The following is a 168,051-nucleotide window of genomic DNA, read 5'->3' on the forward strand; positions in this document are numbered from 1 at the left end:
TGCACAAGATCAAGGTCAGCTACGCGATTGACGGACGTTCGGTCGTCGACGAAGGGCTGACGCCCGGGCAGCAGGTGATCACCGGGGGCCAATTCAAGGTCCAGCCCGGAAGCCTCGTCTCCACGGCCGTGGCGAGTACGGATCCGGCGCAGAACAAGGTTCGACAGGAATGAACGCGGGCGGGATTTCGGCACCTTTCATCCGTTATCCCATCGGCACCTCGCTGCTGATGGCCGGCATTCTCTTCGTCGGTCTCGTCGCCTATCCCCTGCTGCCTGTCGCGCCCCTGCCGCAGGTGGACTTCCCGACCATCCAGATCACCGCCAATCTGCCGGGCGGCAGCCCCGAGACCATGGCCTCGTCGGTGGCCCAGCCGCTCGAACGGCAATTCGCCCAGATCCCGGGCATCGCCCAGATGACCTCGACGAGTTATCTGGGCACCGCGTCGATCACCATCCAGTTCGACCTCAACCGCAGCATCGACGGCGCCGCCAACGACGTGCAGGGCGCCATCAACGCCGCGAGCGGTCAGCTGCCGAAGAACCTGCCCTCGCCGCCGACCTACCGCAAGGTCAACCCGGCCGACGCCCCGATCCTGCTGTTGTCGGCAACCTCCGAGACAATGCCGCTGACCAGTGTCAGCGACGCGGTCGATGCCCAGCTCGCCCAGCAGATCAGCCAGCTCTCGGGCGTCGCGCAGGTCTTCATCGGCGGCCAGCAGAAGCCCTCGATCCGCATTCAGATCGACCCGGCGAAGCTCGTCGCCAAGGGCCTGTCGATGGAGGACGTGCGCAGCCAGATCGCGATCACCACGGTCGACAGCCCCAAGGGCAACATCGACGGCCCGAAGCGCGCCTACACGATCTACGCCAACGACCAGCTCACCCAGGCCAAGGACTGGAACGACGTCATCATCGCCTATCGCAACGGCGGTCCCTTGCGAATCCGCGACATCGGCCAGGCGGTCAGCGGCCCCGAGGACGCCAAGCAGGCGGCCTGGGCCAACGGCAAGCGCGGCGTGTTCCTGGTGGTGTTCAAGCAACCCGGCGCCAACGTCATCGAGACCGTCGACCGGATCAAGGCGACGTTGCCTCGCCTCGTCGCAGCGATCCCGCCCGCGATCAAGATCGAGGTCATCAGCGACCGCACCACGACAATTCGCGCCGCGGTCGAAGACGTCCAGTTCACGCTGCTGCTGACCATTGCGCTGGTCGTCATGGTCATCTTCATCTTCCTGCGCAGCTTCTGGGCAACGGTCATTCCCACCATCACGGTGCCACTGGCGCTGCTGGGTGCGTGCGCGCTGATGTGGGTGTTCGGCTACTCGCTCGACAATCTGTCGCTGATGGCGCTCACCATCGCGGTCGGATTTGTCGTCGACGACGCCATCGTGATGCTGGAGAACATCACGCGCTACATCGAGGAAGGCGAATCGCCGATGGCGGCGGCCTTCAAGGGCTCGAAGGAAATCGGCTTCACCATCGTCTCGATCAGCATCTCGCTGGTCGCGGTGCTGATTCCGCTGCTGCTGATGGGCGGCATCATCGGGCGCCTGTTCCGCGAATTCGCCGTCGTGCTGGCGATGACGATCTTCGTCTCGATGTTCGTGTCGCTGACCCTGACGCCGATGATGGCCTCGCGCTTCCTGCGCGCCCATGGCGAGGTCACCCACGGCAAGTTCTACCAGTGGAGCGAGCGCGGCTTCGACCGGATGTTGCGCGGTTACGAATGGATGCTCGACCATGCCCTGGCCTGGCGCCGCACCACGCTCACGATCTTCTTCGCGACCCTTGCCCTGTCGGTCTATCTGTTCGTGCTGATCCCGAAAGGGTTCTTCCCGCAACAGGACGTCGGCCTGATCACCGCGACCTCGGAAGCCTCCCAGGACATCTCGTTCGCGGAGATGCAGCGCCGCCAGGTCGAGCTCGGCAAGATCGTGATGGACGATCCCGACATCGCATCCATCGCGATGAATATCGGCGGCAGCGGCCGCGCCGGCAACAACGGCAACATGTTCATCACGCTGAAGCCGCGTAACGAGCGCGAAGCCTCCGCGCAGCAGATCATCGCCCGGCTGCGTCCCAAGCTCGAGAAGGTGTCCGGCGCCCGCCTCTACATGCAGGCGGCCCAGGACGTCCGGCTCGGCGGCCGGCCGACGCGCACCCAGTTCGAGTTCACCCTGCAGGACGCCGATCTCGCCGAGCTCAACGACTGGGCGCCGAAGATCCTCGCCAAGATGCAGACCTTGCCGCAACTGCGCGACGTTGCGACCGACCAGCAGACCCAGGGCACCACGGTTCAGCTCAAGATCAACCGCGATACTGCAGCGCGTTACGGAATCCAGCCGCAGCTGATCGACGACACGCTGTACGACGCCTTCGGACAGCGCCAGGTCACGCAATATTTCACCCAGCTCAACACCTACAAGGTGATCCTCGAGATCCTGCCGGAGATGCAGGGCAGCCTCGAGAGCCTGAACAAGCTCTACCTGAAATCTCCGCTGACCGGCGATCAGGTGCCGCTGTCGACCTTCGCGACCTGGAGCACCGATCCGGTCCGCCCGCTCTCGATCAGCCACCAGGGCCAGTTCCCCGCGATCACGATCAGCTTCAACCTCGCCCAGGGCGTCGCGCTCGGCCAGGCCACCGAGGCTGTGCAGAAGGCGATGGCCGATCTCGGCGCGCCGCCGACGCTCAATTCGAGCTTCCAGGGCACGGCACAGGCGTTCCAGCAATCGCTCGGCACCGTGCCGCTCCTCATCCTCGCAGCGCTGGTCGTGGTCTATCTGATCCTCGGCATCCTCTACGAGAGCTACATCCATCCGATCACGATTCTGTCGACCCTGCCCTCGGCCGGCGTCGGCGCGCTCGCGATCCTGATGGCGGCCGGCTTCGAGTTCAGCCTCATTGCTTTGATCGGAGTCATTCTGCTGATCGGCATCGTGAAGAAGAACGGCATCATGATGGTGGACTTCGCCATCGCCGCGGAACGCGACGAGCACAAGACGCCGGCGGAATCGATCCGGCAGGCGGCGCTGTTGCGCTTCCGTCCGATCATGATGACGACGATGGCTGCCCTGCTCGGCGGCGTGCCGCTGATGCTCGGCCACGGCACCGGCGCCGAGATTCGCCAGCCGCTCGGCTACGCCATGGTGGGCGGTCTGATCGTCAGCCAGGCGCTGACGCTGTTCACCACCCCGGTCGTCTATCTCTATCTCGACGAGCTCAACAACTGGTTCTCGGGCTGGGGCCGTAAGGGTGACGGCGAAGGCGACGAGACGGTCGAGCACGGCACCGTTAAGGAAGCTGCCGAGTAGCAGCTTGCACCGCGCGCCTCGCGACGTTACAGCGAGCCCCTCGGTTCACGTCAACGCGGTCTTGCCATGCCCATGCAATCCAGACTTGTCGCCCTTGTCGCCGCTGTCGTGTTGTCTGCGGGTGGCGCGTATGCCCAGCAAGGCGCCAAGAAGAACGCGACTTCCTCTGCCCCGGCGGCACAGCCCGCGCCGGCTCCGACGCAGCCGCAGGCTGACGGCGCTGCGGCGCAGCAGCCCGGCTGGGTCGTGCGCTGCACCAGCGTCAGCCGCGACGCACCGCTCGAATGCGCGATGGAGCAGAACGCGGTGCTCACCAAGACCGGCCAGACCATCGTCCTGATCAACATCCGCATCGCACCCGACACCCGCACACCCGTGGCGCTGCTGCAATTGCCGCTTGGCCTTAACCTTCCCATCGGCGCCAAGCTCCAGGTCGACGACGGCAAGACGGTCGATCTCCAGATCCAGACCTGCGAGAACCGCGGCTGCTACGCCTCGACGCCGATCGCACCGGACCTGTTGGCCACTTTAAGATCAGGCAAGCAGTTGAAGGTCTCCTTCCAGAACATGGCCAAGGAAACGATCGCGATCCCGATGCCGCTCGGCGATTTCGCGGCGGCCTACGATAAAATCAAATAGCCGTATCGTCGTCACTGCCGCGCCATCTGCGCGTTGCCGACGGCATCGCCGTCGAGCTTCTGGTCGTTGTGCATGTCACGCTGACGTGAGAGAGCCGTCAGATGAATTGGAACGGCGCATCGTAGTGCGACACGGGGCTGCCGCGATCGCGACCGATGTCGAGCCGGACCACGAGATCAGCGTGTGGAATCCGAGTTGGATCTGCAGCGATTCCGCCTTCTCACCGTCGATCAGCAGCGTGTAGTCGGTGATGCCCGTGCGCGAGCCCTTCGCCGGCGGCTCCTTGCGCACGAGACGCTCCACGTGAACGCCGAGCCGCCGCGTGCCCGACGGCACCTTGCGGTCCGAGCGGACGATCTGGTGACTGCCGCCGATGTTGAGGTCATGCACGAGATCGCCGTCCTTGACGTAAAGGCTGTAGCCGGCAAGTGAAACGGCTAGCCACGATGCTGCAGCGTGGGCAAGCACCGATGTGGAGGCTGGTCAGCGCCCTCACTTCACGGGGTCGCTCGCCCTCAGCAGCGTCGTGAAGCCGCCATAGATCATGCGCTTGCCGTCGAACGGCATGCCCTCCAACTTCAGCCGAGGGTCCGCAATCACCTTCTTGTTGACGGCGTCGCGAGTCTCCCGGTCGCGATAGACGATCCATGAGAACACCACGATCTCGTCCTCCTTCGCCATCACCGCGCGCGGAAACGAGGTCAGCTCGCCATAGGGCACGTCGTCGCCAATGCATTCGACATAATCGAGCGCACCGTGCTCCATCCAGATCGCGCAGGCCGTTGTCGCCAGCGCCTTGTAGGCCTCGATGTTGTCCTTCGGCACGGCCAGCACGAAACCATCGACATAGGGCATCACGGATCTCCTTGGGTTGTGTGTCCGGAGGACGATCCAGCGCGCGGCGGCCCGACTCGTCGTGGCACCCACAAGGTGAGGCAAACTGTCGCGAGCAATTCGTGCGCTACTTCACATTCGTCCGTCGCGGCGCCGTGACATCATCCCTGACGTTTGCATCCGCACAGCCGCTATTTCAGATTGTATTTGAGGAGGCCGCTTTCATGAGCACCCGCCTGTCGTTGCTTTGCGTCCATGGCGTCGGTCACGCGGAGATCGATGCCGGGTTTCAGAAGTCCTGGTCCGAAGTCATCACGCGTGCCGTCGGGCAGGTCGACCAGGGAGTCCAGCTCGAGATTGATTTCGTTCGCTACGACGATCTGTTCGAGAAGGCCCCACTCAATTCCCTCACCTACGCCGCGGCTGCGGCCAAGCTGCTGGCGAGCGCGGTCGTTCACGGCATCGGCGACCTCCTGACTGGCGCACGTGGCATCGGCGACATCCCTGCCGTCATCAAATGGACCGCAGGCATGATCGCCCAGTGGTCAACCGACGAACAGCTCCGCAAGGACCTCCGCCGGCTCATTCTCGACAAGATCGACGGCAAGACCTACGACATGGTCCTGGCGCACAGCCTCGGCTCGCTGATCTGCTACGACACCTTCCTGCACGACGGCGACGCGATCAAGGACGCGATCTTCGTCAGCTTCGGCTCGCAAATCGGCAACCCCGCGGTGCGCGACGTCTTTGCCGGCCGCATTCAGCCCCTAACCTGCCGAAAATGGTACCACCTCTATAACCCCGGCGATCACGTGCTGACCTATCCGCTCGACATTCGTGCGGATAATTATCAGCAGGTCATCGTGTCCTTCGACGTTCCCAACGACGCGCTCAATCACGATGCGACATGGTACCTGTCGCACACCAGCACAGTTGCGACAGTCTGGCATGAAGGCGCTCCGGCGCCTGCCTCGCGCGCGATCGTGAGCGCTGCGCGCGAGATGGCGAGCCTTGCTGTCAAACCCGGCCGCCGCGCGCTGCTGATCGGCATCAACGACTACCCGGACCCGGCCAGCAGGCTCGAAGGCTGCGTCAACGATGTGTTCCTGATGAGCTCGGTGCTCCAGGAGAGCGGTTTCGAGCCGGAAGATATCCGCATCGTTCTCAACGATCGCGCGACGACGCAAGGGATCATGGACCGGTTGCATTGGTTGCTCGACGGCGTTCGTGGCGGTGACGAGCGCATGCTGTTCTATTCGGGGCACGGCGCCCAAATTCCCCGCTACAACATCCAGGGCGAGCCTGATCACGTCGACGAATGTCTCGTTCCCTATGATTTCGACTGGTCCCCGGCCCACGCCATTCTGGACCGCCAGTTCGCCGAGCTGTATTCGCAACTGCCCTATGACAGCTATTTCGTGGCGATGTTCGATTGCTGCCACTCGGGCGGGATGACGCGCGATGGCGGTCCTCGTGTCCGGGGTTTGAGCCCGCCGGACGACATCCGCCACCGTGCGCTGAAATGGGATGCCGCCGAGCGAATGTGGGTGCCGCGCGACTTCACGCCGCTGAACAGGAGCTTGAAGGACAGAAAGAATGGAGCCGACTTCCTCGGGCAGAACGGGGCAACACAACGGCTGGGGCGCGCGATGATGCTGCGAACCAAGCCGGACAAGGATTACGACAAGACGCGCAAGGAGCTCGACCATCTCGGGCCGTACATGCCGATCCTGCTCGAGGCCTGTCAGGAGCAGCAGCTCTCCTATGAATACCGGGATGGCGTGACGTCTTATGGCATCTACACCTACTCCATGGCCAGCACTCTGCGCGAGCTGAGGGCCAAGGGCGAAAATCCCTCGTTCAAGACGCTCAACGAGCTGGTCACGGAGAAACTGAGGCGGATGCGATACAGCCAGACGCCGAATCTGGTCGGCGCCAAGGTTCGCTGTGCGGCTCCTGTGCCGTGGGGCAAATCGCAAGGCGCGGCGTCCGCCAGGCCTGCTGCGAAAACACCGTCCAGGCGGCCGCGTAAGACGGGGCGCAAGCAGGCGCCGGCGACAAAGAAGGCGACGAAAAAGAAGAGATAGCAAAGCACACGCGATCAGGCTTTGGAGAAGTAATCATGGCAACAGGCATGTCGCTGCACATCGGATTGAACGCGGTCGATCCGCAGCATTACGAAGGCTGGAGCGGTCCTCTCAACGCCTGCGAAGCAGACGCCAACGACATGGCGGATCTCGCCCACACAAGCGGCTTCGCGCCGACCAGGCTCGTCACCCGCAAGGCGACACGCGCGGCCGTCCTGGGCGGCATCGCGCACGCGGCCAAGTCCCTCAAATCCGGCGACATGTTCTTCCTGACCTATTCGGGCCACGGCGGTCAGTTGCCAGACCTCAACGGCGACGAGCCTGACGGCAAGGACGAGACTTGGTGCCTCTACGACGGCGAGTTGGTCGATGACGAGCTGTATTCCTCATGGGGCGCATTTGCAGCCGGCGTGCGCATTCTGCTGCTCTCGGATAGCTGTCATAGCGGCAGCGTGAGCAAAGCTCTGCACTATCAGGCTAGGGCACGCACCGTCCCCGGCACCATCTATCGTGCGATGCCGGACGAGATGGCGCTGCGCGTCTACCAGGCCAACAGGAAGACCTATGATCCGATCCTGAAGCGGCGCGATCTTTCCGAGGCCTTCTCCAACGTCAAGGCGTCGGTGCTGCTGATCTCCGGCTGCCAGGACAACCAGCTCTCGCAGGACGGCACATTCAACGGCCTGTTCACGGGAACGCTGAAGGCGGTCTGGAACGGCGGGACATTCAAGGGATCTTACCGGCGCTTCCACACCGCCATCGGCGCCAAGATGCCCCCGGATCAGTCACCCAAACTGTCGCTGGTGGGCGCCAGCAATCCGGCCTTCATGGCCGCCCGCCCCTTCACCCTGGCCAAGACGAAGAAGGCCGTAGCGAAGAAAAAGAAATCAGCAGCGAAAAAAGGAAAGAATCCGGCGCGCAGAAATTCGAGGTAACGCCGACACGGCGCAGCGGGCGAAACAGAAAGGCGCCGGAATTGGCTGGGGAACTAGGATTCGAACCTAGACAAACAGAGTCAGAGTCTGTTGTGCTACCGTTACACCATTCCCCAACGGAATAGCCGAACAAATTCAATGGCTTATTGAATAGCCCGGCTGGGGCCGGAAGCGCATTCAGCGCAAATCACGGCTCAGGCGTGGCAGCGTTCTACCCGCTCGGCCGTGGGCTGGCAAGCGCTGCAGTGGATGGGCTGCGTGCCTCCCCCGGAGATCCCGCGGACAGCTACTCCAGCTTGATGTTCGCGGCTTCGATCACCTTCTTCCAGCGCGCCGTTTCCGAGGCGATGTAGGCCGCGAACGGTTCGGAATCCACCGCAGCCGCGGTTGCGCCGAGCTCGGCCATCTTCTGCACCGTCTCCGGCTGCTGCATGAAGGCGCGGATCTCGGCCGAGAGCTTTTCGACGATCGGCTTCGGCGTCGCGGCGGGAACGAAGAAGCCATGCCAGGCGACGGCCTCGAAGCCGGGCAGGAATTCGGCGACCGCGGGCGTTTCCGGATCGAAGGCGGCGCGCTTGGGCGTTGCGGTCGCAAGCATCGCGAGCTGGCCGGTCTTCACCTGCGGCAGCAGCAGCGGCACGTTGTCGAAGGCCAGATCGATCTGCCCACTGAGCAGATCCGTCAGCATCTGGCTCGAGCCCTTGTAGGGCACATGCACCATCCTAGTGCCGGTCATCTGCTGAAACAACTCGCCGGCAAGATGCTGCGACGTGCCGACGCCGGCCGAGCCGAACGAGACCTTGTCCGGGTTCGCCTTGAGATAGGCGATCAACTCCGGCACGGTGCGCGCCTTGATCTTGTCGGGGTTGACGACGAGAACGTTGGGCACCACGCTGATCTGGGCAATCGGCGCCATATCCTTGTCAGGTTGGTAACTGAGCTTCGGTCCGTAGAGAGTGGGGTTGATGGCGAGCGCGGACGTGCTGGCAAGCCCGAGCGTGATGCCGTCAGGCGCCGACTTCGCCAGCCGCGTCACGCCGAGGATCGAACCGGCGCCGCCGACATTCTCGACCACGAACGGCTTGCCGAACTTCAGTTGCAGATGGTTCGAGACCATACGTGCGAAAATGTCCGCGGTGCCGCCGGCGGCGAAGGGAACGATCACCGTCACCTGCTTGGACGGATAGCCGTCCTGGGCCTTCGCCGGCGACGTCGCCAGCAGCACGACCGAGGCAAGAACAAGCCATATCGATCTCATCGAAGTTTCCTCTGCATTTCCTGTTGTTGATTGGCCGCCGCGCGCGTGCGCGGAGATGGCTAGAACGCGACCTCGTACATGCTCAGGATCGCATCCCGGCCGAGGTCGCGCGGATTGTTGTCGAGCAGGCGCCGAATTGCGTGCGCCTCGCCAGCCATCACGCCGAGATCGTCCCGGGGCACGCCGAGTGCGGACAGCCGCATCTCGATTCCGAGATTCCTGCAGAACCCATAAGTCGCCTCGAATGCAACCTTCGCATCGCCGTGCGCCGGCATTCCGAGCGCCGCCAGCACCGCCACCGTCTTCGCCTCGGCTGCCGGCATGTTGAACGCCAGCGTATGCGGGAAGATCACTGCGCAGGCGAGCCCGTGCGCCACATGATGGCGTGTGCCGAGCGGATAGGCCACCGCATGGCCGGCGGTCGTGTTCACCGGTCCGAGGCAATAGCCGCCGTACAGCGAGGCCAGCGCCAGACCGGCGCGCGCCTCGCGATCGCCGCCGTCGGCGACCGCGCGCTTGAGATATTGGCCGACCAGCCGGGCGCCTTCGAGCGCGTAGAGGTCGATCGCCGGATGCGCCTTGCGGCTGGTATAGGCCTCGACGCAATGCGCCAGAGCATCGACCCCGGTGGCGGCAGTGACCTCCTTCGGCACTGTCATCGTCAGGTCCGGATCGACGATGGCGATATCCGCCAGCATGAAGCGGCTCTGCACCGCCTGCTTGTTCTTGCTGACGGGATCGGTGACGAGCGCGCGCGTGCCGGCCTCGCTGCCGGTGCCTGACGTCGTCGGAATCTGCATCAGCGCACGCTGCGGCCGGCCACCTTCTCGGGACCGACGATATCGGCAAAGGCCACTTCGGAGGTACACAGCACCGCGACCAGCTTGGCGAGATCCATCGCACTGCCGCCGCCGAAGCCGATGACGAGATCGGGTTTGACGTCGCGCGCCATCGCCACGGCCTTGTCGAGATTGGGCAGGTCCGGCTCGGGCTTGACCTCGCCGAACACCTTCACTGCACCCGGCAGCGCCAGCGTGTCGACACGGCGCGCATTGAACGGGTCGGAAATCACGAGCGGTCGTTTGGCGCCGATGCGCTCGGCGCAGCGCGCCGCGGCGGCGATCGTGCCGCAGCCGAACTCGAGGACGGTCGGACGAAGGATTTCGATGGGCGTGAAAGCGTTGGTCATCCTCGCGCTCGATCTCATGATTTGGATGCGGAGGCGCCAGCGGCCAGCCGTTCGGCATAGTCGATGGCCTCGATCAGGCTGTGCTCGTTGGCGATGCCCTTGCCGGCGATATCGAAGGCAGTGCCGTGATCGACAGAGGTGCGGATGATCGGCAGGCCCAGCGTGATGTTGACGCCGGAGAGCTCCTGCCAGCGTCCGGTCGCAGGATCGACCTGGAAGCCGAGCAGCTTGACGGGGATGTGCCCCTGGTCGTGATACATCGCCACCACGGCATCGTACTGGCCGGCCCGCAGCTTGACGAAGACAGTGTCGCCGGGCACGGGACCGACGACATCGAGGCCGTCGGCGACCGCTTTCGCAATCGTCGGCGCGGACACGTCGATGTCCTGCCGACCGAACAGGCCGCCCTCGCCGGCGTGCGGATTGAGCGCGGCGATGGCGATCTTCGGCTTGGCGATGCCGAGCCTGAGCAGCGCATCGTTGGTGAGGTCGATGACCATGCGCAGGCGCTCCGGCGTCAGACGCTTCGGCACGTCCTCGAGCGCCACGTGGGTCGAGACATGGCTGACGCGCATGTTGCCATGGGCGAGCAGCATCACCGAGCCGCGCACACCGGTGAGATGCGCCAGCATCTCGGTATGACCGGGGAAATGATAGCCAGCCTTGTTGAGCGCTTCCTTGTTGAGCGGTGCCGTTACGATGGCCGCGGTCCGTCCCGCCTGCGTCAGACGGACGCCCTGCTCGATCGCCTTGTAGGCAAAACGGCCGCCATCGGCCGAGAGCACGCCGGGCTTGATCGGGTCGCCTTCGACGTCAGCCTGCAGGAAGCACAAGTTTGGCCACTCGCGATCGTCGGGCGTAACCTCCGGGATCGCAATGCCCGCATCGAGCGTGGCTTTCGCCCCATCGAGTGCCGCGCCGCTGCCGATGATCAACAGACGCAGATCGCCCGTCGCGATCCGGTCCTTCAGGCCGACGCAGGCCTTGACGATGATCTCCGGTCCGATTCCGGCCGGATCGCCCATGGTAATAGCAAGATGGCGAGAGGTCATGTCGGACTCTCCAAGTTGAGCAAATGATTGGTCCGGAGCAGATCGCGCCACAGCTCGCTGGGGCCGAACGCGCCGGATTTCGAGATCACGTCGACGCCGGCCCAGCGGCCGTCCTGCAAGATCGAGCGCGGCAATCCCGGCACGATACGTCCTGTCACCTGCAGCGCATGCGCGCCGAGGGCAACGCATGCGGCCTTCAAAGTCTCTCCGCCGGCAACGATCAGCGTGCCCGGCCGCTCAAGTGTCGCAATCACCGCCGTCATCTCGCGCGCGATCCGTCGCGCCGCATCGGCACGGGTCAGACCGTCGGCGAGGGAGAACCTGACCAGCGCAACGCCGTCGGCGGCCAGTTTGCGCTGGACGCGCGGCGCGCCCTCGGCTTCCGCAAGCGTGATGGTTGCCTCACCGCATGCTGCAAGTTGAGAGGCGGTGGCGACCTGGTCGGAGCCGAACAGCCCCAGCACCGGCAGCTTCAACTGGTCCGGCGCATCGGCGCGATGACTGCGGGCGAGCGCACCGGCCAGTCCGCCGCTTCCGCACCAGAGCACGGGCCCCGGCATGCGCCGTCCCATCTCGACCACCCGATCGAGCTCGATATCGCTCTCGGCGTCGAAGACCTGAACGCCGCCCCGCGAGAGCGTATCGGCCCCGCCCTGCCGTGCCTCGATGCCCTCCACCTGCAACTGGGTCAGGAGATTCTCTCCGACACGATGCCAGTCGCCGTGCACCGTACGCGCAAATTGCTGTCCGCCCACGGTGCGGCGCCCCTGATAGTCGAAGGCAGGTGCGACAACGCACGACGCCCAATGGCCGCTGCGCAGGCAGGCCCCGAGCTCAGCGGCCCATGAGCCACGCAGCAGGCTGTCGACCTTCTTGTAGGCGATCGTCCCACCCTGAAGCCGCGGCGCCAGCCGTCCGACGATCTCGGTGCTCTCCGCCTTCGACCGCTCGCGGCTGCCGCTGTCGATCGCGAGGCTTCCGGATACCTGCGACGCAGACACTTCCGGCCAGATGACGTTGAACGGTCCGCACAGCCCGACAAACTCCGCGGCGGTGTCGAGCGCACCGGTGAGATCATCGGCAAGCAGGCGAACGCTCGTCATCCTCGCGCGCCTCCGACATTGAAGATCTTGCCCGGGTTCATCAGGCCCTTGGGATCGAGCAATTGCTTGATATCCCGCATCAGCTCGATATCGAGGGGATTGGCGACGCGGGCGAGCCGGCTGCGATTGGTGGTCCCGATGCCATGTTCGGCACTGATCGCCCCGCCCTGCGCCGCGGTCTCGTCGTCAACGATCTCGTTGATTTGCGCGACAAGCGCGGCCGTGGCGTCCGGATCCCGGCAATGCGCGCGGTCGATCAGGGCGATCACATGGATGTTGCCGTCGCCGATATGGCCGTGCATCACGACGCGCGCATGCGGCACGGCGGCGTTGATCCGGGCCTCGACATTGGTGACGAAGGCGGCCTGACGCTCCAGCGGCACCACGCTGTCGTGCGACACGACATAGCCGCTGCGCTTGTTGCCTTCGGACACGCTGTGCCTGACGGCCCAGATTGCCTTCGCCTGCGCCAGGTTGGACGCCAGGATGGCGTCCTCGGCGAGCCCCGCCTCCATCGCATCCACCAGCACCGTGCCGAGCGGCTCATCGAGGTCGACGCCCGCGAGCGTGTCGGTCAGCTCGACGATCAGATACCACGGCGTCGTCAGCTCGAACGGGATCGTGACATGCGGCACGGTCTCCGCGATCGCCTCGATCTGTGATCGCGACATGATCTCGAGGCTGCCGAGCCGGTCGCCGACCGCACCGCGCAGGCGTTGCATGATCTCCAGCGCCTGCTCGACGCCCTGCAATTTGAGCAGCGCCAGTGCCGAGCTGCGCGGCGGCGAGAACAATTTCAACACGGCGGCGGTGACAATGCCGAGCGTCCCCTCGGCGCCGATGAAGAGCTGCTTGAGCGCGTAACCTGTGTTGTCCTTGCGAAGCGCACGCAGACCGTTGAAAATTCTCCCGTCGGGCAGCACGACCTCCAGCCCAAGCACGAGATCCCGCGTCGGTCCGTAGCGCAGCACGGCCGTGCCGCCGGCATTGGTCGAGATGTTGCCGCCGATCTGGCAGGAGCCCTCAGCACCCAGGCTCAGGGGGAAATAGCGATCGACGTCCCGGGCCGCATTCTGCACCTCGGCGAGAATGCATCCGGCCTCGACAGTGATGGTGTTGGCAAGCGGGCTGACGTCGCGCACGGCCCGCATGCGGTCGAGCCGGATCACGACATTGGCCGCACGATCATCCGGGGTCGCGGCGCCGCACATCCCGGTGTTGCCACCTTGCGGTACGATCGCGAGCTGCCTTGCCGCACAGTATTCGACGACGGAGGCGACCTCAGCGGTCGAGCCGGGCTTCACCACGGCGGCGGCGCGACCGTGATAACGCCCGCGCCAGTCCACGACGTAGGGTTCCTGGTCGGGCCCGGACGCGATGACGAGCTTGTCGCCGACGATGGCGGCAAGCCCGGTCAACGCATCACGGAAAGGGTCGGACATCGGATGGCCTCGTCGCGCGCCGCGCTAGGCAGCGATTGCCGTCGCGTTCGCGAGCAGCTCTTTGACCTGCTCCGGCGGCAAGGATTCCAGCGGCGGCCGCAGGCGCTGCCATCCGGCGTGGCCGGTGCGCTCGGCCACCAGCGCCTTCAGGGAAGCCATCTGCGGGAAACGCGACACCAATTCGCGCGCTTTCACGATGCGCGCCTGCGCAGCCTTGAGTGCCGCGTCGTCGTCGCTGTCGCGGAAATGCTTGTAGACATAGGCGAGATCGCGCGCGACGAGATTGGAAGTCGCGGTGATGCAACCGGCACCACCCTTGCGCAGCAGCGGCAACAGCAGCGGATCGGCCCCGACCAGGACCGAAAAGCCCGGGAAGCGCTCGACCATCGCGGTCATATTGGCGAAGTCGCCGGAGGAATCCTTGATGCCGGTGAAGGTGGACGGATAAGCCGCGCGCAGCCGCTTGATCAGGGTATGCGAGATCGGCTGCGCCGACATCTGCGGGATGTGATAGAGCACGACCTTGAGCCTGGCATCGCCGATGCGCTGCACGACTTCGCTGTAGGAGGCGAAGATGCCGTCGTCGGTGACGCCCTTGTAGTAGAACGGCGGCAACATCACGACGGTATCGACGCCGACCGAGAGCGCGTGGCGCGTCAGCGCAATGGTCTCACTGAGCGCGGCAACGCCCGTGCCGGGCAGCAGCCGCTGCGGTGTGATACCGGCGGCGACAACGGCCTCGAGCAGTGCGATGCGCTCGGCCGCCGAAAAAGAGTTCGCCTCGCCTGTCGTGCCCAGTAACGCGATGCCGTCGCAGCCTTCGTCCAGAAGATGGCGGCAATGCGCGACGAAGCGCGCATGATCGGGAGCGAGCTCGGCGTCGAGCGGCGTCAGCGCGGCGGAGAACACCCCATGAGGGTGCAGCGATGATGTCGACAAACTTCCTCCGATCGTCAATCAATGTTGTTCGGAATGCGAACATTTGTTATTAGCTTGGCCTGTCGTAAAATCAGCTTGCCGCCACGTCAAGGGCGACATGTCATGGCGAGACATTACAGCATGGCCAAGATCGAAAAGAAGGCCACGAAGCGCGCACCGGCAACGATCCCGAAGAATCCCAAGAATTATGTCGCTTCCGTCGGCAAGGCCTTCGCTGTGCTCAAAGGCTTCACCAGCGAGGCCTTCGAGTTGACCCTGAGTGAGATTGCCGCACGCGCCGATCTCGATCGCGGGACGGCGTTCCGGCTGATCCAGACCTTGGTCGAGCTCGGCTATGTCCAAGCGGTTCCGCAAAGCCGCCGGTTCCGCCTCGGGGTTGCCTGTCTCGACCTTGGCTACACCGTGCTGTCGCACGGATCGTTGCGGCCGATCGTCGAACCGCTACTGCGCGATCTCGTGCCTGATGTCGGCGATGCGGCCTCGCTCGGGATCCTCGACGGCGGCGACGTGATCTATCTCGCGCGCATCGGCGCGGGCCTCGACCGCCACAAGATGGATCGCCGGCCGGGCACGCGCATTCCCGCCTACAGCGCCGCGCTCGGTCATGCCATGCTGGCGCATCTGGCGCGGGACGAGCAGATCGAGCGACTGGAAGCGCGCCCTCGCGTCAAATTGTCGGAGCGAACGTTGACCGATCTCGATGCCCTGCTCGCCCGGCTCGATCAGGTGAAGAAGAAGGGCCATGCCGTCTCCGACGGCGAGAACGCCTATGGCCTGCGCACGCTGGCAACGCCGATCTTCGATGCCCGGGGTCTCGTGATCGGGGGATTGAGCGTCACTGTCGATGCGATGCGCATGGACATGCAGACCTTCCGCGACCAGGCGCTGCCAAGTCTGATGCAGGCGACGCGCGAGGTGCAGGACCTCGCGATCAAGTCGGGATTGACGAACTGAGGGCGGCGTTCAAATCACGATGTGATCGAAGTCGGCGGCGACCCGCGTGTTTGGAAAAATCCCTATCGCCTCGGCCAGAATTTCTTCGTCCCGATAACGCCCCGACATGTGATTCAGCACGAGTTGCCCGACGTTGTTCGCTGCGGCAAATGAAGCCGCCTCGCGGGCGGTGAGGTGGCCATAGTCCCGTGCGGTCGCAGCGTCGCGATCGAGGAAGGTCGCCTCGACCACCAGCAGATCGGCGTCGACGACATGTTTGGATAGCCCGTCGGTAGTTTCGGTGTCGCCGATTACCACGAGCTTCCTGCCGCCGCTCGGCGGCCCCAGAACGTCTTCCGGATTGATCGTACGGCCGGCGATCACGACCGGTCGTCCCGCCGCCAGTTCTCCGCGCATCGGCCCATCGGGAACACCGAGCTCAGCGAGTCGCTCCCGCTCCAGATGGCGACGTGCGGGGCTCCGGAAGGAAAAACCAAAGCTGTCGGTGTCCCGGTGGCGGACCGGAAAGCAGTCGATGGTGAAGTCACCGGCGTCGATAACTTGTCCTTCAATCAGCGGCGCGAACTCCACAGGGATCGGCGCCCTGCCTGTGCCCCACAGGCCGGCAAGCATGCGGATGACGATGTCGAGTGTCCCCTGCCCTCCATGGACGGTCATCACGTCCGATTGCTGGCGCAACCCCAGCGTCGAGAAGAGACCGGGGATGCCGAGCACGTGATCGAGATGGGCATGCGTCAGCAGAATGCGGTCAAGCCGGCGAAACCCCGCACCGCCGCGCAGCAACTGGCGCTGCGTACCCTCGCCGCAATCGATGAGGACCCGCTTGCCCGCAGCCTCCACGAGGAGAGCCGGATGGTTGCGCTCCGTCGACGGAACGCTTGCCGAGGTCCCAAGGAATGTCAGGGCGAACATGCTCGTCAGTATCCAGACTTCACCGCCCCCAATGCCACGCGAGCAGCAGCGCGTACAGAGCCCATCGATCCGCATCAAGCGCCGGTCCCCGCAGGACGCTCGAAAAAAACGCGAAAACAACCCCATGCACAGTACAAATCATTGAAGAATTTCGCACCGCGTGGCGGGTATCCTGCCCGCAAAGACGGTTTGACTCGTCGGGCAAAACAGGCGCAGAATTGCATGATCCCAGATTTTGAATCCGCAAGTCGCGCCGACGCCGTGAGCGGTTCGGATGGCATGGCCGACCGCACCTTTTCCCGCCGCATGTTCGATACATGAATCGACTCGCGGCTTGCAGCCGAACGACCTCGACACGGCGAGGCGAGACAATGGAGATCGTGATGCAACGGGGACTGCCGCAGATGCCCACTGACTGGGACTACGGTTCGATCAGCACACTGCTGAGCGCCCTGCACGCGCGCAAGGTTTCTGCGTCGGAGTTGATCGAGCATACGATCGCGCGCATCGAGGCGCTGGACGGGCGGATCAATGCCGTCGTCGTTCGCGATTTCGATCGCGCAAGAGACGCCGCACGCGCCGCCGACGCCGCGCTTGGCCGCGGCGAGCAGCAGCCATTGCTCGGCATCCCCGTGACGTTGAAAGAACCGTTCAACGTCGCCGGCCTGCCGACGACATGGGGCTTTCCGCATTTCAGGGATTTCCAGCCGGCGGAGGACGCCCTTGTCGTCTCGCGCTTGAAGGCAGCGGGCGCTGTCATCATCGGCAAGACCAACATCCCGATCGGTCTGCGGGATTTTCAGAGCTACAATGAGATCTACGGGACGACGAGCAATCCATGGGATCTCGGCCGGTCGCCCGGCGGCTCCTCAGGCGGATCGGGTGCGGCGCTGGCTGCGGGATTCGGACCGCTCTCGATCGGCTCGGACATCGGCGGCTCGATCCGGGTGCCCGCGCATTTCTGCGGTGTGTTCGGACACAAGCCGAGCCTCGGCCTGGTCCCGCTGCGCGGATACAGCCTGCCGCCGGCGCCGCCCGTGCCTGGCCAGGGCGATCTGGCCGTCGTCGGGCCGATGACGCGCACCGCCTCGGACCTCGCGCTCGCCCTCGACGTGATCGCCGGCCCCGACGAGACGCGCGACGGGATCGGCTATCGTCTTGCGTTGCCGGCCCCCCGACACGACCAGCTCAGGGATTTCAGGATTCTCGTGATCGATACGCATCCGTTGATGCCGACAGGCGATGCCGTGCGTTCCGCCATCGGGCGGTTGGCGGAACGGCTCGAACGATCAGGCGCGCGGGTTGCGCGCTCGAGCGCATCGCTGCCCGATCTCGCCGAGTCCGCGCGGCTTTACATGAAGCTGCTCAACGCCGCGCGCAGCCCGCGCCTGACACCGGCCGCCCTCGCGGAGGCGCAAGGAGTTGCCGCGGCACTTTCGCCCGACGACCGCAGCCTGCAGGCCGAGCGCGCGCGCGGCTGGGCGATGGTCCATCGCGAATGGCTGGCGACCGATGCGGCGCGCTTGCGGCTGCAACAACGGTGGCAGGAGCTGTTCCGCGACTTCGACGCAGTGATCTACCCCGCCGCGGCCGTGCCGGCGTTTCCACAGGACCAGTCCGAGCCGTTCGACGCGCGGCAACTGGATATCGATGGACAGCTCTATCCCTATGCCGATGCGTGCTTCATCTGGGCAGACCCCGCTTCGACCTGCGGACTGCCTGCGACCGCCGTTCCGATCGAGCGCACGCCATCGGGCCTGCCGATCGGCGTCCAGATCATCGGGCCTTATCTCGAGGACCGCACCACGATTGCGCTTGCCGGACTGATGGAACGCGAGTTCGGCGGCTTCGTCCCGCCGCCGTCGCTGTCTGCCAAGTAATGACGAGCTGATCGAGGGCGATTAAGTTCTGTTGGCCGACTGCGCTTCGACCGCCTGCACGGCGACACTCGCGACCTGCTGCAACGCTTCGCGGTCCGAGCCCGAAGATGCCATCACGCCCATACCGACGGATACCGCTGAGACATAGCGTGCGAGTGCCGCGGGATCGGCGCTCTCCTTGAGATCGCCTTCGGCCTTTGCGCGAATGAAGCGATCGCGGAGCTGATCTTCGTTCTCGGCGCGGCGGGCGGCGAGTTCAAAAGGGACGCTCTCTGATCCGGTGCCGCACGCAATGCCGCCCTGCACGAGCAGGCAGCCCGGCGGGTTGGCCGGATCAGTTTGCTTGTCGGCGATGCCGATCAGCATCCGCTCGGCGACGTCGCGGGCGGTGGGTGCCGCCACCACCTCGTCCATCCAGACGTTGCGCAGTTTGGTATAGCGGTCGAGTGCGGCCTTCAGCAGCCCTTCCTTGTTGCCGAAACAGGCATAGAGGCTGGGCGGATTTATCCCCATGGCCTCGGTCAACTGAGCGATCGTGGCACCCTCGTAGCCATGGCGCCAAAACACTTCCATCGCCTGGTCCAACGCCGTTTCGGCGTCGAATTCGCGGGGGCGTCCCATGCCCATCTGCCTGTTCTCCTCGAAATCGGCGTCGTCCCTGAGCCTAACGCCCGATCCTATCTCTTTGTTCTCGCTTTATTTTCTCTTCCACTTGCCAACTCTTGCGGTAAGCGGCTACAATTTTCTTAGCGGACGGTACATAAGTATCTTGCGCTGCGGTATCCAGCTCCACATCTGTAGTGAACACTACATATCTGGAGCGCGCAAATGCCCCCCTCCCAAAATACCTCTCGCCCTGGCCGTGTCCGCCGCCTTCTCGGCGGCGTCGCCATCATGGGCGCTCTCGTCGTAGCCGGCTCGCTCGCGACCGGCCATTACTTTCGTGCCGCGCAGGCGACCGCGACCGCTGCGGCCGAGCAAGCCGTCCCCGTCACTGTCGCGCTGATCGAACCAAAGCAGACGGTGCTGTGGGACGATTTCTCCGGCCGGCTCGAGGCCATCCAACGCGTCGAGCTTCGCCCGCGCGTGGCCGGTGCGATCCTGTCGACCAACTTCACCGAAGGCGCGCTGGTGAAGGCAGGCGACGTCCTGTTCAAGATCGACCCAGCGCCCTACGCGGCCGAGGTCGACAAGGCCGCGGCCCAGCTCGAAGCTGCGAAAGCGCGCGTCGTGTTCACGCAGAATGAGCTCGAGCGCGGCGCGCAACTGGTAGGCAACGCGGTGGTCACGCGGCGCGACTACGATCAGCGCGACAACGCCAACCGCGAGGCCATCGCCAACGTGAAGGCGGCCGAGGCGACGCTCCAGACCGCAAAACTCAATCTGGATTACACCGAGGTCCGTGCGCCCGTGGACGGCCGCGTCGGCAAGATCGAAATCACCGTCGGCAATCTCGTCGCCGCCGACACCGCCTCTCCGGTGCTGACGTCGCTGGTCTCGGTCAATCCGATCTATGCGTCATTCGATGCGGATGAAGAGCTGGTGGTGCGGGCGTTGAACTCGATTTCCGAGGACTCCGGCAAGCGCAGCAATCTCGCCCAGATCCCGGTCGCGATGGCGACCTCCGGTGGTCTCTCGGCGAAGGGGCACATCCAGCTCATCGACAACCAGGTCAACGGCCAGAGCGGCACCATCCGTGTCCGCGCGGTGTTCGACAACGAGGACGGGCGTTTCATCCCCGGTCAGTTCGCCCGCGTGCGCATGGGCCAACCCAAGCAGCAATCGCTGGTCATGATCGACGAGCGCGCGATCGGCACCGATCAGGACAAGAAGTTCGTAATGGCGGTCGGCGACGATAGCCGCGCGGTCTACCGGTCGATCACGCTCGGCGGCTCGGTGGACGGGTTGCGTATCGTGACGGCCGGGCTGAAGACCGGCGAGCGCATCATCGTCAACGGCCTCCAGCGCGTGCACCCGGGTGCCCTGCTCAAGACGGAGATCGCGGCAATGGGCGCGCGCGGGCCGCAGCAGGCATCCAACCACAGCAATCAGGACGTCGTGCAGCGTTAGCGTCGCCGCCATGCCGGAGCGCGCGGGCAGCGCGAACCGGAATGTCGAAATCGTTGAACTACCTAGACATACTTCTGGATTCCAGGTTCGCGGCTTTGTCCGCGCCCCGGAATGACGGGAGAGTCGTCTCTCGCGCAGGGGCAAGGCCATGAATCTCTCGAAATTCTTCATCGATCGTCCTATTTTCGCCGGCGTGCTGTCAGTCCTGATCTTTCTCGCGGGCCTGATCTCGCTGTTCGCAATGCCGATCTCGGAATATCCCGACGTCGTGCCGCCCTCGGTGGTGGTGCGCGCAACCTATCCCGGCGCCAATCCGAAGGTGATCGCGGAAACGGTGGCGACGCCGATCGAGGAGCAGATCAACGGCGTCGAGAACATGCTCTACATGTCGAGCCAGGCGACCACCGACGGCGCGATGACGCTGACGGTGACGTTCCGGCTCGGCACCGATCCTGACAAGGCGACGCAGCTGGTGCAGAACCGCGTGCAGCAGGCCGAGCCGCGCCTGCCCGCCGTGGTGCGGCAGCTCGGCATCATCACCAAGAAGTCCTCGCCCGACCTCACCATGGTCGTGCATCTGCTGTCGCCGAACAATCGCTACGACATGACGTATTTGCGCAACTACGCCGTGCTCAACGTCAAGGACCGGCTGGCGCGGATCGACGGCGTCGGCGACGTTCAACTCTATGGCGCCGGCGACTATTCGATGCGGGTGTGGGTCGATCCGCAGAAGGCAGCCGAGCACGGCCTCACCGCAAGCGACATCGTCAAGTCGATCCAGGCGCAGAACGTCGAGGCCGCCGCCGGCGTGGTCGGCTCCTCGCCGAACGTCAAGGGCATCGACCTGCAACTGTCCGTCAACGCCGAGGGACGGCTAGCGAACGAAGAGCAGTTCGGCGACATCGTAGTCAAGACCGGCACGCGTGGCGAGGTGGTGCGGCTGCGCGACGTCGCACGCATCGAGCTCGGCGCCTCGCAATACGGCCTGCGTTCGCTGCTCGACAACAAGCAGGCGGTTGCGATCCCGATCTTCCAGGCGCCCGGCTCCAACGCGCTCGAGATTTCCGACCACGTTCGCGCCACCATGGCCGAGATCAAGAAGAACATGCCGGAAGGCGTGTCCTACCAGATCGTCTACGACCCGACCCAATTCGTCCGCTCGTCGATCGAGGCCGTGATCCACACGCTGCTGGAGGCGATCGCGCTGGTGGTGCTGGTGGTGATCCTGTTCCTCCAGACCTGGCGCGCCTCGATCATTCCGCTGCTGGCGGTGCCCGTGTCGATCGTCGGCACCTTCGCGGTGATGCACGTCTTCGGCTTCTCCATCAACGCGCTCAGCCTGTTCGGCCTGGTGCTTGCGATCGGCATCGTGGTCGACGACGCCATCGTCGTGGTCGAGAACGTCGAGCGCAACATCGAGGGCGGGCTGTCGCCGCGCGATGCGACCTACCAGGCGATGCGCGAGGTGTCGGGGCCGATCATCGCGATCGCCATGGTTCTGATCGCCGTGTTCGTGCCGCTCGCCTTCATCTCCGGCCTCACCGGGCAATTCTACAAGCAGTTCGCGCTGACGATCGCAATTTCGACCGTGATCTCGGCCGTCAACTCGCTGACGCTGTCGCCGGCGTTGTCGGCCCTGCTGCTCAAGGGACACAACGAGCCGAAAGACCGGCTGACCATCATCATGGAAAAGGGCCTCGGCTGGTTCTTCCGCGGCTTCAACAAGGTGTTCACACGCTCGTCGGAGAATTACAGCGGCACCGTCACCAAGGTGATCTCGGGCAAGGCGGCCGTCATGGGCCTCTATGTGCTCCTGGTCGGCCTCACCGCCTTCCTGTTCCAGCAGGTCCCGAGCGGCTTCGTGCCGGGTCAGGACAAGCAGTATCTGGTCGGGTTCTCACGACTGCCTGATGGCGCAACGCTGGACCGCACCGAAGACGTCATCCGCAAGATGAGCGACATCGCGCTGACCCAGCCCGGTGTCGAGAGCTCGGTTGCATTCCCGGGCCTGTCGATCTCGGGCTTCACCAACTCCTCCAACGCCGGCATCGTGTTCTCGACGCTGAAGCCGTTCGACGAGCGCAAGGGCCCCGCGCTGAGCGGCAATGCAATCGCGGCTGACCTCAACAAGAAATACGCGGGGATTCAGGAGGCCTTCATCGCCATGTTCCCGCCGCCGCCGGTCAACGGTCTCGGCACCATCGGCGGCTTCAAGCTGCAGATCGAGGATCGCGCCGGCCTCGGCTATGAGGCGCTGAACCAGGCGACGAATGCGTTCATGGCGGCGATGCAGAAGGCACCGGAGATCGCGGGCGTGTTCTCGAGCTTCCAGGTCAACGTGCCCCAGCTCTTTGCCGACATCGACCGCACCAAGGCGCTCCAGCTCGGCGTCCCCGTGACGGAGGTGTTCAACACGCTCCAGATCTATCTCGGTTCCTACTACGTCAACGACTTCAACAAGTTTGGTCGCACCTATTCCGTTTACGTGCAGGCCGACGCGCCGTTCCGCGCGCGTGCCGACGACATCAGGCAGTTGAAGGTGCGCTCGTCCTCCGGCGACATGGTGCCGCTGTCGGCGTTGCTCACGATCCGCCAGAGCGCGGGCCCCGAGCGCGCGATCCGCTACAACGGCTTCCTGTCCTCCGACATCAACGCGGCGGCTGCGCCCGGCTTTTCCTCCGGCCAGGCACAGGAGGTCGCGACGCGGATTGCGGCGGAGACATTGCCGCCCGGCTTCGCCTTCGAATGGACCGACCTGACCTATCAGGAGTTCATCGCCGGCAATTCCGGCCTCTGGGTGTTCCCGCTGGCGATCCTGCTGGTGTTCCTGGTGCTGGCCGCACTCTATGAAAGCCTGACCTTGCCGCTCTCGATCCTCATGATCGTGCCGATGGGCCTGTTGGCTGCGATGTTCGGCGTCTGGATCTCCAAGGGCGACAACAACGTCTTCACCCAGATTGGCTTGATCGTGCTGGTGGGACTCTCGGCCAAGAACGCGATCCTGATCGTCGAATTCGCGCGCGAGCTCGAGTTCGCAGGCCGCACGCCGATCCGGGCCGCGATCGAGGCGAGTCGGCTGCGGTTGCGCCCGATCCTGATGACGTCGATGGCGTTCATCATGGGCGTGCTGCCGCTGGTGCTGTCTACCGGCGCAGGCTCGGAGATGCGGCGCGCCATGGGCGTCGCCGTGTTCTCCGGCATGATCGGCGTCACCGTATTCGGCCTGTTCCTGACGCCGGTGTTCTATGTGCTGCTGCGGACCGTCACCGGCATGAAGCCGCTGACGCATCACGGCAGCGACACAAGCGCGGCGCCGGTGCAAACTGTCGGGCACTAGATCAGGGAAATCCCCGACAGCAACAACAGAACGAGCACGGTCTTGCGAAAGACCGTCTCGTTGACCCTGTGGAAGGCAATCACGCCGAGCGCGGAGCCTGCGAACAGCGCCGGCAGGCTGACCGCGAGATCGACGAACACTTTTGACGACAGATCCTGATGTCCGACCAGCAGCGCGATCGCGAACAGCTGCATCGCGGCGATGAACGGCTGCACCAGGCCGCGCTGCTCGCTCTTGGGCATGCCGCGCATGTCGCACCAGATCGTCGGGATCGCGCCGGGCATCGCCGTCAGCCCGCCGACCAGCCCTCCCCCGAACCCGATCAAGGCAACCCAATGCCGCCCGACCGCCTCGCCGGCCGTCACCAACGTCGGCCGCAGCAACATGTAGGCGGCATAGAGTGCAACGATGATGCCGAAGCCGCGCCGGAGCAGATGCGTATCGGTGCTCTGGAGCAGCGATACCGCGATGGGAACTCCGATCAAGCCACCGACGATCAGCAGCAGGCTGCCTTCCCAGCGGATATTGCGTCGAAGCGCCCACAGATTGGTGGCCTGCACGCCGATGCTGCACGCCATCATCAACGGCACGGCTTCGAGCGGCTGAAACACCCGGAGCAGGATGGCGCCCGCCACCGCCGAGAAGGCAAATCCCGAGAGCCCGGAGACGAAGGCACCGGCGAACACGGCAACGCTGAGCAGCATCAGAGTCGTGACATCAGGCACAATCCGCCCTCCGGTCAATCGTAGGGAATTTGCGAGACAGGGACCACGACGCTCTCCATGCAAGCGGCCGGCTCGAGTGGAGCCGACGGATGCATCGCGTAAGCGTGAGATCGCTCCACCATCGCGAGGCCGACCAGTTGGAGCGTGACGAGCGCCGCGGTCAACGCGATCGCGACGACGTTGACGTTACGCACGTTCGAATTTGGGGTGTCCGGCGGCGCGCTCGCACCCATCAGATCCGTGGGCATTTTCTAAAATATCCTCTTCGTTACTGACCGGAATGATTTCATTCAAACGCAATGTTTCGTGCGGCTGCTCCAGCAGATGGCGATAGCGGTGCAACACGCGCTGCGCGTCGATTTCTCGCTGCGCGCGGAGTACCGCGCCTATGCGGGCGACGATATCGCGGAACCTGCCTGTCAGAACTGGTGACGCCGTTCGCATGACAATCTCCTCTCAACCTGCTCGAGAGGTTGACGGGATCCACTTCCGTCTGCAGTGAATTGCTTCACACAAATGCCCGATACGTCGAACAACAGACCGTGTGATGTTCAGTAGAATAGAGCGCGGAAAATCGCGTCATTCGATCGAACGACGCGCGATAACTTTCTAATGATGTTTCTGATTGAACCTATTGCGAGCTGCAGCGACTCGCCTGCGTTTTTGAACGCGTCTCAGTGCACGAGCGGATTGGAGAATCCAGCTGCCAGCTTGACGAGATCGGCTTGACGAGAAACGCCGGTCTTGGCGAACACCCGATGCAAATGCGTCTTCACCGTCGTCTCCGCGATGCCGAGCGCAACCGCGGTCTCCGGCACGCCGCCGACATCGACGATCGACTGCAAGACCCTCAGTTCCGCAGGCGTGAGTTCGAAGGTGCGATCAATGAGACCGGCACACGACCGGCCGTCGAGTTCCGCTTTCCAGATGAACAAGGCTCCGACGGCCGAACTGCGCTCGGCCGTACCCTCGCGCAGCAATGATGGCAGCGCGATGATTTGCGCGACGTAGTAGGAGCCGTCACGCGATATCAGCGGAATTTTCCGACCCGAAGATGCCGCCAAAGCGACTTCGCTTGGGTCGCGGAAAATATCGCGCAACGCCGAATTTACAGTGGAGGAGCTTGCCACCAACCGGCCCGAGACAGACCGCAGGACATCATCGACGGCCAGGATTGTCTCCGCGGCCGGATTGCTGTGGACGATATGACAGGCCGAATCGAGCAGGATGACACCCGCATTCAACTGATCCACGACGTCGGCGAGCGCGATCGCGCGCTGCTGCTTCCGTTCGATCGCCCGGTTGATCAGCAACGCCCGGCTCGCATGCGGAACCAGGAACTGCATCCGCGCCCGTTGCTCGGCGTCGAGCATCCCCCTGCCCGGAATCACCGTCATCAGCATCGGACAGGGCGACTTCGACTGCTCCAGCACCACATTGGCGACGTCGACGCAGCCCTGGGGGCGCAGCCATTCCTGGTAGAAGCGGCCGCGGCGATATTCGTCGAAATCCACGAGATCGGGAATGTTGCGCACCTCGCCATAGCGCGGAAGCCGAGCAAGTGGGTCGTACCGGGAGTAGGTCTCCGCATAGAGCTGAATGTAGTGCGGATCGACCCCGCAGTAATAATGCGTCGCGCCCGATTTGCTGACCGGGTCCTTCGAAATCAGACCACAGGCCTGGCTGCCGATGAAGGCATTGAGTTTGACAACGACCTCGCTCCACAACTCTGGGTGGAGACCCGCGTCATAGATAGTCTCGATCAACTCGGACGGCTTTGGAGGTCGGGGCATTGGAAGAGCCAATACTGACACATGGAGATGGCGACATGTTCTTCATGCCTGGCGGCTTCCGTGAGTCTTTCGCGGGAGCGAAAGGTTCAATCGTGATGGCAAAATCAACGGTCTAGTTGACGAGCGGATTGGAGAATCCTGCAGCAAGCTTGACAAGATCAGCCTGACGCGAGACGCCCGTCTTGGCGAACACGCGATGCAGATGCGTCTTCGCCGTCGTTTCCGCGATACCGAGCGCGAGCGCCGTCTCCGGGACGCCGCCTACCTCGACGATCGACAGGAACACGCGCAGCTCGGCCGGTGTAAGGTCGAATGTCCGCGCGATCAATTCGCCGTAAGACTGTCCGCCGGGCGATACCTTGCGCAGGAGCAGCGCACCGACGGCATCGACCACCCGCTCGCTGCGGTCCCGCAGGACGGACGACAGCGGCAGGATGTGCGCGACGTAGCGCTCGCCGGAAGGCGAAAGCAGCGAAAACGCATGCCCCTGTGTGGCAAGCAGGGTAATTTCATTGCGGGTCGCGAACGCTTCCCGCAGCGTCTGATTGGCCTCCGCACTGCTGGTCACCAATTGCCCGGCAACGGACCGAACCAGATCGTCGGCCGCAAGCAAATCGTGCCCCGCGGAATTCGCGTACACCACCCGGCAGAAACCATCGAGCAGGAAGATGCCGCAGGCAAGATTGTCCAGGACCTCCGCCAGCGCCGTCGCCAGCGTCAGTTGCGAGGTCATGGCGCGGTTGATCAGCAACGCGCGACTGGCGTGCGGGACGACCAGCGAGAGGCGGTGCTTCATCACCGGATCCACCATCCGGCGGCCCGACAGCACCGTCATCATCACCGGGCAGTTCGCATTCGAATTCTCGAGCACGACGTTGGCCGCATCGCTGCAACCCTGCGGCCGCATCCATTCCTGGTAAAAGCGTCCTCGCCGATATTCATCGAAATTGACGAGATCCGGGATGCTGACGATCTGGCCATGCGGCGGCAGGACCGTAAGCGGATCGAACTTCGAATGCGTCTCGGAATAGAGCCGGATGTAGTGCGGGTCCGCCCCGCAGTAATAGTGCGTGACGCCGAATTTGCTGATCGAGTCCTTGGAAAACAGCCCGCAGGCCTGGCCGCCGACGAAGTCGCGGATGCCGGTGACGACGTTATTCCACAGCGAGGGATCGAGCCCGGCATCGTAGATGGCCTCGACCAGGTCGGGCAGTTTCCGTGGTCCGTGCATGGCTATAAATGGCCTGGGTGATCAATATCACCAAGCATACCACAACCACAGCATGCGGCATCCTCCGATCGGAGGACGCCGGCCCGGCGGATGGAGCCCGGGCCGGAACGAACGGATATCCGTTTCGGGCGCTACTGATGCAGAGTCGCGATACCGCACCGGGACGCTCACGTCTCGTCCCAGCCGACCTTCTCCACATTCTCCGACCAGACCGCGGCGCGATAGATCTCGCGCCCGTCGGTGTCTCTGACCCGGATGCAGGCATCGCGACCGCGCAAATCGTCGCGCCAGACGAACAGGTGGCTTGCCATCTCGTTGGCCACCACGAATGTCGCTTCGGGGCACTCGAACACCATGCCACCCGGATCGATCTTCACGATATTGCCGAGCATAAGATCAAAGAAAAAACGGCGCATGCAACACAACACTCCAACTGCGGGCGGCGCACGCCCGTGCCGTCTCCAATCGGCATTTGACCTGACATTCAATCGCGCGCGGTCACGACATCTCGCGGCTCCTGACGTCACTGGGCGTGGCGCCATAAGTCCGCCGGAAGCAGCGGTTGAAATAGGAGAGATCGCCGAAACCGACATCGTAGGCGATCGAGCTGACCGTCCGCTCGGCGTATCCGGGTTCGCGCAACATGCGATGCGCACGCTTGACGCGTTGTTCGATCAGGAAGGACGAGAACGTCTTGCCGTCGGCCTCGAACAAGCGCTGGAGATAACGCGGCGTCACGCCGAGCTCCTGAGCGACCGTGGCAACGGAGAGATCCTGCCGCCAGCAATTGTTGGCGATGGAGACTTTGGCCTTCTGCAGCCGTGCCGCCTTGACGCCGCGCCGCCCGGCCAGCTCCCGCGGCTCGTTGGTGGCACCGAGGACGATTGCCAGAAGATCGTGCAGATGCCCGACGCCGAGCTTGCGCAAATTGGGCATCGCGAATGCCTTCTCCCGCACCAGCGTCACCGCGTAATCGACCAGCAACCGAAGTCCCGTCGAGCTCTCCGGCATCACCCGCATCACGGCGTCATCGACATCCACGATCATCGGCGCCAGCACGCGTCTCGGCACACGGAGCGAGAAACAGCTACCCAGGGACAATCGCTCGAACGTCGTGACGTCCTCCGCGCTGGTCAGGACGGCCTCTCCCGCACGAAGGCTCAGATCGTGTCCCCGCTCGGATATCCCAAGCACGCCAGATCGATTCACGATCAGGGCCAGACTGTCGTCGCCGTCGGCAACCAGGTGCTTGGTGCGAATGACCCGCGCTCCGCACAATCCTCCCATCAGCAATTGGGCTTCCGGCAAGACGTGGGACGTGAAGCTCGCCGCGAACGGCTTTCCTTCCCTCACCTCGACCTCCGCCTTCAACACCCCGCGGCAGTAGAAATCGCGAAGCAGCGGGATACGCTCGTTTTCGGGAATTTCGTTCGTTGAAACATTGATAACGGAAAAATCAAATTGGCTCACTGCAATCCTCCAACCGACGAGCAGGTCCGGCCGTGCGCTGTCGTTTCCTCACACTCGCGTTTGACGCCGTCGTGGCATCTCTTCGCGGCGCTTGCTGCTCTTCACTTTTCTGGGTCGCGATATACGAAAGTATCAAATGACTCGCGTCCTGCATTCGGAGGACACAGGAGCTCGGCTCATCACAATGGATTGAGATTGCCGCACATACCGGCGAGCCATGTGAAATGGATCACACGGCGTCGCCACTGCCGTTCGTTCGACGCGCGAATGGAACGGCAAAACCGGTGGCGATCTTGACCAGGTCGGCCTGCCTGCCGGCGCCGGTCTTCTCGAACAGGCGGCCGAGATGCGTCTTCACCGTCGTTTCGGCGATGCCGAGCTTTGCAGCGATGTCGGGAACGCCGCCAATCTCGATAATGGCCATCAATACGCGCAGTTCGGACGGTGTCAGCCTGAAGGCCGCAGCGATCGCATCGGCTGCGAGCCATGTCGCCGCCGAGGCCTTCTGCACGAACAGCACCGTGGCTGCGGCATCTCGCGATGGGATGCGATCGCGCTTCAGGGGAAAAGCGTGGAGCAGATAGTGCTGCCCATCAACCGACGTCGCAAGCTCGATCTGGCGGCGGGCAGCGGAACGAGTTTCGCTGCCTGAATCGATTTCGCACAGGCCGCGGAATATTTTGTCGGTCTGGGTGTTGCGAGCCACGATCCGGTCGCCGACCATTGCGAGCAGGCTGGCATCGGCGAACAGCCCGCGGCATGCTGCGTTGGCATGCACGACCCGGCCATCTGCGTCGAGCAGGCAGATCGCCGTGCTCAGCCCATCCAAGACATCGGCAAGGTCGTCCACGGTATGAGCGCGCGCCCTGATCTGCCGGCCCATGGCTCTGGAGCGTTGGAGGTGCGGAGCAAGCAGCCGCATGCGCTCACGCATCGGCTCGTCAACAAGTCCGCGCGACCGGTGGCGCAACACCTGCAGGATCGTGGTGCGCGTGTCCGACTTCTCGAGGGCAACGGTTGCAAGGTCTATCGCTCCTTGCGGTTCCACCCACTCGCGATAGAAGCTCGTTGCCAGGAAATCCGCCTGAGACATGATGTCGGCGACGCCGATCGTCTGTTCCGCCGCGAGCGTGAGATGACGATCGAGCAGAGGGTCGAGCTCCACGTATCGGTCGCGATATAGCTGGCGGAAGCGGGATTCGCTGCCGAAATGCTCATGGATCTCGATCGAGAGCCTGGCTCTGTCCCTGGACAGGATGGTCACGGCACATCCGCCGACGAAATGCGAAACCTGTTCCAGCACCGCGCTGCGCAGCGCGGGATCGACCGCCGCGTCGTAGATCTCGCCGACGAGGGACGAGAATCGATTTGCGTGGAGGATTGTCATCGGCCGGACGACGCAATCCGCGTATGGCTCGCACGCGCGAGAGAGATCGCGATCCGGACACTGGCGGAGGAGACGGGCCAGTCAATCGCCCCATTCCAAGCCGAGAAAACGTTGCAACGAAATGCTGGAATATCGAACATCGTCCTTGCGTAACGTCAACCGCAGGATGCGGCTTGGACGTTTTCGCCAAAGACTAGGATTAAAGCGAACAGCGCGCGGACTGTGTGCGATGAGTCACGCGTGCGATGCGTCAGGCGCCGTTCGTGCTGCAGAACCCTGTCGCCACCGATCCCGCCGGCCTCGCATCCGGCTCCGGCAATCTACTTGCGATTCTCCTCGCAAAATTTCAGCGCCGCCAGCGCTTCACCGGCACGCGGCACCTGCATCTCGATGCTGTCGTCGTCATCGTCCTCGAAATCGAGCGAGAGACGCTTGGCCTTGGACAGCCGGTCCATCATGGACTGATCGTATTCGAAGATGCCGCGAACGGTGGTCTTGTCCATGACCTCCCACTTGGCCTTCTTCATGATATCGGCGTCATCGGTCCCGACATCGGCCCGGAGAATCTCGCCGACCTTGTCCCACTCCCAGCCGTCATAGATCATGACGATGACGATAGCTTTCTCGGAATAGGTGATGACGATGACATAGTCCCGGTTCTCGTCTTCCTTGTCCTTGTAGCCGCGGCTCGCATTGCAATGTGCGTCTTGCGTACGCTTTTCGATGGTCCAGTCGCCGACTTTGGCTTGTTGCGCCTGCACCGGCCTCGCGGTCAAAGCGACGGCGCTCAAGGCGCCGGCCAGCAACCCGGCGGCGAGAAGAGATCGTTTCATGTCAGCCTCCAGCGTGTTCCCCGGACCGAGATGACCACCTCTGCCGGTGACCCGCAAGGGCTTCGGGGGGTGCGTAGGGCGCCGGCCCTGCCCTACTCCTGCCGCGGCACGATCGCGATCGGGGTGAAGGTGTAAACCTCCTCGCCGTTCTGGTTGAACATCGTCCATTTCACCAATGCGATGCCCTGGGGCTTCGACTTCGACGGCGTCAGGCTCATGACCTCCCCGACCAGATGCAGACGGTCATCGGGCCGTACCGGGATGGTCCAGCGCAGCCCATCGACGCCAGCGCCGATCAGCGGATGCGGGCCGAAGGGGCGGGTCTGGATCGCGAGGCTCATGGCAATCGCGGCGGTGTGCCATCCCGAGGCAGCGAGACCCCCGAACAGGGTCTGCTTGGCGGCTTCGTGGTCGAGATGCATCGGCTGCGGATCGAACTCGGCCGCGAACCGCTTGATGTCGGCCGCGGTGACGTGAACTTCGGGGGATTTGAACTGCATTCCAATGGTGAGATCGTCGAACCACTCGACTTGCGCCATGATTTCGCCTCGCCATGTGATGCGCCGCCTCGCGGCTAATGGGATTGAGCAAGAGCGGGATGTAGCGGCTCCGCAGCGCACAAACCAGCCCGGGGTTCCCCAAGAAACCCGTTTCCAGATGCGACGAAACACGCCTGAAACAGATGGTCGGTTATCTGGTTGTCAAAATCATACAGGGACGGCCACCATGCAATTCTTCCTCGACCTGATCTGGGATCATTCCTGCTGTCAGCACCTCGTCGCCCTGCCGCCGCAGGAGGATGAGCTATGATCGAGCTGATCTCGGCCTTGCTCGCGCTTTGCAGCGTCGGCGTTTTTGCAGCGCACGCGGTGGATGCCTATCGCACCACACATTACTGATAGCCTTGCACTGATAGCCTTGCTCTAGGCTGATAGCCTTGCCCTAGAACGGCCGCCGGTAGAAGTGCTCCGAATGTGTTGCCGGCGGAAACCTGTTGGCGAGCGCGAGAGCTCCCCTCTCGTCGGTTTCGAGCGCGATCTTCTGTGCGAGCATGACGTCGCCGGGGACGAGAAAGCCTGACGGGACGAAGCACCACCCCATCGTCGCATTTCCGGCCGCATCGATCTCATGGACATTGGCGGCGGTGCCATAGTGGATGCGATAGGTCTTGCCGGTATCGCAGCCGACGACATCGAAATGCCGGTACTGCTCAAATTGGACGCGCTGCGCCGGCGACAGCCATTCGGCCAGGAGCCGGCGGCCGCGGGCATCCGGCGTGTTCTCGCCGAAGAAGCGCCGATAGAGTTCGCGTAGCGCATGCAGACGCGCACGCGCCGGCGCGCGGAGCCAGACCGCCGCGATCATGAGCAGCTCAGATCAACCGCCGACCAGGCGGGGATAGAACAGCGTTTCCTGCGCGGTCGGGTCGAACGATCGGATCCGGGTGACCTCGCCAGGTCCGGTTCGCAGCGCGGCGGTGAAGCCCGCTCCGGTCAGCTCCCGAAAGCGCCGTTCGGCCCGCGCTAGCGCTTCGGCATTGCCAGGATCAAACTCGTGGCGCGTGTCGCCAGTCTGGTCCATCACGATCTGGGTTGCCATGTTGAGTCTCCTCATGCCCAGCCCTGTTCGATCAAAGCAAACCTCGTGCCGTCGGTTCCTGATGGCAACAACTTTCTCTTGTCGGCGCATCACGCCTTGCTGAGCAGGAGCGTGTTCAAGCGAAGTGGATGCCGGTTCGCACAAAGAAAACGCGCCAAGAACAAGAAGCTAGAACCCCCTTCGAAACGGGGCTCTGGTCAGCGCGATGCGGCCGTTCCTCCGCCCTCGTCGATCTGCCGTCCCATCAGGGCGATCGCCTTCTGATAAACGCCGGCGGCATTCCAGGCTTCGATGGCGACGAAATTCGGTTCACCCGGCTGGTAACCGGCTCCTGCACGCCAGCCATGGGCCTTGAGGAAATTCGCCGTCGAGTTCAGCGCATTGGCGGCAACCTCGAGATTGCCGGTGCCATAGGCCAGGATGTTCTTGGGCATGAACTGGGTCTGGCCGACTTCGCCGTGCATCGAGCCGCGGGTTGCCCCCGACAGCGTGCCGCGATCGATCAGCTTCAGCGCCGCATAGAGCTGCTCGGTGAAGAATTCGGGACGGCGGCAGTCATAGGCGAGCGTCGCGATCGAGGAGAGCATGTTCTGGTTGCCGCGCTGGCTGCCGAATCCGGTTTCCATGCCCCAGATCGCAATCAACGGGCCCGGCGGAACGCCATAGCGCTGCTGGATCGAGGCGAACAAGGCAGCCTGCGACTGCTTGAGCTGGCGGCCCTTGGCCACAATGGTTGTGGCGCCGCGCTTGGCGAGGAACTGGTCGAGCGTTAGCGAGAAGCTGCGCTGGCCACGATCGGCCGCGATGGTGGCACTGGCGTAATTGGTCTGCACCAGGGCCGCGAGCGCGGTCTGGCCAACGCCCTTGCCCTGCGCCTCCGCGCTGAACTCGCGCTTCCAGGCCTCGAAGCCGGCCGACGAGCTGCCGCATTGCGCGGCGTGGGCGGCGGGCGCCACGCAGCTGAGCAGCGTCATCGCCCCAAAAACCGCCGCAGCTACAGTTCTGCCCCTGATCATGTCCGATGTCCTCTCTCTGGCGCGATCCGATGCCCGAGCTTACCCGGACGAAGGCGCCGACTCCATGGCATGATCATACGACAGTTCCAGTCCAACCAAATTGCCCTCCTTGCGCCACTTGTCGAGCAGCCGCAGGAATGCCACCGGCCCGCGCCAATACTGGCTGTTTCTCGCCGCGATCGGATCGAACACGCCTTCATTGTTGTAGTAGCCGGGCGTGCATTCGGCGAGATAGGTCTGGCGGCCGAGCGCGGCTTTGACCACCTCCTCGACCCAGGCGTTTTCGGCCGCCAGCGTCGGCTCGAGGGTTCGCGCCTTGCGCTTGCGCGCTTCGGCGATCACGTAGGCGATGTGCTGCGACTGCTCGTCGATGATGTGCGGGAAGTTGGCGCTCTGGCCGGCCTGCACCATGACGATCAGGAAGCAGTTCGGGAAGCCGCGGCTGTAGAAGCCATGCATCGTCTTGACGCCGTCGCGCCAGCGCTCGGACAGGCTGACGCCGTCACGGCCGTAGACCTCAAAGCCCACGCGACGGGCGTAATCGGTACCGACTTCGAAACCGCTGGCATAGATCAGGCAGTCAAGTTCGTAGGCGTGGCCGTCGACCACGACGGCATTCTCGGTGATGCGATCGACGCCCTGTCCCCTGGTGTCAACGAGATGCACGTTGGGGCGATTAAAGGTGTCGAGATATTCGTCGTGGAAACACGGCCGTTTGCAGAAGGCCTTGTACCAGGGCTTTAACGCCGAAGCCGTCGCCTCGTCCTTGACGATCGCATCGACGCGCGCTCGGATCTCCTCCATCTTGCGATAATCGGCCTGCTCGATGACCTTGAGCGCCTCCTCGATCGAGGTCACCGGCTGGGACTGGCGGCGCGGTGCCAGCAGTATCTCGCCGAGCAGGCCGGTCCAGCCGTCCTGCACCAGATCCTGTTCGAATGGTTCGCCCGAGATCACGGCGGTGAAATTGTCCATGCGTTCGCGCTGCCAGCCGGGCCTGAGCCGCTGCGCCCAGCTCTGATCCGTCGGGCGGTCGTCCCGCACGCCGATCGCCGACGGCGTACGTTGGAAAACGTAGAGCTCCTTGGCCGAGCGGCCGAGATGCGGCACGCATTGCACGGCGGTGGCACCGGTGCCGATGATCCCGACGCGTTTGTCGCCAAGACCACTAAGATCACCTTCGGCCGTGCCCCCGGTGTAGGCGTAATCCCAGCGGCTGGTGTGGAAGCTGTGTCCCTTGAAGCTTTCGATACCGGGAATGCCGGGCAGCTTCGGACGGCTCAGCGGGCCTCCAGCAAGGATGACGAAGCGCGCGCGGATGCAATCACCGCGATCGGTCTCGACCAGCCAAATTGCCTCCTGCTCTTGCCATTCCATGCGCGTGATGACGGTCTGAAACAGCGCGCGCTCATAGAGATCGAAGTGACGGCCGATGCGGCGCGAATGCTCGTAGATCTCGGGTGCTCGTGCATATTTGCGCACGGGCATGTAGCCGGTCTCTTCCAGCAACGGCAGGTAGATGTAGCTCTCGGTATCGCAGGCCGCGCCAGGGTAGCGATTCCAGTACCAGGTGCCACCGAAATCGGCGGCCTTTTCCACGACGCGGAAATCATCGATGCCGGCTTCGCGCAGTCGTGCGCCGCACAGAAGGCCGCCGAAGCCGCCGCCGACGATGAGCACCTCGGTCCGTTCGCTGACAGCCTCACGCGCGAATCCGGAATTGGCCCAGGGATCGTCGAGATAGCGCCCGAACTCGCCGGTCACCTCGACATATTGCGCCTTGCCCTCGGTGCGCAGGCGCCGATCGCGCTCGTCGCGATAGCGCGCACGGAGTGCGTCAATGTCGAGTGTAGATTCGCCGGCTGCGCCGGTCTTGTGTCTTTGCGCTGACATCCGTTTCCTCCCCGGCGGATACTGCTTCGCCGGCAGCTCGCATCACTTAGCCCTGAAAAAGTGACGCATGCAATCACGTCCCTCGCTTTTTGGCGTGAACGTCGCCTGGCGTTCCGCTAACCTCAAACGCACATCACAAGCGTACGTCATGCAACGACATGGCGGTCCGGAGGAGACGATGCAGGGATTGATGATGGACATGCCGCTCCTGATCAGCGGCCTGATCCAGTATGCCGCCGATTATCACGGCGAGGCCGAGGTCGTCGCCCGCGAGATCGAAGGCGACATCCATCGCTACACCTATGCCGACGCCCATCCGCGCATCAAGCGCATGGCGTTGGCGCTCAAGAGGCTCGGCATGATGCCCGGTGACCGCGTCGGCACGCTGGCCTGGAATACACACCGGCATTTCGAGATGTTCTACGCCGCGCCGGGCATGGGCTATGTGCTGCACACCATCAACCCGCGGCTGTTCCCCGAGCAGCTCGTCTACATCGTCAATCACGCCGACGACCGGCTGCTGTTCATCGACCGTGCCACGCTGCCGATCGTGGAGGCGATCGCGCCGCAGCTCACATCGATCGAAGCCTATGTCGTGATGTGCTCGCGCGAGCGGATGCCCGAGACCAAGCTTGCCAACGTGCATTGCTACGAGGAGCTTCTGGACAACGAGAACGACGCCGGCTTTGCCTGGCCGGAGTTCGACGAAAAATCGGCGTCCACCATCTGCTACACCTCCGGCACCACCGGCAATCCCAAAGGCGTGATCTATTCGCACCGCGCCGCGATCCTGCAGACCATGGTCTCCTGCAATTTCGACTTCCTGCCCGGGCACCTGGAAGGCGTGCGCGAGGTGATGATGCCGATGGCGCCGCTGTTCCACGGCAACGGCTGGAACATGCCGTTCACCGCGCCCTATACCGGCTCGAAGCTGGTGCTGCCCGGCCGCAATTACGAGCCCGACAAGCTCTACGAGCTGCTCGAAGGCGAGAAGGTGACGCTGTCCGCGGGCGTGCCGAGCTTCTGGCTGATCCTGCTCGACTGGCTCGGACGCACCGGCAACAGGTTTTCGACGCTTCGTGCAACATTGTCGTCAGGCTCGGCGCCGCCGGGCGCGATGGTCGAGAAGCTCAAGCGCGAGTATGACATCGACTACGTCCAGGCCTGGGGCATGACCGAGGCGCTCGGCTGCTCGATGCCTGGCCTGCGGCCGGGCTCCGAGCATCTCGACGACAAGGAGAAGTTCGACCGCCGCCAGGTGTCCGGCCGCGCCTGTTTCGGCACCGCCTTGCGCATCGTCGACGACGGCGGCAACGAGCTGCCGCGCGACGGCAAGAGTGTCGGCCATCTGCGCGCGCGAGGACCGTGGGTTGCGTCCGGCTACATGAAACTCGACGAAGGCCTCGACCGCGACGGCTGGCTGATCACCGGCGACATGGCCGTGATCGATCCCCAGGGCCACGTCACGCTGACCGACCGCTCCAAGGACGTGATCAAGTCCGGCGGCGAATGGATCTCCTCGATCCAGCTCGAGGACGTCGCCTTGTCTCACCCCGATGTGCTGCAAGCCGCCGTGGTCGCGATCAATCATGAGAAATGGCAGGAACGACCTCTGCTCCTCGTCGTCCGCAAGAAGGGCGCGACCGTCGACGGCAAGACGCTGCTCGAGCACATGCGCCCGAAGATCGCGAGCTGGTGGATGCCCGACGCCGTCGAGTTCATGGACGAGTTCCCGATGACCGGCACCGGCAAGGTGCTCAAATCAGCGTTGCGCGAGAAATTCAAAGGGTATCGCGTCGCCTGAGCCGATTGCGCCCGGCCTGTCCATCGATCAAGGAGACAAAGATGCTCTACCCGATGTCGCCCAAAGTCGTCGAGCTCAAGCGCAGGCTCGAAAGTTTCATGGACCGGCACATCTATCCGAACGAGGAACGCTTTTATCGCGAGGCGGAGGAGCTGGGTCCCTGGAAAGTCTATCCGGTCGTCGAGGAGCTGAAGCCGCTGGCGCGCGCCGAAGGCCTCTGGAATCTGTTCCTGCCGGACTCCGGCCACGGTGCAGGCCTGACCAATCTTGAGTATGCCCCGCTCTGCGAGGTCATGGGCCGCTCGCATCTCGCACCCGAAGTCTTCAACTGTTCGGCGCCCGACACCGGCAACATGGAGGTGCTGGAGCGCTATGGCACGGAGAAGGACAAGGAGCGCTGGCTGAAGCCGCTGCTCGCGGGCGAAATCCGCTCCTGCTTCGCCATGACCGAGCCTGCCGTCGCCTCATCCGATGCGACCAACATCGAAAGCTCGATCGTTCGCGAGGGCGACCATTACATCATCAACGGCCGCAAATGGTACACCACCAACGCGACCGACCCGCGCTGCAAGATCTGCATCTTCATGGGCAAGACCGATCCTGACAATGCGGACCGCCACAAGCAGCAATCCATGATCCTGGTGCCGATGGACACAGCGGGCGTCGAGGTCAAGCGCCCCCTGCCCGTGTTCGGCTTCTACGGTGTGCCCGACCGTGCCTCCGAGGTCGTCTTCACCGATGTGCGCGTGCCCAAGGAGAACATGCTGCTCGGCGAGGGTCGCGGCTTCGAGATCGCGCAGGGACGCCTCGGCCCGGGGCGTATCCACCACTGCATGCGGCTGATCGGGCTCTCCGAACGCACGCTGGAGAAGATGTGCCGGAGGGTGCGCAGCCGCGTCGCCTTCGGCAAGCCGGTCTCCGAGCAGACGGTGACGCAGGAACGCATCGCAGAAGCCCGCATCATGATCGAGCAGGCCCGGCTGCTGACGCTCAACGCCGCCTACGCGATGGACATCGTCGGCAACAAGGTGGCGAAAGCCGAGATCGCGATGATCAAGGTCGCCGTGCCCAACATGGCCTGCCAGATCATCGACTGGGCGATCCAGGCCCACGGCGGCGGCGGCACGTCCAACGATTTCGGATTGACCCAGGCCTACGCGACCGCGCGTTTGCTACGTCTCGCCGACGGCCCGGACGAGGTCCACAGGAACCAGATCGCGCGGTTCGAGCTGAAGAAATATTCGAACGCTTGAATCGGGCGATGGCAATCGCATCTACTTCAACACCTCGACCGTCGCCGAGCGTCCCGCGACCAGCGACATATTCTCAGGCACCGGATCCAGCGCGATGCGCACCGGCACGCGCTGAGCGAGGCGTACCCAGCTGAAGGTCGGGTTGACGTTGGCGAGCAGGCTCGCGCCCTCGGCTCGGTCGCGGTCCTCGATGCCGGCAGCGATGCTCTCGACATGGCCTAAAAGCGTGACCTTCTCGCCCATCAGGCGGACTTGGACTTTGTCACCGATTCGGATCCGCGCGAGTTTCGTCTCTTCGAAATAGCCTTCGACATGCAGCGTGTCGATGTCGACGAGTGCCATCACGCCCTTCCCGGCCGTCACGTAAGCGCCGGGACGCAGATCCATGTTGGTGATCACGCCGTTCACAGAGGCATGCACCTCGCTGCGATCGAGATTGAGCTGGGCGACCGCGCGGTCGGCAACGGCCTGGTCAAAGGCAGCCCTGGCCTGGAGCTGGGTGGCCAGAACCTGCTCCTGCTTCTGCTGTGACACCGCATCCGTCGTCAGCGCGCTGTAGCGCTTCAAATCGGCATTGGCCTGATCGAGCGTGGCCTGATGACCGGCCACCGACGCATCGGCTTGCCGCAGCGCCAGCGCAAAACGCTCGCGATCGATCTTGAACAGGACGTCACCGCGATGGACCTTCTGATTGTCCTTCACCAGCACTTCGGTCACGAAGCCCGACACATCGGGCGCGACCTGCACCACGTCGGCACGCACGCGGCCGTCGCGCGTCCAGGGCTGCTCCATGTAATAGACCCAGAGTTCGCGGCCGACAGCGAGCGCCGCGACGACGACGATCGCAGTCAGCAGGAGGCGACCGAGCCAGGCGAAATTCCCCTTCATGCGAGATACTCCGAGAGATAGACGACGACGCCGAGAAGGCAGACGAAGATCGCGAAATCGAACAGCGCGCGGTGCCAGACCAGCCGATAGAGATCGAAGCGCTGCATGAAGCGGCGCAGCAGAGCACTCAGGGCAAAGGCGATGATGATCCACAACAGCAGCGCCGGCACGAGCACACCGTAGATATCGATCACGTATCTCATGCCGCAACACTCTCGCCTGCACGCGGCCGATAGGCCGGCGCATCCGGAAACAGGCCGCGCCTGATGCCGACGAGGCCCACCAGGGCGTCCTCGCGCGCCGTTTCGTTGGGATCCTTCACCGCCCGGGCCAGTGCCCGATCGACGCTCGTCAGAAGCTCGGCGGGCATTCCATCGCCCGCATATTTGCGGCAGGCGATAGCGAGCTGATCGAGCATGTCGTCGATGACGGCAATGGTGGACGCCGCAAGTCCATAGCGGGCACGGCGCAGATCGATCACGTTAATTCCGATACGGAGCTGGACCAGGCTGTCGGTATCGCGCCGGTCGCTCTCCGAGAGAAAGGCGATGCGCTGTACGAGCAATCCGAGCCGGTGCAGCATGAGGCCTGCGAATTCAGCGCGATCGCCCTTGCCGCGCCGCTCGGCGGCAACAGCCAGCGTCTCCCAGTTCGACAGCACCAGGCGATTTGCGATCCACTCCGCCCCCACCCCACGCGCGATCCGTGTCACAAGCTCGGCGATCGCAACGCCGACGAAGAAGGCAACCGCGGAGTTGGCGTAGGCCGCGAAGTCCGCGCTGTAGGTCGATTGCAGCGCCAGCAGCGTTGCCGTGTTCGCCGCGAGCGCCATGCCGGTACCCGCCGTCGCCGGCCGCGCGATCAGGAAGCCGTAGAGCAAGAAGGTCGGCGCCAGCGCGGCGACCAGAACCTCGAGATGGGAGATCGCGGGCACCAGCGCGAACAGGTAGATCGCGACGACGACAATGGCGACCAGCGACCACAGGCCGAAGCTGCGGATGAAGCGTGCAGGCTCGTCCTGCGCGGCAAAGAACGAGCACGCGACGGCCGCCATCATCGGCGCCGAGGCGCCGTCAGGCCAGCCGGTGCCGATCCAGAAAGCGCAACAGATCAGGATCGCCGACGCCGCGCCGGCGGCCGACCACAGGGCAAGGCCGCGATCCCTGTGGCGCACCGGCGCGGCACCGGCTTCGGAATGGAAGTCCAGATCGAGGGACGAGACGTTCCGGTTCTCCGCAATCGCTTCCGTCAGGGCGCGGCAATCGCGCGAGAGGTCGACCAGCTCGCGTAGCCGCCACAACAGGCTGGTGACGATGATCCGCTCCCAGGAGGCGCTGTCGTCGAGGATCGCCTGCTGCCCTGCGATCATGGCACGAATCCGCTCGGCGGGCTGCCGAGCGTTGACGTCGCTCGTGATCCATCCCGCGAGATCTTCCAAGAGCCGCTTCAGCTCGGGCTGCCGCCGCAATGCCTCCTCCCCCAGCGCGGCCAGCCGGTCCTCGAGCGAAGCGATCACGGGCAAAAGCATCAGCATGCGGAGCCGGATTTCGCCTAACCCGACGACGGCATTGCGGTCGGTCAGCCGGTCATAGGCAAGATGGGCCGAAAGCGTGTCGATCTCGACGATGTCGGTCGCAAGCTTGATGCGCTTGCCGCGGCGCGTTTCGTTGGTCCCGTGACGCAGCAGGACAACTTGACTCAGGCGCTGCGCGTCCGCCAGCCAGTTGTCGATGCGATTGGCAACAGCCGGCGCGACGCTACGCGGGAATACGATGGTCGAAACCAGGCTGGCGCAGATGATGCCGAGCGAGATTTCCTCGAGCCTTGCCACCGCGGTGTCGAAGATGGCGCCCGGCTCGGACACCGAAGGAAAGCCGATCAGCGCCACCGTATACCCGGCCAGCATGAAGACATAGCTGCGCGGTGTGCCGTCGAGCAGCGAAAGGTAAAGACAGAGCCCGACCCAGAGCGCGATTGCCAGGCACAGCAGCTCGGGTGCATCGATCAGGTTCGGAACGAGCGCCACCGTCATGACCGCGCCGACCAACGTGCCCATCACGCGGAAGAAAGCCTTCGAGCTGGTTGCGCCCGCCAGCGGCTGCGAAGTGATGTAGACGGTCGCCATCGCCCAATAGGGCCGCGGCAGATCCATTGCCAGCGCGATGACGAGCGCCAGGATTGACGCGGCGAACGTCTTCAAAGCGAAAATGAGGTCCGCGTGGCGGACCAGGAAGGGCTCATCTGCGCGCATGGCTATTTCGCTTCGGCGTCGGTCTTCATGGCTTGCATGCGGCTTACCCGCGGTCCTATGCGCTGGAGAGTCGCGAAGGTGACCGCAAGTTCCTCGGAGCGGGCAAGAGCAAGCTGGCCCGCACCCGCCAGGGCCCGAGGGCGGCGCGGGTTCCCGACGGCCTGCTGACATCTCGGCGGGCCGCTTGCGCGCGCTCCCTCTGGCGGCGACAGCCCTCGCCTCAGTTCGCTACGTAGACATCCGGATCGAAGCTGGAGCTCGGCTTCTTGAAGGCGTTGCGCAAGGCGCTCGACATCGGGACGTTGTAGTTGAGGCCGTTTGGTGGCGTCGGCGATTCCAGCCACTTCCTGTAGAGGACCTCGATCTCCTGGCTCGCGTACAGCTCTGCAGTCGCGCGGTCGGCGAGCGCCTTGAACGGAGCGTCCTCTCGCCGCAGCATGATCCCGTAAGGCTCGGGCTTCGAGAACGTCTCCTCACTGATCATGAAGAGCTGTGGTTCCTTCGAGCGCGCGATCGCCACCGCGAGCTGCACGTCGTCGAGCGCGTAGGCCTGGGCGCGGTCGGTTTCCAGCAACAGGAAGGCTTCGGCCTGGTCCTTGGCCGGCATCACATTGATGCCGAGATTGCGCTCGGTGTTGACCTTGGCGAGCTGCGTCAGGTTGACCGAGCCGGCCACTGCCGTCACCGCTTTGCCCTTGAGATCGTCGATGGTGTTGATCTTTGCGGCTTTCTTGGCCGCAAATCGCGTGGCGCTGAGGAAGTGCGTGTTGGTGAAGGCGACCTGCTTCTGGCGATCGGCATTGTTGGTGGTCGCCGAGCAATGCAGGTCGAGCGTCCCGTTGACCATCAGCGGAATCCGGTTCGACGACGTCACGGCGAGGGTCTCGACGGCGATGTCGGGCATGCCGAGCTGCTTTTTCACGGCATCCACGATCCTGAGGCAGATATCCATGGCAAAGCCGACCGGCTTCTGATTGCCGTCGAGGTAGCTGAAGGGGACCGAGGCCTCCTGATAGCCCAGCGTGATCTTCTTCGTTTCTTTCACTTTCTGGAGCGTGCCCGACAGGTCTTCGGCGGAGCTGGCAGTCGCAAGGCATGTGAGGGCCAGGAGAACAGTGGGTAAACGCATCGGGAACTCCTCGAGGAGGCTCGCGCCTCCATGCCGGGCGCAGCGATCGCACCGTTGATAGCGCAGGCGCGCAGCAGCCGCCACACGAGCTTGCATCGATCAGCTATCGCGGCTTGCGATATGGTGACCGGCCTTTTGTCCGCCTGGAGTCGAGGCGCCTTAAGCGCCAGGATGGCTGTTACGCGTCGATGCCGCGCTGGACCAGGATCCGCTCGGCGCTGTCGTTCCAGACGTCCATCTTGGTGATCTGGCCATTCCGCACCACGAAGCGGTCGACGTAGCGGTTGCCCTCGAACGCGGTCCCATCCATCCATTCGCCGTAGAGCGTGCCGACGCTATAGACCACGGTCTCACCGTCGCCGGGGCAGACGTCGAACCGATCCATCTTCTTCTTGACCCAGCGGTAGCGCTTGGCGTTGAACGCGGTCGGGCCCCGCGGATGATCGAACTCGCGCCCGCCGGTAAAGGTGATCACCGTGCCCGGCGCCATATAGGCCGCCGCGGCGTCCGGATCGGGGATCATCGACGCCGTGAGATAGGCTTCAACGATCTCGGCGTCGGACGACGGACCGGCTTCGGCTTTTGCGGCAGCGGACATGGCTCAATCTCCCGGGCTTGCGGAATACTAACGCCACTCTCGGGGAATACGTGCATATATTTTGAACATTTCCGTCGCTACACTGCCGACAATCTGGAGCCGCCAAACGCGGCCGAATGCACTAAATTCCTTCCGCAAGAGCCATGACCGCGCAACCCGCCTTTGACCTCATCTTTCGCAACGCCTTGCTGCGCGGTGCCGCCGCCCCAATGGACATCGGCGTCACGCGCGGCCGGATCACCGCCATCGAACCGACGCTCGCCTGCGAGGCCGTCGAGGTCGATGTCGGCGGGCGTCTCGCCCTGCCCGGCTTCGTCGACAGCCACATCCATCTCGACAAGGCCTGCCTGCTCGGCCGCTGCGGGCATGATCACGGCAGCGTCTCCGAAGCGATCCGCGCCGTCTCCGGGATGAAGAAGGATTTCTCGGTCGAGGACGTCTACGCGCGCGGCGCCCGGGTGCTCGAACGTGCCATCGTCCACGGCACCACGCGCATGCGAACCCACGTCGAGATCGATCCGCGCATCGGCTTGCGCGGCTTCGAGGCGGTGAAGGCGCTGAAGCGTGACTATGCCTGGGCGATCGACCTGTCGCTCTGTGTCTTTCCGCAGGAAGGCCTTACCAACGATCCCGGCAGCGAGGAGCTTCTGGTCCAGGCGCTGCGCGACGGGGGCGAGGTGATCGGCGGCTGTCCTTACACGGACACCGATCCGAACGCCCATCTCGCACGCATCTTCGATCTCGCCGAGGCGTTCGATGTAGACGTCGATCTCCATCTCGATTTCGATCTCGATCCCTCCTGGTGGCACCTCGACGAGGTCTGCCGGCAGACCGAGCGACGCAACTACGGGGGGCGCGTGGCAATCGGCCATGCGACGAAACTCTCCGCCCTGCCACCGGAGCGGCTGAAGGCCGCCACCGCGCAACTGGCGAAGGCCGGCGTTGCCGTCACCGTGCTGCCAGCAACCGATCTCTATTTGATGGGGCGCGAAGCGACCCACAACGCGCCACGCGGGCTGACGCTCGCCCACAAGCTCGCCGCCGACGGCGTGGTGTGCTCGATCGCGACCAACAACGTGCTCAATCCCTTCACGCCTTTCGGCGATGCCTCACTGCTGCGAATGGCGAATTTCTACGCCAACGTCGCGCATGCCTCGGTCAACGACTTCGATACCTGCCTTGATCTCGTGACCGAGCTGCCGGCGCGGCTGATGAACCTTCTGGATTACGGCATCGAGGTTGGGAATCCAGCCGATCTCGTCGTGCTCGACACACAAGACAGCCGCTTCGCCATCGCCGAGCTGCCGGATATCGTGATGGGCTTCAAGAGCGGCCGGCAGACTTTTGCGCGTCAACGGCCCACTCTGTTCAGCCCCGGCCGCTGATCCGCTCTCAATGCATATCTGCATTGAAGGGCGGCCTATTTCCGAGCAGCTTCCGTTCGATGGTACCGCTGATGGTTCCGCAATTCCGAATCCGGTAGATTCCCGGATAGTAGATTCTTGCTGATTCCCGATAGCTACGCGCATTGCAAGTCCCGCGGTGCCGGTCATAGTAGGACCGGCACTGATGTCTGCATTCAACGGGGAAGCATCGACATGTTCAGCGCATTCAGCGGCATCGGCACTCACTCCATTCGAGCGAGAACGCCCAGCGAGGCCGCCCTGAAGCGGCTCGACGGCATCGGGCACGTCCTGTCGGACCTCGATCTGGCGGGCGTCCGGACACAGGATGACCTGACGCGCATGCTCCTGACGCTCGATACCGCCGACAAGTGTATTCGATCGATCCGCGCAGAATTCCGGACCGAAGTCGCGAACGATCGGCTGGCCCACAAGGCCGAAGATCTGATGGCGTTGATCGAACGCACCCGCGACGAGCTCACCGGCTGTCGCACGCCAAAGTCCTGAGCAGGAGCCACCCTATTTCTCGCGATTGATCTTCGCCAGGATTAGATCCGCCTCGGTGCGCCAATCAGCGCTGCGGGCGAACTCCTTGGTGCCTTTCGTTCCGAACAGGCCCTCATCGGCAAGGTCCGCCACCCAGGCCTGCCGCTCGGCGGTGCCCTGCGCGGACCACGGCGTCAGCCCCGCTTCACGCACGGTCTCGGCGACCTCCCGGACTTCCTCGGCGCGGCGGCGGCCGTGCTCGATCACGCGCTGGAAGCAATAAGCGCCCTGCTTCTCCCAATCGATGGTGGGAAAGGTTTCCGCCAGCGAAGCCAGTACCGCATCCTCGACGCCATAGGCGCGCGCGGTGGTGAAGCTTTCGATGACCATGGCCTCCAGGCCCTTGATCATGATGCTGCGACACATCTTCACCGCCGAGGAAACACCGAGCTCGTCGCTCGCAACCTTTGCCGCAAAACCGATCGCGTTCAAGAGCGGCTCAAGCTCCCTGGCACCGGGACCACCGAGCAGCAGCGGCACCTTGATGCGATAAGGCGGTACCGATGTCATCACCGCGCCCTCGACATAGCGTCCGGCGGCGCCATCGATCAGCGCGGCGGCGCACTGCTTGGCGCCGGGAGACGCCGAATTGAAATCCAGGAACCAGGTGCCCTGATTGATCGCGGCCGCGCAGGCCTTTGCCACCGGCACGGCCTGGCTCGCCGTGACCGCGGAGATGATGAAATCGGATTTGGCGGTCAGCTCGGCGTGAGACGCCGCCAGCGCCACACCGAATTTCGCCGCATGCTCCACCAGCGGTGCGCCCTGCTCGCCACCGAGCTTGATGTCAAAGGCTGAGACCTTGATGTCCTGCTGGCGCAAATCCTCGGCCAGGATCCTGCCGACCTCGCCGTAACCGACCAGTCCGATCTGCCATCGCTTGGGATCGCCCGCCATCAGTTCAGTCCTCGCGTTGTCTCGTCGAACAGCTCCTCGACCGCATAACGGCGCGGGATCAGCGCCTGCTGGAAGGCGTAGTCGACGATCAGCTCCAGCGGCTTCCTGTTGGCGTCGATCCCGAACGGCACAAGATCGGGCGTTGCCGCCGATCCCGCCTGCGCCTTGCTTTGCTTGAGGAGATCATAAATGCCCGATACCACGTCAGGACGCGATTTCGCCAACTGTTCGGTCACGACCACGAGATGGTTGACCGGCACGACGCCGCGACGGGCGTACCATTTGGCGGCTTCCGCGGCCGGATCGGGGAACAGCGTCTTCAGCTTGGGATCGGTCGAGGTCTCGCCGAGGACGGCGTCGAGCTCGCCGTCGATCAGCATCTGCAAGATCTTCTTGCCGTTCGGCGCGCGCTCAGTGGTGTCGACATATTCGGCGACGTGCGGATCCTCGAACGTGACCCAGCGGATGTTGTCGAGATTGACGCCGTAGTCGTTGGCGAGGATGCCTCTGATCCAGGCCCCGGTGGTGGTCGTGAAGGAGCGGATGCCGACGCGCTTGCCTTCGAGATCCGACGGTCCGAGCATTCCATGCGCAGGATTATAGAGCGCGTAGGAATGCTGGAAGCGGCCAAGCATGGTGGCAGGCAGTAGCACGAGCGGCTTGCCATGCGCCTTCGCCATCAGATAGGTGACGATCGCCATCTCGCAGACATCGAAGGCCTGCTCGCGCACCATCGGCTTGAACGCGGTGTTGGTCGGCGTGTACGCGATGAAATCGAGATCGAAGGGGTCGGAGCGGAGCTCACCGCTCCTCACCGCCTGGACATGGGGGTGACTGCCGAGCACGGCCTTCAGCTTGAGACGATCCATCGGCCCGCTCCACTTCTCTTCAGACATCCTCGGGATTGTCGACATAGACGAGCCCGGCCTTCGCCAAGGCCTCACGCATGCCGTACATGTCGAGGCCCAGTTCGCCCGAAGCCAGCCGCGTGCGTTTGCCGGCTTCGTCCGCGTTGCGCTTCTTCGCCTTCTCGGCGACTTCGGCCGCATGGCGCCTCGGCACCACTACGACGCCGTCGTCATCGGCCACGATGATGTCGCCGGGATCAACATTGACGCCGGCGCAGACCACGGGGACATTGACCGCGCCGAGCGTCGCCTTCACCGTCCCCTTGGCCGAGACCGCGCGCGACCACACCGGAAACTCCATCTCGTGCAGCGCCCTGACGTCGCGGCAGCCGGCATCGATGATCAGCCCCTGCACGCCGCGCGCCTGCAGCGAGGTCGCGAGCAGCTCACCGAACATGCCGTCGGTGTTGTCGGCGGTACAGCCGACGACGAGGATGTCGCCATTCCTGCACTGCTCGACCGCGACATGGATCATCCAGTTGTCGCCCGGCTGCGCCAGCACGGTGACGGCGGGACCGGCGATCGCCGCGCCCGGCCAGACCGGCCGCAGATACGGCTTCATCAGGCCGATGCGGCCATAGGCCTCGTGCACGGTCGAGACGCCGTACTCCGCCATCCCGGCGGGATCGGCACGCTTGATGTTGCGAACGACGACCGGCTTCATGCCAGCTCCTCCGCAACCGTCGGGAACAGGCGCTGATAAGCCTCGCCATACGTCATCGGCACGCCGGTGTTGCGGCTGCCCTGAATGCCGCGATTGAGCGCGACGCGCTCGTAATAGCCCCACAGGTGCTTCTGCGCGGCGAGGATCTGGAATGCCTCGTACTTCTCCTTCCAGACCTCGTCGATCTTGAGCAGCAGGTCCGGCTTGTAATTGCATTGCTCGGGCTGGTGTGGCTCGAACAGGAACACCGGAGGCGCCGAATATTTGTACTGCGCACCCGGCTTGTGGCCCATGGCCTGCGCGACCACGCGCGTTTCCTGCGCGAAATGCGCCGCGTTCGGATGGTCGAAATTATAGGGGTCTTCCAGCGCGTGCGTCAGCACGAAGCTCGGGTTGAGCTCGCGGTAGATGTCGACCATACGGTCGAAATGCGCTTCCGTCAGCTTCAGCGGATAGTCGCCGCAATCGAAGAACTCGATCTCGGCGCCGAGCAGTTTTGCAGCGCGCTCCGCCTCATCTTTGCGGCCGGCCTTGACCGATTCCAGCGTCGCGCCCTTTTCCTTCCAGGCGAACTGGCTCTCGCCGCGCTCGCCGTAGGACAAGCAGACGATCTTCATGCGATAGCCCTTTTTCGCATGCAGCGCGATGGCGCCGCCAGCCCGCCAGACGAAATCGCCCGGATGGGCCGTGATCACGAGACCTGTTTTCATGGGACAAACTCCCCTCTTCTGTTCGCAAGCGTCATAAGTTCGTCAAGCCGCGGCGGCGGGCTCCTCGCCGTCGAGCACGCGCTTCAGGCGGTCGCCATCGGGCGCGCCTTCCCATTTGGCAATCGCGATGGTCGCGACCGCGTTCCCGATCAGATTGGTCGGCGTCAGTCCCTGGGACATCAGGCGGTGGATGCCGAGCACGAGCGCCACGCTCGTCACCGGAATGCTGCCGGTGGCGGACAGCGTTGCCGCCAACACGACGAAGGCGGCCCCCGCGATGCCCGCCGCGCCCTTGGAGGTCACGAGCAGGATCAAGAGCAGCTCGATCTGCTCGGCGAGACCGAACGGCGTGTTGGTCGCCTGCGCCAGGAACACTGAGGCGGCGGCAAGGTAGAGGCAGGTGCCGTCGAGATTGAAGGAATAGCCGGTCGGGATCACGAGCCCGACCACACTCTTCTCGCAGCCGGCCTTCTCAAGCTTGGTCAGCATCCGCGGCAGCACCGTCTCGGACGATGTCGTGGCAATGCAGATTAGGAGCTCTTCCCAGATGTAGCGGATCAGCTTGAGCAGCGAGAAGCCGCACAGCCGCGCGACCGGGCCGAGCGCCACGATGATAAAGATCACGCAGGTGAGATAGAAGCCGCCCAGCAGCTTGCCGAGCGAGGCCAGCGAGCCGACGCCGAACTTGCCGACCGTGAAGGCGATGGCACCAAACGCGCCGATCGGCGCGGCCCACATCACGAATCCGACGACGGCGAATACCATCTTGGCGGCGATGTCGATGAGACTGACCAGCGGCGCGGCGCGCTCGCCGAGCTGCACCAGCGCAAATCCGCACAGTACGGCGATGAAGAGCACCTGGAGGATGTTGCCCTCGGCAAAGGCGCCGACAAACGTCACGGGCACGATGTTCATCACGAACGGCACGAAGCCGATCACGCCGGTCTGCTTGACATAAGGCTCGATCGCGCTGGCGTTGATGCCGGCGGGATCGATGTTCATGCCGACGCCCGGCTTGAGCAGATTGACCGCGACGAGGCCGATGATCAGCGCGATCGTAGTCATGATCTCGAAATAGACGATCGCCTTGACGGCGACGCGCCCCACCCGCGCCATGTCGGCCATATGCGCGATGCCATGGACGACCGTGCAGAAGATGATCGGCGCGATCAGCATCCGGATCGCCTTGATGAAGGCGTCGCCAAGCGGCTGCATCCTGGCGCCAACCTCGGGATTGACGATCCCAAGCGCGATGCCTGCCGCCATGGCGACGAGCACCTGGATCCAGAGCTCCTTCCACCAGGCGCGACCGCGCGGCTTGTCGATCGCAAGCGCCGTCATTGCTCGAACTCGAACAAGCGCGCCGGGTTATCGACGAGGATCTTCTGCTGATACTCCGGCTCCGGCGCGAACAGCGGGATCAGGTCGACGAGATCGCCGTCGTTCGGCATCGCCTTGACGTTGGGATGTGGCCAATCGGTGCCCCAGATGACGCGGTCGGGCGCGGTTTCGACGATCTTTCGCGCGAACGGAACGGCGTCGGTGAACGGAGGACCGCTAGAGGACACCCGCTCTGAGCCGCAGATCTTGACCCAGCACTTCTCGTCGCGCTGCATCAGCTCGATCAGGATCTTAAACGGCAATTGATCGAGCCCCTCGGACGCCTTCACCCGCCCCATATGGTCGATCGTGTAGCTCAGCGGCAGCCTTGTCAGCGTGTCGGCATATTCGGGCAGGTCGATCGCGTCGAAATGCAGGTCGATGTGCCAGCCGAGCGGTGCGACCATCGCGACGATGCGGTCGAACACCCGCTTGTCGGGAACGCCGCCGAGATGGCGAACGAAATTGAAGCGGCAGGCGCGGAAGCCTCCCTTGTGCAGCACGCGGAGCCCACGCTCCGTGATGGTGCCGTCGATATTGGCAACCGCGCGATAGGCGCCGTTGCTCTGCGCGATGGCATCGAGCGCCACCGTATTATCGGTGCCGTGCACACTGGCATTGACGATGACGGCACGCTCGACCCCGAGCTTGGCATGCAGCGTGCGGAAATCGGCGAGCGGCGCATCCGGCGGCGTGTAGGAACGGTCCGGCGCGTAAGGGTATTTCGCGCCGGGCCCGAAGATGTGGCAATGCGCATCGCATGCCAGCTTCGGCAGCTTGAACTTCGGCGTGCGCGTGTTCGGGTTGGGCGGCGGAATGGTCGGCGTGTACATCATTGCCATCGGATAAACCGCCGAACCAGATCGTGTCTTCAAGTCTTGCTGCTGACGACCGGCCGTCGCCGTGCTGGCGCCTGATCCAGCGCCGGCGCCTGGAACGCGGCCACGGTGGCTTGCACCAATTGCTCGATGGCACTTGCGGCATCGCTACCGTCGGCCTCGCCGCGCGACAGGCGCGAGACGCGATCCGGCGTCACCAGCGAATAATAGAGTGCGCCAAGCAGGAAGTGGCTGCGCCAGACGATATCTGTGCGCGGAACGTGCGGCAGGCTTTCGTGAACAGCATCGATGAAGGCGTGGCTGGTGTCGTCAAAAGTCTGTGCGATGATCTTTCGCGCGACTTCATTGCCCTCCGCGGACATCACCGCGCGCAGCCGCGTGAACCGCGCCCCACCCCCGGCAAGATCACTGCCCGAGGTGAAGGCCGGCACGACATAGGCCCGCACCACCGCTTCGAGCCGGTCCTGGAGATCGCGCACGCGCTTGGCGGCCGCGAGCAGCTCGGAACGGCGCAAATTCATTGGCCCGCAATGGCGCCGGTAGATCTCCAGCAGCAGGCCGTCCTTGGTCTTGAAATGATAGGTGACGCTGCCGGGATTGGCGCCGGCGGCCTGTGCAATATCGCGCACCGACACGGCGTTGAAGCCGTTGGTGGCGAACAGCTCCTCGGCCGCGGCGAGAATTGCCTCGCGCATGTTCGGCTTGCGGGCCGTTTCCTTGCTGGCGGGGTTGCGCGTCATGTGATTTGTACTATCGTACAAAAGATCAGGTCTCGTCAACAAGAACCATGGGCGGCGTCCGGACGGCTCGAAAGACCGACGGTCCACACGCAATGCTCGCAAGGAGTGCTGGAAAATGCTGGGTTTGAACAAGAAGATCGGCGGCTTGATGCTGGGTGCCGGTCTGCTGCTGGGAGGCGGCGCCGCGCAGGCCGCCGACAGCTATCCGAGCAAACCTGTTCACATCCTGGTGCCCTACGCTGCCGGCGGCGCGGTCGACGTGCTCGCGCGCACGCTCGGACAGGCATTGGCGAAAACCTGGGGCCAGCAGCCGGTGATCGACAACCGTCCCGGCGCCGGCGGCATCGTCGCCTCGCAGGCACTGACGCAAGCCGCCCCCGACGGCTACACGCTGATCCTGGTCGCGAGCGGTCATCCCCTCAACCAGTTCATCTATCCGAGCGTGCCTTACGACACCTTCAAGGACTTTACCGCGATCACCGAAGTCGCCTCCTCGCCGCTGGCGATCGTCGTCGCCAAGGACAGCCCCTACAAGACGCTCGGCGATCTCCTCGCTGCGGCGAAGAAGGCCCCTGACAAGCTCTCTTACGGTATGTCCGGCAACGGCACCTCGGCGCATCTCGCCGGTGAGCTGTTGAAATACATGTCCGGCACCAAGATCGTCGCGATCCCCTACAAGGGCGGCGCCCCCGCGCTGACCGCTGTGATCGCCGGCGACATCCCGCTCAGCATCAATCCACTTGCGGAAGCCATTAGCCAGATCGAAGGCGGTCCGGTGCGCGCGCTCGCGGTGACCTCGGCCGAACGCTCCAAGGCGCTACCCAATGTTCCGACCGTCGCCGAGTCGGGCGTGCCGGGTTACGACGTCTCCGTCTGGTGGGGCGTTCTTGGCCCGGCAAAAATGCCGCCGGAGATCGTGGCGAAGCTCGAAACCGATCTGAAGGCGGCGCTGCAGGACCCGAACGTGCTGTCGACGCTCGGCAAGATCGGCGCAGCCGCGGTCGGTTCGTCGTCGAGGGAATTCGACGCCTACATGCATTCCGAGGCGACCAAATGGGAGCCGGTGCTGAAGGCCGCCGACATCCGAGCGCAATGAGGTGCTTCGCATGAGGACCGGCGCGCTGGACACGATCCAGCGCCAGACCGGCTTGCGGCGCCACGAAGGCGACGTAGGTCAATTGCGTGCGCTCGCCCGCATCTTCTCCGGCGGCGCGGCACGCCGCACGAAATCGGCGTCATCGTCGCCTCCTCCCGACGGGATCAGGATCGCGCGCTCGCGCGGCAGCGCTTCCGGCATCTCGTCGCGGATGAAGGCGATGAGCTTCTCTCTCATCTCGCAGCGCAGGTCCCAGGACTGCGGCGCGTTCCTGGCGCTGACGAGGGCGCGAAGCTCGATGGTGCGAGCATCCGCGTCGATTACCTGGAGATTGACCACCTCGCCGTCCCAGAGCTTGGACTCCTTCACTGCTTCTTCCAGCCAACGCCGGATCCGCGGCACGTCGGCACGATAATCGACATGGAACGCAATCACGCCGATCAGGGACGCGGTGTCGCGGGTCCAGTTCTGGAATGGCTTTTCGATGAAATAGGACAGCGGCACCACCATGCGGCGCCAGTCCCACAGCCGGATCACCACATAGGTCGCGGCGATGTCCTCCACCCAGCCCCACTCGTTCTCGATGATGACGGCATCCTCGATGCGGATCGGCTGGGTGATCGCGATCTGCATGCCCGCGATCAGATTGCTCAGCAGCGGCCGGGCGGCAAGACCAACGATGATACCCGCGGCCCCGGCGGAGGCGAAAAGGCTGACGCCGTATTGCCTGACCGAGTCGAACGTCATCAGCGCGGTCGACACTGTGATGATGACGATGATGATATCGGTGACGCGCTTGAAGACGCGGACCTGGGTGACGTGCTTGCGCGCGACGAAATTCTCGGTGACGTCGCGAAAGTTCAGGAGATACCGTGCCGCGCTCATATCCACGATCCGGATCGAGATCCAGCCGATCAGCGCGATGAAGGCGACGACGAACAGGCGCGTCAGCGGCGTGCGGAAAGCGTCGTCCAGCGGCGCGAGCGGCAGCACCAATGCTACGGCGGCAAGGCTGAGGGCCAGCTGAGCAGGGCCAGCCGTGCGCGCGATGAACACGCTCATGAGCGGGAGGCGGGTTCCGAAGGCGCGGTTGAACAGCCAAACCGAGAGATGATACATCGACAGGGCAATCAGGATCGCGCCAGCGACCAGGCAGAGGCCGACGAACCACGACGGTATCCACCCGAACATCCTGTCGATGTCGGCCAAGAGGGTCTGCCGATTCATTAAAGTCCCCGCATTTGCTTCGCGCTTGCCGTTCAACGCATTGCAGCGTGGTTCGCTCCCCTGATCGGTGCAATGCAGCATCCCCTCTGGTGCAATCATCGCCGAACTGCGCTATTTCTGGTCGATCATGACTCGACGGACCGGCAGCGCCGACCTTCCCCTTCACACCGGCCGGGTTCCACCCTGGCTGGCGACCCGCATGTCTTCGCTCGGCGCGATCGTCACGCAGGCGATCGTGCATCACTACGGACGCGATGCATTCCTGCAGCGGCTCTCGCACCCGTTCTGGTTCCAGTCGTTCGGCGCCGTGATGGGGATGGACTGGCACTCCTCCGGCATCACGACCTCCGTGATAGGCGCGTTGAAGCGGGGGTTAGGCCCGCTCCAGGATGAGCTCGGAATCTACGTCTGCGGCGGTCGCGGCCAGCATTCGCGCAAGACCCCGGACGAGTTGATGCAGCTCGGCGACCGCGTCGGCTTCGACGGCGCAAAGCTCACGCGTGCGAGTCGCCTCGTTGCGAAGGTTGACAGCGCCGCGGTCCAGGACGGCTTTGACCTTTACCTCCACGGCTTCTTTGTCACCGCCGACGCCAAATGGACCGTGGTGCAGCAGGGCATGAACGGCGACAAGCGGCAGGCCCGCCGCTATCACTGGCATTCCGAGGCGCTGAAGAGTTTTGTCGATACGCCGCACAGCGCGATCGACGGGCCGCTGCAAGGCGAGATCGTCAATCTCACTGACCATCGCGCCGAGATCTCGCGCACCGCGCAGCTCGAGCTTCTGCGCGATCTCGGGCCGGATCGCATCGTCTGCGAATTCGAGCGGCTCACCGGGACTACGCCCGAGCCCGCGCAGGCGATGCTGCCGCACCTGATCATGCCGGCACATCACGACGTGCGGCCCAAGGACGTGTTTGCGCGCCGCCTGCACGGCACACTCGCGGCGGCGGCCGAGCGCGGCCCGGTCGACTTTCCGGAGCTGCTGCTGACGCCCGGCGTTGGCGCTCGCACGGTGCGTTCGCTGGCGATGGTCGCCGAAATCGTGCACGGCGCGCCCTACCGCTTCAACGATCCCGCCCGCTTCTCGCTTGCCCACGGCGGCAAGGACCGGCATCCCTACCCTGTTCCAATCAAGGTCTATGACGAAACCATTCGCGTGCTGAAGGGGGCGATTCAGAACGCAAAGCTCGGGCGCGAGGAAGAGATGCAGGCCATCAAGCGCCTCGACGACCAGGCGCGGCGGCTGGAGCGCACTGCGCGTGGGCCGTCTGTCGAGGCCTATATCGCCGGAGAGCGTGCGGCCTCGCCCGATCTCGACGGCCGCTCAGTGTTTGGCTGGGAACGCGACCTGGCATCGACAAAAAAGCGGACCGGCTGAACACCGGTCCGCGAGTTGGTCGGGAGGAACGCCTCTCTCAGGTCTCGTCGGTGCCCGGCTCCTCGTCGAGCCGGTTGGCCGAGTGGTCCTGATACTGGTCGGTCTGGATCGCCTTGCCGTCCATGCCGCGAATGTCCGAGTGCTGCGCCTTGTCGCGGTTTGACAGCACCATGTTGTCGCCGATCTTGTCCTTGGGCACGTCCGTCATGGCGCCGGTGCCGTCGCCCTTGCCGTGCATGCCCGATCTGAAATGCGTCTTGCTGCCATGACCACCTGGCATCTTTTTCTCCTCTTGCTTTGATCGCCCGTGAAGCTCAGTGCTTCTGCTGTGCCGGCGTCGGTTTCGGGGGCTTGTGACCGCTTTGGCCGGGATCGTTGTGCTTGTTGTGGTCGCTTTCCTGGTTGAGGCCGCCCCGGCTCACCGGAAATTCACTCTGCCGCGCCTCAGGTCGCGCGCGGTGGACGGCCGTGTCCTCCGGATTGTGGCCGATCGCTTGGTCAAGCTCTCGCGCGTCTGGAACATCCGGCTTGCGCTCGAGGATGCGAACCTGTTGCTCGTGGGTCTTCTTGCCTTGCATGCTCGTCCTCCGGAGCTATCGGTCTCGTCGGCGCGCGCCGCTGCGCGCGACGTCCTTGTCGATGCCGCCAGCGGCGTTTACGTCGTTCTCGACATCGCCTTCGATCGTGTTCTCGCCCAGGGCGTCCTCGAGGTCGTCAGGCGAGATACCAGCCATCGTTGCGCCCTTCGATCCGCCAATCATGGGATTTTCGTGCAGATCCTTTTCGGTCGGTGCGTAGAGTTTGGGTTGCTTATTGGTCATGCCTCACCTGCCTCCGCCTTTTCCGGCCTCGTCATGCCTGTGGTGTGAATCGTGCTCGCCACCCCCGCCAGAGACGCGGCTGTGGTTGCGCTGCGGGTCGTCCGCCGGTGGCTTCTTCACTTCGAGCGGTGCCTTCGCATTCTCATGCGATGCGCCAGGTCCGCCCTGACGGATGCTGTTCGGTGTCTTGGTGGATGTCGACATGTCACCTCCTCAGCGATCTTGCTGATGGCCTTGGTTGGTGGTGTTCTGCTTGATGTTGCCCTGCTGCCCTTGCTGGTCCGGATTTTGCGCACGCTGCTGGCCGTGCGGGGCAGTCGAGGACACTTGCTTGCTGTCGCCGGTTCCCTTCGGATTTTGGTTCTCGGCGGGAACAGGTGGCATCTTGCCGGTCATGATGCTGTCTCCTGTTGTTGGTCTGCGACATCGACCGAGGAACTCATCGCGGCCTCCGATGTCCGAAAAACAACGAGAGAAACGACATGCCGTTCCTACCGACGAGTGCAGAGAAAATTATCCGCAAGGTGTAAGTCTCAGCAGGCCGCTGGCAGGGAACGAACCATCATCGATCCAGCTGCTCCGTGGCCGTCGGGCACGACGGGGAGATTCGCGATCGCACGCATGCCCGGTCGCTTGCGCCAGTGGATCTGAGACACGTCCACAGCAAAGCCAAGTTTCGGCCATCGCACAAACAGCGCTTCCAAGGCACACGCTGCCTCGATCCGGGCAAGTTGATGGCCGAGGCAGAAATGGATTCCCGTTCCGAAGGACATGTGACGGTTCGGCTTGCGCGCGAGATCGAGGCTGTCGGGACGCTCATGCATAGCCGGGTCCATGTTCGCGGCGGCGAGCATCACCATGACGCGATCGCCCTTCTTGAGACGCACGCCCGCGAGCTCGATATCCCGCCTCACATAGCGCGGCTTGGAGAACTGTACCGGCGACACGAAGCGCAGGAATTCCTCCACCGCAAGCCCGATGCGGCTCCAGTCCTGTGCCAGCCAGTCGCGGACGCCGGGATTTCTGAGGAGCTCGTAGACGGAACCGCTGATGAGATGCGTGGTGGTCTCGGAGCCCGCCGCGAGCAGCAGGAACACCATCGACACCATTTCGTCCGGCGTGATCTGGCCGCCCTCGCGCTCGACCTGGACCAGCTCCGCGATCAAGCCGTCGCCGCCCCGCACGCGCGCAATCTGCAACTGCCGTTCGAGGTAGGCTCGCATCTTTCGGAACGCGAACAGCAGGCGGAAGAAGCTGGCGACATTCGTGAGCGAGGACATTGTATTGGCCCACGCGATAAAGCGAGGGCGATCGGCCAACGGCAACCCAAGCAACTCGGAGATCACCGCGAGCGGCAGGATGCGGGCATAGCGCTGGACGAGATCGGCCGGGCTTCCTGCCGAGAATAGCTCGTCGGCGAGACCGTCAGCGATGGCGCGGATACGCGGCTCCATCGCGACGATCGCGCGGCGGCGGAAGGCCTCGTCCACGATGCTGCGCAGCCTTGTGTGGTCCGGCTCGTCCGTCGTCAGCATGTTGTTAGCGATGGTTCTGACGTAGTTCGGCATCCACCAGCGCAGACCTGCGACGTCGCCATCCTCCTTGCGCAGCGTGAAATTGCTGCCGTCCTTCAGGACTTGCGCCGTGGCCTCGTGGGTCGTGGTGATCCAGACATCGCCGACGAGAGGAAATCGCGTCGCGACCACAGGACCGGACATGCGCAACGTTGCGATCGCCTTGGGCGGATCGCGAAAGAAGGCCTCGCTGGTGAAATCGAGGCGTGGTGCCATGTGTTCACCGCAGCGGTTGACGAGGTCTTACCGAGATGGTGCACGCCGCCACCCGCGCAAGGGGTGCGGAACCTCCGCCTCGTCATCGGTTCAGGTGTGAGAGTCGAGTCTACCCCCTCCCGGGCGAACGCGGGCCGATCTTGCGCTGCTGCTGATTGGTGTAGGCGTCCCAATTGCTCCAGCTGCCGTTGCTGAGGCTTCGCAGGTCGGTGGTGAGCGGACGGCGCGTGCGCTTGTCGTGATCGGCGATTACGCGCTCGGATTGCACGATCTTGCGCTTGAGTTCCCCGACCGCCTTCTGGGTCTGGCCGTTCCGCTTCGAAGACGCGATCTCGCCCATCGTGAAGCGCGCGGTCTCGAGCGCCTTCAACTCGGCGCGGTTCTTCTTCAACTGAACCCGGTGCCAGGCGATGTTGCTGTCGCTGTCCGCAACCATGTGGGAACTCCGCTGATTCGTTCCCACAGTGTATCGCGTGCCGAATCGGCGCCGCAACGGGCGCGCGGCGGCGAAAATACGGTCTTATTGCGCGGGAGTTCCGGGCCTAGCGCTCGGCGAAGGCCTTTTCGACCACGAATTGGGCCGGCTCGCCGTGATTACCCTCGACAAGCCCCCGCTCGCCGAGGAGCACGCGGGTGTCCGCCACCAGAGCCGGGCTGCCGCAGATCATGACGCGATCGTGGGCGGCTTCCAGGACCGGCAGACCGATGTCGGAAAACAACTTGCCCGAGGTGATGAGGTCGGTGATGCGGCCGCGATTGCGGAAGGGATCGCGCGTCACGGTCGGATAGTAGATCAGCTGGTTGCGGATGTACTCGCCGATCAGCTCGTCCTTGGGCAGCGTCTCGGTGATCATCTCGCCATAGGCGAGCTCCTTGACGTGCCGGCAACCGTGCAGCAGCACGACCTTCTCGAACCGCTCATAGGTCTCGGGGTCCTTGATCACGCTCAGGAACGGCGCAAGGCCCGTACCTGTGCCGATGAGGTAGAGGTTGCGGCCGTCCTCCAGATTGTCGATCACCAGCGTGCCGGTGGCTTTGCGGCTGACGATGATCTCGTCGCCTTCCTTCAGATGCTGGAGCCGTGAGGTGAGTGGGCCGTCCGGCACCTTGATCGAGAAGAACTCCAGCGTGTCCTCGTAATTGGCGCTGGCGACGCTGTAGGCCCGCAACAGCGGCTTCTCGCCGACCTTGAGCCCGATCATGGTGAATTCGCCGTTGCGGAAGCGGAAGGTCGGGCTGCGGGTGGTCTTGAAGGAGAACAGCGTGTCGGTCCAGTGGTGGACGCTCAAAACGGCTTCCTGATTGAAATTGCTCATCTCACCCTTCCGTGGCGCGTCGTGGCGGTTTTCAAGGCAGCAGCTATGCGTCGTTTGTACACGATCATTTGTATACTAATGAATAATCCGGCTTGATCCCGCGGTCAAGGCTGCCCAAGATCGGAAGCGTTGCAGTTAAGGATAAGGACCCATTCCATGGCGCATGACGCACCCCAGGCCACCGGACCCTCGAAGCTCGTGATCCGCAATATCGGCCTGATCCTGTCCGGCGCGCTGGAGAAGCCGATCCTGGACGGCGACACCATCGTCGCCGAGAACGGCAAGATCACCGCGATCGGCCGCTTCAAGGACCTCGACACCGAAGGCGCGACCACCATCGTCGAGGCCAACGGCACCACGGTGGCGCCCGGCCTGATCGACAGCCATGTCCACCCTGTTGCGGGCGACTGGACGCCTCGCCAGAACCAGATCGGCTGGATCGACAGCAATTTGCATGGCGGCGTCACCACGATGATTTCCGCCGGCGAGGTGCACATGCCCGGCCGCCCGCGCGACGTCGTCGGGTTGAAGGCGATGGCCATCTTCGCACAGCGCGCATTCTGGAATCTGCGGCCTGGCGGCGTGAAGGTTCACGCCGGCGCGCCTGTGATCGAATGCGAGATGGTCGAGGAGGACTTCAAGGAGCTGGCCGCAGCCGGCGTCAAGCTGCTCGGCGAAGTGGGCCTGGGCGGCGTCAAGGACGGCCCGACCGCGCGAAAAATGGTCGGCTGGGCCCGCAAATACGGCATCCAGAGCACGATCCACACCGGCGGGCCCTCGATCCCCGGCTCCGGATTGATCGACAAGGACGTGGTGCTGGAGGCCGACACCGACGTGGTTGGCCACATCAATGGCGGTCACACCGCGCTTCCCGACGACCAGATCCGCTGCATCTGCGAGGGCTGCAAGCGCGGCCTCGAGCTGGTGCACAACGGCAATGAGCGCTCGGCGCTGTTCACGTTGCGCATCGCGCGCGAGATGGGCGATCTGCATCGCGTCATCCTCGGCACCGACGCGCCGGCCGGCTCCGGCGTGCAGCCGCTCGGCATTCTCCGCATGGTGTCGATGCTGTCCTCGCTTGGCGACCTGCCGGCAGAGGTCGCGTTTTGCCTGGCCACCGGCAACACGGCGCGGATGCGCGAATTGGATTGCGGCCTGATCGAAGTCGGCCGTTCCGCCGACTTCGTCATCATGGACAAGGCGCAGCACTCGGCCGGCAAGAACATTTTGGACAGCGTCCAGCTCGGCGACCTCCCGGGCATCGGCATGACCATCATCGATGGCATCGTGCGCACCCAGCGCAGCCGCAACACCCCGCCGGCCGGCAGGGTGCCGGAGCTGATGGCGAAGTGACGCAGCCGGAGCGGCTCGCCGCTCCGCGCGGGCCCTCGGGAAAAGCTGATCACCCAATCAGTGGCGCTTAGCGATCTCACAACGCACATAGGTCTGGCGCTTGCCTTGCCCGACCGGGGCGTTGTCCATCACCAGCTTGCCATCCGCGGCAATGGAAACCCGGGGACTGGAGCGATACTTCTCGCCCTCGCCTTCGCAGGCGAGCTTCATTTTCCAGGCGAGCTTCCCATCGGCGGTGATCTCACTGGCGCGGCACCGGGTCTCGTACCAATAGAGGCGGTTGCCGCCTTCGATGCTCAGGCGGCTGGCACTGTCCTGGTCGCGGCAATCCTTTTTGGTTGACGCCCAGAACCCCTCATAGGCTTCCGCCGCACCGGCGGGAGCACACTGGCCCGCCAGCACCGCGCTCATACTCAGAACCGTCGCAAACCGCGTCGCCGCTCTCATATCGACTAACCTCGACAAGACCTTCACGAGATTAGTCGCGCCTCACCGCAGCTTGTTCAACAGCGCCGTCAGCATCTCGCGCTCCTTTGCTTCGAGCGGCGCCAGCGTCTCCCGGGTGATCGCGAGCGCATTCGGCGCGACCTTTTCCGCCAGCTGCTGCCCCGCGCGGGTCAGGCTGACCAGAAGCCGCCGTCCGTCCTCGGGATCCTGGCTGGTCTCGGTGAGGCCGCGCGCCGTCAAACGATCGATCACGCCCTTGATGGTCGCCACATCCATCGCCGTCAGGCGCCCGAGCTGGTTCTGCGAGCATGGCCCGGCCTCGGCGAGCTTCGACAGCGCCGCCCATTGCGTCGGCGTAATGTTGGTGCCGATCTCGCGAGAGAAGATCGCGCTGTGGCGCTGCCAGACCTGGCGAAGGATGAACCCAACCTGCTCGTCGAGCACGTAAGGCGGCTTTGCCGGTTTGACGCTTTTCTTCGCCGCGACGCTTCTCGCCATCCGCTCGATACCCTTTCCCTTTGCCTTCACAACGACAGATGTGCGTCGCGGATATCCGGACGCGCGTCGAGCTCGGCCATGGTGCCGCCGAAACAGATGCGGCCGCGCTCGATGATATAGGCGCGATCGGAGATCAGCCGCGCAAAGTGCAGATTCTGCTCGGAGACGACGATGCTGACGCCCTCCTTCTTCATGGTCAGGATGGCATCGACCATCTGCTCCACGATCTTCGGCGATAGGCCCTCCGAAGGCTCGTCCAGCATCACCAGCGACGGATTGCCCATTAGCGTGCGCGCGATGGTGAGCATCTGCTGCTCGCCGCCGCTCATGCGGCCGCCCGGGCGATTTTTCATCTCGCCGAGATTAGGAAACAGCGAAAACAGCTTGTCGCGGGTCCAGTGCGGTGCGTTCGGGCGCTTCGGCTGACGGCCGACCTCGAGATTCTCTTCCACCGTCAGGTCGGTGAAAATACGCCGCTCCTCCGGCACGTAACCAAGCCCATCCCGCACGATCTCATGTGTCGGACGCGCCGAGACATCCTTGCCTTCGAACATGATCCGCCCCGAGCGCTGCGCGACGAGCCCGACGATCGAGCGGAACGTCGTCGACTTGCCGGCACCATTGCGGCCGAGCAACGCCACGACCTCCCCCTCGCCGACCTCGAAGCCGATGTCGAACAGGATATGGGCCGGGCCGTAATGACTATTGAGATCTTGCACCGTGAGCTTCATACCGATGCTCCCTCGCGATGCCCGGCCTCGTAAAGGAGGCCCTCGCCGAGGTAGACCGCCTGCACCTGCGCATTGCCGCGCACCTCCGCCGGCGAGCCCTCGGCGATCAACGTGCCGCGGTTGAGCACGATGATGCGATCGGCGTGCTCAAACACCACGTCCATGTCGTGCTCGGTGAAGAGAACGCCAATCGATTTTTCCCGGGCGATCTGCGCGGTCAGCCGCATCAAATCGACGCGCTCGCGCGGCGCCATGCCGGCGGTCGGCTCGTCCATCAGCAGCAGCTTTGGCTGGTTGGCGAGCGCGACGGCGAGCTCGAGCCGTTTGAGATCGCCATAGGCAAGCTCCCCACAGGGGCGATCCGCGTAACCGCCCATACCGACCAGCTCGAGCAGTCGCCCGGCTTCGCCGCGGTCAAAGTTCGGCGCCGAGCCCCAAAGATTGTACAATTGCTTGCCGTGCGAAATCAGCGCGACCTGCACATTCTCGCGCACGGTCATGGTCGCGAAGGTCGCGGTGATCTGGAAGGTGCGGCCCACGCCCATCCGCCAGATCTCGCGCGGCTTCCTGCCGGTTGTGTCTTCGCCGAGCAGGCGGACGTGGCCGCTATCAGGCTTGTTCTGGCCGTTGAGCATGTCGAAACAAGTGCTCTTGCCCGCGCCGTTCGGTCCGATCAGCGCCAGGATTTCGCCTGATCGCAACGAGAAGGAGACGCCGCGCACGGCGTGGACGCCGCCGTAGGATTTGGTCAGGCTTTCGACCGCGAGAAGTGGGGGGGCAACGCTCATTCGGCGGACTCGATCGGCTTGGCAAGCAAGGGGGAGCCCGGCGGCGATGCCTTCCTGCGGCGCTGCGCCAGCATCTCCAGCATGCCGACCATGCCCTTGGGGAAGACGACGACGATCAGAACGATGAAGCCGCCGAGCACGAGCTTTGACAGGTCGGTCTGGCTGACCAGCCAGATGTTCAAGGCCTTGTAGATGATGGCGCCGATCACCGCGCCCGACACCGTCTCGACGCCGCCGAGCAGCACCATCACAAGCGCATCGACCGATAGCGAGATGCCGAGATTGTCCGGGAAGACGCTGCCCTTGAGGTAGGCGAACAGCGCGCCGCCGATGCCCGCGGTCGTGCCCGCGATCACGAAGGCGGTCCACTGGATGCGCTTGGCGTTGATGCCGACCGCTTCGCTGCGCAGCAGCGAGTCGCGCGTCGCCCTCAGCGCATAACCGAACGGCGAGAACACCATGGCCCGCAACGCGATCGTCACGAGCGCCGCAACGCCGAGCGACAACCAATAGAAATGCGATGGGCTCGCCGCCCAGCTCGCGGGCCAGACGCCCAGGATGCCGTTGTCGCCGCCGGTGACGCTCACCCACTGGAACGCGATCGACCAGACGATCTGCGCGAAGGCGAGCGTCAGCATTGCAAAATAGACGCCGGAGAGCTGCACCGCGAAGAAGCCGAACACGGCAGCGCCCATGCAGCCGAGCAGCGGCCCGAGCAACAGGCAGACGATCATCGGCAGTCCCGCCATCTTGGCGAGGAAAGCGACGCCGTAAGCGCCGAGGCCGAAATAGGCGGCGTGACCAAAGGAGGCGAGCCCGCCGACCGACATCAGGAAGTGCAGGCTGACGGCGAAGATTACGGAGATCGCGATCTCCGACCCGACGGTCAGTGCATAGTTGCCGGCGAACAGCGGCAGCGTCGCTGCGATGACGAGCGCTGCAAGCGCGGCCAGCCGCTCGTTCGACGTCAGCGGTCGCCAGGGATTGACCGTGAGACCCGGCGTCTTGCGCGCGGGGGCCTCGGGCCTGCCGAACAGGCCCCAGGGCCGCACGATCAGCACTGCCGCCATCACCAAGAAGACCAGGATGATGGAGATTTTTGGAAAGATCAGGATGCCGAAGGCGTTGAGCTCGGAGACGAGCACCGCCGCGACGAAAGCGCCGATGATGCTGCCGAGGCCTCCGATCACGACGACGACGAAGACCTCGACGATGATACGCAAATCCATCGCATGATGCACGGCATCGCGCGGAATCTGGAGCGCACCGCCGAGAGCGGCGAGGAAAACACCGACCGCAAACACGCTCGTGAACAGCCATTTCTGGTTGACGCCGAGCGCTGCGACCATGTCGCGGTCCTGGGTCGCTGCGCGCACCAGCACGCCCCAGCGCGTGCGCTGGAACAAGAGCCAGAGGATGCCGAGCACGACCGGGCTGAGCACGATCAGGAACAAATCATAGCTCGGGATGTTTTGGCCGAAGAAGTCGATCGCCCCCTTGAAGCCGGGTGCACGGCGCCCGACGAGATCGTCCGGGCCCCAGATCAGGACGACGAGGTCCTCGACCATCAAGGTCAGGCCGAAGGTCGCAAGCAGCTGGAACAGCTCGGGCGCGTGATAGATGCGCCGGAGCAGCACCATCTCGACAATGACGCCGATCACTGCCACGGCAAGCGCTGCGATGACGATCCCGCCCCAGAAGCCGAACGTCCCCGATAGGCGCTCGGTGAGCGTGAAGGCGATATAGGCACCGATCATGTAGAAGGCGCCGTGCGCGAAATTCACGATCCGCGTCACGCCAAAGATGATCGACAGGCCCGACGCCACCAGGAACAGCGACGCTGCACTGGCGAGGCCGGTCAGAAACTGTACGACGTAAAAGGCCATCAGCGGTCCGGGTTGGTGTTGCATCACCTCTCCCCGCTTGCGGGGAGAGAGAGCTTCGTAGGGTGGGTTAGCGCAGCGTAACCCACCTGTTCTGGTTCTGCGGGTACAGACCGTGGTGGGTTACGCCTTCGGCTAACCCACCTACGGCAGCGGAGATCAATCCTTCGGACGCAGCTTCTCGACTTCGGCATCACTTGGCAGATAGTCCGCGCCCTTCTTGTAAGACGAGTCCACCATCACGCCCTTGCCGTCCTTCAGCGCGGTCTTGCCGACATAGGCACCGAGCGTCGACTGGTGATCGATCTTGCGGAAGGTGATCTCGCCGAGCGGCGACGGCATCGACAGTCCCTCCGCCGCGCTGATCAGCTTCTCCGGATCGGTCGAATTGGCCTTCGCCAGGATCGCCGCCGCCGACTTGATGGTCTGATAGCCGACGATCGAGCCGAGGCGCGGATAGTCGTTGTACTTGGCCTGATAGGCCTTCAGGAACGCGTCGTGCTCGGGCGTCTTGATCGAGTACCAGGGATAGCCCGTGACGATCCAGCCCTCGGGCGTCTCCTCCTTGAGCGGGTCGAGATATTCGGGCTCGCCGGTGAGGAACGAGACGACCTCGCGTACCTTGAACAGACCGCGGGTGTTGCCTTCACGCACGAGCTTCACGAGATCCGCGCCGAAAGTGACGTTGAGGATCGCTTCGGGATTGGCCGCGGCAACCGCCTGCACCACCGGACCCGCGTCGATCTTGCCCTGCGGCGGCCACTGCTCATCGACCCACTGGATGTCCGGCCGCTTCTCCGACATCAGCTTCTTGAACACTGCCACTGCGGACTGGCCGTATTCATAGTTCGGCGCGATCGTCGCCCAGCGCTTTGCCGGCAGCTTGCTGGCTGCCTCCACCAGCATCGCCGCCTGCATGTAATTGGAGGGGCGCAGTCGGAACGTGTACTTGTTGCCCTTGGACCAGGTGATGGCGTCCGTCAGCGGCTCGGCTGCCAGGAAGAACACCTTCTTCTGGTTGGCGAAGTCGCTGACCGCAAGACCGATGTTCGACAGGAACGTACCCGTCAGCATCGCCACGCCCTCGCTCGACACCAGCTCGTTGGCCGCGGTTTGCGCATCCGCCGGCTTGCCGCCGTCGTCCTTGGAGACGACGATGAGCTTCTTGCCGTTGATGCCGCCGGCTGCGTTGATCTCTTCGACCGCGAGCTGCCAGCCCTTGCGATAGGGCTCGGTGAACGCCGGAAGCAACGAATAACTGTTGATCTCGCCGATCTTGATGTCCTGCGCCAGAGCCGAATGAGCCATGCCGCTCGCCAACAGCGCAAATGCCGCGCCGGCGAAATAGTTCTTTGCTCGCATCCCAACCTCCACTTTTCTGAAAAGATTAACGCAGTCCGTCTTCGCCCTTGATCTCCGCAGCCGTCAGCCCGCCGACGCGCGGCAAAGGACGGCCGCTGTCGGTGACGGCGACCGCGACCATGATCTCGTTGGCGCGCGGCGCGTCGTTGATCTGCACTTCCATGCCGTCGAAATGACTGCGCACGAAGGCTGCATCCTTGTGGCCCAGCGGAATATCCAGCGTCGTGCCAGGTCCACTGCGCTTCTTCGACGACGGGATCAACGCTGCGCCCTTGCTCAGCACTTTACGCACCGGCGCGCCCATTTTCGGGTGAAGGATGGCAGCTGCATGCTCCAGCTCGCCGTTCTCGCCGACGGCCGCGGCCTTGCCATAGCTCTGAGCCTTGGATCCTTCGATGCCGAGCGCCGCCACCGCGCGCTTCGAGAGCAGCTCGCCGAGCTCCTCGCCAATCGCGATCAGGGGCGAGAGATCCTCGACATACTTTCCGGCAAACGGATTCTCGATCACGGCGATTGCCGCCGCACGCCGCGTCGGCGGCGAGACCTGGCGGCCCATCTCCATATGCGTCTCTTCGACGACGGTGACGATCTTGCGGATGATCGCGCTCATGATTGTTTCCTCAAGCCGCTTCCCTGTTCAGGCATGAACCGCGTTCTCTTGTACAAGCGGACGCGATCGTTGCCGTTCAATATCCTTGGTCCCGATGACAAGCATATCACCACAAAGCTGCAACACGGCACCCTCGATCAATCCGCGATTGAATAATTGCCGTGCACATTCCGCGCCAGATTCGAGTGCGGTCGTGATCTCATCCTGTGACAAACCACTGACGCCACGGGTCACGAGCCGCGCACCGAGATCGTTGTCGGGCTGAAGTTCGTTCGCTGGCTTTCGGATGATGGCGGGATGCCCCGGCAGATCAACGGCATTCGCAATGATCGTCGCGGCGGCATCGGCTTGCGAGGCCGTTCCGGCCAACACGGTCACCGCATCGGCAATCCCGAGCGAAAAGCTGCGGCCGTGCCTTCCGCTGGTAGCGATGCCGCGCACAGGGTCATCCGAATCGATTCTCATCGTACGCATCATGCCGTCGCGGTCAGGGCGATCCATCAGGCCGACGGAGAAGTGCTCGTCCTCGCCGAGGTGAAGCGCAATGTCGCCGCCATTGTTGACATAGGCCCGATCGAGCGCCGCAGCGTCCAGCATTGCGCCCAACACCTCCTCCGCCACGCTGCCGGCCACAGCGGCCATCGGCGTGATGAAGCCATCACCGGCATAGGGCGCCACCGCGGCGTGCATGCGACGCGCCACAACGCCTCTCAACGAGGTCCGCTCCTCGACAGCGGTCCGCAGTTCTGGCAGTTCCGCGCAGAGCTCGTCGAGAAGTCCGGTGAACCGTTCGGCCGCAGCCTCATAGGCCGCGCGCACCGCGTCGGCAGCCCCCCTCGCCTCGACGACCAAATCAATCGGTCCATCCTGCAAATGCAGCCGCCGGCCATCAGACAGCAACGCGATTTGCGGGAGCCTTGTCATGCCCGAGGTCCCGGGATCGGGTTTTGCCAGGGCAATTGGCGGACATCGTCGCCGCCCTGCACCTCGGACAGCGGTTTCACATAATCCATGTGCCCGCCGAGCGCCGCATAGTCCGACAGCTTCATCGTGAATTCGATCGGCGCGACCAGCGCGGGCGTCGGCACGTAACCGAATGCGCCCGCCGGCATCTGCGTCACGTCGACCATGTAGGTAATGCCGCCGCCCGGCCAGACATAGACCGGTGCGCCGCCGCTGGTGACGCGCGTCAGGGCGTCCTTGACCGAGCGCGTCAGCCGCACCGGATTGTCGGTCACGCCCGCCCGCAAGGAACCACCGGCACCGGCCATGAACAGCACCGTACACAGCGCCGGCTCGCAATTCTCCTGAATGCGCTCGACCGAAAACTTGAGGTCATCCGGCATCTCGGTCTCGACCGGCTTCAAGGCCTCGTCGAGCACGTAATAGGACGAGTGCTCGCCGGTCGTGGAGACCATCAGCATGGAAAGACCGGCCCTGGCTTCCTTGGCGTCGAACGGTCCCAGGATTGCGAGAGGATCGGAGATATTGGTGCCGCCCCAACCCGTGCCGGGATCAGCGACCTGGAAATAGCGGCCGGGCGTCGAGCGGCGCCCTTTCATCTTGATGCCGGTGTCGGCGATGTCGAGCAGCTTGCCCGCCTGATGCTCCGAGAGCACGCCGGTGATATGGTCGTCGACCACGACGACTTCATCGACCTTGCCGTGCCATTGCTTGGCGAACATGCCGATCGTCGCCGAGCCGCAGCCGACGCGCATGCGCTCTTCTTTCATGCCGTTGACGATCGGCGGCTGGCCGGCCTGCACCACCACGCTCGCGCCGCCGTCGATGGTGAGTTCGACCGCCTTGCAGTTTGCGAGGTCCATCAGCGTGTCGCAGGTGACGCGGCCTTCCTTCTTGGAGCCGCCGGTCAGATGATGCACGCCGCCGAGCGACAGCATCTGCGAACCGTATTCGCTGGTGGTGACGTGACCGACCGCCTCGCCTTGTGCGCGGACGGTCGCGGTCTCCGGCCCGAGATAGCGGTCGGTGTCGATCTTCACCTTGATGCCGCAATAGGAGAAGATGCCCTCGGTGACGACAGTCACCATGTCGACGCCGTCGACCTCCGCCGAGACGATGAACGGCGCCGGCTTGTAGTCGGGATAGGTCGTCCCCGCGCCGATCGCCGTTACAAAGGTGGAAGGCTCGTGGACGATCTTGCCGTCCCAATCTTCGGTGCGGCTGAACGGAACGAGCTTGCCGCCATGCGACACGGTGCGCTCCAGGATCACATGCGGATCGACGCGGACGAGTTTGCCCTCGTGATTGGCATAGCGGTCGCAGGCGCCCGCCGCGCCCGGCTTGATGTAGCACATCACCGGACACGCATCGCAGCGGATCTTGTCGATGGCGGCGCTCGTAGGTTCAGTCACCATGTCAAAGCCAGCCGACAGTGCAGTTATCATTTGTACACGAACGATGTTGCGCGCCCTCCCGATGGCTGTCAAGCGGCGGTGCGGCGCAAAACATACGCCTGCCGCATAAAACCTCATTTGCCTATCCGCTCTGTCCACAAAGAAGGCATTCGCGCTGCACTGCGGCATGCACGGCTTGCACGTTTGTGTACAAACGGTATCGTCGCAACGTAGATTTTGAGCGGACTTGGAATTTTCGCGAAGCTTTGGCCGCGGCGCTCAACGAGTCGACTTGGGAACGAGATGACGCAGACACCGATCCGCATCACCGTGAACGGCAGGATCCACGAGATCACTGCGGCGCGCGATACGCCGCTGCTCTACGTGCTGCGCAACGATCTCGCGCTCAACGGTCCGAAATACGGTTGCGGCCTCGGTGAATGCGGCACCTGCACTGTCCTGATCGATGGCGCGGCGGCGCGCTCCTGCGTCATTCCGATCAGCGGCTGCGGCGGCCGCGACATCGTGACGCTCGAGGGGCTCGGCACCCGCGACAAACCGGATGTGGTGCAGCAGGCTTTCATCGACGAGCAGGCCGCGCAATGCGGCTACTGCCTCAACGGCATGATCATGACCACCAAGGCGCTGCTTGCGATCAACCCGCGGCCCACCGAACAGGAGGCGCTGGCGGCGCTGCGCTACAATCTCTGTCGCTGCGGCACGCATATCGAAATCCTTCGTGCCGTAATGCGTGCGTCTGGCCAGCTCGCCGAGGCCGGTGATTGATGGCGTCCCCGCATCCGAACGGAGCGGAGCTGCAATCCGGCTCGCTCGTCGTCGTCCGCACTGTGGACGAGTGCACATCCGAGACCTTCGTCCGCATCACCGCGAGCGGCTCGGTCACAGCCTACAACGGACATGTCGATCTCGGCACCGGCATCCGCACGGCGCTGGGCCAGATCGTGGCCGAGGAGTTGGATGTGTCCTTTGCCCGCGTCGTCGTCGTGCTCGGCGACACTGCAATGGTGCCGAACCAGGGCGCGACGATCGCGAGCGAGACCATCCAGATCACCGCCGTTCCCCTGCGCAAAGCCGCCGCGCAGGCGCGTCACTTCCTGATCGCACGTGCGGCCGAGCGCCTGGAGCTGCCGGTAGCCGATCTCAGGATCGAAGACGGCCTCGTGCGCGGCCACGACAATCGCAGCGTCAGCTATGGCGAGTTGATCGGCGGAGAGACCATTCGTCTCGAGCTTGCCGACGGCGTCGCCGTCAAGCCGGTCGGCGATTACGCCATTGTCGGCCAATCGATGCCCCGCGTCGACCTGCCGGCCAAGGCCACGGGTGAGCTGACCTTCGTGCACGACATCCGTATGCCCGGCATGCTGCACGGCCGCGTGGTGCGACCGCCCTATGCCGGCGTCGACGCCGGCCCGTTTGTCGGCACCAGCCTGATTTCGGTCAATGAATCCTCGGTGCGCGGCATTCCCGGCATCATAGCCGTCGTGCGCATCGGCGATTTCGTCGGAATCGTCGCGGAGCGCGAGGAGAACGCGATCCGCGCGGCGGAGCAGCTTGCGGTGAGTTGGCGACCGACGCCTGAACTGACCGATCTCGCCGACGTCGAGACCGCGCTTCGTGCCAACCCGTCCACACCGCGCACGCTGATCGACAAGGGCGACGTCGATGCTGCCATTGCCGGTGCGGCCAAGCCGATGCAGCGCACTTACGTCTGGCCATATCAGATGCATGCCTCGATCGGCCCGTCCTGCGCGGTCGCCGACTTCCAGGACGGCAACATCCGCGTCTGGTCGGGCACGCAAAATCCGCACCTGCTGCGGGCAGACCTGTCGCTGCTGATCGAGCGTCCCGAGAGCGAGATCGAGGTCATCAGGTTGGAGGCCGCGGGCTGCTATGGCCGCAACTGCGCCGACGACGTCACCGCGGACGCGCTGTTGCTTTCGCGCGCTGTCGGCCGGCCCGTGCGCGTGCAGCTGACGCGCGAGCAGGAGCACGCCTGGGAGCCCAAGGGCGCCGCGCAGCTCATCGACGTCAATGGCGGCCTGAACGCGGAGGGCGGCGTCGCTGCTTACGATCTTGCCACGCGCTATCCGTCGAATGCCGCGCCGACGTTGGCGCTGTTGCTGACGGGGCGGATATCGCCGAAGGCGGACGTCCTCCAGATGGGCGACCGGACCGCGATCCCGCCTTACGATTACGACCACATGCGCGTCGTCGCACACGACATGGCGCCGATCGTGCGCGCGTCCTGGTTTCGCGGCGTCTCGGCCCTGCCGAACACCTTTGCGCATGAATCCTATATCGACGAGGCCGCGACAGAAGCCGGCGTCGACCCGATCGAATATCGCCTGCGTTACCTTAGGGATCAGCGCGCCGTCGATCTCGTCCATGCGGTCGCCGAGCGCGCGGGGTGGACGCCGCGACCGGTGCGCGAAGAGAAAGACGGCGAGATCGTGCATGGGCGCGGCTTTGCCTATGCGCTGTACGTCCACAGCAAATTTCCCGGTTATGGCGCGGCGTGGTCGGCCTGGGTCACCGACGTTGCCGTGAACAAGTCGACCGGCGACGTCAGCGTGACGCGCGTGGTCGCCGGGCAGGACTCCGGATTGATGATCAACCCGGACGGTGTGCGCCACCAGATCCATGGCAACGTCATCCAGTCCACCAGCCGCGCGCTGATGGAGGAGGTCTCGTTCGAGCGCGGCGCAGTCGCGGCGCGTGAATGGGGCGCCTATCCGATCATCCCGTTCCCTGACGTGCCCAAGATCGACGTGTTGTTGCTGCCGCGGCCGGACCAGCCGCCGCTCGGCGTCGGCGAATCCGCCTCGGTCCCGAGCGCGGCTGCGATTGCGAACGCGATCTTCGATGCTACCGGCGTGCGCTTTCGCGAGCCGCCGTTCACGCCCGAGCGCATCCTGAAGGGGCTGCACGGCGGCGCGCCGGCCACGCCGCAGGCGCTGCCCGCTCCCGCTACGCCACAACCATCCCGCATCTGGGAGAATCCCTTCGCCAAACGCGCCGGCATCTTCGCGACGATCGCGGCCGTCTGCACCGCGGCAATCGGCATCGGTGCGGCGCTTTTGCCTGGCCGCGCCATCGCGCCGATCGCCCGACCCGATGCATCTGTCTATTCCGCGGCGACGATCGCGCGCGGGCAACAACTGGCCGCACTCGGCAATTGCGCGGAGTGCCACACCATGATCGGCGGGGCGCTCAACGCCGGTGGCCGCGCCCTGGAGACGCCGTTCGGTACGATCTACGCGACCAACATCACGCCAGACGTCGAAACCGGCATCGGCGCCTGGTCCTATCCCGCGTTCGAGCGCGCGATGCGCGACGGGCTGCATCGCGACGGACGGCAGCTCTATCCCGCCTTCCCCTACACGCACTTTGCGAAGACTGGCGATGCCGACATGCAGGCGCTTTATGCTTACCTGATGGCGCAGCCGCCGGTGCGCGCACCGGCAGCGGCGAATGCGCTCGCCTTCCCGTTCAATCTCCGTCCGCTACTTGCCGGATGGAATGCGCTGTTCCATCAGACGCGCGAGTTCAAGCCCGATCCCGCCAAATCCGAAGTCTGGAATCGCGGCGCTTATCTGGTCGAAGGTCTCGGCCATTGCAGCGGCTGCCATTCGCCGCGCAACGCGCTCGGCGCCGAGCAGCGTAGCGCCTATCTCGCCGGCGGCTTTGCCGAGGGCTGGGAGGCGCCGCCGCTGACCTCGCTCTCGCACGCGCCGATCCCATGGAGCGAGGACGAGCTGTTCGCCTATTTGCGCACCGGCCACTCGCGATATCACGGCGTCGCCGCCGGACCGATGGCGCCGATTGTCAGGGATCTCAAAGCCCTGCCCGACCAGGACATCCGCGCCATGGCGGTCTATCTCAACTCATTCAACGACACCGCAACCGAAGCACCGGACGCGCTTGCGGCACGTCTCGAAAGCGCGACGCAAGTTACAATTGCGTCCTCCACCGGCGCACGGCTCTATCGGGGCGCCTGCGCCGTCTGCCACGAGGTCGGCGGCCTGCCGCTGTTCGGCAGCCGGCCTTCGCTGGCACTCAACAGCAATCTGCACAGCGTCACATCGGACAATCTCGTGCAGATCATCCTGCACGGCATCGCCGAGCCGGTGTCGAGCGATCTCGGCTACATGCCGGCCTTCAAGAACAGCATGAGCGATGCGCAGGTCGAGGAACTGGTCACCTTCCTGCGCAAGCAGTTCGCCCCGGACAGGCCGGCATGGACGGGCGTGAAGGAGACGATTGCGCGTGTGAGAGCCGCCACGAATTGAGCGCTACTTCTTGTGCTCCACCGGCGGCGTGCCGTGCGTATGGAACGATTCGATCGTCTTCAGGCCCCACGCCTGCCCCTTCTTGCGCTCCTCTTCCGTCCACACGATCGGCTTCCAGTCGGGCGCGAGGATGAGGCGCGCGCCGGCATTGGCGACTTCGACACGGTTTCCGCCGGGCTCGTAGACGTAGAGGAAGAAGGTCTGCTGGATCGCGTGCTTGTGCGGGCCGGTCTCGATGTGGATGCCGTTCTCCAGGAAGATGTCGGCAGCGCGCAGAATCTCTTCGCGGCTGTCGAGCGCGTAGGTAACGTGGTGGAAGCGGCCGGGCGTGCCGGAATGGTCGAGCGAATAGGCGAAATCGTAGCTCTTGTTCGACATGGTCAGCCACATCGCCGCTTCGCGGCCGTCGTTGAGCACGATCTGCTCGGTGAGGCGGCAGCCGAGATAGTTCTCGAAGAACTCGCGGTTCGCCTTGATGTCGACGGCGAGGCAATTGAGGTGGTCGAGGCGGCGGACATTGACGCCGCGCGCGGGAAAGCGTTGCGCCTGGTTCTTCAGCGCCGGCTTCAACTCCGGCGGCGCCTGATACCATTCGGTCTCGTAATAGAGTTCGACGATGTGTCCATCGGGATCGCGGCAGCGGAAGGTCGGCCCCTGCCCCATGTCGCCGTCGATCCAGCCGATGTCAAAGCCGGACCCCTTCAGCGCCGCGACGCGGCGCTCCAGCGCCTGCTGGCTGCGCGCGCGCAATGCCATGTGCTCCATGCCCGATGTCTTCGACGCCGTCAGTTTGAGCGAATAGCGCTCGTAATCGTCCCAGCCGCGCAAATAGACCGACTCGCCCTTTTGTCCGCTGACGGTCATGCCCATAATGTCGACGAAGAATTTCAGGCTCTCGTCCGGCTTCGGTGTCAACAGCTCCATGTGACCGAGATGAGCGAGATCGAGGATCGGTTCGGGTTGCATGGTGTCCTCCAAGACGTGGCTTGCGATCCGCTGGACCGGATCCCGCGATCTGGCGCAGGCGGCAATCCGCTCACGCGCCGGTGGGCGGCACAAGGCCGCCGGTTCATTTGTACCAATGTACAAATGATTAGGTCCCGTCAACAAATCAAGCAAGACCGCCGAGGGTGGATGACGAACCGTCTAGGATGACCAACCCGTCCCGGAACCGCGGACCGACTGCCCGAATGGTAAAGTCTCTCTTAAGCGCTCTCAGGCCCGTCGGCCGGGAAAAAGCAGCATTTTCCGGGCGCTTCTGCCAGGGAATATGCATTGGGAACAAACTTCGCACCCGAATTGTCGCGGATTTAACGAAGCGCCGGCGCCTGCCGTTTAACCGTTTGTCCAGCGACGGCCGTGCATAGTCCGGGCAACCCGTTGCTCTTGCCAGGTTCATTCATTGTGACATCCTTTGGACGCGTGATTTCGGTTCGCGGATCGCTCGCCCGGGTCGGGCTACTGCCTGAAAGCCGGATGCCGGTCTCGGAAGTGCGGGCAACCGTCGGCCGCTTCGTCAGTATCCGCTGCGCCAGCTCGGTCATCGTCGCCATGATCACTGAGGTGTCCTGCGAGAACCTCTCGAGCAACGACGATTTGATCGCCATCGCCTCGGTCGACCTTCTCGGCGAAATTCTCAACGCCACCGGCAAGGCCAAATTCCAGCGCGGCGTCACCAACTATCCGACCATCGGCGATTCCGTCGACCTGATCACGAGCCAGGAGCTGCGCACGATCTACGCGCCCACCGGCTCCGACCAGATCAATGTCGGCTTCCTTCAGCAGGACAGCTCCGTCGTCGCCTATGTCGACATCGAGGAAATGCTCTCCAAACACTTTGCGGTGCTGGGATCGACCGGCGTCGGCAAATCGACCGGTGTGTCGCTGCTGCTCAACGAGATCCTCAAGGCACGCCCGAACCTGCGCATCTTCCTGCTCGATGTGCACAACGAATATGGCCGCTGCTTCGGCGACCGAGCGCTGGTGCTCAACCCGCGCAATTTGAAACTGCCATTCTGGCTGTTCAATTTCGAGGAAATCGTCGACGTGCTGTTCGGCGGCCGCGCCGGCGTGCCGGAGGAGCTCGACGTCCTCGCCGAGGTCATTCCCCTCGCCAAGGGCGTCTACACCCAGTACCAGAACGCCGACCGCATTGGCCTCAAGCGCATCGATCCCAAGCAGATCGGCTACACCGTCGATACGCCGGTGCCCTATCGTCTGGTCGATCTGATGTCGCTGATCGACGAGCGCATGGGCAAGCTCGAGAACCGCTCCTCGCGCATCATCTATCACAAGCTGATCTCCCGCATCGAGGCGGTCCGCAACGACCCGCGCTACGCCTTCATGTTCGACAACGCCAATGTCGGCGGTGACACCATGGCCGAGGTGATCAGCCATCTGTTCCGCCTGCCGGCCAACGGCAAGCCGATGACGGTGATGCAGCTCGCCGGCTTCCCGGCCGAAGTCATCGATTCCGTCGTCTCGGTACTCTGCCGCATGGCCTTCGACTTCGGCCTGTGGAGCGACGGCGTTTCGCCGATGCTGTTCGTTTGCGAAGAGGCTCACCGCTACGCCTCCGCCGATCGTAATGTCGGCTTCGGGCCGACCCGCAAGGCGGTGTCGCGCATCGCCAAGGAAGGCCGCAAATACGGCGTCTATCTTGGCCTCATCACCCAGCGTCCGGCCGAGCTCGACGCGACCATCATCTCCCAGTGCAACACGCTGTTCACAATGCGTCTTGCCAACGAGCGCGACCAGGCGCTGCTGCGCGCCGCGGTGTCGGATGCGGCCGCGAATCTGCTCTCGTTCGTGCCCTCGCTCGGCACCCGCGAAGTGCTGGCATTCGGCGAAGGTGTCGCGCTGCCGACGCGGCTGCGCTTCAAGGAGGTGCCGCCGCATCAATTGCCGCGCGGCGAAGCCACTATCAGCAGCGTGCCGTCCGTCACCTCCGGTCACGACATGCATTTCGTCGGCGCCGTGCTCGAGCGCTGGCGCGGCGCCACCTCGCAGCGCGACGTGCCGAACGATCCGGTATTCTCGGCACCGCCCGCGAAGACGCTCTCCAACGTCGAAGCCCCGATGCTGCAACCGTCGATGGGGCTGGATCCGGACCGCTTCTCGCTGCTGAAGAAGCCGCTGCGATAAAGCAACGCTCGTTTTCCAGCTCCGGAATTGCGAGCCTGGCGTCACGTTGAGCATGGCGCCGGCATCGACTATGGTTGCCGGCCCCCAAGCCGGAATCCATGCCCATGACAAAGCCTGCGCAACGCTTCGCCGCTCCCGCCCTCGATGCGCTCCCTGACGACATCCGCACACGTCTCCTCGCCGTGCAGGAGAAGAGCGGCTTCGTGCCGAACGTGTTCTTGACGCTGGCCTACCGCCCGGACGAGTTCCGCGCCTTCTTCGCCTATCACGACGCGCTGATGGAGAAGGACGGCGGCCTCACCAAGGCCGAGCGCGAGATGATCGTGGTCGCGACCTCAGCAGCCAATCAGTGCCAGTATTGCGTGATCGCGCACGGCGCGATCCTGCGTATCCGCGCCAAGAACCCGCTGATCGCCGACCAGATCGCCACGAACTACCGCAAGGCCGACATCACGCCGCGGCAAAAGGCGATGCTCGACTTCGCGATGAAGGTCTCGGCCGATGCGCAGCGGATTTCCGAGGACGATTTCACCGCGCTCGCGCCGCATGGCTTCAGCGACGACGACATCTGGGACATCGCCGCAATCTCCGCCTTCTTCGCACTGTCGAACCGGCTGGCGAATTTCACCGGTATGCGGCCGAATGACGAATTCTATCTGATGGGACGGCTGCCAAAGAAATGACCGACTGCCGCGAACGCGGAAGGAACGCATAGCCGACAAACGCAGTGGATGAGTTCCCGTTTGACGGGAACTCTGCGTTTTCGCAATCGCACACGTTTTATTAAGAATCTCACCCTCAACTAGCACAAACGCTTTGGCACAACTTGCGCAGTTTCCGTCACCGGAGATGCTGATGAGTCGTGCCTGTCGAGGGGCTTCTCATGAACGTGCGGGCATTTGTTATCGCGACCTGTATCGGCACGGCATTCTTCGCGGCCGGATACGTATGGAACTATCAGCCCGAGATCATCAACGCAAACGAGATATGGAGCATGTTCGAATCGGAGCATGGCAAGGCGCGGGCTGCCGTGTTGCGCGTCCTCGTTGCGCCGAATTCAGCTCACTTCAACGGCCTGCGAACGATCGATACGGACCAGGCAAAATACGTATGCGGCTCCGTAAAGGCGATGGACAAGGAGAGGCAGTATGTCGAGGCCGCATTCGTTTACAGCGTCGCGATCGATTTTGCCCGTATCGACGACGACGGCCGGATGACGTCGCAGCGCTCTCCTTACAAGCCCTGCCCAGGCGCGGCCGACGACAAAATTGCCGACCAGAACACGCTGATATCGCCAGGCGCGCTGTCGATGATCAAGACCGTCGAAAAAATCATCCCCAAGTCCAGCGGCGGAACGATGGAACAACAGCTTGGCCAGCTCGCCGGACAGACAGCGGCGGTCGCGCCAGGTTCGGCGGTCCCGCGGAGATCGGCCGGCTCATCGGGTTCGGCAGCCTCAGCAGGGGCAGGATGGGCGCCAGCCGCGCAGCATTCAGGTTCGGGCGTGGAGGCACGACAAGCAGATGAACTGACGTGGCGTGTCGACCAGCCGCCGGCCGCATGGCCGAATTTTCCCTCGGACCACCCGCTGGCGAAATCGGCGCAGAGGCGGACGAGCGCCGAGGCCCTGGCTTTTGCAAGAGACGTCGAGGCTCGCTGGGTAGACGCCAAATCGTCCGGAGTTCCGGCCAAGCGTCCTTCGCCCGAGGAGATCAAGGAAGCATGCCGCGCGCTACTTGCGATCGATCCCACGGACAAGAATTATACGCGGGCCTGGGCCGCCTTTGTGCGGCTGCGCAAAATCGATCGCGACGCTGTTGGTTGAACTGGCGGGGATCTGTCCTAACGCTTCGCCATCAACTCGAGCGCCGGGGCAAAGCGCTCGGAAAACGTCAACGTCTTGGCATGGTGTACTGCGGCAAACGATGCCGATATCCCGGCTGAAGCGACCACGAGCAGGGCAACGGCGAAAACCAGACGGCGCATTTCGGCCTCCTGTGTGAGCTCGACAATCCTACAGATGGCACGGCTTTGTTTCAGCACCGCTTCGCGAGGACGGAAGATGGTTTCGCTCAAGAGGCTGTGATCAGATCCGGTTTGCGGGGCCGCATGCCGCACTGACGTGAGCGTTGCGCCTAATCATCGTCAGCCGGACCGCACCAGCCAGGCAGATAGATCGCATCCTTGCTCTTGGCTGAGGACATCGCCTTTTCGAGCGCCTTGTCAAAATTGGCGTCCACAGCCTTGCGCGACAGCTTTCGGCGCAGATAATCGGCCCACAGGAATTCGGAGAACGGCGTGGTGTCCTTGGCGAAGCCGCCCATGCGGCGCAGCTCGCCGGCAAGGCTCCGGAAGGGATCGTCCTTGAGAGCGACGACGGATTTGGGCAAATCGCGGAACGGGCGCCGTTCGCCCTTGGCGTCGTAAGGGTAAACCCAGCGCTTGTTGTCCATCACGCCCCAGAACGCTTCGCGCTCCACCATCCTGAGGTCGCCGACGATGGTGACCAGCACCTCCTTGACGCCCTCGTCGTGCAGAGCGCGACCGAGATGATGATGGTCAATCACGTAATAGCGCTCGTCGGGGCCATGCACGACGGGAATCATATGCTTGCCGAGCAGATCGGCCTGCTTTTTCTTGTCGTGCTCGCGCCAGCGCTTGCGCTTCTCCTTGACCTCGCGCATCCCGACCGTCATTTGCGTCGGCCGCAGCGACAGGATCGACACCGGATGCACTCTCGGTTCGCGCGTATTGGTCATGGTTGGAGAGCCCTTCACATGGTTGCAGCTGCGTGATCAGGTTCCCTGGACTATGCCATGGGCATTGCGCCGGCAATGCATTCGGCTGGGCGGAGATTATTGCATTGCACCCTCTGCAGGCCCGGAACGACCACGGTTCCACGGTCCTTCGTTCGCAACCCTGCCAGATAGTGCGAACGCGCAATGCACGTGCGCGTTGAGAAGATTTTCTGCAACGTGTTCACCACGTATGCTATCTAAAAATCGCTGCTTCGGAGTGATCCCTGCACCATGACAACCCAGCGGCCCATAAGCTCGGATGACGAGCACCGGGTGCTCCAGTTCAGGCCGCGCACCACGCCTTCCCCGACGGGCTACCGCGGCAACGCTAGCGTGCAGCAGTTGCGCGTCGCGCCCGAGCCGCTCGACCTGTCGCGCTACGAGCAGCCCCGCACTGAACCGGACGATTTCCGCCATCGCATGCTCGCGAATATCGCGGCGCTGGCCTTCACCATCGCACTGACCGCGATCGGGATCTGGCTCGCGGTGAGCATCGCCGACCTGCGCCGGACCCAGGATTGCGTGCTGATGGGCCGCCGCGACTGCGTCAAGATCACGACGCCGCACATCTAAGGCAAGACGTCTGGCGAGGCCCGCCGACGGTCCTTCGGCCGAAGCGGCTCAGCCGGGGCGTCCCCAGCCCTGTCCCCACACCCGCCGGCTCCATTGAACTCAGGGCGGCGCTCCGATATACGGGCTTTCGACCCGGCCAGAGGGGGGTTGAGGGCGTCATCGGGGCGCGACGCCCACCCACCGTTCCACTCTGGAAAATCTGACAAACATCTGCAATATATCAAAGGCTTAGTGATGTCCTCCACATTCGATCAGGTCGCTACGATCATCGCTGAAACCTGCGACATCCCGCGCGACACGATCACGCCGGATAGCCATGCCATCGATGACCTCGGCATCGACAGCCTCGATTTCCTGGACATCGCGTTCGCGATCGACAAGCAGTTCGGTATCAAGCTGCCGCTGGAAAAGTGGACCCAAGAGGTCAACGACGGCAAAGCCACCACCGAGCAGTATTTCGTGCTGAAAAACCTGTGCGCCCGCATCGACGAACTGGTTGCGGCCAAGGGCGCGAGCGCCTAAGCGCGCGGTCATGCAACTCGAATACTTCCACATGATAGATCGCGTCGTCGACCTCAACCTCGACGCGAAGACGATTGTCGTCGAGGCTCAGGTCCCGATGGAGAGCACCATCTTCGAGGGGCACTTCCCGGGCTATCCCCTGATGCCCGGCGTGCTCCTGATCGAATCGATGGCGCAGGCCTCTGGCTGGCTTCAGCTTGGCGTGCTCAAATTCGAGCGCATGCCGATCCTGGCTGCCGTCAAGGAGGCCAAGGTCCGCGGCTCGGTTTTCCCCGGCGATCTCATGAGCATCGAGGCGAGCCTGGCCCATCAGGGCTCGGGCTACGCCGTGACCGAAGCCAAGATCAAGGTCGGCGGCAAGCTGCGCGCGAATTCGACGCTGACCTTCACGCAGATTCCCTTTCCCCATGCGGAAATGCGCGCCCACATGGACGCGGTCGCCAAACGCGTCGGCTTTCCGCAACAGGCCGTATCGCCATGACCGAGACTGCTTCGAAGCCCGCCCAGACGGAAGTCTGGATCACCGGCATTGGCCTGGCCACCTCGCTCGGCGAGGGCCTGGACGCCAACTGGGCCGCGCTTCAGGAGAAGCGCATCAATGTCGACGAGAAGGGCTTTGCGCCCTACATCGTGCACCCCCTGACGCCGGTTACCTTCGACAGCCAAATCCCGAAGAAGGGCGACCAGCGCCAGATGGAAGCCTGGCAGCGCATCGGCACCTATGCGGCCGGGCTTGCGCTCGACTCCGCCGGGATCAAGGGCAACAAGGATATCCTGTCGAAGATCGACATGGTCGTCGCCGCCGGCGGCGGCGAGCGCGATCTCAACGTCGACACCGGCGTGCTCACGGCCGAGGCCAAGGGTGCCAACGCGCCCGGCTTCCTCAACGAGCGGCTGATGAGCGATCTCAGGCCGACGCTGTTCCTGGCCCAGCTCTCCAACCTGCTCGCCGGCAACATCGCCATCGTGCATGGCATTGGCGGCACCTCGCGCACCTTCATGGGTGAAGAGGTTGCCGGCGCCGATGCCGCCCGCATTGCATTGTCGCGCATCGCCTCGGGCGAGAGCGACATCGCGCTGATCGGCGGCTCGCACAATGGCGAGCGCAAGGACCTGATGGTCCTCTACGAATTCGGCGACTTCAATCTCAAGGACAAGTTCGCACCCGTGTGGGCGCGCGAGGACAACGCCGGCTTCGCGCTCGGCTCGGCTGGCGCGTTTCTGGTGCTGGAGTCCAAGGCGCATGCGGAAGCGCGCGGTGCCAAGCCGTTCGCGAAGCTGTCGAGCGTCGTTGCCGACCTCGCCCGGCGCAAGACCCCCGGCGACATGGCCGCGACGCTGGAGAAGCTTTGGGCAAAGTTGCCGAAGCGCGACGGCAAGGGCGCGATCATATCCGGTGCGACCGGCGCTGAGCCGGCGACATCAGAAGAGCGCGGCTTCCTGAAGGGCCACGCCGAGTTCCCGGTGCGCTCGACCGGCACGATGTTCGGCCATACGATGGAGACGCAATTCCCGCTCGGCATCGCGCTCGCCGCGCTGTCGATCTCTCGCGGCGCGCTGTTTCCGCCGAACGATTCCACGGGCACCGAGATTGAAATGCAGGGAGCGCCCACCCAGATTGTGGTGGTGGGGGCCGGACACTGGCGCGGCGAAGGCATGGCGCTGGTCGAGGCAGTAAGCTAGAGCGCGTTGCGCTTTGGCAGGTTATTGTTTGGGCATGATCTTCTCGGAAAATCGCGTCACGCTTTTTCGAATCATGCTCCAGCTCAAGCGGGGATCGACATGACTGCACCACGCGACAAACTCGGGCGCCCCGTCGTCGTCGTCACCGGCATGGGCATCATGACCTCGCTCGGCAACGGCAAGACCGACAATTGGGCGAAGCTCGTCGCCGGCGAATCCGGCATCCGCACCATCACGCGCTTTCCAGTCGACGGCCTGAAAACCACGATGGCCGGCACGGTGGATTTCGTCAGCGTCGATCCGTTCTCCTCCACCGGCCTGTCCGAGCGGATGGCCGAACTGGTGACGCAGGAAGCGCTGGACCAGGCCGGCATCGGCGCCAAGGCGGATTTCCCGGGTCCTCTCTTCCTTGCGGTCGCACCTGTCGAAGTCGAATGGCCGCAGCGCCGCGAGCTCGGGCGCGCCGTCGGTAAGCTCGACTTCAATTACGACGATCTACTGCGCATCTCCGGTGGCGGCAAGTACAGCGCCTATCACCACCGCTTCATGTTCGGTTCGGTCGCGGCCTACCTCGCCGAGACCTTCGGCACCAAGGGCTCGCCGATCTCGTTGTCGACGGCCTGCGCCTCGGGCGCGACCTCGATCCAGCTCGGTGTCGAGGCGATCCGCCGCGGCGAAACCGATGCCGCGCTGTGCGTGGCGACCGACGGCACCGTAAATCCGGAGGCGCTGGTGCGCTTCTCGCTGCTCTCGGCGCTGTCGACCCAGAACGATCCGCCGCAGGCAGCCTCCCGTCCCTTCTCCAAGAACCGCGACGGTTTTGTCATGGCCGAAGGCGCAGGTGCGCTGGTGCTCGAAAGCTACGAAGCCGCCACTGCGCGCGGCGCAAAAATCCTCGGCGTGATCGCCGGCTGCGGCGAGCTCACCGATTCCTTCCATCGCACCCGCTCCTCGCCCGACGGCAAGCCGATCATCGGCTGCATGAACAAGACGCTGGCCGATGCCGGCATGACGCCGGACCAGATCGACCACATCAACGCGCACGGCACCGCCACGCCCGAGAACGACAAGATGGAGTACAATACGACATCGGCCGTGTTCGGCGATCTCGTCTCGAAGATTCCGGTCACCTCCAACAAGTCGATGGTCGGCCACACGATCTCGGCCGCCGGCGCGGTCGAGGCAATCTTCTCGCTGCTCACGCTCGAACATCAGCGCATCCCGCCGACGATCAACTACGACAATCCGGATCCCACGATCCTGTTCGACGTCGTCGGCAACAAGGCACGCGATGCCCGCGTCACCGCTGTCATGTCGAATTCGTTCGGCTTCGGCGGCCAGAACGCCTCGCTGATCCTGACCCGCGAACCGGCCTGACCGGACGCATGGCGCTGCTTCCTGCGAGGACGAAGGCCCGCGCGCGGGAGACTGCCAAGTCGATCGGTGGAGGCCTGATCGGCGCTGCCACCGTCGGCATGTTGCGCACCACGCGTTATTTCGATCCGGCCAAGACCTCGGACTTTTTCGCACGCGTCACCAGGCTGATCGGGCCCCGCCTTCGTGAGCACCGCATCGGCCGTGCCAACCTCGCCGCCGCCTTTCCGGACAAGTCGCCCGAGGAGATCGAATCCATCCTGATGGGCGTCTGGGACAATCTCGGTCGCGTCGGCGCCGAATTCGCCCATATGGACCACGTCTGGGATTACGACCGCGAGCATCCGGAAAACAGTCGGATCGACCTGCCCAGCCGCAGCATCGAGCTGTTCGACCGGATCCGCGACGACGGCAAGCCGGCGCTGATCTTCGCCGCGCATCTCGCCAATTGGGAATTGCCGGCGCTCGCCGCGGTCGCGCATGGGCTGGATGCGGCGATCCTCTACCGCCGCCCCAATATCGCCTCCGCCGACCGCATCATCCAGGAGATGCGCCAGGTCAACATGGGCACGCTGATCCCCGCGGGCCGCGACGCGCCGCTGCGGCTCGCGCAGGCGCTCAAGGACGGCAAGCACGTCGCGATGCTGATCGACCAGTATCTGACCGGCGGCGTCGAGGTCACCTTCTTCGGCCGCAAGACCCGCGCCAATCCGATGCTGGCACGCCTGTTGCGCCAGGTCGAATGCCCGATCCACGGCGTCCGCGTCATCCGCCTGCCCGGCGGCCGCTTCACCGCCGAGATCACCGAAGAGGTCCAGCCGGTGCGCGACGCCGACGGCAAGATCGACATCCAGGGCACCACCCAAGCGATCACGAGCGTGGTGGAAGGCTGGGTCCGCGAGCATCCCGAGCAGTGGCTGTGGCTGCACCGCAGGTGGCGGTAATCTTGTTCCGTCATTGCGAGCTACTTGTCCGCCGTAGCTCGAAGAGCGAAGGCGGAAGCGAAGCAATCCAGAATCCTTCCCGCGGAAAGACTCTGATTGGTTCGTCACTCGCAATGACGGGCGCGATTACCTTCCCGTCTTCACCTTGGTCCACAGCCGATTGATGACCCGCTGGGTCGCCGGCTCACGCGCCGTGATGACGAACAGCTTTGCGAGCATCGCCTCGTCCGGATAGATGTTCTTGTCGTTCAGAATTTTCGGGTCGACCAGCTTCTGGCTGGCGAGGTTGCCGTTGGCGTAGGACAGGAAGTCCGTATTCTTGGCGGCCACGTCCGGACGGTAGAGATAGTTGATCAGCTCGTAGGCTTCCTTGACGTTCCTGGCATCCGCAGGGATTGCGAGATTGTCGAAGAACATCTGCGCGCCCTCCTTCGGGATGGCGTAGCCGATCTCGATGCTACTCTTGCCTTCGGCAGCGCGGGCGCGGGCCTGCATGATGTCGCCGGACCAGCCGACCACGAAACAGATCTCGCCGGTGGCGAGCGCGCTTAGATATTCGGACGAATGAAACTTGCGCACGGCAGGCCGCACCTTGGCCACGACATCGGCGGCCTTGTCGAGGTCGGCCTGCTTGGTCGAGTTCGGATCGAGCCCGAGATAGTTCAACGCCGCCGGGAAGATGTCGTCGGCGGAATCCAGCATGTGGACGCCGCAGTCTTTGAATTTCGCGAGATTCTCCGGCTTGAACACGATGTCCCAGCTGTCGATCTTCGCATCCGCTCCGAGAATCTGCTTCAGCTTGGCGACGTTGTAGCCGATGCCCGTCGTGCCCCACATGTAATTGACGGCGTAGACATTGCCGGGGTCGTAGATCGCGAGACGTTCGGTCACCACCGGCCAGGCATTGGCCAGGTTCGGCAGCTTCGACTTGTCGAGCTTCTGGAAGATGTTGGCCTTGATCTGGCGCTGAAGGAAATAGGCCGTCGGCACCACGACGTCATAGCCGGACTTGCCGGCCATCAGGCGCGTCTCCAGCGTCTCGTTGGCGTCAAACGTGTCGTAGACCACCTTGATACCGGTCTCCCTGGTGAAGGCCTCGAGGACGTCGGGCGCCACGTAGTTCGACCAGTTGTAGAAGTTGACGACCCGCTCCTCGGCCCCGGCGGGAGCGGAGAGCAACGTCAGCGCGGCGGCGATCGCGAGGCCAAAACCAAAGCGGCTGACGATCGTCATCTGCTACCTCTTGCGCCCGCGCACCGCGTCCGACAGCCGCTCCAGCGCGGTGTCGAGCGTCTCGTCCTTCTTGGCAAAGCAGAAGCGCACCACCGAGGTCACAGGGTCCTGCTCGTAGAAGGCCGACACCGGGATTGCCGCGACCTTGTAGTCCTTCACGATCCGCCAGCAGAACTCGGTGTCGCTCTCGTTCAGCCCGAGCGGGGACAGGTCGACGGTGAGGAAGTAGGTTCCCTGCGACTTCAGCACCGGGAAGCCGAGGCTCTCCAGTCCCTTGGCAAGGCGGTCCCTGCTCCGCGCCAGGTCCTTGCGCATCGACAGGAAATACTCGTCCGGCTTGCCGAGCCCGTAAGCGACGGCGGCCTGGAGGTTCGGCGCGGTGGTGAAGGTCAGGAACTGGTGCACCTTGGCGGCAACGCGCAGCAGCGGCGGCGCCGCGCAGACGAAGCCGATCTTCCAGCCCGTCAACGAGAAGATCTTGCCGGCCGAGCCGACCTTGATGGTGCGGTCGCGCATGCCCGGGATGGTGATCAGCGGGATATGCTTGTGCTCGTCGAAGGTGACGTGCTCCCAGACCTCGTCGCAGATCGCGATGACGTCGAACTCCTGGCAGTAGCGCGCCAAAAGCTCGAGGTCCTCGCGCGGAAACACCATCGCGGACGGATTCAGGGGATTGTTGAAGAGCACCGCCTTGGTCTTTGAATTGAAGACGCTTTTCAGCATGTCCTCATTCAGCCGCCAATGCGGCGGCTCGAGCCGGACCAGGCGCGGAATGCCGCCGGCCTGGCGGATGATCGGCAGGTAGGAATCGTACACCGGCTGGAAGCACACCACCTCGTCACCGGGCTGGACGACGGCGAGGATGGCCGAGGTCAGGGCCTCGGTGCCGCCGGAGGTCACCATCACCTCGCTCATCGGATCGAGCTCGAGGCCATGCCAGTGGCCGTAATGGGTCGCGATCGCCTGGCGCAGCTCCGGCAGGCCCATCATCGACGGATACTGATTGTAGCCGTTCAGCGAGGCCTCGGCCGCGGCGCGGCGGATGTCTTCGGGGCCGGGATCGTCGGGAAAGCCCTGGCCGAGATTGATGGCGGCATTGTCGCGCGCGGCCTGCGACATCGCCTCGAAGATGGTGACGGGAAGGTCCGCGAAGACCTTGTTGAGGGACGAGCTCTTGGACATCGGCGGGGTCAGCCGCCGACCTTGCTGGGAAGACCCGCCGCCTTCCAGCCCAGCATGCCGCCAGCCAGATGCTTGTCGTAGGGCAGGCCCGCGGCCTGCGCCGCCAGCGAGGCCGTCACCGACCGCTTGCCCGAGCGGCAGGCGAACACGACCTCCTTGCCGGCGGGATCGGGGATCGCCTTAGGATCGAAGGTCGAGAGCGGCACGACCACGCCGTAGGGATAAGCCTCGGCCTCGACCTCGTTCGGCTCGCGCACGTCGACGAGGAGATAGCGCCCTTCCGCGACACCCTTGGAGACCTCGTCCGGGGTCAGATCCTGTACTTGATTTGCCACATCATCCTCCAACGTCGCGGGCCGCTGCCGGGGCGATCCCGGCGGCCGGCAACCTCGCCTCTCGGCCGGTGAAAATCAAGCGCTACAAAGGCTTGAGCTGCCTTGCGCAAGTTAAGGCTAAATCGCAGCGACTTGAAGCGCGACCTTCCAACGGAGGATCAGATCGTCACTTTAGATGGTGACCTGGGTGCCGACCTCGACGACGCGGCCGGAGGGGATCTGGAAATAGTCGGTGGCGTCGTTGGCGGAACGGCTGAGCGAGATGAACAGCCGGTCCTGCCAGCGCGGCATGCCGGAATGGGCGGCCGGTTTGAGCGCCCTCCGCGACAGGAAGAACGAGGTCGACATGATGTCGAACTGCCAGCCGAGCTTGCGGGCGATCGCCAGCGCCTTCGGCACGTTGGGCGATTCCATGAAGCCGAACTTCAGCGTCACCTTGGAGAAGGTCGGCGAGATTTGTTCCAGCTTCACCCGCTCGGCCGGATCGATGCGCGGGGTCTGTGCGGTCTCGATCGTGAGAATGACGTTCTTCTCGTGCAGCACCTTGTAGTGCTTCAGACTATGCATCAGCGCGGTCGGCGCGCTGACGGGATCGCTGGTCAGGAACACCGCGGTGCCGGGCACGCGCTGCGGCGGCCGCTTCTCCAGCATCGCCACGAGGTCGGCGAGCGGGAATTCGAGCTTGCGCGACTTCTCGAACAGCAGCCGGCTGCCGCGCCGCCACGTGTACATCAGCATCATCATGACTGCGCCGAGCGCCAGGGGCACCCAGCCGCCCTCAAACACCTTCAGCAGATTGGCGGCGAGAAAAGTCAGATCGAGGAACAGGAACGGCGCGATCAGGGCGGCGGCCGTGAACGGCGACCATTTCCAGACCTTCCAGATCACCACAAAACCCATCATCGCCGTGACCACCATGGTTCCGGTGACGGAGATGCCGTAGGCCGAGGCTAGCGCGGTGGAAGAGCGGAACAGCAGCACCAGCAGGACCACCGCCACCAGCAGGAGCTGGTTGATGCGCGGGATGAAGATCTGGCCCGAATGGGCTTCAGAGGTATGGCGAATTTCAAAACGCGGCAACAGACCGAGCTGGATCGCCTGACGCGTCAGCGAATACGCACCGGTGATGACCGCCTGGCTCGCGATGACTGTTGCGGCGGTCGCCAGCACGACCATGCAGCCGCGGAAAAAACCTTGCGGGAAGAGCTGAAAGAACGGGCTGACGATCGCGCCGGGATCGCCGAGCACGAGGGCGCCCTGCCCCAGATAGTTCAATGCCAGCGACGGCACCACAATGAACAGCCAGGCGGTCTGGATCGGCCGCTTGCCGAAATGGCCGAGGTCGGCATAGAGCGCCTCGGCACCGGTGACCGCCAGAAACACCGCGCCGAGCGTCACGAACCCGATGATGCCATGGTGGATCATGAAGGACACGGCGTAGAGCGGGTTCAGCGCCAACAGTACCTGTGGCTGCTGGATGATCGGGTGGATCGCCGCGATCGCGATCACGGCGAACCAGACGCACATGATCGGGCCGAAGAAGGCGGCGACGCGAGCGGTGCCACGGGACTGCACGGCAAACAGACCGACCAGGATGATCACGGTCAGCGGTACGATGTAGGGCTCGAAGTGCAGGGTGACGTCCTTCATGCCTTCGATCGCCGACAGCACCGAGAGCGCCGGCGTGATCACGGCGTCGCCGTAGAACAGGGCGCCGGAAATGATGCCGAGCAGGACGATGGTTGTTCCGCGGGTGCCGACTGCGCGCTGGGCCAGGGCCATCAGCGCCAGCGTGCCGCCCTCGCCGTTGTTGTCGGCGCGAAGCAGGATCACGACGTATTTGAGCGTCACCACGATGATGAGCGCCCACAGGATCAGGGAGAGCACGCCGAGCAGGGCCGCCGGCGTCGGCAGCCCCTCCGCGCCAGAAGCCGCCATGACCGCCTCGCGGAACGCGTAGAGCGGGCTGGTGCCGATGTCGCCGTAGACGACGCCGATGCTGCCGAGTGTCAGCGCACCGAAACCGGCGGTGGTGTGGGCATCGCCATGCCCATTGGCCGCCGCCGTTTCCGGGGCGGAAATCGCTACGTCACTTGTCATGGGAGAGCCTGATGGCCTCTGAAAATGCTTCACTGCACAACGGCAGAAGGGCGCGCGGCTTATAGGCCTGCGCTACCGGCATAGCCTAGCCCGATTTTGGGGCCTAGACATGCAGTTTTGCATGCCTTCGCCATCGCGGCTTAGATGGTGACCTGGGTTCCGACTTCAACCACCCGCCCGGTGGGAATCTGGAAATAGTCGGTGGCGTCGTTGGCGGACCGGCTCAGCGCGATGAACAAATGATCCTGCCAAAGCGGCATGCCGGACTGCGCCGACGCCTTCAGCGAGCGCCGCGACACGAAGAACGAGGTCGACATGATGTCGAACTGCCAGCCCTGCTTGCGCGCGATCGCGAGCGCCTTGGGCACGTTTGGCTGCTCCATGTAACCGAAGCGCAGGCGGACCTTGAAGAACTTGTCGCTGATCTTCTCCATCCGGAAACGCTCCGACAGATCGACCCGCGGCGTATGCGCGGTCTCGATGGTCAGGACCACGTTGTGCTCGTGCAGCACCTTGTTGTGCTTGAGATTGTGCAGCAGCGCGGTCGGCACGAAGGACGGATCGCTGGTCAGGAACACCGCGGTGCCCTTGACGATGTGCGGCGGCCGCTTCTCCAGGCTCCGGATCAGATCGTCCAGCGGCACCTCGATGCGGCGCGTTTTCTGGATCAGGATCCCGGACCCTCGTCGCCAGGTCCAGATTGTCCCGGCCATGATCACGCCGAACAGCAGCGGCACCCAGGCGCCTTCGAGCAGCTTCAGAAGATTCGCGCTGAAGAAGCTGATGTCGACCACGACGAAGGGCAGGATCACCGCTGCTGCCGTCGCCGCGCGCCAGTTCCACAATTTCCAGATCACGATGAAGCCCATGATGCCGTCAGCAACCATGGTGGTGGAGACCGCAATACCGTAGGCCGAAGCCAGATTGGTGGGGGTGTGGAACAACAGCACCAGCAGCATCACACCGATCAGCAGCAGCCGGTTTACACGCGGCAGATAGATCTGGCCGGCATGAGTTTCCGAGGTGAAGCGCACCTCGAAGCGCGGCAGGAGGCCGAGCTGCACTGCCTGATAGACCAGCGAATAGGCCCCTGTGATCACCGCCTGGCTCGCGATCACGGTCGCCGCGGTCGCAAGTCCGACCAGCGGCAGCACGAAATGTTCGGGCACCATACGATAGAAGGAGTGTTCGATCGCGCTGGGATCCGACAGCACCAGTGCGCCCTGCCCGAAATAGTTGATCAGGAGCGCAGGGAGCACGAAGAACATCCAGGCTGACTGGATCGGCTTGCGGCCGAAATGGCCGAGGTCTGCGTAGAGCGCCTCGCCGCCGGTCACCGCGAGGAACACCGCGCCCAGTGTCACCAAGCCGATCGTGCCGTGCGACAGCAGGAATTCCAGCGCGTAATAGGGATTGATTGCTGCCAGCACCGACGGATCGTCGGCGATGTGAACGGCGCCCAACACGGCAAGGACGGTGAACCAGACGACCATCACCGGCCCGAAAGCCGAGGCGACCAGCGCCGTCCCCTTGCTCTGGACCGCGAACAGCAGCGCCAGGATGAGAACGGTCAGGGGAACGACGTAGTGCTCGAAGGCAGGTGTTGCGAGCTTCAGACCCTCGACCGCCGACAGCACCGAGATCGCCGGCGTGATCATGGAATCGCCGATGAACATGGAGGCGCCTACCACGCCAAGCGCCGTCAGGAACCAGCTCCGCCGCCCGAGCGCGCGCTGACCGAGCGCCATGAGGGAAAGCGTGCCGCCCTCCCCGTTGTTGTCGGCGCGCAGCAGCAGCAGAACGTATTTGGCGGTGACGACGATCAGCAGCGCCCAGAGGATCAACGAGAGCACGCCGAGCACCATGACCCGCGAGACCGGCTGACCGTGGGCCGCGCCCCTGACCGCCTCGTGGAATGCGTAGAGCGGCGACGTGCCGATGTCGCCGAAGACGACGCCGATGCTCCCGAGCGTCAGGCCCCAGAAACCCGAGCTGACCGGTCCGTCCGGAGCTTCGGTCGATGTGATGCTCGCCGTCATATGAAACTGGAACGCTTTTGCCCGAGAATTGATCCGGCGCCTTTTGACGGTTCCGGCGCCCCTGTCAATCGGCACATCACCATAGCAGGCGCCGGGGCAGATGCTGTGACGGCGCAGCAACGGTCGTCGCCCACGCGACGACATGCCTCAGGTAAGACGGTGGCACAAGAGCCCTGAGCCTTTCCGTCCCCGATCGAAGGGGAATTGGCTCTACATCCTTGTTTTGTCGCGCTTTCTTCGCGCGAAACAGGGCTCGCTTCGCTCGAATGCGCCCTACGGCTTCAGATTCGGTGGCAGCGGCGGATCTTCGCGCATCAGGGTGATGGTCACCCGCCGGTTGGCCGCGAGCGAGGGATCGTCCGGAAACAGCGGCTGGGTATCCGCCTTGCCGGCGACGGCGAAGACATGGGCGGCCGGCAGGCCCTCGCGTTCGAGGATCTGACGCACGGCATTGGCGCGGTCGGCCGACAGGTCGAAGGCGCCGTAGTCGCTGCGGGTCGGCACGAATCCAGCCGCGGTGTGGCCGGCGATGGAGACGCGCAGCGGCGTCGCCTTGAGCGGGACAGCGAGCTTCTCGATCAGGCGACGGGTGCGGTCATAGGGCACCTTGGAGCCGTCGGCGAACATCGAGCGGCCGTCCTGGTCCACGATCTCGAGGTTGAGGCCCTGCTTGGTCTCCTCGAACATGATGTGCTTGGACATCTCGGTCAGTTCCGGCATGTCCTGCAATGCCTGGCGCAGCGAGGCCGCCGCCAGCGCAAAATTGCGGTCGACCTTGATCTTGGCGCCCGACGTGCGGTCCCGATCCTCCTGGTCCGGCGTCGGCGTGTTGGAGGAGTCCTCGGGCTGAATGTGATCGACGTTCTTCAGCCGAGGGCGGGTCGGCAGGCCGTCGGACTCGACGATACCGGAATAGCGCGCTTCGGTCTGGACACCGAAGGCGTCGCGCATGGAGCCTGCGACGACCTTGAGCTTGTTGGCATCCTGCGTCGAGAACGCGACGAGCATCACGAAGAAGCTCATCATCAGGCCCATCAGGTCGGCGAAGGTCACGAACCAGCCGTGACCGCCTCCGTGTGAATCGCCGCGCTTCTTCTTGGCCATGTCTCAAATCCCGACGCGCGGCCTCAGGCCGGCACCGGCTCGCCTTCGGCGTGGCGGTGCTTCTCGGGCAGGTAGGCCAGCAGCATTTCGCGGACCAGCGTCGGGCTCTTGGAGTCGCGGATCATCAGGATGCCGTCGATGATCAACGTGCGGTTGGTCTCTTCGTCCAGGAGCTTGCCATGCAGCTTGTCGGCGATCGGGGTACAGAACAGGTTGGCGACCAGCGCGCCGTAGAGAGTCGCGAGCAACGCGGTCGCCATGAACGGGCCGAGCTTTGAAGGGTCGGTCATGTTGGCGAACATCTGCACCATGCCGATCAGCGTGCCGACCATGCCGAAGGCCGGGGCGCAGTCGCCGATGGCGCGGTAGATCTTGCTGCCTTCGTCCAGATGCATCAAAAAATTATCGCGGTCGCGCTCGAGATTGTCGCGAATGAAATCAAGGTCGTAGCCGTCGGCGACGTAGCGGATGCCCTTGGCGAGGAACGGCTCGTCGGTCTCGACTTTTTCCAGCCCCACCGGGCCCTGCTTGCGGGCGATCTCGGCGATACGGGCGAGCTCGTCGACCAGATCGTGCGCCGACAGACGGCTCATCGTGAAGGCAAACTTGGCGCCGAGCGGCAGGCCGTGGATCAGCGTCGAGAGCGGAAAGCGGATCATGGTCGCGGCCGTCGAGCCGCCGAAGATGATGATCATCGCATGCTCGGAAACGAACATGTGGAGATCGCCGCCCAGCAGCATCATCGTCGCGATGACGACAATACCCGCCACGAGCCCGATGCTCGTCATGATATCCATGGGAGACTCCAACGCGAACGCAACAACGGCCGTCCTGGCCGATGGCGCGGCCCAACCCCGAACCGCATCGGAAACCCTAGTGAGCCGCGATTAAAGACGCGTAAAGGTTAAGTTGAGCCGGCGCGCCTGGCGGCCGCAGCGCGCTGAAAGGCACCGACTTTTGCCGAGTGCCGACAGGGATTTCAACATTTCGCTAACCATAGGGCGTTGCGCGTACCCCATCACCCAAGGCCGTGCGCGCGCGATCCCTTCGGCTGCGGCCCTGCGCCACATCGGGGGCGACCGATCAGTTGGTATTCTGGAGCGGGCCGGCTCCTCAGGGCGGAAGGCATCGCAATGGTGACGCTGTTCAGTCTTCTCACCGCGCTTCCCGCAGTGCTGGCGCTCCACATGCTCGAACCCGGGCTCGTCCTGCCGGCGTTCAGCGTGCTGCTCTTTGTGGAGGCGGCCCTGGCCGTGATCGCAGCACGCCTGATCCACATGCCGGACAATGCGGAAGATATCACCCTGTGGGATTTTGCCGGCGGCTTCACCTTGATCGGATGCGCTGCCGCGGTGCTCGGCGAGCCGGATCAGGCCGCCTTGTTCCTCACGGAACAGGGCAGCCTGCGAGCGGCGTCGCAACCGTAGATCATTGCGGTCCCGCCGTTAGTGGATCTCCGCTGAGCGCTTCAGCGCGGCCTTGAGCTTTTCCAGCGAGAAGTCGGGGCTGCGGGCGATCTCGAGGATCGGCGTCTCGCGACGGCCGCAGAGCTCGGCAGCCTCGGGCAGCTTTGCGGCGATATCGTGCGGGATCACGATGGCGCCGTGCTGGTCGGCATGGATCAAATCATCCGACTTGACGGTCATGCCGGCGACGCGCACTTCGCCGCCAAAGCTCTCGGCATGCACCCAGGCATGCGACGGGCCGATCGAGCCGGCCAGTGCCTGGAAGCCCGGTGCCCATTGCGGAATGTCGCGGATCGAACCGTCGGTAATGACGCCGAGGCAGCCGAGCGCCTTGTGCACGTTGCTCTGCACCTCGCCCCAGAACGCGCCGTAGCCGACGTCGGGACCGTCGATGTCCTGGATCACCGAGATGCGCGGACCGTGGCCAGTCCCGACATATTCGTAATAGTCGATGCGGCGCTTGGACTGCTCTTCCGGCGGTAGCGAATTTTTCAGCACCGAGCGGATCGCGACCGTGCGGGCATAGCCGACGATCGGGGGCAGATCGGGAAATGGGCAGACCAGTGGCTTGGTGGTGTAGCCGATTAGCCGGCGCTCGGGCGCCACGATCTCCATGGCATTGCAGATCGTCGGCGTGTCATAGCGGCCCAGCGCTTCGAGGACGGAAGCGGGCAGCGGCCCGGTCGCAGTATTCGTCACGGCGTTCTCTCCCAGATTGGCGGCCGCTGTTGGCGCGGTGCCGCCGGCACCGGGCGATATAGCCGAGATCGGGCCTCAACCCAACTCAGGGCGCCTCATGGCAGATATCCAAGTCTCGCTGTTCAGCGCCTTGCTGCTTGGCCGTTCAGTGCAGCCGGTCGGGCCGGTCGTCTTCGCGCGGCGGCTCCGACAGGTTTGCCAGCGTCGGCGCCGACGGCGGCGAAGAGACCTCACCTCCAGCCGGCGCGGTGGCTTCCATCGCGCGCGCCTGGTCGCGATAGGATTTGTAGCCGAGCGGCAAAGCGAGGAGATACAGCACCGTTCCGATGGACAGCACGTGCCAGGGATAGGCGATCAGGATCGCGATGAACACGACCACCGCGACGAACGCCGGCAGCACCAGTTCGGGCGGCACGCGCATGCGCTTGGTCTTGCCGGAGAACACCGGCAGGCGCGACACCATCAGGAAGGCGATCAGCAGCGTATACGCAGCCGTCACCGCCGCAGGCAGCCGGCCGAGATCGAGGAAAGCGACATAGATCGGCAGCAGCACCGTGATCGCGCCGGCCGGCGCCGGCACGCCGGTGAAGAAATTCGCGGCAAAGGCCGGCTTGTTGGGATCGTCCATGGTGGCATTGAAGCGCGCCAGGCGGAGGCCACCGGAGATCGCGAACACCATGGCGGCGATCCAGCCGGCATTGCCGAGCTCGTGCAGCTGCCAGAAATACAGCATCAGGCCGGGCGCCACGCCGAAATTGACGAAGTCGGCGAGGCTGTCGAGCTCGGCGCCGAACTTGGACTGCCCCTTGATCATGCGCGCGATGCGGCCGTCGATGCCGTCGAGTGCCGCCGCGAACACGATGGCGTAGACCGCGAGCGACATCCGCCCCTCGATCGAGAGCCGGATCGAGGTCAGGCCGGCGCAGATCGCCAGCAGCGTGATGACGTTGGGCACCAGCATGCGCACCGGGATCGGGCGGAACCGCCGGCGGCGCACATCAGGATCTTTGAAGTCATAGGGCGTCATGGCTCGTCCTCACCTTGGGGCGAGATATAGCAAGCCGCGTTCCCCTCCGCCATTGCGGCGGAAGGCCCCTCAGGACCGACTTATTGGTTAATTGGCACGGTAGGCGCGACTCGGGTCGTCTCCGGCGAGATCGGCCAGAATCGTCTCGCCGGCGATCGCGGTCTGGCCTTCCGAGACCAGCGCCTTCGTACCCAGCGGCAGATAGACGTCGAGCCGCGAGCCGAAGCGGATCAGGCCGAAGCGCTCGCCGGCGCCGATCGCCTGCCCCTCTTTGACGAAGCAGACGATGCGCTTGGCGACCAGACCCGCGATCTGGATCACGCCGATCCGCGCCGTCGGCGTCGTGATCACCAGCGAGTTGCGCTCATTGTCCTCGCTCGCCTTGTCCAGCTCGGCATTGATAAACAGGCCGGGGCGGTAGGCGATACGGTCCACCCGGCCCGCGATCGGGCTGCGGTTCACATGGCAGTTGAACACGCTCATGAACACCGAGACGCGCGGCAGCGGCCGATCGCCGAGCCCGAGCTCGGCCGGTGGCAGCGCCATGGTGATCATGGAGACGCGGCCGTCGGCGGGCGACACCACGAGCCCCTCGCGCACTGGGGTCACGCGCACTGGGTCGCGGAAGAACAGCGCGCACCACACGGTCAGGATGGTGCCGATCCACCCCAAAGGCGACCACAGCCAGAACAGGAGGAGGCTTGCCAGCGCAAAGCCGCCGATGAAGGGATATCCCTCCTTGTGGATCGGCGGGATCTGACGCTGGATCGAATCGAGAATGGACATCGCTATCTGCCGCTCAGGGTTGATGGCGCAGGTCGTCCCGCGCGGTGGTGTTGTTTAGGCCAGAGTTGGGACCGGAGACAAGGTCACTCCGCCGCCGCAGGCGTCGTCAGGACATCGGCAACCGGCGGTGGCTCCCGGTTGGGCGCCTCGTCAGGGTCGGCCATCCTGGCCAGTTTCTCGCGCGCCGCCTCGGCCTCGCGCTGCCTGTTCCACATGCTGGCGTAAAGTCCCCCCTCCGCGAGCAGTTTTGCGTGGGTGCCACGCTCGGCGATGCGGCCCTGGTCCAGCACGATGATCTCGTCGGCGCCGACGATGGTCGAGAGTCGATGGGCGATCACCAGCGAAGTGCGGTTCTTCGCCACGCGCTCGAGCGCACCCTGGATTTCGTGTTCGGTGTGGGTGTCCAGTGCGGAGGTCGCCTCGTCCAGCACCAGGATCGGCGGCGCCTTCAACACGGTGCGCGCGATCGCGACGCGCTGTTTTTCGCCGCCGGACAGCTTCAGGCCGCGCTCGCCGACCTGGGTCTCGTAGCCTTTCGGCGCCATGCGGATGAAATGATCGATCTGCGCCAGCTGCGCTGCCTGCTCGACCTCGGTATCGCTGGCGTCCCAGCGACCGTAGCGGATGTTGTAGCGGATGGTGTCGTTGAACAGCACGGTGTCCTGCGGCACCATGCCGATGGACGCGCGCAAGCTCGCCTGCGTGACCTCGCGAATATCCTGGCCATCGATCAGGATGCGGCCGCCGGAGATGTCGTAGAGGCGGAACAGCAGCCGCGAGATGGTCGATTTGCCGGCGCCGGACGGGCCGACGATCGCCACCGTCTTGCCGGCTGGCACCTCGAAGCTGATGCCCTTCAGGATCGGGCGCGCAGGCTCATAGGCGAAGCGCACGTCCTCGAAACGCACATTGCCCGCGGAGACCACCAGCGGCTTTGCGTCCGGCGCGTCCTTGATCTCGGCCTCGCGCCCCAGCACGTTGAACATCTTCTCGATGTCGATGATCGCCTGCTTGATCTCGCGATAGACCATGCCCATGAAGTTCAAGGGCTGGTAGAGCTGGATCATCATGGCGTTGACCAGCACGAAATCGCCGACCGTGTTGGTGCCGTTGCGGACGCCGATCGCGCACATCAGCATGGTCGCGGTCAGCCCCAGCGTGAAGATCACGGCCTGCCCGGTGTTGAGGACTGCAAGCGAAGTATAAGCCTGCACGCTCGACTCCTCGTAACGCGCGACCGATCGGTCGTAGCGCTGCGCCTCACGGGTCTCGGCGCTGAAATATTTGACGGTCTCGTAGTTGAGCAGGGAGTCGATCGCCTTGGTGTTCGCCTCGGTATCGGCATCATTCATCTTACGGCGGATACCAATCCGCCACTCGGTGGCGATGTAGGTGTAGTACATGTAGACGGCGACAGTGACGAGGGTCGCGAGCACGTAGCGCCAATCGAACTGCCACAGCAGCACGGCCATCAGCAGCGAGACCTCGACGATGGTCGGGATCAACTGCAGGATCACCATGCGCACGATGACCTCGATGCCCTCGCGGCCGCGCTCGAGCACGCGCGTCAGGCCGCCGGTCTTGCGCTCCAGGTGGAAGCGCAGCGACAGCTCATGCATGTGGATGAAGGTGATGGTGGCAAGCTTGCGCACCGCGTGCATGGCGACGCGCGCGAAAATGCCGTCGCGCCATTGCGTCAGCACCGCCATCACGATGCGCATCACGCCGTAGCTGGCGGTCAGCAGCAGCGGCGAGGCAATCACCCAGAGGTGCCAATTGTCGGCCTGAACCGGCGCCGTGTTGGCGCCGGTCAGCGCGTCGGTCGCCCATTTGAAGCTGAAAGGAACCGTCAGCGTGATCAGCTTGGCCGCGAGCAGCAGCACCATGGACCAGACCACGCGCATCTTCAGGTCGAAACGGTCGCCCGGCCAGATATAGGGCCACAGATGCGCCAGCGTGCCCATCAGCGTGGCCCGCTCCAGCGGCCCTCCGGCGGGATCAGGAACGTTGGGGCCGGCGGGCGATTGAGCTTGGTCCATCAAGAAGCCTGAAAAGCCCGTCGGATGCGGGCTGCGTTGCCATTAAGGATTTTCGTTTGTCATATAGAGCCTTACCGATGCCCATGCACCCCGCCAGATGGCGAATCTTCGATTGTTCGCCGTCGTTTACCGGTAGATTTCCGGAAGTCCCGAATCACCGATTGGGCTTGACGCCTCTCCGCTGCAATGCATCATGGCACCGATGAGCACGATCAAAACCGTCTGTGTCTATTGCGGCTCCGGCCCAGGAACCAATCCCCGTTTCACCGAAGGCGCCAAGGCGTTCGGCAAGGCGCTCGCCGAGAACAACATCCGCCTCGTTTACGGCGGCGGCTCGCTCGGCCTGATGGGCTCGGTCGCGACCTCCGTGCTCGATCACGGCGGCACCGTCACCGGCATCATCCCCGACTTCCTGCGGATGCGCGAAAACGCGCTGACGCGCGTGCAGGAGATGATCGTCACCCCCGACATGCACGAGCGCAAGCGCTTGATGTTCGAACGCTCCGACGCCTTCGTGGCGCTGCCGGGCGGCGTGGGCACGCTGGAAGAGCTGGTCGAGCAATTGACCTGGAAGCAGCTCGGACGTCATGCCAAGCCGGTGCTGCTGGCCAACATCGATAATTTCTGGGAGCCGCTCTTCTCGTTGCTGTCGCACATGCGTCAGACCGAGTTCATCCGCGCCGGGCTTTCGGTCGACATCCTCAAGGCCGATCGGATCGAAGAGATTTTGCCGAAGCTGAAATCGGCTGCAGCGCAGATCGAAGATGCGGAAAAGCAGCTCGCCCCGGAAATGGTGCGCAAGCTTTAGTCCGCAGGAAACGTCACCGCCTCGATCCGGTTACCATCGGGATCGACGACAAAGGCTGCGTAATAGCGCACGCGATCGTGCGGGCGGATACCCGGCGCGCCGTCGGACGCGCCGCCGGCGGACAGCGCTGCGGCGTGAAATGCATCGACCTCGGCGGAGGTCTTGGCCCGCAGGCAGATATGCACGCCGCTCTCCAGCGTGACGTGCGGCATGCCCTCGCGCAGATTGATCCAGAATTCGGGATAGGCCTTGCCGAAGCCAATCGTCCGCGGTCGCGTGATGACGCGCGCGAGTCCGAGGGCCCCAAGCGCCGCTTCGTAAAATGTCGCCGAGCGCTGCAGGTCGCTGACGCCGACGGAGATGTGGTCGATCATGGGTCGCGCTCCCCTCTCTCCTCGTCATTGCGTTCTTGGCGCCATGTCCCCTATGCCGGCGCGCCCGACTTCACCAGCTTGTAGATCACCGAATCCATCAGCGCCTGGAACGAGGCGTCGATGATGTTGGGGGACACCCCGACCGTGGTCCAGCTGTCGCCGTTCTCGTCCTCGCTCTCGATCAGGACGCGCGTGACCGCGCCGGTGCCGCCGTTGAGGATACGGACGCGATAGTCGATCAGCGTCAGGCCTTCGATATATTTCTGGTACTTGCCGAGATCCTTGCGTAGCGCGACGTCGAGTGCGTTGACGGGACCGTTGCCTTCGGCCGCCGAGATCAGATGCTCGCCGGCGACGTCGACCTTGACCACCGCCAGCGCCACGGTGACGCGCTCGCCGTGCGAATTGTAGCGCTGCTCGACATTGACGTCGAACTGCTCGACCTCGAAATAATGCGGCACCTTGCCGAGCGTGCGCCGCGCCAGCAGCTCGAACGAGGCGTTGGCGGATTCATAGGCGTAGCCTTGCGCCTCGCGCTCCTTCAACTCCTCGACCAGCCGCGACAGCTTCGGATCGCTCTTCTCATAGGCGATACCGGCGCGGTCGAGCTCGGCGATGACATTGGAGCGGCCGGCCTGATCGGACACCAGCACCTTGCGGTGATTGCCGACCAGCTCCGGCAAGACATGCTCGTAGGTCTGCGGATCCTTCAGCACGGCGGAGGCATGGATACCGGTCTTGGTGACGAAGGCGCTCTCGCCGACATAGGCCGCATGCCGGTTGGGCACGCGATTGAGCATGTCGTCGAGCGTGCGCGACACCTTGACCAGGGTTGCGAGCTTTTCCGCCGTGACGCCGATCTCGAAGGCGTCGGCAAACTCGGCCTTCAGCTTCAAGGTCGGGATCAGCGAGCAGAGATTGGCGTTGCCGCAGCGCTCGCCGAGGCCGTTCAGCGTGCCCTGGATCTGGCGCGCGCCGGCGCGCACCGCCGCGAGCGAATTCGCCACCGCCTGTTCGGTGTCGTTATGGGCGTGGATGCCGAGATGATCGCCGGGGATGTGCTTCGCCACCTCGGCAACGATCGGCTCGACCTCGTTGGGCATGGTGCCGCCGTTGGTGTCGCACAGCACCACCCAGCGCGCGCCGGCTTCATAGGCAGCTTTCGCGCAGGCGAGCGCGAAACCGGCGTCTTCCTTGTAACCGTCGAAGAAATGCTCGCAGTCGAGCATCACCTCGCGGCCGGCGGCCTTGGCCGCTGCGACGCTGTCGCGGATCGAGGCGAGGTTCTCCTCCTTCGTCGTCTCCAGCGCAACGCGCACCTGATAGGCCGACGACTTCGCCACGAAGCAGATCGCGTCGGCCTTGGCTTCCAGCAGCCCGGCCACGCCGGGATCGTTGGAGACCGAGCGTCCCGCCCGACGTGTCATGCCGAACGCAGTGAAGCGCGCATGCGAAAACTTCGGCTTGGTGCCGAAAAACTCGGTGTCGGTCGGATTGGCGCCGGGATAGCCGCCCTCGACATAGTCGATGCCGAGTTCATCGAGCATCTGGGCGATGATTTGCTTGTCGGTCAGCGTGAAATCGACGCCGTTGGTCTGCGCGCCGTCGCGCAGCGTGGTGTCGAACAGATAAAGGCGCTCCTTGCTCATTGCAGGGCTCCCGACGCAGGTCCGCTGCCGAGCGTCTTCTGCATGGTGGTGTTGGCCAGCCACTCGTCATTGACGGTGATGCTGTTGCGCTGCATGGCGACATAGCCGCGCTTGGCAAAAAAGCCCTGCGCGTTGTCGCTGGCGTCGACCGTCAGCTTGTCGGCACCGCGGCCGCCCGCAAGCTTTTCCAAGGCATCGACGAGCATCGTCGCCAGGCCCTGCCCGGCCACGGCTGGATGCACATAGAGCATGCGGACATGATCCTTGCCGCGCAGCGAGGCAAAGCCCACCGGTGATCCCTCCAGCGTCGCGATCAGCGTCAGGTCGGAGGCGAGCCGCTTGCCGAATTCTTCGTCCTCGGCCGCCGCCATCCAGGCCTGCTGCTGCGCTTCGCTATAGTCGTCGCCGGTCAGCTCTTCGATGCTGGCCGTGAAGATCGCGGCGAGAACCGGCACGTCCTCCGGCAGGAAGGGCCGCAAACCAGGCTTTGGGAGTGCTTGTGCCATCGTCTTCACCACATCCCATAGAGTTTCAGCGCCAGCGCCACGGCAGCGCCGAGCAGCAGGATTTTCAGCGCTATGTAATAGAACCAGTGTCGCGGAAAAGGCGTGTCGGGCCGCTTCATCGCGCGACCTCCCACGTCGTGCCTTCCTTGGAGTCCTTGATCGCAACGCCCATCGCGGCAAGCAGATCGCGGATACGATCGGACTCCGCAAAGTCCTTACGCCCACGCGCCGCCGTCCGCTCCGAGAGCAGGCGCTCGACTTCCTTGGCATCGACGCCGCTCGCCTGCTGCTTGCGCCCTTCCCACTGCGCGGCACTCTCGGAGAGAAAGCCGAGCAGCCGCAACGAACCCGCGAGGGCACCAACGTCGCTGCCGCGCAGGCCATGCAGCGCCGCGATCGCCAGCGGTGTATTGAGGTCGTCGAGCAGCGGCTCGACCACTGAGGGGGCCGGCTTGCCGGGCGCGACGTCAGCCGCAACCCGATACCAGTCGTCGAGCGTCCTGGCGCTCTCCTCCAGCGACTTCATCGTCCAGTCGATCGGCGAGCGGTAATGCGTCTTGAGCATATTCAGGCGCAGCACTTCGCCCGGCCAGTCCGCGAGCAGCTCGTGAATCGTGACAAAGTTGCCGAGCGACTTCGACATCTTCTCGCTCTCGACCTGCAGGAAGCCGTTGTGCATCCAGTAGTTCGCCATGCGCTCCCGGTGGAAGGCGCAGCAGGTCTGCGCGAGCTCGTTCTCGTGATGCGGAAACACGAGATCGATGCCGCCGCCATGGATGTCGAAGTGCTCGCCGAGATGCTTCCAGGCCATCGCCGAGCACTCGACGTGCCAGCCCGGGCGCCCCTGCGCGGCGACGCCGGCCGGTGACGGCCATGACGGCTCGCCGGGCTTGGACGGCTTCCACAGCACGAAGTCGGTGTTGCCCTTCTTGTACGGCGCGACATCGACGCGGGCGCCGGCGACCATCTCGTCCAGCGAGCGGTTGGACAGGGCGCCATAGCGCGGCAGCCCGGCATCGGCCGCGTTCATCGCCTGCGGCGAGAACAGCACATGATCCTCGGCAACATAGGCAAAACCGCCGGCGACCAGCCGTTCGATGATCTCGCGCATCTCGCCGATATGCTCGGTCGCACGCGGCTCGACGCTCGGCCGCAGCGCACCGAGTGCGTCGACGTCGGCGTGAAACTGCTTGCCGGTCTGCTCGGTGACTTTCCGGATCGCCTCGTTCAGCGGCAGGCCGGGGAAATCACGCGCGGCGCGGTCGTTGATCTTGTCGTCGACGTCGGTGATGTTGCGGACATATTTGACGTGGGCCGCGCCATAGAGATGGCGCAGCAGCCGAAACAGCACGTCGAACACGATCACCGGCCGGGCGTTGCCGATATGGGCGAAGTCATAGACGGTCGGTCCGCAGACATACATGCGGACGTCTTCGGCATCGAGCGGCACGAAGGTGCGCTTTTCCCGGCTCAGCGTATCGTAAAGGCGCAATTCCATAAGGATACCCGTCGGCTGTTGGCCGGGCGTCCAGTGCTCTCAATGGTTTTGAGAAAAGACGGCTCCAGCCAGCGAATCGCTAGCTCGTAATCTCGCGGCAAATGGCGCAAATGACGAGGAGACCGTTCATGACGGAACATATGGGCTATGAGGCGGCCCCGCGTCAAGAGAGCCGCGAAAATGCCGCTTTATCTCCGCAATGCGCAGCCGCCGCGCATAGATGGTTCATATCCTTAACCATTTGAGCCCATTCTGGAACTGGCAGTTTCTATTTTTTTGCCCCCGGTGTTTTCATGCGATCATTGCTCGCGCTCATTTCCTGCGCCTCCATCCTCGTCGTTTCCAGCGCTCTCGCCGAGACCCGCGTCTTCATCATCCCCAACCAGGCGGATGGCTACGGCGTCGATCAGTGCCTGGCCAAAAGCGACAAATGCGGCGCGCAGGTCGCCCGCACCTACTGCCAGTCACGCGATTTTGCCCAGGCTTCGGCCTATCGCCGGGTCGATCCCGACGAAATTACCGGCTCTGTCCCCAAATCCGGCGCAAACTGCTCCCATGGCCATTGCGATGAATATGTCGCAATCACCTGCCAGCGCTGAATTCGCTCGGAACTGGCGTACCTTAGGTCCAATCCCTGGCCTCTGAAACGACGTGACGATGCCGCAGGAAGCGGCTATGGGAGGGCGCGCTTCGGCCCTCCACATCACGCGTGGCCGTGACCTCGCTAGAATGGCGGATATGCCTGAATTTTTGTCTCTCTCCCGTGCTCGCTCGATTCTTGCCTGCGCCGTGCTCTTGAGCACGGTCGCGCTCGCCAATAACGCGTCCGCACAGGCCGGCCCGCCGGGACCGCCGCCTCAGCCCGGCCAGAACGGGCTCGGACCCAACCCGATGTGCGCGCGCCTGGAAGGCCAGCTCGCCGGGCTCGATCGTGGCGGCGGCGGTGATCCCGCACGCGAAGACCAGATCCGCCGCTATCAGGAGTCCCAGACCAAGCAGCAGGCCGAGCTCGACCGCGTCACCATGCAGGCCAAGCGCATGGGCTGCGATTCCTCCGGCTTCTTCTCGTTGTTCAGCGGCCAGTCGGCGCAATGCGGTCCGGTCAACACCCAGATCCAGCAGATGCGCGCCAATCTGGACCAGATCACCGGCAATCTCGAACGCCTGCGCGGCGGCGCCGGCGGCTTCAGTCCCGAGCGTGACAACCAGCGCCGCTCGGTGCTGGCAGCGCTGGCGCAGAACAATTGCGGCCCGCAATATGCCAACGCCGCGCAGTCGCAAGGCGGCGGCAACTTCCTGAGCAATCTGTTCGGCGGCAACAACCCCAACAATCCGCAAGGCGTGCCGCCGTCCGATCTCGGCCCGCAATCAGGCACCTATCGCACCGTGTGCGTGCGCACCTGCGACGGTGCTTATTTCCCGGTCTCGTTTGCGACCGTGCCGGCGCGCTTCCCCGACGACGAGAAGACCTGCAAGGCGCTGTGCCCGGCCGCCGAAGCCGTGCTCTACACCCATCGCAATCCCGGCGAGGACATGAACTCCGCGGTCTCCACCAACGGCCAGCCCTACACGGCGCTGCCGACCGCGTTCAAATTCCGCAGCGAGTTCAACCCGTCCTGCTCCTGCAAGGCCGCGGGCCAGACCTGGGCGGACGCGCTCAAATCGGCAGACGACAAGGCATCGGCCGAGCAGCAGGGTGACATCATCGTCACCGAGGAGAGCGCCAAGAAAATGCAGCAGCGGCAGCTCAACAAGGGCACGCCGGCCGCCAATGGCAAAAAGGGTGCGACGCCGACCACGGCGACTGCACCTGTCGCGACTCCGCCTGCCGATACCGGCGCCGCGACGACCTCGTCCGAGAACAAGCCCATCCGATCGGTCGGGCCGAGCTTCCTGCCGCAACAGCAGAAGTAGGCGGCACAACTGTCATGCCCCGCGAAGGCGGGGCATCCAGTACTCCGTGACATCACTTGGGTTTCGACAACGTCCGCCGCGGCGTACTGGATCATCCGCCTTCGCGGATGATGACAGCGTCGTACGTGACGAACCGTCCATCCCACGACCTTCGGCCAGCCTCACCCCTCGAATGCGTCGATCGAGGCTTTGCTCCCACGCGACACCAGCGTCTCGTCCGGGGCGGCGAGCTGCTCGCCTTTATCGCGAAAGCGGTTGGTGATGGGATAGCGGCGGTCGCGGCCGAAATTCCTGGCCGTCACCTTGACGCCGGGCGCGGCCTGGCGGCGCTTGTATTCGGCGACGTTAAGGAGATGGTCGATGCGGGTCACCGTCTCGCGGTCGAAGCCGGCGGCGATGATCGTGTCGAGCGGCTCCTCGCGCTCGATCAGACGCTCCAGGATGGCATCGAGCACGTCGTAGGCCGGCAACGAATCCTGGTCGGTCTGGTTCTCACGCAGCTCCGCGGTCGGCGGACGCGTGATGATGTCGGGCGGGATCACCTCGCCTTCCGGCCCCAGCGCCCCCTCGGGCTTCCACGAATTGCGCAAGCTTGCCAGCCGAAACACCTGCGTCTTGTAGATGTCCTTGATCGGGTTGAAGCCGCCGTTCATGTCGCCGTAAAGCGTGGCGTAGCCGACCGACATCTCCGACTTGTTGCCTGTCGTCACCACCATCAGGCCGGTCTTGTTGGAGATCGCCATCAGCAGCGTGCCGCGAGTCCGGGCCTGGAGATTTTCCTCGGTGACATCGGGCGGCAGATTCTTGAAGACGCCGGACAGGATCGTCTCGAACCCGTTCACCGCTTCCGCGATCGGCAGCACCTCGTAGCGGATGCCCAGATGGCCGGCGAGCTCGCCGGCGTCGGCAATCGAGCTTGCCGCAGTGAAGCGATAAGGCAGCATCACGCCATGCACCTGATCCGCACCCAGCGCATCGACCGCGATCGCGGCGCACAGCGCGGAGTCGATGCCGCCGGAAATGCCGAGCAGCACACCAGGAAAGCCATTCTTGGCGACGTAGTCGCGTAGACCCAGCACGCAGGCCGCGTAGTCGGCGTGGTCGCCCTCGGGCTGCGCGGCGATCGGACCGGTGCAGCGCCAATCGTCGCCGCTTCGTGTGAACCGCAGTGTGGTGACGCTCTCCGCGAACGCCGGCAATTGCGCTGCGAGCGAAAGGTCGCCGTTGAGCGCGAAGGAAGCTCCGTCGAACACAAGTTCGTCCTGCCCGCAAACCTGGTTGAGATAGACCAGCGGCAGGCCACTCTCGGTGACGCGCGCGACCGCGACCGACAAACGCACGTCGGCCTTGTTGCGGGCATAAGGAGATCCGTTCGGCACAAGGATGATCTCGGCGCCGGTCTCGGCCAGCGTCTCGACCACGTTCTCGTAATCCTCGGACTCCTCCAGCCAGATGTCCTCGCAGATCGGCACACCGATGCGCACGCCGCGCACGGTGACGGGGCCGGCCGCGTGGCCACGCGAAAACAGCCGCTTCTCGTCGAACACGCCGTAGTTCGGCAGATTGCATTTGAAGCGCAGGCCAGCGATACGACCGCCATCGAGCAGCGCGCAGGCATTGTAGAGCCTGCCCTCCTCGACCCAGGGCGTGCCGATCAGCATGGCCGGCCCGCCATCGGCGGTCTCGCGCGCCAGCACTTCGATCGCAGCGCGGCAGGCCGCCTGAAAGGAAGCCTTCTGCACCAGATCTTCCGGCGGGTAACCGGCTATGAACAATTCCGGAAACAGCACGAGATCGGCGCCGTCGGCGGCCGCCTGCACGCGCGCCGAGCGCGCTTTCGCGGCATTGCCCTCGATGTCGCCCATGGTCGGATTGAGCTGGGCGAGCGTGACCGCGAATGCGTTGAGACGTTCGGTCATGGCGCTCCGATCAGAGCATGATCCGGAAAAGTGCGAAGCGGTCTTCCGAAAAGATCATGCCCAAAACAACAACCTAAAGCGCGATTAGCGCTCTAGAGGAATCCCAATCGCTCGATGATGGCGATGATCCAGAACGCGCCGGCCATCAGCAGCGCAACACCGACCGCGGCCGACCCCATGTCCTTGACCCGTCCGATCTGCTTGTCGTGATCCATGGTCAGCCGGTCGGCAAGCTTCTCGATCGCCGTATTGAGCAGTTCGACCACCAGCACGAACGCGACCGCGCAGATCAGCTCGACCGCGCGCATCGCGGTCGCGCCGACCAACCACGCAAGCGGCAGCGACAAGAGGAGCGCAACGATCTCCTCGCGGACGGCCTGCTCCGAGCGGAACGCAAAGGCCAGACCGTTACGGGAATTGATCGTGGCCTTCCAGATCCGCAGCAAGGTTCTAGAGCCCCGCTGCGGCGGGCATCGGCCTGACCTTGCCGGCGCGTTCCTGCTTGAGCAGTTCTGCGACCAGGAAAGCCATGTCGATGGATTGCTCGGCGTTGAGCCGGGGATCACAGACCGTGTGATAGCGGTCGTTGAGATCCTCGTCGGTGATTGCGCGGGCGCCGCCGAGGCACTCGGTGACGTCCTGACCGGTCATCTCCAGATGCACGCCGCCGGCATGGGTGCCTTCCGCGGCGTGAATCGCGAAGAACGACTTCACCTCCGACAGGATGCGGTCGAAGGGCCGCGTCTTGTAACCTGACGTCGAGGTGATGGTGTTGCCGTGCATGGGGTCGCACGACCAGACCACCACTTTGCCCTCGCGCTTCACGGCGCGGATCATGTTCGGCAGGTGCTCGCCGATCTTGTCGGAGCCGAAGCGGCCGATCAGCGTCAACCGGCCCGGTTCGTTGTCGGGATTGAGCACCTCGATCAGCTTCAGCAGTTCGTCGGGCTTGAGCGACGGTCCGCATTTGAGCCCGATTGGATTCTTGATGCCGCGGAAATATTCGATATGGCCGTGGTCGAGCTGGCGGGTGCGGTCACCGATCCAGATCATGTGACCCGAGGTCGCGTACCAGTCGCCGGTGGTGGAATCGACGCGGGTCATGGCCTGCTCGTAGCCGAGCAGCAGGGCCTCGTGGCTGGTGTAGAAATCGGTGGCGCGCAGCTCTGGGTGGGCCTCGAGATCGAGGCCGCAGGCACGCATGAAATTGAGCGCATCGGAGATGCGGTCGGCCAATTCCTTGTAGCGACGGGACTGCGGACTATCCTTGAGGAAGCCGAGCATCCACTGATGGACGCTGCCGAGATTGGCGTAACCGCCGGTCGCGAACGCACGCAGCAGGTTCAGCGTCGCGGCCGACTGGCGATAGGCCATCAGCTGGCGCTGCGGATCAGGGACGCGCGCTTGCTTGGTGAAGGCGATGTCGTTGACGATGTCGCCGCGATAGCTCGGCAGCTCGACACCGTCGATCTTCTCCATCGGCGAGGACCGAGGTTTTGCGAACTGGCCGGCGACGCGCCCGACCTTCACCACCGGGACGGCGCCGGCATAGGTCAGCACCACCGCCATCTGGAGCAGCACGCGAAAGAAGTCGCGGATGTTGTTGGCGCCGTGCTCGGCAAAGCTCTCGGCGCAGTCGCCGCCCTGCAGCAGGAAGGCCTCACCGGCCGCGACCCGCGCCAGCGCCTTTTTCAGATTGCGCGCCTCGCCCGCGAACACCAGCGGCGGAAAGGTCGCAAGCTGCGCCTCGACGTCGGCCAGGGCCTTGGCGTCGGGATAATCGGGCACCTGTAGCACCGGCTTGCTGCGCCAGGACTCGGGCGTCCACCGCTCGGACATCGCAATCTCTCCGTGAAGCAAAAAGCACAACCTGATCTGTGGGTTGCGAGGGTCGCCTTATACACAGGCTGGCCACCGGCCGCCAGTTGTAAATCCATCTGGCATTGCAAAGCCTTGCGGGGAAAGCCAAATTCGCATTTGCTGGGAAACGGCTTGGAAACTGGCAAGATACCTTCGGCCCATGGACGTGGCACTGGACGACGTTTTCATCGACGAGATCAGCTTCCCGGCGACCGACGGGTTGCGCTGAGCGGTACGCTATTCTTGCCGCGCGGCACCAAACGTCATGCCGTGTTGGTCAATTCGGCGACGGCCGTCCCGCGAAAAATCTATCGCGGCTTTGCCTCCTATCTCGCCCATCGCGGCTGCGCGGTCCTGACCTACGACTATCGCGGCATCGGGGACTCCCGGCTGCCGGCGATGGTTGGCTACAACCAGCCGAAATCGCTGGTCGGCTTCAAGGCCTCGATGTCGGACTGGGCCGCGCTCGACGTTACCGCCGCAGTGCACTGGATGCGCGAGCGGTACAACACTCTCCCTCTCGCCTATATCGGCCACTCCTTTGGCGGCCAGGCCCTCGGTCTAATCGCGAACAACACGGAGATTTCGCGCGCCGCGTTCGTGGCCTCGCAGGCCGCGACCTGGCGGCTGATGACGTCACCGGAAAGATACCGCGTCTTTGCCTTCATGAATTTTGTCGGTGTGCCGCTCGTGCACGCGCTCGGTTACGCGCCGGGCTGGGCCGGCATCGGTGAGGATTTGCCCAAGGGCGTCTTCCTGCAATGGGCCGAGTGGGTCTCGAGCCCCCGCTATCTCTTCGATTCAAAGTTGCCTGAGCTGGAGAATTTCGCCAGGTTCAAGGGCGAGTTGCGCACCCTCTGCTTCTCCGACGATCCCTGGGCGACGCGGCCCGCGGTCGAGCTGCTTGCGAGCGGATTCACCACGATCAAGCCGGAGGTGCTCGACGTGAAGCCGTCCGACGTCGGCGCCAAGGCGATCGGCCATTTCGGCTTCTTCCGCCCCGACCACCGCGACACATTGTGGCGCGGCGTCGCGGAATGGATCCAGGGAGAGTAGACGGCGCTTACCGGAGGATCGTGGTCAGCGACGAGTAGCGCTTGTTCGGCTTGGCCTCGCCCGGCGCGAATTGCGCAAACGCCTCGCTGACGCGGACGGCCGGCGGCGTATCACCGGCGAAACGAAACTCCTTCGGCCGCGGCGCGTAGAAGCTGGCGCTGTAATAGACGTCGTCGAAGCGCGCCTCGCCGACCCCGAACACTGCGTCGCACGCGAACAGGAGCGCATAGACTCCCGCGACCGCGACGACGACCTCCCTGAGAACTGACATGCTGATGCCCCACCCTGTTGCAGGCAGGATGCACGCCGGTTCCAAAGCCGGAGTTTAAGGCCGCACAGTTCTTGTCCGCAGGGTTTGCCGCCGCTGAGCGGAATGCAGACAATTCTATCGATCTCGAAAAAAGAGCCCGCCTGCACGTGGGGGGCAGGCGGGCTCCAGGCTTGGCCGCTCGGGAGGTATCAGACGGCCAGATTCATCCAGACAGCCTTGGGCTCGGTGAAATTGTCGAGCGCGGCGGTGCCATGCTCGCGGCCGAGGCCGGAGTCGCGCTCGCCGCCCCAGGGCAGCCGCACGTCGGTATAGCCATAGGTGTTCATCCAGACCGTGCCCGCGCGCGCCCGCTTGGCGAAGCGCTGCAGCTTGCCGATGTCGCGGCTCCACACGCCGGCGGCGAGGCTGTAGGCCGTGCCGTTGGCAATCCGCAAAGCGTCGGCCTCGTCCTTGAACTTGATGACGCTGACGACGGGCCCGAAGATCTCCTCCTGCGAGATCCGCATCTCGTGCGCGACATTCGCGAACACCGCGGGGCTGATGAAGTAGCCGCGGTCGCCGACCTTCTCGCCACCGGTGACGAGGGTCGCGCCCTCCTTCCGGCCGATCTCGACATAGTCGAGGATCGACTTCATCTGCTTCTCTGAGATCACGGGACCGAGCGTCGTCTTGCGGTCGAGCGGGTCGCCGATCCTGAGCGACTTCGCGCGCGCCGCCAGTCGCTCGACGACCTCGTCATAGGCCTTCTCCTGCACGAGCACGCGGGAGCCGGCCGAGCAGACCTGGCCGGCGTTGAAGAAGATGCCGGAAGCCGCAGCTTTCGATGCGGCTTCGAGATCGGCATCGTCGAAAATGACGTTGGCCGACTTGCCTCCCAGCTCGAGCGAGATGCGCTTGAAGTTGCTTGCGGCGGCCTTCATGATTCCCCGCCCCACACCGGGAGAGCCGGTGAAGGTGACCTTGTCCACGTCAGGGTGATTGACCAGCGCGTCGCCGACGACCCGGCCGGGGCCAGTGACGACGTTGAAGACGCCCGCCGGCAGGCCGGCTTCGAGCGCGAGCTCGGCGATGCGCAGTGCCGACAACGAGGTCAGCTCGGCCGGCTTCATCACGATGGTGCAGCCGCAGGCCAGCGCCGGCGCGAGCTTCCACATCCCGATCATCAGCGGGAAATTCCAGGGCACGATCGCCGCGACCACGCCGACCGGCTCGCGCACGGTGTAAGTCAGGGCATCATCGCGCACGGGCACGACGTCGCCGCTGATCTTGTCGGCCCAACCGGCGTAGTAGATCAGCGTGTCGACGGCGGCCGGAAAATCCTGCCGCGATGTCGCGGAGATCGGCTTGCCGGCGTCGATCGACTCGAGTTCGATGATCTCCTCGGCGTGAGCCTTGAGCAGGTCTGCCCAGCGCAGCAGGATCTGGCCGCGCTCGGACGCCCGCATCGTGCGCCAGGAGCCTTCGAAAGCCCGGCGCGCGGCGGCGACCGCATGCTCCACATCGGCCTCGTTGCCTTCGGCGACGATGGCGATGACCTGACCGGTGGCCGGATTGAGCGACTTGAAGGTGCGACCGGAGCTGGCGGGGACGCGGCGGCCGTCGATCAGCAGATGCTGTGGGCGGGACATGAACTCGCTCGCAGGCGAATGCACAAAGTCATATGCAACAGACATCATATTTTCTCCAGTTCTGGTATACCAGATTAGGCGCCTAGGGGCGGGAGTAAATATGATATGGATTGCAAATGGACCATCATCATATGAAGTGCAGTTCATAAGGAAGACCGATGCTTCAGATCGAGATCGAGGCCGTCTGGCGGTTTCGCCGCGAGGGGAATCCGCGCACCGCCATCATCATGCTCGGCGTCCTCAACGAGATCAGGAGAACCGGGAAGATCACCAGCGCGGCCAAGGACGCGCATCTCTCCTATCGCCATGTCTGGAATCTGATCGAGCAATGGTCGGAGTTCTTCGGCACGCCGCTGGTCGAGACCCAGCGCGGCAAAGGCTCAAAGCTCACACCGTTCGGCGAGCGGCTGGTGTGGGCGGGCGAGCGCATGCAGGCCCGGCTCGGACCTCAGCTTGAAAATTTGGCGCAGGAGTTGGCAAGCGAGATCAAGCCATTCCTCGAGCAGCGCCCGTCGGTGATCCGCGTGCATGCCAGCCACGGCTTTGCGGTCGCAAAACTGCGCGAATTCCTCGACCGCGAGCCCGGCATCGGCGTCGATCTGCGCTATGTCAGCAACCAGCATTCGCTGGTCTCGCTGGCGCAGGGCGCCTGCGATCTCTCCGGCCTGCATCTGCCGCACGGCGCGCTGCGCGCCCAGGGCATCAAGGCTGCGCGCGAATGGCTCGATCCCCGCGAGGATCGCATCATCAGCTTCGTCACACGCGAAATGGGATTGATGGTCGCGCGCGGCAATCCGCTGCGCATCGCTTCGCTTGATGATCTCACCGGACCCAAAGTCCGCTTCGTCAACCGCGATCACGATTCCGGCACGCGGCTTCTGTTCGACCAACTGCTTGCAGCAAACGGCATCGACGAGAGCCGCATCAACGGCGCGCAGCAGATCGAATTCACCCACGCCGCGGTCGCAGCCTATGTCGCGAGCGGCATGGCTGACGCGAGTTTCGGCGTCGAAGCCGCGGCCCGGCATTTCGGCCTCGATTTCATCCGGCTCCTGACCGAGGATTATTTCTTCGTCTGCAAGCGCGCGTTCCTGGACACCGAGCCGATGCAGCGCATCCTGGAGATCATCCGCAGCGCCGATTTTCGCGCGGCCGTCGCGACACTACCCGGCTATGTGCCGTCGGACACGGGCACCGTCACCGGCGTGAAGGCGTTTCTGGAGATGCACGCCGTGCGATGATGCCGAAGGATGCCGTCGCCTTGTCCGCGCCGGTCAGATCGCCGGCTCGTCCTTCAGCGCCGACAGGACCCGCTCGCCCTGCGCGGTCAGCCGGTACGTCACCAGCGGACGGCTCGACGGCGGCTTTCGCGCGAGCTCGACGATGTAGCCGCGCACCATCAGGGCTTCGAAGCTGCCGTAATAGCCGAACATGCTGATCTGGTTCTGCCTGAGCAGCTTGAACTCGCGCAAGAGACGGATCTCGTTGCCCGACAGCAGTGAGCGGCGCACGCGTTGAACGAACCGCGCGCGCTGCTCGAACCAGGCCTGGTCCGGCAGTTCGTGCAAGGCCGGTGCCGGGGCCCGTTCGCAGAGACGCGCGTCCTGCGCAATCTCAACCATCACCTGCGGCAGGCTCGGCATACTGCTGGTGACAACCGCGTCCTTCGCAACGTCGAGCAACGCGAGCGGCCAGCGCCGCTTGTTGTCCACCATAACAGGCGGTGGCACGACGCTGTCGCGCACCAGTTGCTCGAAGCGTCCGGCGGTCACGCCGACATAGGCGGCCGCGCGACGGCGATCGACCAGGCGCGTGTCCGGCGCGACCTCGCAAACAATGTTCTCGTCCACCCCGAATCCCCTGGCGCCTCGTTGCGCATGGCATGACGGTCTGGCGGAACCGGCAATCCGGCGGCGAACCTAGGTGGGAGGAGCGCGCTCGAAAAGCACAGAATTTCGCACATGTTGATGCCGTTTCAGCAACAGCTATAATCCAGCCGGGGGTCCCATGCGCTTTCATTCACCGGCCATCCAGTACTTCCACGCCGTTCGCCGCACCGGTTCGATCCGGGCCGCGGCGCGCCTGCTGAACGTTGCCTCGTCCGCCGTAAGCCGCCAGATTCTCAAGCTTGAACAAGAGGTTGGGTCACCGTTGTTCGAGCGCAATGCGCGCGGCCTGACGCTGACGACGGTCGGCGAGATGTTGGCCCGGCACGTCATGAACGTGCTCCAGGACCTCGACCGCTTCCGCTCGGACGTCGCGTCCCTGTCCGGAACGTGGCACGGCACTGTCAGCATTGCCTGCATCGAGTCGCTCACGGAGTCGGTGCTGCCGGACCTGATAGCCGCCCATCGCGGCCGCGCCCGGCGCGTCAGCTTCACCACCGAGGTGAAGGGATCGTCGGATGTGCTGGAGGCCCTGAGCCGCGGCGAGGCCGACATCGGTATCGCCATGGCGCTTCGCCATCCGCCGGATCTGCGCCAGGTCGCCTTGAAGCGATTTCGCCTCGGCGCGGTCGTGGCGTGCAATCATCCCCTGGCGCGCGGCAAGACGGTCACGCTGACCCAATGTCTCGCCTTTCCAGTCATCCACGCGCTGCCGGAGCTATCGATCTACCATCTGCTCCAGCCGCTGATCGCGCAGCTGTCCGAGACGCCGGAGCCTGCCATCCAGGCCAACTCGATCGACCTGATGCGCGAGCTCGCCGCGCGCGGCGTCGGCGTCGCCTTCCAGACCCAGCTCGGCATCGACCGACTGTCGCGCGACAGCCGGCTCGTCTTCCTGCCGCTCGACAACGCCGGCAGTCCGGTGTGGTCAGATCTCGGCATCTACGTTCGCGCCGAGCGCACTCTGCCCGCCCACACGGAATCCTTCCTCCAGGAGCTGGTGCGCGAATTGGGCGAGCGCGAGCGGCGGGAAAACGCGGCCTATCCGCAGGTTGCGTGATGAAGCGTCGCAGTAGTCTTCCGGGATAGGGCCGATGGTCGACCATCTGATACCGTTTGTATTTTGCGGCTCATCCCTCACGCCAGGATTCCGAGATGCCGCTATGTCGGCTGAAGCCTTCGCGAATCCTCGGCATCGAGCGCTTCTCGGATTTCGCCGAGTTTCGCGCCAACGAGGTGCTCGGCCTCGGCATCAGCACGCCGCTCCGCCCGCGCGAATTCTCGCTGTCTCGCGCCATCCTGCCGCTCCAGGATGGGCTGTTCGTGCTCCAGCGCTCCTTTGCACGGCGGTTTGAGGCCGAGATCGGCACGGACAATGGTGTCGGCCTCGTTGTCCCCCTCGCGTTTCACTCCACCTCCAACGGCCGCGAGGTCGACAATTCCACGATTGCCATGATGCGCGGCAAAGCGCCCGTAGATGCGATCGAGCATCATCCCAACACTTACCTGATGCTGCGCTTCAACTCGGACATGCGTCATCGCGGCTGGACGGATTTCGACACGGGCCTCGCATATGTTCGCGCGCAGGACCATCCGATGGCGCGCCTGCGTACCGCTATCCTGGAGATGTTCTCGCTCGCCTCGGCGTGCAACGATCCCCGGCAATTCGAGGCGCTCAACCGACCCATCCAGGAGACGCTGCTCGCCTGCCTCGACGATGCGCTCGCGCCGGCAGGCGGGCTAACCGCGCGACGCGGATCGTTCGCCAAGCACCGCAAGCTGATCGCGCGCCTCGACGAAATGGTCATGTGGTCCGGCAGCAAGGCACTCTACAGTGACGACCTCGCCTCTGCGCTCGGCGTATCGTTGCGTACGCTCCAGACGGCCGCGCACGCAGTGCACGGCGTGAGCCTGCACCACTATCTGCGCCTCAAGCGGCTGTGGTCCGCCCGCATCCAGCTCATGGTCGGAGGTGGCGGCATGAGCGTCAAGGCCGCAGCGCTCGGCAACGGCTTCTGGCATCTTGGTGAGTTCTCGCGCGGCTACAGATTGGCGTTCGGCGAGACGCCCTCCGAGACGCTGGCGCGGAGCCGACGTCCCTGAGCGCAGCCTTCGGTCTTTGAGCGGCCGTGTGTCACGCTCAGCCGTGGCCGGCTCCCTTGCGCTGGCCGCTATCGCCGAGGCGGTCGACCCAGGCGATGCCGATCGCGGAGATGATGAAGGTCAAGTGGATCAGCACCTGCCACATCACGCCGCTCTCGGTGAAATTACTCCGCGTCGTGCCGAGATTACCTGCCTCGATGAAGGTCCTGAGCAGAGAGATCGAGGAGATGCCGATGATCGCCATCGCAAGCTTGATCTTGAGCACGCTGGCGTTGACGTGGCTGAGCCATTCGGGCTCGTCCGGATGACCGCTGAGGTTCAGGCGCGAGACGAAGGTCTCGTAACCGCCGACGATCACCATCACCAGCAGGTTCGAGATCATCACGACGTCGATCAGCCCGAGCACGACCAGCATGATCTGCTGCTCGGTGGCGTCGAACGAGTGGACGACCAGGTGCCAGAGCTCCTTCAGAAACAGCAGCACATAGACGGCCTGCGCGACGATCAGGCCGACATAAAGCGGGACCTGCAGCCAGCGCGAGCCAAAGATGAGTTGGGCAAACGCGCCGATTTGCGGCGCCGGCACGGAAACCGCCGAAGGTGCTTTGGGTTCGGATGTCATTGATCACTCCGGATGATGGACAGGCACGTTGCCTCAGAGACTCGCGATCACAGGCGCGAGCTCGAGCGACCCGCGATAGATCATCTCGAAGGCGACGTAAACGATGATGGCGAGGCCGACATAGCCGATCCAGCGCTGCTTCTGGAGCACGCGGCCGAGCAAATCGGCGGCGACGCCCATCAGCGCGACCGACAACAGCAGGCCGAAGGCGAGGATGTAGGGATGCTCGCGCGCAGCGCCCGCGACCGCGAGCACGTTGTCGAGCGACATCGAGACGTCGGCGGCGACGATCTGCACGGCCGCCTGCCTGAAGGTCTTTCGGGAGGCAGGCGCGGCGCGGCTGCCGCCATGGCTGAACGCGAGCTCGTTCGCGTGCGCGGACTGCTCGCGCAGCTCGCGCCACATCTTCCAGCACACCCAGAGCAGCAGCACGCCGCCGGCGAGCAACAGCCCGATCACTTGCAGAAGCTGGGTCGCGACGCCGGCAAAGACGATGCGCAAGACGGTGGCGGCTATGATGCCGACGACGATGGCGCGCCGGCGCTGCTCGGCCGGCAGGCCGGCTGCGGCAAGACCGATGACGACGGCATTGTCGCCGGCGAGCACGAGGTCGATCAGGACGACCTGAAGCAGCGCGGTCAGCGCTTCGGTGGTGATGAATTCAGTCATGATTGGTCATTTTTCGGTGCGGCAGGATCGAGCCATTGCGGCTTCTTCCGCTCGACCCAATCCAAAACCTTGCCGCGCGAGGATCGCAGTGCGGGAACGTCTTCTGCGAGCAAAGCAAGGCCGAGCGGGAGCATCCAGATTCCGAGCACCGGCAGGAAGGAGAGGACGCCGCCGACAATGAGCAGCGCGCCCGAGGGGATTCTCACCCAGCGGCTGGACGGCTTGAGCAGATAGGTGACGGTGTCACCCATACGTGGCGGGAGGCGACGGACGAGCTTGTCGAGGCGCGGGTCGCCGCCGGCCATCTGGCCGGTAGCACCCGCAGTCCCTGTCTTATCTTCGTCCGAAACTACGCTCATGCTTACTCCTCGGCGGCGATGCGTTGTTCGGCCCGCACTGCACCCGGCGCCACCTGCTTTGCGCGCGGCAGCACCAGCGTCAGCAGGCGCAACAGCTTGATCGCCTGCACTTCGTGGGGATGCACGTCCTCGTCGGCGGCCGCGACGCGCTCCGACAGTTCCATCAAATGAGCCGACAGCGGCAGGTCCGAAACCGGACGCAAGTTCTCGATCACCACATTGGCGAAATCCGGCTCCTCGAGTCGTTCGGCAAGCTCGTCGAACATGGCGTAGAGCCGGTCCTCCGATATGTGCGGCGCCAGCTTGCGATCCCGGATGAAACGGACGACCTCGTCGCGTTCGACCGGCGAAACTTGGCGGTCGGCAACCGCAACCAGCGCGCCGACGATCACCAGCGCCACCGCAGCCTGCTCGTTCAGGCTGGACGGCTCGGTGATCTCGATTTCGATCGGATTGGAATGCTTGGCGTCGGACATCGTTGCTCCCTTATCTTGCGAAATGACCGCACGGAGCTGCGATGGGGACGATTGGGTCGGAGAGACTCTCAAGAAGGCCCGACGATCGGCCGATCCATCGCATTCGCGCGGGACAGGTCATCCGACATCACGAGGTTTGCCGACAGCGTCGGCGTCCTCGCCAGAGGGGCCCGGATTCTTGTTCCTTCCACACATAAAGATGGGACTGTCGGAATCAAGGCGACGCGACTGCGACCAGCCGCCGCATCGGGTTCCGTGTGTTACCCCATCCGCTCGACAAGATGCGCCCGCGAGGCCGACGGCTCGAACCTGTCGCCGAAATACTGCGTCTCGTGCGCCACCAGGCCGTCGCGGAATTCCATGATGCTCACCACGTAAGACGGCACCCCGTCATAGGTCAGCACGAATTCGCTCACCCAGAGATCGTTACCGCCGACGATTCGCCGAACCGTGAAGCGCTTCTTGTTCGGTTGCACGAACCGGCTCTGCTGGATGTTGCTGCGACCGCGGATGCGCTCGCCGGATTGCGGATAGTCGAGCACCGCGTCCTCGCGATAGATGTGGTGCTCGGCCTCGAAATCGTTCGCGTCCGAAGCGTCCCAATGGCGCTGAAGCGCGGCCAGCTTGCCCTGATCATCCATCGTGGCCTCCCGTTGTCCCGACTGCGTTTTCGTTACGCCATCTCAGATTGGCCTCAAGGCCGCCGGTGGCAAGGCTTGCTCGCAACCTCTAACAACGACTAACGAGCCAAAAACGCCCTCTTGCTGCAAGGATGACGGCAGAACCGCGCAGCCAGATCGGGAACACGCAATGGCACGTCTGCTTTCAATCAATGTCGGCCTGCCGCGCGACGTCGCCTGGCAGGGTCGGACCGTCCACACCGGCATCTGGAAGGCGCAGGTCACAGGCCCGCGCAGGGTGCGCCGGCTCAACATCGATGGCGACGGCCAGGGCGATACGGCCGGTCATGGCGGCGAACATCGTGCCGTATTCGTCTATCAGGACGAATCCTATCGGTACTGGCAGGAGCATCTCGGTCGATCGAACCTCGTTCATGGCCAGTTCGGCGAGAACTTTACGGTCGAGGGCCTCGCCGACACCAACGTGTGCATCGGAGACCGCTACAGGATCGGCTCTGCCGTGTTCGAAGTGACGCAGCCGCGCGTCACCTGCTACCGGCTCGGCATTCGGATGGACGAGCCGGACATGGCCGCGCTGCTGGTCAGGCACGGGCGGCCGGGATTCTATTTCCGTGTGCTCGAGGAAGGCGACGTCGAAGCCGGTGACGAGATCAAACAGATCGCTGTGGGACCCGAGCGCATGAGCGTGTCCGAGGTCAATGCGCTGCTTTACCTGCCGCCTCATCCGCGCGAACGCCTGGAGCGCGCGCTGCGGATTCCCGCGCTGAGCCGCGGGTGGCAGCGTTCATTCGCGGCGCTGCTCGAGCAGCAGAAGGACAACAAGATCGCGGGAAACGCCGGACTTGGGCCGGCGGCGAGCCCTCCTCCGGCCTGGCGCGGATTCCGCTCATTTCGCGTGGCGCGCAAGATCGCCGAAAGCGGCAACGTGACGTCGCTGATCCTCGAACCCGCCGACGGACATCCCGTGGCGGCCGCCCTGCCCGGTCAATTCGTCGTCATCAGGCTCGAACCTTCCGCTGCGCAGGCGATGACGCGCAGCTATTCGCTGTCGAGCGGCGCCGATGCCGCGTCCTATCGCATCAGCGTCAAGCGCGAAGCGCACGGCGCCGCCAGCCGCTACATCGCCGACGAGCTGGTGGACGGCGCTGCCGTGCAGCTCGGTGCGCCACGCGGCAGTTTCACGCTCCGGCAAGATGCGCGCCCCGTCGTCCTGCTGAGCGCCGGCATCGGCGTCACCCCGGTACTCGCAATGCTCCACGCCCTCGCCGCCGAAGGCACGACGCGGGACGTGTGGTGGCTGCACGGCACCCGCAACGGCCGCGAACATGCATTCGCCGCCGAGGCGCGCGAGTTGCTAGGTGGGCTCTCTCGTCACCATAGCCACGTCTGCTACAGCGCGCCTGACCCGGACGATCGTCTCAATGTGGCGTTCGATACAGCCGGACATCTCGACGGACGCCTGCTCCAGACCCTGAGCGTGCCGCGTGACGGCGATTTCTATCTGTGCGGACCGGCAGCTTTCATGAGCGATCTGAAAGCTGGCCTCGCAACGCTGGGCATCGCACCGGATCGCATCCACACCGAATTGTTCGGCGCCGGACCATCCTTGACGCCCGGCATAGCGTCCTCCCCGCAGAAACGGGCGCACTCGCCGGTTGGCGCTCCTGGCCCCGGCCCGATGGTTTCGTTCGCCCGCAGCGGCCTCAACGTGTGCTGGGGACCGGCCTACGCCAGCCTGCTGGAATTGGCCGAAGCTTGCGACGTCCCCGTGCGCTGGTCGTGCCGGACCGGCGTCTGCCATAATTGCGAGAGCGGATTGATCGCGGGGACGGTCGACTATGCGCCGGATCCGCTCGATCCGCCGGCGGACGGCAATGTCCTGATCTGCTGCTCACGGCCCCGAAACGACGCCGTGATTGATCTGTAAAACTGGGAGAGCGTAATGCGACCTGACATGATACCGGGAGTAACCTTCCCCGATTACGAGCTCAGCGACCACACCGGCAAACATCGAAAGCTCTCCGAGCTGCAGGCGGGCGATCCGATGGTGCTCGTGCTCGGCCGCGGTGGATTTTGTCCCAAGGATCGCCGCCAGGCCGAAGGCTTGCTGCAACTCCATCGCGAAATGGAGGTGGGCTATTGCCGGATGGTCACGATCACGACCGACAATATCACCCAGACCAGTGAATATCGCAGCGGCGTCGGAGCGCACTGGCCCTTCCTCTCGGATTCGCGGCGCCTCGTTCAGAAAGATCTCGACATCGCCGAATACACCGACCCCGTCCATAATCCGATGATTCCGCACGTGGTCGTGCTCGAGCCCGGCCTTGTCATTCACAAGATCTATAACGGCTACTGGTTCTTCGGCCGTCCAACCGTCGAAGAACTCCGCCAGGACCTCAGGGCAGTCGGCATGAAGTGCCGGCCGGATTGGGACATCGCGGCGCCCGGCCTCAGGGCACTGTGGGACCAGGGCCGCAAGGAGCATTTTCATCCCTACGGCAAGGCTTACGTCGAAACTCTCGGCGAACGGGACTAGAACCACATTCCGACATCGTCCGCTCGGGCGAATGCCGGCTTGGAATGTGGATGATCCAGATGAAGACCAATCCTGCTCTCCGTGCCGACCGCATGGGCGCGCGCCAGATCTACGAGGCCTTGAGAGATCAGATCCTGGCGCGGGTGTACGGGATCGACGGGTTGCTGCCGTCCTCGCGCGCGCTGGCCGGCGAAATGGGCGTGGCACGCTCGACCGTCACGATCGCCTACGAACAGCTCGCCGCCGAGGGCTTCATCGAGACACGCCATGGCGCGCGGCCGCGGGTGGCCCGCGCCGTAGTCGAGCGGGGACACGCGCGCATCGTGTCGCGAGCGGCGGCGCGGAAGGTGCGGCTGTCGGCCTTCGGGGACCGATTGCTTCAAGACCCGCCGCGCTGGACCGAGCCGCCGCGCGGGCTTGTCGCGAACTTCCGCTATGGCGAGCTCGCGCCGTCGGATTTCCCGGTAGTGGCCTGGAAGAAGGCCGTGACTGCCGCGATGGCGCGCAAGCCCGAGCGGCTGGCCTATGACGATCCCTGCGGCGCGCTGCGGCTGCGGACCGCACTCCAAGGCTATCTCTGGCGGTCGCGCAGCGTCCGCTGCGAGGTCGATCAGATCGTCGTCGTCAATGGCTCGCAGCAGGGCCTCGACATCTGCGCGCGCCTGCTGCTCGACGCCGGCGACCGCTTCGTGATGGAGGATCCCGGCTACCAGATGGCGCGGCACACCTTTGCGGCGACGGGCGCGGAGACGATCCCGATCCCGGTCGACGCGGATGGACTGGAGACCACGCGGCTCGACGGCGTCGAAGCCCGCCTCGCCTATGTCACGCCGTCGCACCAATATCCGCTCGGCGGCGTCATGCCGATCGGACGCCGGCACCAATTGCTCGCCTGGGCCAGGGCAAACGACGCCTACGTGATCGAGGACGATTACGACAGCGAGTATCGCTACGACACGAAGCCGATCCCGCCCCTGCACGCGCTGGCAGGCGGCGGCAATGTGATCTATCTCGGCACCGTCTCCAAGACGCTCTCGCCGACCTTGCGGATCGGCTATCTTGTTGTGCCCGCCGCCCTGCGATCCCTGTTCGCCGCGGCCAAGCAGATCATGGACCGGCACACGCCGCTGATCGAACAGGATGCCCTCGCGTCGATGCTTGAAAGCGGCGCCTATGACGGCCACATCAGGCGCGTGCGCCGGCGCAACGCCGAACGCCAGCGCACGCTGCTCGACGCGCTTCGCCGCCGGTTCGGGGATCGCGTCCGGATCGAGGGCACTGCCGCCGGCCTGCACATCGTGGCGTGGTTCGATAATCTGCCGCAGAAGCGAGAGGACGCGTTGATCAAGGCGGCCCATGCCAAGGGCGTCGGCATCTATCCCGTCTCGGCACTGTTCGTCGGACCTCGCCGACCGCGGAAGACAATCGGCCTCGTCATGGGCTATTCGGCACTGGAGGTGTCACAGATCGAGCGCGGCTGCAGGCTTCTTGCACAGGCCGTCGCCGAACTGGACTGATCAAATAGACGATAACTGGCCGTTTCTTACAGGCCAGATTCCGGCTATCTCCAGACCAACATCGGAGATAGACCATGTACATCCCTCCCGCCTTCAAGGACGACATCGAGAGCATCCGGGCGACCATTCACGGCGCGCGCCTCGCCAGTCTGGTCACGGCCACCAGCGAAGGCCCGGTCGCCACGCCGCTGCCGCTCTTTCTCGACGAGGGCGAAGGCGAGCATGGCGTGCTGTACGGACATGTGGCGAAAGCCAATCCGCAATGGAAACTGCCGCCGATCGGAGATGCGCTGGCGATCTTTGGCGGTCCCGACGCCTATGTGACGCCGTCCTGGTACGCGACCAAGCAGGAAACCGAAAAGGTCGTGCCGACCTGGAACTACGTCGCCGTGCATGCCTACGGCCCAGTCGAATTCTTCCAGGACCCCGAGCGCCTGCTCGAGATCGTGACGCGGCTCACGAACAGGCATGAAGGATCGCGTGCCAGGCCTTGGGCCGTTACGGATGCCCCTGCCGATTTTATCGCCGCGCAGTTGCGCGGAATCGTCGGCGTGCGCATTCCCGTCGTGCGGTTCGAAGGCAAGCGCAAGATGAGCCAGAACCGTCCCGAGGCCGACCGCGTCGGCGTCGCACAAGGTCTCGCAGCGAGCGAGAATGCAGATGATCGCGAAGTTGCGCCATTGATTCCGGTTCCGGTGTAGTGGCCACCTGGTTCCCGACACTCGCTGTCGGGAACCATCGTCCTGTCAGGTTCGTTGATACATTTCAGCAAGCATCTCCTGACAGGATTCCCATGTGTCGCTGGATCGCATACCGGGGCGAGACCACGTCTTTCGAACCCTACGTCACCGAGCCCGAGCATTCGCTGATCGCGCAAAGCATCCGCTCGCTCCAGTCGACCGCCGGCTCGAATGGCGACGGCTTTGGTCTCGGCTGGTACGGCGAGCATCCGGAGCCTGGTCTTTATCGTGAAACACGCCCGGCCTGGTCGGACGAGAATCTCCGCTACCTCTGCCGCCATTTGCGCTCGCATCTGTTCTTCGCCCATGTGCGCGCCGCCACCGGCACGGCAGTGACGCGGCAGAACTGCCATCCCTTTGCCTGCGGCCAGTGGATGTTCATGCACAACGGCTTCGTCGGCAGCTGGAATCGCCTGCGGCGCAAGGTCGAGGCGCTGATCCCCGATGCCTACTACCCCTCGCGGACAGGCACGACCGATTCGGAAGCCGTGTTTCTCGCCATGATGGGCGCGGGACTCGATGCCGATCCACTCGGCGCTACGCATCGCGTGCTGCGGTCCCTCGTCGGCCTCGTCAACGAAGGCGAGCTTCGTGAGCGGCTCCGCTTCACCAGCGCCATCGCCAACGGCCGGGATCTCTATGCCTTCCGGGTCGCCGTCAACGATGCCGCCAACACGCTGTATTTCCGCGAGGCCGGCGGCCAAGTCATCGTGGTGTCCGAGCCGTTCGACAAGGAAACGGACTGGACAGAAGTGCCCCCGAATCACGCGCTGGTCGCACGTGCGTCCGAAAGCGCGAAAATTGTTCCGTTCGACCTTGCAATTTCCGGTGGGGCCGACGCGGAACCCGCCCCTGTCAGAAGGATTATCGCCCGCAGGTAAATACCTTGGCCGGGTGGCACAATGACATTTGCATCAGACGTTTTGAAACTTCTGCGGCTCGATTCCTCGGAAGACAAGCAGCACCTCGTCATTCGCTCCGCCGGCGGGCGCGGCAAAGCCGCGGAATATTCGTTCGGCATCGAGGAGGAATACTTCCTCGCCGATCGGCGCAGCCTTGAGGTCGCGATCCAGACCCCGAATGAGCTTTTCGAATCTGCGAACTGGTCCACCGGCGGCCAGGCGATGCGGGAGATGTTGCAGTCGCAGCTCGAGGTCGCCACCAACGTTCATGTCGACGTCGCCGACGCGCGCGAAGAGCTTCGCTTCCTGCGTCGCGAAGTCGCAAACGTCGCGGCACAATACGGCTTCGTGATCATGGCCTGCGGCACACATCCGACCGCGGTCTGGCGGTTGTCGCAGCCGAGCCCGAAGCCGCGCTACGAGGAGATGATCGAGGATCTGCGCAGCATCGGCCACCGCAACCTGATGTGCGGCATGCATGTCCACGTCCAGCTGCCCGATCCGGAGAAGCGCATGGCGGTGATGCGAGCGATGCTGCCGCATCTGCCGTTGTTTATCGCCCTGTCGGCCTCCTCCCCGTTCTGGAATTCACACAAGACCGGGCTGAAGGGCTATCGGCTCGCCGCCTATTCCGAGCTGCCGCGCACCGGCCTGCCAGAATTGTTCGAGAGCAGGCAGGATTACGACGAATATGTCGGCGCGTTGCAGCGCTCCGGCGTGATCCCCGATGAAAGCCACATCTGGTGGGCCATGCGCCCCTCCATGAAGCACCCGACCCTCGAGCTGCGTGCGCCCGATACCTGCACCTTCGTCGACGACGCCGTTGCCATTGCCTCGCTCTATCGTTGCCTGACCCGCTATCTCTACCTGCGGCCTCATCTGTCGAAAGAGGTCACCGCGGTGGAACGCGCGATCGCGGTGGAGAACAAATGGCGCGCCCAGCGCTACGGCACCGATTGCATCTTTGCCTCCAAGGACGGGCCGGTCGAGATCTCCGAGCTGCTCTCCCGCGTGATCGAGGACATCGCCGAAGACGCCGCCGCGCTGAACTGCGCCGCCGAGGTCGAACACTGTCGTACCATCGTCGAACGTGGCAGCTCGGCTGAATTCCAGCTTCGTGCCTTCCGCGACAATGCGGAGGACATCGCCGCGGTGTCGCGCTGGATCGCAGACGCGACGATCTCGGGGACGAGCACCCCGGCCGCAGGCGTCGCTGCGCCCTCATAGCGCCCGCGCAAGCTTCGGGAGCAACGATGTCGCTCCTGAATCCGGAAAGTCGCGGAGAGAACCATGAATCGCGTCAAATGTTGCGCCGGCTGTGGCCATGGCCTCATTCCGATGCTCTCGACCAAAGGTCGCGCGGAGCTCAGCTGCCTGTGGTGCGAGCTCATCGAGGCGCGTGCAGTGGACATGGCGAAATGGGCTGACAGCCCGTACGGCAAGCCCGAGCGGACCCTCCGTCGATCTTTCGAATGAACGGCTTCAGACATCCGGCCGCCGACTTCCTCTGATCGGCGCGGCTGCACGTCCGCGCCAGGATGCCGACAAATTAGACAAGACACGTTTCGTCGTCAGGTTTGCAGACCGGGCGAACATGGCCATGCAGGCTGGCGAAACGTGTCAGCTAACCTCAGGTGCAACCTCGATTTTTCCTCGCGTGGCGGCTCGTCGCGAAGCCTCCGTGCCGCGCGGCTCCTCGACTGGCCCAGAATTCGCAAGGCAGCATCAGGCCTGATCCCTGCTCTCCCGATTGCAGCAGCAAGATGCGTGCGCCGAGAGACCGGGTGAGCGGTCTAGAATCGGAGAATGCCATGAACGTGCATGCCGCCGGCGATCTCAAAATCACCGGCCTCACCCGTCCGAACGGCGCCCCCCTTCGCCTCAACGCTCAGGAGTTTGTGGCGATCGACCGCGACCGGAATGCGACGTTCGAGGCAACGTACCGGCCGCAAGCCCTCTACAATCGCGCCAACGAGGGCTTTCACGCCAACAACGAAACCTTCCTGCTGCACGAAGTCGCGACCAATCTGCCGATCTATCTGCCCGACACCGGTCCCACCGATTTCCACCTTCATCTGCCACCGGGCGGCTTCCAGCTCGTGCTGGTCACCTCGGGCGCGTTCACCTTCGACTATGATGGGCGCTTCTACAATGTCGGCCCCGGCGCGGTGATGCTGCAAAGCGCGATCGTGCACCGCCAGCTGTTCTACACTTGGTCGGGACTGTCGACCGAAGAGAATTTGAAGACGCCGCAGACGGTGGTGCCGGATCCGATCTCCATGGGCTATTCGGGCAAATTCCTCGAAGCGTTCATCACTGACCCGACGACGTTTCCAAACCCAACCATCGTCGGTCCCGACCAGATCAACGAGGCCGAGACGCCGCGTGTGGCCTGGAGCCATTCCCTGCACGATCGCCCGGTGGATGCAGGCTTCTGGCTTCAAGACCCCTTGGCGCTCGACGCGCTGTTCAAGCCGCTCACCGACAGCCCGATCAAATCGGCCATGCCGGTTTACGTGCGCGATATCGGGATCGAAGTCCCGAGCGGCCATCTCGTCACCGGCCACATCATCGCAACCGATCCGCGCGGCCAATCGCTCTTGCCCAAGAGCACGTCGGCGGCAGCTGACACCACATGCCTCGACAAGGGCGAGGTCGTGATCTACCGCGTGATCCGCGGCACGGCCGAATTCAAGAACAAGACTGGTGAGACCTTTGAGCTCACGGCCGGCGACGTGGTGACAGCGGGCAAGAACGCCACAAGTCTCGTCGGCGTGGGTGAGAACACGCAGGTCCTTCGGCTCGGCCTCCTCAAAGGCATGAACGACCTGCGCAGCTGGACGCCGACGCAACGCGACGAGATCGACGGCCTCGCCGGTCAGATCATCACACAGAAGGACATCCGTCCCCTGCGCACCGAGGGCAAGCCAGTCGGTTACCTCTACGGCTGAGCGGAGCTACTCCGCCGCCTGGCGGACGTGGCGTGCGGTCGGTGTGCGCATGGTGACGAGCTCTTCGGCCGCGCTCGGATGCAGCGCGATCGTCGCATCGAAATCGGCCTTGGTCGCCTTCATCTTCACCGCAATCGCGACCGCCTGCGTGATCTCGGCCGCGGCATCGCCGACGATGTGACAGCCGAGCACGCGGTCGGTTGAACCGTCGACGACGAGCTTCATCAGCACGCGGGTATCGCGGCCCGACATCGTCGCCTTGATGGGGCGGAACGTGGTCTTGTAAATATCGACATGGCTGAATTGCGCGCGCGCCTCGGTCTCGGTGAGGCCGACGGTGCCGACCTCCGGCTGCGAGAACACGGCGGTCGGGATGTTGGCGTGATCCACCTGCACCTCGCGCTTGCCGAACACGGTGTCGGCGAACGTGTGGCCCTCGCGGATCGCGACCGGCGTCAGGTTGAAGCGATGGGTGACGTCGCCGATCGCATAGATGCTGTCGACCGAGCTCTTCGAGAAATGGTCGACCGCGATGCCGCCGTTCCGCGGGTTGATGGCGACGCCGGCCTTCTCCAGGCCGAGATTGGCGACGGCGGGATGGCGGCCGATCGCGAACATCACCTGGTCGGAGGCGAGGCTCGATCCGTTCGACAGATGCGTGGTGAATTCCTCGCCGTGGCGATCGACCCTCGCCACCGTGCAGCCGGTGAGGATGGTGATGCCCTGCTTCTCCATCTCGGCGCGGACGTGGGCGCGAACATCCTCGTCAAAACCGCGAAGAATGTTGTCGCCGCGATAGATCACCGTGACGTCGGAGCCGAAGCCGGCGAAGATGCCGGCGAACTCCAGCGCGATGTAGCCGCCGCCCTGGATCACGATCCGCTTCGGCAGCCTGGTTAGGTGAAACGCCTCGTTGGAGGAGATCACGTGCTCGATGCCGGGAATCGGAGCGCCATGATTGGGCGCGCCGCCGGTAGCGATCAAAATGTATTTTGCGGTGATCTTCTTGTCGTTCTCGAGCAGGCGGACGGTGTGCTTGTCCTCGATCACCGCGCGGCTCTTGACGATTTGCGCGCCTGACTTCTCGACATTGGCGGTATAAGCCGCCTCCAGACGCGCGATCTCCTTGTCCTTGTTGGCGATCAGCGTCGGCCAGTCGAAGGTCGCAGGCGGAACGGTCCAGCCAAAACCGGCGGCGTCCTCGATCTCATGGCGGAAATGCGAGCCGATGACGAACAGCTTCTTCGGCACGCAGCCGCGGATCACGCAGGTCCCGCCCATGCGGTACTCTTCCGCGATCATCACGCGGGCGCCGTAACCGGCCGCGATGCGGGCGGCACGCACGCCGCCCGAACCGCCACCGATGACAAAGAGGTCGACGTCGAATTCAGCCATTGTCCACTCCGACCTCTTCAGAACATGATCCGGATTCTGATCAGATAGGGACTGTCAGATTTCCTTGCCACGCTTGCGCATCTCGGCGCGGAAGTTGCCCATCACGGTCTCGGAGAAGTTCTGGGCCCAGGAGTTCATGAAGGCCATGCTCAGCCCGATGGCGCGCGGCTCGGCCTCGATCAGCTTCTTGCCCAGCGGCGACTTGTAGAAAGTGACGAGATCCTTCAGCTCCTGCTCGGTAAACTCGCTGGCATAGACCTGCGCCATGCCATCGCCGATTTCGCTTTCGCGGCCCTTGAGCTGCTGGGCTACGATCTGGGCGACCTCGGTGAGGTCCTTCTGGTAGTTGAGGTTCTGCTGGATCAGCGCGATCTTGGTCTTATCGACCAGGCCAGGCACGGCGTTGGCGTACATCGCACTGGCGTTCTTGATCGTCAGGATCTCCTTGGCCGCCGCCACGGCGGCCGGCGACGATTTCGGCGCCGCTGCCTGCTGGGCCCCGGCCGGGGCGACCGAGAGGGCCAGTCCCACAGCGAGGGTCACGACCGGCAACAATTTCAAAACGCTCTTCATTCCTAGTCTCCTTTCGGCTTTCGCCGTTCAATCACGCGAATTCCCTCGCCACCGGCCAAAACAGCCGAGCTGGCCAAGCCAATGAACAAACCATGCTCGACGACGCCGGGGATCGCGCTCAACGCCGTGGCGAGGCGGGCGGGATCCTCAATCTTTTCGAGCTGGGCATCGACGATCCAGTGGCCGCCATCGGTGACGAAAACGTGGCCGTCCTTGCCCTTGCGGACCGCCATCTGCCCGGAAACGCCGCATTCCGCAAACGCCTTCTCGATCGCGCGTCGCGTTGCGCCGAGCCCGAACGGGATGACTTCGATCGGTAGCGGAAAGCGGCCGAGTGTCGGCACCCATTTGGTGTCGTCGGCAATCACGATCATGCGATCCGAGGCGGCCGCCACGATCTTCTCGCGCAACAGCGCGCCGCCGCCGCCCTTGATCAGATTGAGTTCTGTGTCGATCTCGTCGGCGCCGTCGACGGTGATGTCGAGATGGTCGATCTCGTCCAGCGTGGTCAGCGGCACGCCGCAGCGAATTGCATCGAGGCGCGTCGCCTCGGAGGTCGGCACGCCGATCACTTTCAGTCCGGCGCGGACCCGCTCGCCGAGCAGCTCGACGAAATGTTTTGCGGTCGAGCCGGTGCCGAGCCCGAGCTGCATGCCGTCTCGGACGTCCTCGAGGGCGCGCGCCGCAGCCTGCCGCTTCAACTGGTCCATGTTCACGTTTGCGCCGTCCCTGAATTACGAGTGTGCTGCCCGATAGGCTTGCGGCGGCTTGTGTAGCCTCGTTTTCCCTCGGAGAACAGGGTCTGGGGGAACAGGCCTCCGGGCCCACCTTATAAGGTGATCTTATGGCTTCGGCCCTTGCGCGGGCGGGGCCGGGCCGGTAGCGCTGGACCATGACCTCCTCCCACACCATCGTCTTCGATCTCGACGGCACCCTTGTGGATACGGCGCCCGACCTGATCACTGCGCTCAATTACGTGCTCGACCGCGAAGGGCTGCCGCCCGTGCCGATGGCCTCGGCCCGCAACATGATCGGCGCCGGCGCCCGCAAGCTGATCGAGCGGGGGCTGGAGGCCGAGGGCCGCAGCGTCACGGTTGCCGACATGGACCGGATGACGGCCGATTTCATCGCCTATTACGCCGACAATATCGCCGTCGAATCCCGGCCCTTCGAGGGGCTGGAGGCCGCGCTCGACCATTTTGCGGCCCAGGGCCATCGCCTCGCGGTCTGCACCAACAAGCTGGAATGGTTGTCGAAGCGCCTGCTGGACCAGCTCGACCTGAGCCGGCGCTTCGCGGCGATCTGCGGCGCTGACACTTTTGGCGTCCAGAAGCCCGATCCGACCATTTTCCGGGAAACGGTGGCGCGGGCCGGCGGCGAGGTCAAAGCCAGCATCATGGTCGGCGATGCCGGACCCGACGTCGGCGTGGCCCGGCGCGCCGGAGTTCCCGTGATCGGGGTCAGCTTCGGCTATACGGACGTGCCGATCGCCGAGCTGAAGCCGGACCGGCTGATCCATCACATGCGCGACCTTCCGGCCGCCGCCAGCAGCCTGATGACTGCGCAGGAAGCTGTCAAGTAGCTGAGATAACTTGATTATTCCGCAGAATCCCGCGTTAACCATCTACTAACTAAGCGCGGCCGGCCGGTTGCTTGCTTAGAACGACGCTCCTAACTTCGCCCGGGGATGTGGCGGTTCGTCGCACTAGGTGGATGTCATGCGTCGTGTCATCTCGTTTGCGTTAGCTGGAGTAAGCGTCATCGGGGCAACAAGTCTTGCCGGCTGCTCCTCAATGTCTTCGACTTCCTGGGACATGTTCAAATCGGCCCCGCCGACCGTTCAGGTCCGGCTCGAATCCAATCCCCCGGGCGCTGACGCCACGACCTCACTGGGTGCAGGCTGCAAGACCCCCTGCTCCGTGTCGGTTCCCGCCCCCGAGGTCCCCTTCACGGTCGCTTTCGCGCTGCCGAAATACCAGCCGGTGAGCGTGCCAGTGAACGTCATCAGGAATTCCGGCGACTTCACCACCCCCGCCTCGGTCACCACCGACCCCAACCCGATTTTCGCGGAGCTCCAGCCGGCCGTTCCGCCGAAACCGGTCCGCAAGCCGCACCGGCCGAAGAGGCCGAAACCGGTGGCGCCCGCCGCTGCCCCGGCTGCTGCCGCACCGGCCGCGGGCTCGCCGTTCCCCGATCCGAACACCGGCAATCGCTGACCTCCGTCATCCCCCCAATTGTCTCTGACGCGTTCGATACTTAGATTGCTTCCAGGACGCCGCTGAAGCAAAACTGCTGGCGTTGCCGCAAGTGACAAGGCATTTGGTATGAACGGACTTTACCCGAGCCCCCGCGCCGCGCTGTCGAGCGCGATGACCGATCCGTTCGGACGGACCATCTCGTATTTGCGCGTCTCCGTCACCGACCGCTGCGACCTGCGCTGCTTCTACTGCATGTCGGAAGACATGACGTTCCTGCCCAAGGCGGACCTGCTGACGCTGGAGGAACTCGACCGGCTCTGCTCGGCCTTCATCGCCAAGGGCGTGAAGAAGCTGCGGCTCACCGGCGGCGAACCGCTGGTCCGCCGCAACGTGATGACGCTGGTGCGCTCGCTGTCGCGGCATCTCAAGAGCGGCGCGCTGAGCGAGCTGACGCTGACCACCAACGGCACCCAGCTTGCGAAATACGCCAGCGAGCTCGCCGATTGCGGCGTCCGCCGCATCAACGTCTCGCTCGACACGCTCGACCCGCAGAAGTTTCGCGAGATCACCCGGTGGGGCGAGATCGACAAGGTGCTGGAGGGCATCGAGGCGGCGCGCGCTGCGGGCCTCGCGGTCAAGATCAACGCCGTTGCGCTGAAGAACCTCAACGAGGACGAACTTCCCGACCTGATGCGCTGGGCCCACGGCAAGAGCATGGGGCTGACGCTGATCGAGGTCATGCCGATGGGCGAGATCGGATCGGGACGGATCGATCAGTATCTGCCGCTGTCGCTGGTGCGCGCGCGCCTCGCCCAGCAGTTCACGCTGACGGATCTGGCCGAGAGCACCGGCGGGCCGGCGCGCTATGTCAGCATCGCCGAGACCGGCGGCAAGCTCGGCTTCATCACCCCGATGACTCATAATTTCTGCGAATCCTGCAATCGCGTGCGCGTCACCTGCACGGGAACGTTGCACACCTGCCTCGGCCACGAGGATGCCTCCGATTTGCGCAAACCTCTGCGTGCATCGGACGACGATTCGCTGCTTGCGGATGCGATCGACCGCGCCATTGGGCTCAAGCCCAAGGGCCATGACTTCATCATCGACCGCCGCCACGACCGTCCCAGCGTCAGCAGGCACATGAGCGTCACCGGCGGCTAGCATCGGTCTGCCGGCCGCGGCTTATTCCCCTTAACTATCAACAAACTTCCGATTGACTGGCGGCAAACTCGCTGGTTTGGTGCGGCTGCCTCATGCCTGCGCGGCGAGACAAGCCAACGCGCCACTCGGCGCAGTCAAGACGGCCGGGGCAAATCGGGGAGGACCAATCTTGCAAGCGCTCCTGAAGCTGAGCAATGGAATTGACGCGTTCACACGTTGGACCGGCAAGCGTCTGGCTTGGCTGATCCTGCTCGCCGTGATCATCTCGGCGCTGAACGCGATCATTCGAAAGACGTTGGACACGTCCTCCAACTCGTGGCTCGAGCTGCAATGGGTGCTTTTCAGCATCGTGTTCCTGCTGTGCGCGTCCTGGACGCTGCTCGACAACGAGCACATCCGGATCGACATCTTCAACAGCATGATGCCGAAGCGGGCTCGCAACATCATCGACATCATCGGGCACATCTTCTTCCTGATCCCGCTGACCGTTGTCATGATCGTCACCGGGGTACCGTTCTTCCTGCGCTCGCTCCAGATCAACGAGCAATCCGGCAACGCCGGCGGCCTGCCGCAATGGCCGGCCAAGTCGCTGATCATGGTCGGCTTCGCCCTCCTGCTCGTTCAAGGCATCTCCGAGCTGATCAAGCGGATCGCCATCATGCGCGGCATGATCCCGGACCCACACGAGTCGCAGGTGTCCGCACTGGAGGCCGAGGTCGAGCACCTCGTCGAAGCGATCGAAAAGAAGTAGCCGTTGGCGACGGTTTAGGGGGAAGTCATGACCGCGTTTATTATCGCCAATCTGGCGCCCATCATGTTCGCGACGCTCGTCGTCGTGCTGCTGCTCGGCTATCCGGCGGCATTTTCGCTCGGCGCCGTCGGCTTGTTCTTCGCCATCATCGGCGTTGAGCTCGGACAATTCCACCCGGACTTTCTCCAGGCCCTGCCGGAGCGCGTCTACGGCGTGATGAACAACGACACGCTGCTCGCCATTCCCTTCTTCACCTTCATGGGACTGGTGCTCGAGCGCTCCGGCATGGCGGAGGATCTGCTCGACACCATCGGTCAGTTGTTCGGCACCATCCGCGGCGGCCTCGCCTACGCGGTGGTGTTCGTCGGTGCCCTGCTCGCGGCGACGACCGGCGTCGTGGCGGCTTCGGTGATCTCGATGGGCCTGATCTCACTGCCGATCATGCTGCGGTACGGCTATGACCGCCGCGTGGCGACCGGCATCATCGCGGCCTCCGGCACGCTGGCGCAGATCATCCCACCCTCGCTCGTTCTGATCGTGATGGCCGACCAGCTCGGCAAGTCGGTCGGCGACATGTACGAGGGCGCGTTTATTCCGGGCTTGGTGCTCGCGGCCCTCTACGCGGGGTACGCGTTCCTCGTGACCTTGATTTTCCCGAACGCCGCTCCGGGCCTGCCGAAGGAAGCCATCGGCTTCCGCGAGGAAAGCGGTGACCGCGGCCTGAGGTCGCTGGGCGTGCTGTTCCTGGCGAGCTGCGTGTTTGGCTGGTTCATGATGCGGAATTCGGAGACCCACGGCGCCGACTTCGTCGTGCTCAGCATGTTCTTCGGCATCCTCTTCGCCTTCTTCGTCGCGATCGCGAACTGGGCCATCGACAAGCTCACGGGCTTCCGTTTCCTCTCGAAGATGGCGCAACAGACCACCTTCGTCATGGTGCCGCCGCTGTTCCTGATCTTCCTGGTGCTGGGCACGATCTTCATCGGTGTCGCGACGCCCACCGAAGGCGGTGCGATGGGCGCAGCCGGCGCCCTCATTCTCGGTGCCATGAAACGTCGGCTGACCTGGGACCTCGTTCGTCAGGCGGTCGAATCGACGGCAAAGCTCTCCGCCTTCGTCGTCTTCATCCTGGTCGGGGCACGCGTATTCTCGCTCACCTTCTACGGCGTCAGTGGCCACGTCTGGGTCGAGCACCTGCTGACCTCCCTACCCGGCGGCCAGGTTGGCTTCCTGATCTTCGTCAACGCGTTCGTGTTCGTGCTGGCGTTCTTCCTCGACTTCTTCGAGCTCGCCTTCATCGTGATCCCGCTGCTCGGGCCCGCGGCGGAGCATCTCGGCATCGACCTGATCTGGTTCGGCGTCATTCTCGGCGTCAACATGCAGACGTCGTTCATGCACCCGCCGTTCGGATTTGCGCTGTTCTATTTGCGCTCGGTCGCGCCAAAGGAACGTTATACCGATCGCGTCACCGGCAAACGCATGGAGCCGGTCACGACAGGACAGATCTATTGGGGCGCGGTTCCGTTCGTCGTCATCCAGCTCATCATGGTGCTGCTGGTGATCACGTTCCCGTCGATGGTGATGCACTACAAGGGCGTGCAGTCCACAGTCGATCCCAACAGCATCAAGATCGATATTCCCCAGATCGATCTGCCGCCGCTCGACTTCGGCCAGCCGAAGCAATAGCGCCCGGCCCGTCCGCAAAAAAGAACCCGGAGCTTTCGCTCCGGGTTCTTTCGTTTGGGCCGATCGCGCCCGGCGATCAGCTCTGCGAATTGCGCGCCATGAAGTTGTCATAGCCGACTTCGGCGACCTGGAACCACTGATATCCGTTGTTCGAGAACGCGGTCAGCGATTCATAGACCTTCTTGAAGTCCGGATTGGTGGCCGAGACTTCGGTGTGCAGCTCCTTGGATGCCTTGAAGCAGGCCTGCATGACCTCGGGCGAGAACGGATGCAGCTTGGCGCCGGCCGCGAGCAGGCGCCGCAGCGCCGGCGGATTGGCCTGGTCATACTTCGCCATCATCCAGTTGTTGGCGTAGTGCCCTGCCTGCTCGAGGATGCTCTGATAGTGCTTCGGCAGCGCATTCCACTTGTCCTGGTTGACGAAGGCGAGAAGCATGGGCCCGCCTTCCCACCAGCCCGGGAAGTAATAATGCGGCGCGACTTTCACGAAGCCGAGCTTCTCGTCGTCATACGGTCCGACCCATTCGGCAGCGTCGATGGTGCCCTTCTCCAGCGCCGGATAAATGTCGCCTCCGGCGATCTGCTGCGGCACCGCGCCGAGTTTGGCCATCACTTTTCCGGCGAAGCCGCCGATGCGGAATTTCAACCCGCTGAAGTCCTGGGGCGTCTTGACCTCCTTGCGGAACCAGCCACCCATCTGACAGCCGGTGTTGCCGGCAAGCAGCGAGACGACGTTGTACTTCTTGTAGAACTCGTTGAGGATCTCCCTGCCGCCGCCCAGTGTGTACCAGGCCTGGTTGATGCGCATGTTCGGTCCGAACGGCACCGACGATCCGAAGGTGAAGGTCGGGTCCTTGCCAAAATAATAGTAGGACGCGGTGTGGCCGATTTCGCAGGTGCCGTTCTGCACGGCATCGAGCACCTGGAGGCCCGGCACGATCTCGCCGCCGGCAAATGTCTGAATCTGGAATTTGTTGTCGGTCGCTTCCGCGACCATCTTGGCCATCATCTCGGCACCGCCATAGAGCGTATCGAGTGATTTCGGCCAGCTCGTCGGCATGCGCCATTTGATCTCGGGCGTCGTCTGCGCGATCGCTGGAGCGGCGAGCGTCGCGACACCCGCCGCACCAAGCCCGGTGACCTTGATGAAATCTCGTCTTTTCATGATTTCCTACCCTGATGGATTGTGACGGTGGGCCTTCTTGTTGAGGCTTGGAGGCCAGCATGGAACATGTGTCGTCCGATTTCCATCCCTCACGATGTGAGGGACGAAAATGCCCAGCTCCGCGCCCTCCGGTCCTACGACTTTAGGCTTAGACGGCCAGCGGCCCTACCCCCACATGATGTCCGCCTGGGCGGTGCCTGACGGGTGCGCCGGGCGCGTGACAAGCGTCGGAAACACGGGCATACCGCGTCATCCCCCCAACCTAAGGCCGTCGCGCATGTCTCGATCGCACCCTGCTCCATCGCTCGTTGGTCCGTTGATCGCGTCGCTCTGGCTGGCCTGTGCTGCAATGCCGGCCCATGCCGAGCCCAGCGCGAATGTCATGGCCGACGTCCATGCGCTGGCGCAAAAGGAGCAGCAGCCGCTGCTCGACACGCTGCGCGATCTCGTCAGCATCGAATCCGGCAGCAAGGATGTCGAAGGCCTGAACCAGATCGCCGAGCGCGTTGCCGGCCAGCTCAAGCAGCTCGGCGGCACGGTGCAAATCCTGCAACCCACAGACGTCTATCGCCTCGACGACACACCCGAGAAGATCGGCCCGGCCGTACACGCCGTATTCAAGGGCACAGGCAGCAAGAAGATCATGCTGATCGCCCACATGGACACCGTGTACCTGAAAGGCATGCTGAAGGATCAACCGTTCCGCATCGACGGCGACAAGGCCTACGGCCTCGGCATTGCCGACGACAAGCAGGGCGTCGCGCTCATTCTCCACACCGTTGCGTTGCTGCAGAAGCTGAGCTTCCGGGATTACGGCACGCTCACGGTGCTCACCAACGGCGACGAGGAGATCTCCTCACCGGGCTGGCGCAGCACCATCACCAGATTCGCCTCGGATCAGGACGTGGTGTTCTCGTTTGAAGGCGGCGGCACCGACGGCACGCTGCGGCTGGCCACCAGCGGTATCGGCTCGGCCTATCTCACGGTGCAGGGCAAGTCCTCGCATGCGGGCTCACGGCCCGAGGGCGGCGTCAACGCGCTGTACGAACTCTCGCACCAGCTGCTGCAGATGAAGGACCTGTCCAAGCCAGAGCAGGGCCTGAAACTGAACTGGACGGTCTCCAAGGCCGGCACCAACCGCAACGTCATCCCGGCGGAGGCCACGGCCCAGGCCGACGCACGTGCACTCAAGGTCGCCGATTTCGACGAGCTCGAGAAGACACTTCAGGAGAAGATCAAAAATCACCTGCTGCCCGATTCCAAGGTCGCGCTGAAATTCGAGGTGCGCCGCCCGCCGCTTGAGGCCAACGACGCCTCACGTCGCGTCGCAGCCCACGGCAAGACGATCTATGGGGAGCTCGGACTGCCCCTCAAGATCGACGAGAAAGCGATCGGCGGCGGCACCGACGCGGCGTTTGCCGCGCTGAAGACCAACGCAGCCGTCGTGGAAGGCATGGGCCTGTCGGGCTTCGGCGCGCATTCCAACGATGCCGAATATGTGCAGCTCAACAGCATCGTGCCGCGTCTCTATCTGACCACGCGCATGATCATGGATTTGTCCACCGGCAAGCTGAAATAGCCGTCGCTTTCGCCTTCTCCCCTCATGTCCGCCGAAGCCTTGGCGAAGGCGCGGATGCGGGAGAAGGTGGCGTCAGTGCCGCACCGCGTTCAGTTCAACGTCGCCCGGCTTCTCTGCCAGCCTGAACCGCAGCGTGAACTGCGCGCCGCCCCCCGGAAGATTCTCCACCGCAACCGTCGCCGCGTGATCATCCGCCACCGCGCGCACGATCGACAGCCCGAGGCCGGCGCCGTCGCTGCGCTGGCGGTCGGCGCGCCAGAAGCGAAGGAAGATCAATTCGCGCTCGCCTTCCGCAATTCCCGGTCCGCAATCGCGCACGCGCACCGCGCCGTCCTCGCTCACATCGACATCGACCGACGTGTCCTTTGCCGTGAACTTGATGGCGTTTTCGGCGAGGTTGAAGATCGCGCGCTGGAGCATCACGGAATTGCCGTGTATCAGCACCGGCCCCTCGGTGCCCCTCAGCGCGATGTCCTTGTGCTGCGCGATCGCGAGCGGCGCGATCGAACCGACCACCTCGGCGCAGACCGCGCGCAAATCCGCGGTCTCGCCGGGATCGAGCACCAGCGTGTCGAGCTCGGCGATCTCCAGCAGCTGCGCGACGATGCGGCTCATGCCCTCGATGTCGGCATGCAGCGCCTGCCGTGCAGCGCCGTCGCCGAGCGTCTCGATTCGCGTACGCAGGATCGCGAGCGGCGTGCGCAATTGGTGCGCGGCGTCGGCGGTGAACTGCCGCTGCACCCGAAAGCCGTCCTCGAGGCGGTCGAGCGCCTGGTTGACGGCGGTGACGAGCGGCATGATCTCGCGCGGGATCTGCTCCGTCGGCAGGCGGATGTCGGTGCGCGCCGGACCGATATTGCTTGCCTCCTCGGAGGCCTTCCACAGCGGCGCGACAGCGCGGCGAAAGATGATGATGTCGATGGCGAGCAGGACCAGCAGGATCGGAATGGTGATCCACCCGACCCGCCGGAAGAAGTTCGACACGATGTCGTCGATGATGACGTCGCGGTGCGCGAGGTCCTCCGCGACGCGAATGCGTATCACCTTGCCGTCGATGGTGCGGGTGACGCCAGCGCCGGAAATCGTCTCGGAGAGCGGCGGTGGCGCGACCGTGGCAGTGCCGGTCTTGCGACGCGACGAGAACAGCAGATGTCCCTCGGCATCGCGAATGTCGTACTGGTAGCGGCCATAGGCTTCCGAATATAGGCCCTTGAGACTGTCCGGCAGGTTGAACGTCAGCAGCCCGTCGGGCTGGACGACGATGCGCTCGGCCAACACCTCGGCCTGGGCGCGCATGGCGTCGCGGTGCAGCTGGTCGATCTCGGAGTTGAGCAGCCAGAACAGCACCAGCGGCAGGAAGATCGCGACCACCGCGACCGCCACGATGTGCAGGAACACGATGCGCCAGATCAGCGATTTGAATGTCGGCGACCTCGCATGGATCCCGGCGCGGAATCCGGCCTGAGATCCGATCCGGGCCACGCTATTTCTCCTCGGCCATGAGATAGCCGACGCCACGGATGGTGTGGATCACGACCTTGGCGCCGTGCTCGGCGAGCTGCTTGCGCAGCCGCGAGACGTAGACCTCGACCGCGTTGGAGGCGACCTCGCCGTCGAGGCCGAAGATGTGGTCCTCGACGTTCTTCTTCGGCACCACCCGCCCCTGCCGGCGCAGCAGGATCTCGAGCACCGAGGTCTCGCGCGCGGAGATGATGCGCGGCTGGTCGTCGACGAAGATCTGGCGGCTTTCGGTGTCATAGACAAGGTTGGCGAGGCGCAGCGAGCGGCCGAGCAACTGGCCCGGACGGCGCAGGATCGCCTCCAGCCGCGCCACCAGCTCCTCCATCGCGAAAGGTTTTGCGAGATAATCGTCGGCGCCGCTGCGCAGGCCGCTGACGCGGTCCTGCAAGCCGCCGCGCGCGGTCAGCACCAGCACCGGCAACGGCTCCATCTGCCGGCGCAGCTCGCGCAGCACCGACAGGCCATCGCCGTCGGGCAGTCCGAGGTCCAGGATCATCGCGGCATAGCTGACGCTGCTGACCGCCTCGCGCGCTTCGGCGACGCTGCCGACGATGTCGCTCTCATAGCCGGCCGCCGACAGCCCGCCGGCAACGAGCCGCGACAGCTCGGCATTGTCTTCGACGATCAGAAGGCGCATCGCATTTTCCCGCGGGATGTTCCGGTGCAAGCACGGCTCGCGCCGCATCTACGACCTCTTCCACCATCCGCACGATTTCGGCCAGAACACAAGCGAGCCCGGTTTCGCTTTTAACTTTGTCAGGTTGGTGTAAGCTAGTCGGGCCGGTGCCCATATGGCCGCGCATGTCGGCTGCTGGGCTGCAGGCAAGAAATCCGCGGCTCGATCAAACGTTACCGCTTCTGACCCATTCTGACATCAAGCGGCCCGCGGCTATTCGCCGGAACGCGAACCCTTTCATGCTTGCGATCCGCAGGTCGCCCTAGGCTTTTTGGATAACGATGAGGCTGTTCTCAAAGAGGAGGAAGCTGCAATGCGTGAACCAAACCTTGAAAAGCTGAACGCGCTGGTAGGAAAGCTGGTCGGCGACCTCGGCATCGCGCTTGGCGGCGCCAGCATACTGCTCGGCGATCGCCTCGGACTCTACAAGGCGATGGCGGATGGTGCCATGATCACTCCGTCCGAGCTTGCGAAGAAGACCGGACTGCATGAGCGTTACGTGCGCGAATGGCTGTCCGGACAGGCCGCTTCCGGATACATCGACTACCATCCGGAAAAAAATGCGTTCTCCCTCTCGGCGGAGCAAGCCATGGCGTTCGCCGAAGAGGGGTCGCCAGCCTTCTTTGCAGGCGCATTCGATGTCGTGCAATCCACCTATCTCGACGAACCCAAAGTCGCCGAAGCGTTTCGAACCGGGAAAGGCGTTGGTTGGCACGAGCATTCGAAGTGTCTTTTCTCCGGCACCGAACGCTTCTTCAGGCCGGGCTATAACGCCAATCTGGCTTCGAACTGGATTCCGACGCTCGAAGGCGTCGAAGCGAAACTGAAAGCCGGCGCCAGGGTAGCCGACGTCGGATGCGGCCACGGCGCCTCTACGATTGTGATGGCGCAGGCCTACCCCAATTCAGAGTTCTTCGGGTTCGATTACCATAAGCCTTCGATTGAACGCGCCAAGGTCCTGGCACAAGAAGCGGGAGTTGGAGACCGCATCACGTTCGCGCAGGCCAGTGCCAAGGATTTTCCAGCCAAAGACTATGATCTGGTGGCGTTCTTCGATTGCCTGCATGACATGGGCGATCCCGTGGGTGCAGGCAAGCATGTCAAGGAAACGCTAGCCAAGGATGGGGCTTGGATGATCGTCGAGCCGTTTGCTCATGACAATCTCAAGGACAATCTCAACCCGGTCGGATGCGTCTACTATCACGCCTCGACATTCATTTGTACGCCGGCATCACTGTCTCAGGAAGTGGGCTTGGGGCTCGGCGCACAGGCCGGTGAAAGCAGATTGCGTCAAGTGGCGACTGAAGCGGGCTTCAGGCGCTTCCGCCGCGCCACCGAGACGCCGTTCAACATGATCTTCGAAGTGCGTCCTTGACCGATCCGGCCGTTGCCTCGGTCCTGCAAGCCGCCGCGCGCTAATGGACAGATGCCCCGGCGTCGCGGCGCGCGCTAGCAACTTCTAAGTCGGCATCGCATTGGTCCGTGGCCTGACGAACTGAGGAGCTTGCCGGTGATAACGATTCCAGAACTGACGTCCCAAGCGCTCGGTGCGTTCCTGATCTCGGAGACAAGAGGCCGCTTCGGCTCGTCGCATGCCACCTTACCGGAATTGCTCCCCTACGCGGCAAAGCTTGCCCTGGAATGTATCGGCAACAGCGATGCATTATACCACAATGTCGAGCACACGTTGTTGGTCACGCTGGTCGGGCACGACATTCTGATCGGCCGCTCCCTCCTGAGGCCGACGACGGCGAGCGACTATGCTCACTTCATCCTGGCCTGTCTGATTCACGACATCGGCTACGTTCGGGGAATAATCCATGGAGACCAAGAGGGAGCCTATGTCGTTGATGGTACCGGCCGAACGGTGGAGTTGCCGATCGGCTCCTCCGATGCAGCGCTTGCACCCTATCACGTGGACCGCTCGAAATTGTTCGCCGCGGAGCGTCTCGACGCCGTCGACCAGATCGACGCCGCTCGCGTTGCCAGGGCCATCGAGTATACCCGTTTTCCCTATACGGACGAACCAACGAGCGAACTCAAGGATGACTTGGACGAGGAGGAAGGTTTGCTGCTCCGCGCCGCTGATCTGATTGGTCAGCTCGGCGATCCGAACTACATGAAAAAGTCAAATGCGCTCTTCTATGAATTTGAGGAGATCGGGCTCAACAAATCGCTCGGATACGCCACGCCCGCGGATGTGGTGTACAAATACCCTCAATTCTACTGGACCAAGGTTGCACCCCAAATCCAGGCTGCCATCCGCTGCTTGAATGTAACCTCGAGCGGACGGCAATGGATCAGCAGCCTGTATGGCAATGTCCTACGCGCTGAGCGAGAAGTCAGACTGTCTGGTCCACAGCTATAGATCGGCGTTCTAAACCGTGGTTTTCGGCAAAGAGGCCGGCGCGGCCTGAGGGGGCGCCGTTATAGGCTACTCGCGCCCCGTATTGCACGCGCGAGTCTGCACCAACGCCAGAGGCCGTTCGCCGGAACCTCGCGCCGGCTCGGACGTCTGCTTTTCATCGAGGAACCAAACACCCCGCATCCCCGTTTGCCTCGGCTGCAACATTTCTCACTTGCATGAGGCGTCGTGCAGACCACCGAAGGTAATGCACATGCGGGTTGCACGACGAACACGTTCCCCCTCGCTTCTGTCCGACTGCCTGGCCGCCCTCACGCGACATCCGGGCGCCACCGCATTTGCTGCCGCAGGTACTCTCATCGCGGCTACCGCAATCATAAACCGGCGGCTCGCGAACAAAGCGCAACGCGATAATCCTCCGCAGGGGCGGTTCATCGACATCGAGGGGGTCCGCCTGCACTATTTGGAACGCGGCAGGGGCAAGCCGCTGGTCTTGTTTCACGGCAATGGCAGCATGGTCCAGGATTTCGACGCGAGTGGATTGATCGATCTCGCGGCCGAGAACTACAGGGTCATGGTGTTCGATCGTCCCGGTTTTGGGCATAGCTCGCGGCCGAGGCACGTCGTCTGGACCCCGGATGCCCAAGCGGACCTGTTCAAGAAGGCGCTCGATCAGTTGGGGGTCTCTCAAGCGATTGTCCTTGGCCATTCGTGGGGAGCGTCGGTTGCGGTTGCGCTGGCGACAAGACATCCCTCGTTCGTGCAGGCTCTCGTGCTGGCCTCGGGCTATTATTTCCCGACTCCCCGCGCGGACAGCGCCGCGTCGGTGCTGTCCGCGCTACCAGTGGTCGGGGACGTCATCAGCTCCACGATTTCGCCGCTAGCCGGTCGGATGATGTGGCCCGCGATGTTGCGCAAGCTGTTTGGCCCCCGGCCGGTCCCGAACAAGTTCGCGGGCTTTCCGAAAGAAATGGCGCTCCGCCCATCACAGATGCGGGCCACAGCGGCTGAAGCGACGATGTTGATCCCCGCCGCATTCTCAGGTTCGAAGACTTATGCAGAGCTCAAGATGCCGACGATCATTATCGCAGGCCAGGACGATCGTCTGATCGATATCAAGCAGTCGGTCAGGCTGCACGGCGAGGTCAAGCAGAGCAAATTGCGCCGCATCGACGGAGCGGGACACATGATTCATTATTCCGCAACCGCTGACGTGATGGCAGCCATCGACGAAGCTGCTGCCGAGGCCGTGTTGATCCATGGAAAAGAGGGTCCGGGCGTACAACAGCCCCGAGAGACTACCGGCGCCTGACGCGCAGATTGTTGGCGAGAAAGCGGTGACACGGAATTTCCGAATAAAATGCCGAGCGCCCCAAAGGACGTGATGACCCGGCATAGCGCCAACGGTTCGTGGCGATGCCCATCGGTTCGTAGATGTGTTCAATCGGCACCAGCTCAAATTGCTGAATGAAGGTTCGCGAAGCAATGCGTAGTCGCAGACGAACAGCGCCACTTATGGCCGTCGGCGAGCCTCATGGCTCGTTTGAGGATCGCTTCTGAGCCAACTCGGGCACGGGACCACACTTCAACCCACCCTCCCGGTCGAACCGAGACCTTTTCTACGGGGTATGGTATCTGTCGATCGCCCGTCGGCAGAGATGCCGATCTGGTCGGATCAGCAGGAAAGCAAAGCGCGATGTTTCCTAGCCAGGTGACGATGCCGTTGTGGCACGAAAAGCACCTTCGGGCTGCCACTCGCGCGGCCGGTGTCGCTCTATGGTCCTGGAACGTTGATACCGACGCCATCACCATGGATGAACCCGCGTACGACCTCTGGGAGGTGTCCAAGGACGAGCAGAACATTACGTTCGAAATACTCTCCAAGAGTATCCACCCGGCCGATCTTGAGAGGGTCAGATCAGCATTTGCGGCTACTCGCGCAGTCGTGGGCTCTTACGAAATCGATTTTCGTATTCTAACCGGAAGCGATATTCGTTGGATTTCCGCTCGGGGCCAAGGCGACGACGCCGACATAGCGGATCGAACTATGTTCGGTATTTTCCTGGATGTCACCCAACGCAAGCAAGCTGAGGAAGCCAACGAGCTACTGGCGGGCGAGATGAGCCACCGGCTGAAAAACCTTCTCACCGTCGCAACGGCGCTGACTCAAATCAGCTCACGCTCGGCAGCATCAAAAGAAGATATGGCCCAGGAGCTGACCAGCCGCCTGATCGCTCTTGGACGTGCTCAGGACCTCGTTCGCCCGGTACCAGGACAAAACAGAGGGGGGACGCTGCTTGGAGACCTCATCTCCGTTCTGCTTGCGCCGTACGACGAGGAGGGAGCCAGTGTTCGTATTCGCGTCTCGGTCCCCAAGATGAACGTGGGAGAGGCTTCCAGCACAGCACTCGCCTTGGTGATGCACGAACTGGCAACCAACTCTGCGAAATACGGTGCGCTGTCGCTTTCGAGTGGCACCTTGGACGTATCGTGCAACGCCCACGAGGACGAGGTGTTGGTCAAGTGGACGGAGCGGGGTGGTCCCCCTGTTGTCGCTCCAACAAAGCTCGAAGGCTTCGGAAGCCAGTTGGTGCACCGAAGTATGGCCGCCCAGCTTGGCGGGGCTATAAGTTTTGACTGGTCGGAAGAGGGTGTGGTGATCATCCTGCGCATGAGCAAAGACCGCCTTGCGAATTGATGCTCAGCTGATTTCCCGCGCCCACTCCTGTAACCCGTCTGCGATTGATGCGATTGTAAAAATGGTCGCCGGCCGGAAGCGGCGTCTTCAGCAAGTCGCCGCCGAAGAGCTCGTGAATCAATAGCGAAGTGACGTTGCATTGTCCTGCCGCCGGATGCTCGCCGTCCATTGCCTGGCGGTTGCCAACGACCGGCCCTTGCGCAGCGCGCTTTGAACCTCATCGGGATCGAAGCTCATCGTCACCCAGGCTGACCACCGAGGCGCCAATTTCGGATTATACGATAATGCCTTTCTGCCACTGTTTTGCCCGACGAGTCAAACGGTCTCGCTGAAGCAGTCGCTTCGTACGCCTGACCCACCCCGCTTTTGGCTCCCAAAATGCCAAGTTGCCATCGCCCTCGCGATGCCCGGGCCTGCCTGCCATTAACTCCATCGCATCAAGCTGTTGGCTGCACTCGCAGCGCCTTGTCCTCTCGCCCCTCGTCTACTGTGCATGGGGTTGTTTTTCAGATTTTTTGTTGGACGCCCCGCCCGTACCGCGGCGACACCGCCGCTCGGCGGCGTTGCCCCAAAGAAAAAGCCCGGCCTCGCGAACGAGACCGGGCGTGTCGTCTTGCGACTTGCTCGAAGATCAGCCGCGGGTGCGCGAGCGGATCATGAAGCTGTCGTAGGTGTATTCGGCGACCTGCCACCACAGATATTCGTCGGAGCGGTAGGCCTGCATGGCGTCGATCGACTTCTTGAAGTCGGGATTCTTGGCCGAGATCTCGCCCCACAATTCGTTGGTCGCCTTGAGACAGGCTTCCAGAACCTCATTGGTGAACGGGCGAAGCTGCGTTCCGCCGGCGACCAGACGCTTCAGGGCGCCGGGGTTCACCATGTCGTAACGCGCGGCCATCCAGGTGTTGGTGTTGACGGTCGCGTTGGTGAGGATCGCCTGGTAGTTCTTCGGCAGTTCGTTCCACTTGTCGATGTTGGCGAAGGCGTGAACGGTCGGACCGCCTTCCCAGAAGCCCGGGTAGTAGTAGTACTTGGCGACCTTGGCGAAGCCGAGCTTCTCGTCATCGTAGGGGCCGACCCATTCGGCCGCGTCGATGGTGCCCTTCTCCAGCGACGGATAGATGTCGCCGCCGGCGAGTTGCTGCGGCACCACGCCGACCTTCTGGAGCACCTGGCCGGCAATGCCGCCGATGCGCATCTTGAGGCCCGAGAGGTCGGCAACGGTCTTGATCTCCTTGCGGAACCAGCCGCCCATCTGGGTGCCGGTGTTGCCGCAGGGGAAGCCCATCACGTTCGACTTCTTGAAGAACTCGTTGGCGAGCTCGTTGCCGCCGCCCTGGTAGAGCCAGGAATTCTGCTGGCGCGCGTTCAGGCCGAACGGCACCGACGCGAAGATCGCGAAGGTCGGGTCCTTGCCGACGTAGTAATACGACACCGTGTGGCACATCTCGACGGTGCCTTTCTGGGTCGCATCCAGCGCCTGCAGGCCGGGGACGATTTCACCCGCCTGGAAGACCTGGATCTGAAACTTGTTGTCGGTCATCTCGGCGACGTACTTCGCCATCTGCTCGGCACCGCCATAGATGGTGTCGAGCGACTTCGGGAAGCTCGACGTCAGGCGCCACTTGATCTCGGGCGAGGACTGCGCGATCGCCGGCGAGGCCACCGCTGCGGTCGCCGCCGCACCGGCTGCCGACACTTTCAGGAAATCACGACGCTTCATCTTCAGTCTCTCCTTGTTGGGGCGTTTCCCCTAACTTCCTCTTTGCTGCCGCTCATTCCGGCGACGCGTTCTTTGGCCGCGTCGAACCGAAGGGGCTTGACTGCCGTGGGCCTTTAACACGGAAGCCCCGCTTTCGAAACGCGACATTGGCATGACAGGGCTCTACGAAAGTCGCATGTCCCCGGGGTATTGGTTTGAAGGGATTGCTTGGATCCGCTCAGGCCGCGGCGATGACGCCCTTGAGCTGGTCCCGCACCTGTCCCGCGATGGCGCGGTAGATCGCCGCATGGGGACCGTCCGGCTCGCTGTCCACCACGGGCGTGCCGGCGTCCGAGGTGGCGCGAATCGCCATGTGCAGGGGGATCTCGCCCAGGAACGGTACCCCGAGCTTCTCGGCCTCGTGGCGCGCGCCGCCATGGCCGAAAATGTCGGATTTCGTGCCGCATTGCGGGCACTGGAAATAGCTCATGTTCTCGACGATGCCGAGCACGGGCACGTTGACCTTCTTGAACATCGCAAGCCCCCGCCTTGCGTCGATCAGGGACAGGTCCTGCGGGGTCGAGACGATCACGGCGCCCTTCAAGGGGACGTTCTGCGCCAGCGTGAGCTGGGCATCGCCGGTCCCCGGCGGCATGTCAACGACGAGGACGTCGAGCTGGCCCCATGCGACGTCGCGCAGCATCTGCGTCACCGCCGACATCACCATCGGCCCGCGCCAGATCATCGCGGTCTCTTCCTCAACCAGGAAGCCGATCGACATGATCGCCAGGCCAAAGCGCTTGAGCGGAATCATCTTGCGCTCGCCATCCAGCTCCGGCTTCTCATGCAGGCCCGTCAGGCGCGGCACCGAGGGGCCGTAAATATCGGCATCGAGCAGCCCGACCTTGAGGCCGAGATCGCGCAGGCCGAGCGCAAGATTGAGCGCGGTGGTGGACTTGCCGACGCCGCCCTTGCCCGAGGCGACCGCGATCACGGCCGCGACGCCCGGAATCTCGGACTGCCGCGCCATCGGCGATTGGGCGCCGCCCTGCGGCGGCGGCTTGTGGGCGTGGACCGGCTGCACGCCCGGCGTGCCGCGACTGGGCGTTGGCGGCGGCGGTGGTGCCGCGCCCGCCTTCCGCTCCGCCGTGAGCGCCACCATGACGGTGGTGACGCCGGGAATGGCGCGCACAGCGGCCTCGGCCTCGGCCCGGACGGATTCCCAGGCGCGCGCCTCGGCGGCATCGACATTGATCGAGAAGAACACCTTGCCATCGGCCGCGCTGATCGCGCTCAGCACATTGGCATTGGTGAGCGCGACCCCGCGGGGCGACTTGATCCTGGCGAGGCTGTCGAGAACCTGTTGCTGCGTCACGCTCAAAGCGCATCTCCTAGAATTCAAGATGCCCCATTAGAGCGGAAACGCCCAAAAGGCTACTGCCTGCCGATGTCGTCAGCCATCTCGGCGGGCGCCGCGCCCTGCTCCAGGGCAGCCTCGTAATTCAGCTCGATCATGACCCCGTTGGGGTCATGGACGAAGATCTGCCAGAGTTCGCCGCCGGGCACTTGGCGGGAGTCGAATTTCATCCCCTTCGAGGCCAGCCGCTGCTTCATGCCGTCAAACCCGCGGCTGGCGAAGGCGAGGTGGTGGACAACGCCGGAATCCGGCTTTTGTGGCTCGGCAGTCGGAGAAATATCGACGAGGTGCACCACCGGCTTACCCTCGCTGTACATCCAGGCGCCGGGAAAGGCGAAATTCGGCCGGGCGCCCTTTTCCAGGCCCAGCACGTCCTCGTAGAAGCGGACGGTCTCGGCCAGATTCCGGGTCCGGATATTGAAATGATCGAGCACGCCCACGCTTACGCCGCCCATGCCTTCGCTCCCTTTTTTTGAAGTCCTTAGGTCCGCCACCCTAGCACAAGCGGGGGCCAAACGAACCCGTTGCCCTCCGGCCTCAAGGGTTTATGGTGCGGCCGATCTGCCGCAATGGCGGAACCGGACGGCCCTCGCCCGGCAAGAACCGTAAAACCTAAACTACGGACAAGGTACCACAGATGGCTAAAGTCGCTTTCCTCGGTCTCGGCGTGATGGGCTTCCCCATGGCCGGACACCTCGTGAAAAAAGGGGGCCATGAGGTCACCGTCTACAACCGCACCGCGGCCAAGGCGAAGGAGTGGGCGGACAAGTTCGGCGGCAAGACCGCCGCGACCCCGAAGGCTGCAGCCGAGGGCCAGGATTTCGTGATGTGCTGCGTCGGCAACGACAACGATCTGCGCGCGGTCACGATCGGTGCCGATGGCGCGTTTGCCGGCATGAAGAAGGGTGCGACCTTCGTCGACCACACCACGGCTTCCGCCGAGGTCGCGCGTGAGCTCGATGCGGCCGCGACCAAGGCCGGCTTCAAGTTCATCGACGCCCCCGTGTCCGGCGGCCAGGCTGGCGCCGAGAACGGCGTGCTGACGGTGATGTGCGGCGGCGCGCAGGACGCCTATGCGGGTGCCGAGCCGATCATCACAGGCGCCTATGCGCGGATGTGCAAATTGCTGGGGCCGGCCGGCTCCGGCCAGCTGACCAAAATGGTCAACCAGATCTGCATCGCCGGCCTCGTCCAGGGCCTCTCCGAGGGTGTTCACTTCGCCAAGAAGAGTGGCCTCGATGTCGCCGCCGTGATCGAAACCATCTCAAAGGGCGCCGCGCAGTCCTGGCAGATGGAAAACCGCTACAAGACCATGAACGAGGACAAATACGATTTCGGCTTCGCGGTCGAATGGATGCGCAAGGATCTCTCGATCTCGCTGGCCGAAGCCCGCCGCAATGGCGCCAATTTGCCGGTGACCGCGCTGGTCGACCAGTTCTACGCGGAGGTCGAGAAGATGGGCGGCAAGCGCTGGGATACGTCGAGCCTGCTCGCGCGCCTTAATCGCTGACCTCTGACGAAGTGATTCTGCCTTGCTGATCGCACTCGCCGCAATCTTCGTCCTCGCCTATGCGGCGATCGCGCTTGAGCATCCGATCGGGGTGAACAAGAGCGCGTCTGCGCTACTCGGCGCCGGCGTGCTCTGGACAATCTATGCGCTCGCGACCGGTGACCACACGGTGGTCGGCCGTCAGCTAGATGAGTCCGTCGCCTCCACCGCGCAGATCGTGTTCTTCCTGATTGGCGCGATGACGATCGTCGAGGTCATCGACGCCCATGATGGTTTCGAAGTCATCACCTCCCGCATCAGCACGACCAGCCAGGTCCGTCTGATATGGCTGATCGGTTTCGTGACCTTCTTCCTCAGCGCGATTCTCGACAATCTGACCACCACCATCGTCATGATCTCGCTGATCCAGCGGCTGATCGCCAAGCGCGACGACCGGCTGCTGTTCGCCTCTCTCATCGTCATCGCCGCAAATGCCGGTGGTGCATGGACCGTGATCGGCGACGTCACCACGACCATGCTGTGGATCGGCGGACAGATTTCGCCCCTGAAAATCATGGGCGCGGTGTTCCTGCCCTCCCTGCTGAACCTGCTGGTGCCGCTCGCATTCATCAGCTTTTCGCTCAAGGGCAAGACCATCGCACCGCCGCCGAAAGAGGACGGATTGCAGAGCGTCGATCCGTTCGAGCGGAACGTGATGTTCTATCTCGGACTCGGCGTACTGATCGCGGTGCCCGCCTTCAAGACGGTCACGCACCTGCCGCCCTTCATGGGTGTCCTGCTCGGGCTTGGCGTCGTGTGGCTGGTGGGCGAGATCGTTCATCGCGACAAGGATGAGCATGTCCGTGGTCCGCTCACGCTGGCGAATGCGCTGACGCGGATCGACATGGGCTCGATCGTGTTCTTCCTCGGAATCTTGCTCGCGGTCGCCTGCCTCGAACATGCCGGCTTGCTCTCCATGCTGGCCAAATGGCTGGACACCGCGATCGGCCGACAGGACATCATCGTGATCGTGCTCGGGCTGCTTAGCGCCGTCATCGACAACGTGCCGCTGGTCGCCGCGACGATGGGCATGTACGACCTGGCGCATTATCCACCCGACAGCTTCCTCTGGGAGTTCATCGCCTATTGCGCCGGCACCGGCGGTTCGATCCTGATCATCGGCTCGGCCGCGGGCGTCGCCGCCATGGGGCTCGAGCGCATCGAGTTCCTCTGGTACGCCCGTCGCATCGCCCTCCCGGCGCTCGCCGGCTATCTGGCGGGAGCCGTGGTGTACATCGCGCAGCACGCGGCGCTGCATTGAGCGGCTCACGTCGGATCCAAAATTAACGCCGGGTTAACGTAATTCTTTAGCTCCTTAAGTCACCTCTTAAGGATTTCTTGCCAGAGATAGACAATGCAGAAGGCCCGTCCCGCGCGGGCAGGAATTGTTGTTGTGCGATGAGTAAACCCGCTGAAAAGCCCGAGGTTGTGCAGCTTCCGGCCGAGCCGGTGAGCGTGCCGTCGGCGAGCCATCGCCGGGCTGCGGCACAGCGGGTGCGCGAGGCGCGCGACAAGTTAACGTCGACCAGTGGAACCCGGCCGGCTTTCGACGCCGAGATGCTGCGCCATTACGCCCAGACCCGGCTGTCGGCCTCCTATGTCGTGATGCTGCTTGTGGTCGCGACGGGCGTGCTGTTTGGGCTGTGGATGCAGCCGATCCCGGCCGCGGCCTGGACCGCCGGCATGCTGTGCATCCATGCCGCGATGATCCGCAGCTGCCACCGCTTCCTGGCCGAGCCCGCCTCGCCCGCAGCAACGCGCGCATGGCAGACGCGTTTCGTCGTGCTCGACCTGCTCTATGGCCTTTGCTGGATGGCGATCCTGATCCATCCCGTGCTCGACATGATCACGGAATCGCTGATGATGTTCCTGATGCTGCTGGTGATCGCAGTATCGAGCATGCTGGCCGCCAATCTGCCGATCGCCGCCCTCGCCGCCACCGCGCCGGTCGCGGTCGCGATGGCGCTGAGCTTCGTGATGACGGGCTCGCTGGACAATTACATCCTGGCCGCGCTCGCCCTCGCCGCCGAAGGCTATTTCGTGCTGCTGGCCCACCGCCTGCACTCTTCGACCTTCGCCACGCTCGAGGCGCGCGCCGAGAAGGACGCGCTGATCGGCGAGCTCGAACAGGCCAAGGCGATCTCGGACGAAGCGCGCCACCGCGCCGAATCCGCCAATGTCGCCAAGTCGCGCTTTCTGGCGCAGATGAGCCACGAACTGCGGACGCCGCTCAATGCGATCCTCGGCTTTTCCGAGGTGATGAAGAGCGAGATTTTCGGCGCGCATGCCGTGCCGGTCTACAAGGAGTACTCGGCGGACATCCACAATTCCGGCGTCCACCTGCTCAACCTCATCAACGAGATCCTCGATCTGTCGCGGATCGAGGCCGGCCGCTACGAGCTCAATGAGGAAGCGGTCTCGCTGGTCGGCATCGTCGCCGACTGCCATCATCTGATGAAGCTGCGCGCCTCGAGCCGTGGTATCACCATCCACGAGGTGTTCGAGCAGGCAATGCCGCGGCTCTGGGCCGACGAGCGCGCGATCCGCCAGGTCGTGCTCAATCTGCTCTCCAACTCGATCAAGTTCACTCCGCAGGGCGGCGAGATCTGGCTCAAGGCCGGCTGGACGGCCTCAGGCGGACAATATCTCTCGGTGAAGGATACCGGCTCCGGAATCCCCGAGGACGAGATCCCGGTCGTGCTGGCCTCGTTCGGCCAAGGCTCCAACTCGATCAAGTCGGCCGAACAGGGCGCCGGTCTCGGCCTGCCGATCGCCAAGAATCTGGTCGACCTGCATGGCGGTACGTTCACGCTGAAATCGAAGCTGCGCATCGGCACCGAAGTGATCGTCACCTTCCCGCCCGAGCGCGTGATGAGCGCGCTGGCGCCGATGTCGGATGATTCTCCGCCGCTCCAGCCCGAGAGTTCCGCGGTAGCGGACGAGAAGCGCCGGCCCCGTCGCAAGCCGATCATGAGCGCAGGTACAGGCTCGTAACGAGATGCTTGCAGACATGCCAGACCATCCGTCACTATGTCCGAATGAGCAAAGAAACGCCCTGCGTGGCCGTCTGCATGATCGATCCCAAGACCAGGCTGTGCTTCGGCTGCGGACGCACATTGCCGGAGATCGCGCGCTGGCACGCCATGGAGAGCGCGGAACGGCTCGCGGTCATGGCGCTGTTGCCGGCGCGCATGAATCAGGCTGGACTTGCGCCCATCGCGGGATCGCCGGAACGCACCTGACCGGCCTGAGCGCATCGGGAGGTGCGCAATGATCCGATTCCTGCTCGTTCTCACCATGCTCGCCTGCACGGCAGGTGCCGTCGTCGCCTATGGCGATTCCGACCAGATCGCGCGCGCGAGCAGCAAGGTCTCGCATATCTTTCGCGCGCAGACCGCAGCGCCCGCCCCCGCCGTGCAGATCCCGCGCGGCCAGGGCGGCGAATTCGCGCTGCGCGCGAAGATCAACGGCGTGGCCGCACCGATGGTCATCGACACCGGCGCGACTTCGGTAGTGCTGACCTGGGAAACCGCGAAGGCGATCGGGCTGCCGCTCGAGATGCTCGAATACGACGTCGATCTCGAAACCGCGGGCGGTCACACCAAGGCGGCCCGCCTCACCATCGACCGCCTCTCCGTCGGTCACCTCGTTGAGAAATCGGTGCCGGCCCTCGTCGTGCAGCGCGGTCAGATGAAGACCAACCTGCTCGGCATGAGCTTCCTGGACCGCCTGGAGAGCTGGGGCGTGCGCGCCGACAAGCTGATGCTCACCGGTTATCCGGAGCTCCAGACCAGTCAACGCCGCTCGCGCCTGGCAGTCGACTAGACTTTTGCAATCCGGCTCGCCATGTGCCTCGGCTAGGCTGCCGCCTCCGTCGGCGCGCGGGCACCGACACGCGCGATCGCATCGCGCAGCACCTCGAGGCCGGCGCCCGGCTTCACCCCCTGCTCGGCAAGATGGCGGCGGAAGGCGCGCGCGCCGGGCACGGCATGGAATGCGCCGACGAAATGCCTCGTCATGGAGTGCAGCCGCGTGCCGCGCGCGAGCTGTCGTTCGATGTAGGGCATCATCGCTTCGAGCGCATCCTGCATCGAGGCATGCGGCGCCGCCTCGCCGAAAATGTCGGTATCGACCGAGAGCAGCCGCCACGGCTCCTGATAGGCGGCTCGTCCAAGCATCGCGCCGTCAACGTGATCGAGATGTGCTCTTGCCTCGTCGATGCCGGGGATGCCGCCGTTGATGATGACAGGCATATCGGCCATTGCTCGCTTGAGGCGATAGACGCGATCATAGTCGAGCGGCGGGATGTCGCGATTTTCCTTCGGTGACAAACCACTGAGCCATGCTTTCCGGGCATGCACGATCAGCGCATCGCAGCCGGAGGCGACGACCGCGCGCGCAAGGTTGTCGAGCGCGACCTCCGGATCCTGGTCGTCGATGCCGATGCGGCACTTCACGGTGACGGGCACGGTAGCCGCACCCTTCATCGCCTCGACGCACCTCGCCACGAGATCAGGCTCCGCCATGAGGCAAGCGCCGAAACGGCCGTCCTTCACGCGGTCGGAGGGGCAGCCGACGTTGAGGTTGATCTCGTCATAACCGAACTCCTCGCCGATCCGCGCCGCCAGCGCCAGCTCGCGCGGATCCGACCCGCCGAGCTGAAGCGCGACCGGGTGCTCGATCAGGTCGAACCCAAGCAACCGCTCCCGGTCACCATGAATGATGGCACCAGTGGTCAGCATCTCCGTATAGAGCAGCGCCCGCCGCGTCAGGTGACGGTGGAACACCCGGCAATGCCGGTCGGTCCAGTCCATCATGGGTGCAACAGAAAAGCGATAGCCTTGATATTTCAACAGTTTATCTTACTCTTCAATGGGATGAACCGCGAACGTGTGCACTCCAAACTAGACGAAATTGCACACGTTTGTACCCGTTTTGACCTCTCAGTGCACACATAGTGCACACGAAAGTCGGAGTGCACACGCGTGGCGACCTTCACACAAATGGCATCAGGGAACTGGCGCGTCCAGGTCCGCCGGAAGACCCGCTATGTGGCCGAGACATTTCGACGGCGCAAGGACGGCGAAGAATGGGCGCTCGAGATGGAGCGCAATATCGATCGCAACGGATCGTCCAAGCCACGCGTGGCGCGGAACGTTCGCACGTTTGGCGATCTGATCGACCTGCACGATGAAGACATGCATGAAGTTGGAAGGCCCCCTCGCCGGTCAAAAAAAGTTGCTGTAATGGCGTCGCTCAAGACTGCGCTCGGTAGCGTGAAGCTTCCCGCGCTCAATCGAGAGCGGCTGATCGAATTCGGAAGGAAGCGCGCCAAGGAAGGCGCCGGTCCCGCAACGTTGGCCATCGATTTATCTTTCATCCGGACAATCATAACTCATGCTGCCGCGGTGCACGGTATCGAGGTTTCAGCCGAGGAAGCCCGCCTCGCACGCGTCGCGTTAAGTCACCTCAACTTGGTGGGAAAAAGCAATGAGCGTGACCGACGACCCACACAGGACGAACTCGACGAACTAATCGAATACTTCGAGACGAACCGACGGCAATTCATACCGATGGGACGAATCGTTAGATACGCCGTGGCAACGACCTTGCGCCAGGAAGAAATCTGCAAACCCGAGTGGCCGCTGGTTGATATGAAGAAACGATTGGTGGTCATTCGAGACAGAAAGGATCCGAGGAATAAGGACGGAAATGACCAGAAAGTACCTTTGCTCAATCTAACGGGCTATGACGCGTGGGAGGTCGTGCTCCAGCAGCGCAATCAGTCCGACGGCGCGAAGTGCATCCCGCCCCTTTTGGTTAGCCTCATCAAGCGCTGATTTGCGAGGAGTCCAGTCAAGCTTCCTGCATCCCTTCGCTGCAGGAGAGACAGCCCGATACGTGCAAACGCTGCTCCATCTGGCCGGAGCGCGAGGAAGCCATCTTCGTTGCCGAAGAATCTGGAGCGCTGGCGAATATCATGCTTTACTGAAGCATCACCGGCCGAGGCTTTGTCCGTAGGCGTCGGTGGCTGAGAGATCGTGCGCTCCCGCCTGCATGTGCAAGGGAGCGATCATGCCGCACCGCAAGCTAATAGCGCGCCTACAGGCAGTCGGCGGTCTGTTCGAACAAGATAAGCTTAGACTCGCGCGCATACCATACAGGCTGAAGTCCTTGGCTGACGGCGAATACGCGGTGCGCGAGGGAGACAAGCCCAGCAGCTGCATCGTTGTGATCGACGGCTTTCTAGCCCGGCAAAGGGTGGTGAATGATCGAAATCAGATCTCGTCATTCTACCTAGCGGGGGACATGCCCGACTTGCCTACCCTGCTTTTGCCGATCGCGGATTGTGATCTTTGCAGCGTCGGCAACTCGACCATAGCCACTGTGCCCCATTCATCTCTCAGAGAGATGATGACCGAATCTCTCGGACTTGCACACGCTTTTTGGCGCGAAACGCTGATACACGCTGCCATCTATCGCGAATGGGTTGAGAATCTCGGAGCGCGCCAAGCCTTAGGTCGACTCGCGCATCTTGTTTGCGAGCTCACCACTCGGATGGAATTCGTCGGGCTGGCGGACAACGGCAGTTTCACGATACCGCTCACGCAACAAGATGTTGCCGATGCATGTGGACTTTCGATAGTTCACGTGAACAGGACGATCCAGGAACTCAGGGCTTTGGGTCTCATCGAATGGGAAAACCACACCGTTACTCTGCTCCGCGCACAGGAACTGCACGCTGTAGCCGAGTTCAGCCCTGAATATCTGCATGAATTGAACCCAAGCGCAGGATCGAAGCTCAGCAAATCTGGCTCAGGGTTTTAGGAACGCGCGGGCATTTACTAACTTAGCGCAAATGCCGCGTTTTCATTTCGACTATCATGAAGCGGAACGGGTTACTCTCGACGAGTTCGGCCAGGAAATGCAGAGCATTGTTGCAGCTCACAGGATGGCCATGGTCGCGCTAGGCGAGGCCGTGCGCGATTTTACCCTTGCTGCTCGTCCAGGCACCATCGCGATTGTCGTTAGGTAGGACGGCGGCGTTCTCCTGACAGTCTCTGCTACTGTTGAGCAGACTGAAGGGGAGACTTGGGCGAAAGAGGCCGCCGACTGCCGCCGCTTTTAAGGCTTACTCCGTCGCGCCTTGTGCATCCGGATTTGCTCCGCGCAACGCGCGAGGCATCGTTAGTCTGGGCGATGTTCCGCAGCGTTTCCCTCACAGGCGGGTGTTCTGCGTTGTCGGCCTTAGTCCGAACTCGTTTGCGTCGGGAACAAAGCCGCCAAGCTTTCCCTCAGCGGCTTGTGTCGTTGTGTTGCGTTGCGTTTGTTGCCGCGCCGAGCGGTGCTCGAACGTAGCCCAAGCCTGCCACCCACAGGACGCACAACCTTCACGAATGAGGCAGTGGATGCGTCATCGCATGAGGCAGTCGATGCGCTACGTACAGCCGTTTTGTTCAAGTTGGAACGAACAAATCCGCGCCTAGAAATACGACGTGCCGATCAGCGGATCCGTGACTTCTACCAGCCAGCAATTCGCTCCCTTTGAAGTGAGCGGACGGCATCGTATGTGCACTTTGGAACATAACTCGCTCTCATGAGTTCCTGATCCGGAACACACCTGACCGGCGACAGGGAGCGAGGGATGCAAGGGGCCGCGATTCTAATCTTGGTCGTGGAGGACGATCAGCTTGTCCGTGACCTGGTGGCAGATGCATTGTCCGACGGCGGCTTTACGACCGAGGTCAGCGTCTGTGGAGAGTATGCCGTCAAACTTCTTCTAAGCGACGCCACCAAGTATCGAGCCCTCATCACCGACATCAATTTGGTTGGTACTGTTGACGGTTGGCAAGTCGGCCACCGCGCCAGAGAGTTAAATCCTGACATCCCTGTTATTTACATGACGGGTGCGGCGGCCGATCAGTGGTCCGCTCACGGCGTGCCCAACAGCATCCTATTGAGCAAGCCATTTGCGCCAGCGCAGATCGTAGCAGCCGTCGCTCAGCTTCTGAACAACGGCGCGCCTCCAGCGTAGTGTCACACTGATGCCTACAAAGAAAAGAAGACCAAGAAGTCAACCGCTTCGTCGAAGCCGGTCGAGAAGCTGCCATGCAGCAGACGATCCTGAATGAATGGCCGAACTGCGGGCCTTGTGAAGAAGCTGCTGCGCAAGCTCAACTGATCGGTGCTCCCTTGAAGAGAGTGATCGGCGCCCCTAGGGAGTGCCAGGGGACAACGGCCGTCGATCGGCCTTAATATGCGATGACGGAGACCGCACCGACACAAGTCGTCTTTGCATGCGCGAGATGCGGCCAAGCGTACAGCGCTGTTCAATTCCGCTCTTCGTTGACGAGAGCAAGCTCTTTCAAGTGCCTATCCTGCGACGCTGTAGTTATCGCCTGGATGGGTGACTACGACTATGGGAATTGGAAGCCACTTTCCCGCACCACCCCAAAGATCGGTCTGCCCCGAGCCGCAGTGACGCGCCGCAAAAAACGGCAGCAATGTTGCCTGTTTATTTCCAGCGACGCCGCACCGCAATTGGCTGTATCGTTCCATTTTTCCAACAGCGGATTTGATTGCCATGCACCATATCCAGAGTAGGCATGTTGCCGCGATCCTCAAACTGACCGACCAGCAGCTTGAAGCAGTTCGCACCGCCCCAGATATCCAAAAGGAATATTCCGAAATCCTCGTCTTGAGAGAGAAGATAAAACTGGCGACCGATCTGAAGAAAGCTCGCCGGCAGCTCCTTGCTCCCTGCCTGCCACGCGCCTGAGGTAAATGATCCTGAACTCCACGATCACGTGTCCCAACTGCAGTCACGCTGCTGCCGAGGTCATGCGGACTGACGCTTGCCAGTTCTTCTATGACTGCAAAGGCTGCGGCGAGCGCCTGAAGCCGCTCCGTGGCGACTGCTGCGTGTTCTGCTCCTTCGGCACCGTTCCCTGTCCGCCGGTTCAAGAGAACGGCAAGGGCTGCTGTAGCTAGCTGCCCTGAAGGGAGCGAGCCGACATCCCTGAGGGAGTGAACACTCGCCGGAAGGCTTGCCGTGTGGATCCAGCCGGTTTTTAGATCGGAGAAGGAAGCCGCTTCTGTCGGGCGCGCGTCGCGCCAACGGGCTCTTTGAAGCAACCGCTGATGGCGCTGCACGACCGCGGAATGCAACTTAGGTCAGGAGCGCGCTCCTAATCGCTCGCGAGGCCGACCCGATATCTTCACGTGCCCGCAAAATTTTGATCCATCCATTTTAGAACGCTGCAAAATTTAATCGCGCTTCCGGTGCCGCCCGCATTGCGGCGGGTGCCGCGACGAAATCCGGCGAGAATGGGAACACTATTCGGAGCCGCGAGGTTCTTCCCGTTAGAGGCTAATGGAATGCGGAGTTTCTTCCATGGCTACCCAGATCGTTATGGACCACAGAGGCGACAGCAGACATTTCTTTGAACGAACTGATCCGAAGGGGCTCGCCGAGGCTGAACGGCGATTTAAGCAGCTCACTGATCAGGGATTTACCGCCGCCACGCGGACGGCGGGCAGTGAACTAAAGGTCACACGGTCGTTTGATCCCACCGCGGATGAGACGCTATTTTATCCGCGGCTCGTCGGCGGCTAAGCTATCGAGATGCGACAATGTTTCTGTTCAGACGCAGGGACGTCAACAGTGCGCGCTTCCGTGCCCTCCGTGAGCTTTATCGGAGCTTCACCGAGCAAAACGGCCCGGAAGCGCGTTCGCGGCGTCTGCTGCGGGATTGGCTATCTCCAGAGCAGCGCGCGCAATTCGATGCCAACAACTATTTCGAAGTCACCGGTTCTCACACCGGCAGACGATATCGAGTTCAATATGGTACCCTGAGCAATGTTGTAGAGCTTGACGTAACTGGGAAGCCCGCGATCGGCTGGTGTTTCGTTCCCGATCGTGCTCTGGCGGCTGGCGATGTGATGCTGGCTCAGAAAATCGCCCTCGAAACCGACGAAGCCGCGGTGCTCGCGCTTGCCCACCGGTTTTCTCCGAGACTGCCATCCCTGCCCCAAGTAGTGCGGCGTGCTTACTAGTTCGCTCACGGACCAGGCTGCCGTTGTGACGGTGACGTCTAGCGGTTCCATTCACGATCAGCGAGGTAGCGCCGAACGCGATCCTATTGGAGACCGCGCCGATAGAAGCTGTGTCGCAGGAGACGACCGCATTCCGTCCTACTGTTCAGGATTTCCGATATTTGCCGCGGGTGGAACGGATCATCGAGCCTGCGAGCACGCTCTGTCCGTGCGGTTGCGGTGCCATGACGAAGATCGGCGAGGACGTCAGCAAACGCCTCGACGTGATCCCGGCGCAATGGCGGGTGTTGGTCACGCGCCGCCCGAAATACATCTGTCGCCATTGCTCGGGCCCTGTCGTGCAGGCGCACGCACCGGAGCACGTGGTGCCCAGCGGGCTGCCGACCGAAGCGGCGATTGCGCACGTGATCGTCTCCAAGTTTGGCGACCATACGCCGTTTTACCGCCACGCCGAGATCTATGCGCGTCAGGGCATCCGACTTGATCGGGCGACACTGGGCAACTGGTCCGGCCACGCCTGCTTCCATCTTCAGCCTATCGCGGACCACATGCGCCAGCGCCTAGCCATGGCGGATCGTCTGTTCATGGACGAAACCACGGCGCCGGTGCTCGATCCCGGGCGAGGCCACACGAAGAAAGGGTACCTCTGGGCGATCGTCTCCGACGACCGCGGCCACAGCGGCCCAAGTCCGCCGATCGTGCTGTTCCGATATGCCCCCGGTCGCAGCGGTGCCTTTGCGGAGCAGTTCCTGGATGGCTTTTGCGGACACTTCCTGCAATGCGACGCCTATGACGGTTATGACCGGCTGACCGAAGTCGCTCGACCGCAAGGGCCGTGGACGCTCGTGCATTGCTGGAGCCATTTGCGCCGGCGCTTCGTCAAATTGGCCCGTAACAGCAAATCGCCGATCGCCGAGGCCGCCGTTCGGCACATCGCACAGCTTTACGCCATCGAAGCCATGGTGCGCGGCTCATCGCCGGACATCCGGCTGGCCGCGCGCAGGGAGCACTCGCTGCCCATAATCGCCGCGTTAAAGACTTGGTTCGAGAAACAGCTGTCGATGATCTCCAGCGGTTCGACGCTCGCCGAGGACATCCGCTACGCGCTCAATCACTGGCAGGGGCTGACCCGCTTCCTCGAAGACGGGCGCCTCGAGCTCGACACGAACCCGGTCGAGAACGCCATCCGGCCAGTCTGCCTGACCAGAAAAAATGCTGTCTTCGCCGGACATGAGGTCGGGGCTGAAAATTGGGCCTTGCTTGCGTCGCTCGTCGCCACCTGCAAGCTCAACGACATCAACCCGGCCGCCTACATCGCCGAAACACTCGAGGCCATCATCGACGGCCATCCCCATAGCAGAATCGAAGACCTCATGCCGTGGCGATTCCGCAAAGCGTCAAGCCAGCTCCAATAAGGGTCCCGGATAAGCGCTTACGATGTTCCGTGGCTAACTGACGACTTTGAGCGATGGTTTCGTTGGCTCGCTCGAGCAGGCGACGTGTCTCGGCGCTGAATTCTTCGGCCATTCTGCGCTCCTAACATACAAGGCGGGAGCGCGGAATTCTCTCAGCCACCGACGCCTACAGTCAGCCCCTCGGCCGGCGATACGTATCAACGTGCGGAGCCGCCTATCGTTGCTGGGCTCGTCCACTCCCCCTCAGGAGGAGTCAAGGCGCGGTAAGCCAGCCCTTGGAGAGGTTTTAGGAGGAAGCCCACCATGCCTCGGGGAATGGCGTCAGCAAAGTCCGATTGACTTGGTTGTCGTTGCCGGGGGGCCCGATAGCTCCTCATCCAGCTTGGTGGCACGCGGCGACGGAAGCGGACAGACAGGGCGCCGGGTTCACGACTTCGAAGGCTGCGCGAAACGGGATGTGTCAAGCGTAATGGAGGCACACCGCGGGCCCTCCGCTGCTTCTTCGACTAGACCTCGAAGGTATTCCAATTCTGAGACCTGAGAGGTGATTTCGCCAAGTCCTTGGGCATAAAGGATTGCGCGAGAGCTTCGCATAAATGTTCTCCCCACCACAACAAAATCACTATCAGGACAGCATCAGAGCAAATGAGAAGACTTAAATCAGCGACCGGGCTCGGCTTCATTGAAGCATGTGAATCCCGTCTGCGAACCCGAGTAGTTCCGGAAATTCAGAACCCCACTGTCTCCACTCAGGTAGGGGGCTGCCGTCTGCTCAAAATGAATTTATTGACTGCTTGAATCGTGCGAGCAAGCTGTCGCCGCCGGCGCGACCTACGCGGCGGGGTGACTAGCACAACGAAGAGCAGGTTCAGCAGCAGCCAGCAGCCGACCGCGATGAAAATGTACTTCATAACTCCTCAGAGGTACCCTCGGCGCGCCTGCGCCCGACTCGCGATCGCATCCGACGTGAGGGATGTCGACTGGAGTAGCCTACGGCAGGTCGCCGATGGGCCGATACCCGCCATCAGCTCTTGGCAATCAATGGCGTTCAACGCGGATCTCTCCTGATACCTTCTAGCTCACCCCACGGAAGTCCCTCGCCATTGCACGATGAGTTCACCGCTACGCTAATGACGGGCGTAATGTGCTTAATCAATCCAAGCTCGCGAAGAAATTTGGACCAAAAGTAATCGAGTACTGTCCAGAATACGGGCTGTTGGACGTACACCGTGCCGCGAAAGACAACGAACGAGCGATCTGTACCTGCAGCAAGATGCCGAATGAGATCCCGGTTCGAGCCATCGGGAATAAGTGTCGCGATCTGCAGATGGCACGAGGCTCTGCTCGCCCGGATAATCGGCGTGTAATTCACGACCTCGTCGGTCACGACGACGTTGAAGTGGTTGCGTTCAAAGAATTTGATAAGGTCGTCCTTTAAATAGTTTTGAGTTTCGGGCTGGCTTGCGATCTTCCATCCAATCGTCAACAAAAGCACGGCAGCAATAGACCACCTAAATGCGCTGGAATAGTTCACGCCGCACCCCAAGAACACTGAAGCCGACTATCAGGCCGAGTATGATTGTGTTGCCGACCGCGTCTCCCCACGGTCCATGGACGGCGGCGTAATGCCATTGGCTCAAACCCATCAAACTTATCCGCGCGACGTTCACAGCTATTACTGAAACGCAGGCCAAAAGGCACCACGACACGTCGTAAACGGATTTCTTGGAGCCCGCTAATTGGCTCAAGGTAACCCAACACAGTACTGCAAGAGACACGTTCGCAAGCGAAGAACAAGCTGGCCAGATTACAAGAACTCCGGATCCGTCAGCAAATTCCACAATGTCTCCGGTCCGATGCGTCCCCAGTATCCAACCAACGAGTGACGCGTCGATCTGCAATATTAGGTTTGCAAAAAACTGAAATAGCAATCGGCTCCAAAGCATGGGCACGGTGGTAGCCAGTAATATGAAAGCGCCCCGTCGAGATGAGGCGACATCGGCGGAGATAATGATGTAGAGACTAAGAGCGGCTATTGCGAGCCAGCTTAGGGCTCCGATCGGAAGAATGACCAGAAAGAGAAAACCTGCCCCCAGGGCCAGCTCTGACGGACGCACCCCAAACGTTCGGTCTCGAAGAACAAGAGATACCCCGGCGGCACACGAGATCCACACAATTATGCTAATCCCGAAGGTATTGAAAAGCGCCTCCGCCCATCCAAGCCGGTTAACTGATTGGATGATGCGTGATGCGAGGCCACTTACACAACCGAGAGCGAATAGTCCCGCAAAGAATTCTCCACGTGACAACTGCCTTATTCGCAATGTACCACGTGCAATCCACTCGTTTGAATATGCGACCACAAGCCAGCGCCTCGCCTTGTTTTCAGCCGCCGAGTATATGCCAAACCACCATCGAGTCTTGCTTGAGAACCAAAATCCCTTGAACTCTGGCGCAGATGAAAGCGGACACAACGATTTCGTCCGGCTACTATCCGCGGAGATTGCGATTAACTAACTGCAACGCCTCGCGTGCGCGGCGTGCTCATTACAACAGGCTAGCAATCGCTCTCTTCGGGATTGGCGTGCAGCCCGTTGCGACCGCTTGAAGTACCTACCGAAATATCAGGTAAGACAGACTGCCCCGGGAAGGCGAGCTACCAATGTCAGCCAACCTTACGACGGCGTTTAACCAACCAGTAGACACCGTAGCCAATGGCGAGAATCGGAAGGCCGGCGCCAGCAATCGGACCGGGGGCTCCCCTCACTTGGCCGGGCGCGTTTTCGCAATTTCCATTGCCGTTGCAGGCTAGGGCGGGCGGCGCAGAAATTATTAGAGTGAAGGCCAGAGCTAATGCAGACAAAACTCCCGAGGCGATCTTCATTGTTCTGCTCCACATTTTAAACGGGTTGGATCTTGTTTTGCGGATTTATTGAGCTTTAATTTACATTTAATGATAGTTAATGCCTACCAAAACGTCAATAGCTGGAAAACCCCCGAGTGGCAGTCATGCTGACCTTTAAGCGGCTCCTGCAGGATATCGCCTTTAACAAGATGTCGATTGGAATCGCGCATGCGCATCGTTTCCCCCTGCTGCATGAGAAGCATGCGCTCCGCGAACTGCTCGTCTATCTCGACGTCGATTGCGTTTTCGACGTGGGCGCAAACGAGGGGCAATATGCCGAGTTGCTGAGATCTATCGGTTACGACGGCCAGATTGTTTCGTTTGAACCTGTCCCGCGACTCGCAAAGGCGCTGCGCGCAAAAGCTGTCTACGACGCGAGTTGGTATGTTGAGAGCGTTGCATTGGATTCAACGCGACGACATGTCGAATTTAATGTGGCATCGTCCCATTCACTATCGTCTCTGCATACGCCGCTGTCGGGTGGCGTGTTTGAGCGGGATATAGCCGCGTCAGAAAGAATCGGCATCGACACAGACACGCTCGATGATTACTTTCGCAAATATCAGAAAACGCTTGGGTTCAAGCGTGCCTTCCTGAAAATGGATACTCAAGGGCATGACCTCTCCGTTGCCGCGGGAGCCGGCGAGATGCTCTCAGAATTCTATGGCCTCCAATCCGAAGTGGCAATCGCTCCGTTGTACCAAGACCAGCCGAGCCTGAGAGAAGCCGTAACATTTTACGAAGAACGAGGCTTTGCCATAAATGCAGTCCTTCCCACGCACTACGCCTTTCCCACCCTGATCGAGGTCGATTTCCTATTCATAAACAGGCGTCGCATCCACACTGATCCAACAACGAGCTATCGACGGCAGCGCCGTAAATCCGCTGAGGTATGGCCAGGCGCGAACGAAACTAACAAGGCCGTATAGAAGCCCAGTCGTTTTGGCGGTGTTCAGCGGTGGTCCTTCCGCACGATAGATCTAAACCATTCAACTGCAGGCCGCACCAGCTGCCATTCTCGCGACCCAAGAACCTTCTTGCAGGCGAGAAACCACCAACGACGCGATCTTTGAACGCTCGGATCAATACTCACTGCAAGTTTAGACAGGCGTGCTGAGCTCTCCATCGCGCCTTCATTGAAGGCAGCGCTTGCGCAGCCGATCGCTTCAAGTGCCAACATGTGGTTCATCCGGATACGAAGATCAGCAGCGTTGGTGAACCTCGCGGCGCTACTATCCAGGAAATGTTCTATCGCTGCCTTGCGTTGGAGCAGGTCTTGCTCCCGCGAAGGCTCACTTGACATATTGGCCGAGTGCGCTCGATACACGGCTTGGTCAGCGGCAATGACCCCGACATCGCCGTGTGCGGCCAGCCGTAACCACATTTCCATGTCAGAGGCGTAGGGTAAATCAGCCAAATACCCGCCGCGTTTCTGCAGGCATGTGCGAACCACGACGGTTGGTGACAGCACAATGTTTTTTGCGCCGCTAAGTGCAATGAAATCAAGTCCGGACAAAACACGGGTTCTCGATCCCACGCCTGTTCGACGCCGCGAACGCTCCCCGCGTTGATCAAGAACAACCGCGCCGCCGAAGGTGAAAGCGACGGACGGATGATCGTCCATCAGCTCGACTGATCTCGAAAGGGCACCGGGCAACAGGTAATCGTCCGCAGACAGCAGAAGCATGTAGTCGGCTCTCGCCCAGGCGATGCCTTCATTGGCGGTAGCAATCAGCCCTTGATTCGAGGTGTGCCGGCAATAGCTGACGCGGGATCGGAGCAGACTAACTCTTCCGCAACTTCCGCTGTATTGTCCGGCGACGCATCATCGATAATAAGCACGCGCAGTTCGGGGCCGGATTGCGTCAAAACGCTCCCGACGCACTCTCGCAGGAAGCGCCCATACCGGAAGCAGGGAACAACCACGTCTACCGAACTCATTTTCGCAAACAGACCGTCACAAAGAGGGCTGAGCCCGCCCGTCTGAGAAAATCAAATCCAATTAAAAGGGTTCCTGGCCGGCTGCTGCAACAGGCAGCCGGTCAACTCCCTTCAAGGCAGCTGCTACAGCAAGCCTTTCCATTCTCCTGAACTGGCGGACACGGAACGGTACCAAAGGAACAGAACGCGCAGCGGTTGCCGAGGAGCGGCTTAACGCGCTGGCCGCCCCAAGATTCCCGCGGAAGACGCCTTACGCGACTACATCGCAAGCTGGTTAGTTGATGAACCGGTGTATTTGCTCCACGCGCAACGAACAAAAGCCGGCGCACGTCAGCCCAGAGGACTTGGCCACTTGCCTTCTAGGTCAGCAAGAGGCCATGCGGCGCGAATATTAAATCCTGAGGCCTGAGTGCTTCCTATACGAGCACGTCGTTGCCTGCGCTGAACGTGATCGTGCTTTCGTGTGCTGTCGTGTCAAATGCCGAGATCGTAAGTTCGCTGAAGTTCTCAATACCAAGCGCAGCGACATCGATGTAGTCGGTTCCTAAATTCGAAATACCCTGGCCAAGATCCGCGACTTTGTCGTGGCCGTTATTGACGTTGAACACAAAGGTGTCGTTGCCTCCTTTCGCGAGCCCAAGCATCACCTGAGCGTCGCCCCACATGTCATCTTTTCCGGTGCCGCTGATCAACTGGTCGTTCCCTCCACGCGCGTTGTCAGCATGGTCTGCCCATCCCCGACAAGCATGGTATCGTATGTTCCGGCAGGAACCGGGCTTGGAACATTGCCTCCGGTCAGACTGTCGTCGCCGCCCTGAGCGTCGCCGGAGATGGTCAGCGCATCGCCGTAAGCTCTGCTCAAGCCGGATGCGATGCCGCCCCCTTGCAATGCGCTGCCGCCGATCTAGGAATTCTCGGCAGGCCGTTACCGCCGTTAGCCTACAGGTTCAGTGCGTGGTGGGGAAACGAGAGTTCGCGCAAAGCTGGGCACACGCAAGCCATGGCGTGGCTGCAGTCAGGCTTCGCGGCTAGGCTTTCCCTGAAACAGCGAGCAGTGGAATTTCATCGAACTTGAAGGCTTTCATGGCCACCCACCTTATGAGCAGCACCTTTAGGCCCTGGGTCTTTCCCACACGCCGCAAGTGCGAACGCGGCGCTCATTGCGGCTACTTGCCAACCTCCAACGATCAAGATGATTAAACTTCTCGGCTGACAGCCGCGCAAGAGGCGTTAGAGGTCCGATCGCATCTTGGAGCAATGCCCCTCCACCGTGATTGCCGCTCCATGAGGTGGCTCATTGGCATCCTGGCGGCGTTCCTGATCTGCCTCTTCATCTACGCCGGGTCAGCCTTCGTTTCGGTCTTGGGCCTGGTTTCGGCCGTGCGAAGCGCAGACGCCGCTCAGGTGATGGCCCGGACTAATCTTCCGCGCCTCCGTCATTCGGTAGTCGATCAGGTTGTGTCCGCTTATCTCGACCGAATTGGCCGAAAGCGG

Annotated in this window: 164 protein-coding genes, 1 tRNA gene and 3 pseudogenes (1 of these 168 cut by a window edge); 68 read left to right on the top strand and 100 right to left on the bottom strand. The window is 63.4% G+C overall.

Annotated elements, in window-relative coordinates; translation table 11 throughout:
- The 3 genes from IVA75_RS23840 to IVA75_RS23850 form a co-directional block, all read left to right on the top strand.
- Window positions 1–173: the 3' portion of an efflux RND transporter periplasmic adaptor subunit gene (locus IVA75_RS23840; RefSeq protein WP_027569524.1), read on the top strand. The gene continues 1,000 nt to the left of window position 1, outside the view; the window shows 173 of its 1,173 coding nt (coding positions 1,001–1,173); its start codon lies off the left edge, out of view; it ends in the stop codon at window positions 171–173.
- The gene (locus IVA75_RS23845) at window positions 170–3,316 is read left to right on the top strand and encodes a multidrug efflux RND transporter permease subunit (RefSeq protein WP_027569523.1); all 3,147 of its coding nucleotides are present in this window, start codon (window positions 170–172) and stop codon (window positions 3,314–3,316) included. The genes IVA75_RS23840 and IVA75_RS23845 overlap by 4 nt, the downstream gene beginning before the upstream one ends.
- A 66-nt stretch (window positions 3,317–3,382) precedes the next feature.
- Entirely contained in the window at window positions 3,383–3,955 is a 573-nt protein-coding gene (locus IVA75_RS23850) for an invasion associated locus B family protein (protein WP_247286581.1), read from the top strand.
- Window positions 3,956–4,030: 75 nt separating this feature from the next.
- On the opposite strand, the gene IVA75_RS23855 is transcribed toward IVA75_RS23850, so the two are convergent.
- Both IVA75_RS23855 and IVA75_RS23860 read right to left on the bottom strand, forming a co-directional pair.
- Window positions 4,031–4,345: a hypothetical protein gene (locus IVA75_RS23855; RefSeq protein ID WP_247286582.1), complete on the bottom strand. Its 315-nt coding sequence runs from the start codon at window positions 4,343–4,345 to the stop codon at window positions 4,031–4,033.
- 102 nt (window positions 4,346–4,447) lie between these two features.
- A complete protein-coding gene (locus IVA75_RS23860; protein WP_247286583.1) occupies window positions 4,448–4,810 on the bottom strand; it encodes a DUF1428 family protein in 363 nt (120 codons plus the stop codon).
- Window positions 4,811–5,013: 203 nt separating this feature from the next.
- Here IVA75_RS23860 and IVA75_RS23865 point away from each other — a divergent pair, with 203 nt between their 5' ends.
- Window positions 5,014–6,876 (top strand): caspase family protein, encoded by a 1,863-nt coding sequence (locus IVA75_RS23865; protein ID WP_247286584.1) that lies wholly within the window; start codon window positions 5,014–5,016, stop codon window positions 6,874–6,876.
- Between the two features lie 35 nt (window positions 6,877–6,911).
- Entirely contained in the window at window positions 6,912–7,811 is a 900-nt protein-coding gene (locus tag IVA75_RS23870) for a caspase family protein (protein ID WP_051462920.1), read from the top strand.
- Window positions 7,812–7,853: 42 nt separating this feature from the next.
- Here the strand turns inward: IVA75_RS23870 and IVA75_RS23875 are convergent.
- From IVA75_RS23875 to IVA75_RS23905, 7 genes and pseudogenes are all read right to left on the bottom strand, one after another.
- Window positions 7,854–7,927 (bottom strand) — tRNA-Gln (locus IVA75_RS23875).
- A 170-nt stretch (window positions 7,928–8,097) separates the two neighbouring features.
- Entirely contained in the window at window positions 8,098–9,069 is a 972-nt protein-coding gene (locus IVA75_RS23880; protein WP_247286585.1) for a tripartite tricarboxylate transporter substrate binding protein, read from the bottom strand.
- A 59-nt stretch (window positions 9,070–9,128) separates the two neighbouring features.
- Window positions 9,129–10,258: pseudogene (locus IVA75_RS23885) on the bottom strand (iron-containing alcohol dehydrogenase).
- Window positions 10,259–10,272: 14 nt separating this feature from the next.
- Window positions 10,273–11,310 (bottom strand): 4-hydroxythreonine-4-phosphate dehydrogenase PdxA, encoded by a 1,038-nt coding sequence (gene pdxA, locus IVA75_RS23890; RefSeq protein ID WP_247286586.1) that lies wholly within the window; start codon window positions 11,308–11,310, stop codon window positions 10,273–10,275.
- Window positions 11,307–12,413, bottom strand: a complete 1,107-nt coding sequence (locus IVA75_RS23895; RefSeq protein WP_247286587.1) for a four-carbon acid sugar kinase family protein — start codon at window positions 12,411–12,413, stop codon at window positions 11,307–11,309. Before IVA75_RS23895 ends, pdxA begins: the two co-directional genes overlap by 4 nt.
- The gene (locus tag IVA75_RS23900) at window positions 12,410–13,855 is read right to left on the bottom strand and encodes an FAD-binding oxidoreductase (RefSeq protein WP_247286588.1); all 1,446 of its coding nucleotides are present in this window, start codon (window positions 13,853–13,855) and stop codon (window positions 12,410–12,412) included. The genes IVA75_RS23895 and IVA75_RS23900 overlap by 4 nt, the downstream gene beginning before the upstream one ends.
- 24 nt (window positions 13,856–13,879) lie before the next feature.
- On the bottom strand, window positions 13,880–14,794 hold the full coding sequence (locus tag IVA75_RS23905) for a dihydrodipicolinate synthase family protein (RefSeq protein ID WP_247286589.1): 915 nt from the start codon (window positions 14,792–14,794) through the stop codon (window positions 13,880–13,882).
- A 120-nt stretch (window positions 14,795–14,914) separates the two neighbouring features.
- On the opposite strand from IVA75_RS23905, the gene IVA75_RS23910 reads away from it, so the two are divergent.
- Window positions 14,915–15,748, top strand: coding sequence for an IclR family transcriptional regulator C-terminal domain-containing protein (locus tag IVA75_RS23910; RefSeq protein WP_247286590.1), 834 nt, complete (start codon window positions 14,915–14,917; stop codon window positions 15,746–15,748).
- A 9-nt stretch (window positions 15,749–15,757) separates the two neighbouring features.
- On the opposite strand, the gene rnz is transcribed toward IVA75_RS23910, so the two are convergent.
- Window positions 15,758–16,660 carry a ribonuclease Z gene (rnz, locus tag IVA75_RS23915; protein ID WP_247286592.1) on the bottom strand — a complete coding sequence of 301 codons (903 nt, stop codon included), beginning with the start codon at window positions 16,658–16,660 and terminating at the stop codon, window positions 15,758–15,760.
- A gap of 383 nt (window positions 16,661–17,043) precedes the next feature.
- On the opposite strand from rnz, the gene IVA75_RS23920 reads away from it, so the two are divergent.
- Complete coding sequence (locus IVA75_RS23920; protein ID WP_247286594.1) at window positions 17,044–18,540, top strand: amidase; 1,497 nt, start codon at window positions 17,044–17,046, stop codon at window positions 18,538–18,540.
- A gap of 21 nt (window positions 18,541–18,561) precedes the next feature.
- Here the strand turns inward: IVA75_RS23920 and IVA75_RS23925 are convergent, their stop codons facing one another.
- Window positions 18,562–19,167, bottom strand: coding sequence for a TetR/AcrR family transcriptional regulator (locus tag IVA75_RS23925; protein WP_247286596.1), 606 nt, complete (start codon window positions 19,165–19,167; stop codon window positions 18,562–18,564).
- A 201-nt stretch (window positions 19,168–19,368) separates the two neighbouring features.
- Here IVA75_RS23925 and IVA75_RS23930 point away from each other — a divergent pair, with 201 nt between their 5' ends.
- Complete coding sequence (locus IVA75_RS23930) at window positions 19,369–20,610, top strand: efflux RND transporter periplasmic adaptor subunit (protein ID WP_247286597.1); 1,242 nt, start codon at window positions 19,369–19,371, stop codon at window positions 20,608–20,610.
- 148 nt (window positions 20,611–20,758) lie between these two features.
- Window positions 20,759–23,947, top strand: coding sequence for a multidrug efflux RND transporter permease subunit (locus IVA75_RS23935; RefSeq protein ID WP_247286598.1), 3,189 nt, complete (start codon window positions 20,759–20,761; stop codon window positions 23,945–23,947).
- Here the strand turns inward: IVA75_RS23935 and IVA75_RS23940 are convergent.
- The 14 genes from IVA75_RS23940 to IVA75_RS24005 form a co-directional block, all read right to left on the bottom strand.
- On the bottom strand, window positions 23,944–24,672 hold the full coding sequence (locus IVA75_RS23940; protein WP_007592375.1) for a sulfite exporter TauE/SafE family protein: 729 nt from the start codon (window positions 24,670–24,672) through the stop codon (window positions 23,944–23,946). The genes IVA75_RS23935 and IVA75_RS23940 overlap by 4 nt on opposite strands.
- Before the next feature lie 14 nt (window positions 24,673–24,686).
- The gene (locus IVA75_RS23945) at window positions 24,687–24,866 is read right to left on the bottom strand and encodes a hypothetical protein (protein WP_247286599.1); all 180 of its coding nucleotides are present in this window, start codon (window positions 24,864–24,866) and stop codon (window positions 24,687–24,689) included.
- Window positions 24,859–25,116, bottom strand: a complete 258-nt coding sequence (locus IVA75_RS23950) for a hypothetical protein (RefSeq protein ID WP_247286600.1) — start codon at window positions 25,114–25,116, stop codon at window positions 24,859–24,861. The genes IVA75_RS23945 and IVA75_RS23950 overlap by 8 nt, the downstream gene beginning before the upstream one ends.
- 230 nt (window positions 25,117–25,346) lie before the next feature.
- Window positions 25,347–26,465, bottom strand: coding sequence for a helix-turn-helix transcriptional regulator (locus IVA75_RS23955; protein WP_247286601.1), 1,119 nt, complete (start codon window positions 26,463–26,465; stop codon window positions 25,347–25,349).
- A 112-nt stretch (window positions 26,466–26,577) separates the two neighbouring features.
- The gene (locus IVA75_RS23960) at window positions 26,578–27,696 is read right to left on the bottom strand and encodes a helix-turn-helix transcriptional regulator (protein ID WP_247286602.1); all 1,119 of its coding nucleotides are present in this window, start codon (window positions 27,694–27,696) and stop codon (window positions 26,578–26,580) included.
- 167 nt (window positions 27,697–27,863) lie between these two features.
- The gene (locus tag IVA75_RS23965; RefSeq protein ID WP_247286603.1) at window positions 27,864–28,112 is read right to left on the bottom strand and encodes a hypothetical protein; all 249 of its coding nucleotides are present in this window, start codon (window positions 28,110–28,112) and stop codon (window positions 27,864–27,866) included.
- Window positions 28,113–28,194: 82 nt separating this feature from the next.
- Window positions 28,195–29,166 (bottom strand): AraC family transcriptional regulator, encoded by a 972-nt coding sequence (locus IVA75_RS23970; protein WP_247286604.1) that lies wholly within the window; start codon window positions 29,164–29,166, stop codon window positions 28,195–28,197.
- 229 nt (window positions 29,167–29,395) lie between these two features.
- On the bottom strand, window positions 29,396–30,553 hold the full coding sequence (locus IVA75_RS23975) for a LuxR C-terminal-related transcriptional regulator (protein ID WP_247286605.1): 1,158 nt from the start codon (window positions 30,551–30,553) through the stop codon (window positions 29,396–29,398).
- 320 nt (window positions 30,554–30,873) lie between these two features.
- Window positions 30,874–31,386 (bottom strand): hypothetical protein, encoded by a 513-nt coding sequence (locus IVA75_RS23980; RefSeq protein ID WP_247286607.1) that lies wholly within the window; start codon window positions 31,384–31,386, stop codon window positions 30,874–30,876.
- A gap of 92 nt (window positions 31,387–31,478) precedes the next feature.
- Window positions 31,479–31,925 carry a MaoC family dehydratase gene (locus IVA75_RS23985; protein WP_247286609.1) on the bottom strand — a complete coding sequence of 149 codons (447 nt, stop codon included), beginning with the start codon at window positions 31,923–31,925 and terminating at the stop codon, window positions 31,479–31,481.
- Window positions 31,926–32,328: 403 nt separating this feature from the next.
- Window positions 32,329–32,751 carry a hypothetical protein gene (locus IVA75_RS23990; RefSeq protein ID WP_247286611.1) on the bottom strand — a complete coding sequence of 141 codons (423 nt, stop codon included), beginning with the start codon at window positions 32,749–32,751 and terminating at the stop codon, window positions 32,329–32,331.
- 12 nt (window positions 32,752–32,763) lie between these two features.
- On the bottom strand, window positions 32,764–32,985 hold the full coding sequence (locus IVA75_RS23995) for a hypothetical protein (protein ID WP_007592399.1): 222 nt from the start codon (window positions 32,983–32,985) through the stop codon (window positions 32,764–32,766).
- A gap of 197 nt (window positions 32,986–33,182) precedes the next feature.
- Complete coding sequence (locus tag IVA75_RS24000) at window positions 33,183–34,001, bottom strand: lytic murein transglycosylase (protein WP_247286612.1); 819 nt, start codon at window positions 33,999–34,001, stop codon at window positions 33,183–33,185.
- A 39-nt stretch (window positions 34,002–34,040) separates the two neighbouring features.
- Window positions 34,041–35,894: an NAD(P)/FAD-dependent oxidoreductase gene (locus tag IVA75_RS24005; RefSeq protein WP_247286615.1), complete on the bottom strand. Its 1,854-nt coding sequence runs from the start codon at window positions 35,892–35,894 to the stop codon at window positions 34,041–34,043.
- Between the two features lie 178 nt (window positions 35,895–36,072).
- Between IVA75_RS24005 and IVA75_RS24010 the strand changes: the two genes are divergently transcribed.
- Both IVA75_RS24010 and IVA75_RS24015 read left to right on the top strand, forming a co-directional pair.
- Entirely contained in the window at window positions 36,073–37,698 is a 1,626-nt protein-coding gene (locus IVA75_RS24010) for a long-chain fatty acid--CoA ligase (RefSeq protein ID WP_247286617.1), read from the top strand.
- A gap of 41 nt (window positions 37,699–37,739) precedes the next feature.
- Entirely contained in the window at window positions 37,740–38,951 is a 1,212-nt protein-coding gene (locus tag IVA75_RS24015; protein WP_247286619.1) for an acyl-CoA dehydrogenase family protein, read from the top strand.
- A 21-nt stretch (window positions 38,952–38,972) separates the two neighbouring features.
- Here the strand turns inward: IVA75_RS24015 and IVA75_RS24020 are convergent, their stop codons facing one another.
- The 5 genes from IVA75_RS24020 to IVA75_RS24040 all read right to left on the bottom strand — a co-directional run bounded on the left by IVA75_RS24020 (window position 38,973) and on the right by IVA75_RS24040 (window position 43,817).
- Window positions 38,973–39,839, bottom strand: a complete 867-nt coding sequence (locus IVA75_RS24020) for an HlyD family secretion protein (RefSeq protein ID WP_027569487.1) — start codon at window positions 39,837–39,839, stop codon at window positions 38,973–38,975.
- On the bottom strand, window positions 39,836–40,042 hold the full coding sequence (locus IVA75_RS24025) for a DUF1656 domain-containing protein (RefSeq protein ID WP_027569486.1): 207 nt from the start codon (window positions 40,040–40,042) through the stop codon (window positions 39,836–39,838). The genes IVA75_RS24020 and IVA75_RS24025 overlap by 4 nt, the downstream gene beginning before the upstream one ends.
- A complete protein-coding gene (locus tag IVA75_RS24030; protein ID WP_247286621.1) occupies window positions 40,039–42,090 on the bottom strand; it encodes an FUSC family protein in 2,052 nt (683 codons plus the stop codon). The genes IVA75_RS24025 and IVA75_RS24030 overlap by 4 nt, the downstream gene beginning before the upstream one ends.
- A gap of 220 nt (window positions 42,091–42,310) precedes the next feature.
- Window positions 42,311–43,219: an amino acid ABC transporter substrate-binding protein gene (locus IVA75_RS24035; RefSeq protein WP_247286623.1), complete on the bottom strand. Its 909-nt coding sequence runs from the start codon at window positions 43,217–43,219 to the stop codon at window positions 42,311–42,313.
- 178 nt (window positions 43,220–43,397) lie between these two features.
- Window positions 43,398–43,817 (bottom strand): nuclear transport factor 2 family protein, encoded by a 420-nt coding sequence (locus IVA75_RS24040; protein ID WP_247286624.1) that lies wholly within the window; start codon window positions 43,815–43,817, stop codon window positions 43,398–43,400.
- A 143-nt stretch (window positions 43,818–43,960) separates the two neighbouring features.
- On the opposite strand from IVA75_RS24040, the gene IVA75_RS24045 reads away from it, so the two are divergent.
- Entirely contained in the window at window positions 43,961–45,202 is a 1,242-nt protein-coding gene (locus IVA75_RS24045; RefSeq protein WP_247286625.1) for an amidohydrolase family protein, read from the top strand.
- A 213-nt stretch (window positions 45,203–45,415) separates the two neighbouring features.
- Window positions 45,416–45,727, top strand: coding sequence for a hypothetical protein (locus IVA75_RS24050; protein WP_247286626.1), 312 nt, complete (start codon window positions 45,416–45,418; stop codon window positions 45,725–45,727).
- A gap of 12 nt (window positions 45,728–45,739) precedes the next feature.
- Here the strand turns inward: IVA75_RS24050 and IVA75_RS24055 are convergent, their stop codons facing one another.
- Genes IVA75_RS24055 through IVA75_RS24085 form a run of 7 tightly spaced genes read right to left on the bottom strand, consistent with a single transcriptional unit; the run spans window position 45,740 to window position 51,904 of the window.
- On the bottom strand, window positions 45,740–46,663 hold the full coding sequence (locus IVA75_RS24055) for an NAD(P)-dependent oxidoreductase (RefSeq protein ID WP_247286627.1): 924 nt from the start codon (window positions 46,661–46,663) through the stop codon (window positions 45,740–45,742).
- Window positions 46,663–47,532: a hypothetical protein gene (locus tag IVA75_RS24060; RefSeq protein WP_247286628.1), complete on the bottom strand. Its 870-nt coding sequence runs from the start codon at window positions 47,530–47,532 to the stop codon at window positions 46,663–46,665. The genes IVA75_RS24055 and IVA75_RS24060 overlap by 1 nt, the downstream gene beginning before the upstream one ends.
- 19 nt (window positions 47,533–47,551) lie before the next feature.
- On the bottom strand, window positions 47,552–48,235 hold the full coding sequence (locus IVA75_RS24065) for a 4-carboxy-4-hydroxy-2-oxoadipate aldolase/oxaloacetate decarboxylase (RefSeq protein ID WP_247286629.1): 684 nt from the start codon (window positions 48,233–48,235) through the stop codon (window positions 47,552–47,554).
- On the bottom strand, window positions 48,232–48,945 hold the full coding sequence (locus tag IVA75_RS24070) for a PIG-L deacetylase family protein (protein ID WP_247286630.1): 714 nt from the start codon (window positions 48,943–48,945) through the stop codon (window positions 48,232–48,234). Before IVA75_RS24070 ends, IVA75_RS24065 begins: the two co-directional genes overlap by 4 nt.
- Window positions 48,946–48,987: 42 nt before the next feature.
- Window positions 48,988–50,286 carry a C4-dicarboxylate transporter DctA gene (gene dctA, locus IVA75_RS24075; protein ID WP_247286631.1) on the bottom strand — a complete coding sequence of 433 codons (1,299 nt, stop codon included), beginning with the start codon at window positions 50,284–50,286 and terminating at the stop codon, window positions 48,988–48,990.
- Window positions 50,283–51,167, bottom strand: coding sequence for an amidohydrolase family protein (locus IVA75_RS24080; RefSeq protein WP_247286763.1), 885 nt, complete (start codon window positions 51,165–51,167; stop codon window positions 50,283–50,285). The genes dctA and IVA75_RS24080 overlap by 4 nt, the downstream gene beginning before the upstream one ends.
- A gap of 29 nt (window positions 51,168–51,196) precedes the next feature.
- The gene (locus IVA75_RS24085; RefSeq protein WP_247286633.1) at window positions 51,197–51,904 is read right to left on the bottom strand and encodes a TetR family transcriptional regulator; all 708 of its coding nucleotides are present in this window, start codon (window positions 51,902–51,904) and stop codon (window positions 51,197–51,199) included.
- A gap of 115 nt (window positions 51,905–52,019) precedes the next feature.
- On the opposite strand from IVA75_RS24085, the gene IVA75_RS24090 reads away from it, so the two are divergent.
- Window positions 52,020–53,000 carry a tripartite tricarboxylate transporter substrate binding protein gene (locus tag IVA75_RS24090; RefSeq protein ID WP_247286634.1) on the top strand — a complete coding sequence of 327 codons (981 nt, stop codon included), beginning with the start codon at window positions 52,020–52,022 and terminating at the stop codon, window positions 52,998–53,000.
- A gap of 78 nt (window positions 53,001–53,078) precedes the next feature.
- On the opposite strand, the gene IVA75_RS24095 is transcribed toward IVA75_RS24090, so the two are convergent.
- Window positions 53,079–54,227, bottom strand: a complete 1,149-nt coding sequence (locus IVA75_RS24095; protein WP_247286635.1) for a mechanosensitive ion channel domain-containing protein — start codon at window positions 54,225–54,227, stop codon at window positions 53,079–53,081.
- A 127-nt stretch (window positions 54,228–54,354) separates the two neighbouring features.
- Here IVA75_RS24095 and IVA75_RS24100 point away from each other — a divergent pair, with 127 nt between their 5' ends.
- On the top strand, window positions 54,355–55,605 hold the full coding sequence (locus IVA75_RS24100) for a DUF763 domain-containing protein (protein ID WP_247286636.1): 1,251 nt from the start codon (window positions 54,355–54,357) through the stop codon (window positions 55,603–55,605).
- Window positions 55,606–55,642: 37 nt separating this feature from the next.
- Here the strand turns inward: IVA75_RS24100 and IVA75_RS24105 are convergent, their stop codons facing one another.
- The 8 genes from IVA75_RS24105 to IVA75_RS24140 form a co-directional block, all read right to left on the bottom strand.
- Window positions 55,643–55,885, bottom strand: coding sequence for a hypothetical protein (locus IVA75_RS24105; RefSeq protein ID WP_027569471.1), 243 nt, complete (start codon window positions 55,883–55,885; stop codon window positions 55,643–55,645).
- Window positions 55,886–55,919: 34 nt separating this feature from the next.
- Window positions 55,920–56,183 carry a hypothetical protein gene (locus tag IVA75_RS24110; RefSeq protein ID WP_247286637.1) on the bottom strand — a complete coding sequence of 88 codons (264 nt, stop codon included), beginning with the start codon at window positions 56,181–56,183 and terminating at the stop codon, window positions 55,920–55,922.
- Between the two features lie 15 nt (window positions 56,184–56,198).
- On the bottom strand, window positions 56,199–56,426 hold the full coding sequence (locus IVA75_RS24115) for a hypothetical protein (protein WP_027517322.1): 228 nt from the start codon (window positions 56,424–56,426) through the stop codon (window positions 56,199–56,201).
- 3 nt (window positions 56,427–56,429) lie between these two features.
- The gene (locus IVA75_RS24120) at window positions 56,430–56,630 is read right to left on the bottom strand and encodes a hypothetical protein (protein WP_007592432.1); all 201 of its coding nucleotides are present in this window, start codon (window positions 56,628–56,630) and stop codon (window positions 56,430–56,432) included.
- 9 nt (window positions 56,631–56,639) lie between these two features.
- The gene (locus IVA75_RS24125) at window positions 56,640–56,822 is read right to left on the bottom strand and encodes a hypothetical protein (protein WP_027569469.1); all 183 of its coding nucleotides are present in this window, start codon (window positions 56,820–56,822) and stop codon (window positions 56,640–56,642) included.
- 137 nt (window positions 56,823–56,959) lie between these two features.
- The gene (locus tag IVA75_RS24130) at window positions 56,960–58,216 is read right to left on the bottom strand and encodes a cytochrome P450 (protein WP_247286638.1); all 1,257 of its coding nucleotides are present in this window, start codon (window positions 58,214–58,216) and stop codon (window positions 56,960–56,962) included.
- 109 nt (window positions 58,217–58,325) lie between these two features.
- The gene (locus IVA75_RS24135) at window positions 58,326–58,652 is read right to left on the bottom strand and encodes a hypothetical protein (RefSeq protein WP_027517320.1); all 327 of its coding nucleotides are present in this window, start codon (window positions 58,650–58,652) and stop codon (window positions 58,326–58,328) included.
- Window positions 58,653–58,758: 106 nt separating this feature from the next.
- Window positions 58,759–59,532 carry a ferredoxin--NADP reductase gene (locus IVA75_RS24140; RefSeq protein ID WP_247286639.1) on the bottom strand — a complete coding sequence of 258 codons (774 nt, stop codon included), beginning with the start codon at window positions 59,530–59,532 and terminating at the stop codon, window positions 58,759–58,761.
- A gap of 156 nt (window positions 59,533–59,688) precedes the next feature.
- On the opposite strand from IVA75_RS24140, the gene IVA75_RS24145 reads away from it, so the two are divergent.
- Window positions 59,689–60,885: an amidohydrolase family protein gene (locus tag IVA75_RS24145; protein ID WP_247286640.1), complete on the top strand. Its 1,197-nt coding sequence runs from the start codon at window positions 59,689–59,691 to the stop codon at window positions 60,883–60,885.
- Between the two features lie 57 nt (window positions 60,886–60,942).
- Here IVA75_RS24145 and IVA75_RS24150 read toward each other — a convergent pair whose 3' ends face one another.
- From IVA75_RS24150 to IVA75_RS24190, 9 genes are all read right to left on the bottom strand, one after another.
- Complete coding sequence (locus IVA75_RS24150; RefSeq protein WP_346658435.1) at window positions 60,943–61,332, bottom strand: hypothetical protein; 390 nt, start codon at window positions 61,330–61,332, stop codon at window positions 60,943–60,945.
- A gap of 42 nt (window positions 61,333–61,374) precedes the next feature.
- Window positions 61,375–61,830 carry a MarR family winged helix-turn-helix transcriptional regulator gene (locus tag IVA75_RS24155; RefSeq protein WP_247286642.1) on the bottom strand — a complete coding sequence of 152 codons (456 nt, stop codon included), beginning with the start codon at window positions 61,828–61,830 and terminating at the stop codon, window positions 61,375–61,377.
- 26 nt (window positions 61,831–61,856) lie between these two features.
- Window positions 61,857–62,561, bottom strand: coding sequence for an ABC transporter ATP-binding protein (locus IVA75_RS24160; protein WP_247286644.1), 705 nt, complete (start codon window positions 62,559–62,561; stop codon window positions 61,857–61,859).
- Complete coding sequence (locus IVA75_RS24165) at window positions 62,558–63,349, bottom strand: ABC transporter ATP-binding protein (protein ID WP_247286647.1); 792 nt, start codon at window positions 63,347–63,349, stop codon at window positions 62,558–62,560. Before IVA75_RS24165 ends, IVA75_RS24160 begins: the two co-directional genes overlap by 4 nt.
- Window positions 63,346–65,235: an ABC transporter permease gene (locus tag IVA75_RS24170; protein ID WP_247286764.1), complete on the bottom strand. Its 1,890-nt coding sequence runs from the start codon at window positions 65,233–65,235 to the stop codon at window positions 63,346–63,348. Before IVA75_RS24170 ends, IVA75_RS24165 begins: the two co-directional genes overlap by 4 nt.
- A 156-nt stretch (window positions 65,236–65,391) precedes the next feature.
- On the bottom strand, window positions 65,392–66,594 hold the full coding sequence (locus IVA75_RS24175) for an ABC transporter substrate-binding protein (protein ID WP_247286649.1): 1,203 nt from the start codon (window positions 66,592–66,594) through the stop codon (window positions 65,392–65,394).
- A gap of 25 nt (window positions 66,595–66,619) precedes the next feature.
- The gene (locus IVA75_RS24180) at window positions 66,620–67,204 is read right to left on the bottom strand and encodes an amino acid synthesis family protein (protein WP_247286650.1); all 585 of its coding nucleotides are present in this window, start codon (window positions 67,202–67,204) and stop codon (window positions 66,620–66,622) included.
- 27 nt (window positions 67,205–67,231) lie between these two features.
- Window positions 67,232–68,128: a UPF0280 family protein gene (locus IVA75_RS24185; protein ID WP_247286651.1), complete on the bottom strand. Its 897-nt coding sequence runs from the start codon at window positions 68,126–68,128 to the stop codon at window positions 67,232–67,234.
- Window positions 68,125–69,582, bottom strand: coding sequence for a hypothetical protein (locus tag IVA75_RS24190; RefSeq protein ID WP_027569458.1), 1,458 nt, complete (start codon window positions 69,580–69,582; stop codon window positions 68,125–68,127). The genes IVA75_RS24185 and IVA75_RS24190 overlap by 4 nt, the downstream gene beginning before the upstream one ends.
- A 282-nt stretch (window positions 69,583–69,864) precedes the next feature.
- Here IVA75_RS24190 and IVA75_RS24195 point away from each other — a divergent pair, with 282 nt between their 5' ends.
- Window positions 69,865–70,347 carry a (2Fe-2S)-binding protein gene (locus tag IVA75_RS24195; RefSeq protein WP_027569457.1) on the top strand — a complete coding sequence of 161 codons (483 nt, stop codon included), beginning with the start codon at window positions 69,865–69,867 and terminating at the stop codon, window positions 70,345–70,347.
- Entirely contained in the window at window positions 70,347–73,871 is a 3,525-nt protein-coding gene (locus IVA75_RS24200) for a molybdopterin cofactor-binding domain-containing protein (RefSeq protein ID WP_247286652.1), read from the top strand. Before IVA75_RS24195 ends, IVA75_RS24200 begins: the two co-directional genes overlap by 1 nt.
- 3 nt (window positions 73,872–73,874) lie before the next feature.
- Here the strand turns inward: IVA75_RS24200 and IVA75_RS24205 are convergent, their stop codons facing one another.
- Window positions 73,875–74,837 carry a catechol 2,3-dioxygenase gene (locus IVA75_RS24205; RefSeq protein ID WP_247286653.1) on the bottom strand — a complete coding sequence of 321 codons (963 nt, stop codon included), beginning with the start codon at window positions 74,835–74,837 and terminating at the stop codon, window positions 73,875–73,877.
- Window positions 74,838–75,275: 438 nt separating this feature from the next.
- On the opposite strand from IVA75_RS24205, the gene IVA75_RS24210 reads away from it, so the two are divergent.
- The 3 genes from IVA75_RS24210 (at window position 75,276) to IVA75_RS24220 (ending at window position 78,840) form a co-directional block, all read left to right on the top strand.
- A complete protein-coding gene (locus tag IVA75_RS24210) occupies window positions 75,276–77,015 on the top strand; it encodes an ATP-binding protein (RefSeq protein WP_247286654.1) in 1,740 nt (579 codons plus the stop codon).
- A 104-nt stretch (window positions 77,016–77,119) separates the two neighbouring features.
- Window positions 77,120–77,698, top strand: coding sequence for a peroxidase-related enzyme (locus IVA75_RS24215; protein ID WP_027569453.1), 579 nt, complete (start codon window positions 77,120–77,122; stop codon window positions 77,696–77,698).
- Window positions 77,699–77,898: 200 nt separating this feature from the next.
- Window positions 77,899–78,840, top strand: coding sequence for a hypothetical protein (locus tag IVA75_RS24220; protein ID WP_247286655.1), 942 nt, complete (start codon window positions 77,899–77,901; stop codon window positions 78,838–78,840).
- 17 nt (window positions 78,841–78,857) lie between these two features.
- Here the strand turns inward: IVA75_RS24220 and IVA75_RS24225 are convergent, their stop codons facing one another.
- The gene (locus IVA75_RS24225; protein ID WP_247286656.1) at window positions 78,858–79,091 is read right to left on the bottom strand and encodes a hypothetical protein; all 234 of its coding nucleotides are present in this window, start codon (window positions 79,089–79,091) and stop codon (window positions 78,858–78,860) included.
- 59 nt (window positions 79,092–79,150) lie between these two features.
- Window positions 79,151–79,774, bottom strand: coding sequence for a ParB-like protein (locus IVA75_RS24230; protein ID WP_027569451.1), 624 nt, complete (start codon window positions 79,772–79,774; stop codon window positions 79,151–79,153).
- 270 nt (window positions 79,775–80,044) lie between these two features.
- Here IVA75_RS24230 and IVA75_RS24235 point away from each other — a divergent pair, with 270 nt between their 5' ends.
- The 6 genes from IVA75_RS24235 (at window position 80,045) to IVA75_RS24260 (ending at window position 84,909) form a co-directional block, all read left to right on the top strand.
- The gene (locus tag IVA75_RS24235; protein ID WP_247286657.1) at window positions 80,045–80,386 is read left to right on the top strand and encodes a hypothetical protein; all 342 of its coding nucleotides are present in this window, start codon (window positions 80,045–80,047) and stop codon (window positions 80,384–80,386) included.
- Window positions 80,387–80,620: 234 nt separating this feature from the next.
- Complete coding sequence (locus tag IVA75_RS24240) at window positions 80,621–80,908, top strand: acyl carrier protein (protein WP_007592476.1); 288 nt, start codon at window positions 80,621–80,623, stop codon at window positions 80,906–80,908.
- Window positions 80,909–80,918: 10 nt separating this feature from the next.
- Entirely contained in the window at window positions 80,919–81,389 is a 471-nt protein-coding gene (locus IVA75_RS24245; RefSeq protein ID WP_247286659.1) for a 3-hydroxyacyl-ACP dehydratase FabZ family protein, read from the top strand.
- Window positions 81,386–82,591 (top strand): beta-ketoacyl-ACP synthase, encoded by a 1,206-nt coding sequence (locus IVA75_RS24250; protein ID WP_247286660.1) that lies wholly within the window; start codon window positions 81,386–81,388, stop codon window positions 82,589–82,591. The genes IVA75_RS24245 and IVA75_RS24250 overlap by 4 nt, the downstream gene beginning before the upstream one ends.
- A gap of 99 nt (window positions 82,592–82,690) precedes the next feature.
- Window positions 82,691–83,968, top strand: a complete 1,278-nt coding sequence (locus IVA75_RS24255) for a beta-ketoacyl-ACP synthase (protein WP_027569448.1) — start codon at window positions 82,691–82,693, stop codon at window positions 83,966–83,968.
- An 8-nt stretch (window positions 83,969–83,976) separates the two neighbouring features.
- Entirely contained in the window at window positions 83,977–84,909 is a 933-nt protein-coding gene (locus tag IVA75_RS24260; protein WP_247286663.1) for a lipid A biosynthesis lauroyl acyltransferase, read from the top strand.
- 126 nt (window positions 84,910–85,035) lie between these two features.
- Here IVA75_RS24260 and IVA75_RS24265 read toward each other — a convergent pair whose 3' ends face one another.
- The 7 genes from IVA75_RS24265 to IVA75_RS24295 all read right to left on the bottom strand — a co-directional run bounded on the left by IVA75_RS24265 (window position 85,036) and on the right by IVA75_RS24295 (window position 93,699).
- Window positions 85,036–86,142, bottom strand: a complete 1,107-nt coding sequence (locus IVA75_RS24265; protein WP_247286665.1) for a polyamine ABC transporter substrate-binding protein — start codon at window positions 86,140–86,142, stop codon at window positions 85,036–85,038.
- 3 nt (window positions 86,143–86,145) lie between these two features.
- On the bottom strand, window positions 86,146–87,324 hold the full coding sequence (locus IVA75_RS24270; RefSeq protein WP_247286667.1) for an aminotransferase: 1,179 nt from the start codon (window positions 87,322–87,324) through the stop codon (window positions 86,146–86,148).
- Between the two features lie 8 nt (window positions 87,325–87,332).
- Window positions 87,333–87,659 (bottom strand): rhodanese-like domain-containing protein, encoded by a 327-nt coding sequence (locus tag IVA75_RS24275; RefSeq protein ID WP_015686918.1) that lies wholly within the window; start codon window positions 87,657–87,659, stop codon window positions 87,333–87,335.
- Between the two features lie 171 nt (window positions 87,660–87,830).
- Window positions 87,831–89,759 (bottom strand): potassium transporter Kup, encoded by a 1,929-nt coding sequence (locus tag IVA75_RS24280; RefSeq protein WP_247286670.1) that lies wholly within the window; start codon window positions 89,757–89,759, stop codon window positions 87,831–87,833.
- 140 nt (window positions 89,760–89,899) lie between these two features.
- Complete coding sequence (locus IVA75_RS24285; RefSeq protein ID WP_027569443.1) at window positions 89,900–91,798, bottom strand: potassium transporter Kup; 1,899 nt, start codon at window positions 91,796–91,798, stop codon at window positions 89,900–89,902.
- A gap of 273 nt (window positions 91,799–92,071) precedes the next feature.
- Window positions 92,072–92,902, bottom strand: coding sequence for a flagellar motor protein MotB (locus IVA75_RS24290; protein ID WP_007592497.1), 831 nt, complete (start codon window positions 92,900–92,902; stop codon window positions 92,072–92,074).
- A 23-nt stretch (window positions 92,903–92,925) separates the two neighbouring features.
- Entirely contained in the window at window positions 92,926–93,699 is a 774-nt protein-coding gene (locus tag IVA75_RS24295) for a MotA/TolQ/ExbB proton channel family protein (RefSeq protein ID WP_018459340.1), read from the bottom strand.
- A 336-nt stretch (window positions 93,700–94,035) separates the two neighbouring features.
- Here IVA75_RS24295 and IVA75_RS24300 point away from each other — a divergent pair, with 336 nt between their 5' ends.
- Window positions 94,036–94,329 (top strand): hypothetical protein, encoded by a 294-nt coding sequence (locus IVA75_RS24300; RefSeq protein WP_027569442.1) that lies wholly within the window; start codon window positions 94,036–94,038, stop codon window positions 94,327–94,329.
- Window positions 94,330–94,347: 18 nt separating this feature from the next.
- Here IVA75_RS24300 and IVA75_RS24305 read toward each other — a convergent pair whose 3' ends face one another.
- The 4 genes from IVA75_RS24305 to IVA75_RS24320 all read right to left on the bottom strand — a co-directional run bounded on the left by IVA75_RS24305 (window position 94,348) and on the right by IVA75_RS24320 (window position 98,919).
- Window positions 94,348–95,067: an RraA family protein gene (locus IVA75_RS24305; protein WP_027569441.1), complete on the bottom strand. Its 720-nt coding sequence runs from the start codon at window positions 95,065–95,067 to the stop codon at window positions 94,348–94,350.
- A gap of 145 nt (window positions 95,068–95,212) precedes the next feature.
- A complete protein-coding gene (locus IVA75_RS24310) occupies window positions 95,213–96,094 on the bottom strand; it encodes a phosphatidylcholine/phosphatidylserine synthase (protein ID WP_018459344.1) in 882 nt (293 codons plus the stop codon).
- An 87-nt stretch (window positions 96,095–96,181) separates the two neighbouring features.
- A complete protein-coding gene (locus IVA75_RS24315) occupies window positions 96,182–96,886 on the bottom strand; it encodes a phosphatidylserine decarboxylase (RefSeq protein ID WP_256374445.1) in 705 nt (234 codons plus the stop codon).
- 77 nt (window positions 96,887–96,963) lie between these two features.
- Complete coding sequence (locus tag IVA75_RS24320) at window positions 96,964–98,919, bottom strand: ABC transporter ATP-binding protein/permease (protein ID WP_027569439.1); 1,956 nt, start codon at window positions 98,917–98,919, stop codon at window positions 96,964–96,966.
- Between the two features lie 202 nt (window positions 98,920–99,121).
- Between IVA75_RS24320 and IVA75_RS24325 the strand changes: the two genes are divergently transcribed.
- Window positions 99,122–99,727 (top strand): TIGR00730 family Rossman fold protein, encoded by a 606-nt coding sequence (locus IVA75_RS24325; protein ID WP_247286672.1) that lies wholly within the window; start codon window positions 99,122–99,124, stop codon window positions 99,725–99,727.
- Here IVA75_RS24325 and IVA75_RS24330 read toward each other — a convergent pair.
- The 4 genes from IVA75_RS24330 to cysS form a co-directional block, all read right to left on the bottom strand.
- Window positions 99,724–100,101, bottom strand: a complete 378-nt coding sequence (locus tag IVA75_RS24330; RefSeq protein ID WP_247286674.1) for a VOC family protein — start codon at window positions 100,099–100,101, stop codon at window positions 99,724–99,726. The two genes, IVA75_RS24325 and IVA75_RS24330, sit on opposite strands and share 4 nt — an antisense overlap.
- A 50-nt stretch (window positions 100,102–100,151) precedes the next feature.
- The gene (gene cimA / locus IVA75_RS24335) at window positions 100,152–101,750 is read right to left on the bottom strand and encodes a citramalate synthase (protein ID WP_247286676.1); all 1,599 of its coding nucleotides are present in this window, start codon (window positions 101,748–101,750) and stop codon (window positions 100,152–100,154) included.
- Entirely contained in the window at window positions 101,747–102,256 is a 510-nt protein-coding gene (locus IVA75_RS24340; RefSeq protein ID WP_247286678.1) for a GNAT family N-acetyltransferase, read from the bottom strand. The genes cimA and IVA75_RS24340 overlap by 4 nt, the downstream gene beginning before the upstream one ends.
- A gap of 115 nt (window positions 102,257–102,371) precedes the next feature.
- Window positions 102,372–103,754 carry a cysteine--tRNA ligase gene (gene cysS / locus IVA75_RS24345; RefSeq protein ID WP_247286680.1) on the bottom strand — a complete coding sequence of 461 codons (1,383 nt, stop codon included), beginning with the start codon at window positions 103,752–103,754 and terminating at the stop codon, window positions 102,372–102,374.
- 293 nt (window positions 103,755–104,047) lie between these two features.
- On the opposite strand from cysS, the gene IVA75_RS24350 reads away from it, so the two are divergent.
- Entirely contained in the window at window positions 104,048–104,353 is a 306-nt protein-coding gene (locus IVA75_RS24350; RefSeq protein ID WP_007592521.1) for a hypothetical protein, read from the top strand.
- 130 nt (window positions 104,354–104,483) lie between these two features.
- Window positions 104,484–105,668 carry a DUF2865 domain-containing protein gene (locus IVA75_RS24355; protein ID WP_247286682.1) on the top strand — a complete coding sequence of 395 codons (1,185 nt, stop codon included), beginning with the start codon at window positions 104,484–104,486 and terminating at the stop codon, window positions 105,666–105,668.
- Between the two features lie 161 nt (window positions 105,669–105,829).
- On the opposite strand, the gene IVA75_RS24360 is transcribed toward IVA75_RS24355, so the two are convergent.
- The 3 genes from IVA75_RS24360 to IVA75_RS24370 form a co-directional block, all read right to left on the bottom strand.
- Window positions 105,830–107,587: an NAD+ synthase gene (locus IVA75_RS24360; protein WP_247286684.1), complete on the bottom strand. Its 1,758-nt coding sequence runs from the start codon at window positions 107,585–107,587 to the stop codon at window positions 105,830–105,832.
- 92 nt (window positions 107,588–107,679) lie between these two features.
- Complete coding sequence (locus IVA75_RS24365) at window positions 107,680–108,033, bottom strand: diacylglycerol kinase (protein WP_085395859.1); 354 nt, start codon at window positions 108,031–108,033, stop codon at window positions 107,680–107,682.
- Window positions 108,034–108,037: 4 nt separating this feature from the next.
- Window positions 108,038–109,426 carry a 3-deoxy-7-phosphoheptulonate synthase class II gene (locus IVA75_RS24370; protein ID WP_247286686.1) on the bottom strand — a complete coding sequence of 463 codons (1,389 nt, stop codon included), beginning with the start codon at window positions 109,424–109,426 and terminating at the stop codon, window positions 108,038–108,040.
- A gap of 181 nt (window positions 109,427–109,607) precedes the next feature.
- On the opposite strand from IVA75_RS24370, the pseudogene IVA75_RS24375 reads away from it, so the two are divergent.
- A pseudogene (locus IVA75_RS24375) lies at window positions 109,608–110,503 on the top strand (alpha/beta fold hydrolase).
- Between the two features lie 7 nt (window positions 110,504–110,510).
- Here IVA75_RS24375 and IVA75_RS24380 read toward each other — a convergent pair.
- Together IVA75_RS24380 and IVA75_RS24385 are read right to left on the bottom strand one after the other, a co-directional pair.
- Window positions 110,511–110,774 carry a hypothetical protein gene (locus tag IVA75_RS24380; RefSeq protein WP_247286688.1) on the bottom strand — a complete coding sequence of 88 codons (264 nt, stop codon included), beginning with the start codon at window positions 110,772–110,774 and terminating at the stop codon, window positions 110,511–110,513.
- Window positions 110,775–110,962: 188 nt separating this feature from the next.
- Window positions 110,963–112,447, bottom strand: a complete 1,485-nt coding sequence (locus tag IVA75_RS24385) for an aldehyde dehydrogenase family protein (RefSeq protein WP_247286689.1) — start codon at window positions 112,445–112,447, stop codon at window positions 110,963–110,965.
- A gap of 113 nt (window positions 112,448–112,560) precedes the next feature.
- Here IVA75_RS24385 and IVA75_RS24390 point away from each other — a divergent pair, with 113 nt between their 5' ends.
- Window positions 112,561–113,643: a substrate-binding domain-containing protein gene (locus IVA75_RS24390; RefSeq protein WP_027569428.1), complete on the top strand. Its 1,083-nt coding sequence runs from the start codon at window positions 112,561–112,563 to the stop codon at window positions 113,641–113,643.
- A gap of 33 nt (window positions 113,644–113,676) precedes the next feature.
- On the opposite strand, the gene IVA75_RS24395 is transcribed toward IVA75_RS24390, so the two are convergent.
- Window positions 113,677–114,252, bottom strand: coding sequence for a hypothetical protein (locus tag IVA75_RS24395; RefSeq protein ID WP_247286690.1), 576 nt, complete (start codon window positions 114,250–114,252; stop codon window positions 113,677–113,679).
- Between the two features lie 157 nt (window positions 114,253–114,409).
- Here IVA75_RS24395 and IVA75_RS24400 point away from each other — a divergent pair, with 157 nt between their 5' ends.
- On the top strand, window positions 114,410–115,348 hold the full coding sequence (locus IVA75_RS24400; RefSeq protein WP_247286691.1) for a LysR family transcriptional regulator: 939 nt from the start codon (window positions 114,410–114,412) through the stop codon (window positions 115,346–115,348).
- Window positions 115,349–115,443: 95 nt separating this feature from the next.
- Entirely contained in the window at window positions 115,444–116,391 is a 948-nt protein-coding gene (locus IVA75_RS24405) for a helix-turn-helix domain-containing protein (protein ID WP_247286692.1), read from the top strand.
- Between the two features lie 37 nt (window positions 116,392–116,428).
- Here IVA75_RS24405 and IVA75_RS24410 read toward each other — a convergent pair whose 3' ends face one another.
- The 5 genes from IVA75_RS24410 to IVA75_RS24430 form a co-directional block, all read right to left on the bottom strand.
- Window positions 116,429–117,013, bottom strand: coding sequence for a TIGR00645 family protein (locus IVA75_RS24410; protein WP_247286693.1), 585 nt, complete (start codon window positions 117,011–117,013; stop codon window positions 116,429–116,431).
- 33 nt (window positions 117,014–117,046) lie between these two features.
- Window positions 117,047–117,682 (bottom strand): TerC family protein, encoded by a 636-nt coding sequence (locus IVA75_RS24415; RefSeq protein WP_247286694.1) that lies wholly within the window; start codon window positions 117,680–117,682, stop codon window positions 117,047–117,049.
- Window positions 117,679–118,041 carry a hypothetical protein gene (locus IVA75_RS24420; RefSeq protein WP_027569423.1) on the bottom strand — a complete coding sequence of 121 codons (363 nt, stop codon included), beginning with the start codon at window positions 118,039–118,041 and terminating at the stop codon, window positions 117,679–117,681. Before IVA75_RS24420 ends, IVA75_RS24415 begins: the two co-directional genes overlap by 4 nt.
- Window positions 118,042–118,043: 2 nt before the next feature.
- Complete coding sequence (locus IVA75_RS24425) at window positions 118,044–118,517, bottom strand: tellurite resistance TerB family protein (protein ID WP_027569422.1); 474 nt, start codon at window positions 118,515–118,517, stop codon at window positions 118,044–118,046.
- 260 nt (window positions 118,518–118,777) lie between these two features.
- Window positions 118,778–119,158: a nuclear transport factor 2 family protein gene (locus IVA75_RS24430; protein ID WP_247286695.1), complete on the bottom strand. Its 381-nt coding sequence runs from the start codon at window positions 119,156–119,158 to the stop codon at window positions 118,778–118,780.
- A gap of 169 nt (window positions 119,159–119,327) precedes the next feature.
- Between IVA75_RS24430 and IVA75_RS24435 the strand changes: the two genes are divergently transcribed.
- The 8 genes from IVA75_RS24435 to IVA75_RS24470 all read left to right on the top strand — a co-directional run bounded on the left by IVA75_RS24435 (window position 119,328) and on the right by IVA75_RS24470 (window position 127,807).
- Complete coding sequence (locus IVA75_RS24435; RefSeq protein ID WP_247286698.1) at window positions 119,328–121,085, top strand: MOSC and FAD-binding oxidoreductase domain-containing protein; 1,758 nt, start codon at window positions 119,328–119,330, stop codon at window positions 121,083–121,085.
- 15 nt (window positions 121,086–121,100) lie between these two features.
- Window positions 121,101–121,697 (top strand): redoxin domain-containing protein, encoded by a 597-nt coding sequence (locus IVA75_RS24440; RefSeq protein WP_247286700.1) that lies wholly within the window; start codon window positions 121,101–121,103, stop codon window positions 121,695–121,697.
- 50 nt (window positions 121,698–121,747) lie between these two features.
- Window positions 121,748–123,214, top strand: a complete 1,467-nt coding sequence (locus IVA75_RS24445) for a PLP-dependent aminotransferase family protein (protein WP_247286702.1) — start codon at window positions 121,748–121,750, stop codon at window positions 123,212–123,214.
- Between the two features lie 74 nt (window positions 123,215–123,288).
- Complete coding sequence (locus IVA75_RS24450; RefSeq protein WP_247286704.1) at window positions 123,289–123,915, top strand: FMN-binding negative transcriptional regulator; 627 nt, start codon at window positions 123,289–123,291, stop codon at window positions 123,913–123,915.
- Between the two features lie 92 nt (window positions 123,916–124,007).
- A complete protein-coding gene (locus IVA75_RS24455; protein WP_247286706.1) occupies window positions 124,008–124,835 on the top strand; it encodes a class II glutamine amidotransferase in 828 nt (275 codons plus the stop codon).
- Window positions 124,836–124,856: 21 nt separating this feature from the next.
- Window positions 124,857–126,083 (top strand): carboxylate-amine ligase, encoded by a 1,227-nt coding sequence (locus tag IVA75_RS24460; RefSeq protein WP_247286708.1) that lies wholly within the window; start codon window positions 124,857–124,859, stop codon window positions 126,081–126,083.
- A 63-nt stretch (window positions 126,084–126,146) separates the two neighbouring features.
- Window positions 126,147–126,332, top strand: coding sequence for a hypothetical protein (locus tag IVA75_RS24465; RefSeq protein WP_247286711.1), 186 nt, complete (start codon window positions 126,147–126,149; stop codon window positions 126,330–126,332).
- Window positions 126,333–126,667: 335 nt separating this feature from the next.
- Window positions 126,668–127,807 carry a glucuronate isomerase gene (locus IVA75_RS24470; protein ID WP_247286712.1) on the top strand — a complete coding sequence of 380 codons (1,140 nt, stop codon included), beginning with the start codon at window positions 126,668–126,670 and terminating at the stop codon, window positions 127,805–127,807.
- Window positions 127,808–127,813: 6 nt separating this feature from the next.
- Here IVA75_RS24470 and gor read toward each other — a convergent pair whose 3' ends face one another.
- From gor to rpiA, 3 genes are read right to left on the bottom strand one after another with little or no spacing between them, the layout of a single operon-like run.
- Window positions 127,814–129,202, bottom strand: coding sequence for a glutathione-disulfide reductase (gor, locus tag IVA75_RS24475; RefSeq protein ID WP_247286713.1), 1,389 nt, complete (start codon window positions 129,200–129,202; stop codon window positions 127,814–127,816).
- 54 nt (window positions 129,203–129,256) lie between these two features.
- Entirely contained in the window at window positions 129,257–129,775 is a 519-nt protein-coding gene (locus IVA75_RS24480; protein WP_027569412.1) for a DUF2059 domain-containing protein, read from the bottom strand.
- A 2-nt stretch (window positions 129,776–129,777) separates the two neighbouring features.
- Window positions 129,778–130,491 carry a ribose-5-phosphate isomerase RpiA gene (rpiA, locus tag IVA75_RS24485; RefSeq protein ID WP_247286714.1) on the bottom strand — a complete coding sequence of 238 codons (714 nt, stop codon included), beginning with the start codon at window positions 130,489–130,491 and terminating at the stop codon, window positions 129,778–129,780.
- A 176-nt stretch (window positions 130,492–130,667) separates the two neighbouring features.
- Here rpiA and IVA75_RS24490 point away from each other — a divergent pair, with 176 nt between their 5' ends.
- The 5 genes from IVA75_RS24490 (at window position 130,668) to IVA75_RS24510 (ending at window position 135,568) form a co-directional block, all read left to right on the top strand.
- The gene (locus IVA75_RS24490) at window positions 130,668–131,357 is read left to right on the top strand and encodes an HAD-IA family hydrolase (protein ID WP_247286715.1); all 690 of its coding nucleotides are present in this window, start codon (window positions 130,668–130,670) and stop codon (window positions 131,355–131,357) included.
- Window positions 131,358–131,493: 136 nt separating this feature from the next.
- The gene (locus tag IVA75_RS24495) at window positions 131,494–131,991 is read left to right on the top strand and encodes a hypothetical protein (RefSeq protein ID WP_247286716.1); all 498 of its coding nucleotides are present in this window, start codon (window positions 131,494–131,496) and stop codon (window positions 131,989–131,991) included.
- A 108-nt stretch (window positions 131,992–132,099) separates the two neighbouring features.
- On the top strand, window positions 132,100–133,134 hold the full coding sequence (moaA, locus tag IVA75_RS24500) for a GTP 3',8-cyclase MoaA (protein ID WP_027569409.1): 1,035 nt from the start codon (window positions 132,100–132,102) through the stop codon (window positions 133,132–133,134).
- 169 nt (window positions 133,135–133,303) lie between these two features.
- Window positions 133,304–133,885 (top strand): TRAP transporter small permease subunit, encoded by a 582-nt coding sequence (locus IVA75_RS24505; RefSeq protein WP_027569408.1) that lies wholly within the window; start codon window positions 133,304–133,306, stop codon window positions 133,883–133,885.
- A 27-nt stretch (window positions 133,886–133,912) separates the two neighbouring features.
- Window positions 133,913–135,568 carry a TRAP transporter large permease subunit gene (locus tag IVA75_RS24510; RefSeq protein ID WP_027569407.1) on the top strand — a complete coding sequence of 552 codons (1,656 nt, stop codon included), beginning with the start codon at window positions 133,913–133,915 and terminating at the stop codon, window positions 135,566–135,568.
- A gap of 76 nt (window positions 135,569–135,644) precedes the next feature.
- On the opposite strand, the gene IVA75_RS24515 is transcribed toward IVA75_RS24510, so the two are convergent.
- Complete coding sequence (locus tag IVA75_RS24515; protein ID WP_027569406.1) at window positions 135,645–136,733, bottom strand: TRAP transporter substrate-binding protein; 1,089 nt, start codon at window positions 136,731–136,733, stop codon at window positions 135,645–135,647.
- A 277-nt stretch (window positions 136,734–137,010) separates the two neighbouring features.
- Here IVA75_RS24515 and IVA75_RS24520 point away from each other — a divergent pair, with 277 nt between their 5' ends.
- Entirely contained in the window at window positions 137,011–138,312 is a 1,302-nt protein-coding gene (locus IVA75_RS24520; RefSeq protein WP_247286717.1) for a M20/M25/M40 family metallo-hydrolase, read from the top strand.
- Window positions 138,313–138,384: 72 nt separating this feature from the next.
- On the opposite strand, the gene IVA75_RS24525 is transcribed toward IVA75_RS24520, so the two are convergent.
- Window positions 138,385–139,794, bottom strand: coding sequence for an ATP-binding protein (locus IVA75_RS24525; protein WP_247286718.1), 1,410 nt, complete (start codon window positions 139,792–139,794; stop codon window positions 138,385–138,387).
- A 1-nt stretch (window position 139,795) separates the two neighbouring features.
- Entirely contained in the window at window positions 139,796–140,470 is a 675-nt protein-coding gene (locus IVA75_RS24530; protein WP_027569404.1) for a response regulator transcription factor, read from the bottom strand.
- 352 nt (window positions 140,471–140,822) lie between these two features.
- Here IVA75_RS24530 and IVA75_RS24535 point away from each other — a divergent pair, with 352 nt between their 5' ends.
- From IVA75_RS24535 to IVA75_RS24550, 4 genes are all read left to right on the top strand, one after another.
- Window positions 140,823–141,884 carry a class I SAM-dependent methyltransferase gene (locus tag IVA75_RS24535; protein WP_247286719.1) on the top strand — a complete coding sequence of 354 codons (1,062 nt, stop codon included), beginning with the start codon at window positions 140,823–140,825 and terminating at the stop codon, window positions 141,882–141,884.
- A gap of 135 nt (window positions 141,885–142,019) precedes the next feature.
- Entirely contained in the window at window positions 142,020–142,877 is an 858-nt protein-coding gene (locus tag IVA75_RS24540; protein ID WP_027569402.1) for a hypothetical protein, read from the top strand.
- Window positions 142,878–143,127: 250 nt separating this feature from the next.
- Window positions 143,128–144,186, top strand: coding sequence for an alpha/beta hydrolase (locus IVA75_RS24545; RefSeq protein ID WP_247286720.1), 1,059 nt, complete (start codon window positions 143,128–143,130; stop codon window positions 144,184–144,186).
- Between the two features lie 384 nt (window positions 144,187–144,570).
- Window positions 144,571–145,572, top strand: coding sequence for a sensor histidine kinase (locus tag IVA75_RS24550; protein ID WP_027569400.1), 1,002 nt, complete (start codon window positions 144,571–144,573; stop codon window positions 145,570–145,572).
- Between the two features lie 46 nt (window positions 145,573–145,618).
- Here IVA75_RS24550 and IVA75_RS24555 read toward each other — a convergent pair.
- The 4 genes and pseudogenes from IVA75_RS24555 to IVA75_RS24570 form a co-directional block, all read right to left on the bottom strand.
- Window positions 145,619–145,809 (bottom strand): annotated as a pseudogene (locus IVA75_RS24555) (hypothetical protein); the annotation flags it as partial.
- Window positions 145,810–146,203: 394 nt separating this feature from the next.
- Window positions 146,204–147,295 carry a TRAP transporter substrate-binding protein gene (locus IVA75_RS24560; RefSeq protein WP_007592593.1) on the bottom strand — a complete coding sequence of 364 codons (1,092 nt, stop codon included), beginning with the start codon at window positions 147,293–147,295 and terminating at the stop codon, window positions 146,204–146,206.
- Between the two features lie 217 nt (window positions 147,296–147,512).
- Window positions 147,513–148,655: an Mrp/NBP35 family ATP-binding protein gene (locus IVA75_RS24565; protein ID WP_247286722.1), complete on the bottom strand. Its 1,143-nt coding sequence runs from the start codon at window positions 148,653–148,655 to the stop codon at window positions 147,513–147,515.
- A 53-nt stretch (window positions 148,656–148,708) separates the two neighbouring features.
- Window positions 148,709–149,146 carry a VOC family protein gene (locus tag IVA75_RS24570; protein WP_247286724.1) on the bottom strand — a complete coding sequence of 146 codons (438 nt, stop codon included), beginning with the start codon at window positions 149,144–149,146 and terminating at the stop codon, window positions 148,709–148,711.
- Window positions 149,147–149,328: 182 nt separating this feature from the next.
- On the opposite strand from IVA75_RS24570, the gene IVA75_RS24575 reads away from it, so the two are divergent.
- The 5 genes from IVA75_RS24575 to IVA75_RS24595 all read left to right on the top strand — a co-directional run bounded on the left by IVA75_RS24575 (window position 149,329) and on the right by IVA75_RS24595 (window position 154,065).
- Window positions 149,329–150,201 carry an NAD(P)-dependent oxidoreductase gene (locus IVA75_RS24575; RefSeq protein ID WP_027569399.1) on the top strand — a complete coding sequence of 291 codons (873 nt, stop codon included), beginning with the start codon at window positions 149,329–149,331 and terminating at the stop codon, window positions 150,199–150,201.
- 22 nt (window positions 150,202–150,223) lie between these two features.
- Entirely contained in the window at window positions 150,224–151,501 is a 1,278-nt protein-coding gene (nhaD, locus tag IVA75_RS24580) for a sodium:proton antiporter NhaD (RefSeq protein WP_247286725.1), read from the top strand.
- A gap of 137 nt (window positions 151,502–151,638) precedes the next feature.
- The gene (locus tag IVA75_RS24585) at window positions 151,639–153,234 is read left to right on the top strand and encodes a HAMP domain-containing sensor histidine kinase (protein WP_027569397.1); all 1,596 of its coding nucleotides are present in this window, start codon (window positions 151,639–151,641) and stop codon (window positions 153,232–153,234) included.
- A gap of 44 nt (window positions 153,235–153,278) precedes the next feature.
- On the top strand, window positions 153,279–153,482 hold the full coding sequence (locus tag IVA75_RS24590) for a DUF1289 domain-containing protein (protein ID WP_027569396.1): 204 nt from the start codon (window positions 153,279–153,281) through the stop codon (window positions 153,480–153,482).
- A 28-nt stretch (window positions 153,483–153,510) separates the two neighbouring features.
- Complete coding sequence (locus tag IVA75_RS24595) at window positions 153,511–154,065, top strand: TIGR02281 family clan AA aspartic protease (protein ID WP_027569395.1); 555 nt, start codon at window positions 153,511–153,513, stop codon at window positions 154,063–154,065.
- A gap of 32 nt (window positions 154,066–154,097) precedes the next feature.
- Here IVA75_RS24595 and dusA read toward each other — a convergent pair whose 3' ends face one another.
- On the bottom strand, window positions 154,098–155,093 hold the full coding sequence (gene dusA / locus IVA75_RS24600; RefSeq protein ID WP_256465160.1) for a tRNA dihydrouridine(20/20a) synthase DusA: 996 nt from the start codon (window positions 155,091–155,093) through the stop codon (window positions 154,098–154,100).
- A 132-nt stretch (window positions 155,094–155,225) separates the two neighbouring features.
- Between dusA and IVA75_RS24605 the strand changes: the two genes are divergently transcribed.
- The 3 genes from IVA75_RS24605 to IVA75_RS24615 all read left to right on the top strand — a co-directional run bounded on the left by IVA75_RS24605 (window position 155,226) and on the right by IVA75_RS24615 (window position 158,275).
- Complete coding sequence (locus IVA75_RS24605; RefSeq protein WP_247286727.1) at window positions 155,226–156,080, top strand: site-specific integrase; 855 nt, start codon at window positions 155,226–155,228, stop codon at window positions 156,078–156,080.
- Window positions 156,081–156,315: 235 nt separating this feature from the next.
- On the top strand, window positions 156,316–157,068 hold the full coding sequence (locus tag IVA75_RS24610) for a Crp/Fnr family transcriptional regulator (protein WP_247286729.1): 753 nt from the start codon (window positions 156,316–156,318) through the stop codon (window positions 157,066–157,068).
- An 817-nt stretch (window positions 157,069–157,885) separates the two neighbouring features.
- Window positions 157,886–158,275 carry a response regulator gene (locus IVA75_RS24615; protein ID WP_247286731.1) on the top strand — a complete coding sequence of 130 codons (390 nt, stop codon included), beginning with the start codon at window positions 157,886–157,888 and terminating at the stop codon, window positions 158,273–158,275.
- A gap of 338 nt (window positions 158,276–158,613) precedes the next feature.
- Here the strand turns inward: IVA75_RS24615 and IVA75_RS24620 are convergent, their stop codons facing one another.
- Window positions 158,614–158,826 (bottom strand): hypothetical protein, encoded by a 213-nt coding sequence (locus IVA75_RS24620; protein ID WP_247286733.1) that lies wholly within the window; start codon window positions 158,824–158,826, stop codon window positions 158,614–158,616.
- Between IVA75_RS24620 and IVA75_RS24625 the strand changes: the two genes are divergently transcribed.
- The 5 genes from IVA75_RS24625 to IVA75_RS24645 all read left to right on the top strand — a co-directional run bounded on the left by IVA75_RS24625 (window position 158,825) and on the right by IVA75_RS24645 (window position 161,711).
- Window positions 158,825–159,019: a hypothetical protein gene (locus IVA75_RS24625; protein WP_247286734.1), complete on the top strand. Its 195-nt coding sequence runs from the start codon at window positions 158,825–158,827 to the stop codon at window positions 159,017–159,019. The two genes, IVA75_RS24620 and IVA75_RS24625, sit on opposite strands and share 2 nt — an antisense overlap.
- Window positions 159,020–159,024: 5 nt before the next feature.
- Window positions 159,025–159,231 carry a GDCCVxC domain-containing (seleno)protein gene (locus IVA75_RS24630; protein ID WP_247286735.1) on the top strand — a complete coding sequence of 69 codons (207 nt, stop codon included), beginning with the start codon at window positions 159,025–159,027 and terminating at the stop codon, window positions 159,229–159,231.
- Window positions 159,232–159,634: 403 nt separating this feature from the next.
- Window positions 159,635–159,856: a hypothetical protein gene (locus IVA75_RS24635; protein ID WP_247286736.1), complete on the top strand. Its 222-nt coding sequence runs from the start codon at window positions 159,635–159,637 to the stop codon at window positions 159,854–159,856.
- Window positions 159,857–159,873: 17 nt separating this feature from the next.
- Complete coding sequence (locus IVA75_RS24640) at window positions 159,874–160,296, top strand: hypothetical protein (RefSeq protein ID WP_247286737.1); 423 nt, start codon at window positions 159,874–159,876, stop codon at window positions 160,294–160,296.
- Between the two features lie 110 nt (window positions 160,297–160,406).
- Window positions 160,407–161,711, top strand: coding sequence for an IS66 family transposase (locus IVA75_RS24645; RefSeq protein ID WP_346658436.1), 1,305 nt, complete (start codon window positions 160,407–160,409; stop codon window positions 161,709–161,711).
- Between the two features lie 1,048 nt (window positions 161,712–162,759).
- Here the strand turns inward: IVA75_RS24645 and IVA75_RS24650 are convergent.
- The gene (locus IVA75_RS24650; protein ID WP_247286738.1) at window positions 162,760–163,245 is read right to left on the bottom strand and encodes a hypothetical protein; all 486 of its coding nucleotides are present in this window, start codon (window positions 163,243–163,245) and stop codon (window positions 162,760–162,762) included.
- A 1,475-nt stretch (window positions 163,246–164,720) separates the two neighbouring features.
- Between IVA75_RS24650 and IVA75_RS24655 the strand changes: the two genes are divergently transcribed.
- Window positions 164,721–165,545 carry an FkbM family methyltransferase gene (locus tag IVA75_RS24655; RefSeq protein WP_247286769.1) on the top strand — a complete coding sequence of 275 codons (825 nt, stop codon included), beginning with the start codon at window positions 164,721–164,723 and terminating at the stop codon, window positions 165,543–165,545.
- Between the two features lie 23 nt (window positions 165,546–165,568).
- On the opposite strand, the gene IVA75_RS24660 is transcribed toward IVA75_RS24655, so the two are convergent.
- From IVA75_RS24660 to IVA75_RS24665, 3 genes are all read right to left on the bottom strand, one after another.
- Window positions 165,569–166,399 carry a glycosyltransferase gene (locus IVA75_RS24660; RefSeq protein WP_346658437.1) on the bottom strand — a complete coding sequence of 277 codons (831 nt, stop codon included), beginning with the start codon at window positions 166,397–166,399 and terminating at the stop codon, window positions 165,569–165,571.
- On the bottom strand, window positions 166,348–166,557 hold the full coding sequence (locus IVA75_RS40075) for a glycosyltransferase (protein ID WP_253075319.1): 210 nt from the start codon (window positions 166,555–166,557) through the stop codon (window positions 166,348–166,350). Before IVA75_RS40075 ends, IVA75_RS24660 begins: the two co-directional genes overlap by 52 nt.
- Window positions 166,558–166,973: 416 nt before the next feature.
- Entirely contained in the window at window positions 166,974–167,249 is a 276-nt protein-coding gene (locus tag IVA75_RS24665; RefSeq protein ID WP_247286739.1) for a hypothetical protein, read from the bottom strand.
- A gap of 592 nt (window positions 167,250–167,841) precedes the next feature.
- Here IVA75_RS24665 and IVA75_RS24670 point away from each other — a divergent pair.
- On the top strand, window positions 167,842–168,051 hold a 210-nt coding region (locus IVA75_RS24670; protein ID WP_247286740.1), incomplete at its 3' end, for a DUF2939 domain-containing protein.

The sequence above is a fragment of the Bradyrhizobium sp. 134 genome (genome assembly GCF_023074155.1).
GTDB lineage: Bacteria > Pseudomonadota > Alphaproteobacteria > Rhizobiales > Xanthobacteraceae > Bradyrhizobium.

Excerpts from the sequence above, each read along its gene's own strand:
- IVA75_RS24160 (WP_247286644.1), bottom strand. The coding sequence starts at position 62,561 with ATGAAGCTCACGGTGCAAGATCTCAATAGTCATTACGGCCCGGCCCAT.
- IVA75_RS24005 (WP_247286615.1), bottom strand. The coding sequence starts at position 35,894 with ATGTCAGCGCAAAGACACAAGACCGGCGCAGCCGGCGAATCTACACTC.
- IVA75_RS24040 (WP_247286624.1), bottom strand. The coding sequence starts at position 43,817 with ATGTCCGCTGCCGCAAAAGCCGAAGCCGGTCCGTCGTCCGACGCCGAG.
- pdxA (WP_247286586.1), bottom strand. The coding sequence starts at position 11,310 with ATGACCTCTCGCCATCTTGCTATTACCATGGGCGATCCGGCCGGAATC.
- IVA75_RS24095 (WP_247286635.1), bottom strand. The coding sequence starts at position 54,227 with ATGAATCGGCAGACCCTCTTGGCCGACATCGACAGGATGTTCGGGTGG.
- IVA75_RS24255 (WP_027569448.1), top strand. The coding sequence starts at position 82,691 with ATGACTGCACCACGCGACAAACTCGGGCGCCCCGTCGTCGTCGTCACC.
- IVA75_RS24595 (WP_027569395.1), top strand. The coding sequence starts at position 153,511 with ATGATCCGATTCCTGCTCGTTCTCACCATGCTCGCCTGCACGGCAGGT.
- IVA75_RS24155 (WP_247286642.1), bottom strand. The coding sequence starts at position 61,830 with ATGGCGAGAAGCGTCGCGGCGAAGAAAAGCGTCAAACCGGCAAAGCCG.
- IVA75_RS23950 (WP_247286600.1), bottom strand. The coding sequence starts at position 25,116 with ATGCGAACGGCGTCACCAGTTCTGACAGGCAGGTTCCGCGATATCGTC.
- IVA75_RS24630 (WP_247286735.1), top strand. The coding sequence starts at position 159,025 with ATGATCCTGAACTCCACGATCACGTGTCCCAACTGCAGTCACGCTGCT.
- IVA75_RS24575 (WP_027569399.1), top strand. The coding sequence starts at position 149,329 with ATGGCTAAAGTCGCTTTCCTCGGTCTCGGCGTGATGGGCTTCCCCATG.
- IVA75_RS23995 (WP_007592399.1), bottom strand. The coding sequence starts at position 32,985 with ATGGCAACCCAGATCGTGATGGACCAGACTGGCGACACGCGCCACGAG.
- IVA75_RS24105 (WP_027569471.1), bottom strand. The coding sequence starts at position 55,885 with ATGCCAGGTGGTCATGGCAGCAAGACGCATTTCAGATCGGGCATGCAC.
- moaA (WP_027569409.1), top strand. The coding sequence starts at position 132,100 with ATGAACGGACTTTACCCGAGCCCCCGCGCCGCGCTGTCGAGCGCGATG.
- IVA75_RS24320 (WP_027569439.1), bottom strand. The coding sequence starts at position 98,919 with ATGGACCAAGCTCAATCGCCCGCCGGCCCCAACGTTCCTGATCCCGCC.
- cimA (WP_247286676.1), bottom strand. The coding sequence starts at position 101,750 with ATGAGCAAGGAGCGCCTTTATCTGTTCGACACCACGCTGCGCGACGGC.
- IVA75_RS24250 (WP_247286660.1), top strand. The coding sequence starts at position 81,386 with ATGACCGAGACTGCTTCGAAGCCCGCCCAGACGGAAGTCTGGATCACC.
- IVA75_RS24405 (WP_247286692.1), top strand. The coding sequence starts at position 115,444 with ATGCCGCTATGTCGGCTGAAGCCTTCGCGAATCCTCGGCATCGAGCGC.
- IVA75_RS24325 (WP_247286672.1), top strand. The coding sequence starts at position 99,122 with ATGAGCACGATCAAAACCGTCTGTGTCTATTGCGGCTCCGGCCCAGGA.
- IVA75_RS24330 (WP_247286674.1), bottom strand. The coding sequence starts at position 100,101 with ATGATCGACCACATCTCCGTCGGCGTCAGCGACCTGCAGCGCTCGGCG.
- IVA75_RS24440 (WP_247286700.1), top strand. The coding sequence starts at position 121,101 with ATGCGACCTGACATGATACCGGGAGTAACCTTCCCCGATTACGAGCTC.
- IVA75_RS24635 (WP_247286736.1), top strand. The coding sequence starts at position 159,635 with ATGGCTACCCAGATCGTTATGGACCACAGAGGCGACAGCAGACATTTC.
- IVA75_RS24220 (WP_247286655.1), top strand. The coding sequence starts at position 77,899 with ATGAACGTGCGGGCATTTGTTATCGCGACCTGTATCGGCACGGCATTC.
- IVA75_RS24490 (WP_247286715.1), top strand. The coding sequence starts at position 130,668 with ATGACCTCCTCCCACACCATCGTCTTCGATCTCGACGGCACCCTTGTG.
- IVA75_RS24215 (WP_027569453.1), top strand. The coding sequence starts at position 77,120 with ATGACAAAGCCTGCGCAACGCTTCGCCGCTCCCGCCCTCGATGCGCTC.
- IVA75_RS23985 (WP_247286609.1), bottom strand. The coding sequence starts at position 31,925 with ATGGCGCAAGTCGAGTGGTTCGACGATCTCACCATTGGAATGCAGTTC.
- IVA75_RS24245 (WP_247286659.1), top strand. The coding sequence starts at position 80,919 with ATGCAACTCGAATACTTCCACATGATAGATCGCGTCGTCGACCTCAAC.
- IVA75_RS24625 (WP_247286734.1), top strand. The coding sequence starts at position 158,825 with ATGCACCATATCCAGAGTAGGCATGTTGCCGCGATCCTCAAACTGACC.
- IVA75_RS24205 (WP_247286653.1), bottom strand. The coding sequence starts at position 74,837 with ATGCAACCCGAACCGATCCTCGATCTCGCTCATCTCGGTCACATGGAG.
- IVA75_RS24140 (WP_247286639.1), bottom strand. The coding sequence starts at position 59,532 with ATGAGCAATTTCAATCAGGAAGCCGTTTTGAGCGTCCACCACTGGACC.
- IVA75_RS24145 (WP_247286640.1), top strand. The coding sequence starts at position 59,689 with ATGGCGCATGACGCACCCCAGGCCACCGGACCCTCGAAGCTCGTGATC.
- IVA75_RS24390 (WP_027569428.1), top strand. The coding sequence starts at position 112,561 with ATGCTTCAGATCGAGATCGAGGCCGTCTGGCGGTTTCGCCGCGAGGGG.
- IVA75_RS24200 (WP_247286652.1), top strand. The coding sequence starts at position 70,347 with ATGGCGTCCCCGCATCCGAACGGAGCGGAGCTGCAATCCGGCTCGCTC.
- IVA75_RS24465 (WP_247286711.1), top strand. The coding sequence starts at position 126,147 with ATGAATCGCGTCAAATGTTGCGCCGGCTGTGGCCATGGCCTCATTCCG.
- IVA75_RS24010 (WP_247286617.1), top strand. The coding sequence starts at position 36,073 with ATGCAGGGATTGATGATGGACATGCCGCTCCTGATCAGCGGCCTGATC.
- IVA75_RS24455 (WP_247286706.1), top strand. The coding sequence starts at position 124,008 with ATGTGTCGCTGGATCGCATACCGGGGCGAGACCACGTCTTTCGAACCC.
- IVA75_RS24355 (WP_247286682.1), top strand. The coding sequence starts at position 104,484 with ATGGCGGATATGCCTGAATTTTTGTCTCTCTCCCGTGCTCGCTCGATT.
- IVA75_RS24380 (WP_247286688.1), bottom strand. The coding sequence starts at position 110,774 with ATGTCAGTTCTCAGGGAGGTCGTCGTCGCGGTCGCGGGAGTCTATGCG.
- IVA75_RS24435 (WP_247286698.1), top strand. The coding sequence starts at position 119,328 with ATGGCACGTCTGCTTTCAATCAATGTCGGCCTGCCGCGCGACGTCGCC.
- IVA75_RS24050 (WP_247286626.1), top strand. The coding sequence starts at position 45,416 with ATGTTCAGCGCATTCAGCGGCATCGGCACTCACTCCATTCGAGCGAGA.
- IVA75_RS23965 (WP_247286603.1), bottom strand. The coding sequence starts at position 28,112 with ATGCGCCGTTTTTTCTTTGATCTTATGCTCGGCAATATCGTGAAGATC.
- IVA75_RS23910 (WP_247286590.1), top strand. The coding sequence starts at position 14,915 with ATGGCCAAGATCGAAAAGAAGGCCACGAAGCGCGCACCGGCAACGATC.
- IVA75_RS24125 (WP_027569469.1), bottom strand. The coding sequence starts at position 56,822 with ATGACCGGCAAGATGCCACCTGTTCCCGCCGAGAACCAAAATCCGAAG.
- IVA75_RS24425 (WP_027569422.1), bottom strand. The coding sequence starts at position 118,517 with ATGTCCGACGCCAAGCATTCCAATCCGATCGAAATCGAGATCACCGAG.
- IVA75_RS24530 (WP_027569404.1), bottom strand. The coding sequence starts at position 140,470 with ATGCGCCTTCTGATCGTCGAAGACAATGCCGAGCTGTCGCGGCTCGTT.
- IVA75_RS24560 (WP_007592593.1), bottom strand. The coding sequence starts at position 147,295 with ATGAAGCGTCGTGATTTCCTGAAAGTGTCGGCAGCCGGTGCGGCGGCG.
- IVA75_RS24370 (WP_247286686.1), bottom strand. The coding sequence starts at position 109,426 with ATGTCCGAGCGGTGGACGCCCGAGTCCTGGCGCAGCAAGCCGGTGCTA.
- IVA75_RS24410 (WP_247286693.1), bottom strand. The coding sequence starts at position 117,013 with ATGACATCCGAACCCAAAGCACCTTCGGCGGTTTCCGTGCCGGCGCCG.
- IVA75_RS23930 (WP_247286597.1), top strand. The coding sequence starts at position 19,369 with ATGCCCCCCTCCCAAAATACCTCTCGCCCTGGCCGTGTCCGCCGCCTT.
- IVA75_RS24240 (WP_007592476.1), top strand. The coding sequence starts at position 80,621 with ATGTCCTCCACATTCGATCAGGTCGCTACGATCATCGCTGAAACCTGC.
- IVA75_RS24035 (WP_247286623.1), bottom strand. The coding sequence starts at position 43,219 with ATGCGTTTACCCACTGTTCTCCTGGCCCTCACATGCCTTGCGACTGCC.
- IVA75_RS24495 (WP_247286716.1), top strand. The coding sequence starts at position 131,494 with ATGCGTCGTGTCATCTCGTTTGCGTTAGCTGGAGTAAGCGTCATCGGG.
- IVA75_RS23980 (WP_247286607.1), bottom strand. The coding sequence starts at position 31,386 with ATGAAACGATCTCTTCTCGCCGCCGGGTTGCTGGCCGGCGCCTTGAGC.
- IVA75_RS24080 (WP_247286763.1), bottom strand. The coding sequence starts at position 51,167 with ATGGCAATGATGTACACGCCGACCATTCCGCCGCCCAACCCGAACACG.
- IVA75_RS24610 (WP_247286729.1), top strand. The coding sequence starts at position 156,316 with ATGCCGCACCGCAAGCTAATAGCGCGCCTACAGGCAGTCGGCGGTCTG.
- IVA75_RS24640 (WP_247286737.1), top strand. The coding sequence starts at position 159,874 with ATGTTTCTGTTCAGACGCAGGGACGTCAACAGTGCGCGCTTCCGTGCC.
- IVA75_RS24025 (WP_027569486.1), bottom strand. The coding sequence starts at position 40,042 with ATGAGATACGTGATCGATATCTACGGTGTGCTCGTGCCGGCGCTGCTG.
- IVA75_RS24520 (WP_247286717.1), top strand. The coding sequence starts at position 137,011 with ATGTCTCGATCGCACCCTGCTCCATCGCTCGTTGGTCCGTTGATCGCG.
- IVA75_RS24110 (WP_247286637.1), bottom strand. The coding sequence starts at position 56,183 with ATGCAAGGCAAGAAGACCCACGAGCAACAGGTTCGCATCCTCGAGCGC.
- IVA75_RS24280 (WP_247286670.1), bottom strand. The coding sequence starts at position 89,759 with ATGACAAGTGACGTAGCGATTTCCGCCCCGGAAACGGCGGCGGCCAAT.
- IVA75_RS24120 (WP_007592432.1), bottom strand. The coding sequence starts at position 56,630 with ATGTCGACATCCACCAAGACACCGAACAGCATCCGTCAGGGCGGACCT.
- IVA75_RS24015 (WP_247286619.1), top strand. The coding sequence starts at position 37,740 with ATGCTCTACCCGATGTCGCCCAAAGTCGTCGAGCTCAAGCGCAGGCTC.
- IVA75_RS24085 (WP_247286633.1), bottom strand. The coding sequence starts at position 51,904 with ATGACGCGCAACCCCGCCAGCAAGGAAACGGCCCGCAAGCCGAACATG.
- rnz (WP_247286592.1), bottom strand. The coding sequence starts at position 16,660 with ATGTTCGCCCTGACATTCCTTGGGACCTCGGCAAGCGTTCCGTCGACG.
- gor (WP_247286713.1), bottom strand. The coding sequence starts at position 129,202 with ATGGCTGAATTCGACGTCGACCTCTTTGTCATCGGTGGCGGTTCGGGC.
- IVA75_RS24655 (WP_247286769.1), top strand. The coding sequence starts at position 164,721 with ATGCTGACCTTTAAGCGGCTCCTGCAGGATATCGCCTTTAACAAGATG.
- IVA75_RS24290 (WP_007592497.1), bottom strand. The coding sequence starts at position 92,902 with ATGGCCAAGAAGAAGCGCGGCGATTCACACGGAGGCGGTCACGGCTGG.
- IVA75_RS24585 (WP_027569397.1), top strand. The coding sequence starts at position 151,639 with ATGAGTAAACCCGCTGAAAAGCCCGAGGTTGTGCAGCTTCCGGCCGAG.
- IVA75_RS23925 (WP_247286596.1), bottom strand. The coding sequence starts at position 19,167 with ATGGGCATGGGACGCCCCCGCGAATTCGACGCCGAAACGGCGTTGGAC.
- IVA75_RS24260 (WP_247286663.1), top strand. The coding sequence starts at position 83,977 with ATGGCGCTGCTTCCTGCGAGGACGAAGGCCCGCGCGCGGGAGACTGCC.
- IVA75_RS23900 (WP_247286588.1), bottom strand. The coding sequence starts at position 13,855 with ATGTCCGACCCTTTCCGTGATGCGTTGACCGGGCTTGCCGCCATCGTC.
- dctA (WP_247286631.1), bottom strand. The coding sequence starts at position 50,286 with ATGACGGCGCTTGCGATCGACAAGCCGCGCGGTCGCGCCTGGTGGAAG.
- IVA75_RS24265 (WP_247286665.1), bottom strand. The coding sequence starts at position 86,142 with ATGACGATCGTCAGCCGCTTTGGTTTTGGCCTCGCGATCGCCGCCGCG.
- IVA75_RS24310 (WP_018459344.1), bottom strand. The coding sequence starts at position 96,094 with ATGACGCCCTATGACTTCAAAGATCCTGATGTGCGCCGCCGGCGGTTC.
- IVA75_RS24190 (WP_027569458.1), bottom strand. The coding sequence starts at position 69,582 with ATGGTGACTGAACCTACGAGCGCCGCCATCGACAAGATCCGCTGCGAT.
- IVA75_RS24430 (WP_247286695.1), bottom strand. The coding sequence starts at position 119,158 with ATGGATGATCAGGGCAAGCTGGCCGCGCTTCAGCGCCATTGGGACGCT.
- IVA75_RS24510 (WP_027569407.1), top strand. The coding sequence starts at position 133,913 with ATGACCGCGTTTATTATCGCCAATCTGGCGCCCATCATGTTCGCGACG.
- IVA75_RS24415 (WP_247286694.1), bottom strand. The coding sequence starts at position 117,682 with ATGACTGAATTCATCACCACCGAAGCGCTGACCGCGCTGCTTCAGGTC.
- IVA75_RS24115 (WP_027517322.1), bottom strand. The coding sequence starts at position 56,426 with ATGACCAATAAGCAACCCAAACTCTACGCACCGACCGAAAAGGATCTG.
- IVA75_RS24185 (WP_247286651.1), bottom strand. The coding sequence starts at position 68,128 with ATGACAAGGCTCCCGCAAATCGCGTTGCTGTCTGATGGCCGGCGGCTG.
- IVA75_RS24545 (WP_247286720.1), top strand. The coding sequence starts at position 143,128 with ATGCGGGTTGCACGACGAACACGTTCCCCCTCGCTTCTGTCCGACTGC.
- IVA75_RS23860 (WP_247286583.1), bottom strand. The coding sequence starts at position 4,810 with ATGCCCTATGTCGATGGTTTCGTGCTGGCCGTGCCGAAGGACAACATC.
- IVA75_RS24030 (WP_247286621.1), bottom strand. The coding sequence starts at position 42,090 with ATGCGCGCAGATGAGCCCTTCCTGGTCCGCCACGCGGACCTCATTTTC.
- IVA75_RS23935 (WP_247286598.1), top strand. The coding sequence starts at position 20,759 with ATGAATCTCTCGAAATTCTTCATCGATCGTCCTATTTTCGCCGGCGTG.
- IVA75_RS24060 (WP_247286628.1), bottom strand. The coding sequence starts at position 47,532 with ATGGATCGTCTCAAGCTGAAGGCCGTGCTCGGCAGTCACCCCCATGTC.
- IVA75_RS24130 (WP_247286638.1), bottom strand. The coding sequence starts at position 58,216 with ATGGCACCACGCCTCGATTTCACCAGCGAGGCCTTCTTTCGCGATCCG.
- IVA75_RS24550 (WP_027569400.1), top strand. The coding sequence starts at position 144,571 with ATGTTTCCTAGCCAGGTGACGATGCCGTTGTGGCACGAAAAGCACCTT.
- IVA75_RS24450 (WP_247286704.1), top strand. The coding sequence starts at position 123,289 with ATGTACATCCCTCCCGCCTTCAAGGACGACATCGAGAGCATCCGGGCG.
- IVA75_RS24590 (WP_027569396.1), top strand. The coding sequence starts at position 153,279 with ATGAGCAAAGAAACGCCCTGCGTGGCCGTCTGCATGATCGATCCCAAG.
- IVA75_RS40075 (WP_253075319.1), bottom strand. The coding sequence starts at position 166,557 with ATGAGTTCGGTAGACGTGGTTGTTCCCTGCTTCCGGTATGGGCGCTTC.
- IVA75_RS24470 (WP_247286712.1), top strand. The coding sequence starts at position 126,668 with ATGAACGTGCATGCCGCCGGCGATCTCAAAATCACCGGCCTCACCCGT.
- IVA75_RS24295 (WP_018459340.1), bottom strand. The coding sequence starts at position 93,699 with ATGGATATCATGACGAGCATCGGGCTCGTGGCGGGTATTGTCGTCATC.
- IVA75_RS24055 (WP_247286627.1), bottom strand. The coding sequence starts at position 46,663 with ATGGCGGGCGATCCCAAGCGATGGCAGATCGGACTGGTCGGTTACGGC.
- IVA75_RS23850 (WP_247286581.1), top strand. The coding sequence starts at position 3,383 with ATGCCCATGCAATCCAGACTTGTCGCCCTTGTCGCCGCTGTCGTGTTG.
- IVA75_RS24065 (WP_247286629.1), bottom strand. The coding sequence starts at position 48,235 with ATGAAGCCGGTCGTCGTTCGCAACATCAAGCGTGCCGATCCCGCCGGG.
- IVA75_RS23975 (WP_247286605.1), bottom strand. The coding sequence starts at position 30,553 with ATGACAATCCTCCACGCAAATCGATTCTCGTCCCTCGTCGGCGAGATC.
- IVA75_RS24535 (WP_247286719.1), top strand. The coding sequence starts at position 140,823 with ATGCGTGAACCAAACCTTGAAAAGCTGAACGCGCTGGTAGGAAAGCTG.
- IVA75_RS24090 (WP_247286634.1), top strand. The coding sequence starts at position 52,020 with ATGCTGGGTTTGAACAAGAAGATCGGCGGCTTGATGCTGGGTGCCGGT.
- IVA75_RS23880 (WP_247286585.1), bottom strand. The coding sequence starts at position 9,069 with ATGAGATCGATATGGCTTGTTCTTGCCTCGGTCGTGCTGCTGGCGACG.
- IVA75_RS24515 (WP_027569406.1), bottom strand. The coding sequence starts at position 136,733 with ATGAAAAGACGAGATTTCATCAAGGTCACCGGGCTTGGTGCGGCGGGT.
- IVA75_RS23845 (WP_027569523.1), top strand. The coding sequence starts at position 170 with ATGAACGCGGGCGGGATTTCGGCACCTTTCATCCGTTATCCCATCGGC.
- IVA75_RS24460 (WP_247286708.1), top strand. The coding sequence starts at position 124,857 with ATGACATTTGCATCAGACGTTTTGAAACTTCTGCGGCTCGATTCCTCG.
- IVA75_RS23920 (WP_247286594.1), top strand. The coding sequence starts at position 17,044 with ATGCAACGGGGACTGCCGCAGATGCCCACTGACTGGGACTACGGTTCG.
- IVA75_RS24135 (WP_027517320.1), bottom strand. The coding sequence starts at position 58,652 with ATGGTTGCGGACAGCGACAGCAACATCGCCTGGCACCGGGTTCAGTTG.
- IVA75_RS24195 (WP_027569457.1), top strand. The coding sequence starts at position 69,865 with ATGACGCAGACACCGATCCGCATCACCGTGAACGGCAGGATCCACGAG.
- IVA75_RS24170 (WP_247286764.1), bottom strand. The coding sequence starts at position 65,235 with ATGGCCTTTTACGTCGTACAGTTTCTGACCGGCCTCGCCAGTGCAGCG.
- IVA75_RS24400 (WP_247286691.1), top strand. The coding sequence starts at position 114,410 with ATGCGCTTTCATTCACCGGCCATCCAGTACTTCCACGCCGTTCGCCGC.
- IVA75_RS24570 (WP_247286724.1), bottom strand. The coding sequence starts at position 149,146 with ATGGGCGGCGTAAGCGTGGGCGTGCTCGATCATTTCAATATCCGGACC.
- IVA75_RS24270 (WP_247286667.1), bottom strand. The coding sequence starts at position 87,324 with ATGTCCAAGAGCTCGTCCCTCAACAAGGTCTTCGCGGACCTTCCCGTC.
- IVA75_RS23865 (WP_247286584.1), top strand. The coding sequence starts at position 5,014 with ATGAGCACCCGCCTGTCGTTGCTTTGCGTCCATGGCGTCGGTCACGCG.
- IVA75_RS23955 (WP_247286601.1), bottom strand. The coding sequence starts at position 26,465 with ATGCCCCGACCTCCAAAGCCGTCCGAGTTGATCGAGACTATCTATGAC.
- IVA75_RS24150 (WP_346658435.1), bottom strand. The coding sequence starts at position 61,332 with ATGAGAGCGGCGACGCGGTTTGCGACGGTTCTGAGTATGAGCGCGGTG.
- IVA75_RS24340 (WP_247286678.1), bottom strand. The coding sequence starts at position 102,256 with ATGGCACAAGCACTCCCAAAGCCTGGTTTGCGGCCCTTCCTGCCGGAG.
- IVA75_RS24350 (WP_007592521.1), top strand. The coding sequence starts at position 104,048 with ATGCGATCATTGCTCGCGCTCATTTCCTGCGCCTCCATCCTCGTCGTT.
- IVA75_RS24180 (WP_247286650.1), bottom strand. The coding sequence starts at position 67,204 with ATGAGCGCGATCATCCGCAAGATCGTCACCGTCGTCGAAGAGACGCAT.
- IVA75_RS24445 (WP_247286702.1), top strand. The coding sequence starts at position 121,748 with ATGATCCAGATGAAGACCAATCCTGCTCTCCGTGCCGACCGCATGGGC.
- IVA75_RS24420 (WP_027569423.1), bottom strand. The coding sequence starts at position 118,041 with ATGAGCGTAGTTTCGGACGAAGATAAGACAGGGACTGCGGGTGCTACC.
- IVA75_RS24230 (WP_027569451.1), bottom strand. The coding sequence starts at position 79,774 with ATGACCAATACGCGCGAACCGAGAGTGCATCCGGTGTCGATCCTGTCG.
- IVA75_RS24070 (WP_247286630.1), bottom strand. The coding sequence starts at position 48,945 with ATGAAAACAGGTCTCGTGATCACGGCCCATCCGGGCGATTTCGTCTGG.
- IVA75_RS24285 (WP_027569443.1), bottom strand. The coding sequence starts at position 91,798 with ATGACGGCGAGCATCACATCGACCGAAGCTCCGGACGGACCGGTCAGC.
- IVA75_RS24620 (WP_247286733.1), bottom strand. The coding sequence starts at position 158,826 with ATGGCAATCAAATCCGCTGTTGGAAAAATGGAACGATACAGCCAATTG.
- IVA75_RS24480 (WP_027569412.1), bottom strand. The coding sequence starts at position 129,775 with ATGAAGAGCGTTTTGAAATTGTTGCCGGTCGTGACCCTCGCTGTGGGA.
- IVA75_RS24100 (WP_247286636.1), top strand. The coding sequence starts at position 54,355 with ATGACTCGACGGACCGGCAGCGCCGACCTTCCCCTTCACACCGGCCGG.
- IVA75_RS24385 (WP_247286689.1), bottom strand. The coding sequence starts at position 112,447 with ATGTCTGTTGCATATGACTTTGTGCATTCGCCTGCGAGCGAGTTCATG.
- IVA75_RS23895 (WP_247286587.1), bottom strand. The coding sequence starts at position 12,413 with ATGACGAGCGTTCGCCTGCTTGCCGATGATCTCACCGGTGCGCTCGAC.
- IVA75_RS24615 (WP_247286731.1), top strand. The coding sequence starts at position 157,886 with ATGCAAGGGGCCGCGATTCTAATCTTGGTCGTGGAGGACGATCAGCTT.
- IVA75_RS24045 (WP_247286625.1), top strand. The coding sequence starts at position 43,961 with ATGACCGCGCAACCCGCCTTTGACCTCATCTTTCGCAACGCCTTGCTG.
- IVA75_RS24235 (WP_247286657.1), top strand. The coding sequence starts at position 80,045 with ATGACAACCCAGCGGCCCATAAGCTCGGATGACGAGCACCGGGTGCTC.
- IVA75_RS23870 (WP_051462920.1), top strand. The coding sequence starts at position 6,912 with ATGGCAACAGGCATGTCGCTGCACATCGGATTGAACGCGGTCGATCCG.
- IVA75_RS23960 (WP_247286602.1), bottom strand. The coding sequence starts at position 27,696 with ATGCACGGACCACGGAAACTGCCCGACCTGGTCGAGGCCATCTACGAT.
- cysS (WP_247286680.1), bottom strand. The coding sequence starts at position 103,754 with ATGGAATTGCGCCTTTACGATACGCTGAGCCGGGAAAAGCGCACCTTC.
- IVA75_RS24175 (WP_247286649.1), bottom strand. The coding sequence starts at position 66,594 with ATGCGAGCAAAGAACTATTTCGCCGGCGCGGCATTTGCGCTGTTGGCG.
- IVA75_RS24300 (WP_027569442.1), top strand. The coding sequence starts at position 94,036 with ATGGTGACGCTGTTCAGTCTTCTCACCGCGCTTCCCGCAGTGCTGGCG.
- IVA75_RS24000 (WP_247286612.1), bottom strand. The coding sequence starts at position 34,001 with ATGATCAGGGGCAGAACTGTAGCTGCGGCGGTTTTTGGGGCGATGACG.
- IVA75_RS24360 (WP_247286684.1), bottom strand. The coding sequence starts at position 107,587 with ATGACCGAACGTCTCAACGCATTCGCGGTCACGCTCGCCCAGCTCAAT.
- IVA75_RS24020 (WP_027569487.1), bottom strand. The coding sequence starts at position 39,839 with ATGAAGGGGAATTTCGCCTGGCTCGGTCGCCTCCTGCTGACTGCGATC.
- IVA75_RS24165 (WP_247286647.1), bottom strand. The coding sequence starts at position 63,349 with ATGAGCGTTGCCCCCCCACTTCTCGCGGTCGAAAGCCTGACCAAATCC.
- IVA75_RS23990 (WP_247286611.1), bottom strand. The coding sequence starts at position 32,751 with ATGATCGCGGCGGTCTGGCTCCGCGCGCCGGCGCGTGCGCGTCTGCAT.